General features: G+C 59.3%; 219 protein-coding genes, 2 tRNA genes, 4 rRNA genes and 1 riboswitch (2 of these 226 cut by a window edge). Of the genes, 144 read left to right on the top strand and 81 right to left on the bottom strand.

Annotated features, from left to right (window positions below):
• The 4 genes from feoB to greB form a co-directional block, all read right to left on the bottom strand.
• Positions 1 to 1909 carry the 5' portion of a Fe(2+) transporter permease subunit FeoB gene (gene feoB / locus EGY12_RS06030; RefSeq protein ID WP_123892868.1) on the bottom strand. It extends 407 nt beyond the left edge of the window, so only the first 1909 of its 2316 coding nucleotides appear in the window; the start codon lies at positions 1907 to 1909; its stop codon lies beyond the left edge, outside the window.
• Positions 1910 to 1981: 72 nt separating this feature from the next.
• Positions 1982 to 2206, bottom strand: a complete 225-nt coding sequence (feoA, locus tag EGY12_RS06025) for a ferrous iron transporter A (RefSeq protein WP_123892867.1) — start codon at positions 2204 to 2206, stop codon at positions 1982 to 1984.
• Positions 2207 to 2812: 606 nt separating this feature from the next.
• Entirely contained in the window at positions 2813 to 5146 is a 2334-nt protein-coding gene (locus EGY12_RS06020; protein ID WP_123892866.1) for a Tex family protein, read from the bottom strand.
• Positions 5147 to 5303: 157 nt separating this feature from the next.
• On the bottom strand, positions 5304 to 5777 hold the full coding sequence (greB, locus tag EGY12_RS06015) for a transcription elongation factor GreB (RefSeq protein ID WP_038878177.1): 474 nt from the start codon (positions 5775 to 5777) through the stop codon (positions 5304 to 5306).
• Between the two features lie 230 nt (positions 5778 to 6007).
• Between greB and cbpA the strand changes: the two genes are divergently transcribed.
• The 4 genes from cbpA to envZ all read left to right on the top strand — a co-directional run bounded on the left by cbpA (position 6008) and on the right by envZ (position 9629).
• Complete coding sequence (gene cbpA / locus EGY12_RS06010) at positions 6008 to 6973, top strand: curved DNA-binding protein (RefSeq protein ID WP_123892865.1); 966 nt, start codon at positions 6008 to 6010, stop codon at positions 6971 to 6973.
• A 5-nt stretch (positions 6974 to 6978) separates the two neighbouring features.
• Positions 6979 to 7284 (top strand): chaperone modulator CbpM, encoded by a 306-nt coding sequence (locus tag EGY12_RS06005; protein ID WP_049202813.1) that lies wholly within the window; start codon positions 6979 to 6981, stop codon positions 7282 to 7284.
• Positions 7285 to 7542: 258 nt separating this feature from the next.
• A complete protein-coding gene (gene ompR, locus EGY12_RS06000) occupies positions 7543 to 8262 on the top strand; it encodes a two-component system response regulator OmpR (protein ID WP_004709363.1) in 720 nt (239 codons plus the stop codon).
• Positions 8259 to 9629: a two-component system sensor histidine kinase EnvZ gene (gene envZ, locus EGY12_RS05995; protein ID WP_038881686.1), complete on the top strand. Its 1371-nt coding sequence runs from the start codon at positions 8259 to 8261 to the stop codon at positions 9627 to 9629. Before ompR ends, envZ begins: the two co-directional genes overlap by 4 nt.
• Positions 9630 to 9663: 34 nt before the next feature.
• Here envZ and EGY12_RS05990 read toward each other — a convergent pair whose 3' ends face one another.
• The 7 genes from EGY12_RS05990 to EGY12_RS05960 form a co-directional block, all read right to left on the bottom strand.
• A complete protein-coding gene (locus tag EGY12_RS05990; protein WP_123892864.1) occupies positions 9664 to 10143 on the bottom strand; it encodes a type II toxin-antitoxin system VapC family toxin in 480 nt (159 codons plus the stop codon).
• Positions 10140 to 10403: a plasmid stability protein gene (locus EGY12_RS05985; protein ID WP_004930730.1), complete on the bottom strand. Its 264-nt coding sequence runs from the start codon at positions 10401 to 10403 to the stop codon at positions 10140 to 10142. Before EGY12_RS05985 ends, EGY12_RS05990 begins: the two co-directional genes overlap by 4 nt.
• A 126-nt stretch (positions 10404 to 10529) precedes the next feature.
• Positions 10530 to 12149 carry a phosphoenolpyruvate carboxykinase (ATP) gene (gene pckA / locus EGY12_RS05980; RefSeq protein WP_123892863.1) on the bottom strand — a complete coding sequence of 540 codons (1620 nt, stop codon included), beginning with the start codon at positions 12147 to 12149 and terminating at the stop codon, positions 10530 to 10532.
• A 194-nt stretch (positions 12150 to 12343) separates the two neighbouring features.
• A complete protein-coding gene (hslO, locus tag EGY12_RS05975; protein WP_123892862.1) occupies positions 12344 to 13222 on the bottom strand; it encodes an Hsp33 family molecular chaperone HslO in 879 nt (292 codons plus the stop codon).
• Positions 13223 to 13248: 26 nt separating this feature from the next.
• Positions 13249 to 13656 carry a ribosome-associated heat shock protein Hsp15 gene (hslR, locus tag EGY12_RS05970; RefSeq protein ID WP_015379306.1) on the bottom strand — a complete coding sequence of 136 codons (408 nt, stop codon included), beginning with the start codon at positions 13654 to 13656 and terminating at the stop codon, positions 13249 to 13251.
• Positions 13653 to 14333 carry a GMP/IMP nucleotidase gene (yrfG, locus tag EGY12_RS05965; RefSeq protein ID WP_074026080.1) on the bottom strand — a complete coding sequence of 227 codons (681 nt, stop codon included), beginning with the start codon at positions 14331 to 14333 and terminating at the stop codon, positions 13653 to 13655. Before yrfG ends, hslR begins: the two co-directional genes overlap by 4 nt.
• Before the next feature lie 98 nt (positions 14334 to 14431).
• The gene (locus tag EGY12_RS05960) at positions 14432 to 16567 is read right to left on the bottom strand and encodes an intracellular growth attenuator family protein (protein WP_123892861.1); all 2136 of its coding nucleotides are present in this window, start codon (positions 16565 to 16567) and stop codon (positions 14432 to 14434) included.
• A gap of 445 nt (positions 16568 to 17012) precedes the next feature.
• Between EGY12_RS05960 and nudE the strand changes: the two genes are divergently transcribed.
• Positions 17013 to 17567: an ADP compounds hydrolase NudE gene (gene nudE / locus EGY12_RS05955; protein ID WP_038878156.1), complete on the top strand. Its 555-nt coding sequence runs from the start codon at positions 17013 to 17015 to the stop codon at positions 17565 to 17567.
• Between the two features lie 52 nt (positions 17568 to 17619).
• Here the strand turns inward: nudE and mrcA are convergent, their stop codons facing one another.
• The gene (mrcA, locus tag EGY12_RS05950) at positions 17620 to 20178 is read right to left on the bottom strand and encodes a peptidoglycan glycosyltransferase/peptidoglycan DD-transpeptidase MrcA (protein ID WP_123892860.1); all 2559 of its coding nucleotides are present in this window, start codon (positions 20176 to 20178) and stop codon (positions 17620 to 17622) included.
• Positions 20179 to 20299: 121 nt separating this feature from the next.
• Here mrcA and pilM point away from each other — a divergent pair, with 121 nt between their 5' ends.
• The 12 genes from pilM (at position 20300) to trpS (ending at position 30332) form a co-directional block, all read left to right on the top strand.
• A complete protein-coding gene (gene pilM, locus EGY12_RS05945; RefSeq protein WP_123892859.1) occupies positions 20300 to 21133 on the top strand; it encodes a type IV pilus biogenesis protein PilM in 834 nt (277 codons plus the stop codon).
• The gene (locus EGY12_RS05940) at positions 21133 to 21678 is read left to right on the top strand and encodes a PilN domain-containing protein (protein WP_123892858.1); all 546 of its coding nucleotides are present in this window, start codon (positions 21133 to 21135) and stop codon (positions 21676 to 21678) included. The genes pilM and EGY12_RS05940 overlap by 1 nt, the downstream gene beginning before the upstream one ends.
• A complete protein-coding gene (locus tag EGY12_RS05935; protein WP_123892857.1) occupies positions 21671 to 22165 on the top strand; it encodes a hypothetical protein in 495 nt (164 codons plus the stop codon). Before EGY12_RS05940 ends, EGY12_RS05935 begins: the two co-directional genes overlap by 8 nt.
• Positions 22158 to 22517: a HofP DNA utilization family protein gene (locus tag EGY12_RS05930; protein WP_123892856.1), complete on the top strand. Its 360-nt coding sequence runs from the start codon at positions 22158 to 22160 to the stop codon at positions 22515 to 22517. The genes EGY12_RS05935 and EGY12_RS05930 overlap by 8 nt, the downstream gene beginning before the upstream one ends.
• Complete coding sequence (gene hofQ, locus EGY12_RS05925) at positions 22514 to 23758, top strand: DNA uptake porin HofQ (protein ID WP_123892855.1); 1245 nt, start codon at positions 22514 to 22516, stop codon at positions 23756 to 23758. The genes EGY12_RS05930 and hofQ overlap by 4 nt, the downstream gene beginning before the upstream one ends.
• Before the next feature lie 349 nt (positions 23759 to 24107).
• A complete protein-coding gene (aroK, locus tag EGY12_RS05920) occupies positions 24108 to 24629 on the top strand; it encodes a shikimate kinase AroK (RefSeq protein ID WP_004391482.1) in 522 nt (173 codons plus the stop codon).
• Between the two features lie 106 nt (positions 24630 to 24735).
• Positions 24736 to 25836: a 3-dehydroquinate synthase gene (aroB, locus tag EGY12_RS05915; protein ID WP_123892854.1), complete on the top strand. Its 1101-nt coding sequence runs from the start codon at positions 24736 to 24738 to the stop codon at positions 25834 to 25836.
• Positions 25837 to 25992: 156 nt separating this feature from the next.
• Positions 25993 to 27006 carry an SPOR domain-containing protein gene (locus EGY12_RS05910; protein ID WP_123892853.1) on the top strand — a complete coding sequence of 338 codons (1014 nt, stop codon included), beginning with the start codon at positions 25993 to 25995 and terminating at the stop codon, positions 27004 to 27006.
• An 84-nt stretch (positions 27007 to 27090) separates the two neighbouring features.
• On the top strand, positions 27091 to 27903 hold the full coding sequence (dam, locus tag EGY12_RS05905; RefSeq protein ID WP_004930319.1) for an adenine-specific DNA-methyltransferase: 813 nt from the start codon (positions 27091 to 27093) through the stop codon (positions 27901 to 27903).
• Positions 27904 to 27953: 50 nt separating this feature from the next.
• Complete coding sequence (rpe, locus tag EGY12_RS05900; RefSeq protein ID WP_123892852.1) at positions 27954 to 28631, top strand: ribulose-phosphate 3-epimerase; 678 nt, start codon at positions 27954 to 27956, stop codon at positions 28629 to 28631.
• Positions 28624 to 29322, top strand: a complete 699-nt coding sequence (locus EGY12_RS05895) for a phosphoglycolate phosphatase (RefSeq protein ID WP_123892851.1) — start codon at positions 28624 to 28626, stop codon at positions 29320 to 29322. Before rpe ends, EGY12_RS05895 begins: the two co-directional genes overlap by 8 nt.
• A gap of 2 nt (positions 29323 to 29324) precedes the next feature.
• Positions 29325 to 30332 carry a tryptophan--tRNA ligase gene (trpS, locus tag EGY12_RS05890; RefSeq protein ID WP_025304534.1) on the top strand — a complete coding sequence of 336 codons (1008 nt, stop codon included), beginning with the start codon at positions 29325 to 29327 and terminating at the stop codon, positions 30330 to 30332.
• Positions 30333 to 30382: 50 nt separating this feature from the next.
• On the opposite strand, the gene cysG is transcribed toward trpS, so the two are convergent.
• Genes cysG through nirB form a run of 4 tightly spaced genes read right to left on the bottom strand, consistent with a single transcriptional unit; the run spans position 30383 to position 35526 of the window.
• Entirely contained in the window at positions 30383 to 31786 is a 1404-nt protein-coding gene (gene cysG / locus EGY12_RS05885; protein WP_123892850.1) for a siroheme synthase CysG, read from the bottom strand.
• A 50-nt stretch (positions 31787 to 31836) separates the two neighbouring features.
• Positions 31837 to 32637 (bottom strand): nitrite transporter NirC, encoded by an 801-nt coding sequence (gene nirC, locus EGY12_RS05880; RefSeq protein WP_123892849.1) that lies wholly within the window; start codon positions 32635 to 32637, stop codon positions 31837 to 31839.
• A gap of 16 nt (positions 32638 to 32653) precedes the next feature.
• Entirely contained in the window at positions 32654 to 32980 is a 327-nt protein-coding gene (gene nirD, locus EGY12_RS05875; protein WP_063991685.1) for a nitrite reductase small subunit NirD, read from the bottom strand.
• A complete protein-coding gene (gene nirB / locus EGY12_RS05870) occupies positions 32977 to 35526 on the bottom strand; it encodes a nitrite reductase large subunit NirB (RefSeq protein ID WP_123892848.1) in 2550 nt (849 codons plus the stop codon). Before nirB ends, nirD begins: the two co-directional genes overlap by 4 nt.
• A 303-nt stretch (positions 35527 to 35829) precedes the next feature.
• On the opposite strand from nirB, the gene EGY12_RS05860 reads away from it, so the two are divergent.
• A complete protein-coding gene (locus EGY12_RS05860) occupies positions 35830 to 37098 on the top strand; it encodes a cytosine deaminase (protein WP_305792271.1) in 1269 nt (422 codons plus the stop codon).
• Positions 37099 to 37152: 54 nt separating this feature from the next.
• On the opposite strand, the gene tsgA is transcribed toward EGY12_RS05860, so the two are convergent.
• The 4 genes from tsgA to EGY12_RS05840 all read right to left on the bottom strand — a co-directional run bounded on the left by tsgA (position 37153) and on the right by EGY12_RS05840 (position 41224).
• Positions 37153 to 38337, bottom strand: coding sequence for an MFS transporter TsgA (tsgA, locus tag EGY12_RS05855; protein WP_033636290.1), 1185 nt, complete (start codon positions 38335 to 38337; stop codon positions 37153 to 37155).
• Positions 38338 to 38528: 191 nt separating this feature from the next.
• Positions 38529 to 39509 (bottom strand): LacI family DNA-binding transcriptional regulator, encoded by a 981-nt coding sequence (locus EGY12_RS05850; RefSeq protein ID WP_123892845.1) that lies wholly within the window; start codon positions 39507 to 39509, stop codon positions 38529 to 38531.
• 72 nt (positions 39510 to 39581) lie between these two features.
• On the bottom strand, positions 39582 to 40889 hold the full coding sequence (locus EGY12_RS05845) for a 6-phospho-beta-glucosidase (protein ID WP_123892844.1): 1308 nt from the start codon (positions 40887 to 40889) through the stop codon (positions 39582 to 39584).
• Entirely contained in the window at positions 40886 to 41224 is a 339-nt protein-coding gene (locus EGY12_RS05840; protein WP_123895561.1) for a PTS lactose/cellobiose transporter subunit IIA, read from the bottom strand. The genes EGY12_RS05845 and EGY12_RS05840 overlap by 4 nt, the downstream gene beginning before the upstream one ends.
• 353 nt (positions 41225 to 41577) lie before the next feature.
• Between EGY12_RS05840 and ppiA the strand changes: the two genes are divergently transcribed.
• From ppiA to EGY12_RS05805, 6 genes are all read left to right on the top strand, one after another.
• Positions 41578 to 42147, top strand: coding sequence for a peptidylprolyl isomerase A (ppiA, locus tag EGY12_RS05830; protein WP_041036990.1), 570 nt, complete (start codon positions 41578 to 41580; stop codon positions 42145 to 42147).
• 156 nt (positions 42148 to 42303) lie between these two features.
• Positions 42304 to 43989, top strand: coding sequence for a sensor histidine kinase (locus EGY12_RS05825; protein WP_123892842.1), 1686 nt, complete (start codon positions 42304 to 42306; stop codon positions 43987 to 43989).
• Positions 43989 to 44714 carry a two-component system response regulator BtsR gene (btsR, locus tag EGY12_RS05820; RefSeq protein ID WP_123892841.1) on the top strand — a complete coding sequence of 242 codons (726 nt, stop codon included), beginning with the start codon at positions 43989 to 43991 and terminating at the stop codon, positions 44712 to 44714. The genes EGY12_RS05825 and btsR overlap by 1 nt, the downstream gene beginning before the upstream one ends.
• A gap of 151 nt (positions 44715 to 44865) precedes the next feature.
• On the top strand, positions 44866 to 46389 hold the full coding sequence (locus EGY12_RS05815; protein ID WP_123892840.1) for a helicase HerA-like domain-containing protein: 1524 nt from the start codon (positions 44866 to 44868) through the stop codon (positions 46387 to 46389).
• A gap of 72 nt (positions 46390 to 46461) precedes the next feature.
• Positions 46462 to 47037, top strand: a complete 576-nt coding sequence (locus EGY12_RS05810; RefSeq protein WP_049198366.1) for an aminodeoxychorismate synthase component II — start codon at positions 46462 to 46464, stop codon at positions 47035 to 47037.
• Between the two features lie 131 nt (positions 47038 to 47168).
• Entirely contained in the window at positions 47169 to 48386 is a 1218-nt protein-coding gene (locus EGY12_RS05805; protein ID WP_123892839.1) for an aspartate aminotransferase family protein, read from the top strand.
• Positions 48387 to 48426: 40 nt separating this feature from the next.
• Here the strand turns inward: EGY12_RS05805 and EGY12_RS05800 are convergent, their stop codons facing one another.
• Both EGY12_RS05800 and crp read right to left on the bottom strand, forming a co-directional pair.
• Entirely contained in the window at positions 48427 to 50505 is a 2079-nt protein-coding gene (locus EGY12_RS05800) for a YccS/YhfK family putative transporter (RefSeq protein ID WP_123892838.1), read from the bottom strand.
• 50 nt (positions 50506 to 50555) lie between these two features.
• Positions 50556 to 51188 (bottom strand): cAMP-activated global transcriptional regulator CRP, encoded by a 633-nt coding sequence (crp, locus tag EGY12_RS05795; protein WP_004090925.1) that lies wholly within the window; start codon positions 51186 to 51188, stop codon positions 50556 to 50558.
• A gap of 382 nt (positions 51189 to 51570) precedes the next feature.
• Here crp and EGY12_RS05790 point away from each other — a divergent pair, with 382 nt between their 5' ends.
• Complete coding sequence (locus EGY12_RS05790; RefSeq protein WP_004930372.1) at positions 51571 to 51978, top strand: OsmC family protein; 408 nt, start codon at positions 51571 to 51573, stop codon at positions 51976 to 51978.
• A gap of 38 nt (positions 51979 to 52016) precedes the next feature.
• Here EGY12_RS05790 and EGY12_RS05785 read toward each other — a convergent pair whose 3' ends face one another.
• The 3 genes from EGY12_RS05785 to EGY12_RS05775 form a co-directional block, all read right to left on the bottom strand.
• Positions 52017 to 52886 (bottom strand): phosphoribulokinase, encoded by an 870-nt coding sequence (locus tag EGY12_RS05785; RefSeq protein WP_038878085.1) that lies wholly within the window; start codon positions 52884 to 52886, stop codon positions 52017 to 52019.
• Between the two features lie 151 nt (positions 52887 to 53037).
• A complete protein-coding gene (locus EGY12_RS05780) occupies positions 53038 to 53271 on the bottom strand; it encodes a YheU family protein (RefSeq protein WP_004930376.1) in 234 nt (77 codons plus the stop codon).
• Entirely contained in the window at positions 53268 to 54248 is a 981-nt protein-coding gene (locus tag EGY12_RS05775; RefSeq protein WP_123892837.1) for a hydrolase, read from the bottom strand. Before EGY12_RS05775 ends, EGY12_RS05780 begins: the two co-directional genes overlap by 4 nt.
• A gap of 119 nt (positions 54249 to 54367) precedes the next feature.
• Between EGY12_RS05775 and EGY12_RS05770 the strand changes: the two genes are divergently transcribed.
• The 6 genes from EGY12_RS05770 (at position 54368) to tauD (ending at position 59328) form a co-directional block, all read left to right on the top strand.
• Positions 54368 to 54970, top strand: coding sequence for a LysE family translocator (locus EGY12_RS05770; protein WP_038878079.1), 603 nt, complete (start codon positions 54368 to 54370; stop codon positions 54968 to 54970).
• A gap of 10 nt (positions 54971 to 54980) precedes the next feature.
• Positions 54981 to 55763: a PhzF family phenazine biosynthesis protein gene (locus tag EGY12_RS05765; RefSeq protein WP_123892836.1), complete on the top strand. Its 783-nt coding sequence runs from the start codon at positions 54981 to 54983 to the stop codon at positions 55761 to 55763.
• 114 nt (positions 55764 to 55877) lie between these two features.
• A complete protein-coding gene (gene tauA / locus EGY12_RS05760; protein ID WP_123892835.1) occupies positions 55878 to 56873 on the top strand; it encodes a taurine ABC transporter substrate-binding protein in 996 nt (331 codons plus the stop codon).
• A gap of 9 nt (positions 56874 to 56882) precedes the next feature.
• Positions 56883 to 57650 carry a taurine ABC transporter ATP-binding subunit gene (gene tauB / locus EGY12_RS05755; protein WP_123892834.1) on the top strand — a complete coding sequence of 256 codons (768 nt, stop codon included), beginning with the start codon at positions 56883 to 56885 and terminating at the stop codon, positions 57648 to 57650.
• A complete protein-coding gene (gene tauC, locus EGY12_RS05750; RefSeq protein ID WP_123892833.1) occupies positions 57647 to 58483 on the top strand; it encodes a taurine ABC transporter permease TauC in 837 nt (278 codons plus the stop codon). The genes tauB and tauC overlap by 4 nt, the downstream gene beginning before the upstream one ends.
• Positions 58480 to 59328 carry a taurine dioxygenase gene (tauD, locus tag EGY12_RS05745; RefSeq protein ID WP_123892832.1) on the top strand — a complete coding sequence of 283 codons (849 nt, stop codon included), beginning with the start codon at positions 58480 to 58482 and terminating at the stop codon, positions 59326 to 59328. Before tauC ends, tauD begins: the two co-directional genes overlap by 4 nt.
• A 3-nt stretch (positions 59329 to 59331) precedes the next feature.
• On the opposite strand, the gene EGY12_RS05740 is transcribed toward tauD, so the two are convergent.
• Positions 59332 to 61245 carry an ABC transporter ATP-binding protein gene (locus EGY12_RS05740; protein ID WP_123892831.1) on the bottom strand — a complete coding sequence of 638 codons (1914 nt, stop codon included), beginning with the start codon at positions 61243 to 61245 and terminating at the stop codon, positions 59332 to 59334.
• A 129-nt stretch (positions 61246 to 61374) separates the two neighbouring features.
• On the opposite strand from EGY12_RS05740, the gene kefG reads away from it, so the two are divergent.
• The 7 genes from kefG to EGY12_RS05705 all read left to right on the top strand — a co-directional run bounded on the left by kefG (position 61375) and on the right by EGY12_RS05705 (position 68512).
• Positions 61375 to 61926, top strand: a complete 552-nt coding sequence (gene kefG / locus EGY12_RS05735; RefSeq protein WP_172962954.1) for a glutathione-regulated potassium-efflux system ancillary protein KefG — start codon at positions 61375 to 61377, stop codon at positions 61924 to 61926.
• A 2-nt stretch (positions 61927 to 61928) separates the two neighbouring features.
• A complete protein-coding gene (gene kefB / locus EGY12_RS05730) occupies positions 61929 to 63737 on the top strand; it encodes a glutathione-regulated potassium-efflux system protein KefB (protein WP_123892829.1) in 1809 nt (602 codons plus the stop codon).
• Positions 63738 to 63751: 14 nt separating this feature from the next.
• Entirely contained in the window at positions 63752 to 63955 is a 204-nt protein-coding gene (locus EGY12_RS05725) for a YheV family putative zinc ribbon protein (protein ID WP_015379274.1), read from the top strand.
• 112 nt (positions 63956 to 64067) lie between these two features.
• Positions 64068 to 64655 (top strand): peptidylprolyl isomerase, encoded by a 588-nt coding sequence (gene slyD, locus EGY12_RS05720; protein ID WP_004930407.1) that lies wholly within the window; start codon positions 64068 to 64070, stop codon positions 64653 to 64655.
• A 92-nt stretch (positions 64656 to 64747) separates the two neighbouring features.
• The gene (locus tag EGY12_RS05715) at positions 64748 to 65776 is read left to right on the top strand and encodes a LacI family DNA-binding transcriptional regulator (protein ID WP_123892828.1); all 1029 of its coding nucleotides are present in this window, start codon (positions 64748 to 64750) and stop codon (positions 65774 to 65776) included.
• A 122-nt stretch (positions 65777 to 65898) separates the two neighbouring features.
• Positions 65899 to 67338 carry a Na+/H+ antiporter NhaC gene (gene nhaC / locus EGY12_RS05710; protein WP_123892827.1) on the top strand — a complete coding sequence of 480 codons (1440 nt, stop codon included), beginning with the start codon at positions 65899 to 65901 and terminating at the stop codon, positions 67336 to 67338.
• Between the two features lies 1 nt (position 67339).
• Positions 67340 to 68512, top strand: coding sequence for a MalY/PatB family protein (locus tag EGY12_RS05705; RefSeq protein ID WP_123892826.1), 1173 nt, complete (start codon positions 67340 to 67342; stop codon positions 68510 to 68512).
• A 15-nt stretch (positions 68513 to 68527) separates the two neighbouring features.
• On the opposite strand, the gene EGY12_RS05700 is transcribed toward EGY12_RS05705, so the two are convergent.
• Positions 68528 to 68755 (bottom strand): SlyX family protein, encoded by a 228-nt coding sequence (locus EGY12_RS05700; RefSeq protein ID WP_004930414.1) that lies wholly within the window; start codon positions 68753 to 68755, stop codon positions 68528 to 68530.
• Positions 68756 to 69111: 356 nt separating this feature from the next.
• On the opposite strand from EGY12_RS05700, the gene fkpA reads away from it, so the two are divergent.
• The 42 genes from fkpA to EGY12_RS05490 all read left to right on the top strand — a co-directional run bounded on the left by fkpA (position 69112) and on the right by EGY12_RS05490 (position 92810).
• Positions 69112 to 69951, top strand: a complete 840-nt coding sequence (gene fkpA / locus EGY12_RS05695) for an FKBP-type peptidyl-prolyl cis-trans isomerase (RefSeq protein ID WP_123892825.1) — start codon at positions 69112 to 69114, stop codon at positions 69949 to 69951.
• 373 nt (positions 69952 to 70324) lie between these two features.
• Complete coding sequence (locus EGY12_RS05690) at positions 70325 to 71047, top strand: transcriptional regulator (protein ID WP_004930418.1); 723 nt, start codon at positions 70325 to 70327, stop codon at positions 71045 to 71047.
• Complete coding sequence (tusD, locus tag EGY12_RS05685) at positions 71047 to 71436, top strand: sulfurtransferase complex subunit TusD (RefSeq protein WP_033636259.1); 390 nt, start codon at positions 71047 to 71049, stop codon at positions 71434 to 71436. Before EGY12_RS05690 ends, tusD begins: the two co-directional genes overlap by 1 nt.
• A 7-nt stretch (positions 71437 to 71443) precedes the next feature.
• Positions 71444 to 71803 (top strand): sulfurtransferase complex subunit TusC, encoded by a 360-nt coding sequence (tusC, locus tag EGY12_RS05680; RefSeq protein WP_033636258.1) that lies wholly within the window; start codon positions 71444 to 71446, stop codon positions 71801 to 71803.
• Between the two features lie 9 nt (positions 71804 to 71812).
• Positions 71813 to 72100 (top strand): sulfurtransferase complex subunit TusB, encoded by a 288-nt coding sequence (tusB, locus tag EGY12_RS05675; protein ID WP_019456119.1) that lies wholly within the window; start codon positions 71813 to 71815, stop codon positions 72098 to 72100.
• 143 nt (positions 72101 to 72243) lie between these two features.
• Positions 72244 to 72618 carry a 30S ribosomal protein S12 gene (gene rpsL, locus EGY12_RS05670; protein WP_004930426.1) on the top strand — a complete coding sequence of 125 codons (375 nt, stop codon included), beginning with the start codon at positions 72244 to 72246 and terminating at the stop codon, positions 72616 to 72618.
• Between the two features lie 96 nt (positions 72619 to 72714).
• On the top strand, positions 72715 to 73185 hold the full coding sequence (gene rpsG / locus EGY12_RS05665) for a 30S ribosomal protein S7 (protein WP_004956203.1): 471 nt from the start codon (positions 72715 to 72717) through the stop codon (positions 73183 to 73185).
• Positions 73186 to 73278: 93 nt separating this feature from the next.
• Entirely contained in the window at positions 73279 to 75393 is a 2115-nt protein-coding gene (fusA, locus tag EGY12_RS05660) for an elongation factor G (RefSeq protein ID WP_049198376.1), read from the top strand.
• A gap of 70 nt (positions 75394 to 75463) precedes the next feature.
• The gene (gene tuf, locus EGY12_RS05655; protein ID WP_015379267.1) at positions 75464 to 76648 is read left to right on the top strand and encodes an elongation factor Tu; all 1185 of its coding nucleotides are present in this window, start codon (positions 75464 to 75466) and stop codon (positions 76646 to 76648) included.
• Between the two features lie 131 nt (positions 76649 to 76779).
• Positions 76780 to 76974, top strand: a complete 195-nt coding sequence (gene bfd / locus EGY12_RS05650; RefSeq protein ID WP_015379266.1) for a bacterioferritin-associated ferredoxin — start codon at positions 76780 to 76782, stop codon at positions 76972 to 76974.
• Positions 76975 to 77047: 73 nt separating this feature from the next.
• Positions 77048 to 77527: a bacterioferritin gene (gene bfr / locus EGY12_RS05645; protein ID WP_004929784.1), complete on the top strand. Its 480-nt coding sequence runs from the start codon at positions 77048 to 77050 to the stop codon at positions 77525 to 77527.
• A gap of 380 nt (positions 77528 to 77907) precedes the next feature.
• Positions 77908 to 78219 carry a 30S ribosomal protein S10 gene (rpsJ, locus tag EGY12_RS05640; RefSeq protein ID WP_001181005.1) on the top strand — a complete coding sequence of 104 codons (312 nt, stop codon included), beginning with the start codon at positions 77908 to 77910 and terminating at the stop codon, positions 78217 to 78219.
• Between the two features lie 32 nt (positions 78220 to 78251).
• Entirely contained in the window at positions 78252 to 78881 is a 630-nt protein-coding gene (gene rplC / locus EGY12_RS05635) for a 50S ribosomal protein L3 (RefSeq protein ID WP_015379265.1), read from the top strand.
• A gap of 10 nt (positions 78882 to 78891) precedes the next feature.
• On the top strand, positions 78892 to 79497 hold the full coding sequence (rplD, locus tag EGY12_RS05630; RefSeq protein ID WP_004929779.1) for a 50S ribosomal protein L4: 606 nt from the start codon (positions 78892 to 78894) through the stop codon (positions 79495 to 79497).
• Complete coding sequence (gene rplW, locus EGY12_RS05625; protein ID WP_004929776.1) at positions 79494 to 79796, top strand: 50S ribosomal protein L23; 303 nt, start codon at positions 79494 to 79496, stop codon at positions 79794 to 79796. The genes rplD and rplW overlap by 4 nt, the downstream gene beginning before the upstream one ends.
• A gap of 18 nt (positions 79797 to 79814) precedes the next feature.
• Positions 79815 to 80639 carry a 50S ribosomal protein L2 gene (gene rplB / locus EGY12_RS05620; RefSeq protein ID WP_004929775.1) on the top strand — a complete coding sequence of 275 codons (825 nt, stop codon included), beginning with the start codon at positions 79815 to 79817 and terminating at the stop codon, positions 80637 to 80639.
• A gap of 14 nt (positions 80640 to 80653) precedes the next feature.
• Complete coding sequence (gene rpsS, locus EGY12_RS05615) at positions 80654 to 80932, top strand: 30S ribosomal protein S19 (RefSeq protein ID WP_004929772.1); 279 nt, start codon at positions 80654 to 80656, stop codon at positions 80930 to 80932.
• 14 nt (positions 80933 to 80946) lie between these two features.
• Positions 80947 to 81279: a 50S ribosomal protein L22 gene (gene rplV, locus EGY12_RS05610; RefSeq protein WP_002223844.1), complete on the top strand. Its 333-nt coding sequence runs from the start codon at positions 80947 to 80949 to the stop codon at positions 81277 to 81279.
• A 17-nt stretch (positions 81280 to 81296) separates the two neighbouring features.
• Positions 81297 to 81995, top strand: a complete 699-nt coding sequence (rpsC, locus tag EGY12_RS05605) for a 30S ribosomal protein S3 (RefSeq protein WP_004929766.1) — start codon at positions 81297 to 81299, stop codon at positions 81993 to 81995.
• Positions 81996 to 82007: 12 nt separating this feature from the next.
• Positions 82008 to 82418 carry a 50S ribosomal protein L16 gene (rplP, locus tag EGY12_RS05600; RefSeq protein WP_004929764.1) on the top strand — a complete coding sequence of 137 codons (411 nt, stop codon included), beginning with the start codon at positions 82008 to 82010 and terminating at the stop codon, positions 82416 to 82418.
• A complete protein-coding gene (rpmC, locus tag EGY12_RS05595) occupies positions 82418 to 82609 on the top strand; it encodes a 50S ribosomal protein L29 (protein ID WP_004929762.1) in 192 nt (63 codons plus the stop codon). The genes rplP and rpmC overlap by 1 nt, the downstream gene beginning before the upstream one ends.
• Entirely contained in the window at positions 82610 to 82864 is a 255-nt protein-coding gene (rpsQ, locus tag EGY12_RS05590) for a 30S ribosomal protein S17 (protein ID WP_004929760.1), read from the top strand.
• A gap of 172 nt (positions 82865 to 83036) precedes the next feature.
• Positions 83037 to 83408: a 50S ribosomal protein L14 gene (gene rplN / locus EGY12_RS05585; RefSeq protein WP_000613954.1), complete on the top strand. Its 372-nt coding sequence runs from the start codon at positions 83037 to 83039 to the stop codon at positions 83406 to 83408.
• 9 nt (positions 83409 to 83417) lie between these two features.
• A complete protein-coding gene (rplX, locus tag EGY12_RS05580; protein ID WP_004929758.1) occupies positions 83418 to 83732 on the top strand; it encodes a 50S ribosomal protein L24 in 315 nt (104 codons plus the stop codon).
• Between the two features lie 14 nt (positions 83733 to 83746).
• Positions 83747 to 84286, top strand: a complete 540-nt coding sequence (gene rplE / locus EGY12_RS05575; protein WP_004929756.1) for a 50S ribosomal protein L5 — start codon at positions 83747 to 83749, stop codon at positions 84284 to 84286.
• A gap of 13 nt (positions 84287 to 84299) precedes the next feature.
• On the top strand, positions 84300 to 84605 hold the full coding sequence (rpsN, locus tag EGY12_RS05570) for a 30S ribosomal protein S14 (protein ID WP_048232029.1): 306 nt from the start codon (positions 84300 to 84302) through the stop codon (positions 84603 to 84605).
• Positions 84606 to 84635: 30 nt separating this feature from the next.
• The gene (gene rpsH / locus EGY12_RS05565; RefSeq protein ID WP_004929753.1) at positions 84636 to 85028 is read left to right on the top strand and encodes a 30S ribosomal protein S8; all 393 of its coding nucleotides are present in this window, start codon (positions 84636 to 84638) and stop codon (positions 85026 to 85028) included.
• Positions 85029 to 85042: 14 nt separating this feature from the next.
• On the top strand, positions 85043 to 85576 hold the full coding sequence (gene rplF / locus EGY12_RS05560; protein WP_004929751.1) for a 50S ribosomal protein L6: 534 nt from the start codon (positions 85043 to 85045) through the stop codon (positions 85574 to 85576).
• A 9-nt stretch (positions 85577 to 85585) separates the two neighbouring features.
• On the top strand, positions 85586 to 85939 hold the full coding sequence (gene rplR, locus EGY12_RS05555; protein ID WP_004929748.1) for a 50S ribosomal protein L18: 354 nt from the start codon (positions 85586 to 85588) through the stop codon (positions 85937 to 85939).
• 14 nt (positions 85940 to 85953) lie between these two features.
• On the top strand, positions 85954 to 86454 hold the full coding sequence (gene rpsE, locus EGY12_RS05550) for a 30S ribosomal protein S5 (RefSeq protein WP_004929747.1): 501 nt from the start codon (positions 85954 to 85956) through the stop codon (positions 86452 to 86454).
• Between the two features lie 6 nt (positions 86455 to 86460).
• The gene (rpmD, locus tag EGY12_RS05545) at positions 86461 to 86640 is read left to right on the top strand and encodes a 50S ribosomal protein L30 (protein ID WP_048232028.1); all 180 of its coding nucleotides are present in this window, start codon (positions 86461 to 86463) and stop codon (positions 86638 to 86640) included.
• A 3-nt stretch (positions 86641 to 86643) separates the two neighbouring features.
• Entirely contained in the window at positions 86644 to 87078 is a 435-nt protein-coding gene (rplO, locus tag EGY12_RS05540; protein ID WP_004929742.1) for a 50S ribosomal protein L15, read from the top strand.
• A gap of 7 nt (positions 87079 to 87085) precedes the next feature.
• Entirely contained in the window at positions 87086 to 88417 is a 1332-nt protein-coding gene (gene secY, locus EGY12_RS05535; protein WP_004929740.1) for a preprotein translocase subunit SecY, read from the top strand.
• Positions 88418 to 88450: 33 nt separating this feature from the next.
• Positions 88451 to 88567: a 50S ribosomal protein L36 gene (rpmJ, locus tag EGY12_RS05530; RefSeq protein ID WP_002227352.1), complete on the top strand. Its 117-nt coding sequence runs from the start codon at positions 88451 to 88453 to the stop codon at positions 88565 to 88567.
• Between the two features lie 148 nt (positions 88568 to 88715).
• Complete coding sequence (rpsM, locus tag EGY12_RS05525) at positions 88716 to 89072, top strand: 30S ribosomal protein S13 (RefSeq protein WP_004929734.1); 357 nt, start codon at positions 88716 to 88718, stop codon at positions 89070 to 89072.
• A 16-nt stretch (positions 89073 to 89088) separates the two neighbouring features.
• A complete protein-coding gene (gene rpsK / locus EGY12_RS05520) occupies positions 89089 to 89478 on the top strand; it encodes a 30S ribosomal protein S11 (protein WP_004929731.1) in 390 nt (129 codons plus the stop codon).
• Positions 89479 to 89508: 30 nt separating this feature from the next.
• Positions 89509 to 90129 (top strand): 30S ribosomal protein S4, encoded by a 621-nt coding sequence (gene rpsD / locus EGY12_RS05515; RefSeq protein WP_004929729.1) that lies wholly within the window; start codon positions 89509 to 89511, stop codon positions 90127 to 90129.
• A 25-nt stretch (positions 90130 to 90154) separates the two neighbouring features.
• Positions 90155 to 91144, top strand: coding sequence for a DNA-directed RNA polymerase subunit alpha (gene rpoA / locus EGY12_RS05510; protein WP_002919219.1), 990 nt, complete (start codon positions 90155 to 90157; stop codon positions 91142 to 91144).
• Positions 91145 to 91184: 40 nt separating this feature from the next.
• Complete coding sequence (rplQ, locus tag EGY12_RS05505) at positions 91185 to 91574, top strand: 50S ribosomal protein L17 (RefSeq protein ID WP_004929726.1); 390 nt, start codon at positions 91185 to 91187, stop codon at positions 91572 to 91574.
• Positions 91575 to 91722: 148 nt separating this feature from the next.
• Positions 91723 to 92097, top strand: a complete 375-nt coding sequence (locus EGY12_RS05500) for a DUF1992 domain-containing protein (RefSeq protein ID WP_123892824.1) — start codon at positions 91723 to 91725, stop codon at positions 92095 to 92097.
• Entirely contained in the window at positions 92097 to 92528 is a 432-nt protein-coding gene (zntR, locus tag EGY12_RS05495) for a Zn(2+)-responsive transcriptional regulator (RefSeq protein ID WP_033636251.1), read from the top strand. Before EGY12_RS05500 ends, zntR begins: the two co-directional genes overlap by 1 nt.
• 75 nt (positions 92529 to 92603) lie before the next feature.
• Positions 92604 to 92810, top strand: a complete 207-nt coding sequence (locus EGY12_RS05490; RefSeq protein ID WP_123892823.1) for an alternative ribosome-rescue factor A — start codon at positions 92604 to 92606, stop codon at positions 92808 to 92810.
• A 57-nt stretch (positions 92811 to 92867) separates the two neighbouring features.
• Here the strand turns inward: EGY12_RS05490 and mscL are convergent, their stop codons facing one another.
• The 5 genes from mscL to def all read right to left on the bottom strand — a co-directional run bounded on the left by mscL (position 92868) and on the right by def (position 97687).
• A complete protein-coding gene (gene mscL / locus EGY12_RS05485) occupies positions 92868 to 93284 on the bottom strand; it encodes a large-conductance mechanosensitive channel protein MscL (protein ID WP_015379263.1) in 417 nt (138 codons plus the stop codon).
• 137 nt (positions 93285 to 93421) lie between these two features.
• A complete protein-coding gene (trkA, locus tag EGY12_RS05480) occupies positions 93422 to 94798 on the bottom strand; it encodes a Trk system potassium transporter TrkA (RefSeq protein ID WP_004929716.1) in 1377 nt (458 codons plus the stop codon).
• A 55-nt stretch (positions 94799 to 94853) separates the two neighbouring features.
• Entirely contained in the window at positions 94854 to 96143 is a 1290-nt protein-coding gene (rsmB, locus tag EGY12_RS05475; RefSeq protein ID WP_123892822.1) for a 16S rRNA (cytosine(967)-C(5))-methyltransferase RsmB, read from the bottom strand.
• Between the two features lie 72 nt (positions 96144 to 96215).
• The gene (fmt, locus tag EGY12_RS05470) at positions 96216 to 97160 is read right to left on the bottom strand and encodes a methionyl-tRNA formyltransferase (RefSeq protein WP_123892821.1); all 945 of its coding nucleotides are present in this window, start codon (positions 97158 to 97160) and stop codon (positions 96216 to 96218) included.
• A 17-nt stretch (positions 97161 to 97177) separates the two neighbouring features.
• The gene (gene def, locus EGY12_RS05465; RefSeq protein WP_028127622.1) at positions 97178 to 97687 is read right to left on the bottom strand and encodes a peptide deformylase; all 510 of its coding nucleotides are present in this window, start codon (positions 97685 to 97687) and stop codon (positions 97178 to 97180) included.
• A gap of 133 nt (positions 97688 to 97820) precedes the next feature.
• Between def and dprA the strand changes: the two genes are divergently transcribed.
• The 5 genes from dprA to aroE are packed head-to-tail and all read left to right on the top strand — an operon-like array spanning position 97821 to position 101365.
• Positions 97821 to 98942 carry a DNA-protecting protein DprA gene (gene dprA, locus EGY12_RS05460; protein ID WP_123892820.1) on the top strand — a complete coding sequence of 374 codons (1122 nt, stop codon included), beginning with the start codon at positions 97821 to 97823 and terminating at the stop codon, positions 98940 to 98942.
• Positions 98914 to 99387 (top strand): DUF494 family protein Smg, encoded by a 474-nt coding sequence (gene smg / locus EGY12_RS05455; RefSeq protein WP_025160381.1) that lies wholly within the window; start codon positions 98914 to 98916, stop codon positions 99385 to 99387. The genes dprA and smg overlap by 29 nt, the downstream gene beginning before the upstream one ends.
• Before the next feature lie 25 nt (positions 99388 to 99412).
• Positions 99413 to 99958 carry a type I DNA topoisomerase gene (locus tag EGY12_RS05450; protein ID WP_123892819.1) on the top strand — a complete coding sequence of 182 codons (546 nt, stop codon included), beginning with the start codon at positions 99413 to 99415 and terminating at the stop codon, positions 99956 to 99958.
• 7 nt (positions 99959 to 99965) lie between these two features.
• Positions 99966 to 100535, top strand: coding sequence for an L-threonylcarbamoyladenylate synthase type 1 TsaC (tsaC, locus tag EGY12_RS05445; RefSeq protein ID WP_123892818.1), 570 nt, complete (start codon positions 99966 to 99968; stop codon positions 100533 to 100535).
• Positions 100536 to 100546: 11 nt separating this feature from the next.
• The gene (gene aroE / locus EGY12_RS05440; protein WP_123892817.1) at positions 100547 to 101365 is read left to right on the top strand and encodes a shikimate dehydrogenase; all 819 of its coding nucleotides are present in this window, start codon (positions 100547 to 100549) and stop codon (positions 101363 to 101365) included.
• A gap of 38 nt (positions 101366 to 101403) precedes the next feature.
• Here the strand turns inward: aroE and EGY12_RS05435 are convergent, their stop codons facing one another.
• Positions 101404 to 101946: a gamma carbonic anhydrase family protein gene (locus tag EGY12_RS05435; RefSeq protein ID WP_123892816.1), complete on the bottom strand. Its 543-nt coding sequence runs from the start codon at positions 101944 to 101946 to the stop codon at positions 101404 to 101406.
• Positions 101947 to 102452: 506 nt separating this feature from the next.
• Between EGY12_RS05435 and EGY12_RS05430 the strand changes: the two genes are divergently transcribed.
• From EGY12_RS05430 to aceK, 10 genes are all read left to right on the top strand, one after another.
• Positions 102453 to 103993, top strand: a 16S ribosomal RNA gene (locus tag EGY12_RS05430).
• Between the two features lie 88 nt (positions 103994 to 104081).
• Positions 104082 to 104157 (top strand) — tRNA-Glu (locus tag EGY12_RS05425).
• 239 nt (positions 104158 to 104396) lie between these two features.
• Positions 104397 to 107302: ribosomal RNA gene (locus EGY12_RS05420) — 23S ribosomal RNA — on the top strand.
• Positions 107303 to 107408: 106 nt separating this feature from the next.
• Positions 107409 to 107524: ribosomal RNA gene (gene rrf / locus EGY12_RS05415) — 5S ribosomal RNA — on the top strand.
• A 14-nt stretch (positions 107525 to 107538) separates the two neighbouring features.
• Positions 107539 to 107614: transfer RNA gene (locus tag EGY12_RS05410), tRNA-Thr, on the top strand.
• Between the two features lie 45 nt (positions 107615 to 107659).
• Positions 107660 to 107775: ribosomal RNA gene (gene rrf / locus EGY12_RS05405) — 5S ribosomal RNA — on the top strand.
• The 16S, 23S and 5S rRNA genes sit together here with 2 tRNA genes alongside, the layout of an rRNA operon.
• A gap of 200 nt (positions 107776 to 107975) precedes the next feature.
• Positions 107976 to 108905, top strand: coding sequence for a homoserine O-succinyltransferase (metA, locus tag EGY12_RS05400; protein ID WP_123892815.1), 930 nt, complete (start codon positions 107976 to 107978; stop codon positions 108903 to 108905).
• Between the two features lie 375 nt (positions 108906 to 109280).
• A complete protein-coding gene (gene aceB / locus EGY12_RS05395; RefSeq protein ID WP_123892814.1) occupies positions 109281 to 110879 on the top strand; it encodes a malate synthase A in 1599 nt (532 codons plus the stop codon).
• 41 nt (positions 110880 to 110920) lie between these two features.
• Complete coding sequence (aceA, locus tag EGY12_RS05390) at positions 110921 to 112228, top strand: isocitrate lyase (protein WP_004936630.1); 1308 nt, start codon at positions 110921 to 110923, stop codon at positions 112226 to 112228.
• A 70-nt stretch (positions 112229 to 112298) separates the two neighbouring features.
• Positions 112299 to 114053 (top strand): bifunctional isocitrate dehydrogenase kinase/phosphatase, encoded by a 1755-nt coding sequence (gene aceK, locus EGY12_RS05385; protein WP_123892813.1) that lies wholly within the window; start codon positions 112299 to 112301, stop codon positions 114051 to 114053.
• 1 nt (position 114054) lies between these two features.
• Here aceK and EGY12_RS05380 read toward each other — a convergent pair whose 3' ends face one another.
• From EGY12_RS05380 to iclR, 5 genes are all read right to left on the bottom strand, one after another.
• Positions 114055 to 114696, bottom strand: coding sequence for a bifunctional 4-hydroxy-2-oxoglutarate aldolase/2-dehydro-3-deoxy-phosphogluconate aldolase (locus EGY12_RS05380; protein WP_123892812.1), 642 nt, complete (start codon positions 114694 to 114696; stop codon positions 114055 to 114057).
• 55 nt (positions 114697 to 114751) lie between these two features.
• Positions 114752 to 116566: a phosphogluconate dehydratase gene (gene edd, locus EGY12_RS05375; protein WP_123892811.1), complete on the bottom strand. Its 1815-nt coding sequence runs from the start codon at positions 116564 to 116566 to the stop codon at positions 114752 to 114754.
• A 98-nt stretch (positions 116567 to 116664) separates the two neighbouring features.
• A complete protein-coding gene (gene gntU, locus EGY12_RS05370) occupies positions 116665 to 118002 on the bottom strand; it encodes a gluconate transporter (RefSeq protein ID WP_123892810.1) in 1338 nt (445 codons plus the stop codon).
• On the bottom strand, positions 117999 to 118538 hold the full coding sequence (gene gntK / locus EGY12_RS05365; protein ID WP_086580632.1) for a gluconokinase: 540 nt from the start codon (positions 118536 to 118538) through the stop codon (positions 117999 to 118001). The genes gntU and gntK overlap by 4 nt, the downstream gene beginning before the upstream one ends.
• 253 nt (positions 118539 to 118791) lie before the next feature.
• Positions 118792 to 119622 (bottom strand): glyoxylate bypass operon transcriptional repressor IclR, encoded by an 831-nt coding sequence (gene iclR / locus EGY12_RS05360; RefSeq protein WP_004936648.1) that lies wholly within the window; start codon positions 119620 to 119622, stop codon positions 118792 to 118794.
• A gap of 196 nt (positions 119623 to 119818) precedes the next feature.
• Here iclR and metH point away from each other — a divergent pair, with 196 nt between their 5' ends.
• Positions 119819 to 123514, top strand: a complete 3696-nt coding sequence (metH, locus tag EGY12_RS05355; RefSeq protein ID WP_123892809.1) for a methionine synthase — start codon at positions 119819 to 119821, stop codon at positions 123512 to 123514.
• Positions 123515 to 123551: 37 nt separating this feature from the next.
• Here metH and EGY12_RS05350 read toward each other — a convergent pair whose 3' ends face one another.
• The gene (locus EGY12_RS05350) at positions 123552 to 124262 is read right to left on the bottom strand and encodes a UTRA domain-containing protein (RefSeq protein WP_123892808.1); all 711 of its coding nucleotides are present in this window, start codon (positions 124260 to 124262) and stop codon (positions 123552 to 123554) included.
• 193 nt (positions 124263 to 124455) lie between these two features.
• On the opposite strand from EGY12_RS05350, the gene EGY12_RS05345 reads away from it, so the two are divergent.
• From EGY12_RS05345 to EGY12_RS05320, 6 genes are all read left to right on the top strand, one after another.
• Positions 124456 to 125517, top strand: a complete 1062-nt coding sequence (locus EGY12_RS05345; protein ID WP_123892807.1) for an ABC transporter substrate-binding protein — start codon at positions 124456 to 124458, stop codon at positions 125515 to 125517.
• 11 nt (positions 125518 to 125528) lie between these two features.
• Complete coding sequence (locus EGY12_RS05340) at positions 125529 to 126338, top strand: alkaline phosphatase family protein (RefSeq protein WP_123892806.1); 810 nt, start codon at positions 125529 to 125531, stop codon at positions 126336 to 126338.
• On the top strand, positions 126335 to 127180 hold the full coding sequence (locus EGY12_RS05335) for an ABC transporter permease subunit (protein WP_123892805.1): 846 nt from the start codon (positions 126335 to 126337) through the stop codon (positions 127178 to 127180). Before EGY12_RS05340 ends, EGY12_RS05335 begins: the two co-directional genes overlap by 4 nt.
• A gap of 17 nt (positions 127181 to 127197) precedes the next feature.
• Positions 127198 to 127983 carry an ABC transporter permease gene (locus EGY12_RS05330; RefSeq protein ID WP_123892804.1) on the top strand — a complete coding sequence of 262 codons (786 nt, stop codon included), beginning with the start codon at positions 127198 to 127200 and terminating at the stop codon, positions 127981 to 127983.
• Between the two features lie 4 nt (positions 127984 to 127987).
• Positions 127988 to 128980, top strand: coding sequence for an ABC transporter ATP-binding protein (locus EGY12_RS05325; protein ID WP_123892803.1), 993 nt, complete (start codon positions 127988 to 127990; stop codon positions 128978 to 128980).
• A gap of 207 nt (positions 128981 to 129187) precedes the next feature.
• Positions 129188 to 130837 (top strand): Na/Pi cotransporter family protein, encoded by a 1650-nt coding sequence (locus EGY12_RS05320; RefSeq protein ID WP_049201530.1) that lies wholly within the window; start codon positions 129188 to 129190, stop codon positions 130835 to 130837.
• A gap of 47 nt (positions 130838 to 130884) precedes the next feature.
• On the opposite strand, the gene EGY12_RS05315 is transcribed toward EGY12_RS05320, so the two are convergent.
• From EGY12_RS05315 to EGY12_RS05295, 5 genes are all read right to left on the bottom strand, one after another.
• On the bottom strand, positions 130885 to 135711 hold the full coding sequence (locus EGY12_RS05315; protein ID WP_123892802.1) for a hemagglutinin repeat-containing protein: 4827 nt from the start codon (positions 135709 to 135711) through the stop codon (positions 130885 to 130887).
• Positions 135712 to 135756: 45 nt separating this feature from the next.
• A complete protein-coding gene (locus tag EGY12_RS05310; RefSeq protein WP_123892801.1) occupies positions 135757 to 137436 on the bottom strand; it encodes a ShlB/FhaC/HecB family hemolysin secretion/activation protein in 1680 nt (559 codons plus the stop codon).
• A gap of 385 nt (positions 137437 to 137821) precedes the next feature.
• Positions 137822 to 138739 (bottom strand): ketopantoate/pantoate/pantothenate transporter PanS, encoded by a 918-nt coding sequence (gene panS, locus EGY12_RS05305; RefSeq protein ID WP_123892800.1) that lies wholly within the window; start codon positions 138737 to 138739, stop codon positions 137822 to 137824.
• 142 nt (positions 138740 to 138881) lie between these two features.
• Entirely contained in the window at positions 138882 to 140249 is a 1368-nt protein-coding gene (gene lysC, locus EGY12_RS05300) for a lysine-sensitive aspartokinase 3 (RefSeq protein ID WP_123892799.1), read from the bottom strand.
• 107 nt (positions 140250 to 140356) lie between these two features.
• Positions 140357 to 140551: riboswitch (Lysine riboswitch) on the bottom strand.
• Between the two features lie 52 nt (positions 140552 to 140603).
• On the bottom strand, positions 140604 to 142412 hold the full coding sequence (locus tag EGY12_RS05295; protein WP_123892798.1) for a sodium:proton antiporter: 1809 nt from the start codon (positions 142410 to 142412) through the stop codon (positions 140604 to 140606).
• A gap of 229 nt (positions 142413 to 142641) precedes the next feature.
• Between EGY12_RS05295 and pgi the strand changes: the two genes are divergently transcribed.
• A complete protein-coding gene (pgi, locus tag EGY12_RS05290) occupies positions 142642 to 144288 on the top strand; it encodes a glucose-6-phosphate isomerase (RefSeq protein ID WP_047729728.1) in 1647 nt (548 codons plus the stop codon).
• 61 nt (positions 144289 to 144349) lie between these two features.
• Here the strand turns inward: pgi and EGY12_RS05285 are convergent, their stop codons facing one another.
• Entirely contained in the window at positions 144350 to 145783 is a 1434-nt protein-coding gene (locus tag EGY12_RS05285) for a capsule assembly Wzi family protein (RefSeq protein WP_123892797.1), read from the bottom strand.
• Between the two features lie 225 nt (positions 145784 to 146008).
• Here EGY12_RS05285 and psiE point away from each other — a divergent pair, with 225 nt between their 5' ends.
• Positions 146009 to 146416, top strand: coding sequence for a phosphate-starvation-inducible protein PsiE (gene psiE / locus EGY12_RS05280; RefSeq protein WP_015379238.1), 408 nt, complete (start codon positions 146009 to 146011; stop codon positions 146414 to 146416).
• 155 nt (positions 146417 to 146571) lie between these two features.
• On the opposite strand, the gene malG is transcribed toward psiE, so the two are convergent.
• The 3 genes from malG to malE form a co-directional block, all read right to left on the bottom strand.
• Positions 146572 to 147462: a maltose ABC transporter permease MalG gene (gene malG / locus EGY12_RS05275; protein ID WP_004936696.1), complete on the bottom strand. Its 891-nt coding sequence runs from the start codon at positions 147460 to 147462 to the stop codon at positions 146572 to 146574.
• A gap of 11 nt (positions 147463 to 147473) precedes the next feature.
• The gene (gene malF / locus EGY12_RS05270; protein WP_123892796.1) at positions 147474 to 149051 is read right to left on the bottom strand and encodes a maltose ABC transporter permease MalF; all 1578 of its coding nucleotides are present in this window, start codon (positions 149049 to 149051) and stop codon (positions 147474 to 147476) included.
• Positions 149052 to 149232: 181 nt separating this feature from the next.
• Positions 149233 to 150426, bottom strand: a complete 1194-nt coding sequence (malE, locus tag EGY12_RS05265) for a maltose/maltodextrin ABC transporter substrate-binding protein MalE (protein ID WP_025304464.1) — start codon at positions 150424 to 150426, stop codon at positions 149233 to 149235.
• A gap of 358 nt (positions 150427 to 150784) precedes the next feature.
• Between malE and EGY12_RS23450 the strand changes: the two genes are divergently transcribed.
• From EGY12_RS23450 to malM, 4 genes are all read left to right on the top strand, one after another.
• Positions 150785 to 151756: a hypothetical protein gene (locus tag EGY12_RS23450; RefSeq protein ID WP_123892795.1), complete on the top strand. Its 972-nt coding sequence runs from the start codon at positions 150785 to 150787 to the stop codon at positions 151754 to 151756.
• The gene (gene malK / locus EGY12_RS05255) at positions 151749 to 152858 is read left to right on the top strand and encodes a maltose/maltodextrin ABC transporter ATP-binding protein MalK (RefSeq protein WP_123892794.1); all 1110 of its coding nucleotides are present in this window, start codon (positions 151749 to 151751) and stop codon (positions 152856 to 152858) included. The genes EGY12_RS23450 and malK overlap by 8 nt, the downstream gene beginning before the upstream one ends.
• Before the next feature lie 29 nt (positions 152859 to 152887).
• Complete coding sequence (locus EGY12_RS05250; RefSeq protein ID WP_049288181.1) at positions 152888 to 154180, top strand: maltoporin; 1293 nt, start codon at positions 152888 to 152890, stop codon at positions 154178 to 154180.
• A gap of 97 nt (positions 154181 to 154277) precedes the next feature.
• On the top strand, positions 154278 to 155177 hold the full coding sequence (gene malM, locus EGY12_RS05245) for a maltose operon protein MalM (RefSeq protein WP_123892793.1): 900 nt from the start codon (positions 154278 to 154280) through the stop codon (positions 155175 to 155177).
• A gap of 55 nt (positions 155178 to 155232) precedes the next feature.
• On the opposite strand, the gene EGY12_RS05240 is transcribed toward malM, so the two are convergent.
• The 3 genes from EGY12_RS05240 to EGY12_RS05230 are packed head-to-tail and all read right to left on the bottom strand — an operon-like array spanning position 155233 to position 158646.
• Complete coding sequence (locus EGY12_RS05240) at positions 155233 to 156216, bottom strand: nucleoside hydrolase (RefSeq protein ID WP_123892792.1); 984 nt, start codon at positions 156214 to 156216, stop codon at positions 155233 to 155235.
• 21 nt (positions 156217 to 156237) lie between these two features.
• On the bottom strand, positions 156238 to 157239 hold the full coding sequence (locus EGY12_RS05235; protein ID WP_123892791.1) for a LacI family DNA-binding transcriptional regulator: 1002 nt from the start codon (positions 157237 to 157239) through the stop codon (positions 156238 to 156240).
• A 24-nt stretch (positions 157240 to 157263) separates the two neighbouring features.
• Entirely contained in the window at positions 157264 to 158646 is a 1383-nt protein-coding gene (locus EGY12_RS05230) for an MFS transporter (protein WP_123892790.1), read from the bottom strand.
• Between the two features lie 391 nt (positions 158647 to 159037).
• On the opposite strand from EGY12_RS05230, the gene ubiC reads away from it, so the two are divergent.
• Positions 159038 to 159553, top strand: a complete 516-nt coding sequence (gene ubiC / locus EGY12_RS05225) for a chorismate lyase (RefSeq protein ID WP_123892789.1) — start codon at positions 159038 to 159040, stop codon at positions 159551 to 159553.
• Positions 159554 to 159570: 17 nt separating this feature from the next.
• Entirely contained in the window at positions 159571 to 160443 is an 873-nt protein-coding gene (gene ubiA / locus EGY12_RS05220; RefSeq protein WP_047573515.1) for a 4-hydroxybenzoate octaprenyltransferase, read from the top strand.
• A 66-nt stretch (positions 160444 to 160509) separates the two neighbouring features.
• On the opposite strand, the gene plsB is transcribed toward ubiA, so the two are convergent.
• The gene (plsB, locus tag EGY12_RS05215; protein ID WP_123892788.1) at positions 160510 to 162975 is read right to left on the bottom strand and encodes a glycerol-3-phosphate 1-O-acyltransferase PlsB; all 2466 of its coding nucleotides are present in this window, start codon (positions 162973 to 162975) and stop codon (positions 160510 to 160512) included.
• Between the two features lie 148 nt (positions 162976 to 163123).
• Here plsB and EGY12_RS05210 point away from each other — a divergent pair, with 148 nt between their 5' ends.
• The 4 genes from EGY12_RS05210 to EGY12_RS05195 all read left to right on the top strand — a co-directional run bounded on the left by EGY12_RS05210 (position 163124) and on the right by EGY12_RS05195 (position 166168).
• The gene (locus tag EGY12_RS05210; protein WP_123892787.1) at positions 163124 to 163492 is read left to right on the top strand and encodes a diacylglycerol kinase; all 369 of its coding nucleotides are present in this window, start codon (positions 163124 to 163126) and stop codon (positions 163490 to 163492) included.
• Positions 163493 to 163594: 102 nt separating this feature from the next.
• A complete protein-coding gene (gene lexA / locus EGY12_RS05205; protein WP_025160136.1) occupies positions 163595 to 164203 on the top strand; it encodes a transcriptional repressor LexA in 609 nt (202 codons plus the stop codon).
• Between the two features lie 102 nt (positions 164204 to 164305).
• The gene (gene dinF, locus EGY12_RS05200; protein WP_123892786.1) at positions 164306 to 165643 is read left to right on the top strand and encodes an MATE family efflux transporter DinF; all 1338 of its coding nucleotides are present in this window, start codon (positions 164306 to 164308) and stop codon (positions 165641 to 165643) included.
• A 315-nt stretch (positions 165644 to 165958) separates the two neighbouring features.
• Entirely contained in the window at positions 165959 to 166168 is a 210-nt protein-coding gene (locus EGY12_RS05195) for a CsbD family protein (protein WP_123892785.1), read from the top strand.
• A 102-nt stretch (positions 166169 to 166270) separates the two neighbouring features.
• Here the strand turns inward: EGY12_RS05195 and zur are convergent, their stop codons facing one another.
• Entirely contained in the window at positions 166271 to 166783 is a 513-nt protein-coding gene (zur, locus tag EGY12_RS05190) for a zinc uptake transcriptional repressor Zur (RefSeq protein ID WP_015379223.1), read from the bottom strand.
• A 245-nt stretch (positions 166784 to 167028) separates the two neighbouring features.
• Between zur and EGY12_RS05185 the strand changes: the two genes are divergently transcribed.
• Positions 167029 to 167601: a sugar O-acetyltransferase gene (locus tag EGY12_RS05185; RefSeq protein WP_123892784.1), complete on the top strand. Its 573-nt coding sequence runs from the start codon at positions 167029 to 167031 to the stop codon at positions 167599 to 167601.
• A gap of 28 nt (positions 167602 to 167629) precedes the next feature.
• On the opposite strand, the gene EGY12_RS05180 is transcribed toward EGY12_RS05185, so the two are convergent.
• Together EGY12_RS05180 and EGY12_RS05175 are read right to left on the bottom strand one after the other, a co-directional pair.
• On the bottom strand, positions 167630 to 168175 hold the full coding sequence (locus tag EGY12_RS05180) for an RNA polymerase sigma factor (protein WP_123892783.1): 546 nt from the start codon (positions 168173 to 168175) through the stop codon (positions 167630 to 167632).
• Positions 168176 to 168193: 18 nt separating this feature from the next.
• Positions 168194 to 168727 (bottom strand): tetratricopeptide repeat protein, encoded by a 534-nt coding sequence (locus EGY12_RS05175; RefSeq protein WP_123892782.1) that lies wholly within the window; start codon positions 168725 to 168727, stop codon positions 168194 to 168196.
• Positions 168728 to 168929: 202 nt separating this feature from the next.
• On the opposite strand from EGY12_RS05175, the gene dusA reads away from it, so the two are divergent.
• A complete protein-coding gene (gene dusA, locus EGY12_RS05170; protein WP_123892781.1) occupies positions 168930 to 169940 on the top strand; it encodes a tRNA dihydrouridine(20/20a) synthase DusA in 1011 nt (336 codons plus the stop codon).
• A 157-nt stretch (positions 169941 to 170097) separates the two neighbouring features.
• Positions 170098 to 170316 carry an envelope stress response protein PspG gene (gene pspG, locus EGY12_RS05165; RefSeq protein WP_004936761.1) on the top strand — a complete coding sequence of 73 codons (219 nt, stop codon included), beginning with the start codon at positions 170098 to 170100 and terminating at the stop codon, positions 170314 to 170316.
• 298 nt (positions 170317 to 170614) lie between these two features.
• Here pspG and EGY12_RS05160 read toward each other — a convergent pair whose 3' ends face one another.
• Positions 170615 to 171598 carry a quinone oxidoreductase gene (locus tag EGY12_RS05160; protein ID WP_123892780.1) on the bottom strand — a complete coding sequence of 328 codons (984 nt, stop codon included), beginning with the start codon at positions 171596 to 171598 and terminating at the stop codon, positions 170615 to 170617.
• A 167-nt stretch (positions 171599 to 171765) separates the two neighbouring features.
• On the opposite strand from EGY12_RS05160, the gene dnaB reads away from it, so the two are divergent.
• Positions 171766 to 173190: a replicative DNA helicase gene (gene dnaB / locus EGY12_RS05155; RefSeq protein WP_025160134.1), complete on the top strand. Its 1425-nt coding sequence runs from the start codon at positions 171766 to 171768 to the stop codon at positions 173188 to 173190.
• 17 nt (positions 173191 to 173207) lie between these two features.
• Positions 173208 to 174287: an alanine racemase gene (gene alr, locus EGY12_RS05150; protein ID WP_123892779.1), complete on the top strand. Its 1080-nt coding sequence runs from the start codon at positions 173208 to 173210 to the stop codon at positions 174285 to 174287.
• 44 nt (positions 174288 to 174331) lie between these two features.
• Here alr and EGY12_RS05145 read toward each other — a convergent pair whose 3' ends face one another.
• Positions 174332 to 175099: a transporter substrate-binding domain-containing protein gene (locus EGY12_RS05145; RefSeq protein WP_123892778.1), complete on the bottom strand. Its 768-nt coding sequence runs from the start codon at positions 175097 to 175099 to the stop codon at positions 174332 to 174334.
• 215 nt (positions 175100 to 175314) lie between these two features.
• On the opposite strand from EGY12_RS05145, the gene EGY12_RS05140 reads away from it, so the two are divergent.
• The 5 genes from EGY12_RS05140 to maa all read left to right on the top strand — a co-directional run bounded on the left by EGY12_RS05140 (position 175315) and on the right by maa (position 178669).
• Positions 175315 to 175788: an Lrp/AsnC family transcriptional regulator gene (locus tag EGY12_RS05140; RefSeq protein WP_025304444.1), complete on the top strand. Its 474-nt coding sequence runs from the start codon at positions 175315 to 175317 to the stop codon at positions 175786 to 175788.
• A gap of 77 nt (positions 175789 to 175865) precedes the next feature.
• Complete coding sequence (locus tag EGY12_RS05135) at positions 175866 to 177059, top strand: amino acid aminotransferase (RefSeq protein ID WP_123892777.1); 1194 nt, start codon at positions 175866 to 175868, stop codon at positions 177057 to 177059.
• A 126-nt stretch (positions 177060 to 177185) separates the two neighbouring features.
• Positions 177186 to 177602, top strand: a complete 417-nt coding sequence (locus EGY12_RS05130; RefSeq protein ID WP_123892776.1) for a secondary thiamine-phosphate synthase enzyme YjbQ — start codon at positions 177186 to 177188, stop codon at positions 177600 to 177602.
• 4 nt (positions 177603 to 177606) lie between these two features.
• Complete coding sequence (locus tag EGY12_RS05125) at positions 177607 to 177960, top strand: MmcQ/YjbR family DNA-binding protein (RefSeq protein WP_123892775.1); 354 nt, start codon at positions 177607 to 177609, stop codon at positions 177958 to 177960.
• Positions 177961 to 178111: 151 nt separating this feature from the next.
• Positions 178112 to 178669, top strand: a complete 558-nt coding sequence (gene maa / locus EGY12_RS05120; protein ID WP_123892774.1) for a maltose O-acetyltransferase — start codon at positions 178112 to 178114, stop codon at positions 178667 to 178669.
• A 15-nt stretch (positions 178670 to 178684) separates the two neighbouring features.
• On the opposite strand, the gene EGY12_RS05115 is transcribed toward maa, so the two are convergent.
• The 3 genes from EGY12_RS05115 to uvrA all read right to left on the bottom strand — a co-directional run bounded on the left by EGY12_RS05115 (position 178685) and on the right by uvrA (position 183691).
• Positions 178685 to 179482, bottom strand: a complete 798-nt coding sequence (locus tag EGY12_RS05115; RefSeq protein ID WP_172962902.1) for a M48 family metallopeptidase — start codon at positions 179480 to 179482, stop codon at positions 178685 to 178687.
• A 240-nt stretch (positions 179483 to 179722) separates the two neighbouring features.
• Complete coding sequence (locus EGY12_RS05110; RefSeq protein WP_123892772.1) at positions 179723 to 180529, bottom strand: MipA/OmpV family protein; 807 nt, start codon at positions 180527 to 180529, stop codon at positions 179723 to 179725.
• Positions 180530 to 180862: 333 nt separating this feature from the next.
• Positions 180863 to 183691, bottom strand: coding sequence for an excinuclease ABC subunit UvrA (gene uvrA / locus EGY12_RS05105; RefSeq protein WP_123892771.1), 2829 nt, complete (start codon positions 183689 to 183691; stop codon positions 180863 to 180865).
• 277 nt (positions 183692 to 183968) lie between these two features.
• Here uvrA and ssb1 point away from each other — a divergent pair, with 277 nt between their 5' ends.
• On the top strand, positions 183969 to 184499 hold the full coding sequence (ssb1, locus tag EGY12_RS05095) for a single-stranded DNA-binding protein SSB1 (protein WP_004936793.1): 531 nt from the start codon (positions 183969 to 183971) through the stop codon (positions 184497 to 184499).
• Between the two features lie 63 nt (positions 184500 to 184562).
• Here the strand turns inward: ssb1 and EGY12_RS05090 are convergent, their stop codons facing one another.
• Together EGY12_RS05090 and EGY12_RS05085 are read right to left on the bottom strand one after the other, a co-directional pair.
• Complete coding sequence (locus EGY12_RS05090) at positions 184563 to 185312, bottom strand: 3-oxoacyl-ACP reductase family protein (protein ID WP_123892770.1); 750 nt, start codon at positions 185310 to 185312, stop codon at positions 184563 to 184565.
• 149 nt (positions 185313 to 185461) lie between these two features.
• Entirely contained in the window at positions 185462 to 185722 is a 261-nt protein-coding gene (locus EGY12_RS05085) for a YdgH/BhsA/McbA-like domain containing protein (protein ID WP_025304435.1), read from the bottom strand.
• Positions 185723 to 185918: 196 nt separating this feature from the next.
• Here EGY12_RS05085 and EGY12_RS05080 point away from each other — a divergent pair, with 196 nt between their 5' ends.
• The 5 genes from EGY12_RS05080 to EGY12_RS05060 all read left to right on the top strand — a co-directional run bounded on the left by EGY12_RS05080 (position 185919) and on the right by EGY12_RS05060 (position 191024).
• On the top strand, positions 185919 to 186362 hold the full coding sequence (locus EGY12_RS05080; protein ID WP_123892769.1) for a lipocalin-like domain-containing protein: 444 nt from the start codon (positions 185919 to 185921) through the stop codon (positions 186360 to 186362).
• Entirely contained in the window at positions 186359 to 187027 is a 669-nt protein-coding gene (locus EGY12_RS05075; RefSeq protein WP_049201475.1) for a glutathione S-transferase family protein, read from the top strand. Before EGY12_RS05080 ends, EGY12_RS05075 begins: the two co-directional genes overlap by 4 nt.
• A gap of 47 nt (positions 187028 to 187074) precedes the next feature.
• On the top strand, positions 187075 to 187482 hold the full coding sequence (locus tag EGY12_RS05070; protein WP_123892768.1) for a VOC family protein: 408 nt from the start codon (positions 187075 to 187077) through the stop codon (positions 187480 to 187482).
• 332 nt (positions 187483 to 187814) lie between these two features.
• Positions 187815 to 189176 (top strand): NCS2 family permease, encoded by a 1362-nt coding sequence (locus tag EGY12_RS05065; protein WP_064290493.1) that lies wholly within the window; start codon positions 187815 to 187817, stop codon positions 189174 to 189176.
• Positions 189177 to 189374: 198 nt separating this feature from the next.
• The gene (locus tag EGY12_RS05060; RefSeq protein WP_019453188.1) at positions 189375 to 191024 is read left to right on the top strand and encodes a Na+/H+ antiporter; all 1650 of its coding nucleotides are present in this window, start codon (positions 189375 to 189377) and stop codon (positions 191022 to 191024) included.
• 77 nt (positions 191025 to 191101) lie between these two features.
• On the opposite strand, the gene EGY12_RS05055 is transcribed toward EGY12_RS05060, so the two are convergent.
• On the bottom strand, positions 191102 to 191989 hold the full coding sequence (locus EGY12_RS05055) for a LysR family transcriptional regulator (RefSeq protein ID WP_025304429.1): 888 nt from the start codon (positions 191987 to 191989) through the stop codon (positions 191102 to 191104).
• Between the two features lie 140 nt (positions 191990 to 192129).
• Here EGY12_RS05055 and EGY12_RS05050 point away from each other — a divergent pair, with 140 nt between their 5' ends.
• A complete protein-coding gene (locus EGY12_RS05050) occupies positions 192130 to 192552 on the top strand; it encodes a CidA/LrgA family protein (RefSeq protein WP_004936830.1) in 423 nt (140 codons plus the stop codon).
• On the top strand, positions 192545 to 193234 hold the full coding sequence (locus EGY12_RS05045) for an LrgB family protein (RefSeq protein ID WP_004936833.1): 690 nt from the start codon (positions 192545 to 192547) through the stop codon (positions 193232 to 193234). The genes EGY12_RS05050 and EGY12_RS05045 overlap by 8 nt, the downstream gene beginning before the upstream one ends.
• A 40-nt stretch (positions 193235 to 193274) precedes the next feature.
• Here EGY12_RS05045 and EGY12_RS05040 read toward each other — a convergent pair whose 3' ends face one another.
• The 4 genes from EGY12_RS05040 to lpxO form a co-directional block, all read right to left on the bottom strand.
• Entirely contained in the window at positions 193275 to 197213 is a 3939-nt protein-coding gene (locus EGY12_RS05040) for a non-ribosomal peptide synthetase (RefSeq protein WP_123892767.1), read from the bottom strand.
• A gap of 703 nt (positions 197214 to 197916) precedes the next feature.
• Positions 197917 to 198609 carry a CTP synthase gene (locus tag EGY12_RS05035; protein ID WP_123895560.1) on the bottom strand — a complete coding sequence of 231 codons (693 nt, stop codon included), beginning with the start codon at positions 198607 to 198609 and terminating at the stop codon, positions 197917 to 197919.
• Positions 198610 to 198725: 116 nt separating this feature from the next.
• Positions 198726 to 199646, bottom strand: coding sequence for a kdo(2)-lipid IV(A) palmitoleoyltransferase (lpxP, locus tag EGY12_RS05030; protein WP_123892766.1), 921 nt, complete (start codon positions 199644 to 199646; stop codon positions 198726 to 198728).
• A 300-nt stretch (positions 199647 to 199946) separates the two neighbouring features.
• Positions 199947 to 200852, bottom strand: a complete 906-nt coding sequence (gene lpxO / locus EGY12_RS05025) for a lipid A hydroxylase LpxO (protein WP_123892765.1) — start codon at positions 200850 to 200852, stop codon at positions 199947 to 199949.
• 257 nt (positions 200853 to 201109) lie between these two features.
• Here lpxO and EGY12_RS05020 point away from each other — a divergent pair, with 257 nt between their 5' ends.
• Both EGY12_RS05020 and EGY12_RS05015 read left to right on the top strand, forming a co-directional pair.
• Positions 201110 to 201451, top strand: a complete 342-nt coding sequence (locus EGY12_RS05020; RefSeq protein ID WP_016930249.1) for a hypothetical protein — start codon at positions 201110 to 201112, stop codon at positions 201449 to 201451.
• Positions 201452 to 201612: 161 nt separating this feature from the next.
• Positions 201613 to 201831 (top strand): hypothetical protein, encoded by a 219-nt coding sequence (locus EGY12_RS05015; protein WP_123892764.1) that lies wholly within the window; start codon positions 201613 to 201615, stop codon positions 201829 to 201831.
• 80 nt (positions 201832 to 201911) lie between these two features.
• Here the strand turns inward: EGY12_RS05015 and fis are convergent, their stop codons facing one another.
• The 11 genes from fis to EGY12_RS04960 form a co-directional block, all read right to left on the bottom strand.
• Positions 201912 to 202208, bottom strand: coding sequence for a DNA-binding transcriptional regulator Fis (gene fis / locus EGY12_RS05010; RefSeq protein WP_000462905.1), 297 nt, complete (start codon positions 202206 to 202208; stop codon positions 201912 to 201914).
• A complete protein-coding gene (gene dusB / locus EGY12_RS05005; protein ID WP_046897213.1) occupies positions 202190 to 203194 on the bottom strand; it encodes a tRNA dihydrouridine synthase DusB in 1005 nt (334 codons plus the stop codon). Before dusB ends, fis begins: the two co-directional genes overlap by 19 nt.
• 392 nt (positions 203195 to 203586) lie before the next feature.
• Positions 203587 to 204468 (bottom strand): 50S ribosomal protein L11 methyltransferase, encoded by an 882-nt coding sequence (prmA, locus tag EGY12_RS05000; protein WP_033636181.1) that lies wholly within the window; start codon positions 204466 to 204468, stop codon positions 203587 to 203589.
• Positions 204469 to 204479: 11 nt separating this feature from the next.
• A complete protein-coding gene (gene panF, locus EGY12_RS04995; protein WP_123892763.1) occupies positions 204480 to 205925 on the bottom strand; it encodes a sodium/pantothenate symporter in 1446 nt (481 codons plus the stop codon).
• Entirely contained in the window at positions 205915 to 206157 is a 243-nt protein-coding gene (locus EGY12_RS04990; RefSeq protein ID WP_004936865.1) for a YhdT family protein, read from the bottom strand. The genes panF and EGY12_RS04990 overlap by 11 nt, the downstream gene beginning before the upstream one ends.
• 151 nt (positions 206158 to 206308) lie before the next feature.
• Complete coding sequence (accC, locus tag EGY12_RS04985; RefSeq protein WP_004936886.1) at positions 206309 to 207658, bottom strand: acetyl-CoA carboxylase biotin carboxylase subunit; 1350 nt, start codon at positions 207656 to 207658, stop codon at positions 206309 to 206311.
• A 12-nt stretch (positions 207659 to 207670) separates the two neighbouring features.
• Positions 207671 to 208138 carry an acetyl-CoA carboxylase biotin carboxyl carrier protein gene (accB, locus tag EGY12_RS04980; protein WP_019453176.1) on the bottom strand — a complete coding sequence of 156 codons (468 nt, stop codon included), beginning with the start codon at positions 208136 to 208138 and terminating at the stop codon, positions 207671 to 207673.
• 32 nt (positions 208139 to 208170) lie between these two features.
• On the bottom strand, positions 208171 to 208623 hold the full coding sequence (aroQ, locus tag EGY12_RS04975; protein WP_123892762.1) for a type II 3-dehydroquinate dehydratase: 453 nt from the start codon (positions 208621 to 208623) through the stop codon (positions 208171 to 208173).
• A gap of 287 nt (positions 208624 to 208910) precedes the next feature.
• On the bottom strand, positions 208911 to 209510 hold the full coding sequence (gene msrQ / locus EGY12_RS04970; RefSeq protein WP_123892761.1) for a protein-methionine-sulfoxide reductase heme-binding subunit MsrQ: 600 nt from the start codon (positions 209508 to 209510) through the stop codon (positions 208911 to 208913).
• The gene (gene msrP / locus EGY12_RS04965; protein ID WP_123892760.1) at positions 209511 to 210512 is read right to left on the bottom strand and encodes a protein-methionine-sulfoxide reductase catalytic subunit MsrP; all 1002 of its coding nucleotides are present in this window, start codon (positions 210510 to 210512) and stop codon (positions 209511 to 209513) included. It abuts the gene before it with no gap.
• Between the two features lie 157 nt (positions 210513 to 210669).
• Positions 210670 to 211647 (bottom strand): MDR family oxidoreductase, encoded by a 978-nt coding sequence (locus EGY12_RS04960; protein WP_123892759.1) that lies wholly within the window; start codon positions 211645 to 211647, stop codon positions 210670 to 210672.
• 205 nt (positions 211648 to 211852) lie between these two features.
• Here EGY12_RS04960 and csrD point away from each other — a divergent pair, with 205 nt between their 5' ends.
• The 10 genes from csrD to EGY12_RS04910 all read left to right on the top strand — a co-directional run bounded on the left by csrD (position 211853) and on the right by EGY12_RS04910 (position 226152).
• Entirely contained in the window at positions 211853 to 213787 is a 1935-nt protein-coding gene (gene csrD / locus EGY12_RS04955; protein WP_123892758.1) for an RNase E specificity factor CsrD, read from the top strand.
• Positions 213788 to 214200: 413 nt separating this feature from the next.
• A complete protein-coding gene (gene mreB / locus EGY12_RS04950) occupies positions 214201 to 215244 on the top strand; it encodes a rod shape-determining protein MreB (RefSeq protein ID WP_003855260.1) in 1044 nt (347 codons plus the stop codon).
• A gap of 94 nt (positions 215245 to 215338) precedes the next feature.
• On the top strand, positions 215339 to 216364 hold the full coding sequence (gene mreC / locus EGY12_RS04945) for a rod shape-determining protein MreC (RefSeq protein WP_049201456.1): 1026 nt from the start codon (positions 215339 to 215341) through the stop codon (positions 216362 to 216364).
• Positions 216361 to 216849, top strand: a complete 489-nt coding sequence (gene mreD, locus EGY12_RS04940) for a rod shape-determining protein MreD (RefSeq protein WP_004936918.1) — start codon at positions 216361 to 216363, stop codon at positions 216847 to 216849. Before mreC ends, mreD begins: the two co-directional genes overlap by 4 nt.
• Positions 216850 to 216986: 137 nt before the next feature.
• Positions 216987 to 217571, top strand: a complete 585-nt coding sequence (locus EGY12_RS04935) for a nucleoside triphosphate pyrophosphatase (protein WP_049201455.1) — start codon at positions 216987 to 216989, stop codon at positions 217569 to 217571.
• 38 nt (positions 217572 to 217609) lie between these two features.
• Positions 217610 to 219079: a ribonuclease G gene (gene rng / locus EGY12_RS04930; protein WP_063988560.1), complete on the top strand. Its 1470-nt coding sequence runs from the start codon at positions 217610 to 217612 to the stop codon at positions 219077 to 219079.
• An 87-nt stretch (positions 219080 to 219166) separates the two neighbouring features.
• Positions 219167 to 222970 carry an AsmA2 domain-containing protein YhdP gene (yhdP, locus tag EGY12_RS04925; RefSeq protein WP_123892757.1) on the top strand — a complete coding sequence of 1268 codons (3804 nt, stop codon included), beginning with the start codon at positions 219167 to 219169 and terminating at the stop codon, positions 222968 to 222970.
• Entirely contained in the window at positions 222967 to 223827 is an 861-nt protein-coding gene (gene nit1, locus EGY12_RS04920; RefSeq protein ID WP_123892756.1) for a deaminated glutathione amidase, read from the top strand. Before yhdP ends, nit1 begins: the two co-directional genes overlap by 4 nt.
• 7 nt (positions 223828 to 223834) lie before the next feature.
• Positions 223835 to 225280: a metalloprotease TldD gene (tldD, locus tag EGY12_RS04915; RefSeq protein ID WP_123892755.1), complete on the top strand. Its 1446-nt coding sequence runs from the start codon at positions 223835 to 223837 to the stop codon at positions 225278 to 225280.
• Between the two features lie 107 nt (positions 225281 to 225387).
• A complete protein-coding gene (locus EGY12_RS04910) occupies positions 225388 to 226152 on the top strand; it encodes a CDP-diacylglycerol diphosphatase (RefSeq protein ID WP_123892754.1) in 765 nt (254 codons plus the stop codon).
• A gap of 61 nt (positions 226153 to 226213) precedes the next feature.
• Here the strand turns inward: EGY12_RS04910 and EGY12_RS04905 are convergent, their stop codons facing one another.
• The 3 genes from EGY12_RS04905 to EGY12_RS04895 all read right to left on the bottom strand — a co-directional run.
• On the bottom strand, positions 226214 to 227881 hold the full coding sequence (locus EGY12_RS04905; RefSeq protein WP_123892753.1) for a PglL family O-oligosaccharyltransferase: 1668 nt from the start codon (positions 227879 to 227881) through the stop codon (positions 226214 to 226216).
• A 217-nt stretch (positions 227882 to 228098) separates the two neighbouring features.
• Complete coding sequence (locus tag EGY12_RS04900; RefSeq protein WP_123892752.1) at positions 228099 to 228347, bottom strand: hypothetical protein; 249 nt, start codon at positions 228345 to 228347, stop codon at positions 228099 to 228101.
• Positions 228348 to 228683: 336 nt separating this feature from the next.
• Positions 228684 to 228915: the end of a LuxR C-terminal-related transcriptional regulator gene (locus tag EGY12_RS04895; protein WP_123892751.1), read on the bottom strand. It continues 239 nt past the right edge of the window; 232 of the gene's 471 nt are visible here — the last part of the coding sequence; the start codon falls outside the window, past its right edge — the gene reads right to left on this strand; it ends in the stop codon at positions 228684 to 228686.

Raw genomic sequence — 228915 nt, 5'->3', positions numbered from 1 at the left:
GATTGGAGAGTACGCTCAGGCTGAAGGTGTTTTTCAGGCCGTCCCAGGTTTCGTTCAGCGCGCCGCCCAGCTCATCGAGCAGGTTGAAGTTGGCGGCGTCGAACGCCTCTTTGTTGATGTGCTCGGCGGTGTACAGCGTATTGAGCGTGCCGACCACCACTTCTTTCGCCATCGCGCCAGTCACCAGACCGACGGTGGCCTGCCAGTTATCGCTGTGGACACCCATCGGCTGCAGCAGCGGCGTCAGCACCTTGGAGACCGAGGCCAGCGCGGAGTCGTTGATATTGTCGACCGTCTTGCCGCTGAACGAGAAGCTGTTAAGGCCGCCGATGAACATGCTGGCCACCACGATCACCTTACCGGCGCGCAGCACGAAGCCTTTCAGCCGCTGCCAGGTTTGCAGCAGCAGGCTTTTCAGGTGCGGCACGTGGTAGACCGGCAGCTCCATCACGAATGGCGAGGCTTCGCCACGCATGATGGTGTATTTGAGCACCAGACCGGTCAGGATCGCCACCGCAATGCCGAGCATGTACAGCGAGAACACCACCCCGGCGCCGTCCTGGCCGAAGAAGGCGGCGGCGAACACCGCAAAGATCGCCAGACGGGCTCCGCACGACATGAACGGCGCCATCATGATGGTGATCAGGCGCTCGCGCTGGGCGTCCAGCGTTCGGGCGCCCATGATGGACGGCACGTTGCAGCCAAAGCCGACGATCAGCGGCACGAAGGATTTGCCCGGCAGCCCGAGCGCCTGCATCAGGCGATCCATCACGAACGCCGCGCGCGCCATGTAGCCGGAATCTTCCAGGAAGGACAGGAACAGGTACATCATGCCGATCTGCGGCACCAGCGGCAGCACGGTGTTGATGCCGCCGCCGACGCCCTGCGCCAGGAAGACGGTCAGCCAGTCGGGGAAGTGGAGGGTGTAGCCGAGCCACTGAATGCCCTGAATGAAGATCGCCGCCGAGCCGATATCGAAGATCGGCTGCAGTGCGCCGCCGATGTTGATCGCCAGCAGGAACATCAGGTACATCACCAGCAGGAAGATCGGCACGCCCAGCCAGCGGTTGAGGATCACTTTATCCAGCATCTCGGTCAGGCGATTGGGCATCGCCTGCTGCGAGTTGCTGACCGCGTCGCACAGCGCGGCGATAGACTGGTAGCGCGCGTCGGCGATCACCAGCGCCGGGTCTTCTTGCTGCTGCTGTTGCAACGCTTGGGTCGCCGCAGGCAACAGCGCGACGGCGGGGCCGGCCAGCCGGTGGCTGTAAATGTCGCCTTCCAGCATCTGCAGCGCCAGCCAGCGGCGCTGCACCGCCGGCAGCGTTTGCGGCATGGCGTCGCTCAGCGTGGCGACCTCTTTCAGCAACAGCGGCGGGTAGTTCACCAGCGCCTGCTGTTCGTTGATGCGATGATTGTCGATCATCTGTTTCAGCACGCCGATGCCATCGGCGCGGGTGGAGACCATCGGCACCACCGGGCAGCCGAGGCGCGCCGAGAGCGCGGCGACGTCGATATCGATATGCTGACTTTTGGCGATGTCGAGCATGTTCAGGGCCACGATACAGGGAATGCCCAGCTCCAGCAGCTGCAGCGTCAGATAGAGGTTGCGCTCCAGGTTGGAGGCGTCGACCACGTTGATCAGCAGATCGGCGTCGCCGCTCAAAATATAGTGGCAGGCGATCTGCTCATCGAGCGAGGTTTGCTCTGAAATGGTGGTCAGGGAATAGGTGCCGGGCAAATCGACCAGCCGCACGTCGGACTGCGGGGTGGTGAAATGGCCTTCTTTGCGTTCGACCGTCACGCCCGCCCAGTTGCCGACCCGTTGGCGTGCGCCGGTCAGCTGGTTGAACAGCGTGGTTTTGCCGGAGTTCGGGTTACCGATTAAGCCGATGGTGAGTTTTTTCATAATTCAGCGTGTCGTCTTCAAGGAGAACAGCGCCGGCGCAAGGGCGCGACGGCAAACGGATGGCGTGCCGGCTCAGGAGTGGCCGTCGAGCTGCAGCAGCGCCAGATCCTTCCTGCGCAGCACCAGGCTGACGCGGCGGGTTTTAATTTCTATCGGATCGCCCAGCGGTGCGACGCGCACCACTTCGAACGAAGAGCCAGGCAACATGCCGAGTGATAACAGTTTCTGGCGATAGGCCGGCGCAATTTCGCTGGAAAAGCCGGCGATCTTATAAGTGTGTTTCGGTTGAAGATGCATGTGATTAACCTTTCGGGAACCGATGGTATTCGGACTGATGATTCTTGGACGTAGCCGGCGAAAACTCCGCACCGTCGGCGTTATTCATCCATAAGGTCATGCAATAATACGGAACGCAATAATAGTGAGAACCATTATCACATTCAATAGAAAAAGTAGGGGTATTGGTAACCAATTATTATCACCTTGTCGCTGTTACGCGACAGGGCTGCTATAGCCGTTGTTTTACCACCGGCACGGGCGTGCAGCAAATGAGAATGACGCGTTAAATCGGTTGCATTATTGCGGTGAATTTTTCCTGATTGCAAACGCGATAGCGTATTCTTTCGTTTGGGTTAGCGAGGCGAAGAATATTAATAACATTCTTTACGCTGAATGCGAGCGGTAACTATTTGTGTTTCACCCATAATGTGTGAAATGAAAATGCATTGTTAATCGCGGTGTTAATAATTCGGCGCAGCGTGAAGTGAATCAGGTGATTTATGAGAACCAGGTCACAAACGGGGCGGAAATAAAAAGATGAAGGTTTATTGAGACGGGTCAAACAATGCCGCAAGTTTTATTCATCAGCAAGGGCGGAGCAGGCTCCGCCCTATCGGTTCTGACTTAGCGTTTCTTACCGAACGCCGCCGCCAGCGCATCACCCATGGCGCTGTTGCCGGCCGGCGCTGCGCTGCGTGGTTTGGCCTTGTTGGCGCCCGCCGAACGGCTGGCGTTGTCGCGCGTCTGCGCAGGCGCGTTGCCGCCGCGGCGCGGTGAACCTTCGCCCGGCTGCTCATCCAGGCGCATGCTCAGCGCGATACGTTTACGCTGCAGATCGACTTCCATCACCTTCACTTTGACGATGTCACCGGCCTTCACCACGGTGTGCGGATCTTCAACGAACTTGTCCGCCAGCGAGGAGATGTGTACCAGGCCGTCCTGGTGCACGCCGATATCCACGAAGGCACCGAAGTTGGTGACGTTGGTCACCGATCCTTCCAGGATCATGCCCACCTGCAGGTCGTTGAGGGTTTCCACCCCTTCGGCAAAGGTCGCAGTTTTGAACTCCGGACGCGGATCGCGGCCTGGTTTCTCCAGCTCTTTCAGGATGTCGGTGACCGTCGGCACGCCGAACTTGTCGTCGGTGAAATCGACCGCTTTCAGGCTGCGCACCGCCGAGGCGTTGCCCATCAGATCCTGCAGCGCCTGTTCGGTAGCGGCCAGAATGCGCTGAACCACCGGGTAGGCTTCCGGGTGAACGGTGGAGGCGTCCAGCGGGTTGTCGCCGTGGTTGATGCGCAGGAAGCCGGCGCACTGTTCGAAGGCTTTCGGCCCCAGACGGCTGACCTTCAGCAGCTGTTCACGGTTGCTGAAGCGGCCGTTCTCGTCGCGCCAGTTGACGATATTTTGCGCCATCATTCGCGTCAGGCCGGCCACGCGGGTCAGCAACGGCACCGACGCGGTGTTCAGGTCGACGCCGACGGCGTTCACGCAGTCTTCCACCACCGAGTCCAGCTTCTTCGCCAGTTGGCTCTGGCTGACGTCGTGCTGATACTGGCCGACGCCGATGGATTTCGGGTCGATCTTCACCAGCTCCGCCAGCGGATCTTGCAGGCGACGAGCGATGGACACCGCGCCGCGCAGCGACACGTCGAGATCCGGAAACTCCTGCGCCGCCAGTTCGGAAGCGGAATACACCGACGCCCCCGCTTCGCTGACGATCACTTTCTGCGCCCGGACTTCGCCGAACTGCTTTTGCAGGTCGAGATAGAAACGCTCGGTTTCACGCGATGCGGTGCCGTTGCCGATAGCCACCAGCTCCACGTTGTGTTTGATGCACAGTGCCGCGACGATGGCCGCGGCTTTGGCCGCTTGCCCGGTATGCGGGTAGACGGTGTCGGTGGCCACCAGCTTGCCGGTCGCGTCGACCACGGCGACTTTCACCCCGGTGCGCAGGCCCGGATCGAGGCCCATGGTGGCGCGCATGCCGGCCGGCGCGGCCATCAGCAGATCATGCATGTTGCGGGCGAAAACGTTGATCGCTTCGTCTTCCGCGCGTTCGCGCACCGTGCCCATCAGCTCGGTTTCCAAGTGCAGCAGCACCTTGATGCGCCAGGTCCAGTTGACCACCGCCTTGCGCCAGGCGTCGGCCGGGGCGTTGTTCAGGCGCAGGTTAAGGTGATTGATGATGATCAGCTCCGCCTGGCTTTCGCGCGGCGCTTCCTCAAACTGCGGATCGGCGTTCAGCGCCAGCTGCAGCACGCCTTCGTTGCGGCCGCGGAACATCGCCAGCGCGCGGTGCGAAGGCACCTGGGAAATCGGTTCGTGGTGATCGAAATAGTCGCGGAACTTGGCGCCTTCTTCTTCCTTGCCCTCGACCACTTTGGACACCAGATGGGCGTTTTTCCACAGGTAGTCGCGCACCTTGGCCAGCAGCGTGGCGTCTTCGGCGAAGCGCTCCATCAGGATATAGCGCGCGCCGTCGAGGGCGGCTTTGACGTCCGCCACGCCCTTGTCGGCATCGACGTAGCGTTCAGCCAGCTGTTCCGGCTGCTGTTGCGGATCCTGCCACAGCGCGTCCGCCAGCGGTTCCAGACCGGCCTCGATGGCGATCTGGCCGCGGGTGCGGCGCTTCGGTTTGTACGGCAGGTAGAGGTCTTCGAGTTCGGTTTTGCTCAGCGTGGCGTTGATCGCCCCCGCCAGTTGTTCGGTCAGTTTGCCCTGTTCATCGATCGACTTCAGGATAGTCTGGCGACGATCTTCCAGTTCACGCAGATAACCCAGGCGGGTTTCCAGCTGGCGCAGTTGGGTGTCGTCCAGGCCCCCGGTGACTTCCTTACGATAGCGTGCAATAAAGGGCACGGTATTACCTTCATCCAGCAGACGGATGGCGGAGTCGACTTGCTCCGGCCGGGCCTGCAGTTCTGTTGCAATAATGCGGCTCAGTGGGTCATTCATAGGTCTGGTATCTGTATTGAGAACGGTGAATAAACAGGGGACAGTTATACGGATTGATCGCGGAAAATGCCAGCGGAGCGGGCCGCCGCCGCGCGGCCGCGGCGTGGAGAACAGCGCAGGCGGCGGCGTTGGCGGCGGTTCGGAAAAAGCTGAAAGCTTACTTCGGGTAGTCTATCTCGTTCACGTACCACTGCGCCTCGCCCAGCGGCGTATTGACGGTGGCGACGTCCCCGACCTCTTTTTTCAGCAGGGCGCGCGCCATCGGCGCGTCGATGGAGATGTAATCCTTGCGGCCGAAGATCTCGTCGTAACCGACGATGCGAAAGCGTTTGGTCTCGCCGTCTTCGTTCTCTACTTCCACCCAGGCGCCGAAGAACACTTTGCCTTCCTGCTGCGGTGAGTAATCGACGATTTTCAACTGCTCCAGGCATTTGGTCAGATAGCGGACGCGGCGGTCGATCTCGCGCAGTCGCTTCTTGTTGTACTGGTAGTCGGCGTTTTCGCTTCTGTCGCCCAGGCTGGCGGCCCAGGTCACTTTCTTGGTCACCTCGGGGCGTTCTTCGCGCCAGAGGTAATCCAGCTCTTGTTTGAGCTTGTCATACCCTTCACGGGTTATCAGTTGAGTTCTCATCGTGATTTATCTTTAAGGGGCCACCGCCACAGTGTACGTGAATGCGAGAGGCTTTAGAAATGGCGCGCGGGCCTGCGCGTTGTCGCACGGTTTTTATTCAGTTTGCGCAGCTTTTAACAATCGGGAGTATGCTTAGCGATAGCGGAAAAGGAATGTGACGAAAGGAGGATATCTGGCGAGAGAGACAAGGAATTTTGGCGCACAACCCAACACATTGAAGGTATTACCGCATGGAATTTAAAGATTACTACGCAACGATGGGCGTCGAGCCCAACGCCGATCTGAAAACCATCAAAACGGCCTACCGCCGGCTGGCGCGTAAATATCACCCTGACGTGAGCACCGAAGAAGATGCCGAGAGCAAATTCAAGGAGCTTGCCGAAGCCTATGAGGTGCTGAAGGACGAAGAGCGCCGCGCCGAGTACGATCAGATCCGGCTGCACCGTAACGATCCGAACTTTGGCCGCCAGGCGCGCGGCGATCGCGGCGGCTATCAGCAGAGCGCTTCATGGCACGGCGGCGGCGGCGCCGACGCGCAAGACTTCTCCGATTTCTTCGAAAGCATGTTCGGCGGGCGCGCGGCGGGCGGGCACCGTTCCGCTTCGCACTCGCACGGCGGGCATGGTTTCCGCGGCCAGGATCTGGAGATGGAGGTGCCGCTGTTCCTCGAGGAAACGCTGCATGGCCAAAGCCGCGAGATTTCCTACAAGCTGCCGGTGTACGACGAGCTGGGGCGGCAGGTGAGCGAAGCCAGCAAAACGCTGAACGTGAAAATCCCGGCTGGCGTGGGCGACGGCGAGCGCATTCGCCTCAAGGGGCAGGGCGTTGCCGGCGTGGGCGGTGGCCAGAACGGCGACCTGTATCTGGTCATCCGCCTCGCGCCGCATCCGCTGTTCGAGATTGACGGCCACAACCTGAGCATCGTGGCGCCGCTCGCCCCGTGGGAAGCGGCGCTGGGGGCCAGCATCGAGGTGCCGACGCTGACCGGCAAAATCGCGTTGACCGTGCCGGCCGGCAGCCAGAGCGGCAAACGGCTGCGGGTCAAGGGCAAGGGGCTGGCGGGCAAGAAAGAGCCCGGCGATCTGTATGTCATCCTCAAGGTGGTGATGCCGCCGAAGCCGAACGAGAAGGCCAGCGCCCTGTGGCGAGAGCTGGCTGAACAGGCGGCGTTCAACCCGCGCGCGGAATGGGAGTAAAGCACATGATGAAAAAAGAGATCACATTCACCGTGGTGGAACTGTGTCAGAGGGTGGAGATTTCAGAGGATGAACTGGTCGAGATCGTCGGCCTGGGTGTGATCGTGCCGCTGGAGCCGGCGCAGCCGAGCTGGGAGTTCGATTACCCGGCGCTGAGCCATCTTCAGCGCGCGCGCAGGCTGCGGGCCGAGCTGGATCTGGATTGGCCGGGGATCGCCATGGCGCTGACACTGCTCGATCGAGTTGATGCGCTGCAGCAAGAGAACCGCCAGCTGCGTCGGCAGCTGGCGCGTTTCTTGCAAACTTCCTGACTCGCCATCATAAACGCCACCGTGCGGTTCGGCGGTGGCGAAATTGCGCAAAATTGGGCCGCCGCCCCACATTGCGCCGATAAAGGGCGAAATTTTGACGAACCCCCGTCGACATTCGATGAAAATTGTTGATAAATGGGGAAAAGAATAAGCTTTGTAACAATTTCGTCTAGAATACATACCATTAAACGCTGTCTCAAATGGCAAGGTTTTCTAACAATATTCGAGTCAGGCAATAAAGCCTTTGGGAGTAATACCATGCAAGAGAATCATAAGATCCTGGTTGTCGATGATGACATGCGCCTGCGCGCGCTTTTAGAACGTTATTTAACCGAGCAGGGCTTCCAGGTTCGCAGCGTTGCCAACGCTGAGCAAATGGATCGCTTGCTGACCCGTGAATCCTTCCATCTGATGGTGCTCGATCTGATGTTGCCGGGCGAAGACGGCCTGTCCATTTGCCGCCGCCTGCGCAGCCAGAGCAACCCGATGCCGATCATTATGGTCACCGCCAAAGGCGAAGAGGTCGATCGCATCGTGGGGCTGGAAATCGGTGCCGACGACTACATTCCTAAACCGTTCAACCCGCGTGAGTTGTTGGCTCGCATCCGCGCGGTGCTGCGCCGCCAGGCTAACGAACTGCCGGGCGCGCCTTCGCAGGAAGAAGCGGTGATCGCGTTCGGCAAATTCAAACTGAACCTCGGCACCCGCGAGATGTTCCGCGAAGACGAACCGATGCCGTTGACCAGCGGCGAGTTCGCGGTTCTGAAGGCGCTGGTCAGCCACCCGCGTGAACCGTTGTCGCGCGATAAGCTGATGAACCTGGCGCGTGGCCGCGAATACAGCGCCATGGAGCGCTCGATCGACGTGCAGATCTCTCGCCTGCGCCGCATGGTAGAAGAAGACCCGGCGCACCCGCGTTATATCCAGACCGTTTGGGGTCTCGGCTACGTGTTCGTCCCGGACGGCAGCAAGGCATGAGGCGATTGCGCTTTTCACCGCGTAGCTCGTTTGCCCGAACCCTGTTGTTGATCGTCACCTTGCTGTTCGTCAGCCTGGTGACGACCTATCTGGTGGTGCTGAACTTCGCCATCCTGCCCAGCCTGCAGCAGTTCAACAAGGTATTGGCTTACGAAGTGCGTATGCTGATGACCGATCGGCTGCAGCTGGAGGACGGCACGCTGCTGGAAGTGCCACCGGCGTTCCGCCGTGAGATTTACCGCGAATTGGGCATCTCTCTCTACACCAACTCGGCGGCGGAGGAGAGCGGCCTGCGCTGGGCGCAGCACTACCAGTTCCTCAGCCAGCAGATGGCGCAACAGCTCGGCGGTCCGACCGATGTGCGGGTGGAGGTGAACAAGAACTCCCCGGTGGTGTGGCTGAAAACCTGGCTGCAGCCTGACATCTGGGTGCGCGTGCCGCTGACGGAAATCCACCAGGGTGACTTCTCTCCGCTGTTCCGTTATACGCTGGCGATCATGCTGCTGGCGATCGGTGGCGCCTGGCTGTTTATCCGCATTCAAAACCGCCCGCTGGTGGAGCTGGAACATGCGGCGCTGCAGGTGGGCAAGGGTATCATTCCGCCGCCGCTGCGCGAGTATGGCGCTTCCGAAGTACGGTCGGTGACTCGCGCTTTCAATCAGATGGCGTCGGGCGTCAAGCAGCTTGCGGACGATCGCACCTTGCTGATGGCCGGGGTCAGCCATGACCTGCGCACGCCGTTGACGCGTATCCGGCTGGCGACGGAGATGATGAGCGCCGAAGACGGCTATCTGGCCGAGTCGATCAATAAAGATATCGAAGAGTGCAACGCCATCATCGAACAGTTCATCGACTATCTGCGCACCGGGCAGGAGATGCCGACTGAAAGCAGCGATCTGAACGCCATTTTGGGCGAGGTGGTTGCGGCGGAAAGCGGTTATGAGCGGGTGATTGAAACCGCGCTGTCGCCGGGCGAGCTGATGATGAACGTGCACCCGCTGTCGATTAAGCGGGCGGCGGTGAACATGGTGGTGAACGCGGCGCGTTACGGCAACGGCTGGATCAAAGTCAGCAGCGGCCGCGAGCTGCAGCGCGGCTGGTTCCAGGTGGAGGATGACGGCCCGGGCATCAAGCCGGAAGAGTTGAAGCATCTGTTGCAGCCGTTCGTACGTGGTGACAGCGCGCGCAGCACCAGCGGCACCGGTCTGGGGCTGGCGATCGTGCAGCGTATTATCGACGCGCACGACGGCGAACTGGATATCGGCACCAGCGAACGCGGTGGGCTATTGATCCGCGCGTATATTCCGTTGCCGATGGAGAAAAAAGAGTCGGCCAACGGCCATCAAACCGCCAGGGAAAACGCCTGACGCTCTTGGCGCGGGCCGCGTCGTTGCGGCCCCGTCAGGACTTCCTGCTCATCACGTAGTATTCCGCCGCATCCTCATGCAACCGACGGCCGGTCGGCGCCTGCCACGGATCGATTAACTCGATGCCGCAGTGGAGGAAGTCTTTGGTATTGCGGGTGGCCAGGGCGGCACCGTAATGCAGGCAGGTGGCGGCGATTTGGGCATCCGGCACGCTCATCGCTTTACCCAGAAGCCGATTCCTTGCCGTCAATTCCGCGTATTGCATCGCGCACAGCCCATCAAACGGCAATATCTGCCCCTCGAACTTCAATTCAATCGCGTCCGCCAATTTGAGCTTGAGATCCCGCTGGCGCTTGCCGTCAGGCATGCAGGCGACGCCGCTGAACAGTTCGGCCAGGACAATGGCGCTCAGATAGAGCTCGTCATTGTCCTTTTCATTTAACCAGTTAATGACGTTGTAGTACGGACTGGGGCGCAGCGTTTCTGCAATGACGTTGGTGTCGAGAATAATCATGCGTTGTCATCTTCATCATCAAAGGTGACGATGCGTGGTGGCACGGCGTCACGCGGTGGGATCTCCAGCTCGACGCCGCCGAATTCGGCGAAGTGCTGATGCATCCAGGTACCCAATCCATAGCGCGGCGGCTTTTTCACCAGCGCCTGTTTCAGGATCATGCGCGCTTCCTCTTCCATGGAATGGCCGTTTTTCGCCGCTGAGATACGCAGCAGCTCTTTGATTTCGTCGTCCAGATTTCTGACGGTGATAGTAGCCATTGAAACCTCCTGTGCTATCAATGATTGCATTGACTTATTTTCCCGCCTTGCTGGTTAAAAAGCAATCACAGAAAATAAAAAAAGGCGCGGGATCCGCGCCTTAGCTGAAGAGGTAATGCTACCGAATTACAGCTTAGGGCCGGCGCTGACCAGCGCGGCGCCCGCAGGCGTGTCGGTGTACTTGTCGAAGTTGGTGATGAAGCGCTCGGCCAGATCCTGCGCTTTTTCCTGCCACTGCTCGAGGCTGGCGTAGGTATTGCGCGGATCGAGGATCTCCGGGTTCACGCCCGGCAGCGCGGTCGGCATTGCCAGATCGAAGATTGGCAGAGTAACGGTTTCCGCCTTGTCGATTTCACCGCTCAGGATGGCGTCGATGATGCCGCGCGTATCTTTGATCGAGATGCGTTTGCCGGTGCCGTTCCAGCCGGTGTTGACCAGATAAGCCTGGGCGCCGGCGGCCTGCATGCGTTTCACCAGCACTTCGGCGTATTGCGTCGGGTGCAGCGACAGGAAAGCAGCGCCGAAGCAGGCGGAGAAGGTTGGCGTCGGTTCGGTTACGCCGCGCTCGGTGCCGGCCAGCTTGGCGGTGAAGCCAGACAGGAAGTGGTACTGAGTCTGGTTGGCGGTCAAACGCGATACCGGCGGCAGTACGCCGAAGGCATCGGCGGTCAGGAAGATCACCTTGGTGGCGTGACCCGCCTTGGACACCGGCTTGACGATGTTCTGGATATGATAGATCGGGTAAGAAACGCGGGTGTTCTCGGTTTTCGAACCGTCGTTGAAGTCGATGCTGCCGTCGGCCAGCACGGTGACGTTTTCCAGCAGCGCGTCGCGTTTGATGGCGTGATAGATGTCCGGCTCGGCTTCTTCAGACAGCTTGATGGTCTTGGCGTAGCAGCCGCCTTCGAAGTTGAATACGCCGTCGTCATCCCAGCCGTGCTCGTCATCGCCGATCAGTTGACGTTTCGGGTCGGTGGAGAGAGTGGTCTTGCCGGTACCGGACAGGCCGAAGAATACCGCCACGTCGCCTTTCTCGCCCACGTTGGCCGAGCAGTGCATCGAGGCGATGCCTTTCAGCGGCAGCAGGTAGTTCATCATCGAGAACATGCCTTTCTTCATTTCGCCGCCGTACCAGGTGCCGCCGATCAGCTGCATGCGCTCGGTCAGGTTGAAGGCGACGAAGTTCTCCGAGTTCAGGCCTTGCTGCTGCCAGTTCGGGTTGGTGCATTTGGCGCCGTTCATCACCACGAAGTCCGGCTCGAAGTCGGCCAGCTCTTCGTCGCTCGGGCGGATGAACATGTTTTTCACGAAGTGCGCCTGCCAGGCCACCTCGGTGATGAAGCGCACTTTCAGGCGCGAGTCAGCGTTGGCGCCGCAGAAGGTATCCACCACGAACAGGCGCTTGCCGGACAATTGCTCGGTGACCAGGTGTTTCAGATCGGCCCACACTTCCGGGCTGAGGGGTTTGTTGTCGTTTTTGCCTTTGCCCTGATCGGCCCACCACACGGTATCGCGGGTGATGTCGTCGCGGACGATGTATTTGTCTTTCGGCGAGCGGCCGGTGAAGATGCCGGTATCGACGGCGACGGCACCCAGCTTGGTGACTACCCCACGCTCAAAACCTTCCAGAGATGGGTCTGTTTCTTCCTTAAACAGCAGTTCATAGCTCGGGTTGTGAACGATTTCGCTGACGTCGTGAATGCCGTAAGCGGCCAGATCCTGAGGGGTTATACCTTTAACGCGCATGTTACTACTCCTTGGTCACAGAATTTCTGGCGGCAATTGTAGGGATCTAACGGTGCGTAACCGCGATGGGTATCAAATATTTAACGTTTTAGGCGGTATTTCGTTACGATCTGAGAGATAGCACACGGAAAAAAGCAAACGTGCAAACGGCGGGCGTTGGCGAGCGCCGGGCGCGCCCGCCGAGGGGGTATGACTTAGTGCAACTGGTCGCTTTCGCCGGTGTTACCCGCATACAAAGCGGCAACATCAACCGGGTCAAAGACATAGTGGCTGCCACAGTAGTCGCAGTGCATGTCGATATTGCCGTCCTGCTCCAGCATGTCCGCCACTTCGTCGGTCGGCAGGGTCAGCAGCGCGTCGGCGCAACGCTGGCGCGAACAGGTGCAACGGAACTGCACATCCTGCGGTTCGTACAGGGTGACCTCTTCCTGGTGGTACAGGCGGTACAGCACTTCGTTGGCCGGTAGGCCGAACAGCTCTTCGCTTTTTACCGTGTTGGTCAGTTGCACCAGATGATCGAAATCATCAAGGTTGCCGTCTTGCGCCGGCAGCACCTGCAGCAGCATACCGGCCGCCGCGGACTTGCCTTCCGCTTCGCCGGTACGGATGAACAGGCGGGTTGGCAGCTGCTCAGACTGGCGGAAGTAGGCTTCCAGGCATTCGGCCAAGGTTTCACCTTCCAGGCCGACCACGCCCTGATAGCGCTCGCCTTCCGTCGGCGAAATGGTGATGACCATGACGCCGTTGCCGATCATCTGATGCAAGGTGCTGTCGTCGGCGATAGGCGCCTGGGTGCGCGCAACGCCGCGCATCTCCTGGCGGTTGTTGCCGTTGATCACCGCCAGCTTCAGTGGGCCGTCGCCTTGCAGCTGCACGGTGATGTCGCCGTCGAACTTCAGGGTCGCGGTCAGCAGACTGGTGGCGACCAGCAGCTCGCCCAGCAGCTTTTGCACCGGCGCCGGGTAGTCGTGGTTGTTCAGGATCTGCTGATAGGTTTCGCTGACGGTAACCAGCTCGCCGCGCACCGCGTAGTTTTCAAACAGGTAACGGTGCAATTGGTCATGGTTGGACATAATCTTCTCTCATTGCGGTGAGGGGGTTATTCCGGCTCACCAAATTTAAATTTCATCAGGTCGCGCCGCTCCTTTTTGTCCGGACGACGGTCCGGATGCGGCATGGTCAACGCGTTCATCTTGCGTGCCAGCGCCATTTTTTCGCGGTTGGCGATGCTGGCTTCGGTTTCCTGATACATTTGCTGCGCCTCGCCGGCGCCGCGGCGTTGGCTGGTCAGCGCCAGCACGATCACCGTGCGTTCTTCGTTGCCCTGCCGCAGCTTGAGCTCGGCGTTGAGTTCGACAATCTTGCTCGGCTTGCCGCGCTGGCCGTTGTAATGCACCTTGCCGCCGTCGATCATTTCGCGCGCCAGCGCGCGGGTCTTATAGAAGCGCGCGGCCCACAGCCACTTATCCAATCTGACCGCGTCGTCGCGCGTCGCTTTTTCCTTCATGCTTCCCCCTTGGCCAGCGCCGGTATCAGCAGGCGATAGTCGCGCATCGACGGATGGCGCTGGAAGCTTTTCTCCGCCGTGCTGGAGTCCGGATTTTGCACGCCCAGGCAGTAACGAATGCCGAAAGTGCGCGCCGCGTCGAGGATCGGCTCGCCGTCGTCGACGAACAGCGTGCGCTGCGGATTGAATCCGGTGTGCTGCTGCACCGCTTGCCACAGACGCTGATCTTCTTTCGGATAACCAAATGTGTGGGTAGAAAACAATAAATCAAGGTGCCGATCCAGACCGGTATGCTCGATTTTCACCGCCAGGCTGTGCGGATGGGCGTTGGTCAGCAAAATGGTTTGCAGACCGGCGTCGCGCAGCGCCCGTAAAAACGGCTCGGTGTCTTCGCGCAGCCGGGCGCGGCTGCCCACTTCGCTGGTCATACGGTAGATATCCAGATCCAACCGCTCGCTCCAGTAATCGAAGCAGTACCAGTTCATGGTGTGCTGCACCGCCTGATATTCCCGCTCAATGATATTACGGGCTTCGTCAAACGGAATGGCGCGCCTTTCGCTCAGGGCCTGCGGCACCAGGCTGAGCCAAAAATGGCTGTCGAACTCCAAATCCAGCAAGGTGCCGTCCATATCCAGCAACACGGTATCGATCTGCGGCCAGTCAAACTCGGGAACCATAAAAACTCCACGGGCGGACCGACGGGCGGTCCGCAGATGAGAATAATAGCGTTAGCGTAGCATAAGCAGATGACAGGGCGGAGGCCCTGATGTCAGGTTCAGGCCATCGGCCGCATCGACATCGGATTGAGCTGCGGATTGAAGCAGCTGTCATAGTAACGCTGGATATCGGCGACGCGGTGCTGATTGATGCGCCGACGCTGCACCAGCCGCCAGGCGTTATAGCCCAGGCTGACGACCACCGCCAGCAGCAGCAGGCTGGTGCCGAGGTAGCGCCACAGGGTGATCATATCCGGTTCGCTGTGCAGCGCCACGTGGCGAGTGCCGTTGGCATCGACGCTGAGGCTGGTGATCACGCCCTGCGCCTGGAACGGAGTATGCAGCAGCAGAGTGGAAAGACGTTGCAGCTCATTCCACTGATCGAGGGCATTATATTCGCTCTGCGGCGCCGGCGGTTGCGGGTGGCTGACCAATTGGCGGCCTTCGTCGCTGCGGATCAGGAACCCTCCCGGCGGCGGACTATTGAGCGCGGCGGCGGCCAGTCGCGTCTCATTGAAGATGAACGACGACGTGGCGACTTGGGTCAGGCTTTCCAGCGACTCGGCGCTCACCGGGCGCAGCAGGACGTTGACGCCTTGCAGCGCGCCGGACCTGGCGCGTTTCACCAGGCTGCTCCAGTTTTTGGCGTTACCCAGGTTGACCAAGGCGTTTTTCAACCGCACGCAGTCGTTTTCTGCCTGGCACAAATCCTGCGTTTTCAACACGATATCAGAGAAGTCGTCCAGCAGGATCATGCCGGATTTCTCGATGGCGCTGGCCAGCTGCGGGTTGACCTTCTGATCGGTGCCGCTCGGATGCAGCTGGCTGTTGACCGTGGTCAACAGGGCCGTCGCTTTGTCTATGACTTCAGATTCCGGCTGTGGCAGCGGGGCGGCGTTGTTCCAGTAAATGCCGGAGCAGTCGAACGGCGCGAAATTGGCGGCGCCGCCACCGTTAGCCGGCGGCGGGACATAGCACATGCCGCTGCCGCGCACTTTCAGCGTGTCGCCGATGCGTAGCGGCGTGGCTTCCAGCGCCTGCACGCTGGTCACTTCCACTTTTTGTGCACCCTGCAGCCAGGCCATGCTGAGAGTCAGCGGCAGGTTGAGCGGGATATAGATCAGCAGTAACAGCAGCACCAGCGCCGAGCTGGCGACCAGCACCGCGTTGCGGCCCCACTGCTGCAGCGGGAAGTTTTTCACTTCGTCATGCAGCGAGAGGAAGCGCCCCTGGCGCACCACCTGCCGATTGAGGTAGACGTCCACATCGGTGGTTTTGCCCAGGTCCTGCGTCAGGTACGGCTGCCAATGCGGCGGGTAGATAAGATCGATGATGCCGAGTGAAATGTTGCTGATCTGCCCCTGGCCGGATTCGCCGAACAGGCCCCAGCGCTTCGGCGTGCCGCGTAGGCAATGGATCTCTTTCAGCTCGCGTGACGCCGGACGGCGGAACAGGTTCCAGCATCCCCAGGCGATCATCAGTACCGCCACGAAAATCATCCACGGGATCACCAGCACCGGGCTTATCAGGCTGAAGAACAGCAGCAGCAACGCGGCGGAGATGATGACGGCTTCACGAATGCCGTTCGGCCGGTTCAGCGCATGCTCTTCCGGCGTTTCTTTACGAATATTGACCAGCTCGACATGCTCGCTCTCTTCCTTGCGGATAGAGGCGTTTTTAGTTGGCGCGGCGGTCACCACCGGCGCTTGCGGCCGATCGTGAATATGATCTTTCAGCGAGTGCCCGTTAAGCGAAATCACCAGTGGCAGTGTCTGAGTGCGGATCACTTCCACATGGTTGTCGGCGGTGATATAGGGTTCCCAAAACGGCGGCAGGTGAACCTCTTCGGCATCGAGGTAATAGCGCCATTTATTGGGATCGTCGCTGGCCAGCCCGTAGCGAGTGATGGCGTGCGTGACGGGATAAACGTTATCGCTTTGCGGGGTGAGCGCCAGTTTGGCTGGGGGCAGCGTAGCACCGCCGCCGGGCAACAGTTTGTTGCTTAGCTTGTTTTGTTGATTGAGATAGAACTCGACCGCGGCACGCTCTTCGTCGGTCAGCTTGCGGTGGGCAGGCTTGATAAACGGCAGTGCGTGCGCCAGCGCCGACGGGTTGCGGGCCTTGAACCACAGGTATAGACCGGCCGCAATCAGGCAGACAAGCACTAAGGCCAATATCAACACTATTGTGCTCATGCAATCCCCATCTCACACCCGTGAATTTCGCCAACCTGATGAAAAGCTGAATATTATACGGAGTAAACCGCCAGGAGGCACCCAGAACTAATGAGGGAACAAACAGATTCTCGCTCTGGATCTCATTCCTTCATGACGCAAGGCCATTTTATCACTGATTCTTGCCTGCGTGATACTAGCAACCGGCCTCTGCCGTCGATATCGGCATTATCCTATTTTCATGCACGCCGTTTGCTGAATCAGTACGGAAAATCGCCCGCCGCTGGCTACGCTTGTTAAAAGAAAGTAAATTACTGTTCATGCTCGTTGCGGCGGAGCTTGCCCTTAACGCACAATGTGATCAAGATCGAATTTGGTCAGCGTTTGAGCGCCAACGAGCCGTGCGTTACGCCAATCATTATTTCGGTTGCCCCGTCCGCGCCTGGGTAACCTCTTTGAGGCAATCATGGATAAACACCTGCAAAAACCTAAAATTCTGAAAGTGGAAACCGTCGCGCGTTCGCGTTTGTTCAACGTCGAGTCGGTCGATTTGGAATTCAGCAACGGTGTTCGGCGGGTATATGAGCGCATGAGGCCTTCGGATCGCGAGGCGGTGATGATCGTGCCGGTGATTGGCGATGACCTGCTGCTGATCCGCGAATATGCGGTGGGCACCGAATCCTATGAGTTGGGGTTCCCGAAAGGGCTGATCGATCCCGGTGAGGGGGTGCTGGAGGCAGCCAACCGCGAGCTGATGGAAGAGGTGGGTTACGGCGCGAAGCGCTTTGATTTTCTCAGCAAGCTGACGATGGCGCCTTCTTACTTTTCCAGCAAAATGAATATCGTGCTGGCGCACGATCTCTATCCGCAGAGCCTGGAAGGGGACGAGCCGGAGCCCCTGCCGCAGGTGCGTTGGCCGATCGCCGACATGATGGCGCTGCTGGCGGAACCGGATTTTCGTGAGGCGCGCAACGTCAGCGCGCTGTTCCTCTCCGAAGCGTTTTTGCGCGCTTCGCGCTGATAACGCTTCGCGCCGAACAAAAAAAGGGCCAGATTTCTCTGGCCCTTTTCGATCAGAACAGCTCGTGGCTTTCACCGCCCGGATCGGTCAACGTGGTACCGGTATCGCGCGATGGGTAGTCCGTCGGCTGCGTCCCTTCGATAAAGTACTCGGAACGACTGCCGCCGCCACCGCCAGAGAGCTTGCCGCTGCTCTTGTCGATGGTGACGCTGATGATGCCCGGCGGCGGCGTGACTTTCTGCTCCGGGATGCCTTCCAGCGCAATCTTCATGAAGTCGTCCCATGCCGGTTGGGCGCTCTTGGCACCGCCTTCACCGCCGGAAATCTGATCCGGGATGGCGCCGGATACCGTCGAACGGCCCAGGTCACGACGATGATCGTCGAAACCGATCCACACCGACGTCACGGTATCCGGGCCATAGCCGGAGAACCAGGCGTCTTTTGAACTGTTGGTGGTACCGGTTTTGCCGCCGATATCATGGCGTTTCAGATCGCGCCCGGCGCGCCAGGCTGTGCCCATCCAACCCGGTTCGCCGAAGATGTTGCTGTTCAGCGCGTCGTGGATCAGGAAGGCCAGCGGCGTGCTGATCACGTGCGGCGCATACTGTTGGTCGCCGTCCTGCTGCACCTGAGCCGGGGTAACCTGCTCCAGCTGCGGCATTGGCACCGTGCTGTTGCCGCCTTCCTGCGAGGTGGCGACGTTTTCGATGTTGTCGTCGGACAGCACCGCCGAACGGTGGGTATCGCCGTAGATCACCGGCAGGTTGCAGCTGCTGCACACCACTTTCGGCTTGGCTTCGAACACCGTATTGCCGTTGTCGTCTTCAATCTTGGTGATGAAGTACGGGTCAACCAGGTAACCGCCGTTCGCCAGCACCGCGTAGCCGCGCACCAGCTGCATCGGGGTGAAGGAGGCGGAACCCAGCGCCAGCGATTCGGTATGCACGATGTTTTGCGCCGGGAAGCCGAAGCGCTGCAGATATTCCGCCGCGTAGTCGACGCCCATCGCACGCATTGCGCGCACCATCACCACGTTCTTCGATTGCCCCAGCCCCTGCCGCAGGCGAATCGGGCCGTCGTAGGTCGGCGGCGAGTTCTTCGGCCGCCAGTCGGTGCCGGCGCCGGCATCCCAACGGGTAATCGGCAAGTCATTCAGAATAGTGGCCAGCGTCAGGCCTTTATCCATCGCGGCGGTGTACAAGAATGGTTTGATGTTCGACCCCACCTGACGAAGAGCCTGCGTGACGCGGTTGAACTTGCTCTGGTTGAAATCGAAGCCGCCGACCAGCGCCTTTACCGCACCGTCGTTCGGGTTGATCGAGACCAGCGCCGAGTTGACGTCCGGCACCTGCGACAGCCACCAGGCCTCGTTCACTTTGCGCACCCACACCTGCTGGCCGGCCTGCACCACGTCGGTGACGCGTTTCGGCGTTGGGCCTTGCTGAGTGTCCGAACGGTATGGGCGCGCCCAGCGCATGGTCGCCATCGGCAGAGCAATGTTGCTGCCGTCGGCCAGCATCGCCGTCGCTTCCTGCGGGTTGGCGGCGGTGATCACCGCCGGCGCCAGCGGGCCGTAGTTCGGCAGGTTTTTCAGCGAATCGACGATCTGTTTGCGATCCCAGGCCGCTTCGCCAACTTTCCACAACACGTTGGACGGGCCACGGTAGCCGTGGCGCATGTCATAGGCCAGCACGTTGTTGCGTACCGACTCCTGCGCCGCCAGCTGCAGCCGTTTGGTGACGGTGGTGTAAACCTTATAGCCGTCGGTATAGGCATTCTCACCGTAGCGCTTGATCATCTCCTGACGCACCATCTCGGAGAGATACGGCGCGGAGAAGCTGATTTCCGGCGCATGGTAGTTGGCGACCAGATCTTCAGAGCGCGCCTGATCGTACTGCGCCTGCGTGATGTAGTGTTCGTCCAGCATGCGCGACAGCACCACGTTGCGGCGGGCAACGGCGCGATCGTGCGAATAGAGCGGGTTGAAGGTGGACGGCGCTTTCGGCAGGCCGGCGATGGTCGCCATTTCGCTCAGAGTCAGCTGGCTGACGTCTTTACCGAAATAGACCTGCGCGGCGGCGCCCACGCCGTAGGCGCGGTAACCCAGATAGATCTTGTTCAGATACAGCTCAAGGATTTCATCCTTGGTGAGCATCTGCTCGATGCGCACCGCCAGGAAGGCTTCCTTGATTTTACGCATCAAGGTGCGTTCCGGGCTTAAGAAGAAGTTACGCGCCAGCTGTTGGGTAATGGTACTGGCCCCCTGCGAAGCGTGGCCGGAGACCAACGCGATGGAGGCGGCGCGGAAGATACCGACCGGATCGACGCCGTGGTGATCATAGAAGCGGCTGTCTTCGGTGGCGATGAATGCGTGCACCATCACCGGCGGAATTTGATCCAGTTTCAGCGGAATGCGGCGCTTCTCGCCGTACTGGGCGATCAGTTCGCCATCGGCGCTGTAAACCTGCATCGGTATTTGCAGCCGCACGTCTTTCAGCGTTGCGACGTCGGGCAGCTGCGGCTCGACATATTTGTACAAGCCGAAAATCGAGGCTGCTCCCAGCACGATGCAACATACTGCAAGGATTAGTAAATACTTTACGAACTTCACCTGAGATTTCCCATTTCTAAGTCATTTGGGCAGTTTATAAACAACCGCGCGGTAGTATAAAGGCAAGCCTGCGACATGGATATGTTCTTTTATCATCGGATGTTATGGAGGCTTGCGAAACATGTTCCCTCAAGCATGGCAGGTGGGGCTGGATATACAAATCGACTGCGTGCGGGCGGTGGCGGCCCAACGTCGCCGCAACGGCTGGCAGCTGCGGCACTGGTGGCAGCAGGCGCTGCCGCAGGCCGTTTTACGCGACGGCTGTTTGGAACCTTCCGAATTCTTGATCCGGGCGCTGCGGCAATGGCGCGTCCAATTGCCGCGACATATTTCCTTACGCATTGCGCTGCCGGCGCAGCGCGTGTTGCAGCAGCGCATTGCGCAGCCGGATGCGCGGCTGCGCGAGCCGGAACGCAGCGACTATATCAGTGGCCATGGCTTGAAACAGTTTCCGCTCGACGGCCAGACGCTGGCGCTTGACTATCGCGCCGCACCGGCGGATGAGGCGGCGCTGCTGTTGACCGCCGCGCGGCGGCAGGAGCTGCAGCAGTGGCTGCATTGTTTACGTCAGGCAGGCCTGTACCCACAAGCGGTCGATATCACCCCTTGCGCGCTGCGGGTGATGGCGACGGCGGCGGGCGTGCCGCTCGCCGCGGGGCTGATACATCGTCTCGACCGGGAATGGCTTTGGGTGGCGCCGGCCGACGGCGCGTTCGCCTTTGGTCTGGTTCCTGGCGATGATGGTGCGCAGGCGCGGCTGGCGCTGCAAGCCCTGACGCCAGCGGGTGACGATCGGCCGGTCTATGCCGGCAGCGTGCTGGCGGGAGACTTGCCCGCCGGTTGCCTTGCCTGGTCGCCGCTCAGCGCCTTCACGCAGTTGCGTCCGCCGTTGCCTGTGCATCCCTCGGCGTTCGCGTTGGCCGGAGGTCTGGCGCTGCGCGAGGAGGATCGCTGATGTATCAGGTCAACTTTCTGCCTTGGCGCCAGCGCCGCGATCGGCGGCGCGGCTATTTTTGGTTGGGCGTGCTGCTGTTGCAGGTAACGGTACTGTTGCTGGCGCTGTTACTGGTTGCCGGCCAGTTGCGTCATCAACAGACGCAGCGGCAGGCGCGGCTGGCGATGCTGGGTGAAGAGCTGACGGCATTGACGTCGCTCGCCCGCCGGCAGCAGCAAGAGCGGGCGCAGCAAGCGATGCACAGTGCCCGCGCCGAACGGCAGGCGCGCAATGTCCAACATAACCGGCGTTACTTACAGCTGCTGCAGCGATTGTCCAGCACTGTTCCGCCTCCGCTGTGGCTCACGGCGTTGGAAAGCGATATGGCGAACGGCCTGCGGCTGCGTGGGTTGAGCCGTACTCCTGCGGCCATCACGCAGTTCGAACGGAGGCTGGCGGAGATGTCTACATTGCCACGGCTGCGTTTGGCGGAGGTGGTGCAACGCGACGATGGCCTGTACACCTTTCATCTGGTGGCGCAACTGCAATGGGGGCGCGATGGATAGCCGTTTGTCATCCGGGCTGCGCTTCTGGCTGGACTTGCCGGGTTGGCGATTACTGGCGGCGCAATGGTTGGGCATCGGTATGTTGGCACTGTTGGGCGGCGGCTGGCTGCTGCAAGACGAATGGCGGCAGCGGGAAAGCGCGACGGAGCGGCAACAGCGCCTGCTGCAACAGATCGCCATGGTGCAGCGCCAACTGGACGAAGTGCCGGAAACCCTTATACCGCCGACGCCGATCGGCACGACCGCCACCGGCGATCTGGCGAGCGTGCTGCAACGTGCGGGAGGCGCCTTGTTACGCTGGCAACGGCAGGAAAAACCGCCGCGACAAACGCTGAGCTTGCGCATTGATTATGCCGGTTTGCTGGCGTTGCTGGGGGCGTTGCCTGCCGATTTACGCCTCGAACAGCTGAGCGTGGAGACGCCGCCGCAGGGCATGGCGGCGCGCTTGGTGTTGCAGGATGCCTCCGAGGAGCAAGCCGATGAGTAAAAGATCCGGCCGCTGGTGGTGGCTGCTATGGCCGTGGGCGTTATACGCGGAACCGCGCGACCCGTTTTCGCCACCTCCGCAGTCTGCTTGTGCCCAGCTGGAGGTATCGCCGTCAGGCTGGCGCCTGAAAGGTGTCATCGGGCAAGCGCCGTTACGTTATGGCTGGGTGATGACGCCAGCGGGGCAATGGCTACGCCTGCGACCTCAGCAGCGGGTGCTGGCCGAGCGCTGGCTGGTGACGCAGGTGCAGGCGCGCAGCCTGACGTTAACGGCGCTGACGACCGAGCCAGATTGCCCGGCGAGCCAGGGCGACGTATTGCTGATGATGGACGATAAGGATGGCAAACCATGAAAGGACGCACCGGACTGGGCGTGGCGCTGTGGTGTCTGGCGCTCGGCGCCGCGCTGGCGCAGGATAAACAGGTTATTTCGCTGGAGTTTCAAGATGCGCCGGTCACGGTCATCCTGCAGGCGCTGGCGGATTATCGGCAGATGAACCTGATCGCCGCGCCCGGCGTGAGCGGAAACCTGACGCTGCGGCTGGAGAATGTGCCCTGGCCTCAGGCGCTGGCGCTGACCCTGCGCATGGGTAACCTGGCGATGACACGGGAGGGTAACGTGATGCTGATCTCGCCGGAGCCGAACGCGCAGGAAAAAAGGCAGCAGCGGGAGGCGCTGGCGCAGCGGCAACCGCTGCACAGCCTGACCCTGACGTTACAGAACGGCGATGCGGCGGAGATTGCCGAAAGCCTCAATGCCCAACGCGGTGCTTTGCTCAGCGAGCGGGGCAGCGTGCTGGCGGATAAGCGCACCAATGCGCTGCTGCTGCGTGATACCGCGCCGATCCTGGCGCAGTTGAAAAAGCGGGTAACGGAAATGGACGCGCCGCTGGCGCAGGTGCAGCTGGCGGCGCATATCGTGACCATCAACAGCGAAAGCCTGCGCGAACTTGGCGTGCGTTGGGGATTGGCGCCCGACGACAGGCCGGCACAGCCGCTGCGGCCAGGCAATCTCGGCGTTAACCTGCCGCTGGAGCGCAGCGCGGTGAATGCCGGTTTCCACCTGGCGCGCATCAGCGGGCGCTTGCTGAGCCTCGAGCTGACGGCGCTGGAGCAGGAGAATCAGGTGGAGATCATCGCCAGCCCGCGCCTGCTGACGGCGCACCTGCAAACCGCCAGCATCAAGCAAGGAACGGAGATCCCCTACGAAGTGTCAAGCGGCGCCAGCGGTGCGACCGCCATCGAGTTTAAAGAGGCGGTGCTTGGCATGGAGGTGACGCCGAAGGTGCTGCCGGATGGGCGCATCACGCTGACGCTGCACATCAGCCAAAATATGCCGGGACGCGCCATCAGCCGGGGCGCGGGAGAAGCCCTGACCATCGATAAACAGGAAATTAAAACGCAGATCACGGTGAAAAACGGCGAAACCCTGGTGCTCGGCGGTATTTTTCAACGGCACAGCGGCAAGACGGCGGACAAGGTGCCGGGATTGGGAGATGCGCCGTTATTGGGGGGCTTGTTCCGACAAAGCGGCACACAACAAAAAAAACGCGAGCTGGTGATCTTCATTACGCCGACCCTGATTAAGGGTTAAGCGGCTGCCTGTCAGCCAGGCGGCAAATCTCCTAAAGTTGATGAGCAGATACACTTTTTTATCTCCTTGGGGGGATCTGCGTTTGACGCTGCGGCCGATTTAGCTTACAAGGGTTACCGAATTGAGCACCGAGGTTTTTTGTTAGCGCCAAGACGCCGTTAAAAACATATGGTTTCCCTCCCGCGGCGTGGATTGCGATTTATTCGGTTGCCAAACTACCAAGAGTGTTGAGATAATTTTTCGTCTGATCTCGCACTATCGCTCATGAGGTTTCAGTTTAGGTCCCGCCGCTGATTTGATTGGCGGGGCGGGTTAACATTAACGAATTGTCTTAGTAATACCGAAAAACATGGCAGAGAAACGCAATATCTTTCTGGTTGGGCCTATGGGTGCCGGCAAAAGCACTATTGGCCGTCAGTTAGCTCAGCAACTCAATATGGAGTTCTTCGACTCCGATCAAGAAATTGAGCGACGTACCGGAGCTGACGTGGGCTGGGTATTCGACGTGGAAGGGGAAGAAGGTTTCCGCGATCGTGAAGAAAAAGTCATTAATGAACTGACGGAAAAACAAGGGATTGTGTTGGCGACCGGCGGTGGTTCGGTGAAGTCGCGCGAAACGCGCAACCGTCTGTCCGCACGCGGCGTGGTGGTCTATCTGGAAACCACGATCGAGAAGCAGCTGGCTCGCACCCAGCGTGATAAAAAACGCCCGCTGCTGCAGGTCGACTCTCCGCCGCGTGAAGTGCTGGAAGCCTTGGCGAAAGAGCGCAATCCGTTGTATGAAGAGATTGCCGATGTCACCATCCGCACCGACGATCAGAGCGCTAAAGTGGTTGCCAACCAGATCATCAACATGCTGGAAAGCAACTGATTGCCGCTTTTCGCGTTTGCCGTCGGCTAATGCGAAAAACTGATTTGTGTTCCCCGCCGCTGCGGGGATCAACCACCGCCGCACCATACAGAGAACTGAGCGCGACATGGAGAGAATTACTGTAACGCTTGGGGAGCGCAGCTACCCGATTACCATCGCCGCCGGATTGTTTAACGATCCGGCTTCTTTTATGCCGTTGAAGGCAGGTGAGCAAGCGATGTTGGTCACCAACCAGACTCTGGCGCCGCTCTATCTGGAGCGTGTCCGACAGGTGTTGGAGCAGGGCGGCGTTGTGGTGGATCAGGTGATCCTTCCCGATGGGGAACAGTACAAATCTCTGGCGGTGTTGGAGCAGGTGTTTTCGGCGCTGCTCGAAAAACCGCACGGGCGCGACACGACGCTGATCGCGCTCGGTGGCGGCGTTGTCGGCGATCTGACCGGCTTCGCCGCCGCATGCTATCAACGCGGCGTGCGCTTCATTCAAGTTCCCACCACGCTGTTGTCGCAGGTGGATTCTTCCGTGGGCGGCAAGACTGCCGTCAACCACCCGCTCGGCAAAAACATGATCGGCGCTTTCTATCAACCCGCTTCGGTGGTGGTTGATCTGGATTGCCTGAAAACGTTGCCGACGCGTGAACTCTCTTCCGGCCTGGCTGAAGTCATCAAATACGGGATCATTCTCGATCGCGAGTTCTTCGTCTGGTTGGAAAACAACATCGATGCGCTGATGGCGCTGGATATGCAGGCGTTGGCCTACTGCATCCGCCGCTGCTGTGAGCTGAAGGCCGAGGTTGTGGCCGCCGACGAACGCGAAAGCGGTCTGCGCGCCTTGCTGAATCTGGGCCATACTTACGGCCATGCCATCGAAGCCGAAATGGGCTATGGCGTATGGTTGCACGGCGAAGCGGTGGCTGCGGGCATGGTGATGGCGGCGGAAACCGCACACTGTCTTGGCCAGTTCTCCGTTGAAGATATCGAACGCATCAAAACGCTGCTGCTGCGCGCCGGGTTGCCGGTTTGCGGGCCGCAGGAAATGGCGCCGGAGTCCTATCTGCCGCACATGCTGCGCGACAAGAAAGTGCTGGCGGGTGAACTGCGTCTGGTGCTGCCGACCGCGATCGGTGCGGCGGAAGTGCGCGGCGGCGTAGGGCATGAGCTGGTGTTGGCGTCGATCGCCGCCTGCCTGCCTGAGCAGAAGCGTAATTAAATCGGACTAAGTAACAGTGGCTTAGCCGCCATTTGCATCTATATTAATACAGTGAGCAGAGCACGACGGGTGTCGCTTTGCCATCATCGGGTTAATCTGCCCGTGCCACGGTAGGTCTACGGTGGTGGGCTTTTGCCTCTAGTTGGAGGGTTTCAGATGGACGAGTTTAAACCGGAAGACGATCTCAGACCTGATAGCAGCGATCGTCGTCCTACGCGTTCGCGCAAGCCGGCCGCCGCGCCGCGCTTCGCCGTTTCGCGCCAGCATTTGATGATTGGCATCGGCATTTTGGTGCTGTTGCTGCTGATTATCGGTATCGGTTCCGCCTTGAAGGCGCCGACCAAGCATGAGGCGGCTCAGGATAGCGGCGCGCAAAACGGCGCGGCTCGCGACATCAACCTGTCCGGCTCTTCGTCGCTGACCACCGCCAACAACGGCGTGCCGGGCGGCACGACGGATACCCACGATAACAACGGCGTGAGCGCGACTCAGCCGCAGCAACCGCAGAACGTCAGCGTTCCGCCGATCTCCGGCACGCCGACCGAAGCGCAAACTCAGCCCCAGCAGGGCGGTGCGCAGCAGCGCGTCGATCTGCCTGGCAACATGGCGGATGCGCTGTCGCAGCAGCAGGGGCAAGTGGATGCCGCGACCCAGGGCATGACCGGCGCAGCCTCGACGCTGCCGACCGCACCGGCGACGGTGATGAGTGGCGCAGCGGCGCGTGAGGCGACGCGCCCTGTGCAAGGCACTGCGCAGCAACAGCATAAAACGCCGGCGAAAACTGCCGCCACCAAACCGACCGCAACGCAGCATAAATCACCGACCACGGTGTATACGCCGCCGGCCAAGTCGTCCTCCACCGCGAAAGCGGGGGCGGTCAGCAGCAGCGGCAGTTCGCTGCAGTCTGCGCCGGGCAGCCATTACACGCTGCAACTGAGCAGCGCTTCGCGTTCCGATACGCTGAACGCCTACGCCAAACAGCAGAAGCTGCAGAACTACCTGGTGTACGCCACCAAGCGTGACGGCAAGCCGTGGTATGTGCTGGTAAGCGGCAACTACGCATCTTCTGCTGAAGCGAAGCGTGCCATCGCTACGTTGCCGGCGGATGTGCAGGCGAAAAAACCATGGGTCCGACCTGTACATCAGGTACAGCAAGATCTTAAAAAATAAATCATTTAAATTTGTGCGCTGATGTGCTGTCTGAAACAGAGTACAATCCGCCGCTCTGAATTGTATAAGTAGCTAATTGACGGCATGAAGAAAAACCGCGCTTTTTTAAAATGGGCTGGTGGAAAATACCCGCTGGTAGACGAGATTCGTCGCCATCTGCCGGCGGGAGACTGCTTAATCGAGCCCTTCGTGGGTGCGGGATCCGTCTTCCTGAATACGGATTACGACGCCTACATTCTCGCCGACATCAATAGCGATCTTATCAACCTGTATAACATCGTTAAGCTGCGCACGGATGACTTCGTGCGTGATGCCCGCACGCTTTTCGCCGATGAATTCAATAACTCGGATCAGTTTTACCTGCTGCGTGAAGAGTTCAATACTAGCACCGAGCCTTATCGTCGGGCGCTGCTGTTCCTGTACCTGAACCGCCACTGCTATAACGGCCTGTGCCGCTATAACCTGCGCGGCGAGTTCAACGTGCCGTTTGGCCGGTACAAGAAACCGTACTTCCCGGAAGAAGAGCTCTACTGGTTTGCCGAAAAATCGCGCAATGCCACTTTTGTCTGCGAGCATTACCGCGATACCATGGCGAAGGCCGTGGCCGGTGCCGTGGTGTATTGCGATCCGCCTTACGCGCCGCTGTCGGCGACGGCGAATTTCACGGCTTATCACACCAACAGCTTCAGCATCGCCGATCAGCAGAGCCTGGCGCATCTGGCGCACCAGCTCTCGGTAGAGAGCCAGGTACCGGTATTGATCTCCAATCACGATACTGAGCTGACGCGCGACTGGTACCAACATGCTGCGCTGTATGTGGTGAAAGCACGTCGCACGATCAGCCGCAATATTCTCGGCCGCAGCAAAGTGAACGAGCTTTTGGCGCTGTATCGCTAAGCCGGGGGACCCCGGCGCATAACAACTCGACCCTACGTTTGGAGAAGCGGATGAAAAAGTTTTTGATTGCCCCGTCCATTCTGTCGGCAGATTTTGCCCGGTTAGGTGAAGATACCGCCAACGTGCTGGCCGCAGGCGGCGACGTGGTGCACTTCGACGTGATGGACAACCACTATGTACCCAATCTGACCATCGGTCCGATGGTGTGCGAAGCGCTGCGCAACTACGGCATTACCGCGCCGATTGACGTGCATCTGATGGTCAAGCCGGTGGATCGCATCGTGCCTGATTTCGCCAAGGCCGGCGCGTCTTATATCTCTTTCCACCCCGAAGCTTCCGAACATGTCGATCGCACCATTCAGCTGATCAAAGAGCACGGCTGCAAAGCCGGTCTGGTGTTCAACCCGGCCACGCCGCTGAGCTACCTCGATTACGTGATGGATAAAATCGACGTGATCCTGCTGATGTCGGTTAACCCGGGCTTCGGCGGCCAGTCGTTCATCCACGGCACCCTGGACAAGCTGCGCCAGGTGCGCAGGCTGATCGACGACAGCGGTCGTGATATCCGGCTGGAAGTCGACGGCGGGGTGAAAGTGGACAACATTGCCGAAATCGCCGCCGCGGGCGCCGATATGTTCGTCGCCGGTTCCGCCATCTTTGGCCAGCCGGACTACCGCAAGGTTATCGACGAGATGCGCAGCGAGTTGGCGAAGGTTTCCCATGGCTGATTTCGGCGCTATCCGCGCACTGGCCTTCGATCTGGACGGCACGCTGGTCGACAGCGCGCCGGGCCTGGCGGCCGCCATCGATATGGCGCTGGAAGAGAGGGGCCTGCCGCAAGCGGGTGAGAAGCGAGTCGGCACCTGGATCGGCAACGGTGCCGACGTGCTGGTGCAACGCGCGCTGCGCTGGGCGGAAGCGGAAGGCACGCCGGAGCAGTGCGGCCGGCTGCGTGAACGCTTCGACCATTTTTATGCTCAGACTGTCGACAGCGGCAGCCGCCTGTTCCCGCAGGTGCAAGAGACGTTGGCCCGACTGGCTGCGCACGGTTACCCGATGGCGCTGGTGACCAACAAGCCGACGCCGTTCGTGGCCCCGCTGCTGGCGGCGCTGGGCATTGGCGACTATTTCTCGCTGGTGATCGGCGGCGACGATGTGACGGAAAAGAAACCGCATCCGGCGCCGTTGTACCTGGTGCTCGGCAAGCTTGGGCTGCGCGCGCATGAACTGCTGTTCGTCGGCGATTCGCGCAACGATATTCAAGCCGCGCAGGGCGCCGGTTGTCCGAGCGTCGGCTTTACCTACGGTTATAACTACGGTGAATCGATCGCCCTGAGCCACCCCGATCGGGTGTTGGAGCGCTTCGCCGATTTGTTGCCCGCTCTTGGGCTGTCATCTTTAGAGAATCAGGAAATTTAAACATGAGTAAGCCCATCGTATTTAGCGGCGCGCAGCCGTCCGGCGAACTGACCATCGGCAACTACATGGGTGCGCTGCGTCAGTGGGTGCAGATGCAGGACGACTACGACTGCATCTACTGCATCGTCGATCTGCATGCCATCACCGTGCGCCAGGACGCCGAGAAACTGCGCAAGGCCACGCTGGATACGCTGGCGCTGTACCTGGCCTGCGGCATCGATCCGGAAAAAAGCACCATCTTCGTGCAGTCGCACGTGCCTGAGCACACGCAGCTGAGCTGGGTGCTGAACTGCTACACCTATTTCGGCGAGCTGAGCCGCATGACGCAGTTCAAAGACAAATCTGCGCGCTACGCGGAGAACATCAACGCCGGGCTGTTCAGCTATCCGGTGCTGATGGCGGCAGATATCCTGCTGTATCAAACCAACCAGGTGCCGGTAGGCGAAGACCAGAAGCAGCACCTGGAACTGAGCCGCGACGTGGGCCAGCGTTTCAACGCGCTGTACGGCGACGTGTTCAAAGTGCCGGAACCGTTTATTCCTAAATCCGGCGCACGCGTGATGTCGCTGCAGGAACCGACCAAGAAGATGTCCAAGTCGGACGATAACCGTAACAACGTGATCGGCCTGCTGGAAGATCCGAAAGCGGTGACCAAAAAGATCAAACGCGCCATGACCGACTCGGAAGAGCCGCCTGTCGTGCGTTACGACGTGGTCAACAAGGCGGGCGTCTCCAACCTGCTGGATATTCTCGCCGGCGTGACCGGCAAGAGCATCGCGCAGCTGGAAGCCGAGTTCGAAGGCCAAATGTACGGCCACCTGAAAGGCGCGGTGGCGGAAGCCGTCTCCGGCATGCTGGGTGAGCTGCAGGAGCGCTACCACCGCTTCCGCAACGACGAAGCCTATTTGCAGCAGGTGATGCGTGATGGCGCCGCCAAGGCGCGCGCGCGCGCGCAGGAAACCCTGGCGAAGGTCTATCAGGCCGTCGGTTTCGTACCGCCGCAGGCGTAACGCTGGCGCAAATAAAAAAGCGGCCCAGGGCCGCTTTTTTTACGTCGGTATCACGCCATTTGCGCCAGGCCGGCGGGCGGCGCCTCGCTGGCGAACCAGTTGAGCTTGCGGCGCAGGTTGACCACGCTGCCGACGATGATCAGGCTGGGGCTGGCGGCCTGCAGTGACAAGGCGCCCAGTTGGCCGAGCTCGCCTTCAATCACCCGCTGGCGGCGGGAGGTGCCGTTTTCTACCAGCGCCACCGGCGTGGTGGCCGCCAATCCATGCGCGATCAGCTGGCGCTGGATCTCCGCCGCCTGCGACAGCCCCATATAGAACACCAGCGTCTGTTGCCCGGCGGCCAGCGTCGCCCAGTCCAATCCGCCGTCGGCCTTGGCGTGGCCGGTCACCAGGCGCACGCTCTGCGCATGGTCACGGTGGGTGAGCGGGATGCCGCTGTAGGCGGAACACCCCGAGGCGGCGGTAATGCCCGGTACCACCGAGAATGGCACGTTGGCGTCTGCCAGCGTCTCCAGCTCTTCGCCGCCGCGGCCGAAGATAAAGGGATCGCCGCCTTTCAGGCGCACCACGCGTTTGCCTTGCTGCGCCTGCTGCTGCAGGATTTGGTTGATTCGTTCCTGCGGCACGCAGTGGTGGCCGGCGCGTTTGCCGACGAAGATGCGTTCGGCGTCGCGGCGCACCAGCGTCATGATCTCTTCGGAGACCAGCCGGTCGTAAACCACTACGTCGGCCTGCTGGATCTGCTGCAGCCCTTTCAGCGTCAGCAAGCCGGCATCGCCCGGCCCGGCCCCCACCAGCACCACTTCACCGCGATCTTCTGGCTGTTCGCTGAACAGCTGCTCGAGCTGGCGTTCGGCCAGCGCGGCATCGTCATTGGCCAGCGACTGCGCCAGCCGATCGTGGGCGAATAACCGTTCCCAGAAGCGACGGCGCGCGCCGAGGCTGCTGAAGCGTTGTTTTACCCGCTGCCGCAGCGAGCCGCCCAGCTGCGCCAGCTTGCCGAGGTGCTGCGGCAGCATCGCCTCCAGCTTCTCGCGCAGCAGCCGCGCCAGCACCGGCGCTTTGCCGCCGGAGGACACCGCGACCATGATCGGCGAACGATCGATGATAGACGGCATGATAAAGCTGGCGCGTTTCGGATCGTCCACCACGTTGCAGAATACCCGTTGCTGGTTGGCGCACTGATACACCAGCGCGTTGACCTCCAGCCGGTCGGTGGCGGCGATCACCAGCCATTTTTCCGCCAGTAGGGCCGGGCTGAATTCGCCTTCGGCCAGCGTCAACCGGCCTTCTTCCGCCCACAGGCGGAACTGCGGGGTGAAGTCCAGGGCGTTGACGGTCAGCGCCGCGCCGGCGTCAAGCAGCAGGCGCGCCTTGCGTTCGGCTATCTCGCCGCCGCCGACCAGCAGGCAGGCTTTGTGTTGCAGTTGGCAGAAAATAGGCAGGTAATCCATCGGCACTCCTCGGGATAATCAGTGTGGGGGCGAAATGCGCCCCCGAAAACTCAGGCGGTCTGACGTGGGGCGGCTTTAGCCGCCTGCGGGCGTTCGGCGCGCGGCGTAGCGTACCAATAACCCAGCCCCATCAGCACCGAGCCGGACAGGATATTGCCCAACGTTACCCACAGCAGGTTGTGGCCGATGCCGGTGAGGGTGTAGGCCTCGCTGTGGTTGCCGAACCAGGAAAGGGCGAACAGCGTCATGTTAGCGACGGAGTGTTCGTAACCCGATGCGATGAAGGCCAACAGGCACCACCAGATGGCGATGAACTTGGCGGCGCCTTCAACGCGGATCGCCATCCAAATCGCCAGGCAAACCAGCCAGTTGCACAGCACTCCCTTGAAGAACAGCACTTCGGCCGGCGCGGTGGTTTTCGCCAGCGCGGCGCTGTGCACCAGGCTGGTATCCACCGGCAGCAGGCTGCCGCCGCCGTAGTAATACATCAGCGCCACCAGCACCGAGCCGAGCAGGTTGCCGAGCCAGGTTTGCGGCAGCACCGCCCACATCTGGCCCTGGCGGATGGTGCCGGCCTTGACGCCAAGCGTCAGGAACATCGTATGGCCGGTGAACAGCTCGGAACCGGCGATGATCACCAGCGTCAGCGCGATGCCGAAGGTGGCGCCCATCACCAGCGGCCGCACGCTTGGGTCGACCAGGTTGCCGAGGGTGAAGATCAGGATGATGCCGAGGCCGACGTAGGCGCCGGCCATCGCCGAGCTGATCCAGAAGCCGAGCGGGGTCTCCTTCGCCAGGCGGACGATGCGCGCCGCGTTGGCGGCGCATTTATTGATCGTGTCGGTAAACATGTTACCTCCTGAAAGGTTATGCCGCGACTTGCACGATACCGTCGACCACCCGGCTGGCGAAGCGGGCGACGGAACGGCTGTCGTCTTCCAGACAGTGGCCGTCGTACAGGCGGAAATGCTGTTTCTTCAGCGGGCTGGCGACCCACAGCTCGCCCTGATGTTCGGCGATGAGGCCGCGCGACAGCACGCTGGCCTGAGCGAACGGGTCGATATTGCTGATGGCGAACACCTGCTCGTCGGCATAGGGACGGAACACCGCCACCTGCCGATCGCCGATCAGGGCGCACACGCCGGTGCCGGGCAGGATGTCGGCGACGGGACAAACGGTAATCCACTGGCTCATGCGTGGCTCTCCTCGGTATCGATCAGGGTGACGGGAATGCGTTCGTCAGGGCGCGCCGGGCGGTGCTGGTCGCGTTCGGCCACCACCTGCACATTCGGATCGCGCAGCGGGCTGTTGATGAAGTGGGCGAAGCGCAGCTGCGTTTCCGGGTGTTCGACGGTTTCTTTCCATTCACAGATCACCGCATCGCGCAGGCGGGCGATTTCCGCTTCCAACTGGTCGTTGATACCGAGCTTGTCGTCGATGATCACTTTGCGCAGATAATCAATGCCGCCTTCCAGGCTCTCCAGCCACACCGAAGTGCGCTGCAGCTTATCGGCGGTGCGGATATAGAACATCATGAAACGGTCGAGGTAGCGCACCAGCGTCTCGCGATCGAGGTCGGCGGCCAGCAGGTCGGCGTGGCGCGGTTTCATGCCGCCGTTGCCGCAGACATACAGGTTCCAGCCGTTCTCTGTGGCGATGATGCCGACGTCCTTGCCCTGCGCCTCGGCGCATTCACGGGTACAGCCCGAGACGCCGAACTTCATTTTGTGCGGGGTGCGAATGCCTTTGTAGCGATGTTCCAGCGTGACGCCGAAGCCGACGCTGTCGCCGACGCCATAGCGGCACCAGGTGCTGCCGACGCAGGTTTTCGCCATGCGCAGCGCCTTGGCGTAAGCGTGGCCGGTTTCAAAACCGGCGGCGAGCAGTTTGCGCCAGATGGCCGGCAGATCGTCTTTTTGCGCGCCGAACATGCCGATACGCTGCGAGCCGGTCATTTTGGTGTAGAGGTTGTACTCCTTGGCGATCTGGCCGATGGCCAGCAGGCCGTCCGGGGTAATTTCACCGCCGGCGGAGCGCGGTATCACCGAGTAGGTGCCGTCTTTCTGGATATTGCCGAGGAAGTTGTCGTTGGTATCCTGCAGCGGCGTATGCTGCGGCTTGAGGATGTATTCGTTCCAGCACGAGGCCAGCAACGAACCGACGGTGGGTTTACACACTTCGCAGCCGTAACCTTTGCCGTATTTGGCCAACAGCGCCTCGAACGACTTGATGCCTTCGACGCGGATCAGGTGGAACAGCTCCTGGCGCGAATAGGCGAAGTGTTCACACAGGTGATGGTTGACCTCGATGCCTTGCTTGCTCAGCTCGGCATTCAACACCTGGGTGAGCAGCGGGATGCAGCCGCCGCAGCCGGTGCCGGCCTTGGTTTCGGCCTTCAGCGCCGCCACGGTGTGGCAGCCTTTGTTGACCGCCTGAATGATGTCGCCTTTGCTGACGTCGAAACAGGAGCAGATCTGCGCGCTTTCCGGCAGCGAATCCACGCCGATGGCCGGTTTGCTGCCCGCATGGGCCGGCAGGATCAGGCCGTCCGGGTTTTCCGGCAGTTCGATGCCGTTCAACGCCAGCTGCAGCAGGTTGCCATAATCGCTGGTGTCGCCCACCAACACCGCGCCGAGCAAAGTTTTATTGTCGGCGCTGACCACAATGCGTTTGTAGACTTCTTTGCTTTCATCCAGATAGACGTAACTGCGGGCGCCCTCGGTGCGGCCGTGGGCATCGCCGATGCCGCCGACGTCTACACCCAACAGCTTCAGCTTGGCGCTCATGTCGGCACCCTGGAAGCCGTTCTCGCGGCCCAGCAGGTGATCCGCGGCCACCTGCGCCATTTTGTAACCCGGTGCCACCAGGCCGAAGGTGCGATCGCGCCAGGCGGCGCACTCACCGATGGCGTACACGTCCGGATCCGACGTCTGGCAGCTGTCGTTGATGGCGATGCCGCCGCGACGGCCAATCTCCAGCCCGCACTGACGCGCCAGCTTGTCCTGGGCGCGGATGCCGGTGGAGAACACGATGAAATCCACTTCCAGCAGGCTACCGTCGGCGAAATGCATGGTTTTGCGCGCCGTGCCGCCGCCGTTGACGATCTCCTGGGTATTTTTGCCGGTGTGTACCTTGACGCCCATGCGTTCGATCTTGCGGCGCAGCTGGTCACCGCCCATCGGGTCGAGCTGTTCGGCCATCAGCACCGGAGCGAACTCGATCACGTGCGTTTCCACCCCCAGGCTTTTCAGGGCGCCGGCGGCTTCCAGCCCCAACAGCCCGCCGCCGACTACCGCACCGCGTTTGCTGCGGCGCGCGCAGGCTTCGATGGCGTTCAGGTCTTCGATGGTGCGGTAAACGAAGCAGTCCTGGCTATCCGAGCCTTTAATCGGCGGGATCCACGGATAGGAGCCGGTGGCCATGATCAGCTTGTCGTAATAGACGGTGCGGCCGGTGTTGGAGTGGATGACCTTCTCATCGCGATTGATGGTGATAGCGCGTTCGCCGACCAGCACCTTCACGCCGTGTTTTTCGTAAAAGCCTTCGCGCACCAGCGACAGCTCTTCGGCGGTGTGGTGCGAGAAATAAGAGGAAAGGTGCACGCGATCGTAAGCGATGCGTGGCTCTTCGCAAAATACGGTGATGTCGAATTGGTCTTTGTCTGCTTTATCCAACAGATCTTCGATGAACCGGTGGCCGACCATGCCATTGCCGACGACGGCAAGTTTGACTCTGCTCATTATTGCCTCAAAATTCTGGTTTCCTAGGCTTACCTTATCTCTCCCGGTGGGCAATTTATTGATGCAAATCAATCACACCCTTATATACCTCTAACGTGGTATATAGATGATTTTTCACGTTTTTTGATAAGTTGCGGATTTTATTCACCTTTAGCTGAAGCGAGTCAGTTTGCATGGAAATTACCCCGCAGGGAGTAAATGCAGGGGGTAGGTACGAAACGGTGACTTTGTCAGCGCGATCCGCTGCCAGTATGATGAAGAAAACCAGCGCAACGGCAGAGGTGAAGGGTGGCGAAACGTCCATTGAAGTTTATCGACAACCTGCGTTTAAGCGGGCATGAAGGATTGTGGCAACTGGCGATCGAACAGGGGCGCATCGCGCATCTGGTGCCGCAGCCGGAAGGGCAGGAGTGGCGCAGCGACGTGTTGGATGCGCAGGGTGGGCTGGCGTTGCCGGCGTTCGTCGAACCGCATATCCACCTGGATACCACGCAAACCGCCGGCCAGCCGGCCTGGAACCAGTCCGGCACGCTGTTCGAGGGCATTGAGCGCTGGGCCGAACGCAAAGCGTTGCTGACTCATGAAGATGTCAAACAGCGTGCCTGGCAAACGCTCAAGTGGCAGATAGCCAACGGCGTGCAGTATGTGCGCACCCACGTCGACGTTTCCGATCCTACACTGACCGCGCTGCGTGCCATGCTGGAGGTGAAGCAGGAGGTGGCGCCTTGGGTGACGTTGCAGATCGTCGCCTTCCCGCAGGAGGGGATCCTTTCCTATCCTAACGGTGAAGCGCTGCTTGAAGAGGCGCTGCGGCTGGGGGCCGACGTGGTGGGCGCCATTCCGCACTTCGAATTCACCCGCGAATACGGCGTGGAGTCGCTGCATAAGGCGTTCGCGCTGGCGCAAAAATACGATCGGCTGGTGGACGTACACTGCGATGAAATCGACGACGAGCAATCGCGCTTCGTCGAAACCGTGGCGGCGCTGGCGCTGAAGCTGGAGATGGGGGCGAAAGTCACCGCCAGCCACACCACGGCGATGCACTCTTACAACGGCGCTTACGCCTCGCGGCTGTTCCGCCTGCTGAAAATGTCCGGCATCAACTTCGTCGCCAATCCGCTGGTAAACATTCACCTGCAAGGGCGTTTCGACAGCTACCCGAAACGGCGTGGTGTCACGCGGGTGAAGGAGATGTTGGAGGCAGAGATCAACGTCTGCTTCGGCCATGACGACGTGTTCGATCCCTGGTACCCGCTCGGCACCGCCAATATGCTGCAGGTGCTGCACATGGGATTGCACGTGTGCCAGCTGATGGGCTACGGCCAGATCGATAATGGGCTGAAGCTGATCACCAGCCACAGCGCGCGCACCCTTAACCTGAGCGACTACGGCCTGGTGGCCGGCAACAGCGCCAACCTGGTGATCCTGCCGGCGGAAAGCGGCTTCGACGCGGTGCGCCGCCAGACGCCGGTGCGCTATTCGATTCGCCAGGGGGCAGTGATCGCCGAAACGCGGCCGGCGGAAACCACGCTGTATCTGCAGCAGGATGAGAAGGTGGATTTTCGGCGCTAAGGCGCAAAAAAAGGGCGCCTTGCGGGCGCCCTTGGTGCATTTAATAAAAAGAAATCAGTGCGTCACGTGACCGTGGCTGCGGTGCTTGGTCACGAAGCCTAGCAGCAGACACATCACGAACACCGCCAGGTACAGGCCGTTGGCGGTGGTCAGCGCCGCGTGCGCGCCGCCTTTTGCTACGATAGGGCCGGTGACCACGAAGGTCAGCATGGTGCCGATGGTGCCGCAGGTCAGGATAAAGTTGACCAGCTTCGGCGAGGAGACCTTGGTCTGCAGCGAGCCGAGGGTGATCAGCGTGGTGTAGATGGCGCTGGAAACGAAGCCCAGGGCCATGATGTAGTAGCCCAGGTGCTCCGGGTTGTCGGTGCTGACGAACAGGTACATCGCACCGGTAGCCAGTGCGGCCAGCACGGTAACGATGCGCTGCAGATCGAAGAAGCGCAGGATGAAGCTGAACACCCACATGCCGACCATGTAAGAGGTCCAGAAGTCACTCACCAGCTTACCGGCTTGGCCGATGTCCATGTTGAACGACTTGGTGGCGTACTCAGGCACCCACTGAATGAAGCCCAGCTGACCGAGGATGTAGCACAACGCGGCGATCGACAGGAACAGCACGCCGATGCCCCACTTTTCTTTCTCGACCGGCTGACCGGCGTCGGCGCCTTTCTTGCCCAGCACCGGGAATTCGGAGCACAGGGTCAGCACGAAGATCCCCACGTACAGCAGGCCGATGCAGGCATAAACCCAGTACCAGCCGATATGGCGGGCCAGCAGCATTGCAGCGACGATCGGGAAGATCATCCCGGCCATGCTGAAGAAGGAGTCGGTGAACAACAGGCGCGAACCGCGCTGGCGGCCGGCATACATGTGTGTGATCAGGAAGGTGCCTATCGACATGGTGATACCGCTAACCACGCCGAGAATGAACATGCACAGCGAGAACATGGTCAGGCTCTTGCCGAGCATCAGCCCTGCGACCGCCAGCACCATCAGGACAAAGCCGAAGATCAGCTGACGCTTCAGCGGGATGATTTCCATCAGCCAGGCATTGAGGAAGATCGAAATCAAAATACCGGCGTTGAGGAAAGTAAAGGTGTTACTCATGCTGGAAACCGGCAGATTAAAGTACTCTGCAATGTTTCCCATCACCATCCCTGTGACGATCACTAAAGCACCGGTCAGCGCGTACGAAAAGAAGCTGATCCAGGTAAGCCGTATGCGGTTACTGTCATTCATTGTATAGGCCTGAATATGTCTGTTAGAGGTTTTAAAGCTGGCATAAGGCCGCTGGCTTTTCCTGGCAAACGCAGAAAAAAGTCCCGATCAGGCCACCAGGGGGCGGATCCTAGCACAGACAACGGGATTTTTTGTGATGGCTGTCGATTTTTTGATGCAACCCATGAAGGGATGATACGCATTATTGTGATCTATTTGCGTACCGTCACAATAGAATCGCGGTTGACGATCGTCGGCTCAAACCGGTGCTCCGGGGTGGCGGGGTCGATCAGCCTGCGCGCCGCGTATTGGGCCATCTCGCTGATGGGAAAATGCACGCTGCTCAACGCCGGGCGCACGAAAGGCGCGCGTTCGCCGCTGTCGTAGCAGATCAAGGAGATATCCTGCGGCACCCGCAGGCGGTGCTCGTTGATCGCCAGCAGGGCGCCGATCGCCATTTCTTCGTTGCAGCAGTAGATGGCGCTGGGCCGCGCGGCTTGCTGCATCAGTTGATCGGCGCAGCGGTAACCGCTTTCCAGATCGTAGACGCCCTCCAGACAGGCTACCGGTGCGATATTCGCCGCCTGCATCGCCTCTTCAAACCCCTGCAGCCGCAGGCGGCTCGATGGGCGTTCACGCGGGCCGCTGATGCAGGCGATGCGCCGGTGCCCGGCATCGAGCAGCTGCTGCGTCGCCATGCGGCTGGCGAGCGGGTGATCGAAGGTGACGCAGCGGGCTTCCAGCCCCGGAACCAGACGATCGAGCAACACGAAATCACGTTGTTCCGCCGCCAGCTGGCGCAGTCGATCGTCGCTGAGAAAACGCACGTGCAGGATCACGCCGTCGCATCGCAGGCTAAATAGCCGCTGCACCGCCTGCCATTCGTTTTCGGCGCTGTTGCGGCCCTGGGTCACCAGCAGCTGTTTGCCGTGGGATTCGGCCTCGGTCTGCACGAAATCCATCAGCGCGCCGAAGAAGCCGCCGCGGTACGACGTGGTGACCAGCCCGAGGGTATTGCTGTGGCTGGAGGCGAGGGCGCGGGCCGCCGGGTTGGGGGTATAACCGAGCTGAGCGACGGCGCGTTCAACCTTCTCGCGGGTCGGTGCCTTGACGTTGCTGTCGCCGTTCACCACCCGCGATACGGTGGCGCGCGAAACGCCCGCCAGCGCTGCGACATCTTCCAGTGTCACCATCGTCCCACTCCTGAATTACGGCTAAAAAAATGGGTTCGGCGCGCCGAACCCCTGTCTGGCTGCGTTGGCCGCTTACCTGAACTGCGGCAAATACGGCGCGTTTATCGTCAACACCTCTTCCAGCAGCGGCTGCGCCAGATTGGCGTTGCCCACTAACGGGTTGGCGATCAATGCCAGCAACCCGCTGCGGCGATCGCCGTGCACTGCGGCTTCGATGGTCAGACGTTCGTAGGCTTTCACCTGTTGCGTCAGGGCCTGCATCGGCTCGGGCAGCGGGCCGAAGGTCAGCGGGTGCGCGCCCTGGGCATCGACGATACAGTTGATTTCTATCACAGCATCGTCCGGCAGGCCATGGATTGCGCCGCGGTTTGCGGTGTTGACCACTAATTGCGTACCGAGATTATTATGGATAGCACGAATCAGCTCCAGCGCAACTTCGGAATAGAAAGAACCGCCGCGGAAGCTGAGCTGTTCCGGTTTCGTGTCCAGCTGCGGATCGGCATACAGCTCGAACAGCTCTTTTTCTACCTGCATCACCTGCTCGGCGCGGGTGCCGCGCTCGCCGGCGGCGGCCATCTCTTCCGCCAGCATCTCACGGGTCTGGTAAAAATAGCGGTGGTACGGGCAGGGGATCGCGCCGAGTGCGCGCAGGAAGTCCGGCTGCCAGGGCTCTTCCTTGATGTTGTTCATGGTCAGCGCCGCGCCGTCGCACAGCATGTCGATCACCTTGGCGGTGACATCGCGCCCCAGGTGTGTGACCTGATGCACCCAGACCATGTGGTTCAGGCCGGCGAACTGCAGCTGCGCCTCGGCGTAAGGCGCCTGCAGCATGTTGGCGATCATGTGATGCATGCTGATCGGCACGTTGCACAGGCCGATAATCTTCGCTTTGGTAAAGCGAGACACCGCCTCGGTGACGATACCGGCCGGGTTGGTGAAGTTGATGATCCAGGCGTCCGGCGCCAGCTTTTCTACCCGGCGGGCGATATCCAGCATCACCGGGATGGTGCGCAGCGCCTTGGCGAAGCCGCCGACGCCGGTGGTTTCCTGGCCGAGCAGCTGGTATTTCAGGCCCAGCCGTTCATCGGCGGCGCGCGCCGGCAGTTGCCCGACGCGGAATTGGGTCAGCACGAAAGCGGCGCCGCGAATGGCGTCGTCCAGCGCGAAGTGCACGCTGACCTTCACCTGTTCCAGCCCGTGGCGCGCCAGCATGCGGCGGGTCAGGGCGGCGATGGTTTCCACTTTTTGCCGGCCCGGTTCAACGTCCACCAGCGCCAGTTCGGTGACCGGCAGCTCCTCGATGCGTTGGATCAGCCCATCGACCAACTCGGGGGTATAGCTGCTGCCGCCGCCGATCACGGCGATTTTGAGCGTGCTCATGGGCGGCCCTCCGTCTGCGACTGACGGCGGTAGAGCTCGATCATGTCGTCGGCCAGATCCTGGATCACCATGGCGTTCATCAGATGATCTTGCGCATGCACGGTGATCAGGTTGATCGCCAGCTTGCCGCAACCTTCGTCCAGGCCGATCAGCTCGGTCTGGATCAGGTGCGCTTTCTTCACCCACTCTTTGGACTCGGCCATGTGTTTGGCCGCGGCGGCGAAGTCGCCGGCGCGCGCTTGCCGCAACGCCATCAACGCACTGCTGCGCGCGCTGCCGGAGAACACCAGCAGTTCCATGATGGTGCTTTCAAACTCGGGGCTGACTTCAGTCATCAATTCACTCACGTCATTTCTCCAGGGGTTGCGCGGCGACGCCGCCGTGGGATGCTTCAGTATCCGCTCTTTTTAAAATGAGAGCGCTCTCATTCGTATAGAGTAACGACAATGCGTGTGCAAACTGGGAGGTAGATCGCAAAAACCGACCCAGGGCGGCATGGGGCAAAAAATGCGTGATGCGGTTGGCAAAAAAGCCTTCTGCGCCCATACTTTCCGCAGCAAAATTCAGGGCCGCCTAGGATATGTCCCGTAATTGGGTAAATATAGGTAAATGGCTGGCACTTGCCGATACAGCTCTTTAGAATCAAAGCGCTTTTCCGTTGTTTGTCTCTCAGAGAAAGGACCCGTTAATGTTCAAACGTACTTTAGTGACCTTCGTCGCGCTGTGTTCCCTGACCGCAGTAGCGCCAGCCGCGCTCGCCGCCGGTGAGACCCACGTCATGCTGACGACCTCGGCGGGGAATATCGAGTTGGCGCTCGACAGCCAGAAGGCACCGGTTTCCACCCAGAACTTCGTCGATTACGTGAACAGCGGGTACTACAACAACACCATCTTCCACCGCGTGATCCCGGGTTTTATGATCCAGGGCGGCGGTTTCACCGCTGATATGCAGCAAAAATCCACCAAGGCGCCGATCAAGAACGAAGCCGACAACGGCTTGCGCAATCTGCGCGGCACCATCTCAATGGCGCGCACCGCCGATAAAGACAGCGCCACCAGCCAGTTCTTCCTGAACGTGGCGGATAACGCCTTCCTGGATCACGGACAGCGCGACTTCGGCTACGCGGTGTTCGGCAAAGTGGTGAAAGGCATGGACGTGGTGGACAAGATTGCCCAGGTACCAACCGGCAACGTCGGCCCTTACCAGAATGTGCCGACCAAACCGGTGGTGATTCTGTCGGCCAAGGTGCTGCCGTAAGTTTTTTGGCCGATCCCGCCGGGGTCGGCCGCTCCTTCCTTCCGAAGCCTTGCCTTCATCACTGTTTTCTCCCGCGCCCCATGCTCTAATCGGCAGACAATAATCAGACCGGAAATCCGGCGTTCGCCCTTTGTTGTCTCTGGATGAGTTGCTGCCATGTATGAATTTAACCAGGTGCTGTTGCTGTTGCAGCAGATGTGCGTCTATCTCGTTATCGCCTATCTGCTGAGCAAAACCCCGCTGTTCATCCCGCTGATGCAGGTGACCATCCGCCTGCCGCACAAGCTGCTGTGCTATGTGATCTTCTCGGTGTTCTGCATCATGGGCACCTATTTCGGGCTGCACATTCAGGATTCGATCGCCAATACCCGCGCGATAGGCGCGGTTCTGGGCGGGTTGCTGGGCGGGCCATCGGTAGGCTTTCTGGTCGGGCTGACCGGCGGCCTGCACCGGTATACGCTCGGCGGCATGACCGACGTGGCCTGCGCGATCTCCACGGTGTCGGAAGGCCTGGTCGGCGGCATCGTACACAGCATCGCCATGCGCCGGGGGCGCATCGAGCTGCTGTTCAATCCGCTGTTCGTCGGCGGTGTGGCGCTGGTGGCGGAAGTGCTGCAGATGGCGATCATCCTGGCGGTGGCGCGCCCCTACGACGAAGCGTTGCAGCTGGTGGAGCACATCGCGCTGCCGATGATGATCGCCAATACCGTCGGCGCGGCGATGTTCATGCAGATCTTGCTGGATCGGCGCGCGATGTTCGAAAAATACACCAGCGCCTTCTCTTCCAAGGCGCTGAAGATTGCCGAGCGCACCGAGGGCATCCTGCGGCAGGGGTTCGATCAGGAAAACAGCATGAAAGTCGCCCGGGTGATCTATCAGGAGCTGGGCATCGGCGCGGTGGCGATCACCGATCGCGACAAGCTGCTGGCCTTTATCGGCATCGGCGACGATCACCACCTGCCCGGCACGCCGATCGCCTCGGTGCATTCGCATCGCGCCATCGACAACAACGAGGTGGTGTACGCCGACGGCAATCAGCTTTCTTACTGCTGCTCGATCAATCCGGCCTGCAAGCTGGGATCGACGCTGGTGATCCCGCTGCGCGGCGAAAACCAGCGAGTGATCGGCACCATCAAGCTGTATGAACCGAAAAGCCAGCTGTTCAGCACCATCAACCGTACGCTGGGTGAAGGCATCGCCAGCCTGCTGTCGGCGCAGATCATGGCCGGACAATACGAGCGCCACAAGCAGCTGCTGGCGCAGTCGGAGATCAAGCTGCTGCATGCGCAGGTCAATCCGCATTTCCTGTTCAATGCCCTGAATACCTTGGTGGCGGTGATCCGCCGCGATGGCGAGCGTGCCTGCGAACTGGTGCAGTCCCTCTCGACCTTCTTTCGTAAAAACCTCAAACGCTCGGATGACGAAGTCAGCCTGGCGGACGAGATTGAACATGTGAACGCCTACCTGCAGATCGAGAAAGCGCGCTTTGCCGATCGGCTTGAGATCGCGGTATCGCTGCCCGAGGCGCTGTTGGCGGTGCGGCTGCCGGCGTTCTCGCTGCAGCCGATCGTCGAAAACGCCATCAAGCATGGCACCTCGCATCTGTTGGGCGTGGGCCGCATCGAAATCGGCGCCTGCTGCGAAGGCGAGCATCTGCTGTTGCAGGTGACGGACAACGCCGGGCTGTTCCAGCAGAAACCGAACTGCAGCGGGTTGGGTATGAATCTGGTGGATAAACGCATTCGCGTGCGCTACGGCGAAGGCTATGGCGTGCAGGTGGATTGTCGGCCAGACGCCTATACCCGCATTACGCTCAATGTTCCCATGGAGAGGGCCGCCTGATGTTAAACGCACTGATTGTTGACGATGAACCTTCCGCGCGCGACAACCTGCGCCATCTGCTGGAGGCCGAGGCGGAGATCACCATCATCGGCGAATGCGCCAACGCCATCGAAGCCATCAGCCAGATCCACCGGCTGCAACCGGACGTAGTGTTTCTCGATATCCAGATGCCGCGCATCAGCGGGCTGGAAATGGTTGGCATGCTGGATCCCAACCGCATGCCGCACATCGTGTTTCTGACCGCCTACGACGAATACGCAGTGCAGGCGTTCGAGGAACATGCCTTCGACTATCTGCTGAAGCCGGCGGAGCCGAAGCGGCTGAGCAAGACGCTGCAACGCCTGCGGCAGCGCAGTGCGCCGCAGGACGTAGCGGCGCTGGATGAGAGCGCCGGTTACCTGAAATACATTCCCTGCACCGGCCACAGCCGCATCTATCTGCTGCGGTTCGACGAGGTGTTGGCGATCCGTTCCAAACTGAGCGGGGTCTTCGTGGTGCGCAGCGACGGCATGGAGTGTTTCACCGAGCTGACGCTGCGCACGCTGGAAAGCCGTACGCCGCTGGTGCGCTGCCATCGGCAGTATCTGGTCAACCTGGAGCAGGTACGCGAGATCCGTTTCGAAGAGGGCGGCGCGGCGGAAATGATCATGTCGGCCGGCGATCCGGTTCCGGTCAGCCGGCGCTATTTGAAGGCGCTGAAAGAGCAACTGGGGCTGCGGGGGTGAGGCAGACCTTAGGGGGATTCTGAAAAGACAGGTATCATGGGCGCCCCGACGGCGCCCATTTTGTTTGTCCTTGACGGGGGTACGCGGCGCTTATAGCTTTATTGCATCAACAGGCGCGTTTCGCGCCGCGTCAGCGTCAAAGGAACAGAAAATGAGTGAACCACGGATTATCGCCAAAGCGATGAAAGACGGAAAACCGGAGCAGGACCTGGTGATTTTGCCGGCGTTGGCCAACCGTCACGGGTTGATCACCGGGGCAACCGGCACCGGCAAGACGGTGACGCTGCAGAAAATGGCCGAACAGTTCTCGCGCATCGGCGTGCCGGTGTTTCTGTCGGACGTGAAGGGCGATCTGTCCGGCATTGGCGCTGAGGGCGTGCCTTCCGAGAAACTGCAGGCGCGCCTGGCGGCTATCGGCGTCACCGACTGGCAGCCGCAGGCCTGCACCATTATCCCTTGGGATATTTACGGCGAAAAGGGCCACCCGATCCGCGCCACGATTTCCGATCTCGGGCCGCTGCTGTTGGGGCGCCTGTTGGATCTGAACGAGGTGCAAAGCGGCGTGCTGCAGCTGGTGTTCAAGATCGCCGATGACAACGCGCTGTTGTTGCTGGACATGAAAGATCTGCGCGCTATGGTGCAGTTCGTCGGCGACAACGCCAAACAATTCCAGACCCAGTACGGCAATATCTCTGCCGCCTCTATCGGCGCCATTCAGCGCGGGTTGCTGACGCTGGAAGAGCAGGGCGCCAACCAGTTCTTCGGCGAGCCGATGCTGGACATCAACGATCTGATGAAAACCGACGCCAACGGTCACGGTGTGATCAACCTGCTGGCGGCGGACAAGCTGATCAATCAGCCGAAGCTGTATGCGGTGTTCCTGCTGTGGCTGCTGGCCGAGCTGTTTGAGCACCTGCCGGAAGTGGGCGACCCCGAACAGCCGAAGCTGGTGTTCTTCTTCGATGAGGCCCACCTGCTGTTCAACGATGCGCCGGCGGCGCTGCTGACCAAGATCGAACAGGTGGTGCGTCTGATTCGCTCCAAAGGCGTCGGCATTTACTTCGTCACCCAGAACCCGCTGGATATCCCGGACAGCGTGCTGGGCCAGCTGGGCAACCGCGTACAGCATGCGCTGCGCGCCTTTACTCCGCGCGATCAGAAGGCAGTGAAGACGGCGGCGCAAACCCTGCGCGCCAATCCGGCCTTCGATGCCGAAACGGCGATCACTGAGCTGGGCGTGGGCGAAGCGCTGGTGTCATTCCTCGACGAAAAGGGCCGGCCGAACGTGGTGGAGCGGGCGATGGTGATCGCGCCGGAATCCAAAATGGGCATGCTCGGTGCGGAAGGGCTGAACAGCGCGATCAACAAATCACCGCTGTATGGCCGCTATGAGGATATGATCGACCGCGAATCCGCCTACGAGAAACTGTCGTCGGGTGGCTTTGCCACCGTCGGCAGCCCGCAACAGGGGCAGCAACCACAAGCGCAACAGCAACAGCAGGCGGGCGGTGGCCTGATGGACGGCTTGAACGAGCTGCTGTTCGGCTCCACCGGCCCGCGCGGCGGCAAGCGTGACGGCATCGTCCAGACCGCCGCCAAGAGCATGGCGCGCGATCTCGGCCGCCAGATCCTGCGCGGCGTGCTGGGTTCGATCACCGGCGGCCGTAAAAAGTAAGCGGAAATTATCGTCGGCAGCGGCGGGTTAAATCAGTACACTGTGGCGGCATTTTTCTCTGCCGGACCTAACATGCTGCTGCTGATCGATAACTACGACTCTTTTACTTATAACCTTTACCAGTACTTCTGCGAATTGGGCGCCGAGGTGCTGGTGAAGCGCAACGATGAGCTGCAGCTGGCCGATATCGAGCGGCTGGCGCCGCAGCATCTGGTAATTTCCCCTGGCCCCTGTACCCCGAACGAAGCGGGTATCTCGCTGGCCGCTATTCGTCATTTCGCCGGCAAGCTGCCGATCCTCGGCGTATGTCTCGGGCATCAGGCGCTGGGGCAGGCGTTCGGCGCCGAGGTGGTGCGCGCCCGCGCGGTGATGCATGGCAAAACCTCGGCGATTCGTCACCTGGGCGTCGGCGTGTTTCGCGGCCTGAGCGATCCGCTGACCGTGACCCGCTATCACTCGCTGGTACTGAAAGCCGATACGCTGCCGGACTGTTTTGAAGTGACTGCCTGGAGCGAACGCGACGGCGTGCGCGACGAGATCATGGGCATCCGCCACCGCACTTTGGCGTTGGAAGGCGTGCAGTTCCATCCGGAAAGCGTGCTCAGCGAACAGGGCCATCAGCTGCTGGATAATTTCCTCAAGCGTTAATCCCGGTGCGTTTTTTTCACCCGTCAGGCGTTTTGCGTTTGCGCTTGATTGGTTTTTTATGCATATTTCGTGATTATGTTTTCAATATGACATTACGATAGCGCTGAAAAACCTTCAGGGTGGAGCCGAAAATGACTGAAAAATCCGCAGTGAACCGCAGCACCTTTGACCAGGTGATCCTGCCTGTTTATGCACCTGCCCAGTTTGTGCCGGTGCGTGGCCAAGGCAGCCGGGTCTGGGATCAGCAGGGAAAAGAGTACATCGATTTTTCCGGCGGCATCGCGGTGACGGCGCTGGGGCACTGCCATCCGGCGCTGGTTGAGGCGCTCAAACGCCAGGGCGAGACTCTGTGGCATACCAGCAACGTCTTCACCAATGAACCGGCGCTGCGCCTGGCAAGCAAACTGATCGACGCCACCTTCGCCGACCGGGTGTTCTTCGCCAACTCCGGCGCAGAGGCCAACGAGGCGGCGTTCAAACTGGCGCGCCATTACGCCATCACCCGCCACAGCCCGTACAAAACCAAAATCATCGCTTTCTATAACGCGTTTCATGGCCGCACGCTGTTTACCGTGTCGGTGGGCGGGCAGGCCAAATACTCCGACGGGTTCGGGCCGAAGCCGGCTGACATCGTGCATGTGCCGTTCAACGATTTGGCGGCGGTGAAGGCGGTGATGGACGACCACACCTGCGCGGTGGTGATGGAGCCGATTCAGGGCGAGGGCGGCATTACGCCGGTCGACGCCGGTTTCCTCAAAGGCGTGCGCGAGCTGTGCGACCAACATCAGGCGCTGCTGGTGTTCGACGAAGTGCAGAGCGGCATGGGGCGCAGCGGCAAGCTGTTCGCCTATATGCATTATGGCGTGACGCCGGACATCCTCACTACCGCCAAGGCGCTGGGCGGCGGTTTCCCGGTCAGCGCCATGCTGACCACCGAAGAGATTGCGTCGGTGATGCAGGTGGGCACCCACGGCACCACCTACGGCGGCAACCCGCTGGCCTGCGCGGTGGCGGAGGCGGCGCTGGACGTGATCAATACGCCGGAGGTGCTGAGCGGCATCGAGCAGCGTCATGCGCTGTATGTGCAGGCTTTGCAGCATATCGGCGATAAATACGGTATTTTCACTGCGATTCGCGGCATGGGATTACTGATTGGCGCCGAGCTGACGCCGCATTATCACGGCAGAGCGCGCGACTTTCTCACCGCCGCCGCTGCGCGCGGGTTGATGATCCTCAACGCCGGGCCGAACGTGATCCGTTTCGCGCCGTCGCTGGTGGTCGAGCTGCAGGATATCGAGGCCGGCATGGCGCTGTTCGAGCTGGCGGTGCAGGATGTGATCAACGTCTGAAGCCCATGCGGCATCTAACGGGGCACGGCAAGCCGCGCCCTTATTGATCGCGCAGTTTGCGCTTCAGCCAGATGCCGTGGTGCGGGCGCTGGCGCCAGGCCAGCGAGGAAATGGTGTGCATCACGCTTAGGTGCGACAAAATGCGCCGCAGATGGCGCTCCATCTCGGTGACGGGCATTTCCGGATGCAGATCCGGCGGCTGCATGATGCCGCTGTTGCCGCTGCTCGGGCCGTCGTATTCCAGCCGCTGTTGGCAGCTTTGCAGCGCGATTTCACAGGTTTGCAGATACTCTTCCGCCAGCTTCGGCGTCAGCATGTAGTGCTCGCGCGCCAGAATGGTCATGGCGTTCAGGTGTTCGACGATGAACTGGCTATGCGTGACCCACAGCCGCATGTCCGCCAGATAGTTTGAGGCGAACCCCGGTTCCTGCATCGCCTGATTGAGCGAGGTGAACAGTGCGTTGTGCGCCTGGTTGACCTGCATGCGGGTATAGGCCAACGCGGTCGCGTCCGGTTCCGGTTGCTTCAGCATCAGCCGCAGCGCGGCTTGATCGTTCTCCAGCGCCTGATGGGCATTCTTGCGCAGCAGCCCGCTTTGCCACTGCGGCCACAGCCAAATGGTGCCGCCGAACGCCAGCACGCAGCCGATCAGCGTATCGATCAGGCGCGGTACCAGAAAATGCGAGCCGTTCAGCGCCAGCAGCTGCAGGGTGTAAACCGCCGTGACCGTAAAGCCAATCACCGACAGCCCGTAGTTCTTGCGCGAAACCAGGTAGGCCAACAGCGTGATCACCAGCATGATGCTCAACGTTTCTCCTTCCGGCAACTGCAGCTGCAGCAGCCCGGCCGCCAGCAATAGCCCGGCAATCGTGCCCAGCGCACGGTGCTGAATACGCACCCGGGTGGCGTTATACCCGTTTTGGCTCACCAGCATGATGGTGAGCAGGATCCAGTAAGGTTTCGGCAGGTTGAATACCGCCCCCAGGCTGCTGCCGACCGCCAGCGTGACGCCCAGCCGCGCGGCGTTGCGCAGGGCGGTGGATTTGAACGACAGGTAGCTGACCAGCGCCGGCCAAAACGGCAGGCGGTGCTGGCCGGGCATCAGGTCGCGGCGGTACAGCGGATGCTGGGTGCGCAGCAGGCGGGCGATGCGGCTGAAGTGGTAATAACAAAACTGGCCGACCGGGTTATCGGGATGCTGCGCCGCCATTTTTTCCAGCGCCGCCAGCTCGTGGGCCATGGAGAAGCGCTTCGAATGTTGATGATAGAGAATATCGTGCGCCACCACGCGCAGCCGGCCGGCGATCACCTGAGCATTGCGGCGAATGATCGCTTCGGCCTGGCTCTGTTCCACCAGTTTTTGTACCTCTTCCGGCAGATGGAGGCTGACGGTGATGTGCTCCTGCAGGTCCATCGCCACCTGAAAGGCGCGCTGCAGGCGCTTTTGCTCGAGGTTGTTGGCGTGCGGCAGGAAATTAAGCTGTTGGTACAACAGGCTGATCAGATCCATCACCTTTTGCTGGCGCACCAGCAGCGGCGGCAGCGCGGTTTGCGGATCGGTGTGCTGGGTCAGCAGTGAGTATTTGGCTTCGAAGTAGTCCGCCAATTCCAGATAGAGCTGGCTTAGCGTCTCGCGCATCGGTTGCTCTTTCCACAGCTTGAACCAGAACCAGGTGAATAAGCCGTACCAGGCGGTGCCGATCGCGTACAGCAGCGGCGCCTGCCAGATAGGCACCGTGCCGGCCGTGCTGAGGGCGAATATGGCGGCTACCAGCGCCGCCGGCAACAGCCGGGCGTGCAGCGGGCTGATTTCGCCGGTGACGCCGAGCAGCAGCGCCAGGCCCAGCATCAGCGCCGGCAGCGGCACGTGCCACAGCAGAGCCTGTTGCAGCAGAACGCTGCTGAAGGCGAACAGCGAACCGCCGACGATCAGCCGTTTAAAGAAGCGTTTATGCGGCGTGTCCAGACCGGCGATATTGCAGCAGGCGGGCACGAGGGAGAACATCAGGCCGAGCTGCAGCTGGCCTATCAGCAGGCCGAACAGCACCGGCAGGCACAACACCAGCGTTTGTCGCAGTGCGTAGTTGATTTCCGGGTGGTAGATCAGGCGGCGCCACATGGCAGAGAGCAGGCAAAAAAACGGCGCAGATTGCGCCGTTTCTTCAGGGATTAACGGGTGCCGTAGACGACAATGGTTTTGCCGTGGGCGGAAATCAGGTTTTGATCTTCCAGCATTTTCAGAATACGGCCAACGGTTTCACGCGAGCAGCCGACGATCTGGCCGATCTCCTGACGGGTGATCTTGATCTGCATGCCGTCCGGGTGAGTCATGGCGTCGGGTTGCTTCGCCAGATTCAGCAGGGTTTGCGCGATGCGGCCGGTAACGTCCAGGAAGGCGAGGTTGCCCACTTTTTCGGATGTGACCTGCAGGCGGCTTGCCATCTGTGCGGACAGACGCATCAGGATGTCCGGGTTCACCTGGATAAGCTGGCGGAATTTCTTGTAGGAAATTTCGGCCACTTCACAGGCGGTTTTCGCGCGAACCCAGGCGCTGCGCTCCTGGCCTTCTTCGAACAATCCGAGCTCGCCGATGAAATCCCCCTGGTTAAGGTAGGACAGGATCATCTCTTTACCTTCTTCATCCTTGATCAGCACCGCAACGGAGCCTTTCACGATGTAGTAAAGCGTTTCGGCCTTTTCACCTTGGTGAATCAGCGTACTCTTCGATGGATATTTGTGGATATGGCAATGAGACAGGAACCATTCGAGAGTAGGGTCTGTTTGCGGTTTGCCGAGAACCATTCGCTGTTATCCTCTGTTGTTATCGCTGCCTTGTGTCACAGGGGTCAGAGTTCCCTGTAAAACCCGCCTGTAGCCGCAGTCATGAGCGAGGGCTACCGGCAAGTTTTGAGGCGTGTCATAAAAATACGCTGTCGCTCTAGCATATTAACTTGCCGTAAGCGCTGCAAGCTACATTCTGTTAACATACCGGTAAAGGAGCCTTTCTCTGGGCGTTTCCCTGAAATTCAGTGTCCCGGAAAGATTTATTGCGGCTCTGTTTGTAGCACAGAGTAAGGCGGGTGTCTCGTGTTGTCTCGCTTCAGCATGATTAGCATCAGGTTACGTTGCCTGTTTCTATGCGAAAGCGTACTCTGATTTTAAGAAATCAACCGGAGTGACCAGAATGCAGGCAAGAGTTAAATGGGTGGAAGGGTTAACGTTTTTGGGTGAATCGGCCTCCGGCCATCAGGTGTTGATGGACGGCAACGCCGGCGATAAAGCGCCCAGCCCGATGGAGATGGTGCTGATGTCGGTGGGCGGCTGCAGCGCGATCGACGTGGTGTCCATCCTGCAAAAAGGGCGCAACGACGTGCGCGACTGCGAGGTGAAGCTGACCTCCGAGCGCCGTGAAGAAGCTCCACGGTTGTTCACCCATATCAACCTGCACTTCATCGTTACCGGCCAGGATCTGACCGACAAGATCGTCGAGCGCGCGGTGAACCTGTCAGCGGAGAAATATTGCTCGGTGGCGCTGATGCTCAACAAGGCCGCTACAGTGACCCACAGCTTCGAGATCCGTCAACCGGCGTAATCGAGACGGAGCGCGGCCTGGCGCCGCGCTCAACGCATTTATTCGATCTTCTTGCCTTCCAGCAACCGCTGCACCAGCGGCGCCATGATCAGCTCCATCGCCAGCCCCATCTTGCCACCCGGCACCACTAACGTATTGATGTGCGAGATAAACGAGCCCTGCAGCATCGCCAGCAAATAGGGGAAGTCTATCTGATCCAGCCCGCGGAAGTGGATCACCACGAAGCTTTCGTCCAGTGAGGGAATCGCCTTGGCGGCGAACGGGTTGGAGGTGTCCACCGTCGGCACGCGCTGGAAGTTGATGTGGGTGCGCGAGAACTGCGGCGTGATGTAGTTGATGTAATCTTCCATCGAACGCACCACCGAATCCATCACCGCTTCGCGAGAGTGGCCGCGCTCGCCGGTATCGCGGATCAATTTCTGGATCCACTCCAGGTTGACGATCGGCACCACGCCGACCAGCAGATCGACATGTTTGGCCACGTCATGGTGATCGGTGACAACGCCGCCGTGCAGCCCCTCGTAGAACAGCACGTCGGTCGGCGCCGGCAGCGGCTCCCACGGGGTGAAGGTACCCGGTACCTGATTGTAGGGCACTGCTTCGTCGTAAGTGTGCAGATACTTGCGCGAGCGCCCGGTGCCGTTCTTGCCATAGTCGATAAAGCTCTGCTGCAGCAGGCCGAAGTCGTTGGCCTCGGGGCCGAAATAACTGATGTGTCTGCCCAGATCGCGTGCCTTGCGGATCGCCGCGTCCATTTCCGGCCGGGTGTAGCGATGGAAACTGTCGCCCTCCAGCTCGGCGGCGCGGATGTTGAGCTGTTGGAAGATCTTACGGAACGCCACGCTGGTGGTGGTGGTGCCGGCGCCGCTGGAACCGGTCACCGCGATAACGGGATGTTTGGCAGACATGATGGTTGTCACTCCGTGTTGAATGCGCCGGCGTCGGGGATTATTGTGGCTCTTGTTGACGCTCTCTATCTCTGGGTAAAAATGGCGCGCGCTGGTTTGCAATGCCCCATTGTTACCTGATTTTTTTCGTCAGTCATAGAACCGAACGCCACTAAATTTCTTCCTGCCCGGCGCGGAACTGGCCGCGCGGCATGATGTTGACGCTCTCGTGCAGTTCTGACCACACCAGCACCACTTCGCCGTTTTTCAGCTGGCGGCGCACGTCCTCCACCTTTTGTTCCAGCGAGCGTTCGTGTTCGCCATAGTCGGTGCCTTCGCGCAGTACAAAGGATTCGATCAGGCTGTTCAGGGTGTCGGTTGCCAGTTCTTGCCAGGGAATGATCACGTCGGAATGTCCAGATAAGGGGAAAGCCAGGCCGGAATGCGATGCTCCAGCCACATGTGCGGTTTTTTCAGCGTGCCGCCGACGAAGCCGACGTGGCCGCCGAACTCGGTCAGCTGATATTCGATATTGCGCGGCAGGCCGGCGATGTCGGGGATCACCTCATGGGTCATGAAGGGATCGTCCTTCGCATGGATGATCAGCAGCGGCGTCTGGATAGCCGGCAACAGCGGCAGGGCGCTGCAGCGGCGATAATAGTCGATAGCGTCGCTGAAGCCGTGAATGCGCGAGGTGATGGCGTCGTCGAATTCGCGGATACGGCGCAACCCGTTCAACTGTGACAGCTTGAGCGGCAGAGTGTCCGGGTAGTGTAACAGTTTGCGGGTGGCGTTTTGTTTCAGCTGCCCCAACAGGTAGCGCTGATAAACGCGGGAGAAACCTTTCTCCATGCGGTAGGCGCAGGGCTCCAGCATCAGAGGCGCCGAGACCACCACCGCCGCCTGCAGCAGGCTGTCGGCGCCTTGCTGCGCCAGATAGCAGGCCAGCATATTGCCGCCAAGCGAAACGCCTACCGCTGCGGTCGGCACCTCGCCGTAGCTGTCGCGCAGCCAGCGCAGGAAGAAGCGCGCATCTTCGGTTTCACCGGAGTGGTAGATGCGCTGCTTGCGGTTGGGTACGCCGCTGCAGCCGCGAAAGTGCATCACCACGCCGAGCCAGCCGCGCTCGCGCCAGGCGTTGAGCAAGCCATGCGCGTAGGGGCTGTAGAAGCTGCCTTCCAGGCCGTGGAACAGCACCGCGCGCGGTTTGTCGCGCGCCTGCGCCGGATCTTCGCTCCAGGCGAGATCGACGAAATCGCCGTCGGGCAATTCCAGCCGTTGCCAATGCGGCTTCAATAATACGCGGCGGCGCACCAGCCGCGGCAACAGCGTTTGCAGGTGCGGGTTACTGGCCCCGGTCAGAGGGCGAAAGGTGTTAGGCATAGGCTGAATAAAAATGTTGTGGGCGGCTATTGTGAGATCCCTAGCGCACTGTTAGCTTCAATACCAAGAATTAACAATGATACTGCAAAAAAGCGCCTTGGGTGAGGAGCACCCGTGCCATGGAACCGAGTTTATTCCTTTCGATGTTAGGCTTCCTGTGGGTCGCCGCCATTACCCCCGGCCCCAATAACCTGCTGTTGACCACCTCTGGCGCTAACTTCGGCTTTATGCGATCGCTGTGGTTGATGGTCGGCATCATGCTTGGCATGCAAAGCATTTTGCTGCTGGTGGCCTTTGGCGTCGGCAGCCTGATCCTGGTCTACCCGTCGCTGCACCTGATCCTGAAAATCCTCGGCAGTCTGTACCTGCTGTGGCTGGCATGGAAAGTCGCCACCGCTGCCTATGAGAAACTGGAAACCGACGTGGCGCCGCCGCAGCCGGTGCGGTTATATCAGGGGTGGCTGCTGCAGTTCCTCAACCCGAAAGCCTGGCTGATGGCGCTGGGGGCGGTGGCGAGTTTCAGCCTGGCGGGCGATAAGTACAACGGTTCCATTGCGGCGATCGCGCTGGGCATTTTGGTGGTCAACATCGTCGCCGGCATTATCTGGCTGGCGTTCGGCACCGTGATCGGCCGCCTGCTGCGCAGCAAAAAGGCCTGGGTTATCTTCAACGTTTCCATGGGGTTGTTGACCGCAGCCTGCGTGTTACTGATCTGGCATTAAGGAGCGAACGATGGCGGAAAATTATTATCACGTGGTTGCCTTTACCGGCGAAGGGCTGCGCGGCAACCCGGCCGGGGTTTGCCTGCTGACGCAGCCGCTGCCGGCGGAGCGGCTGCAGGCGATCGCCAACGAGATCGGCCTGCCGGAAACCAGCTTTGTCTGGGATGACGGCGATATGACCGCCATCCGCTGGTTTACCCCGGAACGCGAGGTCGATCTTTGCGGCCACGGCACCCTGGCGGCGGCACATGTGATGTTCAGTGCGGTCAATCCGGCACTGCAGGATATCCGTTTCCGTTCGGCCGGTGGCGAGCTGTTTGTTAAGCGCGATGCGCAGGATGGGGAACGACTGGTGCTCGACTTCCCCGCCCGGCCGCCGCAGAAGGTGGCTGAACCGGCGGGCCTTGCGGCGCTGTTGGGCGTGCAGCCGCAGGAGGTGTGGCAGGCGAAAGCGCTGCTGGTGGTGCTGGAAAACGAGGCGCAGGTGCGCGCGCTGCGGCCGGACATCCCGGCGCTGATCGCGTTGGCCGGGCGTGCGGTGATCGTTACCGCGCCGGGTGACACCGTGGACTTCGTTTCGCGCTATTTCACGCTCGACGGCGGTGAAGATCCGGTCACCGGCTCCGCGCACTGCACGCTGATGCCTTACTGGTCGGCGCGTCTCGGCCGTCATCGGCTGCATGCGCAACAGATCTCGGCGCGCGGCGGTGAATTGTTCTGCGAACTGCAAGGGGATCGCACCCTGCTCGGCGGCTATGCTCATGTGTTCCTGCGCGGAAGTATCGCGCTGTAACCCGCGTTTATATTACTCACTGTAATAAAGAAGACTTTTTTATTCTTTTATCGCTCGCCATCGCTCAGATAAAACTGTCAGCAACTGAACAGATTTTTATCAACGGAGCGGAACATGGCGGGCAAACTCTTTTCCTTACGCAACGCGGCGCTGTTGGCGCTGTCGCTCAGCGCAGCCAGCGCCTACGCGGTGGACGTGACCGTGGCGTACCAGACTTCAGCGGAACCGGCCAAGGTGGCGCAGGCGGAAAACAGCTTCGCCAAACAGTCCGGCGCGACCGTTGACTGGCGTAAGTTCGACAGCGGTTCCAGCGTGCTGCGTGCGCTGGCCTCCGGCGACGTGCAGATCGGCAATATCGGCTCCAGCCCGCTGGCGGTGGCCGCCAGCCAGAAACTCCCCATCGAAGTGTTCCTCATCGCCTCGCAGCTTGGCAGCTCCGAAGCGCTGGTGGTGAAAAATGACATCAAAAGTCCGCAGGATCTGATCGGCAAGCGCATTGCGGTGCCGTTTATCTCCACCACTCACTACAGCCTCCTGGCCTCGCTCAAGCATTGGGGCATCAAGCCTGAGCAGGTGAAAATCCTCAATCTGCAGCCGCCGGCCATCGCCGCCGCCTGGCAGCGCGGCGACATCGACGGCGCTTACGTTTGGGCGCCGGTGGTCAACGAACTGGCCAAACAAGGCAAGGTGTTGACCGACTCTGCGCAGGTGGGCGAGTGGGGCTCGCCAACGCTGGACGTGTGGGTGGTGCGTAAAGACTTTGCCGAAAAACATCCCGACGTGGTGACCGCCTTTGCCGCCAGCGCCCTGCAGGCGCAAAAGGCCTACTTGGCGGCGCCGGAACAGTGGCTGAAAGAGCCTGGCAACCTCAGCACGCTGGCGCGTCTAAGCGGCGTGCCGGAAGCGCAGGTGCCGGAGCTGGTGAAGGGAAACCGTTATCTGCCGGTGGCGGATCAGGTTACCCAGCTCGGGCAGCCGGTGGATAAAGCGATCCGCGATACCGCCGAATTCCTCAAGCAGCAGGGCAAGATCCCGCAGGTCGACAGCGACTACAGCGCTTACGTGACCGACCGTTTTGTGAAACAGGTGCAGGCTGCGCCGCAGTCGTAAGGAAGCAGGATGCTAAACGTCAATCATCTTTCAGCAGAGTATCAGGGGCGGCCCGCGCTGCGTGACGTGTCGTTCCAGATCGCCGCCGGGCAACTGGTGGTGGTGCTCGGCCCGTCGGGCTGCGGCAAGACCACGCTGCTGAATTTGATCGCCGGGTTTATCGAGCCTTCAGCTGGCAGCATCACGCTGGATGGAACGCCCGTTCACGGTCCGAGCGCCGAACGGGGCGTGGTGTTCCAGCATGAGGGCTTACTGCCGTGGCGCAACGTGGTGGACAACGTCGAATTCGGCCTGCAGCTGGCCGGCGTCGGCAAGACGCAGCGTCGCCAGGTGGCGGAGCAGATGCTGCAGCGCGTGGGGCTGGCGGGCTATGAACAGCACTTTATCTGGCAGCTTTCCGGCGGCATGCGTCAACGCGTCGGCATCGCCCGCGCTCTGGCCGCCGATCCACGGCTGTTGTTGTTGGACGAGCCGTTCGGCGCCCTGGACGCGTTCACTCGCGAGCAGATGCAGGAGCTGTTGCTGACCATTTGGCGCGATACCGGCAAGCAGGTGCTGCTGATCACCCACGATATCGAAGAGGCGGTGTTCCTCGCCAGCGAGCTGCTGCTGCTGTCGCCGGGGCCAGGGCAGGTGGTGGAGCGGCTGTCGCTGAACTTCGGCCAACGTTATGCCGACGGCGAAGCCTGCCGCGCCATCAAATCCGATCCCGAATTTATCGCGCAGCGCGAATACGTGCTGGGCAAAGTTTTCCAACAGCGCGAGGCCTTGCTATGAGCCTGCATTCCACTCTGAAGGCCGCGGCGCAGCCGCAGGGCAAAGCGGCGCGCCGTTTCAGCGTGCCGCGCAACGTTTGGTTGAGCGGCGCCACGCTGTTGACGGTGTTGATCGTCTGGTGGGGCGTGACGGCGCTGCAGCTGATCAGCCCGCTGTTTCTGCCGGCGCCGCAGCAGGTGCTGCACCAACTGATCACCATCGCCAGTCCGCAAGGCTTTATGGACGCCACGCTGTGGCAGCATCTGGCGGCCAGCCTGGGGCGCATTCTGGTGGCGTTGTTGGCGGCGGTGATCGTCGGCATTCCGGTGGGCATCGCCATGGGGCTGAACGACACGGTACGCGGCATCCTCGATCCGCTGATTGAGATCTATCGCCCGGTGCCGCCGCTGGCCTATCTGCCGCTGATGGTGATTTGGTTCGGCATCGGCGAAACCTCGAAGATCTTGCTGATTTATCTGGCGATTTTCGCGCCGGTGACGCTCTCTGCCGTGGCCGGCGTACGCAGCGTGGCGCAGGTGCGGGTGCGCGCTGCCCGCGCGTTGGGGGCCACGCGTTGGCAGGTGCTGCGTTTCGTGGTGTTGCCGAGTGCGCTGCCGGAGATCCTGACCGGCATTCGCATCGGGCTGGGCGTCGGCTGGTCGACGCTGGTGGCCGCCGAACTGATCGCCGCCACGCGCGGCCTGGGATTTATGGTGCAATCCGCCGGTGAGTTTCTGGCGACCGACGTGGTGGTGGCCGGCATCGGCGTGATTGCGGTGATTGCATTTGGGCTGGAGCTGGGGCTGCGCGCCCTGCAGCGCCGATTGACCCCGTGGCATGGAGTACAGCAATGAACGAACGTCTGAATATTACCCCGCTGGGGCCTTACATCGGGGCGCTGGTGGAAAACGTCGCGTTGGCCCGTCCGCTGGGCGACGGCCAGTTTGAACAGCTTTATCATGCCTTGCTGAAGCATCAGGTGCTGTTTTTCCGCAATCAGCCGATCACGCCGCTGCAGCAGCGCGATCTGGCCGGCCGCTTCGGCGATCTGCATATCCATCCGGTCTATCCGCACGCCACCGACGTGGAAGAGATCATCGTGCTCGATACCCACGATGACAACCCGCCGGACAACGATAACTGGCACACCGACGTGACCTTTATCGAGAACCCGCCGCTGGGGGCGATCCTGGCGGCCAAGACGCTGCCTGCCAGCGGCGGCGATACGCTGTGGGCCAGCGGCATCGCCGCCTACGAGGCGCTGTCGGCGCCGTTCAGAACGCTGTTGGCGGGGCTGCGCGCGGAGCATGACTTCACCAAGTCGTTCCCGGAGCACAAGCATCGCGGCAGTGAGGAAGAACACCAGCGCTGGCAACAGGCGGTGCAGAAGAACCCGCCGCTGCTGCACCCGGTGGTGCGCACTCACCCGGTCAGCGGCCGGCAGGCGCTGTTCGTCAATGAAGGGTTCACCACGCGGATTGTCGACCTGGCGCCGAAGGAGAGCGACGCTTTGCTGAACTTCCTGTTTGCTCACATCACCAAACCGGAGTTTCAGGTGCGCTGGCGCTGGCAGGAAAATGATATCGCGATTTGGGATAACCGCGTGACGCAGCACTACGCCAACGCGGATTATCTGCCGCAGCGGCGCATCATGCACCGTGCGACAATACTGGGGGATAAGCCTTTTTACAGAGCCTGAGGCTTAGGCTTCGAACGCCTGCGTTAACTGCTCCAGCTGTTCCTGAGCATCCAGCCAGGTCATTTCCGTCTCTTCCAGCGCGGATTTGGCCTGGCTTTGCTTTTGCAGGCAGTCGGTCAGCTCGGCCTTGCGGCTGATGTCGTACAGCGCGGAATCCGCCAGCTGTTCCTCCACCGCCGCCAGTTCGGCACCCAGTTTTTCCATCTGCTGTTCCAGCTTGGCGATCTGCTTGCGCAGCGGTTGAGTCTGCGTACGGAACTCCGCCTCGCGGCGTTTTTGATCCTTGCGCGCCTGCGCGCTGTTGCCGCCGCTCTCTTTTTCCGGTGCGTCCTGTTGGCTTTCCTGGCGCTGCAGGTCGACAAGCCACTGCTGGTAATCGTCGAGATCGCCCTCGAAAGGCTCGACCTGGCCGTCGTGTACCAGATACAGATCGTCGGTGGTAGAGCGCAGCAGGTGACGGTCGTGCGATACCACCACCAATGCGCCTTCGAAATCGATCAGCGCTTCGGTCAGCGCCTGACGCATGTCGAGATCCAGATGGTTGGTCGGTTCATCGAGCAGCAGCAGGTTAGGGCGCTGCCAGACGATCAGCGCCAGCACCAGCCGCGCCTTTTCGCCGCCGGAGAAACGTTCGGTCATTTCACTGACCTTGTCGCCCTGGAAGCCGAAACCGCCCAGATAGTCGCGCAGCTGCTGCTCCAGCACACGCGGAGCGATGCGGCTCAGGTGCTGCAGCGGCGATTCGTCGGCGCGCAGGAATTCCAGTTGGTGCTGGGCGAAGTAACCCAGCTTGATACCTTTCGCCAGGCCGATCTCGCCACTCAGCGGTTCCAGGGTGCCGGCCAGCAGTTTGATCAGCGTGGATTTACCGGCGCCATTGCGGCCGAGCAGGCCAATACGTGAGCCGGGCACCAGGTTCAGCTTGATTGACTTCAGGATCACTTTATCGCCATACCCGGCGCTGACTTTGTCCATGCGCAGCAGCGGATTCGGCAAGCTTTCCGGCGGACGGAAGCTGAAGGTGAACGGGTTGTCGACGTGTGCCGGGGCGATCAGTTCCATGCGCTCCAGCATCTTGATGCGGCTCTGTGCCTGTTTGGCCTTGGTGGCCTGCGCGCGGAAACGGTCGATATAGCTTTGCAGGTGCGCCACTTTCTCTTGCTGGTGCTGATACAGCGATTGCTGCTGCGCCAGCTTGGTAGCGCGCTGGCGTTCGAACGACGAATAGTTACCGGTGTACTCATTCATCGTCTGCTGTTCGATATGCAGGATCTTGTCGACGATCGGATCGAGGAAGTCGCGGTCGTGTGAGATCAGCACCAGCGTGCCGGGATAGCTTTTCAGCCAGCGCTCCAGCCAGATCACCGCATCGAGATCCAGGTGGTTGGTCGGTTCGTCGAGCAGCAGCAGGTCGGAGCGGCACACCAGCGCCTGCGCCAGGTTGAGACGCATGCGCCAACCGCCGGAGAAGTCGCGCACCGGGCTTTGCAGCTGTTCGTTGGAGAAGCCGAGGCCGTGCAGCAGGCTGGCGGCGCGGGAACGGATGGTCCAGGCGTCGATGGCGTCCAGCTTGCCGTGCAGGGTGGCGATGGCGTGACCGTCGTTACTATCATTGGCCGCCTGCAATTCGGCTTCAAGCTGGCGAAACTCGCGGTCGCCGTCGATAACATACTCGATCGCCGCCACGTCCAGCGCCGGCGTTTCCTGGTTGACCCAGGCCAGCGCCCAGTTGCCGGGGAAGGTGAAGCTGCCGCCGTCCGCCGCGATCTCGCCCTTCAGCAGCGACAGCAGCGTGGATTTGCCGCAGCCGTTTTTGCCCACCAGGCCGACCTTCTGACCTGGATTAACCGTCGCCGTGGCGTTGTCCAGCAGGACGCGGATGCCGCGTCGGATTTGTAGCGAGGAGAATACAATCATAAAGCGCCGTATGTTCAGAGTATGTTAAATTATCATTAAGGTAACAGGACGCGCACCGCGCGCTGTTTTTGTCTTTGCGATGCATGGTAACGGAAAACCGCTACCCTGACGACGCTTTGGAGGGGAATGATGTCGCAGCCGCCCAAGGTCTTGCTGCTGTATGCCCATCCGGAATCCCATGACTCGGTGGCTAACCGGGTTTTGCTTCGACCGGCGCAGCAGTTGAAACATGTCACCGTGCACGATCTCTACGCGCACTACCCTGATTTTTTTATCGATATCCATCACGAACAACAGCTGCTGCGTGAGCATCAGGTCATCGTGTTTCAGCACCCTCTGTACACTTACAGCTGCCCGGCGCTGCTGAAGGAGTGGCTGGATCGCGTGCTGTCGCGCGGCTTTGCCAGCGGGGTGGGCGGCAATGCGCTGGCGGGCAAATACTGGCGCTCGGTGATCACCACCGGCGAGCCGGAAGGCGCCTACCGCACCGGCGGTTATAACCGCTATCCGATGGAAGACATCCTGCGGCCGTTCGAGTTGACCGCCGGGATGTGCCATATGCACTGGTTGACGCCGTTCGTGGTGTATTGGGCGCGGCGGCAAAAGCCGGAGGTGCTGCGCAACCATGCTGACGCCTACGGCGAGTGGCTGAGCCACCCGCTGCCGCGCGGAGGGCGGTGATCATGGAAGGATCGACCTTACTGACCGCCATTTTGCTGTTCCTGTTCGCCGCGGTGGTCACGGTGCCGATCGCCCGTCGCCTGGGGATCGGCGCGGTGCTGGGGTATCTGATCGCCGGCATCGCCATCGGCCCCTGGGGATTGGGCTTCATTCGTGATGTCGACGAGATCCTGCATTTCTCCGAACTGGGCGTGGTGTTCCTGATGTTCATCATCGGCCTGGAGCTGAACCCCAGCAAGCTGTGGGAACTGCGGCGCTCGATCTTCGGCGCCGGCGCCGGCCAGGTGTTGATCACCGCGGCGGTGCTGGGCGCGTTGCTGTACCTGACGCACTTCGCCTGGCAGGCGGCGGTGATCGGTGGCGTCGGCCTGGCGATGTCTTCCACCGCCATGGCGCTGCAGTTGATGCGCGAGAAGGGCATGAATCGCAACGAAGGGGGGCAGCTGGGTTTCTCGGTGCTGCTGTTCCAGGATATGGCGGTGATCCCGGCGCTGGCGCTGATCCCTATTCTGGCTGGCGCGGGCGGCACCAGCGACGACTGGGCGAAGATCGCGCTCAAGGTGGTGGCGTTCGGCGGCATGCTGATCGGCGGCCGCTTCCTGCTGCGGCCGCTGTTCCGTTATATCGCCGCTTCCGGCGTGCGCGAGATCTTCACCGCCGCGGCGCTGTTGCTGGTGCTCGGCTCGGCGCTGTTTATGGAGACGCTCGGCCTGTCGATGGCACTCGGTACCTTCATCGCCGGCGTGCTGCTGGCGGAGAGCGAATACCGCCACGAGCTGGAAATTTCCATCGAACCGTTTAAAGGCCTGCTGCTGGGGCTGTTCTTTATCTCGGTGGGCATGGTGTTGAATATCGGCGTGCTCTACACCCATCTGGCCGAGGTGTTGATCGGCGTGCTGGTGCTGGTGACGGTCAAATCCGGCGTGCTCTACGGCGTGTCGCACCTGTTCGGCCTGCGCAGTTCGGTGCGCCTGCAGTTCGCCGGGGTGCTCAGCCAGGGCGGTGAGTTCGCCTTCGTGCTGTTTTCGGCGGCGGGCGCCCAAAAGGTGCTGCAGTCCGATCAGCTCTCTTTACTGCTGGTGGTGGTGACGTTGTCGATGATGACCACGCCGCTGCTGATGCAGGCCATCGACCGCATTTTGGCTCGCCGCTATAACGCCAAAGACGAAGACGAGGAGACGCCGTACGTGGAAGATGACGATCCGCAGGTGATCATCGTCGGCTTCGGGCGTTTCGGCCAGGTGATCGGCCGCCTCTTGATGGCCAACAAAATGCGCATTACCGTACTGGAGCGCGACGTCAGCGCCGTCGGCGTACTGCGGCGCTACGGCTACAAGGTTTATTACGGCGACGCCACCGAGCTGGAGCTGCTACGCGCGGCGGGCGCCGAGAAGGCTAAATCGATCGTGATCACCTGCAATGAGCCGGAAGACACCATGGAGATCGTGCGGCTGTGCCAGCAGCACTTCCCGAACCTGAGCATTCTGGCGCGCGCGCGCGGCCGCGTGGAGGCGCATGAGTTGCTGCAGGCGGGCGTGAAACAGTTCAGCCGCGAAACCTTCTCCAGCGCGCTGGAACTGGGGCGCAAGGCGTTGATGGAATTGGGCATGCACCCGCATCAGGCCTTCCGCGCACAGCAGCATTTCCGCCGCCTGGATATGCGTATGCTGCGTGAACTGATGCCGCCGCATCAGGGGGATGTGGCGCAAATTTCCCGCGTGAAAGAAGCGCGGCGCGAGCTGGAAGAGCTGTTCCATCGCGAGATGCAAAAAGAAAGTCGCCAGTTCGACGGCTGGGACGAATACGAATAAGCGGGAGCATAACGATGTCTGCAACACGTAAGAGATTTATCGCCGGGGCGGTGTGCCCGAGCTGTAGCGCCATGGATACGTTGGCGGTATGGCGGGAGGATCAGGTGGAGGTGGTGGAGTGCGTCAAGTGTGGCCACCATCAGCGCCAGACCGAACAACAGGTGGAAAAACACGTTCGTCCGCAAGAGCAGGTGATCGGCATTTTCCAGCCGAAGTAGCGTTTTTTTATCCCGGAGGGTACAGCGAGGCAGATTTCCGTTACAATCTGTCCGGAAAAGGCGCGCATCCCGATAACGGTGTGCGTCCTAGTAGCCAACGGTAGGAGATATCATGAAAGTAGCAAAAGACTTGGTGGTCAGCCTGGCTTACCAAGTACGTACAGAAGACGGTGTTTTGGTTGATGAGTCTCCGGTGAGCGCACCGCTGGACTATCTGCACGGGCATGGTTCTCTGATCGCAGGTCTGGAAAAAGCACTCGAAGGCCACGACGTTGGCGATCGTTTTGACGTTCACGTCGGCGCGAACGACGCGTACGGTAACTACGACGAAAACCTGGTGCAGCGCGTACCGAAAGACGTCTTCATGGGCGTTGACGAACTGCAGGTCGGCATGCGTTTCCTGGCTGACACCGATCAGGGCCCGGTACCGGTTGAAATCACCGAAGTTGACGGCGACCACGTGGTGGTTGACGGCAACCACATGCTGGCCGGCCAAAACCTGAACTTCAACGTGGAAGTTGTCGCGATCCGCGAAGCGACCGCAGAAGAACTGGCGCACGGCCACGTACACGGCGAGCACGACCATCACCACGAACACGGTGAAGGCTGCTGCGGCGGTCATGGCCACAGCCACGATCACGACCATGGTCACGACCACGGTAAAGGCGGTTGCGGTAACGGCGGCTGCGGCTGCCACTAAGCAGAGCGCAGTGACGAGACAAGAGGGCGGCCATCGGCTGCCCTTTTTTATGCGCACCGCACCGGGCGCCGAACGGCACAACAGGACATGCCATGGCCACCATGAAAGACGTTGCGCGCCGCGCCGGCGTTTCCACGGCCACCGTCAGCCGGGTGATCAATAATACCGCCTATGTTGAACCGGTGACCCGCGAACGCGTCGAGAAAGCGATGCGCGAGTTTAACTACCACCGTAACGCCGCCGCGCTGGCGCTGGCGAAAAGAAGCGGCAATATGCTGGGGTTGCTGACCGGCAACCTCGACGATCCGTTTTTTTCACGCCTGGCGCGGGGCGTGGAAGACATCACGCGGCAGGCTGGCGTGCGTTTGATGTTGTGCAGCGGCGGGCATCAGGCCGAGCTGGAAAAAAGCGGCCTCGACTTTCTCATCAACCAGGGATGCGAAGCCATCGTGGCGCACGTCACGCGCATGGGGGAGGAGGAGCTGCTGCGCTACGCCGCCCACACGCCTGCGCTGGTGCTGATCAATCGTTATCTGCCCGCCATCGCCAACCGTTGCATTTGGCTCGACAACGCCAATGCGGCGCAGACGGCGACCGAGCTGCTCATTCGCCAGGGGCATCGGCGAATTGCCTGTGTGACGGCGGATCTGCCGATCGACGACCGCACGCAGCGGTTAGCGGGTTACCGCAAGGCCATGGTCGCCGCCGGCATTGAGGTGCCCGGCAGCTGGATCATCAGCGTGCCCTTCAACGAGAGAGGGGGCGAACTGGCGGCTGAGCGCGTTTTGGCCAGCGACCAACGCTTCACCGCCGCAGTGACGTTCAACGACGTGATGGCCGCAGGCATGATGCGCACCTGCCACCAACGGCAAATTCAGCTGCCCGAGGCGCTGTCGATCGTCGGTTTTGACGACATTGCCCTGGCGAAATATCTCCACCCCGCGTTGACCACCGTGCATTACCCCATCGAGAAAATGGCACGACGCGCCGCGCGCCTGGCGCTACAGATCCATAGCGGCAGCGACGTCGCGCCGCGGAGCAACCGCTTTTCGGCCGAACTTATTCTGCGAGACTCCGTAGCCGACGGCAAACCGCATGAGCAAAGCAAGCGCGGCGAATGAGAGACGGCTCACACAACGCTATCTCATGAAACCGATTACATGGACGGTTGCCTGCGCTCACATCCTCCGATTATCGAAGCCATTACGCTGTTGCAGTACCCCATCTTCAACAGGAGCCGTATATGGATAATAAGAAAACGCTCAACCTTGGGCTGGCGACACTGCCGATTGTGGCTATGCTGTTGCTGCTCATCATTGGCTATGGCCAGTTTGGCCTGCGCATTGAACCGCTGCTGCTGGTTTCCGCCGCTATCGCCGCCGCGTTGGCCTGGTGGCAAGGCTACCGCTGGGACGACATCATCGAGGCCATCGTGGCCAAGCTGGCTAAGGCGATGCCGGTGATCATGATCCTGATCTGCGTTGGCGGCCTGATTGGCACCTGGATGATCAGTGGCACAATCCCTTACATGGTGTACTGGGGGCTGAAGCTGATCAGCCCCCAGTACATTCTGATCGCCGCGTTCTTCATCACCAGCGTGATTTCGGTGTGCACCGGTACCTCGTGGGGGGCGGCCGGCACCGTGGGCGTGGCGCTGATGGGCGTTGCCGCCGGTCTGGACGTACCGCTGGCCGCCGCGGCCGGGGCAGTGGTGTCCGGCGCTTACTTCGGCGACAAAATTTCGCCGTTGTCCGATTCGACGAACTTCGCGGCCATCGTCGCGGATACCGATCTCTACAGCCATATCCAGCATCTGATGTACACGACGCTGCCGAGCTTCATCCTGGCTGCCGTGGTGTACCTGATCGCCGGCCACACCGGCGCGGTGGGCAGCGTGGCAACGCCGGAAAAAGTGACAGAAATCGTCAGTGCGCTCGAGGGGCTGTACCATTTCAATCTGCTGCTGATCCTGCCGCCGGTGCTGGTGCTGTGGGGTGCGGTAACCAAACGGCCGGTTATCCCGATCATGCTGGCCGCCTGCGCGCTGGCGATCGCCATCGGCGTCGCGCTGCAGGGCTTTAGCCTGCAGCAGGGGCTGAATGCGTTGATGGACGGCTTCAATCTGTCGATGTTCGCCACCCAGGGCCATAACGTCGAGGGGATCGTCGCCGATGTGCCGCGCCTGCTGAACCGCGGCGGCATGTTCTCGATGATGAGCACGATCCTGTTGGTGTTCTGCGCCTTTTCCTTCGCCGGCGCCCTGACGCTGACCGGCGCGCTGACGGTTATCATCAGCCGGCTGCTGAAAGTGGTGCACACCACCGGCCAACTGATCGCCGCCACCGTTGCCACCACTATCCTGGTGACCGGCGCGACCAGTGACGGCAAGCTGGCGTTACTGATCCCGGCAGAGCTGTTCAAAGGGGCCTATCGGCGCATGGGGCTGGACAACAAGAACCTGTCGCGCACCGTCGAAGACGCGGGCACCGTTATCGAACCGTTGATCCCGTGGACGGCCGCCGGTATTTACATGGCGACCACCTTGGGGGTCAGCACCCTCGATCTGCTGCCGTGGGCGATCCAATGCTATGCCGCGGTGGTGTTCGCCCTGATTTATGGGTTTACCGGCTTCGGTATCGCCAAACTCCAACCTCGGAACGACTTGCAGCGTAAGGAAGCCTGACATGACGAGTCATTTCAACGCCATCATCGATCGCCACAACACCGGCTCCGTGAAGTGGGACTTTATCGACCGCTATCTGCAACTGGACGGCAGCGAACTTTTGCCGATGTGGGTGTCCGATTTCGACTTTCCGTGCCCGCCAGAAGTGCAACAGGTGCTGCATCAGCGGGTGGATCACGGCGTCTTTGGCTACAGCGAACGTGACGACGCCTACTATCAGGCGGCGATCGACTGGTTTGCCAAGCGGCACGGCTTGCCGCTGAGGCGCGAGTGGTTCACGTCGATTGAAGGGGTGGTGCCGGGGTTGGCGATGCTGATCCAACTGCTCAGCAAGCCGGGGGACGGCGTGGTGGTGCAGGGGCCGTATTATGGCTCGTTCGCCAAGATAGTCACCATGAACGGCAGAGAGGTGATTGAAAACCCGCTGCTGGAAACCCCGCAGGGATACCGGATCGATTTCGACCAGCTGGCCGCCTGCCTGGCGCAGCGTAAACCGCCGCTGTTGTTGTTGTGCAATCCGCACAACCCGACCGGGCGTTGCTGGCACCGCGATGAGCTGGAGCGGCTCATGGCGCTCTGCCATGCCCACGACGTCACGGTGATCTCCGATGAAATTTGGGCCGATCTGCTGCTGCCAGGCGAGACGTTTACCTCGGTATTGCATCTGAACGAGGAATATCGCGAACGGGTGATTGCGGCGACGTCCGCCAGCAAAACGTTCGGCCTCTCCTCGCTGCGCATTTCGAATTTCCTGATACCCAATGCCCGGCTTCGGCAGGCGTTTGTCGATCGGCTGAACGCCCACGGGCTGGATGTGTTCAACGCGCTGTCGATGACGGCGGCGACCGCGGCCTATCAACGGGGCGCTGCCTGGCTTGATGAGCTGCTCGACTATCTGGCGGAGAATCGGCGTTGGTTTGAGCAGGCGCTGGCGGCTGCGGCGCCCTGGTGCGCGATGACCCAGGCTGAGGGGACCTATCTCGCCTGGCTGGATTGCCGCTCACTGGGTTTGAACGATGCTGACTTGCAGCAGGCGCTGGTGGCGGTGGCGAAGCTGGCGCCGTCGATGGGCAGCGGTTTCGGCCCGCAGGGGAGCGGTTTTATCCGCATCAACCTGGGATGCCCGCGCCGGTATCTCGAGCGTGCCGTCGAAGGGCTGGCACGCCTGAAATAACCGCATTGCGGGCCCTCAATAGTGCGGTGGAGGGGTTTCTTCCGATTGCGAGGCGATCATTGAGGTTTGGGTCGAGCGCAGCTTGTCGGTCAACATGCGCAGGTGTTCGCGCATCTTCAGCATTTCCATTTGGTGCTGGATGACGGTTTGGTTGAGCTCTTCGATGGTGAGCTCTTGGAAAGCCTGGCGGCTTTCCAGTTCTTCAAGCCGCTGTAGCAGGCGTTGAATGTCGGCGTTGTGCATGAGGCTACCTCTGACGCGATAAAATCCTGATTCGGCGCTATGGTAACAGCTGGCGCCGGGTTTGCTCGCGCTATTTCTCCAGACGACGCGCAACGTTGCGATCGGCAGTGTAAAGTGCTGAAAAGTTGCGCGCCCGATATGCCGTTTTTTGCTAACCTCGCCCAATATTCTGCAAGAAAAATCTGATTTATCATGCGAGTAGCACGCGGCGGGAAACTTCTTGGCAAAGCGGGAGTCACACTTTGACTCGATTGGTTACCTGTGCGACTGTTTTGTTTTGTTTCAGGCAGCTATAGTAGCCCGGTTATCTTACCTAATGATTGTTTGGGGCATTGCTTCAGACACTGGAGAAATGGATGAAATCTTTGTTTAAAGTCACGCTTCTGGCAACCACCATGGCTTTTGCTCTGAATGCGACCCAGGTCATGGCAGCCGATGCCGCCAAACCGGCAGAAGCCGCTAAACCAGCGGACGCGGCGGCAGCACCGAGCACCGGCAAGTTCAAAAACGACGACGAGCAAGCGGCTTACGCATTGGGCGCCTCTCTCGGCCGTTACATGGATAACTCTCTGAAAGAGCAAGAGAAGCTGGGTATCAAGCTGGACAAAGATCAGCTGATCGCCGGCGTTCAGGATGCTTTCGCCAATAAGAGCAAGCTGAATGATGCCGACATCGAGAAGACTCTGCAGAGCTTCGAAGCGCGCGTGAAGGCTTCCGCTCAGGCGAAAATGGAACAGGATGCCAAGGACAACGAAACCAAAGGCGCCAAGTACCGCGACAGCTTCGCTAAAGAAAAAGGCGTGAAGAAAACCGAATCCGGCCTGCTGTACCAGGTAGAGAAACCGGGCGCAGGTGAAGCGCCGAAAGACAGTGACACCGTGGTAGTGAACTACAAAGGCACCCTGACCGACGGTACCGAGTTCGATAACTCCTACACCCGCGGCGAGCCGCTGTCGTTCCGTCTGGACGGCGTGATCCCAGGCTGGACCGAAGGCCTGAAGCACATCAAGAAAGGCGGCAAAATCAAGCTGGTGATCCCACCGGCGCTGGCCTACGGCAAAACCGGCGTTCCGGGTATCCCGGCTAACTCCACGCTGGTCTTCGACGTTGAGCTGCTGGACGTGAAGGCGGCGCCGAAAGCCGACGCTAAAGCCGAAAAACCGGCTGATGCTAAAGCCGACACCAAAGCGAAATAATATCGTCGCTCTGTTTGCCACCGCCGCGGATAACCTCCGCGGCGGTTTTCATTTCGGCAGCCGCCGCCTCTCTCTCCATTGAACGCTTGACGCCTGCCGGGCATCGGGCTTAACGTCAATACCACGCGCAAACGCAAGGACTTTGCTCCGGTCGCTTTGCTAGACTAATAATTCTGACTTATCAGTCATGCGTCTGCCCCTTAGGGCGTGTACCTAAAATTGTTCCCGGCCGCCTCGCCTGCGGATGTCGTCGTGCCGTTTGATGCCGATCTCGGCCGGCCGCGCTGCGGCGTGCCGACGACGGTAGCGATCCGGTCCGAGCGGTTTTAGCTGCGCCCCCTGGCACAGGCGATCTATGAGGGTGGTATCTTCGATGTCGAATTCGCTTTTATCCAGCGAAGCCAGCGAACTTGATTTGCTGAATGAACGTCCGTTTACTCAAACGGATCATGAAATCCTGAAATCCTATGAAGCGGTGGTCGACGGGCTGGCGATGTTGATCGGCGGCCACTGCGAGATCGTATTGCACGCGCTGGAAGACCTGAACAGCTCAGCGGTACGCATCGCCAACGGCGAGCATACCGGGCGCAAAATCGGCTCGCCGATCACCGACCTGGCCCTGCGCATGCTGCATGACATGGCCGGCGACGACAGCAGCGTGTCGAAAGCCTACTTCACCCGCGCCAAGAGTGGCGTGTTGATGAAGTCGGTAACCATCGCCATTCGCAATCGCGAGCAGCGGGTGATTGGCTTGCTGTGCATCAACATGAACCTTGATGTGCCGTTCTCGCAGATCATGCAGACCTTTATGCCGCCGGCCACGCAAGACGTGCCGTCGTCGGTGAATTTCGCTTCTTCCGTCGACGATTTGGTAGCGCAGACGCTGGAGTTCACTATCGAAGAGGTGAACGCCGACCGTTCGGTGTCCAACAACGCCAAAAATCGCCAGGTGGTGCTCAATCTCTATGAGAAAGGCATCTTCGACATCAAGGATGCGATCAACCAGGTGGCGGATCGCCTGAATATTTCCAAACACACCGTCTATCTGTACATCCGCCAGTTCAAGAGCGGCGATCTGTTGGGAAGCGACCGTTGATGCTCGATTACTGTCTGTTGGTTACCGGCCCGGCTTACGGCACGCAGCAGGCCAGCAGTGCCTATCAGTTCGCTCAGGCTTTGCTGGCGAAAGGGCACCGGCTTTCCAGCGTTTTTTTCTACCGTGAAGGGGTGTTGAACGCCAACCAGCTGACTGCGCCCGCCAGCGACGAGTTCGACCTGGTGCGCGGCTGGACGCAGCTGGCGCAGCAACACGGCGTTGCGCTCAACGTCTGCGTAGCCGCCGCGCTGCGCCGTGGCGTCACCGACGAGCAGGAGGCGGCGCAACAGGGGCTGGCCAGCGCCAACTTGCAACCCGGCTTTACCCTGAGCGGGCTGGGTTCCCTGGCCGAAGCGTCGCTGAGCTGCGACCGTCTGGTGCAGTTCTGAGGATATGATGAAACGAGTCGCTTTTGTTTTCACCCACGGGCCGCACGGCGGCGCCGGCGGCAGGGAAGGGCTGGATGCGCTGCTCGCCACGTCGGCGCTCAGTGAAGACTTGGGGGTGTTTTTTGTCGGCGATGGCGTATTGCAGCTGTTGCCGGGCCAGCAACCGGAAAAGATTTTGGCGCGCAATTATATTGCTACCTTCGGCGTGCTGCCGCTGTATGACGTGGAGCGGTGCTATCTGTGCCAGGCTTCGCTGCAGGAGCGTGGGCTGAGCCAGGTGACCGATTGGGTGCTGGATGCGGAAGTGCTGGCACCGGACGAACTGCGCCGTGAATTGGCCGGCTACGACGCCGTAATGACGTTTTAGGATCCTCTGATGCTGTATACCCTGAGCCATTCGCCAAACCAATGTGACTTACCTGCGCTGCTACGTCTGACGGCGGAGGGCGACGCGCTGTTGCTGCTGCAGGACGGTGTGCTTGCAGGCCTTGCCGGCAGCGCCCATCTTGAATTGCTGCTCGCCGCCCCCATATCCCTTTACGCGCTGCAGGACGACCTGGAAGCCAGAGGGTTGGTAGGTCATTTTTCGCACAAAATCACTGTCGTCGGCTATAATCACTTCGTTGAATTAACCGAACAACACCGCAGCCAAATGGCCTGGTAATGAGAGTGATGTTGTATATTTCTTGACACCCATACTGGTCAGCCATAAAATTCTGCGTCCTCGTACTTTGCCAGTAGTGCATACGAGGGGATTTATCACATGTTTACGAAGCTAGTACGAAGCAAAAACCAGGAGCTTTTTTAATGGCAACAATTAACCAGCTGGTTCGCAAACCACGCTCTGTGAAGGCTGCTAAAAGCAACGTTCCAGCGCTGGAAGCCTGCCCGCAGAAACGTGGCGTATGCACCCGCGTATACACCACTACCCCGAAAAAACCAAACTCCGCACTGCGTAAAGTTTGCCGTGTGCGTTTGACCAACGGTTTCGAAGTAACTTCCTACATCGGTGGCGAAGGCCACAACCTGCAGGAACACTCCGTAATCCTGATCCGTGGCGGTCGTGTAAAAGACCTGCCAGGTGTGCGTTACCACACCGTCCGTGGTGCACTTGACTGCTCCGGTGTTAAAGACCGTAAGCAAGCTCGTTCCAAGTACGGCGTGAAGAAGCCAAAGGCTTAATGGTTCTCCGTTAAGTAAGGCCAAACGTTTTAACTTTAATGTCAAAATAAACTCGTAGAGTTTTGGACAATCCTGAATTAACAACGGAGTATTTCCATGCCACGTCGTCGCGTAATCGGCCAACGTAAAATCCTGCCAGATCCTAAGTTCGGATCTGAGCTGCTGGCCAAATTTGTAAATATCCTGATGGTAGACGGTAAAAAATCTACTGCAGAAGCAATCGTCTATACCGCGCTGGAGACCCTGGCTCAGCGTTCTGGTAAAGATCACCTGGAAGCTTTCGAAGTCGCTCTCGACAACGTTCGCCCGACTGTAGAAGTTAAGTCGCGTCGCGTTGGCGGTTCTACTTATCAGGTACCAGTTGAAGTCCGCCCGGTTCGTCGTAATGCTCTGGCAATGCGTTGGATCGTTGATGCTGCACGTAAACGCGGTGATAAATCCATGGCTCTGCGCCTGGCGAACGAGCTGTCTGACGCAGCAGAGAACAAAGGTTCTGCTGTTAAGAAGCGTGAAGACGTTCACCGTATGGCCGAAGCCAACAAGGCGTTCGCCCACTACCGCTGGTAATCACCCGGCTGTAGTCATGCTAACCAAGCGGGCGCGTCAAATCGGCCCGCTTGGGTTAACTGAACTTGAACGCCCTAGGAATAGAGGAATCAAATGGCTCGTACAACACCCATTGCACGCTACCGTAACATCGGTATCAGTGCTCACATCGACGCCGGTAAAACCACCACTACCGAACGTATTCTGTTCTACACCGGTGTAAACCACAAAATCGGTGAAGTTCATGACGGCGCTGCCACCATGGACTGGATGGAACAGGAGCAGGAGCGTGGTATTACCATCACTTCTGCAGCGACTACTGCCTTCTGGTCTGGTATGGCCAAGCAGTTCGAACCGCATCGCGTAAACATCATCGACACCCCAGGGCACGTTGACTTCACCATCGAAGTAGAACGTTCCATGCGTGTGCTGGATGGCGCGGTAATGGTTTACTGTGCTGTTGGTGGTGTTCAGCCACAGTCTGAAACCGTATGGCGTCAGGCTAACAAATACAAAGTGCCACGTATCGCGTTCGTTAACAAAATGGACCGTATGGGCGCTAACTTCCTGAAAGTTGTTGGCCAGATCAAATCTCGTCTGGGCGCTAACCCTGTTCCTCTGCAGCTGGCTATCGGCGCGGAAGACAAATTCACCGGCGTTATCGACCTGGTGAAAATGAAGGCGATCAACTGGAACGAAGAAGACGCAGGCGTAACCTTCGAATACGAAGACGTCCCGGCAGACATGATGGAACTGGCTGAAGAATGGCGCCAGAACCTGATCGAGTCCGCTGCGGAAGCTTCCGAAGAGCTGATGGAAAAATACCTGGGCGGCGAAGAGCTGACCGAGGAAGAAATCAAAGCGGCTCTGCGTCAGCGCGTACTGAACAACGAAATCATCCTGGTTACCTGTGGTTCTGCGTTCAAGAACAAGGGCGTGCAGGCGATGCTGGATGCGGTAATCGAATACCTGCCGGCACCAACTGACGTTCCTGCGATCAACGGTATCCTGGACGACGGTAAAGACACCCCGGCTGAACGTCACGCAAGTGATGACGAGCCGTTCTCTGCGCTGGCGTTCAAAATCGCAACCGATCCGTTCGTAGGTAACCTGACCTTCTTCCGCGTGTACTCCGGCGTTGTTAACTCCGGCGACACCGTGCTGAACTCCGTTAAGGCTGCGCGTGAGCGTTTCGGCCGTATCGTTCAGATGCACGCCAACAAGCGTGAAGAGATCAAAGAAGTTCGCGCAGGCGACATCGCCGCAGCGATCGGTCTGAAAGACGTGACCACCGGGGACACCCTGTGTGATCCAGACTCTCCAATCATCCTGGAGCGTATGGAATTCCCTGAGCCGGTAATCTCTATCGCCGTTGAACCGAAAACCAAAGCTGACCAAGAGAAAATGGGTCTGGCTCTGGGCCGTCTGGCTAAAGAAGACCCGTCATTCCGCGTATGGACTGACGAAGAGTCTAACCAGACCATCATCGCCGGTATGGGTGAACTGCACCTCGACATCATCGTTGACCGCATGAAGCGTGAATTCAACGTTGAAGCTAACGTGGGCAAACCTCAGGTAGCTTACCGCGAAGCGATTCGCGCTAAGATTACCGATGTTGAAGGTAAGCACGCCAAGCAGTCTGGTGGTCGCGGTCAGTACGGTCACGTTGTGATCGACATGTACCCACTGGAGCCGGGCTCTAACCCGAAAGGTTACGAGTTCATCAACGACATCAAAGGCGGCGTAATTCCTGGCGAATACATCCCTGCCGTTGATAAAGGCATCCAGGAGCAGCTGAAGTCTGGTCCGTTGGCTGGTTACCCGGTAGTAGACATGGGTATTCGTCTGCACTTCGGTTCTTACCACGACGTTGACTCCTCTGAACTGGCGTTTAAACTGGCCGCGTCTATTGCCTTTAAAGAAGGCTTTAAGAAAGCGAAACCAGTTCTGCTTGAGCCTATCATGAAGGTTGAAGTTGAGACTCCAGAAGAGAACACCGGTGACGTTATCGGTGACTTGAGCCGTCGTCGCGGCATGCTGCGCGGTCAGGAATCTGAAGTGACTGGCGTTAAGATCCACGCTGAAGTACCGTTGTCCGAAATGTTCGGCTACGCAACTCAGCTGCGTTCTCTGACTAAAGGTCGCGCATCATACACCATGGAATTCCTGAAGTATGATGATGCGCCGAACAACGTCGCTCAGGCCGTAATCGAAGCCCGTGGCAAATAAGCCGCAGGGTTAAAACCAAAGTCCCGTGCTCTCTCCAGAAGGGGAGAGCGCTATAGTAAGGAATATAGCCGTGTCTAAAGAAAAATTTGAACGTACAAAACCGCACGTTAACGTTGGTACTATCGGCCACGTTGACCACGGTAAAACTACCCTGACTGCAGCGATCACTACCGTACTGGCTAAAACCTACGGCGGTTCTGCACGTGCTTTCGACCAGATCGATAACGCGCCAGAAGAAAAAGCTCGTGGTATCACCATCAACACCTCTCACGTTGAGTATGACACCCCGACTCGTCACTACGCGCACGTTGACTGCCCAGGGCACGCCGACTACGTGAAAAACATGATCACCGGTGCTGCTCAGATGGACGGCGCGATCCTGGTAGTAGCTGCGACTGACGGCCCAATGCCTCAGACTCGTGAGCACATCCTGCTGGGTCGTCAGGTTGGCGTTCCTTTCATCATCGTATTCATGAACAAATGCGACATGGTTGATGATGAAGAGCTGCTGGAACTGGTAGAAATGGAAGTTCGCGAACTGCTGTCCGCTTACGACTTCCCAGGCGACGACCTGCCGGTAATCCGCGGTTCCGCGCTGAAAGCGCTGGAAGGCGAAGCTGAGTGGGAAGCGAAAATCATCGAACTGGCCGAAGCCCTGGACAGCTACATCCCAGAGCCAGAGCGTGCGATCGACAAGCCGTTCCTGCTGCCAATCGAAGACGTATTCTCCATCTCCGGTCGTGGTACCGTTGTTACCGGTCGTGTTGAGCGCGGTATCATCAAAGTTGGCGAAGAAGTTGAAATCGTTGGTATCAAAGACACCGTTAAGTCTACCTGTACTGGCGTTGAAATGTTCCGCAAACTGCTGGACGAAGGCCGTGCTGGTGAGAACGTAGGTGTTCTGCTGCGTGGTATCAAGCGTGAAGAAATCGAACGTGGTCAGGTACTGGCTAAGCCAGGCTCCATCAAGCCACACACCCAGTTCGAATCTGAAGTGTACATCCTGAGCAAAGATGAAGGTGGTCGTCACACTCCATTCTTCAAAGGCTACCGTCCACAGTTCTACTTCCGTACAACTGACGTGACCGGTACCATCGAACTGCCAGAAGGCGTAGAGATGGTAATGCCAGGCGACAACGTGAACATGAAAGTCACCCTGATCCACCCAATCGCGATGGACGACGGTCTGCGTTTCGCAATCCGTGAAGGCGGCCGTACCGTTGGCGCAGGTGTTGTTGCTAAAGTTATCGCTTAATCGCGAATAATTTTTCGACACAAAAAAGGGCACTTCGGTGCCCTTTTTTTATGCAATTTGTTCAAATCTTAATTGAAATAAAAACCATTCCTATTTAGACTCAATGCATTGGTTAAGAAGTGAGTCTCTCTATGTATGTATGTCTGTGTAATGCGGTGACTGACAAAGCGATCCGTAATGCGGTGCGTCAGCACAATCCCCATACTATGAAGCAGCTGCGTGAACTTGTACCGATTGGTACCGATTGTGGAAAGTGCATTCGTCAGGCAAGACAAATTATGGTGGAGGAGCGCGGAACTATCATCCCAATGCATGAAGTTGCCTAACAAAGGGTAAGGTTATTTTTGACTCTTGGCTTACAGGTTCTACACTTTTAGAACTGGCCAGGAGGAGTTACCTATGAAAGGCGATAAAAAGATCATTGCTCACCTCAACAAGCTGCTCGGCAACGAGCTGGTTGCCATCAATCAATATTTCCTGCACGCTCGCATGTTCAAGAATTGGGGCTTGATGCGCCTCAACGACAAGGAATATCACGAGTCGATCGATGAAATGAAGCATGCCGATCGCTATATCGAGCGTATCCTGTTCCTGGAAGGGATCCCGAACCTGCAAGACCTTGGCAAGCTGAACATTGGCGAAGACATTGAAGAGATGCTGCGTTCCGATTTGGCGCTGGAGCTGGCGGGCGCCAAAAACCTGCGTGAAGGCATCGCCTATGCCGACTCGATACACGATTATGTCAGCCGCGATTTGATGATCGACATTCTGGCCGATGAAGAAGAGCATATCGACTGGCTTGAAACCGAGCTGGATCTGATCGCTCGCCTCGGTATTCAAAACTATGCCCAGGCTCAGATTCTAGAGCGCAAAGAGTAAGCCTGTCTTCCGTTCGTCATCGACTCTCCTCTGCCGGCGACCGCTTTAACGGTGGGGCAGGGGAGCTCCCCGCCAAGCATAATTCATACCTCGTTTGCCATTTTCATCTCCTGACTGCGGCTGAAGGTGCAAAAATGACGATTTCCTGAGCATATTTCCAACTGCGGCTTGCTTCCTGGGCCATTTTGCGTATAATGCGCGGGCTTACCTAATCTTGGTAAGCCTGATTTTAGCGAATCAGTCGATAGGCAGGCCTTTTTTGCCCTTCGAACAATACTCCCGATATGGGGGTTATATGTTGACGATTACACTCCCCCATCAATCGAAATGGGTGTGAGGAGTAATTATTTACGTTTATAAATAATTGGAGCTCTGGTCTCATGCAGAACCAAAGAATCCGTATCCGCCTGAAAGCGTTTGATCATCGTCTGATCGATCAATCAACCGCGGAAATCGTCGAGACTGCAAAGCGCACTGGTGCGCAAGTCCGTGGTCCGATCCCGCTGCCAACTCGCAAAGAGCGCTTTACCGTTCTGATCTCTCCGCACGTCAACAAAGACGCGCGCGATCAGTACGAGATTCGCACTCACAAGCGTCTGGTTGACATCGTTGAGCCAACCGAGAAAACCGTTGATGCTCTGATGCGTCTGGATCTGGCTGCCGGTGTAGACGTGCAGATCAGCCTGGGTTAATCAGGTCATTGAGCGATTGAGAGGTTGAAACAATGATTGGTTTAGTCGGTAAAAAAGTGGGTATGACCCGTATCTTCACTGAAGATGGCGTTTCTATCCCAGTAACCGTAATTGAAATTGAAGCGAACCGCGTGACTCAGGTTAAAAGCCTGGACACCGACGGTTACCGTGCCGTTCAGGTTACCACTGGTAGCAAAAAAGCTAACCGTGTAACCAAGCCGGAAGCGGGCCATTTCGCTAAAGCTGGCGTTGAAGCTGGCCGTGGTCTGTGGGAATTCCGCCTGGAAGAAGGCCAAGAATTCGCTGCAGGTCAGGAAATTAGCGTAGAAATCTTCGCTGACGTTAAAAAAGTCGATGTTACCGGTACTTCTAAAGGTAAAGGTTTTGCTGGCACTGTTAAGCGCTGGAACTTCCGTACCCAAGACGCTACCCACGGTAACTCCTTGTCTCACCGCGTTCCGGGTTCTATCGGTCAGAACCAGACTCCGGGCAAAGTGTTCAAAGGCAAGAAAATGGCTGGCCACCTGGGTGATGAGCGCGTAACCGTTCAAAGCCTGGACGTAGTACGTGTTGACGCTGAGCGCAACCTGCTGCTGGTTAAGGGTGCTGTACCGGGCGCAACCGGTGGCAACCTGATCGTTAAACCAGCTGTGAAGGCGTAAGGGGATAGCAATGGAATTAGTATTGAAAGACGCGCAAAGCGCGCTGACTGTTTCCGAAACTACCTTCGGTCGTGATTTCAACGAAGCGCTGGTACACCAGGTTGTTGTTGCTTATGCAGCAGGTGCCCGTCAAGGTACCCGTGCTCAGAAGACCCGTGCTGAAGTAACTGGTTCCGGCAAAAAGCCATGGCGTCAGAAAGGCACCGGCCGTGCGCGTTCAGGTTCTGTAAAGAGCCCGATCTGGCGTTCAGGCGGCGTGACCTTTGCTGCTAAGCCACAGGACCACAGTCAGAAAGTAAACAAAAAGATGTACCGCGGCGCGCTGAAAAGCATCCTGTCCGAACTGGTACGTCAAGATCGTCTGATCGTTGTCGAGAAGTTCTCTGTAGAAGCGCCTAAAACTAAGCTGCTGGCACAGAAACTGAAAGATATGGCTCTGGAAGACGTGCTGATCGTGACCGGTGAACTGGATGAGAATCTGTTCCTGGCAGCTCGCAACCTGTACAAGGTTGACGTGCGCGATGTAGCAGGTATCGATCCGGTTAGCCTGATCGCCTTCGACAAAGTGGTTATGACTGCTGATGCTGTGAAGCAAGTTGAGGAGATGCTGGCATGATCCGTGAAGAACGTTTGCTGAAAGTGCTGCGTGCACCGCACGTATCTGAAAAAGCATCCGCTGCGATGGAAAAAAGCAACACCATCGTTCTCAAAGTTGCCAAAGACGCGACCAAAGCAGAAATCAAAGCTGCAGTGCAGAAACTGTTTGAAGTCGAAGTCAAAGACGTGAACACCCTGGTAGTTAAAGGGAAAGTGAAACGTCACGGTCAGCGTGTTGGTCGTCGTAGCGACTGGAAAAAAGCTTACGTCACCCTGAAAGAAGGCCAGAATCTGGACTTCATCGGCGGCGCAGAGTAAGTCGGAGGAGTAAGAACAATGGCAATTGTTAAATGTAAACCTACATCTCCGGGTCGTCGCCACGTTGTTAAAGTGGTTAACCCTGAGCTGCACAAGGGTAAACCTTATGCCCCGCTGCTGGAAAAACTGAGCAAAAGCGGTGGTCGTAACAACAATGGCCGTATCACCACCCGTCATATCGGTGGTGGCCACAAGCAACATTATCGTCTGGTTGACTTCAAGCGCAACAAAGACGGTATCCCTGCTGTGGTTGAGCGTCTGGAGTACGATCCGAACCGTTCCGCGAACATCGCGCTGGTTCTGTACAAAGACGGCGAACGCCGTTACATCCTGGCGCCGAAAGGCCTGAAAGCTGGTGACCAGATTCAATCTGGCGTTGATGCTGCAATCAAAGCGGGTAACACCCTGCCGATGCGCAACATTCCAGTTGGTTCAACGGTTCACAACGTAGAAATGAAACCAGGTAAAGGCGGCCAGATGGCTCGCTCCGCTGGTGCCTACGTTCAGATCGTTGCTCGTGATGGTTCCTACGTAACTCTGCGTCTGCGCTCCGGCGAAATGCGTAAAGTTCCAGCTGATTGCCGCGCCACCCTGGGTGAAGTCGGTAACGCTGAACACATGCTTCGCGTTCTGGGTAAAGCAGGTGCTGCACGTTGGCGTGGTGTTCGTCCTACCGTTCGCGGTACGGCGATGAACCCGGTAGATCACCCGCACGGTGGTGGTGAAGGTCGTAACTTTGGTAAGCACCCGGTAACTCCGTGGGGCGTTCAGACCAAAGGTAAGAAGACCCGTAGCAACAAGCGTACTGATAAGTTCATCGTACGTCGCCGTAGCAAAAAATAATTAGAGGATAAGCCATGCCACGTTCTCTCAAGAAAGGTCCTTTTATTGACCTGCACTTGCTGAAGAAGGTAGAGAAAGCGGTGGAAAGCGGTGACAAGAAGCCTTTGCGCACTTGGTCCCGTCGTTCAACGATCTTTCCTAACATGATCGGTTTGACCATCGCTGTCCATAATGGTCGTCAGCACGTACCAGTGTTCGTTTCCGATGAAATGGTCGGTCACAAACTGGGTGAATTCGCGCCGACTCGTACTTATCGCGGCCATGCGGCTGATAAAAAAGCTAAAAAGCGCTAAGGTAGGAGGAAGAGATGGAAACTATCGCTAAACATCGCCACGCTCGTTCTTCTGCTCAGAAGGTTCGCCTTGTTGCTGACCTGATTCGCGGTAAGAAAGTGTCGCAAGCTCTGGAAACTCTGACCTACACCAACAAGAAAGCTGCTGGTCTGGTTAAGAAAGTGCTGGAGTCTGCCATTGCTAACGCAGAACACAACGATGGCGCTGACATCGATGATCTGAAAGTTACGAAAATCTTCGTAGACGAAGGCCCAAGCATGAAGCGCATTATGCCGCGTGCAAAAGGTCGTGCAGATCGCATCCTGAAGCGCACCAGCCACATTACTGTGGTTGTGTCCGATCGCTGAGACTCTGGAGACTAGCAATGGGTCAGAAAGTACATCCTAATGGTATTCGCCTGGGTATTGTCAAACCTTGGAACTCTACTTGGTATGCGAATACCAAAGAATTCGCTGACAACCTGGACAGCGACTTTAAAGTTCGTCAATTCCTGACTAAGGAACTGTCGAAAGCTTCCGTTTCTCGCATCGTTATCGAGCGTCCTGCGAAGAGCATCCGTGTGACCATTCACACTGCTCGCCCAGGCATCGTTATCGGCAAGAAAGGTGAAGACGTCGAAAAACTGCGCAAGGTCGTAGCGGACATCGCTGGCGTTCCTGCACAGATCAACATCGCCGAAGTCCGTAAACCGGAACTCGACGCTAAATTGGTTGCTGACAGCATCACTTCTCAGCTGGAACGTCGCGTTATGTTCCGTCGTGCTATGAAGCGTGCAGTACAGAACGCAATGCGTCTTGGCGCTAAAGGTATCAAAGTTGAAGTAAGCGGCCGTCTTGGCGGCGCTGAAATCGCACGTACCGAATGGTACCGCGAAGGTCGTGTTCCATTGCACACTCTGCGTGCGGACATCGACTACAACACATCTGAAGCGCACACCACTTATGGTGTAATCGGCGTTAAGGTATGGATCTTCAAAGGTGAGATCCTGGGTGGTATGGCTGCAGTTGAACAACCGGAACCGGCTGCTCAACCTAAAAAGCAGCAGCGTAAAGGCCGCAAGTAAGGAGAGTCGCTGATGTTACAACCAAAGCGTACAAAATTCCGTAAGGTGCACAAGGGCCGCAACCGTGGTCTGGCGCAAGGTACGGATGTTAGCTTCGGCACTTTCGGTCTGAAAGCTGTTGGCCGTGGCCGTCTGACTGCTCGTCAAATCGAAGCAGCTCGTCGTGCAATGACTCGTGCAGTTAAGCGTCAAGGCAAGATCTGGATCCGTGTATTCCCGGACAAACCGATCACCGAGAAGCCGCTGGAAGTGCGTATGGGTAAAGGTAAGGGTAACGTGGAGTATTGGGTTGCCCTGATCCAGCCTGGTAAGGTCCTGTACGAAATGGACGGCGTGCCAGAAGAGGTTGCCCGCGAGGCATTCAAACTGGCAGCAGCGAAACTGCCGATCAAAACCACCTTTGTAACTAAGACGGTGATGTAATGAAAGCACAAGAGCTGCGTGAAAAAAGCGTTGAAGAGCTGAATGCCGAGCTGCTCAACCTGCTGCGTGAGCAATTCAACTTGCGCATGCAGGCGGCCAGTGGCCAGCTGCAACAAACTCACCTGTTGAAACAAGTGCGTCGTGACGTCGCACGCGTTAAGACTTTACTGACTCAAAAGGCGGGTGTGTAAATGACTGAAGTTATCCGTACCCTGCAGGGTCGTGTTGTTAGCGATAAAATGGAGAAATCCATCGTTGTTGCTATCGAGCGTACTGTGAAGCACCCAATCTACGGGAAATTCATCAAACGTACGACCAAGCTGCACGTACATGACGAGAACAACGAATGTGGTACCGGCGACGTGGTAGAAATCCGCGAATGCCGCCCACTGTCCAAGACTAAGTCCTGGACGTTGGTTCGCGTTGTAGAGAAAGCGATTCTGTAATAGAGTAGCTGGCTCTCACTTAATAAACGGCTCAGAAAATGAGCCGTTTATTTTTTCTACCCATACCAAGTAAGCGGTGTTATAATGCTGCGCCCTCGGTTATGGGGCTTTTCAACGGCCTAATTTTTACTTGGGTCTTTAAAGTAGTAGTTGACATTAGCGGAGCACTAAAATGATCCAAGAACAGACTATGCTGAACGTCGCCGACAACTCCGGTGCACGTCGCGTAATGTGTATCAAGGTTCTAGGTGGCTCGCACCGTCGCTACGCAGGCGTCGGCGACATCATCAAAATTACCATCAAGGAAGCAATTCCTCGCGGTAAGGTGAAGAAAGGCGATGTTCTGAAGGCGGTAGTGGTGCGCACCAAGAAGGGTGTACGTCGCCCGGACGGTTCTGTCATTCGCTTCGATGGCAATGCATGCGTTATTTTGAACAATAACAGCGAGCAGCCAATCGGTACGCGTATTTTTGGGCCGGTAACTCGTGAACTGCGTAATGAGAAGTTCATGAAAATTATCTCTCTGGCACCAGAAGTACTCTAAGGAGCGAACATGGCAGCGAAGATCCGTCGTGATGACGAAGTTATCGTGATTACCGGGAAAGACAAAGGTAAGCGCGGTAAAGTAAAAAATGTCCTGTCTGCTGGCAAGGTCATTGTTGAAGGCATCAACCTGGTTAAGAAACACCAGAAGCCGGTTCCGGCTCTGAACCAACCAGGCGGCATTGTTGAGAAAGAAGCTGCAATTCAGGTTTCTAACATTGCTATCTTCAACGCGGCTACCGGCAAGGCTGACCGTGTAGGCTTTAGATTCGAAGACGGCAAAAAAGTCCGTTTCTTCAAATCTAACAGCGAAACTATCAAGTAATTTGGAGTAATACGATGGCGAAACTGCATGATTACTACAAAGACGAGGTAGTCAAACAACTGATGTCTCAGTTTGATTACAACTCTGTCATGCAAGTCCCTCGGGTCGAGAAGATCACCCTGAACATGGGTGTTGGTGAAGCGATTGCTGACAAGAAACTGCTGGATAACGCCGCAGCGGACCTGGCAGCTATCTCCGGTCAAAAACCGTTGATCACCAAAGCCCGCAAATCTGTTGCAGGCTTCAAAATCCGTCAGGGCTATCCGATCGGCTGTAAAGTAACTCTGCGTGGCGAACGCATGTGGGAGTTCTTTGAGCGTCTGATCTCCATTGCTGTTCCACGTATCCGTGACTTCCGTGGCCTGTCCGCCAAGTCATTCGATGGCCGTGGCAACTACAGCATGGGCGTGCGTGAGCAAATCATCTTCCCAGAAATCGACTACGACAAAGTCGATCGCGTTCGTGGTTTGGATATTACCATTACCACTACTGCGAAATCTGATGATGAAGGCCGCGCGCTGCTGGCTGCTTTTAACTTCCCGTTCCGCAAGTAAGGCAGGGTTACTGATGGCTAAGCAATCAATGAAAGCACGCGAAGTCAAGCGCGTGAAATTAGCTGACAAGTTCTTTGCAAAACGCGTTGAACTGAAAGCTATTATCTCTGATGTGAACGCATCCGATGAAGATCGTTGGAATGCCGTTCTCAAGCTGCAAACTCTGCCGCGTGATTCCAGCCCGTCTCGTCAGCGTAAACGCTGCCGCCAAACTGGCCGTCCACATGGTTATGTGGGCAAATTCGGGTTGAGCCGTATTAAGCTTCGTGAAGCCGCTATGCGCGGTGAAGTACCAGGCTTGAAAAAGGCTAGCTGGTAATTACCAATTGAATCACGGGAGTAAAGACAGATGAGCATGCAAGATCCGATCGCGGATATGCTGACCCGTATCCGTAACGGTCAAGCCGCGAACAAAGTTGCGGTCACCATGCCTTCCTCCAAGCTGAAAGTGGCAATTGCCAACGTGCTGAAGGAAGAAGGTTTTATTGAAGATTTCAAAATCGAAGGCGACGCCAAGCCTGTTCTGGAACTGGTACTGAAGTACTTCCAGGGCAAAGCTGTGGTAGAAAGCATTCAACGTATCAGCCGTCCAGGTCTGCGCATCTACAAGAAAAAAGATGAGCTGCCAAAAGTTATGGCCGGTTTGGGTATCGCTGTTGTTTCTACCTCTAAAGGTGTTATGACCGATCGTGCAGCTCGCCAGGCTGGTCTGGGTGGCGAGATTATCTGCTACGTAGCTTAATTCGGGAGGAAAGAATGTCTCGTGTTGCAAAAGCACCCGTCGTCATTCCTGCCGGCGTAGAGGTAAAACTCAACGGTCAGGTTATTTCGATTAAGGGTAAAAACGGCGAGTTGACTCGTACTATCCACGACGCCGTTGAAGTGAAGCAAGAAGCTAACGCACTGACTTTCGCCCCGCGCGAAGGTTTTGCTAACGCATGGGCTCAAGCGGGTACCACGCGCGCTCTGCTGAACGCAATGGTTGTTGGTGTTACCGAAGGCTTCACCAAAAAGCTTCAACTGGTAGGTGTTGGTTATCGTGCTGCCGTTAAAGGCAACGTGGTGAATTTGGCCCTGGGCTTCTCTCACCCTATCGATCACCAGCTGCCGGCAGGTATCACTGCTGAATGCCCAAGCCAAACTGAAATCGTGCTGAAAGGCGCTGATAAGCAGGTGATTGGCCAGGTAGCAGCAGATCTGCGCGCTTACCGTCGTCCTGAGCCTTACAAAGGTAAAGGTGTTCGTTACGCCGACGAAGTCGTGCGTACCAAAGAGGCTAAGAAGAAGTAAGGTAACACTATGGATAAGAAATCTGCTCGTATCCGTCGTGCGACCCGCGCACGCCGCAAGCTCCAAGAGCTGGGTGCAACCCGCCTGGTGGTACATCGTACCCCGCGTCACATTTACGCACAGGTGATTGCTCCAAACGGTTCTGAAGTACTGGTAGCCGCTTCTACTTTAGAAAAAGCTATCGCGGAGCAACTGAAGTATTCCGGTAACAAAGACGCAGCAGCAGCCGTAGGTAAAGCTCTGGCTGAGCGCGCGTTGGAAAAAGGGATTGCGAAAGTATCCTTTGACCGTTCCGGTTTCCAATATCATGGTCGAGTCCAGGCACTGGCAGATGCTGCCCGTGAAGCTGGCCTTCAGTTCTAAGGAAGAGGTTTAAGATGGCTCACATCGAAAAACAAGCTGGCGAACTGCAGGAAAAGCTGATCGCGGTAAACCGCGTATCTAAAACCGTAAAAGGTGGCCGTATTTTCAGCTTTACCGCACTGACTGTAGTTGGTGATGGTAACGGTCGCGTTGGTTTTGGCTACGGCAAAGCACGCGAAGTTCCAGCAGCGATCCAGAAAGCGATGGAAAAAGCCCGTCGCAACATGATGAACGTCGCGCTGAACAGCGGCACCCTGCAGCACCCTGTTAAGGGCGCTCATACGGGTTCTCGCGTGTTCATGCAGCCTGCTCATGAAGGTACCGGTATCATCGCGGGTGGTGCAATGCGCGCCGTTCTCGAAGTTGCTGGGGTGCACAACGTATTGGCTAAAGCTTATGGTTCCACCAACCCGATCAACGTGGTTCGTGCAACTATCGACGCTCTGGCGAATATGAAGTCTCCTGAAATGGTCGCTGCTAAGCGTGGTAAATCCGTTGCCGACATTCTGGGGTAATTGACCATGGCTAAGACTATTAAAGTTACACAAACTCGCAGCTCAATTGGCCGTCTGCCGAAGCATAAAGCTACTCTGCTCGGTCTGGGTCTGCGTCGTATTGGTCACACCGTAGAGCGCGAGGATACTCCTGCTGTTCGCGGTATGGTCAACCTGGTTTCCTACATGGTTAAAGTTGAGGAGTAACAGATGCGTTTAAATACTCTGTCTCCGGCTGAAGGTGCCAAGCATGCGCCTAAGCGTGTAGGTCGTGGTATTGGTTCTGGCCTGGGTAAAACCGGCGGCCGTGGTCACAAAGGTCAGAAGTCTCGTTCTGGCGGTGGCGTACGTCGTGGTTTCGAAGGTGGTCAGATGCCTCTGTACCGTCGTCTGCCGAAATTCGGCTTCACTTCACGCAAAGCGATGATCACGGCAGAAGTTCGTCTGTCTGAACTGGCTCTGGTTGAAGGCGATGTTATCGACCTGAACGCGCTGAAAGCCGCTAACGTAGTTGGTGTCCAGATCGAATTCGCGAAAGTTGTACTTTCTGGCGAAGTCGCTCGTCCGGTAACCCTGCGTGGTCTGCGTGTCACCAAAGGCGCTCGTGCTGCTATCGAGGCTGCTGGCGGTAAAATTGAGGAATAAGTAGCAGATGGCTAAGCAACCAGGATTAGATTTTCAAAGTGCTAAAGGCGGGCTCGGCGAGCTGAAGCGCAGACTTTTGTTTGTAATCGGCGCGCTGATTGTCTTCCGTATCGGCTCTTTCATTCCGATTCCTGGTATCGATGCCACTGTGCTTGCCAAATTGCTTGAGCAGCAGAGAGGCACTATCATTGAAATGTTTAACATGTTCTCTGGTGGTGCCCTCAGCCGTGCTTCTATCTTTGCTCTGGGGATCATGCCGTATATCTCGGCGTCGATCATTATCCAGCTGCTGACGGTGGTTCATCCGGCGTTGGCGGAAATCAAGAAAGAAGGGGAGGCTGGCCGTCGCAAGATTAGCCAGTACACCCGCTACGGTACGCTGGTATTGGCCATATTCCAGTCGATCGGTATTGCTACCGGTCTGCCGAATATGCCTGGTATGCAGGGCCTGGTGTTAAACCCAGGCTTTGCATTCTACTTTACTGCGGTTGTGAGCCTGGTAACCGGGACAATGTTCCTGATGTGGCTGGGTGAGCAGATTACTGAACGCGGTATCGGCAACGGTATCTCGATCATTATCTTCGCGGGTATTGTAGCGGGGCTCCCGCCGGCAGTGGCCCATACTATTGAGCAAGCGCGGCAAGGCGACCTGCACTTCCTCCTGCTGCTGTTGGTTGCAGTATTGGTGTTTGCAGTAACCTTCTTCGTTGTTTTCATCGAGCGTGGTCAACGTCGTATCGTCGTTAACTATGCGAAGCGTCAACAAGGTCGTCGTGTTTATGCAGCACAGAGTACACACTTACCGTTGAAAGTGAACATGGCGGGTGTTATCCCGGCGATTTTCGCTTCCAGCATTATTCTGTTCCCGGCCACGATTGCATCATGGTTTGGGGGCGGTACCGGTTGGAACTGGCTGACTACGATTTCGCTGTATTTGCAGCCAGGGCAACCGCTTTATGTGTTACTCTATGCGTCTGCAATCATCTTCTTCTGTTTCTTCTACACGGCGTTGGTCTTCAACCCGCGTGAGACAGCAGATAACCTGAAGAAGTCCGGTGCCTTCGTACCAGGAATTCGTCCGGGAGAGCAAACGGCGAAGTATATCGATAAAGTAATGACGCGTTTAACCCTGGTGGGCGCGATGTACATTACTTTCATCTGCCTGATCCCGGAGTTCATGCGTGATGCAATGAAAGTACCATTCTACTTTGGTGGTACCTCGCTACTGATCGTGGTTGTCGTCATCATGGACTTTATGGCTCAAGTGCAAACTCTGATGATGTCAAGTCAGTACGAGTCTGCATTGAAGAAAGCAAATCTGAAAGGCTATAACCGCTAGTCAGATTCGTTTGAGAAGTTACGGAGAGTAAAAATGAAAGTTCGTGCTTCCGTCAAGAAATTATGTCGTAACTGCAAAATCGTTAAGCGTAACGGTGTCGTTCGTGTGATTTGCAGCGCCGAGCCGAAGCATAAACAGCGTCAAGGCTGATTATCTCGCATATTTTTCTTGCAAAGTTGGGTTGAGCTGGCTAGATTAGCCAGCCAATCTTTTGTATGTCGCACTGCAACATTATTTGAGTATCCTGAAAACGGGCTTTTCAGAATGGTGTTGCTGTATAAAATAGTAGGAGTGCATAGTGGCCCGTATAGCAGGCATTAACATTCCTGATCATAAACATACCGTTATCGCCTTAACGTCGATCTTCGGTATCGGTAAAACCCGTTCACAGGCTATCTGTGCATCCACGGGTATTGCTGAAAATGTTAAGATCAGTGAGCTGTCTGAAGAGCAAATCGAAAAGCTTCGTGATGCAGTTGCCAAATACACCGTTGAGGGTGATTTGCGTCGTGAAATTACCCTGAGCATCAAGCGTCTTATGGACCTTGGTTGCTATCGTGGTTTGCGTCATCGTCGTGGTCTGCCGGTACGCGGTCAGCGCACCAAGACCAACGCTCGTACCCGTAAGGGTCCGCGCAAGCCGATCAAGAAATAATCGGGGTTATTGAATAATGGCAAAGGCACCTGTTCGTACACGTAAGCGTGTAAGAAAGCAAGTCTCTGACGGCGTGGCTCATATCCATGCTTCTTTCAACAACACCATCGTTACCATCACTGATCGTCAGGGTAATGCTTTGGGTTGGGCAACAGCCGGTGGTTCCGGTTTCCGTGGTTCTCGTAAGTCCACTCCGTTCGCAGCACAGGTTGCAGCAGAACGTTGTGCTGACGCAGTAAAAGAATACGGTATCAAGAACCTGGAAGTTATGGTTAAAGGACCTGGTCCTGGTCGTGAGTCTACTATCCGCGCTCTGAACGCGGCTGGTTTCCGCATCACTAATATTACTGATGTGACTCCGATCCCTCATAACGGTTGTCGTCCGCCGAAAAAGCGCCGCGTGTAACGCAGCTTTTAGGATTGTTGGAGAAAGAAAATGGCAAGATATTTGGGTCCTAAGCTCAAGCTGAGCCGTCGTGAGGGCACAGACCTGTTCCTTAAGTCTGGCGTTCGCGCGATCGATTCCAAGTGTAAAATTGAACAAGCACCTGGTCAGCACGGTGCGCGTAAACCGCGTCTGTCTGATTACGGTGTTCAGTTGCGTGAGAAGCAGAAAGTTCGCCGTATGTACGGCATTCTGGAGCGTCAATTCCGCAACTATTACAAAGAAGCAACCCGCCTGAAGGGCAACACCGGTGAAAACCTGTTGCAGCTGCTGGAAGGTCGTCTGGACAACGTTGTTTACCGTATGGGCTTCGGCGCTACTCGTGCAGAGTCACGTCAGCTGGTTAGCCATAAAGCAGTTATGGTAAACGGTCGCGTTGTTAACATCGCTTCTTATCAGGTATCTCCGAATGACGTAGTCAGCATCCGCGAGAAAGCTAAAAAGCAGTCTCGTGTTAAAGCTTCTCTGGAGCTGGCTGAGCAGCGTGAAAAGCCGACTTGGCTGGAAGTTGATGCTGCTAAGATGGAAGGCGTGTTCAAGCGTATGCCTGAACGTACCGATCTGTCTGCGGACATTAACGAACACCTGATCGTCGAGCTTTACTCCAAGTAAAGCTTAGTACCAAAGAGAGGACACAATGCAGGGTTCTGTGACAGAGTTTCTAAAACCGCGCCTGGTAGATATCGAGCAAGTCAGTTCGACGCACGCCAAGGTGACCCTTGAGCCTTTAGAGCGTGGCTTTGGCCATACTCTTGGCAACGCACTGCGCCGTATTCTGCTTTCATCTATGCCGGGTTGCGCGGTGACCGAGGTTGAGATTGATGGTGTACTGCATGAGTACAGCACCAAAGAAGGCGTACAGGAAGATATCCTGGAGATCCTGCTCAACCTGAAAGGGCTGGCGGTGAGAGTTCAAGGCAAAGACGAAGTTATTCTTACCCTGAATAAATCTGGCATTGGCCCTGTGACCGCTGCCGACATCACCCATGATGGTGATGTCGAAATCGTCAAGCCTCAGCACGTGATCTGCCACCTGACTGATGAGAACGCGGCTATCAGCATGCGTATCAAAGTTCAGCGCGGTCGCGGTTATGTGCCGGCTTCTGCCCGAATTCATTCGGAAGAAGATGAGCGCCCAATCGGTCGTCTGTTGGTTGACGCCTGCTACAGCCCTGTAGAGCGTATCGCCTACAATGTTGAAGCTGCGCGTGTAGAACAGCGTACTGACTTGGATAAGCTGGTCATCGAGATGGAGACCAATGGCACGATCGATCCTGAAGAGGCGATCCGCCGTGCGGCCACCATTCTGGCTGAACAACTTGAAGCTTTCGTTGACCTGCGTGATGTACGTCAGCCGGAAGTTAAAGAAGAGAAACCGGAATTCGATCCGATCTTGCTGCGCCCTGTTGACGATCTGGAATTGACTGTCCGCTCTGCTAACTGCCTCAAGGCAGAAGCTATCCACTACATCGGTGATCTGGTACAGCGTACCGAGGTTGAGTTGCTGAAAACGCCAAACCTGGGTAAAAAATCTCTTACCGAGATTAAAGACGTGCTGGCCTCACGTGGTCTGTCTCTGGGCATGCGCCTGGAAAACTGGCCGCCGGCAAGCATTGCTGACGAGTAACCGGATCACAGGTTAAGGTTTTACTGAGAAGGATAAGGTCATGCGCCATCGTAAGAGTGGTCGTCAACTGAACCGTAACAGCAGCCATCGCCAGGCTATGTTCCGTAACATGGCCGGCTCTTTGGTTCGTCATGAGATCATCAAGACGACCCTGCCAAAAGCAAAAGAGCTGCGTCGCGTTGTTGAGCCGCTGATTACTCTTGCCAAGACCGACAGCGTAGCTAATCGTCGTCTGGCATTCGCCCGTACTCGTGATAACGAGATCGTGGCAAAACTGTTTAACGAGCTGGGCCCGCGTTTCGCGAGCCGTGCCGGTGGTTACACTCGCATTCTGAAGTGTGGCTTCCGCGCAGGCGACAACGCGCCGATGGCATACATCGAGCTGGTTGATCGTGCTGAGTCTCAAGCAGAAGTAGCAACTGCAGAGTAATCTGTAGACGCGTAAAAAAACCGGGCTTGCCCGGTTTTTTTACGTCCAAACCCAGCCAAATGTGCGTAATTCCCCCGCTGTGCTTAAGATCCCTGCTCCCATCCGTTATGCTAAGGCTTATTCATTACGTTAAGCGAGGCTGTCTGTTATGTGGCTGCTCGATCAATGGGCGGAACGTCATATCCTTGATGCTCAGGATAAAGGCGAGTTCGACAATCTGCCCGGCCAGGGCCAACCGTTGGCGCTGGAAGATGACAGCGCGGTACCGGCCGAGCTACGCGCCGGTTACCGTCTGCTGAAAAATGCCGGTTACCTGCCACCGGCACTGGAAGATCGCAAAGAGGCATTGACCGTTGCTCGCCTGCTGCAAGGGATTAACAATGAGCACCCGGATTATGTCGAGCTCAGCAAACGCATGGCGCTGTTGGAACATCGGTTGCGTCAAGCCGGAATGAGCACGGATTTCTTACATGGTGAATATCAGCGCGCGCTGGACGGCAAATTCACCCGAGAGGAGAAGTAATGTTCAAGATAGGTCAGTTGGCCAAGCTTGCCGAAGTGACGCCGGATACCGTACGTTACTATGAAAAGCAGGGCATGATGGATCACAATGTTCGCACCGAAGGCGGCTATCGGCTGTATACCGAACAGGATCTGCAGCGGCTTCGCTTCATTCGCTATGCCAAGCAGCTGGGGTTTACTCTGGAAACGATCGCCGAGTTGCTGTCGATCCGCGTCGATCCTGAGCATCATACCTGCCAGGAATCGAAGTCGATCGTCGATGCGCGCCTGAGCGAAGTGGAAAGCAAGTTGGCGGAGCTGACTCGTATGCGCGAATCGCTGAAGCGGCTGAGTGATGCCTGCTGCGGCACTGCCCATACCAGCAATTATTGCTCTATTTTGGAGGCCCTGGAACAGGGCGCAAGCGATGAAAAAGGCAAAAAAGGTTGCTGACGGCACTTTAATTTTTATACTGCCGGCAGTATTATCGCCCCGTTTTATTACCCCACCTTTTACAGGAGCATTATCATGACGAAATATCGTCACACTAAAGGTCAGATTCAAGATAACGCCATTGAGGCGCTGCTGCATGATCCGCTATTCCGTCAACGAGTAGAAAAGAATGTGAAAGGCAAAGGCAGCTATCGGCGTAAAGAAAAACACACTAAGGGCGGTAACTGGGAGGCCAGTGGTAAACAATCAAGCGATAATTTACCACTGGCCTTCTGGTTTTAAGCATTAAAAAAGCCACCTTCATCAGGTGGCTTTTTATTGGCATAACCAAACGCTGTTTTACAGTTTTGGCTGCTGTTGCTGGCTCAGCAAGTCACGAATTTCCGTCAGCAGTTTCTCTTCTGCAGTAGGTTCTGGCGGCGCTGCCGGCGCTTCTTCCTGCTTGCGGCGCATTTTGTTCATCAATTTAATCGCCAGGAAGATGGCGAAGGCGACAATCACGAAGTCGAACACGGTTTGGATGAATGAACCGTAATTCATTACTACCGCCGGCACGGCGCCCTGAGCTTCACGTAATACCAGATGGAACTGTTTAAAGTCGACACCACCGATCAGTAAGCCCAGCGGTGGCATGATGATATCGGCCACGAAGGACGAAACAATCTTGCCGAACGCGGCACCGATAATCACACCGACGGCCAGATCGACCACGTTGCCACGCATGGCAAATTCGCGAAACTCTTTCAACATACTCATAGAACGCACCCCTTGCAGAATTAATAACTCAAGTTTAACAAAGCAATTTCCCTTTGCCACAAAAGGAGAGAAGTTTTATCTCTTCCCAAGGCAGAGAACAACCACGCGATTATAGACCATCGCCAAATAAATTCGTTCTACAAGAAGAACGGGCTTGGTTGGAACAAGCGTTCAACGTCCGGTACGAATTTCTTGTCGGTAATAAACATGATGACGTGATCGCCCTGTTCGATCTTGCTGTTACCGTTGGCGATGATCACGTCGTCGCCGCGCACGATAGCGCCGATAGTGGTGCCCGGTGGCAGCTTAATGTCTTCGACGATGCGCCCGACCACTTTGGAGGTGCTTTCATCGCCGTGAGCAATCGCTTCGATCGCTTCCGCTACACCGCGGCGCAACGACGAGACGCTGACGATATCCGCTTTGCGCACGTGTCCCAACAGGGCGGATATGGTCGCCTGCTGGGGTGAAATGGCAATATCGATCACGCTGCCTTGCACCAGATCGACATAGGCGCGGCGCTGGATCAATACCATTACCTTCTTGGCGCCCATGCGTTTGGCCAGCATCGCCGACATGATGTTGGCTTCATCGTCGTTGGTGATGGCGATGAAGACATCCACCTGCTCAACGTGCTCTTCGGCCAGCAGCTCCTGATCGGAGGCATCGCCGTAGAACACGATGGTATCGTGCAGCTGTTCGGCCAGTTCGGCGGCGCGTTGCTGATTGCGCTCGATCAGTTTGACGTTGTAGTCTTTTTCCAGTTTGGCGGCCAGGCCTGCGCCGACGTTGCCGCCGCCGACGATCATGATGCGTTTATAAGGTTTTTCCAGCCGTTGCAGTTCGCTCATCACCGCACGGATGTGTTGTGAGGCGGCGACGAAGAAGACTTCATCACCGGCTTCGATAATGGTCGAGCCTTGCGGACGGATCGGTCGGTCCTGGCGGAAAATAGCGGCGACGCGGGTGTCGATATGTGGCATGTGCTCGCGCATCGAAGAGAGCGCATTGCCGACCAGCGGGCCGCCGTAATAGGCTTTAACCGCAGCGATGCTGACCTTGCCTTCGGCGAAGTTGACCACCTGCAGCGCGCCAGGGTATTCAATCAGCTTGTAGATATAATCGATGACCAGCTGCTCCGGCGAAATCAGATGGTCGATCGGCACCGCTTCCGGCAGGAACAGTTTCTCCGACTCGCGAATATATTCCGGCGCGCGGATGCGGGCGATACGGTTGGGGGTATTAAACAGAGAATAGGCGATCTGGCAGGCGATCATGTTGGTTTCGTCGGAGTTGGTGACGGCGACCAGCATGTCGGCGTCTTCCGCGCCGGCTTCACGCAGCACCCGAGGGTGGGAGCCGTGTCCCTGAACCACGCGCAGATCGAATTTATCCTGCAGCTGACGCAACCGGCCGGAATCGGTATCGACGACGGTGATATCGTTGTTTTCACCCACCAGGTTTTCCGCCAGCGTCCCGCCAACCTGACCGGCACCAAGAATAATTATTTTCATCGTGTTCTCTGCTTCACACTGAAAGACTTAGGGCGCGCACGCACGCCCTGAAGCATTACATTTTAATCAGCTTAGCGTAAAAGAAGCCATCGCCATCCTCGGGATGCGGGATATTCTGCCGCCCTGGCCGCTGCGCATCGCCGGTTTCAACCAGCTTGGCATCGGTGTGGCGCTGCAAGAACGCAGCGATCTGGCTGCTGTTTTCATCCGGTAGGATAGAGCAGGTGGCGTACACCATCACGCCGCCCGACTTCAGATGTGGCCAGACGGCTTCCAGGATTTCGGCCTGTAGCGCGGCGAGTTCGGCTATGTCGCGATCGCGGCGCAGCCATTTGATGTCGGGGTGACGGCGGATCACGCCGGTGGCGGAACAAGGTGCGTCCAGCAGGATCCGGTCGAACTGTTTGTCACCGCACCACTGCTGCGGCGTACGGCCATCGCCCAGTTTAACTTCGGCGTGCAAACGCAGGCGCTGCAGGTTTTCTTTCACCCGCGCCAGACGCTGTTCGTCGATATCGACGGCCATGACGTGCGATTTCGGCGCCGCTTCCAGAATATGCGTGGTTTTACCGCCAGGCGCGGCGCACAAGTCGAGGATCTGTTCGCCGTCTTGCGGATCCAACAGATCGACACATCCCTGGGCTGAGGCATCTTGCACGGTGACCCAGCCGTCGGCGAACCCTGGCAGATCGGTCACGGCGCAAGGCGCCAGCAAGCGCACCGCGTCCGCATAGTTTGCATGAGACTCCGCGGCGATGCCGGCGTCGGTTAGCAGCTGCAGATAGGCATCACGGGTGTGATGCAGGCGATTGACACGCAGCCACATCGGCGGTTTCTGGTTATTCGCGTCGACGATCTTTTCCCAGTTGGCGGGATAAGCCTGTTGAATGCGTTTGAGCAGCCAGCTGGGGTGCAGATAGCGACTGTCATTATTGGCGGCGCGCTGCAGCAGCTCTTCCTGCTGGCGCTGGAATTGCCGCAATACGCCGTTAATCAGGCCTTTCAACTGTGGACGTTTCAGCGCAACCGCGCCTTCTACGGTTTCCGCCAGTACGGCGTGCGCCGGGATGCGGGTATACAGCAGCTGGTACAGGCCGACCATCAGCAAATAGTGCAGCGTACGCTGCTTGCCGGTCAGCGGTTTGGCCATCAATTGCTGAATGCACCATTCGAGTTGCGGCAGTACGCGTAACGTGCCGAAGCACAGTTCCTGCAACAACCCGCGGTCTTTGTCGCTGATGGAAGTTTGCAGCGCCGGCAGGACAGTGCTGAGCGACTGCCCCTGATCCAGCACCTGGCCGATGGCTTTGGCAGCGATGCTGCGGAGATTGTAATTATTTTTCATAGGCTAAAGCTGATAACGATCGGCATTGAGAAAATAACGGCCCGGCGATGAGCGGCCGGGCAGTGGGGTGACTTACAGCCGGTTGCCCGGGGTAAACCATTCACGGCGTGAATTTAACAGGTCTTGCGCCGACATCGGTTTCTTGCCGGCGGGCTGTAGTTGGATCAGATTGAGAATACCGTCGGCGGTCGCTACCTGAATGCCGTGCTTGTCGGCATGGACAACGGTGCCTGGCTCCGCGTTGGTGCTTTGCGCCAGTACGCTGGCTTGCCACACTTTCACTGGTTGATCGTCGATGGTGAAGTAGCTGATCGGCCAAGGGTTGAAGGCGCGGATGCAGCGCTCCAGCTGGGCGGCAGACAGGCTCCAGTCCAGACGCGCTTCTTCTTTGCTCAGTTTTTCAGCGTAGGTGACTTGCGCTTCGTCCTGCACCTCACGGATGGCGCTGCCGTCGGCCATTTGGCGCAGCGTAGTCAGCATGCCCTGTGGGCCTAGCTGGGCCAGCTTGTCGTAGAGACTGGCGCTGGTATCGCTGCTCTCAATCGGGCAGGCAATTTTGTGCATCATGTCGCCGGTATCGAGACCGACATCCATCTGCATGATGGTCACGCCGGTTTCGCTGTCGCCGGCCCAGAGCGAACGCTGGATAGGCGCTGCGCCACGCCAGCGTGGCAGAAGCGAGCCGTGTACGTTGATGCAGCCGAGGCGTGGCATATCCAACACGGCTTGCGGCAGGATCAGCCCGTAGGCGACCACCACCATTACGTCGGCGTTGAGATCGGCCACTAGGTGCTGATTCTCTTCGGGGCGCAGCGATTTGGGCTGAAATACCGGCAGTTGGTGTTGTTCGGCCAGCACTTTGACCGGGCTGGGCGTCAGCTTGTTGCCGCGGCCCGCCGGGCGGTCGGGCTGGGTGAATACGCCGACAATCTGGTGCTCAGATGACAACAGCGCGTCAAGGTGACGCGCTGCGAAGTCTGGGGTTCCGGCAAAAATAATCCGTAAAGAGTCAGACACGTTGATTTCCTGATCGGTTAGGCGCGGGCTTGAAGCTTGGCCATTTTTTCCAGTTTCTGACGAATGCGCTGGCGCTTGAGCGGCGACAGGTAATCGACGAACAGCTTGCCCATCAGGTGATCCATCTCGTGTTGGATGCAGATCGCCAGCAGATCGTCCGCTTCCAGCTCGAAAGGTTTGCCGTCGCGATCCAGCGCGCGGATCTTCACCTGTGCAGCACGTGGTACCAACGCACGCTGCTCGGGAATGGAAAGACAGCCTTCCTCGATACCGGTTTCGCCGCTTTTTTCCAGCAGCTCCGGGTTGATCAGGACCAGGCGCTGATCGCGATTCTCGGAGACGTCGATCACGATAATGCGCTGATGGATATCCACCTGAGTCGCAGCCAGGCCAATACCTTCCTCTGCGTACATGGTTTCAAACATATCATCCACGATGCGCTGGATATCCGCATTGACTTCTTTTACCGGCGCTGCGACTTTGCGCAGACGCTCGTCTGGGAAATGTAATACCTGCAAGACTGACATATATCTTTAGATCTGTATCCGAGTAATGAACGAGGTTTAACCTCTATTCTAGACATTTCCCGGCCTGATTGACAGCATTGCGCACCAATTGCTCAGATTGGTAATACCACCGTTTTTGCTGAGGGAACAGACGATGCGGCTGGAAGAGATCGCTTTACGAATGCGAGGAGTAACGGGGTTACAGACCGTCGTGGCCAGCCGGATCGTGCAGCAGCTATCGCAAATGGGTTGCGAGCCTCGCAGCGCGTTGCGTGAACTGGGATTAAACGAACGGCAGCAGGCACAGTTCAACCAGGTGGATACCGGCTATCTGGCGGCGACCCTGCGTTGGCTGGAGGACCCGGCACACCATATGGTGAACTACGGGGCGGCCGGCTATCCCGAGCGCCTGGCCCAGATCGACGATGCGCCGCTGTTTCTGCTGATCGAGGGCGATCCTCAGGCGTTATTGTACCCGCAGCTCGCCATGGTTGGCAGCCGGCAGTTCAGCCACTACGGCGAGCGTTGGGCTAACCATTTTGCCGAGGAATTGGCGCGTTGCGGTTTCACCATCACCAGCGGTTTGGCGATTGGCATCGACGGCATTTGCCATCGTGCAGCGCTGGCGGCCGGTGGTTGCACGGTAGCGGTATTGGGCAGCGGGCTAGCCAATGTCTATCCACGCCGGCATCGCAGGCTCGCGGAGCAGATTACCGGGCAGGGCGGCGCGGTGATTTCAGATCATTTAGTTACCGATTTACCTCTGGCCGATCATTTTCCGCGCCGCAACCGCATTATCAGCGGGCTGAGCCAGGGGGTTCTGGTTATTGAAGCCTCGTTGCGTAGCGGTACCCTGGTGACCGCTCGCTATGCGTTGGGTCAGGGCCGTGAGGTGTTTGCCTTGCCTGGGCCATTAGGAAACCCGATGAGCGAGGGGACGCACTGGCTGATCCAACAGGGCGCGCATCTGGTCACCGGGCCGAAAGATATCGCAGAATTGCTGGGAAGCGGCCTTCAATGGCTGTCACTGAACGAAAATACAACTATTTGTGCGTCACAGGCTGAAGTTGAATTGCCATTTGCCGATGTGTTGGCTAACGTAGGAGATGAGGTGACACCTGTTGACGTCGTCGCTGAACGTGCCGGCCAACCTGTGCCAGTGGTGGTAATCAAGTTACTCGAACTGGAGTTAGCAGGGTGGATCGCAGCTGTACCCGGCGGCTATGTCCGAATAAGGAGGGCAAGCCATGTTCGACGTACTCATGTACTTGTTTGAAACTTATATCCACAATGAACCAGAGATGCGCGTCGATCAGGATCAACTGACCGATGATCTCGCTCAGGCGGGGTTTCATCGGGATGATATCTATAACGCGTTGAATTGGCTTGAGAAGTTGGCTGACCTGCAAGAAGGTCAAAATGCGCCTTACTTTATGGATGCCGATCCGCTGGCAATGCGGATCTACACCGAAGAGGAAGGTGCGCGTTTGGATGCCGGCTGCCGTGGTTTTCTCCTGTTCCTGGAACAGATTCAGGTATTGAACCTCGAAACCCGTGAAATGGTTATCGACCGCGTTATGGCCTTGGATAATGCGGAATTCGATCTCGAAGATCTGAAATGGGTCGTGTTGATGGTGCTGTTTAATATCCCCGGATATGAAAGCGCCTATCAGCAAATGGAAGAACTGTTGTTTGAAGTGAACGAAGGTTATCTGCATTGAGCCGATAACGCGCATAGAAGACGTTATGACAAAAAACGCGATTTTTGCCGCCAGGCAAAATGAACCCTGTCCGGAATGCGGGGCCGAGCTGGTGATCCGTAGCGGTCGCCACGGCCCCTTCCTCGGCTGTTCCCAGTATCCTCAATGCCAATATATTCGCCCGCTGAAAGCGCAGGCCGATGGGCATATCGTGAAGGTGCTGGATGGGCAGCAGTGCCCGAAGTGCCAGGCGACGTTGGTGCTGCGTCAGGGGCGCTATGGCATGTTTATCGGCTGCAGCGATTATCCGCAGTGCGATCACACTGAAGTGATCGATAAACCTGACGAAACCGCCATTACCTGTCCGCAGTGCGGTCAGGGCAAGCTGCTGCAGCGTAAGTCGCGCTACGGCAAGGTTTTTCATTCCTGCGATCGTTATCCGGAATGCCAATTCGCCCTCAATGTTAAACCCGTCGCCGGTGAATGCGCCTATTGCCATTATCCGTTGCTGATGGAAAAGCGCACGGCAAAAGGCCCCGTCCTGTGCTGTGCCAGCAAGCTGTGCGGAAAACCCGTCGCGACTACAGAATAATCACATCATGAACTCAGAATTAAGTCCGAACCTTTTATCTATCATCGATGCTTTGCATCAACAGCAGGTGATTGCCTATCCCACCGAAGCGGTATTCGGGCTGGGATGCGATCCCGACAGCGAACAGGCGGTCAATGCGCTGCTGGCGTTGAAACAGCGGCCGTGGGAAAAGGGGCTGATTCTGATCGCCGCCGACTATGCGCAGCTGAAGCCTTACATCGATGACAGCACGCTTAGCGAACAGCAGCGCGCGACGATGTTCGCCAGCTGGCCTGGGCCGGTAACCTGGGTGTTGCCTGCTCGGCCGGAGACGCCACGTTTACTGACCGGGTGTTTCAGCTCGCTGGCGGTGCGTGTCAGCGATCATCCGTTGGTGCAGCAGCTGTGTCGGCAGTACGGCAAGCCGCTAGTGTCGACCAGTGCCAATCTCAGTGGGCTGGAACCGTGCCGTAGTGCGGATGAGGTCACACGGCAATTTGGCGAAGCTTTCCCGGTATTGGCCGGCGAGGTGGGTGGCCGTCTTAATCCTTCCGAAATCAGAGATGCTCTGACCGGCGAGCAAATCCGTCAGGGCTAGGGGTAATGGGCATGGAGAAGTTTGCGGTATTTGGCAACCCTATTGGCCACAGCAAGTCGCCGCGAATTCATGCGTTGTTTGCTGCCCAGACCGGCATTGAGCATCCTTATGGAGCGGTGTTGGCGCCGCTGGACGGTTTTGAAACCAGCCTGCAGGCGTTTATCCACGCCGGAGGACTGGGGGCGAACGTCACGGTACCTTTCAAAGAGCGTGCTTATGAGCTCGCCTCCGAGCTGAGCGAACGCGCGGCGATGGCCGGAGCGGTCAATACCTTAAAGGTATTGCCTAATGGCGATCTATTGGGGGATAACACCGACGGCATCGGTTTGCTGACCGATCTGCAGCGTCAGCAATTGATCCGGGTGCAGGATCGCATTCTGCTGGTGGGCGCCGGCGGCGCGGCGCGCGGTGTGATCCTGCCGCTGCTGTCTTTCGGCTGCCGGCTCACGATCACCAACCGTACCTTCAGCCGGGCCCAAGAGTTGGCCCACGCTTTCCGGCATCTGGGGGAGATCTCGGCGGCGCCGATGGATCAGCTGGATCAACAAGCGTTCGATCTGGTGATCAATGCGACGGCGTCCGGCATCAGCGGGGAGATCCCGGCGTTGCCTGCGGGCGTAGTCAATGCGCAAACCCGTTGCTATGACATGTTCTATCAGCAGGGTGTCACGCCGTTCCTGGCCTGGGCGCAGCAGCAGAGCGCAACGGAATATGCCGATGGGCTGGGCATGTTGGTGGGGCAGGCGGCGCATGCTTTCCTGCTTTGGCACGGAGTGATGCCAGAGATCGAGCCGGTATTGCGCCAGCTGCGCAGCGAACTGGCGGCATGAATCCTACCCCGTTCTCTTTATAGGGAACGGGGCGTCCGTCAGATGTCTTCTGACAGGTATTCATCTTTCCAGCGTACATAGTTGTTAGAGGAATAAAGCAACCCTTCCAACTCGGCGGCGGTCAACGGCCGCACCTGGCGTGCCGGGCTGCCCATATAGAGATAGCCGCTGGCCAGACGTTTACCCGGCGCCACCAAACTGCCGGCGCCAATCATCACGTCGTCTTCTACTACTACACCGTCCAGCAGGATCGATCCCATACCGACCAGCACCCGGTTGCCGATGGCGCAGCCGTGCAGCATCGCTTTATGGCCTACGGTCACGTCTTCTCCAATCAACAGGGGATAACCGTCGGGGTTATGTTCGGAGCGGTGAGTCACATGCAGTACGCTGCCGTCCTGTATGTTGCTGCGCGCGCCGATATTTACCGCATTGACGTCGCCGCGGATGGCGACCAGCGGCCAGATGCTGACGTCATCCGCCAGATCGACGTCACCAATCACGACGCTGGAAGGATCGATCAAGACGCGTTGACCGAGTTTAGGGGTGTATTGAAGATAAGAACGTACTGCATCGGACATAGTGCTGCCTCACGTCGGGATCATATTTACCGGCAATACTAGACTCTGGCGATGGAATTACAACCAATCGCAGCGCCGGATCCTGCGGAAAATGGCCCTGATCGCACAAGATCCACCCGGAAGGGCTGAAAAGTGTGCAAACAGAAAGAAAAGATCAAAAAAGGGGTTGTGCAAAAAACTCGGATCCCTATAATGCGCCTCCATCGACACGGCGCAAGTGATTCACTTCACACAGCGGCCGGGAAGAAAGAGAAAAAATCCTGAAAATTAGGGTTGACTCTGAAAGAGGAAAGCGTAATATACGCCACCTCGAGTTAGCAAGCGAAAGCGCCTAACTCACTGCTCTTTAACAATTTATCAGACAATCTGTGTGGGCACTCCACAAGACGATATCCAGCATCTTTGGATGCAAAAAAATATCAAGTCTTGAAGAGTGACTAACTGAAGTAAAATTCATGCAGTAAATCTTTGAGCATCGCTTCTCGAGTGGAAGCAAATCAAGCTTTTAATTGAAGAGTTTGATCATGGCTCAGATTGAACGCTGGCGGCAGGCTTAACACATGCAAGTCGAGCGGTAGCACAGGGGAGCTTGCTCCCTGGGTGACGAGCGGCGGACGGGTGAGTAATGTCTGGGAAACTGCCTGATGGAGGGGGATAACTACTGGAAACGGTAGCTAATACCGCATAACGTCGCAAGACCAAAGAGGGGGACCTTCGGGCCTCTTGCCATCAGATGTGCCCAGATGGGATTAGCTAGTAGGTGGGGTAATGGCTCACCTAGGCGACGATCCCTAGCTGGTCTGAGAGGATGACCAGCCACACTGGAACTGAGACACGGTCCAGACTCCTACGGGAGGCAGCAGTGGGGAATATTGCACAATGGGCGCAAGCCTGATGCAGCCATGCCGCGTGTGTGAAGAAGGCCTTCGGGTTGTAAAGCACTTTCAGCGAGGAGGAAGGTGGTGAACTTAATACGTTCATCAATTGACGTTACTCGCAGAAGAAGCACCGGCTAACTCCGTGCCAGCAGCCGCGGTAATACGGAGGGTGCAAGCGTTAATCGGAATTACTGGGCGTAAAGCGCACGCAGGCGGTTTGTTAAGTCAGATGTGAAATCCCCGGGCTCAACCTGGGAACTGCATTTGAAACTGGCAAGCTAGAGTCTCGTAGAGGGGGTAGAATTCCAGGTGTAGCGGTGAAATGCGTAGAGATCTGGAGGAATACCGGTGGCGAAGGCGGCCCCCTGGACGAAGACTGACGCTCAGGTGCGAAAGCGTGGGGAGCAAACAGGATTAGATACCCTGGTAGTCCACGCTGTAAACGATGTCGATTTGGAGGTTGTGCCCTTGAGGCGTGGCTTCCGGAGCTAACGCGTTAAATCGACCGCCTGGGGAGTACGGCCGCAAGGTTAAAACTCAAATGAATTGACGGGGGCCCGCACAAGCGGTGGAGCATGTGGTTTAATTCGATGCAACGCGAAGAACCTTACCTACTCTTGACATCCAGAGAACTTTCCAGAGATGGATTGGTGCCTTCGGGAACTCTGAGACAGGTGCTGCATGGCTGTCGTCAGCTCGTGTTGTGAAATGTTGGGTTAAGTCCCGCAACGAGCGCAACCCTTATCCTTTGTTGCCAGCGGTTCGGCCGGGAACTCAAAGGAGACTGCCAGTGATAAACTGGAGGAAGGTGGGGATGACGTCAAGTCATCATGGCCCTTACGAGTAGGGCTACACACGTGCTACAATGGCATATACAAAGAGAAGCGACCTCGCGAGAGCAAGCGGACCTCATAAAGTATGTCGTAGTCCGGATTGGAGTCTGCAACTCGACTCCATGAAGTCGGAATCGCTAGTAATCGTAGATCAGAATGCTACGGTGAATACGTTCCCGGGCCTTGTACACACCGCCCGTCACACCATGGGAGTGGGTTGCAAAAGAAGTAGGTAGCTTAACCTTCGGGAGGGCGCTTACCACTTTGTGATTCATGACTGGGGTGAAGTCGTAACAAGGTAACCGTAGGGGAACCTGCGGTTGGATCACCTCCTTACCTAAAGATATTAGTTCGAGTGGCGTGCTCACACAGATTGTCTGATGAAAAAGTAACGAGCAAAAGCGTCATAAAAGTACGGTGTCGTGTCCCCTTCGTCTAGAGGCCTAGGACACCGCCCTTTCACGGCGGTAACAGGGGTTCGAATCCCCTAGGGGACGCCAAGCTTCCGACCCACCCGGTGAAAGCGGCGGTCCTCAGTATCTGACGATACACCATATCTTAAAGATGACTTTCGAGTCATGTTTAAGATATTGCTCTTTAACAATCTGGAACAAGCTGAAAATTGAAACATGACGGCTGAAATTTATCCCTCCGTAGATGTATTGGGATAAAGAGTAACCTGTCATAGAGTCTCTCAAATGTTTGCAGCACGAACGATGGAAACATCTTCGGGTTGTGAGGTTAAGTGACTAAGCGTACACGGTGGATGCCTAGGCAGTCAGAGGCGATGAAGGGCGTGCTAATCTGCGAAAAGCGTCGGTAAGGTGATATGAACCGTTATAACCGGCGATACCCGAATGGGGAAACCCAGTGTGTTTCGACACACTATCATGTCATGAATACATAGTGGCATGAGGCGAACCGGGGGAACTGAAACATCTAAGTACCCCGAGGAAAAGAAATCAACCGAGATTCCCCCAGTAGCGGCGAGCGAACGGGGAGGAGCCCAGAACCTGAATCGGCTTGTGTGTTAGTGGAAGCGTCTGGAAAGTCGCGCAGTAAAGGGTGATAGCCCCGTACACTAAAATGCACAGGTTGTGAGTTCGATGAGTAGGGCGGGACACGTGACATCCTGTCTGAATATGGGGGGACCATCCTCCAAGGCTAAATACTCCTGACTGACCGATAGTGAACCAGTACCGTGAGGGAAAGGCGAAAAGAACCCCGGCGAGGGGAGTGAAATAGAACCTGAAACCGTGTACGTACAAGCAGTGGGAGCACCTTCGTGGTGTGACTGCGTACCTTTTGTATAATGGGTCAGCGACTTATATTTTGTAGCAAGGTTAACCGTATAGGGGAGCCGTAGGGAAACCGAGTCTTAACTGGGCGATTAGTTGCAAGGTATAGACCCGAAACCCGGTGATCTAGCCATGGGCAGGTTGAAGGTTGGGTAACACTAACTGGAGGACCGAACCGACTAATGTTGAAAAATTAGCGGATGACTTGTGGCTGGGGGTGAAAGGCCAATCAAACCGGGAGATAGCTGGTTCTCCCCGAAAGCTATTTAGGTAGCGCCTCGTGAACTCATCTTCGGGGGTAGAGCACTGTTTCGGCTAGGGGGCCATCCCGGCTTACCAAACCGATGCAAACTCCGAATACCGAAGAATGTTATCACGGGAGACACACGGCGGGTGCTAACGTCCGTCGTGAAGAGGGAAACAACCCAGACCGCCAGCTAAGGTCCCAAAGTCATGGTTAAGTGGGAAACGATGTGGGAAGGCATAGACAGCCAGGATGTTGGCTTAGAAGCAGCCATCATTTAAAGAAAGCGTAATAGCTCACTGGTCGAGTCGGCCTGCGCGGAAGATGTAACGGGGCTAAACCATGCACCGAAGCTGCGGCAGCGACGCTTAGGCGTTGTTGGGTAGGGGAGCGTTCTGTAAGCCGTTGAAGGTGGCCTGTGAGGGTTGCTGGAGGTATCAGAAGTGCGAATGCTGACATAAGTAACGATAAAGCGGGTGAAAAGCCCGCTCGCCGGAAGACCAAGGGTTCCTGTCCAACGTTAATCGGGGCAGGGTGAGTCGACCCCTAAGGCGAGGCTGAAAAGCGTAGTCGATGGGAAACAGGTTAATATTCCTGTACTTGGTGTTACTGCGAAGGGGGGACGGAGAAGGCTAGGCTAGCCGGGCGACGGTTGTCCCGGTTTAAGCGTGTAGGGGGTGTGACCTGGTAAATCCGGTTGCATACCAACCCTGAGGCGTGATGACGATGCACTACGGTGCAGAAGTAGTTGATGCCCTGCTTCCAGGAAAATCCTCTAAGCTCCAGGTAACATTGAATCGTACCCCAAACCGACACAGGTGGTCAGGTAGAGAATACCAAGGCGCTTGAGAGAACTCGGGTGAAGGAACTAGGCAAAATGGTGCCGTAACTTCGGGAGAAGGCACGCTGGCATGTAGGTGAAGTCCCTTGCGGATGGAGCTGAAGCCAGTCGAAGATACCAGCTGGCTGCAACTGTTTAATAAAACACAGCACTGTGCAAACACGAAAGTGGACGTATACGGTGTGACGCCTGCCCGGTGCTGGAAGGTTAATTGATGGGGTCAGCCGCAAGGCGAAGCTCTTGATCGAAGCCCCAGTAAACGGCGGCCGTAACTATAACGGTCCTAAGGTAGCGAAATTCCTTGTCGGGTAAGTTCCGACCTGCACGAATGGCGTAATGATGGCCAGGCTGTCTCCACCCGAGACTCAGTGAAATTGAACTCGCTGTGAAGATGCAGTGTACCCGCGGCAAGACGGAAAGACCCCGTGAACCTTTACTATAGCTTGACACTGAACATTGAGCCTTGATGTGTAGGATAGGTGGGAGGCTTTGAAGCGTGGACGCCAGTCTGCGTGGAGCCATCCTTGAAATACCACCCTTTAATGTTTGATGTTCTAACTCGGCCCCGTGATCCGGGGTGAGGACAGTGTCTGGTGGGTAGTTTGACTGGGGCGGTCTCCTCCCAAAGAGTAACGGAGGAGCACGAAGGTTAGCTAATCACGGTCGGACATCGTGAGGTTAGTGCAAAGGCATAAGCTAGCTTGACTGCGAGAGTGACGGCTCGAGCAGGTACGAAAGTAGGTCTTAGTGATCCGGTGGTTCTGAATGGAAGGGCCATCGCTCAACGGATAAAAGGTACTCCGGGATAACAGGCTGATACCGCCCAAGAGTTCATATCGACGGCGGTGTTTGGCACCTCGATGTCGGCTCATCACATCCTGGGGCTGAAGTAGGTCCCAAGGGTATGGCTGTTCGCCATTTAAAGTGGTACGCGAGCTGGGTTTAGAACGTCGTGAGACAGTTCGGTCCCTATCTGCCGTGGGCGTTGGAAGATTGAGAGGGGTTGCTCCTAGTACGAGAGGACCGGAGTGAACGCACCACTGGTGTTCGGGTTGTCATGCCAATGGCATTGCCCGGTAGCTAAGTGCGGAAAAGATAAGCGCTGAAAGCATCTAAGCGCGAAACTTGCCTCAAGATGAGTCTTCCCTGGGCCTTTAAGGCCCCTGAAGGAACGTTTAAGACTAAGACGTTGATAGGCTGGGTGTGTAAGTGCAGCGATGCATTGAGCTAACCAGTACTAATGATCCGTGAGGCTTAACCTTACAACACCGAAGGTGTTTTGGTGAGACCAGGACAATATTCAGCTTGTTTACAGATTGGTTCTGATGGCTTCATGAGAGTGAAGCGGTTGGAATGAAACAGAATTTGCCTGGCGGCAATAGCGCGGTGGTCCCACCTGACCCCATGCCGAACTCAGAAGTGAAACGCCGTAGCGCCGATGGTAGTGTGGGGTCTCCCCATGCGAGAGTAGGACACTGCCAGGCATCAAATTAAGCGTGCTGATATGGCTCAGTTGGTAGAGCGCACCCTTGGTAAGGGTGAGGTCCCCAGTTCGACTCTGGGTATCAGCACCACTTTATTTAAAGTGGGTTTAGAAGTTCGGCAGAAAAAAGAATTTGCTTGGCGGCAATAGCGCGGTGGTCCCACCTGACCCCATGCCGAACTCAGAAGTGAAACGCCGTAGCGCCGATGGTAGTGTGGGGTCTCCCCATGCGAGAGTAGGACACTGCCAAGCATCAAATAAGCCAAGAGGCCATCCGAAAGGATGGCCTTTTTGCTTTTCAGTCCCTTTACTCCCCCTACTCATACCTTGGCGCAGAGCGCGCAATGAAACATTTTCACCTTTCCGCCGAATGCTCGACATCGACGGAAAAAAACGCTATCTTCGGGCATCTAGAAGTCTAAACGTATAAATGGATGTGTGAGGGTTAAGCAATGCCGATTCGTGTTCCTGATGAGTTACCTGCGGTCAATTTCTTGCGCCATGAGAATGTCTTCGTGATGACATCCTCACGGGCAAAAACACAGGAAATCAGGCCACTGAAAGTGCTGATCCTCAACCTGATGCCAAAGAAGATCGAAACGGAAAACCAGTTTTTGCGCCTGCTGTCCAACTCGCCGCTGCAGATTGATATCCAGCTGCTGCGTATCGATAGCCGCGAATCGAAGAATACGCCGGCCGAGCATCTGAACAACTTCTACTGCGACTTCGAGGATATCCAGAACGAGAATTTCGATGGCCTGATCGTCACCGGCGCGCCGCTGGGGCTGGTCGATTTTTGCGATGTTGCCTACTGGCCACAGATCGAGCGCGTGATCGACTGGGCCAAGAACCACGTTACCTCCACGCTGTTCGTATGCTGGGCGGTACAGGCGGCGTTGAATATTCTGTATGGTATTCCCAAAATGACGCGCGAGGTGAAACTCTCCGGCGTTTATCCGCACCAAACGCTGCAGCAGCATGCGTTGCTGACGCGCGGCTTCGACGAAAGCTTCCTGGCGCCGCATTCTCGCTATGCTGATTTCCCGACCGAGGTGATTCGCCAATATACCGACTTGGATATTCTGGCCGAATCCGAACAGGCTGGCGCCTACCTGTTCGCCAGCAGGGACAAGCGCCTGGCGTTTGTCACCGGCCATCCGGAGTATGATGCGTTGACCCTGGCAGGAGAGTATTGTCGCGACAACGAAGCCGGCCTCGATCCTGTCATTCCTCTCAACTACTTCCCCGATGACAACCCTGCACTGACACCGAAAGCCACCTGGCGCAGCCATGGGCATCTGCTGTTTTCCAACTGGCTCAACTATTACGTCTACCAGATCACGCCGTATGATCTGCGCCATATGAATCCGACGCTCGACTGATCTTTTTTACCTGCCGGCGGCTGAATCGAGGCCGCCGCACCGCTGATCCTCTGTACGATCCACTTTTTCCCCCATCATATCTCCCTAAAATCCATTGTTAAACAAAGTATTAGCGCCTCTGTGTTGCATTGGTGGAAGCGATTTCCTTACCTGTCTTTATTGTTATTCTATATAACCAATTGATAATAAAGTGTTAAATAAATTTTTTATAATAAAATGGAAATGGTTTTTGATTTTTATTTTTTGTTGAGTATTCTTAGAGCTATCGGGATGAGATCTGACCAGTTTGGGATCGTTTCATCCGCCCTGATCCACAGTGATTTCTGATGAAAAGGCGCCGGTCATTCGGGCGCAACGATGGGAAGGAGCAAGGTCATGACGCAACAGATAGCAGGCACGGAGTTAAGGTTTACGCAGGGTTTCGCCGCAGCGGAGCGCCAGGTGTTAACGGATGAAGCGATTGAATTCCTGGCGGAACTGGTGGGGAAGTTCACGCCGCGGCGCAACGACCTGCTGGCGGCGCGTGTTCGCTGGCAGCAACATATTGATCGCGGCGAACTGCCGGGTTTTATTTCGGAAACCGCTTCCATTCGTGAAGGTGACTGGCAGATCCGCGGTATTCCGCAAGATTTGCGTGACCGCCGGGTCGAGATCACCGGGCCGGTCGAGCGCAAGATGGTGATCAATGCGCTTAACGCCAACGTAAAAGTGTTCATGGCGGACTTCGAAGACTCGCTGGCGCCAAGCTGGGACAAAGTCATCGACGGCCAAATCAACCTGCACGATGCGGTTAACGGCACCATTTCCTACACCAATGAAGCAGGCAAAATCTACCAGTTGAAACCGAACCCGGCGGTATTGATCGCTCGCGTGCGCGGCCTGCATTTGCCGGAAAAACACGTGCTGTGGCGTGATGAAGCCATTCCCGGCGGCCTGTTCGATTTCGCGTTGTACTTCTACCACAACTATCGCCAACTGTTGGCCAAGGGCAGCGGCCCGTATTTCTATCTGCCGAAAACTCAGTCCTGGGAAGAAGCGGCCTGGTGGAGCGATGTTTTCAGCTTTACCGAAGATCGTTTCGATCTGCCGCGCGGCACCATCAAAGCGACCGTGCTGATCGAAACCCTGCCGGCGGTGTTCCAGATGGACGAAATTCTTTACCACCTGCGCGACCACATCGTCGGCCTGAACTGCGGCCGCTGGGATTACATCTTCAGCTACATCAAAACGCTGAAGAATCATGGCGATCGCGTGCTGCCGGATCGTCAGTCGGTGACCATGGATAAACCTTTCCTCAGCGCCTATTCGCGTCTGTTGATCAAAACCTGTCATAAGCGCGGCGCGTTCGCCATGGGCGGCATGGCGGCGTTTATCCCGAGCAAAGACGCCGAGAAAAACGCCTGGGTGTTGAACAAGGTGCGGGCGGACAAAGAGCTGGAGGCCCGCAATGGCCATGACGGTACCTGGGTGGCGCACCCGGGGCTGGCGGACACGGTGATGGAGGTGTTCGGCAAAGCATTGGGCGATCGCCAAAACCAGCTGGAGGTGCTGCGTGAGCAAGACGCGCCGATCAGCGCTGCACAGCTGCTGGCACCGTGCGACGGTGAGCGTACCGAAGCAGGGATGCGCGCCAATATCCGCGTGGCGGTGCAGTACATCGAAGCCTGGATCTCCGGCAACGGCTGCGTGCCGATCTACGGTTTGATGGAAGATGCGGCGACGGCGGAGATCTCCCGTACGTCGATCTGGCAGTGGATCCACCACGAGAAGAGCCTGAGCGACGGGCGTCCGGTCACCAAGGCGCTGTTCCGCCAGATGTTGCAAGAAGAGATGTTGGTGGTGCGTGAAGAAGTGGGGGAAGCGAGCTTTAACGCCGGCCGGTTCGAAGAGGCGGCGCGCCTGATGGAGCGTATCACCACGCAAGATGAATTAATCGATTTCCTGACGCTGCCCGGCTATGAGCTGCTGGCCTGAATTTACCCAATCAACCCTACACGACTGAAAGGATAAAAATTATGTCTACCTCTCGCTCTCAACAGATCCAGCAGCTGGAACAGGAATGGAAATCGGCCCGTTGGGAAGGCATTACCCGCCCTTACAGCGCCGAAGACGTGATCAACCTGCGCGGTTCGGTCAACCCGGAATGCACTCTGGCGCAAAACGGCGCCGCCAAACTGTGGGCATTGTTGAACGGCAAGGCGCGCAAAGGCTACGTGAACTGCCTGGGCGCGCTCACCGGCGGCCAGGCGCTGCAGCAGGCCAAAGCCGGCGTCGAGGCTATCTACCTGTCCGGTTGGCAGGTGGCGGCGGACGCCAACAGCGCGGCGGCCATGTACCCTGACCAGTCGCTGTATCCGGTGGACTCGGTGCCGAAGGTTGTCGAGCGCATCAACAATACCTTCCGCCGCGCCGATCAGATCCAATGGGCTAACCAGATTGAGCCGGGCAGCAAAGGCTACACCGATTATTTCCTGCCGATCGTCGCCGATGCGGAAGCCGGCTTCGGCGGCGTGCTGAACGCCTTCGAGCTGATGAAAGCGATGATCACCGCCGGCGCCGCCGGGGTGCACTTTGAAGACCAGCTGGCGGCGGTGAAGAAGTGCGGCCATATGGGCGGCAAAGTGCTGGTGCCGACGCAAGAAGCGATCCAGAAACTGGTCGCCGCGCGCCTGGCGGCCGACGTGCTTGGCGTGCCGACGCTGGTGATCGCCCGCACCGACGCCGATGCGGCCGACCTGCTGACCTCCGATTGCGATCCGTATGACAGCGCTTTCGTCACCGGTGAGCGCACGGCGGAAGGCTTCTTCCGCACCCATGCCGGCGTCGAGCAGGCGATCAGCCGCGGCCTGGCTTACGCCCCTTACGCGGATATGGTGTGGTGCGAAACCTCAACGCCGGATCTGGATGCCGCTCAGCGCTTTGCCGACGCCATCCACGCCAAATACCCGGGCAAGCTGCTGGCCTACAACTGCTCGCCGTCGTTCAACTGGAAGAAGAACCTTGACGACCAGACCATCGCTCGCTTCCAGCAGGCGCTGTCAGACATGGGCTACAAGTATCAGTTCATCACGCTGGCGGGCATCCACAGCATGTGGTTCAACATGTTCGACCTGGCGCATGCCTATGCGCAGGGCGAGGGCATGAAACACTACGTCGAGAAGGTGCAGCAGGCCGAGTTCGCCGCGGTGGATCGCGGCTACACCTTCGCGTCGCACCAGCAAGAGGTGGGCACCGGTTACTTCGACAAAGTCACCACCATCATTCAGGGCGGCGCCTCTTCGGTCACCGCGCTGACCGGTTCGACGGAAGAACAGCAGTTCTGATGCGGCAAGCTTGAAGACGTTTCACCCGGAGCCTGCATGCGCAGGCTTCTTTTTCTGGCGGGGGGTAAGGATGGCGGCAAAACTGGAATTGTTGATCGCACAGACAATCCTGCAGGGCTTCGATGCGCAGTACGGCCGTTTTCTGGAAGTGACCGCCGGCGCGCAGCAGCGCTTCGAGCAGGCTGACTGGCCGGCGGTGCAGCAGGCGATGAAAAAGCGCATCCATCTGTATGACCATCACGTCGGCCTGGTGGTGGAGCAGCTCAAATGCATCACCGGGCAGAAATACTTCGACGCCGACTTCCCCAGCCGGGTCAAAGCGGTCTATATCGACCTGTTGCCGGACTATCCGCGTTTCGAGATCGCCGAAAGCTTCTTTAACTCAGTCTACTGCCGGCTGTTCAAGCATCGCGATCTGACGCCGGACAAGCTGTTCGTCTTCAGTTCGCAGCCGGAGCGGCGCTTTCGCGACATTCCGCGTCCACTGGCGCGCGATTTCACTCCCAATGGCGATCTGCCGGCGATGCTGCGCAGCGTGCTGAGCGATCTGCCGCTGCGGCTGCCGTGGGAGGATTTGACGCGCGACATTCATTACATCACTCAGGCGCTACAACGCGCCTTCAGCCCGCAGCAGCTGGCGGGGGCGACTTTTCAGATCGCCAACGAACTGTTCTACCGCAACAAGGCCGCCTGGCTGGTCGGCAAGCTGCGCCTGGCCGACGGCGTGTATCCGTTCTTGCTGCCGATCCACCACAGCGAGTCGGGCGCGCTGTTTATCGACGCCTGCCTGACCGGTAAGGCCGAGGCCAGCATCGTCTTCGGCTTCGCTCGTTCTTATTTCATGGTCTACGCGCCGCTGCCGGCGGCGATGGTGGAGTGGCTGCGCGAGATCCTGCCGGGCAAAACCACCGCCGAGCTGTACATGGCGATTGGCTGCCAGAAGCACGGCAAAACCGAATGCTATCGCGAATACCTGACCTTTATGGCGCAGTCGCAGGAGCAATTTATCATCGCGCCGGGGGTGAAGGGCATGGTGATGCTGGTGTTCACCTTGCCGTCCTTCGATCGGGTATTCAAAGTGATCAAGGACGAGTTCGCCCCGCAAAAAGAGGTGACGCAGGCGCAGGTGATGGCCTGCTATCAGCTGGTGAAAGAGCACGATCGCGTCGGGCGAATGGCGGATACCCAGGAGTACGAGAATTTCGTCGTCGACAAGGCGCGCCTCAGCCCGGCGCTGTTGGCGGAACTGCAGCGCGAAGTGCCGGGCAAACTGGAAGATCTCGGCGACCGCATCGTGATTAAGCACCTGTATATGGAACGGCGCATGACGCCGCTGAACCTGTATCTGGAGCAGGCCAACGACCAGCAGATGCGCGATGCGATCGAAGAGTACGGCAATGCCATCAAGCAGCTGGCCGCCGCCAATATCTTCCCCGGCGACATGCTGTTCAAGAACTTTGGCGTGACGCGCCACGGGCGGGTGGTGTTCTACGACTACGACGAAATTTGCTACATGACCGAGGTTAACTTCCGCGACATTCCGCCGCCGCGTTATCCGGAGGACGAGCTGGCCAGTGAGCCGTGGTACAGCATCGCGCCCAACGACGTGTTCCCGGAGGAGTTCCGCCACTTCCTGTGCGGCGATCGGCGCATTCGGCAGGTGTTTGAAGAGCTGCACAGCGATCTGTTTACGGCTGAGTATTGGCGCGGGTTGCAGCAGCGCATCCGCGAGGGGCACGTGGAAGACGTGTTCGCTTACCGCAAGAAGCAGCGGTTCAGCCAGCGCAGCGGGGCGGCGCTGCCGGCCGCCACCGCTGCGATGTAAATCAGGCCTGAGCGCCCGCGACGGCGGTGCGCGCCAGTTCGGTGATGCGGGCGTAGTCGCCGCTTTCCAGCGCGTCCGCCGGCACCAGCCAGGAGCCGCCGATGCACAGCACGCTTTTCAGCGCCAGATAGCTGCGGTAATTGTCCGGCGAGATGCCGCCGGTCGGGCAGAAGCGCACCTGCGGGAACGGGCCGCCGATCGCCTGCAGCGCTTTTACGCCGCCGTTGGCCTCCGCCGGGAAGAATTTAAACTCGCGCAGGCCGTAATCCATGCCCAGCATCAGCTCGGAAACGGTGCTGATGCCCGGAATAAGCGGAATGGACCCGGCGGTGGCCGCCTTGAGTAGCTCGTCGGTCAGCCCCGGGCTGATGGCGAACTGCGCACCGGCCTCGGTCACTTCACGCAGCTGCTGGGGATTGATCACGGTACCGGCGCCGATGATCGCTTCCGGCACTTCTTGGGCGATGGCGCGAATGGCGTCCATGGCGCAGGCGGTGCGCAGCGTCACCTCAAGCACCCGCACGCCGCCGGCGACCAGCGCTTTCGCCAACGGCACCGCATGTTCCAGTTTGTTGATCACGATGACCGGTACCACCGGTCCCGCCGTCAGGATCTGCTCGGCGCTTGTTTTCCACTTGTTCATGATTGATGTTCTCCCGTGTGGCCGCCGCCAGGCGGCGATGCGGCCAGGCTATCGATTAAAATTTGATGCAGCAGGCGCCCTGTTCGGCGCCGGACAGCTGGCTGCGCAACGCACCGAACAGCTCGCGGCCGCAGCCGATGTGTTCCGCGCTCAGGTCGGGTTGGCAAGGCGTGCGCCGCGCCAGTTCGTCGGCGTCGACCAACACCTGCAGCTCGCCGCTGCGGCCGTTAACGCGGATCGGATCGCCGTCGCGCACTTTCGCCAGCAGGCCGCCGGTATAGGCTTCCGGGGTGACGTGAATGGCGGAAGGCACCTTGCCGGAGGCGCCGGACAGGCGGCCGTCGGTCACCAGTGCCACTTTGAAGCCGCGATCCATCAGCACGCCCAGCGGCGGCATCAGCTTGTGCAGTTCGGGCATGCCGTTGGCTTGCGGCCCCTGGAAGCGCACCACCACCACGCAATCGCGATCCAGCTTGCCGGCTTCGAACGCCGGCACGATGTCGTGTTGGCTGTCGAACACCACCGCCGGCGCTTCGATGATCTGATTGTCGGCGGGCACCGCCGAGGTTTTCATCACCGCACGGCCCAGATTGCCGGCCATCACTTTGGTGCCGCCGTGATGCTCAAACGGCTGAGCGACGCTGGCGATCACGCTGGCATCGAGCGAGTCGGTCACCCCTTCGCGCCACACCAGCTGGCCGTTGTCCAGCCAAGGTTCCTGGGTGTAGCGGTGCAGGCCGAAACCGGCCACGGTGTGCACGTCTTCGTGCAGCAGCCCGTGTTGCAACAGCTCACGCACCACCAGTGGCACGCCGCCGGCGGCCTGGAACTGGTTGATGTCGGCCGGGCCGTTCGGATAGATGCGGCACAGCAGCGGCACCGCCTCCGACAGCTCCGAGAAATCGTCCCAGGTAATGATGATGCCCGCTGCGCGCGCCATCGCCACCAGATGCATGGTCAGGTTGGTGGAACCGCCGGTGGCCAGCAGCGAGACGATGCCGTTCACCACCACTTTCTCGTCCACCAGGCGGCCGATCGGCAGGTAGTTGCCGGCGGTGTCGGTCAGTCGGGTCACCTGGCGCGCGGCGGCGTCGTTCAGCGCATCGCGCAGCGGCGTATCCGGATGCACGAAGGAGGCGCCCGGCAGGTGCAGGCCCATCACTTCCATCACCATCTGGTTGGTGTTGGCGGTGCCGTAGAAGGTGCAGGTGCCGATGCCGTGATAGGAAGCGGCCTCGGCTTCCAGCAGCGCCAGACGGTCGGCCTTGCCTTCGGCGTACAGCTGGCGCACGCGCACCTTTTCCTTGTTGGGCAAACCGCTGCTCATCGGGCCGGCCGGCACGAACAGCGCGGGCAGGTGGCCGAAGGAGAGGGCGGCCATCACCAGTCCGGGCACGATCTTGTCGCAGATGCCGAGGAACAGCGCGCCGTCGAACATGTTGTGCGACAGGCCGACGGCGGCCGACATGGCGATCACGTCACGGCTCATCAGCGACAGCTCCATGCCGTCCTGCCCCTGCGTCACGCCGTCGCACATTGCCGGCACGCCGCCGGCCACTTGGCCCACGGCGCCCACGGCCTGCAGCGCCTGTTTCAGCCGCTGCGGGTAGTGTTCGTACGGCTGGTGGGCCGACAGCATGTCGTTGTAGGCGGTGATGATGGCGATATCGCTGCGCACCATGTTTTTCAGCGCCGTCTTGTCATCGGGCTGACAGGCGGCGAAGCCGTGGGCAAGGTTGCCGCAGGCCAGCTGTGCGCGGTGGACGGTTTGGGAACGGGCCGCTTCGATGCGCGCCAGATAGGCGGCACGGCTGGCTTGGGAACGGTGGATGATGCGCTGTGTGACACGGGACAAGGTTGGGTTAATCATGCCTTCCTCACATTGCTGTTGTTATAGTCGCCGCCTGTGGCGGTGCCCCCGGTGGTGATTTGCAGCCCTGGTGTGCAAGGCCGGGGGCGATTTAGGATTTAAAACATCGTGAATGCAATCATGCCGATAGCGCCGCCGACGCTGCCCAGAATCGTTTCCATCACCGTCCAGGTTTTCAGCGTTTGCAGTTCGTTGGCGCCGGTGAATTTGCCGAACAGCCAGAAGCCGGCGTCGTTGACGTGGCTCAGCACGATGGAGCCGCCGGCGATGCAGATGGCCAGCGCGGCCAGTTGCCCGCCGTTCAATCCGAGCTGGCTGGTGACCGGCAGCACCAGGCCGACGGTGGTCAGGCAAGCGACGGTGGCCGAGCCCTGAATCACCCGCACCATAGCGGACAGCGCAAAGGCGGCCACGGCGATCGGCAGGCCGGCGCCGATCATGGCGTCACCCAGCGCCGGCCCTACGCCGGAATCCACCAGGATCTGTTTGAATACCCCGCCGGCGCCGGTCATCAGCAGGATGATCCCGGCCGGTTGTACGGCTGCGGAGCAGATGGCCAGCGTCTGTTCGTTGCTCATGCCGCGCGGTTTCGCCAGGCCGTAAATCACGATCAGACAGGCCAGCAGGATGGCGGTGAACGGGTGGCCGATAAACTCCAGCCACTGCTGCAGCTGCGAACCCGGAGTGACCAGCCGCGCGCCGATGGTTTTCATGCCAACCAGCACCAGCGGGCACAGAACCAGCGCCAGGCTGAAGCCGAACGAAGGCAGATTGCCCTTGGTCAGCGTCGGCTCGTTCTCTTCCGGCGGCATTGGCCAGTTGACGAAGCGGCTGATAAAGCTGCCGTACAGCGGGCCGGCGATCAGCATGCCGATCACTGCCGCCACCAGGCCGATGACGATCATCCAGCCAAAGTCGGCTTTCATCTGCGAAGCCAGCAGCATAGGCACCGGCCCCGGCAGCAGGAAGGAGGCGGCGGCGGCCACGCCGGCGAACAGCGGGATCGCCAGTTTGACGATATTACCGTCGGTGCGGCGTGCCACGGCGAACACGATGCCGATCAGTAGCACCACCGCCACGTCGAAGAACAGCGGTAGCGCGCAGATCAGCCCGGCGATGCCGAGCGCGTAGTGCGCCTTGCTTTGTCCGAATCGTTTCAGCAATTGCGCCGCAATTTGATCGAGCGCGCCGACCTCATGCAGGATTTTGCCGAACATCGCCCCCAGCGCCACCACGATCGCCAGGAAGCCCAGCGTGTCGCCCATGCCTTTTTGCATGGTGTCGGCGATGTGTTCCAGCGGCATGCCGGAGAAAATGCCGGCGGCGATGGACACCAGCATCAGCGCGACGAAGGCGTGCATGCGCGCCTTCATCACCAGGAATAACAGCAGTAAAACCGAGCCGACTGCGGTACCGACCAGCGTAACGGTACTCACGCGCACACGTCCTGCGGCAGGAAGCTCTGGATATGACGCACGGTATCGGCGATCACCGCGTCCAGCGGCTGATTGATGTCGATCGCCATCACGTCGCTTTCGTCGGCGCCCGGCTGCTCCAACGCGGCGAACTGGGTCACCAGCATCTGCGGCTTGAAGAAGTGGCCGTTACGCGCCGCCAGGCGGGATTCGATCACCGGGAACTCGCCGTGCAGATAGATGAACGACAGGTTGCCGTTGCCGGCGCGCAGGCGGTCGCGATACTGCTTTTTCAGCGCCGAGCAGACGATGATCGACACGCTGTTGGTGCGCTGCATGGCGAAGGCGGCGTCGTTGAGCGCGGCCAGCCACGGGGCGCGATCGTCATCGTTCAACGCTTCCCCGGCGGCCATTTTCAGGATATTGCTGCGCGGGTGCAGGAAGTCGCCGTCGAGGAAGCCGGCGGAGAGTTGGCGGGCCGCGGCGGCGGCGACGGCGGACTTGCCGCTGCCGGAAACGCCCATAACGACGTAAATGCGATTTTGATTGTTGGTCATGGCTTGGCTCCAAAACACCGGGTGACGTTACCTTCGTTCAGCTTGATTGTTACCGGTAACATGTTATCGGTAACATTGTCGAAGGAAGTTTGAGCGGTTGCAATGGGCTTTCGCCGTGAGGATCGTTAACTGTGATCGGCTTCAAGCTTTTTTCCCGTGTGCTAAACAGGATGCCGATAGCCTGTTACATGCTGACAACAGAGCAAGGGATAAGGTGAGAGGGCGCGCAGGGGCGCCCCTCGGATGGGCTGGATCAGCGCACGCCGCCGTAGGCCAGGCTGATCTCTTTCGCCGCGTGGATCACCAGCGCACCCAGCTCGATTACGCGATCGTCGGTGATGCGCGACACCGGGCCGGAGATGGAGATGGCGGCGAAGGCTTCGCGGTGTTCGTCGAAGATGCAGGCCGCCACGCAACGCAGGCCGAGCGCGTGCTCTTCGTCGTCAAAGGAGAAGCCCTGTTTGCGGATCTGCGCCAGCCCCTCTTTCAGGTTGTGCGGCGTCAGGGTATGTGGGGTGTAGGTGTGCATGCCTTTCTTGTGCAACAGTTTGGTCACCTGATCGTCCGGCAGGGTGGCGAGGAACGCTTTGCCGGCGCCGGAGGCGTGCATCGGCAGTTTGCCGCCGATCGGCGCCGACATGCGCATCAGCGCCGTACATTGCACCTGATCGATGATGATCGCCTGGTACTCGCTGGTATCCAGCACCGCCAGGTTGACGGTTTCGCCGGACTCTTCCATCAGGCGCCGCAGCGTCGGATGCACCATCGCCAGCAGGTTGCGGCTTTGCAGGAAGCTGCTGCCGACCACAAAGGCGTGCGAGCCGATGGTCCACAGGCCGAGATCGCCGACCTGGCGCACGAATCCCTGCTGCTGCATGGTGGTGAGCAGGCGGTGAGTGGTGGAGTTCGGCAGGCCGGCCTGCTGGGCCAGATCGGTCAGCGCCACGTTGCCCTGGGCTTCCGAAATGTACTCCAACAGCTTCAGGCCACGAGTCAACGATTGTACCTGGCCGGTCGCCGCACTGGCGGCCGGGGCTGCTGCGCGGGGCTTCTTGCCGCGTTTGGCGGGAGCAGGGGTGGCCATGGGTGAGATTCCTTTTTCCGTATGATGGAATTCATTTTCGTTTTTTGTCGATGAATTGCAAGTCGCCGCCAGCTCATCGGAGGTGTTGGCGCACAACCTGAAAAACTCTCAATTGTCGTCTCCCCCTTTGTCCCTACAAGCTGTGCTAGGATGATTCGTTGTTTTTTGCGGCAGTTGAGTGATGGGCTGGATGGCAATGGAAGGGGTTACAGTGACAAATCGAGTAGAACAACTGCGCCGCCAGTTAGCGCAGCGCATTTTGGTGTTAGACGGTGGCATGGGCACCATGATCCAGAGCTACCGTCTGGACGAGCGCGATTTCCGCGGCGAACGTTTCGCCGACTGGGGCAGCGATCTGAAAGGCAATAACGATCTGCTGGTGCTGACCAAGCCGGAGGTGATCACCGCCATTCATTATGCCTACCTCGAGGCGGGCGCCGATATCCTTGAGACCAATACCTTCAACTCCACCACCATCGCCATGGCCGACTACCACATGGAGTCGCTGTCCGCCGAGATTAACTATCAGGCCGCCTGCCTGGCGCGCGCCTGCGCCGATGAATGGACGGCGCGCACGCCGGAAAAACCGCGCTACGTCGCCGGGGTGCTGGGGCCGACCAACCGCACTGCGTCAATCTCGCCGAACGTCAACGATCCGGCGTTCCGCAATATTTCCTTTGACGAACTGGTGACGGCTTACCGCGAATCGACCCGCGCACTGGTGGAGGGGGGCGTTGATCTGATCATGATCGAAACCATCTTCGACACCCTTAACGCCAAAGCCGCCGCGTTTGCGGTAGAAACCGAATTCGAAGCGCTGGGAGTGGAACTGCCGATCATGATTTCCGGCACCATCACCGACGCTTCCGGCCGCACCCTGTCCGGCCAGACCACCGAAGCGTTTTACAATTCGCTGCGCCACGTCAAGCCGCTGACCTTCGGCCTGAACTGCGCCCTGGGGCCGGATGAGCTGCGCCAGTACGTCGCCGAGCTGGCGCGCATCTCGGAGACCTACGTCACAGCGCACCCTAACGCCGGGTTGCCAAACGCTTTCGGCGAGTACGACCTGGATGCGGCTGAGATGGCGCGACAGGTCGGGGAGTGGGCGCAGGCCGGCTTCCTCAATATCATCGGCGGCTGCTGCGGCACTACGCCGGAACACATCGCCGCGATGGCCAACGCGGTTGAGGGCGTGCCGCCGCGCCGGCTGCCGGAGATCCCGGTCGCTTGCCGCCTGGCCGGTCTGGAGCCGCTGACCATCGACGCCAACACCCTGTTCGTCAACGTCGGCGAGCGTACCAACGTCACCGGCTCGGCGCGATTCAAGCGCCTGATCAAAGAAGAGAAATACAACGAAGCGCTCGACGTGGCGCGTCAGCAGGTAGAGAGCGGTGCGCAGATCATCGACATCAACATGGACGAGGGGATGCTCGACGCCGAAGCGGCGATGGTGCGCTTCCTGAACCTGATCGCCGGCGAGCCGGATATCGCCCGGGTGCCGATCATGATCGATTCCTCCAAGTGGTCGGTAATCGAGAAAGGCCTGAAGTGCATCCAGGGCAAGGGCATCGTCAACTCGATCTCGATGAAGGAGGGAGAAGAGGCCTTTATCCACCACGCCAGGCTGGTGCGCCGCTACGGCGCCGCGGTGGTGGTGATGGCGTTCGACGAAGTGGGCCAGGCAGACACCCGCGAGCGCAAGTTCGAGATATGTCGCCGCGCCTATAAAATTTTAACCGAACGCGTCGGTTTCCCGCCGGAAGACATCATTTTCGACCCGAACATCTTCGCCGTCGCCACCGGTATCGAAGAGCACAACAACTACGCCGTCGACTTTATCGAAGCCTGTGCCGACATCAAAACCCACCTGCCGCACGCGATGATTTCCGGCGGCGTGTCCAACGTGTCGTTCTCGTTCCGCGGCAACGATCCGGTGCGAGAAGCGATCCACGCGGTGTTCCTGTATCACGCCATTCGCAACGGCATGGACATGGGCATCGTGAATGCCGGGCAACTGGCGATTTATGACGATCTACCTACCGAGCTGCGCGAGGCGGTAGAGGACGTGATCCTCAACCGTCGCGAAGACGGCACCGAACGTCTGTTGGAGCTGGCGGAAAAGTACCGTGGCAGCAAAGACGGCGAAGCGGCGATACAGCAGGCGGAGTGGCGTGGCTGGCCGGTGGAGAAACGGCTGGAATATTCGCTGGTGAAGGGCATCACCGAGTTTATCGAGCTGGACACCGAAGAAGCGCGGCAGCAGGCCGAACGCCCGATCGAAGTGATCGAGGGGCCGCTGATGGCAGGGATGAACGTGGTCGGCGATCTGTTCGGCGAGGGCAAGATGTTCCTGCCGCAGGTGGTGAAATCCGCCCGCGTGATGAAGCAGGCGGTGGCCTACCTGGAACCGTACATCGAGGCCAGCAAGCAGCAGGGCACCTCCGCGGGGAAAATCCTGTTGGCGACGGTGAAGGGCGACGTGCACGACATCGGCAAGAACATCGTCGGCGTGGTGCTGCAGTGCAACAACTATGAAATCGTCGATCTGGGCGTGATGGTGCCGACGGAGAAAATCCTGCGCACCGCGCGTGAGGAGAACGTGGACATCATCGGCCTGTCGGGGCTGATCACGCCGTCGTTGGACGAGATGGTCAACGTGGCCAAAGAGATGGAGCGCCAGGGCTTTACGCTGCCGCTGCTGATCGGCGGCGCCACCACCTCCAAGGCGCACACCGCGGTGAAAATCGAGCAGAACTACAGCGGCCCGACTACCTACGTGCAGAACGCCTCGCGCACCGTGGGCGTGGTGTCGGCGCTGCTGTCCGCCACCCAGCGCGACGAGTTTGTGGCGCGCACCCGCAAAGAATATGAAACGGTGCGCATTCAGCACGCGCGCAAAAAGCCGCGCACGCCGCCGGTCGACTTGCAGAAGGCGCGCGCCAACGCCATGGCGCTGGACTGGGCCGGCTATCAGCCGCCGGTGCCGCAGCAGCTCGGCGTGTTCCCGGTGGCGGCCGGCATCGAGACGCTGCGCCACTACATCGATTGGACACCGTTCTTCATGACCTGGTCGCTGGCGGGCAAGTATCCGCGAATCCTGGAAGATGAGGTGGTGGGGGAAGAGGCCAAGCGCCTGTTCCACGACGCCAATCAGATGCTGGATCGACTGGCCGCCGAGCGCAGCCTTAACCCGCGCGGCGTTTACGGTCTGTTCCCGGCCAACCGCGTCGGCGACGACGTGGAGGTGTACCGCGACGAACGGCGTGACGAGGTGCTGGCGGTGAGCCGCCATCTGCGTCAGCAGACGGAAAAAACCGACTTCCCGAACTACTGCCTGGCGGACTTCGTGGCGCCGAAAAGCAGCGGTAAGGCCGACTACTTCGGCGCCTTCGCGGTGACCGGCGGGCTGGAGGAGGACGCGCTGGCGGCGGCGTACGACGCGCAGCATGACGATTACAACAAAATCATGGTCAAGGCGCTGGCGGATCGCTTGGCGGAGGCCTTCGCCGAATACCTGCATGAGCAGGTGCGCAAGCTGCACTGGGGCTATGCCGCCGACGAGAGCCTGAGCAACGAGGAACTGATCCGCGAAAACTATCAGGGCATCCGGCCGGCGCCGGGTTACCCGGCCTGCCCGGAGCACACCGAGAAAGCGACCATCTGGCAGCTGCTGGACGTCAACCGTCACACCGGCATGGAGCTGACGGAGTCCTTCGCCATGTGGCCGGGAGCGGCGGTGTCCGGCTGGTACTTCAGCCATCCTGAAAGCAAGTACTTCGCGGTGGCGCAGATCCAGCGCGATCAGGTGGAAGACTACGCGGTGCGTAAAGGGATGAGCGTGAGCGAGGTCGAACGTTGGCTGGCGCCTAACCTCGGCTACGACGCCGACTGATTTTCTCTTTAAGGGCGCAGCGATGCGCCCTTGTCATTTACAGCGCTTCCACGTCGATGTGCAGCGCATCGTAACGCCAATACTCCAGATCGCAATCGATCACCCGATCGTGCTGATCGCGGTTCACCCGCGTAATGAACAGCGCCGGGCTGCCGTAGGTCACCTTCAGCATGGCGGCGGCCTGCTGCGGCAGCAGGGTGGGCAGCATGTCGAAACGCACCCGGCCGTAGTGGATGCCGTAGCGCGCGGCGTACAGCGCGGTCAGAGACTGGGTCAGATCTTCGTCCAGAATGCCGGGGAAATAGCTCGGGTTGAGGTAGTGTTCGCAGTACAGCACCGCGCGCCCGTCGATGTAGCGCAGCCGGCGAATGCGATAGGCCTCGGCGCCGGTGGGCAGCGCCAGGCGGGCGGCCAGCGGCGCGTCGAGCGTGACGACCGCGCTGTCGATCGCCTCGGTATGGGCGGCGCGCCCCTGCTGCTGCGCCATGGCGTGAAAATGGCTGCGCTGCAGCGGGTTGTAGATAAGACGCGGGGGCGAGATGAACCAGCCGCGCCGCACCTGGCGGTAGATGACGCCCTGCGCCTCCAACTGACCGAGCGCCTCCTGCAAGGTAATGCGGGTGGTGGCGAACTGTTCGCTCAGGGCGCGTTCGGAGGGCAGCTTGCCGTCTACGGCGAACTCACCTGCGGTGATGCGGGCGTTCAGCGTTTGGCAGATGGTCGCTACGGTCGTCGGTGCTTCACTCATACAGCGGGTGTCCCGTTTCAGTGCGTTTGGCCTCCCTTAAGGTAGACCAGCGTCGCGTTTTCGCCGTTGCAATCGATGATAAAACTGTCGCTTTTTTAAGCTGACATATAATTATCACATTCGTCCGTTAGATTGGTTTGGTCCTTGCTGGACTAGTCCAGCCCTCCCCACACTACCACCTGGAGCATCAGTTATGAAACGTTTGTGCGCTTCTGTGTTAACCAGTGCCATCGTGTTATCCAGCCAGATGAGCTGGGCCGCGGATACCGATCTGGCGGCGCTGGAGCAGGCCGCTAAAAAAGAAGGCGAAGTCAACAGCGTCGGCATGCCGGACAGCTGGGCCAACTGGAAAGGCACCTGGCAAGATCTGTTGAGCAAATACGGCCTGAAGCATGTTGATACCGACATGAGCTCCGCGCAGGAGATCGCCAAATTCGATGCGGAAAAGAACAACGCCACGGCGGATATCGGTGACGTCGGCGCGGCCTTCGGCCCGGTGGCGGTGCAGAAGGGCGTGACGCAGCCGTACAAACCCTCTACCTGGGATCAGGTGCCGGACTGGGCGAAAGACAAAGACGGCCATTGGGCGCTGGCTTACACCGGCACCATCGCCTTCATCATCAACAAGCAGCAGGTGAAAGACATTCCGCACAGCTGGGCCGATCTGCTGAAGGGCAGCTATCAGGTCACCATCGGCGACGTCGGCACCGCTTCACAGGCGGCCAGCGGCGTGCTGGCGGCCACCTACGCCATGGGCGGCAACGAAAAAAACCTCAAGCCGGGCCTGGAGTTCTTCGGCAAGCTGGCCAAGGCCGGCCGCCTGAGCCTGAGTAACCCGGTGATCGCTTCTCTGGAGAAAGGGGAAGTGCAGGTCGGTGTGGTGTGGGACTTCAACGGCCTCAACTACCGCGACCAGATCGACAAAACCCGCTTTGAAGTGCTGATCCCGTCGGACGGTTCGATCACTTCCGGCTACACCACCATCATCAACAAATACGCCAAGCACCCGAACGCCGCCAAGCTGGCGCGCGAATACATCTTCTCCGACGCCGGCCAGATCAACCTGGCGCGCGGCTATGCCCGCCCGATCCGCGCCGAACATTTGACGCTGCCGGACGACGTCAAGGCCAAGCTGCTGCCGGCCGAACAGTACAAGAACGCGCACCCGATCGCCGATCCGGCGGCCTGGGAACAGAGCGCCAAAACGCTGCCGCGCCTGTGGCAGGAAAACGTCATTATGTTTATGCAGCAGTGAGTTAACGCACCATGAAAACGATCCTCGTGCTGCTGGACGGCCTCAACTACCGGGTGGCGCACGACGCCATGGGTTATCTGCAGGCCGAATGCGCGGCGGGACGCGGACGGTTGTACCTGCTGGAGAGCGAGCTGCCCTCGCTCTCCCGGCCGCTGTATGAGTGCATCCTCACCGGCGTCACGCCGGTGGAGAGCGGCGTGGTGCACAACCACGTTTCGCGCCTTTCTCATCAACAAAGCGTGTTTCATTACGCGCGCGCCGCCGGGTTGACCACAGCCGCCGCCGCTTACCACTGGTTCAGCGAATTGTATAACCGCACGCCGTTCGACGCCGCGCGCGACCGCCATACCGACGCCCCCGAGCTGCCGATCCAGCACGGGCATTTCTATTACGATGACGGCTATCCCGACAGCCATCTGTTCGACGACGCCGAAAGCCTGCGCCTGCGTCATCAGCCGGATTTCCTGCTGATCCACCCGATGAACATCGACGACGCCGGGCACCGCTTCGGCCTCTCTTCGCCGCAGTACCGCAACGCGGCGCGCCGCGCCGACGGTTCGCTGTCGCGCTATCTGCCCGAATGGCTGGCCGCCGGTTATCAGGTGCTGGTCACCGCCGACCACGGCATGAACGACGATCGCAGCCACGGCGGCGTGTTGCCGGAAGAGCGCCAGGTGCCGCTGTTCGTGTTCGGTGCGGGCTTCAGCCTGGACGACGCCGATCCGCAGCAAACCGAGCTGTGCGGCACGATCTGCGATCTGCTGCAGGCGCCGCACGACAAGTCGCGCTGCCGGGCGTTGTTGGCGCAGGATGCGCGATGAACAGCAAAACCAAATGGATCGCCGCACTGTGCCTGCTGCCGTTTATCGTGCTGTTCGGCGCGTTTCAGATCGCCCCGCTGGTGTGGATCGCCGTTCACAGTTTTTTCAGCGAGACCAGCGGCTGGGGATGGGGCAACTATGTCGATATCCTCACGTCGCAGTTCTACCTGCAGGCGTTTCAGTTCTCGCTGGAGATCTCGCTGTGGTCGAGCGTCTACGGCTTGTTGATTGCGTTAGTTGGCAGTTACTCACTGCGCCAGCTCGGCCAGACCCGATTTCATGACTTCGTGATGTCGTTCACCAACATGACCAGCAACTTCGCCGGGGTGCCGCTGGCGTTCGCCTTCGTCATTCTGCTGGGGCTGAACGGCTGCCTGACGCTTTTGCTGCGCAAATACGGTTTGATGGAGAGTTTCAACCTCTATTCGAAGAGCGGCCTGATCGTGCTGTATACCTACTTCCAGATCCCGTTGGGGGTGCTGTTGTTGTATCCGGCGTTCGACGCGCTGCGCGCCGACTGGCGTGAATCGGCGGCGCTGCTCGGCGCCGGCCCCTGGCGCTATTGGCGGCATATCGGCCTGCCGGTGCTGGCGCCGGCGCTGATGGGCACCTTCGTCATCCTGCTGGCCAACGCGCTGGGTGCCTACGCCACGGTGTACGCGCTGACCACCGGCAACTTCAACGTGATCCCGATCCGCATCTCGGCGCTGGTGGCGGGGGACATCTCCCTCGATCCGAACCTGGCCAGCGCGCTGGCGATGCTGCTGGTGGTGATGATGGCGTTTATCACAGTGATCCACCAATGGATGTTGCGCAGGAGCTACCTCAATGCGCGCTCATAATCGGATGGAGAATGCTCATGTCGCGTGCTGAACGCCTCTATCACCGTACGGTGACCGGCCTGCTGCTGCTGATCCTGCTGCTGCCGTTGGCGGCGACGCTGATTTATGCGCTGGCCACCCAGTGGGGCGCCACCATTTTGCCGGACGGTTTTACCCTGAAGTGGCTGACGGCGCTGTGGAGCGATCCGCGCTTCTTGCAGGCGCTGTGGCACTCGTTGCTGATCTGCTTCGGCACGCTGCTGTTGTCGGTCGTGGTGATCCTGCCGGCGATGTTTGTGATCGCTTACTACTTCCCCAAGCTGGATGCGGTGATGAACGTGCTGATTCTGCTGCCGTTCGCCGTGCCGCCGGTAGTGTCGGCGGTGGGGCTGATGCAACTGTTCGCCGCTGACCCGCTGCCGCTGCTCGGCACCCCCTGGATTTTGGTGGGTTGCTATTTCACCATCGCGCTGCCGTTTATCTATCGCGCCATCAGCAACAATATGCAGGCGATCAACCTGCGCGATCTGATGGACGCCGCACACCTGCTCGGCGCCAGTACCTGGCAAGCGGCGCTGCTGGTGGTGTTGCCGAACCTGCGCAAGGGCGGAACGATCGCTGTGCTGCTTTCTTTCTCGTTCCTGATCGGCGAGTTCGTGTTCGCCAACCTGCTGGTGGGCAGCCAGTATGAAACGCTGCAGGTCTACCTGTTCAACATGCGCAACGGCAGCGGGCACTTCACCAGCGCGTTGGTCATCTCCTATTTCGCCGTGGTGCTGCTCGTCACCTGGCTGGCGAATCTGCTGAATAAAAACAAGGCTTAACCCGATGGCTTATCTCAACGTCACCCGCCTGAACAAACACTATGGCCAGACCCAGGTGTTTCAGGATATCGATTTCACCGCCGAAGAGGGGGAGTTCGTCACCCTGCTGGGGCCGAGCGGCTGCGGCAAATCAACGCTGCTGCGCTGCCTGGCCGGCCTGACCCCGGTCGACAGCGGGCACATTTTGCTGCAGGGCCAGGATCTGGTGCCGCTGGCGCCGCAAAAGCGCGGCATCGGCATGGTGTTCCAAAGCTATGCGCTGTTTCCCAATATGACGGTGGAGGGCAATGTGGCCTTCGGCCTGAAAATGCAGAAGCTGGCGGCCGGGCAGATCGGTCAGCGGGTGCAGGAGGTGCTGGCGCTGGTGGAGCTGAGCGATCTGGCGAAGCGCTATCCGCATCAGCTGTCGGGCGGCCAGTGTCAGCGCGTGGCGCTGGCGCGGTCGCTGGTCACCCGCCCGCGGCTGCTGCTGCTCGACGAACCGCTGTCGGCGCTGGACGCGCGTATCCGCAAACACCTGCGCGAGCAGATCCGGCGCATTCAGCGCGAGCTGAACCTGACGGCGATCTTCGTCACCCACGATCAGGAAGAGGCATTGACCCTGTCGGATCGCATCGTGCTGATGAACAAGGGGCAGATCGTGCAGAGCGGCGATGCGGAAACCCTGTATACCCAGCCGGCGGATGCCTTCGCCGCCGGGTTTATCGGCAACTATAACCTGCTGAGCGCCGAACAGGCCGGCCGGCTGACCGGGCGCAGCTATGCCGGCAAGGTGGCGATCCGCCCCGAATCGATCGGCCTGTTGCCGGCCGGGCAGGGGATCGGCGGGGTGATCCTTGGTCACAGTTTGCTCGGGAATGTGGTACGCTATCGGATTCAGGTTTGCGATGTAGAATTGCTGGTTGACGTGCTCAATCGTTCGGTGGCCGACCTGCGGCCCGACGGCGCGGAAATTGGGCTACACTTGGAACCTGTTGTATTGCGGGAAGTTGCATGACTTCGCAGCGCGGCGCCGGGGCCTTCCCGCCGCCGCATTAACCCTTCTCTTCTGCGGTCTGCCGCCCGCCCGCTGTCCTGCCAGATCCACGCCCGGCAGGCGGGACCGCGCGCTGTATCCGTCATCCTTTGGCTCGCCTCTCTGCGTCGCGTGACAAACATCGGGTATCAGCCTCCTTTGGCCGGGCGTTAATGGAGCGTATCTTCCGTGCTGACCCTTCTTCACCTGCTTTCGTCCGTGGCGCTGTTGGTGTGGGGCACCCACATCGTGCGCACCGGGATCATGCGGGTTTACGGCGCCAATCTGCGGCGCGTGTTGAGCGACAGCGTTGAGAAAAAACCGCTGGCGTTCGTTTCCGGCATCGGCGTGACCGCGCTGGTGCAAAGCAGCAACGCCACCGCGCTGCTGGTGACCTCTTTCGTCGCGCAGGGGCTGGTGGGGCTGGCGCCTGCGCTGGTGATCATGCTGGGCGCCGACGTCGGCACCGCGTTGATGGCGCGCGTGCTGACCTTCGATCTTTCCTGGCTGTCGCCGCTGCTGATCCTGGTCGGCGTCTTCCTGTTCCTCAGCCGCAAACAGATGCGGATCGGCCAGATCGGGCGCGTCTTGATCGGTCTTGGGCTGATCGTACTGGCGCTGGAGCTGATCGTGGCCGCCGCCACGCCGATCACCCAGGCGGCTGGGGTGAAAGTGCTGTTCTCGTCGCTGACCGGCGATGTGATGCTGGATGCCCTGACCGGCGCGCTGTTCGCCATCGTCAGTTACTCCAGCCTGGCGGCGGTGCTGCTGACCGCTACCTTGACCGCGTCCGGCGTGATTTCACTGAAGGTGGCGCTCTGCCTGGTGATCGGCGCCAACCTCGGCAGCGGCCTGTTGGCGATGATCAACGCCAGCGGCCAGAACGCTGCCGGGCGGCGCGTGGCGCTCGGCAGCCTGCTGTTCAAGCTGGTGGGTTGCGTGCTGGTGCTGCCGTTCGTCGCCTATCTGGCGGATGTGATGGCTCAGTTGCCTGGCGGCAGCGAAGAACTGGTGATCTATTTCCACGTGTTCTACAACTTGATCCGTTGTCTGGTGATGATCCCGCTGGCCGGGCCGATGGCGACGCTGTGCGAGCGGTTGATCGTCGACGTGGCGGCCGACGATCCGCGTATGCGGCCGCGTCATTTGGACGCCAGCGCGCTGGATACGCCGACGCTGGCGCTGGCCAACGCGGCGCGCGAAACGCTGCGGATGGGCGACGTGGTGGAACACATGATGATCCTGCAGCGCGAAGTGCTGCACGGCAAGCAAGGGGTGGATAAAGAAGTGCGGCGCCTGGACGATGACGTCGATGTGCTGTACACCGCCATCAAGCTGTATCTGGCGCAGATCCAAAAGGAAGATCTGGGCGAGGAAGACTCGCGCCGTTGGGCGGAGATCATCGAAATGGCGCTCAACCTGGAGCAGGCGGGCGACATCATCGAACGCATGGCCGGCGACGTGGGCGCCAAGTCGCACGCCGCGCGCCGCGCCTTCTCGACGGAAGGGCTGGCGGAGCTGGACGGGTTGCACGAGCGGCTGATCGGCAACCTGCGCCTGGGGCTGTCGGTGTTCCTGTCCGGCGACGTCACCAGCGCCAAGCGTCTGCGCCGTTCCAAGCACCGATTCCGCATTCTGGATCGCCGCTACGCGCACGCGCACGTCGATCGCCTGCACCAGCAAAACGTGCAGAGCATCGAGACCAGCTCGCTGCATCTGGGGTTGTTGGGGGACATGAAGCGTCTTAACTCGCTGTTCTGCGCCGTGGCTTACAACGTGTTGGATCAGGATGCGAAGGATGACGATCGCGACTGGGAAGACACCCCGAGCACGCTGTAAAAAAATGCCCCCGATTTTCATCGGGGGCATTGTGCAGGAGAAGCGCGTTATTTGCCGCTGAACACGCCGGCTTTGGCATCCGCCTGCTTCGTTGAGGCATGGCCGCTGACGAACGGCACGTTGCCGTCGACGCTTTGCTTCGCCGCGCCGCCTAGCAACCCGCCGACCGTGGCCGCCGCATCGACGCGGCCGCCGCCCTGATAGCGCTGGCCGCTGACGTCCTGTTGGCTGACTTTGCTGCCGCCCAGCTCCACCTTGCCCTGCTGGCTGCGGATCTCGCCGCCGGTCAGTTGGGGTTGGCCCCCTACCTGCAGCGCCACGCCGTTCTTACCGGTAATCGCCGATTGCTCGCTGACCGCGTTGTTGTTCACCACGTCGGCATTGACCTTGAGTTGCCCCTGGCGGCCCGCCGGCCCGGTGATGCTGTCTTTCACCGCGCCGCCGACGGTGCGTGCGCCGCGATCCCACAGCGGGCCCTTCGGTTTCTCACCGGCCGGCGTTTCCGGCAGCGTCACTTTGCCGTCGACTTTGCTGAAGCTGACCGTACCGGTGGTGTCCTGTTGCGGATCGAGGCGACGCGCTACGCTGTTGTACTTGTCGGTGGTGGCGTCGGCCACTTTGTTTACCCCGGCCTCCAGTTTCTCTTTCACTTTACCGGCGTAGCGCGGCGTGCCTACCTTCGACAGCTTGGAGGTGATGCTGCTGCCCGGATCGTTGCTGTGGCTCAGTCCGGCATCCACATCCACTTTCACGCCTTTCTCGACGTCCTTACGGCTTTCGACGCGCAGATCGCCGCCCACCTTGCCCTGTACGCTGTCGGCATCGACGCGCGCCCCGGCGAGGCGGGTGTCTTTGCCGCTGTTGAGCGCCACGTCGCCCGCAGTGATGCCGGTGTTGGTGTGCGTGGCTTTATCCTGCTGCTCCACGCCAACCTTCAGACCGGCGCCCAGCGTATGGGTGTCTTTGCCGGTGTTCGGATCGACCTTGCCGCCGGCGTCTTTGTTGAACGTTTGGCCGCCTCTGGCGTTGGCTTTGATACCCAGGCTCCAGTTGTCCTTATGCTGCTCGTTCTTGGCGGATTCCAGCAGGATGCCGCCGTTTTTCGCCTCGAGCGCGGCGCTGCCGCCGCTGACCTTGGCGCCTTGCAGATGCAGCGCATCGTCGCCTTTGCCGCCGGCGGACAGGGTGACCTTGCCGTCTGAGGCAAGCGTGGCGCCCTGGCGTTCGGTCGCGGACTCATTCACCTTGGCGATGTCGAAGGCGCCGCCGGCGGAGAGGCTGCCGCCGGTTTTTTCCTTGCTGTCGCTGCTGCCGGCGCCCAGATCGAGATTGCCGGACAGCTTGCTCTCCTTACGCATTTGGGTCGATTCCGCCGCCTGCAGCGCGACCTTGTTGCCCGCGCTCAGGGTGACGTCACCCTGGCTCTTGACGTCGGTGCCCTGCAACGTCAGATCGCGGCCTGCGTTCAGCTCCACGCCCTGTTGGCCGCTGACGTTGCCGACCTGTGCGGTGCTGCTGCTGCTTTCACCGTTGTGGGTGCCACCGCCGAAACCGGCGCCGAAGTTTTTGCTGTCGGCGGTGAAGCCGCCCTTCGCCGAAGCCTTGACGTTGAAGCCGCTGTGGTTTTCGCTCTGCTTATCGTTGGCCTGCTCTAAGCGGATATCGCCGCCGGCGTTGACGGTGGTTTTACCGCTGCCGCCGTTCAGCGCGGTGCCCTGATAGACCGCGTCTTGTTTCACGTTGACGCTGATGCCGTTGGCCGCATCGATCGAGCCGGTCACCGCTTGGCTGGCGCTGCTGTTGCTGCGCTGGGTGCCGCCTTCGCCCTTGGCGTCCACGGTCAGGTCGCTGCCGGTGGTGGTGTAGACGCGCACGCCGGCGCTGCCGCGGGTGTCGCGGTTCTGCTCTTCCTGGCGGTTCGTCGCGGCTTCGCTGCGGTGGCTGTCCGCCGTCAGTGTGACCGCGCCTTTGCTCGCCTGATATTGCGTGCCCTGATCGCGCACTTCGCCTGTGGCATTGATGTCGATGCTGCCGGCTTTCACCGAGCTGGCCACCGCCTGCGAGCTGCTGCTGCGTTTTTCGCTGCTGCCGCCCTGTGCGCCGATATCCAGGCCGACGTTAGGCGCGCCGATGCCGCCGATGTCGTTGATGACGCCGGTGGCGTCCAGCTTGGCCGCCTTGCCGACCGCGCGCTCGACCGGGCGGGTCACGGCGCTGTAATCGACGTTGGCGCCGATGTTCACGCCGGCGTCGGTTTTGGTGGTGGTGCTGTTGGCGGTGTCGGCGGCGGCCAAATGATCGACGCCGGCGGCGTTCTCTTTGTAGGCGCCGCCGACGCTGTGCTGCGCGCCTTGCTGGGTCAGCTTGTCGCGGGCGTTGACAGTCAGGTTGCCTTTGACGTCGCTGCCGGAGGTGACCGCCTTGCTGCTCTGCGCCTGCGTTTTGCTGTTTTCGTAGCCGGCTTCCACGCCGCTGCCGAGCTTGTCGATGCCGCCGGTGTAGTAGAAACCGCCGCCGATCTTGGTCTTCTCGGTGTTCGACGTGGTTTTGTCATCGGCCGCCAGGAACGAGACTTTGTTACCGCTGACGCTGGCGTCGCCTTTGTCGGCGACCAGTTTAGAGCCGCTGAAGGTCACGTCCTTCTCCGCCTCGAGCCTCACGCTGCCGCCGCTGAGGGTTGAGGCGCGGTTTTCGGTGCGGGTGGTTTTTTCGCTGTCGCGGGTATGTTCGATGCGCAAACCGGCGCGGTATTGCTTGTCGCCGGCTTCTTTGGCGTAGCCGTTGACGGTAAGCGCAGTCTTCTGCTCATCGATTTTTTGCTGCTGCTCGGCGGTCTTGACGTTGATGTTGCCGGTCTGCGACGTGACGCTCAGTTCGCCGCCGCTGGTGACCTGGCTGCCGATCACGTCGGTATTCTGACGGCTGACCAGCTTCAGGTTGGTATCAGACTTCAGCTCGCTGGCGGTGCTGCTCTGGTAGCTGTTGTCGGCCTTATGCGAACTGCTGGTGATGTTGAAGGCGGTGCCGGTACGCGCGTCGATTTTGTCCACGGTGGTGCTCAGTGCGTTATCGATGCGCAGGCCGCCCTGCGTGGCGGTGACCAGACCGCCTTCCTTGCCGCGCGCCTTGCTGCCGGTGATGGTGACGCCCTGCTGACCGTTCAGACGCAGAGTGCCGTCGCTGGTCAGTTCGGAAGCGTGGCTGACCTCGCGGCGGTTACTGTTGTTCTTGTTGTCGCCGCCGCCGATGCCGCCCCAGGAGGTTTTGTCATCGCGCACCGCTTTGGCGTTGGCGGTTTTCTGCACCCCGACCTGGATCTGGTTGCCGGCATTGACCGTCAAATCGCGGCTGGCGTGCAGTTTGGCTCCCTGGGTAGCGACGTTGTTGCCGGCCTCCAGCGTCAGCACCCCCTGGCTGCGCAGTTCGCTGGCCTTCAGGCTTTCGCTTTCGTCGCTGCTGCTCCAACTGCCGGTGCGCAGGCTGGAAGTGTGGTTGCGCTGATAGCCGCGCTCGGTGGACTTCTCCTTCTCCACCAGCCCGGCGAGATGCGCGTCGCGCGCCGCTTTGACGCTCAGCGCCCGGTCGGCGCTGAGGTTGGCGCCCAACAGATTCACGTCTTCCCGGGTGCTGACGAGTTTGGCGCTGCCGCTGGCGGCGACGGTGCTGCCCGCCTGCTGATGCTGCTCGCGTTCACGGGTGACGTCGTATTGCCAGGAGTAGAACCAGCGGTCGTCGGTGTAGCCCTGCGTCTGTTTCAACTGCTGGCCGTCGAGCGTCAGTTTGCCGCCCTGCAGCGTAATGTCTTCGCCGCGAATGTCGGTGGCGGTGAGGTGTGCGTGGTTATCCGCCACCAGGCTGATGTTCTTGCCTTTCAGCTCGGTGCGGGTCAGCTTCTGGCTGCTGCTGCGGTCGTTGACGTAGATGCCACCGCGATAGTTCTGGTAATTCTCGCTGCCGTTGCGGTTGCTGCTGGCGTCATCAACGCGGCTTTCGCTGCGAATATCGTAGGCTTTCACCTTGAGCTCGTCGCCGGCGGCCAGCGTGCCGGCCAGCTTCACGCCGCTGCCCTGTGCGGTGTTGATGATGTTGATGCGCCCCGCCTGCATGCTGCCGAGGTAGTAGCTGTCCAGCGCAGTGGTCGGCTGTACGCTGGCCAGCACCTTGCCATCGCGCGCCACGCGGTTATGGCCGCTGATGGCGTTGATCGCCGCCGACGTCACGCTGCCGTTGCGCTGGGTGAAGTCTTGCACGATCACGTCGCCGCGGCTGTCTATCTTCGGTGCGATCAGATCCAGCACGCCGCCGGCGTTCAGGGTGCCGTTGAGGCTCAGAGTATTGCGGTTATCCAGGGTGCTGTAGCCCTGCAGCAGGCCGTTCTCCACCAGCGGGTTGCCGACCACCAGCGAGGAGCGGCTGGTGTTGATGAACCCGCAGCCCTGGCAACTGATGCCGTTCGGGTTGGCCAGCACGTAGTCGGCCGCCATGCCGAAGATCTCTTGCTGGCCATGCAGCAGAGAAGGGTTACGGCCGATCACTTCGTTGAGGATGACGCTGGCTTCGCGCCCACCCAGATTGGGGTTGGCGCCCAGTTGACCGGCCAACTGCGACAGCCCCGCCTCGCGGGAGTTGTTCAGCACCGCGCCGGGCTGATTGACATTGAAGTCCTGATATTGGTTGTGCGACAACCCGTTGCCGTTCGGCGCGACGATGTCGACTACCTGCGCGCCGGTTGCGGCGGTGGAAACGCCGGGGCCGTTGGCGCCGTTGGCCGCCACGATCTCCGCGGCATAGGCGCCGGCGGAAGCGGCGAGAATAATCGCCAGTGCGGCGGCCAGTTTGCCTGCTGCTGAAAGCCTGAAGTTATTATTTTTCATCCATGTCTCTCCGTATATTGCCGTGGGGTCCCGCAAAACTGCTGATTAAAAGGTGTAAGAAAAGCGCGCCAGTACCTGAACGGGATCTTCCGGCGTGGCGTGATTCGACAAGATCCAGCCGCGGCTGACTTCGAGATCGACCAGCGCCTGCCGATAGCGCAACGTGGCGCCGCTGCTCAGGCCGGCGCTGCTGCGCCACCCCGAGCTGTCCTGGCGCGGCAAAATGCGGCCGACGTCGGCGCCGAGGCGCGGCGTCAGCGTGGTGGCGCCCAGATTGAAGCTGCGCGACAGCGTGTTCTGCAGATACCAGCCGTTGTCGCCGGACTGAGTGCTGCGGCTAAAGCCGCGCACGGCGCTGCGATCGGTAAGGCTCAGCCATTCCACGCCGGGCAGCGGGTCGCGGCTGTACTGGCCGTAGAACAGGTTGTTGAGCTGATAGGTCGCCTCGCCCAGGTGAAGGCGCTGGCTGAGGTTGGCGAACAGCTTGCCCTTGGTGAACTGGCTGTCGAGGTGAACCGAACTCGGATGGCGATCGGCCCCCAGCCATGGCAGGCCCTGCTCGACGCTGAGGTTGGCGCTGAACACCCCGTTGGGCAGAATATGCAGGTGGCTGGCGCTCAACTCGGCCAGGGTCAGCGTGGGGCTGCTGACTTCGAGGCGCACGCTTTCGAAGTAGTTGTCGATGCGCTTGTAGGTCAACTGGCCGCTCAGGCTGTCTATCTGATCGTGATCGCGATAAAACACGTAGTCGCTGCGCAGCCCGTACTGTTGGGTCTGGCCGTGCAGTTTGACCAGGTTGTGCGGCAGCTGCTGGTGGTTCTCATAGGACGAGAAGCTGGCGAATCCGCTGAAGGTGAACGCGCCGTACGGCAGTGAATAGAGCAGGGTATAGGCGCGGTTATAGCGGTGGGCCGGGTTTTCCAGCGTGCTGTTGACGTTCAGGCTGACGAAGTCTGACAGGCCGAACGGACTGTCCAGCGTGGCGGTGGCGCGCGCCAGCCACTGGCCAGTGCTTTTTTGGCCGTAATTATCCGTGCCGGCGGTAATCAGCCAGGGCTTGGTATGCTGATTGCGCAAACGAATGACCGAACCGCCAACCTGGCGGCCGGGTAATATATCCAGCTTGGTGGTATTCGATTGCAAACGGTTGGCCTGATCCAATCCCTGATCGAGCTCGGTTAATTTCAACGGCTTGCCTTCCAGGCCTGGAAATAATAAGCGGCTGTTGACCCAGCGATCGCCGCCTTCTATTTTCTCGATAAATCCTTCCGTCACGCTTAACCCCAATTCTCCCTGTGAATTAGGGCGAACAATTTGCACGCGCGCGGTGATATAGCCTTTTTGCACATAAAGGCGCGTTAATTCGCGGGTCAGGCGATTGATATCGTTGCTGCTGATGCAGTTTTCCGGCAGCGCGCTCAGGGCGGATAAATCGGCCGGCGAGAGCAGGGTGACGCCCTGCAGATAAACGCCGGCGATCGGCAAGCACTGCGCGGACTGCGGCAGGGCGGGCGCGGCCGGTTCCGGCTCCGCCAGCAAGCGTTGCTGCTTCAGCTGCTGGTAGCGGCGTTGCTCAATCAACTGGTTGACTTCACGCGTACTGTCTTGCAGCGCGCGGCGCGATTCCCCCATCGACATATCCCGCATCATGTGGGCGTCCGGCAGAGTTTCGGCGGAAAGGGCCGTGCTGACCAACAGCGTCAAGGCGGTCATTTTTTTTATCATTGTAATCCATTATGAGAGGCTACCGAGGCAGCCTGCCCAATCCATGAGGTTAACCACGGGTGACCGACGGCCGGCCCGAAATAATGAGCGACATGCACATTGCGAGGTATCTTGATTTGCCGCGGCAAATAAGACGGTGGGTATAGATCTAAATAATAATTAGGCTGCTTCTTTTATGGTGGGCAACCCTGGTGACTTAATTAATTAAAAAAAGTAGAACGTCTCTTCCTCTTGCCAACATTATCGGCACGGATAGGAAGAATCTGAATTTTAATTTTTCACGGATGATAGGGGATGAGGGGAATTATGACAATCCGACCAGTGGGAAATACGAAATTTCGCAGAGAATAACGGGGACGCAATTGTTTGCGTCCCCGCAGGCCGTTTATTTTTTCTTGATGGGGCGGCCGGACCAATAACCCGCCAGCAGCGAACCGGAGAGGTTGTGCCAGACCGAGAACAGTGCGCCTGGCAGCGCGGCCAGCGGCGAGAAGTAGATTTTGCCCAGCGTGGCCGCCAGCCCGGAGTTCTGCATGCCGACTTCGATCGCCAGCGTGCGGCAGGTGGATTCGTCGAAGCCGAACAGCTTGCCGCCCCAGTAGCCGCTCAGCAAACCGATGCCGTTGTGCAGGATCACCGCGACGATCACCACCAAACCGACCGAGGCGATGTGGCTTTGGCTGCCGGCCACCACCGCGCTGATGATCGCGAGGATACACACCATCGACAGCGCCGGCAGCAGCGGTTCGATGCGTTTCACCGCCTTGGTCAGGGTGTGGTGGACGATCAGGCCCAGGCCGATCGGGATCACCACGATCTGCAGAATGCTCAGCAGCATGCCCATGATATCGACGCTGATCTTGGCGTCGACGTACAGGCGAGTCAGCAGCGGCGTGGCGAACACCCCGACCAGCGTTGAGACCGCCGAGATGGTCACCGACAGTGCCACGTCTCCCTTGGCCAGGTAGATCATTACGTTGGACGCGGTACCGCTGGCCACGCTGCCCACCAACACCATGCCGGCGGACAGATCCGGCGGCATGCGGAACAGCATCGCCAGGATCCAGGCCGCCAGCGGCATGATCAGATAGTGCAGGAAGATGCCGGCCGCCACCGGGCCGGGGCGAGCCAGCACGCGTTTGAAGTCGTCCAGCCGCAGCGTGACGCCCATGGCGAACATGATCAGCATCAGCAGCGGGCTGACGTAGGGGCCGACACCGGTAAAGGAAGTCGGCGTGTAATAGGCGGTGACGGACAGCAGTATCGCCCACAGGGGGAATAAGCGCGTGAATAGTGCCAACATGCAGGTTTTCCTTAGCCAGATTGAGAACGGTGGGTGTGGTTGTGTTTTTTGCGGGTTCAACATGCTGAACCCCTGCAGGTTTTGAACGAATTTTTTAGACGCAGGGGCGCAGCGTGCTGCGCCCGCAATCAGGGATAATGACTTATTCGAACAGATTGTGGTGCAGGGTGCGCACTACCTGCTCGGCTTCTTCGCCCGGTACCAGGAAGCACAGGTTATAGCTGCTGGCGCCGTAGCAGATCAGGCGAATATTGAACGGATCGAGCACGCCGAACACCTCTTTGCCCACGCCGCAAGCGCGCGACAGCTGGTTGCCGATGATCGCCACCAGCGCCAGGTTCTCTTCCACTTCCACCCGACACAGCGACGACAGCTCGGTCAGCAGCGAGGTGGTCAGCAGGCTGCCGCCGACGGAGGTGGCGCCGGTGGTGTCCATGGTCAGCGCAATGCTGACCTCCGAGGTGGTGATCAGATCGACGGAGATGTTGTGGCGCGCCAGAATGCTGAACACCTCGGCCAGGAAACCACGCGCGTGCAGCATATTCAGGCTGTGCAGCGTCAGCAGCGTTTGCTTGCGGCGCAGCGCCAGCGCGCGGAACAGCGGCGGGTTTTCGGTGGTGTTGCACACCAGCGTGCCGCCGGCCGCCGGATCCTTGCTGGAGCCGACGAACACCGGAATGTCGCTGCGCACCGCCGGCAGCAGGGTGGCCGGATGCAGCACTTTGGCACCGAAGGTGGCCATCTCTGCCGCTTCTTCGAAACCGATTTTGTCGATGCGTTTGGCCGCCGGCACCACGCGTGGATCGGTGGTGTAGATGCCCGGTACGTCAGTCCAGATATCCACCCGGCCAACGCCGAGCGCCTCGCCGAGCAGCGCGGCGGTATAGTCGCTGCCGCCGCGGCCGAGCGTGGTGGTGCGGCCTTTCGGCTCGCTGCCGATAAAGCCCTGGGTGACTACCAGCGCTTCCTGCAGGCGAGGTTGCAACTGCGCCCGGGCCAGTTCGCTGAGCGCGGCGCTGTCCGGCACGGCGCGGCCGAAGTGATCGTCGGTGCGCATCACTTTACGCACGTCGAACCATTCGGCCTGCACGTTGCGGGCGCGCAGGATTTCAACGAACAGCAGGGTGGACATCAGCTCCCCATGGCTGACCAGCTCGTCGGTCAACGCCGTAGAGGTGGCCAGCGACGCGGCCTCCGACAGCATGGCGATGTTTTCCAGCAGCCGGTCGATCTCTTCGCGGATCACCGCCGGCGCCGTGAGGCGATCGAGGATGGCGTACTGGATGCGACGAATTTCATCAAGCTGGTAATTGCGCTTGTCGGCCTCGCAACCCTCGGCCAGGGCGACCAACAGGTTGGTGACGCCCGCCGAAGCGGACAATACCACCAGGCGAACCTGCGGGTTGGCCAGCACGACGTCGGCGCTGCGGTTCATGGCTTCAAAGTCGGCGACGCTGGTGCCGCCGAACTTGGCTACCACGGTGGAATTCTGGGGTGCTGCTTGGTTCATGTAGAAACCTCGTGTCAGGGATGCCCGTTTGGGGCACTGTAATTCCATAGCCTTGGCACAAGGGGAGAGCGGTAAACAGGGGGCAGGCGTAGAGGTCAGGCTACGATACACCCAGAAGCGCCCCACCTTGTCGATCGCCCTGCGGGCGATCCCCTGGTGACAACCCAGGGGATTCAGCCCCTGTAGTCGATATGATAATGGCCGGCCATTACCCTACCTCGGCGTCGCTCCCCCTCGGGTGCCGTCAACGGAGAAACGGCTCCTCTGACACTCTACCTGGGCGACGCGCCTCTTCTGGCTTGCGCACCGGGTGCGCAAGTAGGCTGTTAGGAATAGCCGGTTATCGCCATTCTGTCAACGTACAGACGGTGAGGGATTTTCATCTTGTACCAGCGCGATAAGCGTACAGGGCATCGCGGGCGTGGAACCGGCACCAATCGGTTGCAGAGAACCGTCTTCCTTTTGGCTGAATAACGGGATAACACCCTGATGTTTCTCCAAATACTCCAGCCAACCGAAATTTTCGTTCAATTTGGTCGCTTTGATGGTGGCGCCCCTCGCGAGCAGGCTGCTCAGGCGGCCGTAGGTGGCTTCCTGATTAAATAAAATTTCATGCCGGCGGAAACGCGAACTTTCCGCGCTGGCGCCGCGCCCTTTCAACGGCGCCCCGGAGCGAATGGCAAACACGTGATCCTCGCCGAAGAGATGGCCGAAGTGGTAGACCGCCAACGCGTTCTGGTGGCGATTGGGCGACAGCGCCAACACCTGGGCGATATTGCTCAGATCGAGATAGTTTTCTGCGTGTTCGGAGTAGGCGTGGCCATAGTAAGCCGGGATGCCTTCCATGCGCGCCTGGCGGTAGTATTCCCAACTGCTGTCGGTGACGATCACCGGCACGTTCAGTTTGATCAGCGCCTGCGCCAGCATGCGTGCCACGCTGTTGGCGCCGACGATCAGTACGCCGCGCGGCTTTTGCTGCTGCACCCGCAGCCAGCGCGCCATCATGCCGCTGGTCAGGCTTTGCAGCACCACGGTGCCGATGATGATGGCGAACACCACGGTGACCAGCCGGTCGGCGCCTTGATAGCCGCTGCGCTGCAGCGTCAGCGCGAACAGCGAGCTGACCGCCGCGGCGACGATGCCGCGCGGGGCGATCCAGCACAGCAGCAGCCGATCGCGCCAGTGCAGGGAAGAGCGCCAGGTCGATACCGCAATGCACAGCGGCCGGGCAATGAACTGCACCGCCAGCAGCAGCAGGAGCAGCGGCCAGCCCATGTTCCACAGCGCCTGGATGTCGAGCCGCGCCGCCAGAATGATGAACAGCGCCGAGATCAGGATCGCCGACAGCTCCTCTTTGAATGCCAGAATATCGCTGGTGTCCACGTCGCGCATGTTGGCCAGCCAGATGCCCATCACCGTGACGGTCAGCAGGCCGGATTCGTCGGCGATGGCGTTGGAAACGCCGAAGGCGGTCAGCATGATCGCCAGCACCGCCAGGTTCTGCAGATAGCGCGGCAGCCAGACGCGGCGCAGCGCCAGGCCGAGCAGATAGCCGAACAGCGCGCCGGCGATCAGGCCGACGGCGGCGGTCACGCCCAGCGTCCAAAACAGGTGGGTATAGGACTCCGCATTCTGTTTCAGCACGATGAATTCGAACACCAGCAGGGTGAAGATGGCGCCGACCGGATCGATAACGATCCCTTCCCAGCGCAGCACCTGGTTAATGTTGGCGTTCGGCCGCACCACGCGCATCAGCGGGGCGATCACCGTCGGCCCGGTCACCACCGTCACCGCGCCGATCAGCGCCGCCAGCTCCGGCGGGAAATCCAGCAGCCACCAGCTGGCGAGGCTGATGACCAGAAAGGTGACCAGCATGCCAACGGTGACCAGATTGCGCACCACGCCACCGAGGCCGCGTATCTCCTCGAAACGCAGCGTCAGCGCCCCCTCGAACAGGATGATCGCCACCGACAGCGACACCAGCGGAAACAGCAGATCGCCGAACAGCAGATCCGGCTGCACCAGATGCACCGTCGGGCCGAGCACGATGCCGAACAGCAACAGCGGCAAAATGGCCGGCAGGCGCAGCAGCCAGGCCAGCCACTGCGCCAGCAGCGACGCCAGGCCGATAAGCACCAACATGAGCGGAGCGGATAATTCCATAAGCGAGATCCCTTTCAAATGACGAAATGAGCAACGATGACACAGCCTGATGACAATTCGGCAACCCCGATAACAGGCCGTTAGCCCAAAGTATAGAGTGAAAGCTGAAACGAGGCGGCAATGCGTTGACAGTTAGCGCCTATCGCAAGAAAAGAGATCATAATCACAGTCGAACAGGCTACAATCGGACAAACGCGTCATTTTTATTCTCAAGCCTAAGAGTGTTGCTATGAAAAATATCAATCCTAGTCAAACCGCTGCTTGGCAAGCCCTGCAGCAACATTATGCACAGATGAAAGACGTACGGATCGCCGACCTGTTCGCCCAGGACAGCGATCGTTTCTCCAGGTTCTCCGCGACCTTCAACGACCAAATGTTGGTGGACTATTCCAAGAACCGTATCACGCAGGAAACCCTGGAGAAGCTGCAGGCGCTGGCGAAAGAAACCGATCTGCAAGGCGCCATCAAATCGATGTTCGCCGGTGAGAAAATCAACCGCACCGAAGATCGCGCGGTGCTGCACATTGCCCTGCGCAACCGCAGCAACAGCCCGATCCTGGTCGACGGCAAAGACGTGATGCCGGAAGTGAACGCGGTACTGGCCAAGATCAAACAGTTCTGCGCGCGCGTCATCGGCGGCGAGTGGAAAGGCTACACCGGCAAGCCGATCACCGACGTGGTGAACATCGGCATCGGCGGTTCGGACCTCGGCCCTTACATGGTGACCGAAGCGCTGCGCCCTTATAAAAACCACCTGAACATGCACTTCGTCTCCAACGTCGACGGCACCCATATCGCCGAAACGCTGAAGCCGCTGAACCCGGAAACCACGCTGTTCCTGGTGGCATCCAAAACCTTCACTACCCAGGAAACCATGACCAACGCCCACAGCGCGCGCGACTGGTTCCTGAGCAGTGCCGCCGATCAACAGCACGTAGCCAAGCACTTCGCCGCGCTGTCCACCAACGGCAAAGCGGTGGCCGAGTTCGGCATCGATACCGACAACATGTTCGAGTTCTGGGACTGGGTAGGGGGCCGTTACTCCCTGTGGTCGGCGATCGGCCTGTCGATCGCGCTGTCCATCGGTTATGACAACTTCGAGCAGCTGCTGAGCGGCGCGCACGCCATGGATAAGCACTTCGCCGAAACGCCGGCGGAGAAAAACCTGCCGGTGCTGCTGGCGCTGATCGGCATCTGGTACAACAACTTCTTCGGCGCCGAAACCGAAGCCATTCTGCCGTACGATCAGTACATGCATCGTTTTGCCGCTTACTTCCAGCAGGGCAACATGGAATCCAACGGCAAGTATGTCGATCGCAACGGCAACCCGGTGGATTACCAGACTGGTCCTATCATCTGGGGCGAGCCGGGCACCAACGGCCAGCATGCGTTCTACCAGTTGATCCACCAGGGCACCAAGCTGGTGCCGTGCGATTTCATCGCACCGGCCATCAGCCATAACCCGCTGGGCGATCACCACGCCAAACTGCTGTCCAACTTCTTTGCTCAGACCGAAGCGCTGGCGTTCGGCAAGTCGCTGGAAGTGGTGGAGGCCGAGTTCGCGGCGCAGGGTAAAACCCCTGAGCAGGTCAAGCACGTGGCGCCGTTCAAAGTGTTTGAAGGCAACCGGCCGACCAACTCGATCCTGCTGCGCGAAATCACCCCGTTCAGCCTGGGCAGCCTGATCGCGTTGTATGAGCACAAGATCTTCACCCAGGGCGCGATCCTGAACATCTTCACCTTCGATCAGTGGGGCGTGGAGCTGGGCAAACAGCTGGCTAACCGTATCCTGCCTGAACTGGCGGGCAGCGAGAAAATCAGCAGCCACGACAGCTCGACCAATGCGCTGATCAACCGCTTCAAGGAATGGCGCTAATCGTCTGAGCTGAGGCCAATAAAAAACCCGCCGCGGCGGGTTTTTTTATGCCTGCAAAAAATTACAGGTTGATCGGCACTTCGAAGCTGACGCCCGCACCCACGTCATCGGCGGTGCTGTGATCGTTGTCGGTGTACCACAGGCTGGTGTCGAACTTAACCTGAGACGGGAAGGTGTAACCCCAACCGACCTGGATGCCCTTCAGCGTATCGGATTTCGGGAATGCCTTGTTGTAATTCTGATTGCTTGGGTTCACTTTGGCGTATACCAAGCGGGTGCTCCAGCGTTGGCTGTCGTCCAGCACCAGCTCTACGCGGCCGGACAGCATCTGGCCGTCACCACCCATCGGGTGGCCTAGCGGGTAACCTTGCTGGTAGTAACCGCCGCGATAAACATAGTGTTGATAGATCACATCCTTGGTACTGAATTCAGAACGAGTGTCAGCACCTTCGATATACCAGTTAATGGTCGTTGGGCCCCACTCGGGGTGCCCTTCCAGACCCAACAGGTAGGCGTTATGTGACGGCAGCATGCCTGCTTCGTCTTCACCGGTAATCTGACCATAAAGGCTGACGGGCATGCCGATAAGCGGCTGCAGCTTGAGTTTGAAATCAAAGCCGCCCAGCTGGTTGCCCGGATCGTTTTTCGGATCGCCGGTGTTATCGTTACCGGTTACGCCATCCCAGAAGGAATGCCACGACTGCGGACGGCCTTCACCACCCCACATCATGACGCGTGATGCCCCCAACTCCAGGAAGTCGGTCGGCATCATGGTGAAGCGACCGCCAAACAATTTGGTATGCGGGACGGCACTGTACTGCGACAGCTGGCCGGCGGTCAGCTGGTATTGCCAGCGGCCGATCCACGACAGCCAAGGGGTTTCAAACGGTGATTGGTCGGCGCGCTGCAGCATAAAGCCCGCCACCGGGCGTGCGGCGTCGGAGCGGATCAGGCTGCCGTCGTAGCCAGGGCCCCACCACTGGGAAACTTCGCCGAAGGAAAGCCACTGGTTCCAGATTTTCACCGCGCCGTAGGAGCCGTTCATGTTGAATTTGGAGCCGTCGCTGACGCGCTGATCGCCTTCCACCGAGCCCTGCAGACGCACATCCCAGAACTCGCCGTTGGCGCCGGCGCCGATGGTCAGGCGATCGTCGGCGTACTCATTTTGACCAAAGCCCTGCGGGGTGCCGGGTTTATCCGTCGACGCGTAACCGCTGACGCGGATGTTGGCTTTCAAGGCATCGACACGGCGCTGCACGCGGTCGATGACGTTTTTCTCGGTATTGGTGACCGGTTTGGCCTGCGCGATAACGGAACTGATCTCTTCCTGGCTCAGCGGCCAGGTGGACAAACTGACGTTGATGACGCCGCGGTCAGACAACCAGGCGAGATCGTTACGCAGATCGTTGTCAGGGGTTACCAGGCCGGCGGCGTGGCCGGACAATGCACAGGTAAACAGGCCTGCAGCGACCAGTCCGTTAAGTTTAGCGCGCATAAAGAATTCCCTTGTTAATTCGAGGTTATTGGTTTTATGTAAAGATCTCTGTGACCCATGATAGTTGACATTTCGATTTGCTACAAATCTATAAGTCAGAAACATCTTATTATAACTTTATGAATTAAATGGGGTTTAAAGTGCTTTCGCGCGGGGGGTAATTTTTAAGACAATGCCTATATTGGCACGGTTGAATCATATTAGCGGCATTCAGAGAGAGGTTTTATGGCAAAAACGTCGCGTTCGATAATGATAGCGAAAGGGCTTCAGCGGGTACTGAACGTAGGCTTGCTGCTGCTGGCGGCAATTCTGGTGGTGTTTCTGGTTAAGGAGACCATCCACCTGGCGAAGGTGTTATTTATCAACAGCGAAGAATCCTCTTCTTACCTGTTGATTGAAGGTATCGTGATTTATTTCTTGTACTTTGAATTTATCGCCTTGATCGTCAAGTATTTTGAGTCGGGTTATCATTTCCCGCTGCGCTATTTTATTTACATTGGCATTACCGCGATTATTCGTTTGATTATCGTGGACCACAAGAATCCCATCGATACCTTGATCTACGCCGCGGCGATATTGGTGCTGGTGGTGACGCTCTATCTGGCCAACACCGATCGGCTGAAACGGGAATAGCGGAGATAAAAATGGCGGCCAAAGGCCGCCAAAGACACAGGATATAATTACCCTTCGTCTTGCAAGCTACAGCGTTGTTGACTGCACTCGCTGTAACTTGAAATCCATAGGGTAAAAGATAAGGAAAGACATCAAACGCACTGCAGTGGCACAAATTACCCCTTCACGCCGCCGGCCGTCAGGCCGCCCACCAGCCAGCGCTGCGCCAGCAGGAACACGGCGGTAATCGGTATCGCCGACAGCACCGCGGCGGCGGCGAAGTCGCCCCACAGGTAGTTCTGCGGGTTGAGATATTGCTGCATTCCCACCGCCAACGTATAGCTGTTCACATCGCGCAGCAGCAGCGACGCGACCGGCACTTCGGTGATGGCGGCGATAAATGACAGAATGAACACCACCGCCAGAATCGGCACCGACAGCGGCAACAGCACCAGACGGAACGCCTGCCACGGCGTGGCGCCGTCCAGCGCCGCCGCCTCTTCCAGCGAGTTGTCGATGGTTTCGAAATAGCCCTTGATGGTCCAGACGTGCAGCGCGATGCCGCCCATATAGGCGAAGATCACGCCGCCGTGGGTGTTCAGGCCGATAAACGGAATGTACTGGCCCAGGCGATCGAACAGCGCGTACAGCGCCACCAGCGACAGCACCGCCGGGAACATCTGGAAGATCAGCATGCTTTTCAGCAGCGTGCTCTTGCCGCGAAAACGCATGCGGGCGAAGGCGTAGGCGCAGGTAGTGGACAGCGTCACGATGCCGATGGCGGTGATCGCCGCGATCTTGATGGAGTTCCACAGCCACAGCAGTACCGGGAACGGCGGCGGCGTCACGCTGCCGTCGGCGTGGGTGACGCTGAAGCCGAGCGCCAGCCGCCAGTGATCCCAGGAGAGAGTTTCCGGTATCAGGCTGCCGGTGGCGAAGTTGCCGGAGCGCAGCGAGATGGCCACCACCATCAGCAGCGGGAACATGATCAGGGCGATAAAGCACAGCATCAAAATATGGGTGATCCACAGGCGCAGGCGCTGGGACTTGGGTTGAACCATGGCCATCGTTATTCTCCCTAATCGAAGTTCATCTTGCTGGCTTTCAAATTCAGGATCGCCAGCGCGCCCACCAACAGGAAGATCAGCGTGGCGATGGCGGCCGCCAGCCCAAAGTCTTGCCCGCCGCCGCCTTCGAAGGCGATGCGGTAGGTGTAACTGACCAGCAGGTCGGTATAGCCGGCCGGCGTGGTGGTGCCGATCATGTCCGGGCCGCCGTTGGTCAGCAGTTGGATCAGCACGAAGTTGTTAAAGTTGAAGGCGAAGCTGGCGATCATCAGCGGCGTCAGCGGCTTGATCAGCAGCGGTAAGGTGATGCGGAAGAAGTTTTGCCACGGGTTGGCGCCGTCCATCGCCGAGGCCTCGTACAGATCGTCCGGGATCGCTTTCAGCAGCCCCATGCACAGGATCATCATGTACGGGTAGCCGAGCCAGGTGTTGACGATCAGGATCATGCTCTTGGCGGTGAGCGGATCGCTGAACCAGGCCGGTTTGATGCCGAACAGATGGCTGAGCATCATGTTGATCTCGCCGAAGCTCTGGTTGAACAAACCTTTGAAGATCAGGATCGAGATGAATGACGGCACCGCATAGGGCAGGATCAGCAGCACGCGGTATATCGCTTTGCCTTTCAGCGCCTCCCACTGCACCACGCAGGCCAACACCATGCCGACCGCCACGGTCAGGATCACCGTCATCACCGAGAACACGATGGTCCAGATGAAGATCGACACGAACGGTTTCTTGATGCCCTCGTCCTGCAGCACCCGCAGGAAGTTTTTCCAGCCGGTGGTGACGGTATAGCCCGGGCTCAGGGTTTCCTGCGCCCAGCCGCCGTCGGCGTTGATCGCCTGATAGAAGCCGATATCGCCGTTCGGTCGATAGCGGACCTGAGTCTGGTTATTGGTCAGCGTGCTGCCGTCTTTGTCCAGCGCATACAGCGGGCGGGTACCGGAGAACTGGCGCAGGGAACTCATGCGCAATTCACCGCCGTCGGGCAACTGCGCCACCAGCTGGCTCAGCGCCTGCCGATTCTGGGTGATCGCTCGCAGCGTGGCGCGTTCGCCCTGCGGCGCGACGCTCTGCACCGTCAGTTTCAGGGTTTGCGGCGGGGCGGCGTCGAGGCGGAAAGGCTCGGAGATCAGCGGCTGTTCGCTGTCCGGCGGCGTCAGCTGCAGGCGCCACTGCTGGTTTTCCGCCGGGTAGAGGCCGAAGGTAAAGGTTTTGCCGCTCTGGAATTGGCGCTGCATCAGCACCGATTGTGCGCGTTCAAAAGTCAGCTGGTTGGTGCTGCTGTAGTTGGTAAAGGCGATGGCGATGGTGCAGATCAGCGGGAACAGGACGAACAGCCCCATGCCGGCGATGCCGGGATACACATAGCGCCAGGCGTAGGCGCGGCGGTTGGCGAAGACGTAAAGCCCGGCGCTGACCAGGATCAGCGTCAGGATGGCGAACAGGTATTCACCCTGTGCATACATCAACACAATCAGGTAGCAGGTCACCAGGCTGAACAGGCCGACCACCAGCCATTTCAGCACGTCGCTTTGCCACCACTTCGATTTTTTACGCACAGGCGTCCCGGCGTGAGCGAATTGCATAGGGCGTTCCTTTCTGTGAAGCAACGGCGGGGCACAGGTCCCTTCATACTTGGAGCTACACCTTTGTTGGCTGCGTCCACTCACCCCGGTCACATAGCTATCTATGCTCCCGGGGATGTGCGTACTTGCCGTCGCGGTGTAACTCCAATTATTTAGGGGATGTTAATCCCGCACAACATCATTACTTGGTGATACGGGTCTGCACGTCGTCCAGCGCGGCTTTCACCGTCTGACGGCCGCTGACGGCGTTGATCACCGCGCTGCGTTCGGCGTACCAGAAGGCGCTCATCTGCGGGATGTTCGGCATGATTTCCCCGTTTTGCGAATTCTGCATGGTGGCGGCGATCTTCGGATCTTTGGCCAGCGCTTCCTGATAGGACTTCAGCGCCACCGCGCCCAGCGGTTTGTCTTTGTTGACGTCCGCCAGCCCTTCGTTGGTCAGCAGGTAGTTCTCGAGGAACTCGGTCGCCAGCTCTTTATTCGGGCTGGCGGCGTTGATGCCGGCGGTCAGCACGCCGACGAACGGTTTGGACGGTTTGCCTTTGAAGGTCGGCAGCAGCGTCACGCCGTAGTTGATTTTGCTCTGCTCGATGTTGTTCCAGGCCCACGGTCCGTTGATGGTCATCGCGGTCTGGCCTTTGTTGAACGCGGCTTCGGCGATCGAGTAATCGGTATCGGCGTTGATGTGCTTGTTTTTCACCAGGTCGACGATGAACTGCAGACCGGCCTGCGAACCGGCATTGGCGACGCCGACATCCTTGATGTTGTATTTGCCGTTCTCATACTTGAAAGCATAACCGCCGTCGGCGGCGATGATTGGCCAGGTGAAGTAGGGCTCCTGCAGGTTCCACATGATGGCGCTCTTGCCGTTGGCGCGCAGCTGTTTGTCCAGCGCCGGGATCTCTTCCCAGGTCTTCGGCGGCTGTTTGACCAGGTCTTTGTTGTAAATCAGCGACAGCGCCTCGACGGCGATCGGGTAGCCGATCAGCTTGCCGTCATAGCGCACGGCGTCCCAGGTGAACGGGAACAGCTTGTCCTGGAAGGCTTTGGACGGGTGGATTTCGGCCAGCAGGCCGGACTGCGCATAGCCGCCGAAGCGGTCGTGGGCCCAGAAGATGATGTCGGGGCCGTCACCGGTGGCGGCCACCTGTGGGTATTTTTCTTCCAGCTTGTCCGGGTGCTCGACGGTGACCTTGATGCCGGTGTCTTTTTCGAATTTCTTGCCGACTTCGGCCAGACCGTTATAGCCCTTGTCGCCGTTGATCCAGATAACCAGTTTGCCTTCCTCGATCTTGGCGAAGGCGGAAGAAGAGAGCACCAGGGTGGCCAGTGCCGAGAGCGCCAGCGTACGGGCGAGGGTAATGCTGCGAGTCATAATCCAATCCTTCTTTTTGTGGGCACATAAATCAAGGAGAGACGTTTCGCGGTAATAGTGGGTCACAACGCGACATATTCTCATCCTCCCCCCCTCTACGCCCCTGAGATGAGGAGTGTGATCCAGTTAACGTTGCGCTCTATTCTGTGGCGTCAGGCACAAAATAGGGGGGCGATTTTTGCCAGCCGGATCACAGATTTGCCTTAAGCGCGGAACTTCTCATCGCTGCGGTCGTTCTCTCATCCTCCCGCCTCCTCCCCCATGAAAAATCCTGTTACGGATGATTACCCTTTCCGGCGACTCCCGCACTATCGGCCCATTGATTTTCAACGCCACGCGCAGCAGGGGTACCGGATTTATGTCGTCAATGCCTATCGTCACCCAGCCCACCCTGTACCGGATCCATCCGGCCAGTTTCCGTGACGGAAACGGGGACGGCGTGGGTGACGCGCATGGCATGCTGGCGGCGCTGCCATATCTGAAAGCGCTGTCGATTGACGGCGTGTTGCTGCCGCAGGCGCTGGCGCCGGAGGCTGAAGCGGCGGTGACGGGCGAAGGACTGACGCTGTGGTACGCCGATGAAGCCAACCGCGTGCGCAATGCGGCCGCGCCGCAGCGGTTCGCCCACGGCGCATTGGCGCTGGACGTGATGCCGTTCAGCGCAGAGAGGCTGGTGGCGGTGCTGCATGCCCGCCGAGGCTCGTTGGCGGACAGCCTGTGGAGCACCGGCGACGCCGAACAGCCCCGAGTGGTCAGCCGTTGGGGGCAGGGTGACCTGCGTTCCGCCGCCGCTTTTCTGACGCTGCTGGCGATGTTGCCGGCGCCGATCTGCCTGTATCAGGGCGAAGAGCTGGGGCTGCCGCATGCCGCCGGCTTGCAGGATCCGCGCGGCGCGCAAACGCCGATGCCGTGGCATGAGGCTCCCGAACAGGTCACCGCCGGCGAAATCAGCTGGTATCAGCAGGTGGCGATCGAACACCGCGCATTGGCCATCAGCCGCCAACAGCACGACAGCCACTCCACCTTACGTTATTGCCAGGCGCTGCTGGCCCTGCGCCGTTCGCCGCTCATCCAGCGCGGTGAGCTGAGCGCGATCAGCCAGCGGGACGGCGTGGTGCGCCTACTTATTACCCATCAGGATCAATGCCTTGAAGCGCTGATAAACCTGCAGCCTTATACTCAGGCGGCCGCGCCGTCTGAGGCGACCTTGCCGTTGGCATGGCAGTACGGCGCGCAGCAAGAGGGTCATCAATGGGTTTTGGCGGGCTTTGCCTCCGCCATTTTCACACGACATGTTAACTGCGAAAGCAGGGGAGTAACGCATGGCTAGCGTGACACTGCGCAGCGTTTATAAGGCCTTCGGTGAGGCCGTGATTTCAAAAGACGTCAATCTGACCATCGAAGACGGCGAGTTTGTGGTGTTTGTCGGGCCGTCGGGCTGCGGTAAATCGACGTTGTTGCGCATGATCGCCGGGCTGGAGGACATCACCTCCGGCGAGCTGCTGATCGGCGAGAAACGTATGAATGAGGTGCCGCCTTCCGAGCGCGGTATCGGCATGGTGTTCCAGTCTTATGCGCTGTATCCGCACCTGTCGGTGGCGGACAACATGTCGTTCGGCCTGAAGCTGGCCGGCGCCAGGAAAGCGGAAATCAATCAACGGGTGAATCAGGTCTCCGAGGTGCTGCAGTTGGCGCACTTGCTCGATCGGCGGCCGAAAGCGCTGTCCGGCGGGCAGCGTCAGCGCGTGGCGATCGGCCGCACGCTGGTGGCCGAGCCGGACGTGTTCCTGCTCGACGAACCGCTGTCCAACCTCGACGCCGCGCTGCGAGTGCAGATGCGTATCGAGATCTCCCGTCTGCACAAGCGCCTGCAGCGCACCATGATTTACGTCACCCACGATCAGGTCGAAGCGATGACGCTGGCCGACAAGATCGTGGTGCTCGACGCCGGTCGCGTGGCGCAGGTCGGCAAGCCGCTGGAACTGTACCACTACCCGGCTAACCGCTTCGTCGCCGGGTTCATCGGCTCGCCGAAGATGAACTTCCTGCCGGTCAAGGTGACCGCCGTGCAGCCGCAACAGGTGCAGGTCGAACTGCCCAACCGTCAGTTGGTCTGGCTGCCGGTCGAAGGCGCGGGCGTTCAACCCGGTGCCAACCTGTCACTGGGCATTCGCCCTGAACATCTGCTGCCCGGTGAGGCCTCTGAAGTGCGGCTTACCGGCGACGTACAGGTGGTGGAGCAGCTCGGCAACGAGACGCAAATCCACATCCAAATCCCGGCCATCCGTCAAAACCTGGTGTACCGCCAGAATGACGTGGTGCTGGTAGAAGAAGGTGCCACATTCGCCATCGGCCTGCCGCCTCACCGCTGCCACCTGTTCCGTGAAGACGGTACGGCATGTAAACGGCTGCACCAGGAGCCGGGCGTTTAAAGCATCAAAGTCGGTATAACAGGAGAATAATGATGACTACTCTGCGCAAACTTCCTCTGGCACTGGCTGTCGCCGCCGGTGTTCTCTCTACCCAGGCGCTGGCCGTGGATTTCCACGGTTACGCCCGTTCCGGCATCGGCTGGACCGGCAGCGGCGGTGAGCAACAGTGCTTCAAGGCCACTGGCGCCGCGAGCAAATACCGTCTCGGCAACGAATGCGAAACCTACGCCGAGCTGAAACTGGGGCAGGAAGTGTGGAAAGAAGGCGACAAGAGCTTCTATTTCGACACCAACCTGGCCTATTCGGTCTCGCAACGTTCAGACTGGGAAGATGTGACCCCGGGCTTCCGCGAAGTCAACGTGCAGGGTAAAAACCTGATCGACTGGCTGCCGGGCTCCACGCTGTGGGCCGGTAAGCGCTTCTATCAGCGTCATGACGTTCACATGATCGACTTCTACTACTGGGATATCTCCGGCCCCGGCGCCGGTCTGGAAAACATCGATCTGGGCTTCGGCAAGCTGTCCGCTGCCGTGACCCGCAACTCGGAGTCCGGCGGCTCTTACGGCTACCTGGATAACGAATGGAAACAGCGCCCGACCGTCAACGACACCTTCGATGTGCGCTTGGCTGGGCTGGAGCTGAACCCGGGCGGCACCCTGGAGCTGGGCGTGGACTACGGCCGTGCCAATGCGCAGGACCACTACCACCTGGCCGACGGCGCCAGCAAAGACGGCTGGATGTTCACCGCGGAACACACCCAAAGCATCCTGAACGGTTACAACAAATTCGTGGTGCAGTACGCCACCGACTCGATGACCTCGCAGAACAACGGCCGCAACGAAGGCGCTACCATCGATAACAACGGCAAGATGATCCGCGTGCTGGATCACGGCGCCATCGACTTCAACGATCAATGGGCGCTGATGTACGTCGCCATGTTCCAGGATATCGACCGCGACAACAACAACGGCACCACCTGGTATACCGTGGGCGTACGCCCGATGTACAAATGGACGCCGATCATGAGCACCCTGTTGGAAGCCGGCTACGACAACGTCAAATCCCAGCGCACCGGCGATCGCAACGGCCAGTACAAAGTGACCCTGGCGCAGCAGTGGCAGGCGGGCAACAGCATCTGGTCGCGTCCGGCCATCCGTCTGTTCGCCACCTACGCCAAGTGGGATGAGAAGTGGGGCTACGCTACCGGTGACGACACCGGGTATAACGCCGGCACCGCTTACAACGACACCAGCATGCATACCTTCAGTCGCGGCAAGGATGACGAAGTCACCTTCGGCGCCCAGATGGAAATTTGGTGGTAACGACAGGACGGGGAGAGCCGAAGGCTCTCCCCCAACCGCATTCGCCGCGGCCGGATCTCTTGCCTGAACCGTCGCGGCGCTGAAAGAGGATATAACGATGAAAAAGAATCTGCTGTCACTCTGCCTGTCGCTGGCGCTGACCGTCGGCGCGCCTCTGGCGGCCAATGCCGATACGCCGGCCAACGTTTCCGTCGCGCCGGCCATCAGCGCCGCCACGCTGCAAAGCCTGCCGTGGCAGCCGCTGCAGCCGCCGGTGTCGCAAGAGGTGAAGCTCGACGCCGTCAGCCCGCAACTCAATCAGGGCGAGATCCAGGGGGCGATCGCCGCCTATACGCTGCCGGCCGATCGCGGTTCGCTGGAAGTGACGCTGAGCAGCCTCGCCAAAAACAATTCGCTTTACGCGCCGAGCGTGCTGGTGCTGGATGAGCACCTGCGCCCGGCGGCATATTACCCGAGCAGCTACTTCCCGTATCAGCCGCCGGGGGCGATGTCCTCCGATCGCCTCGAAGGCACGCTGAAGCTGACGCCGGCGCTCGGTCAAAAACAGATTTACCTGCTGGTGTACACCACCCGTCAGGATTTGGCGAAAACCACGCAGCTGACCAACCCGGCCAAGGCCTACGCGCAGGGGGTGGGCAACGCGGTGCCGGATATCCCGGATCCGATCGCCGGCCACGCGACGACCGGCACGCTGAAGCTTAAGGTCACCGCTGAACAGGGAACCGGCAACGTGATGATCGGCATGTTGCAGCCTGCGCCGACCGCGGCGCCGGTGGTGGTGGGTTCGACTGCTCCGGCTGCCGTGGCGGCACCGGTGCCGGAGAAACCGGCGGAGCCGATGCTCAACGATACCGAAAGCTACTTCAATAACGGCATCAAACAGGCGGTGAAGGCGGGCGATATCGACAAGGCGCTGAAGCTGATGAATGAGGCCGAGAAACTGGGCTCGACCACCGCGCGTAAAACATTTATCAGCAGCGTTAAAGGCAAGGGGTAACACCCGGCGCTGCCGATGCTGGCTCGATGATTGGTGCGCTTTGGCGCACCTTTTTTCATCCGCGGGCCAGCGTTGCGCCGATCAACGCCAGCAGACGAGCGTTGTCCACCTGCTGCATGACGCGCACCGGCTTGCCCTGCGGCGCCGGCATGCCGACCGTCAGGCGCAGGCTGTCCGGCCTCCAGCGGCGTGAACTGCCGCGCGTCAACGCCCCTTCCAGCGCCACGTCCACATGGAACATCTCGGTCGTGACCAGCTGCGGAGCCAGCAGCCAGGCGATCACCAGCGCATCATGGATCCAGCAACCCGGCAGGTGCCGCGTATGGCGCGAATAGTCGATCCACGGTTGCGTGGTGGCGCGTAAATAGCGGCACAGCGGGGTATCCGGCTGGGTTAACTCGGCCAAATCCGCCTGGGTCAGCATGGTCTGGGTAGTGACGTCCAACGGCGCCAGCGTGATGGCAGCGCCGCTGTTCAACACCAGCCGCGCCGCTTCCGGATCCAAACCGAAATTGGTGTCCTTGATGTACCCGTCGACGTTGAACACGCCGCCCATGATCACGATCTCTTTCACCGCCTGCGCCATCCGTGGGTAAAGCTGCATGGCGTGCGCAACGTTGGTCAGCGGGCCGATCGCCGCCAGCGTGATCTCGCCGGGATGCCGGCAGATCAGTTCGCCGATGGCGATGGCGGCGTCCGGTACGGGCGCGTTGGCCGGCGAGGGCGTGGGCAAGTCACGCCACAGCGCCGCCAGTTTCGGATCGGCGATCGGGCGGTCCAGATGTGCGCGCCACGGCTCCGGCGGCTCGCTCAGGGCGCGCGCCGCGCCGAGTGCCACAGGGATCTGATAACCGCTCTGCGCCAGCAGCTCGGTGGCGACGGCGAAGCCCACTTCGCGCGGGGTGTTGCCGGCCACGATGCTGATCAGCTCCAGCTGCAGCTGCGGTTTGGCCGCCAGCGCCAGGGCCAGCGCCAGGCCGTCGTCGACGTTGGCGCCGGGAACGCCGTTGCCGGGATCGCAATCAATGATTAAACGCATATAAGGTGTCCTGAAAAACCGCTAACAGCCGCACGAATGGCGGATGCGCAGTTGAAAAGCGAATTCATGCAGCTCGGCGGGCGCGGCACCGGCGGCCAGCATGGCGATGGCCCGCTTGGCCATGGCGTCGATCGGCTGCTCGACTGCGCTGAGCGGCGGCACGCTGAACTCGGATTGCTGCGTGCCGTTAAAACAGATCAGCGCCAGATCGTCCGGCGCGCGTAACCCATGCTCCGCCAGCGCCGACAGGCAGCCGAGCGCCTGCTGCTCGTTGGAGGTGAAAACGGCGCGCGGACGCGGGCCTTGCACCAGATGTTGGGTGGCCTGGTAACCGCCCTGGCGGGTGTAAGGCGCCTCGAAAATCCACTCGTCGCGTGGCGCAATGCCCGCCTCCAGCAGCGCATCGCGCCAGCCGTTCAGGCGATCCTGCGCGTTGAGCATGGTCAGCGGGCCGATAAAAATGCCGACGTCGCGATAGCCGTGCTGCAGCAGATGGCGAGTCGCCTGGCAGGCGGCGTCGCGCTCGTCGACGCGAATGGCGCAGACGCCGGATTGGCTGTCGATGGTGTCTATCATCACGCAGGGCGTACCGGAAGCGCGGATCAGATCGAACCACGGGTGGCGATCGACGCTGGTGTACAGCAGGCCGTCGACCTGGCGTCGCAGCAGGTTGTTGATCAACTCATATTCGCGCTGACGATCGTCGCCGGCGTCCCCTAGCAGCAGCACGCGGCCGCGGTTGAAGGCCTCTTGTTGCAGCGCCCGCGCCAGAGTGGCGAAGAACGGGTTGGAAATATCCGGCACCACCAGCCCGTAGGTTTGCGTGCTGCCGGAGGCCAGCGCCCGCGCGATGTCGTTCGGCCGGTAACCGGTCTGCTCGATCGCCGCCAGCACGCGCAGCCGGGTGGCTTCCGCCACCGGGCGCGGGCCGTTGTTGATCACGTAGCTGACCACGGCGACGGAGGTGCCCGCTACGCGGGCCACGTCGGCGCGGGTAACGCGTCGCGCGGAGTGATTATCCAAATTGAGATCCTGTTCGCCTTTTCGCTACGCGGCATCCTGCGGCAGGTTGAGATCGCGGCCGCGAGTTTCGGGAGCAAAGAAGGTGGTGATTAAGCCGATGCCCGCCATTACAACAAAATAGGCCGCGATAGGCCACCAGTGACCGAAACCGGACAGCAGCGCGGTGGCGATCAGCGGCGCGGTACCGCCGGAGAGGATCGAACCGAGCTCTTTGGCGAACGCCATCTTGGAGTAGCGGTTCTTCACGCCGAACAGTTCGACGCCGTAGGCCGCTTGCACGCCGAAGATCCCCAGCGACGCGATGCACATGCCGACCACGATCACCGAGATGACGATCGCCGGTTCACGACTGTCGAGCAGCCAGAACGCCGGGAAGGCGTACAGCACCAGCAGCAGGCAGAACCCGCGGTAGGTGACGCGGCGGCCGAAGCGATCGGACAGCCAGCCGGCCAGCGGGATCACCAGAAAGCCGCACAGCGAGGCGATCAGCACCGCCAGCGCCGGCACCGATTTATCGACCATCAGCACCTTGGCGACGTAGCCGACGATAAAGCCCTGGCAGAGGTAGGAGGGGCCGTTTTCGCCGATGCGCAGGCCGAGCATCACCCAGAACGCCTTGGTGCGCTGCAGGTAGCTGCGTGAGTCCGGTGCGGCCTGGGCAGCGTCCAGCATGCGCTGGTGGTTTTGCTGCAGTTCGCGTTCGAAGACCGGCGTTTCCCGCACGTGGCGGCGCAGGTACAGCGCCACCCCGGCGATCAGAATGCTGGCGAGGAACGGAATGCGCCAGCCCCAGCTCATCAGGTCTTCCTTGTCGAGCTGCAGCACCAGCAGCCAGACCAGCGACGCCAGCAGGGTGCCGCTGTTGGAGCCGATGGCGATGATCGACGCCACCAGCCCGCGCCGTTTGGCCGGCGCGTATTCCGCCAGCATCACGGCGCCGCCGGACAGCTCCGCGCCGGCGCCGAACCCCTGCGCGAAGCGCAGGATCACCAGGCAGATGGGCGCCCAAACGCCGATTTGTGCATAGGATGGGATCAGGCCGATCAGCGTAGTGGAAACGCCCATCAGCGCCACGGTGGTAATCAGCACCACACGGCGGCCTTTGCGATCGCCTATCCAGCCGAACACCAGCGCACCGATCGGCCGCGCGACGAAGCCGACGGAGTAGGTGGCGAAGCTGGCCAGCAGGGCGACCAGCGGCGTGGCTTCGGGGAAGAACACGTCGCCGAACACCATACCGGCCGCCAGGCCGTACAGTGCGAAATCGACGTATTCCATGGCGGTGCCGAGCCAGCAGGAGAAGGTGGCGCGCCAAAATTGGCTGCGCCCCTCTTTGGTTGCCAGGCGTTCATCGGCCGCCAGCGCGGCGTCGGCGGTCTGTGGAGTGGCAAGCGTTGTTTCGCTCATGGCAGTACTATCCTCTTTTGTTCTGCGCCATGAGGGGCGCGGTTAAAGATGGTTTCCCTGGTGCCGGCAATAAGGTGTGCCGACCAATGATGTCAGACGCATGGCGATTCAACGCTGCGATGTCAGAGTATCTACGCGCGTAGATAAAACAACGCGACAAAGATGAAACTTTGCAGGCGATCACAGAACCGTCATCGTGCCGGGGAACGAAGATAGAGAACGCGGATGGCAAAAAGATGACAGAAGCCCGGTTTTTCCGGCGGATGCCACCGGCGCTTTCGCCACGAATCAGCCTGCCGCTTTCGTATTTCTGCGCTACAATGGGGGCCTGTTAACAGTTTGTATCGTCTGGCGCGCCGTACCGGCTGCGGTTCAGGCGAGGAGTAAAGCAATGTCTGGCATCAGGGATTCCATCCTGCCGCCGCTGGAGTGGCTGTCCGAACAGGATCCTCCGGCGCCCGCCACCGTCAGCGACTGGCTGATGGAGTTAGGCTCCATGACCCGCCGATTTGAACGCCATTGCGCCCAGGTGCGCGTCGAACCGCAGCGCGAATGCTTCGTCACGCGCGAGGCGCTGGGCGACGAGGCGAGCCACCTGCCCGACAGCCCGCGCTACTGGCTGCGCGAAGTGGTGCTGCTGGGCGACGACCAGCCCTGGCTGCTGGGGCGCACGGTGATCCCGGAAAATACGCTGACCGGCCCCGACCAGGCGCTGGTGGATCTGGGCACGCTACCCCTGGGGCGCTACCTGTTCAGCAGCGGCGATCTGACCCGCGACTATATCCATATCGGCCGGCAAGACGCGCTGTGGGCGCGTCGCTCACGGCTACGGTTGGCGGGTAAACCGCTGCTGCTGACTGAACTGTTTTTACCGGCTTCGCCGCTGTATTCAGCGGTTCCTGCATAAGAGAGGAGAGCAAGACCTTGGAGGGAAGCGTGACTCAAAGTAAATGGCGGGCTTACAGCCATTTGATGCGCATTGATAAACCGATCGGCACGCTGTTGCTGCTGTGGCCGACGCTGTGGGCGCTGTGGCTGGCCGGGAAAGGCGTGCCGCCGCTGTCGATTTTGCTGGTGTTCGTGCTCGGCGTGTTCCTGATGCGCGCTGCCGGCTGCGTGGTGAATGATTACGCCGATCGCGCGGTGGACGGCTACGTGAAACGCACTGCCGGGCGGCCAATGCCGAGCGGCCGGGTGAGCGCGAAAGAGGCCAAGGTGCTGTTCGTGGTGCTGGTGCTGATCTCGTTCTGCCTGGTGTTGACGCTGAATGCGATGACCATCTGGCTGTCGCTGGCGGCGCTGGCGTTGGCCTGGGTATATCCGTTCATGAAGCGGGTAACCAACCTGCCGCAGTTCGTGCTGGGCGCCGCGTTCGGCTGGGGCATTCCGATGGGCTACGCGGCGGTCAGCGAATCGCTGCCGCTCAGCTGCTGGTTGCTGCTGCTGGCCAACATCTGCTGGACGGTGGCCTATGACACGCTGTATGCGATGGTCGATCGCGACGATGACCTGAAGATCGGCATCAAATCCACCGCTATCCTGTTCGGCCGTTATGACAAGCTGATCGTCGGGCTGCTGCAGTTCGCGACGCTGCTGCTGCTGGTGTGGGTCGGTTATCTGGCGCAGCTCGGCGGGGCGTTTTACTGGTCGCTGCTGCTGGCGGGCGCACTATTCATTCATCAGCAAAAACAGATCGCCGGGCGCGAGCGTGAAGCCTGCTTCAAAGCTTTTCTGCAGAACAACTACGTCGGGCTGGTGGTGTTTATCGGCATCGCGCTGAGCTATCTGCCGGCGTAACGGTTCCCCTGAGCAAGAAAAAAGGCACCCCACAGGGTGCCTTTTGTTTTTGCGCGGCGGGTGACATCACTCGTCTTGTTCTTCTTCCGCGTCGGCTTGCGGCAGGGCGTTGGTCTCTGCCGGCATGTTGACGCTTTCGATGGTCAGCTTGATTTCCGGCGTGATCAGATCGCTCAGCATGTTGTACACCTCGAGGGTGTGCTCGCGGATCGCATCGCCGCTGTCGTTGATATAGCCTTCTTCGCGCAGCGTCGCCACCAGGGTGGAGAACACCGCCTTGTCGAAGAACTCCGGCGCGTTGATGCCGTGCAGCACCGACAGACGCTGCGCCATGATGCGGCTCTCTTTCTCTAGCGCGCCGCGGTTGATGCTCGGGTTGGCGCTGAGGATCGACATGGTGATGGCGTAGCGCTGCAGGGTTTCGCGCACCCCGGCGGCCAGCAGCTGCAGCGGGCGAATGCGCGCCGGATTCAGCACCAGCTCGTCGCCTTTATCGCAGATCAACTGCTGACGGATCAGCTCGTCGATCACCGGCTGCAGAACTTCCGGCAACTGTTCCTTGTCGTTATGCAGGAACAGCTCGGCTTTCAGCATCGGGTAAATCATGCCGATCTGGCGCAGCAGTTCGGCGCGCGACACCCGGCGATGATGCATCACGATGCTGGCTATCAGCGACGGCAGCACCAGCAGGTGGTGGATGTTGTTGCGGTAATAGGTCATCAGCACCGCCTGCTCGCGCGGCAGGATGATGATGTCGCCGATGCTGTCTTTCTCCACCTCGAACTTGTTCATGTTCAACGCGTGATCCAGCAGCTCGTCCGGCGTTTGCGTCGGCACGGTGACGTCACGCGCGTAAGGCGCGTTGCGCATCAGCTGCAGGTAGCACTCGAGTTGTTCGACCAGCTGTTCGCGGGTCAGCGAACGCTGACGCGAAGCCAGCAGCGCGGTGGAACACAGGTTCATGGCGTTGGCCGCGGCGGCATTGTTGATGCGCACCATGATCTGGCCGGCCAGATCGTTGACCGTCGGCGTCAGCCAGCTTGGGCGCTGGGCTTCGATCGGATCGATAGACTCGCGCCACTGCGGCACGTGCTGGTTGAGGTAAGCGGTCAACGGCAGCGGCTCGCCGAAGTTGACGTAACCCTGGCCCAGGTTGCGCAGCTTACGCAGGCCGCGCAGCATCTGCGGCAGGCTCTCTTTTTCCTTGGTGGCGCCGCGCAGCTCTTTGGCGTAGGTGCCCACTTCCATCACGTGTTCGTAACCGATGTAAATCGGCACCAGCGTGATCGGGCGGGTGCCGCCGCGCAGCATCGCCTGGATGGTCATCGACAGGGTGCCGGTCTTCGGCTCCAGCAGACGCCCGGTGCGGGAACGGCCGCCTTCCACGAAGTATTCCACCGAGTAGCCGCGGGTGAACAGCTCGCCGAGGTATTCGCGGAACACCGTCGAGTACAGCTTGTTGCCCTTGAAGGTGCGGCGGATGAAGAATGCGCCAAGACGGCGGAAGATCGGGCCGGCCGGCCAGAAGTTGAGGTTGATGCCCGCGGCGATGTGCGGCGGCACCAGGCCCTGGTGATACAGCACGTAGGACAGCAGCAGGTAGTCCATGTGGCTGCGGTGGCAGGGCACGTAGACGATCTCGTGGCCGTCCTGCGCCAGCTGGCGCACGCGCTCGGCGTTGGTGACGTTGATGCCCTGATACAGCCGGTTCCAGGTCCAGCTCAGCACGCGATCGGACAGGCGCACGGTTTCGTAGGAGAAGTCGGCGGCGATCTCTTCCATCAGCGCGATGGCGTTCTGCTGGGCTTTCTCGTGCGAGATCTTCTTGCTGCGGGCTTCGTCTTCGACCGCTTTTTCGATCGCTTTGGACGCCAACAGCTTGTTGAACAGATCCTGACGGGCCGGCAGGCTCGGGCCTACCGCAGCCAGGCGCTGACGCGAGAAGTGCATGCGCGCCACGCGCGCCAGTTTCTGCGCGATGGTTTTATCCGTGCCGTGCTCGGTGGCCATGCGGCGCAGCGAAACGGTATTGGAGAAACGCACGAAGCTGTCGCGGCCGAGCCACAGCACGGCAAAGAATTTCTGCACGCCGTTCAACAGACGCAGGTGCGGCGTGCCGTGGCCTTCGCGGCCCGGCGAGCGGCCGAACATCACCGAAACCGGCAGCATCTGAATGTCGAGATCCGGGTTGCTGCGGTGCAGATCCAGATAGTCGTGGAACAGCTTTACCGACTCTTCTTTCGGGGTGTAATAGCGGAACACGCGCGGGCCGTCGTGAATGAACACGTAGCTCGGTAGCACGGTGCCGTCGATCTCCAGCGAGTTGAGCGGATCGGGCAGATCCTGCGCCAGGCACTGGGTGCGCAGCGTCAGCAAATCCGCCTTGGAATTGTAAGGCAAAACATACAAAATCGGCCGTGAGGGATCCAACCCTAGCTCGGTAACCGGATCTGAAGGGATGACCTTACTTCTTACCAACAATTTAAGTGGTAAATTCAATATTTTATAATAAATTTTACGCCAACCTGACATAACAACGTGAAGCCTCTTGTTAGCAATGCGCCGCAAGCATACCAGAAACCGGGTAGCAGATCTGTGGTGTTCGAAAACCGAGAGCCGTCAGCGCGGACTGTTCTAGACTCTTTTTATTATGACCGACCTCTGAGAAAGGCACGAAAACATGGCAAACCAAGCAACCGGACTGACCCGCATCATCAAGGCCGCCGGCTATTCCTATAAAGGGCTTTCCGCCGCCTGGCAGCACGAAGCGGCTTTCCGCCAGGAACTGGTGGTCACCGTTCTGGCTATCATACTGGCTGTCTGGCTGGATGTGGGTGCGATAGCGCGCATTTTATTGATCGGATCGGTAGCGCTGGTGATGATCGTCGAGATCCTGAACAGCGCGATCGAGGCGGTGGTGGATCGCATCGGCAGCGAACATCACGAGCTGTCCGGCCGGGCCAAAGACATGGGGTCGGCGGCGGTGTCGCTGGCGATCGTGCTGGCGCTGTTCGTTTGGGGCACGGTCTTGTGGCAGCGTTTCGGCTGACGCAAAGCGCCTACTGACTGATTTTTATTTATTCTTTGGTTCCCAATCTGCGCTTACCTGTATATACTCACAGCAAGACTGTATAAACAAACAGGGGGCGGAATGAAAGCACTAACTACCAGACAGCAAGAGGTCTACGATCTGATTCGCGATCATATTTCGCAAACGGGCATGCCGCCAACGCGTGCCGAGATCGCGATGCGTCTGGGGTTCCGCTCACCTAACGCCGCCGAAGAACACCTGAAGGCGCTGGCACGCAAAGGCGTGATCGAAATCGTCTCCGGTGCCTCGCGCGGTATCCGCCTGCTGATGGAAGAAGAAGAAGGGCTGCCGCTGATCGGCCGCGTCGCCGCCGGCGAGCCGCTGCTGGCGCAGCAGCACATTGAAGGGCACTACCAGGTGGATCCTTCCCTGTTTAAACCGAGCGCCGATTTCCTGCTGCGGGTGAACGGCATGTCGATGCGTGACATCGGCATTCTGGACGGCGATCTGCTGGCGGTGCACAAGACGCAAGACGTGCGCAACGGCCAGGTCGTGGTGGCGCGCATCGAAGATGAAGTCACGGTCAAACGTCTGAAGAAGCACGGCAACGTGGTTGAACTGCTACCGGAGAACAACGAATTCCAACCGATCGTGGTCGATCTGCGTCAGCAGAATTTCACTATCGAAGGGCTGGCGGTGGGGGTGATTCGCAACGGCGACTGGATTTAATCGCCGCGCCCTCAGTGCCTCCCTGTATCAATCGCCCCTGTTCTGGGGCGTTTTTGTTTCTGACTTTGCCCTTTTCGTCACTGCTACGGGAAACATCTCATCATGCGCTTGATTTCCGCCTTTACCAGCGATACCGATAAAGCCCTGTGGCGCCTGGCCCTGCCGATGATTTTCTCCAATATCACCGTGCCGCTGCTCGGGCTGGTGGATACCGCGGTGATCGGCCACCTAGACAGCCCGATCTACCTGGGGGGCGTTGCGATTGGCGCGGTGGCGACCAGCTTCCTGTTCATGCTGCTGTTGTTCCTGCGCATGAGCACCACCGGCCTGGCGGCGCAGGCGCTGGGGGCACAGAACCCGCAGGCGCTGGCGCGCGCCTTTATGCAACCGCTGCTGCTGGCGCTGCTGGCCGGGGTGGCGATCGTCCTGTTGCGCTATCCGCTGATCGAACTGGCGCTGCGGATCGTCGGTGGCAATGGCGAGGTGCTGGAACAGGCGCGGCGTTTTCTTGAGATCCGTTGGCTGAGCGCGCCGGCGGCGCTGGCTAATCTGGTGCTGCTGGGCTGGCTGCTCGGCGTGCAGTACGTGCGTGCGCCGGTGATCCTGCTGATCGTCGGCAACCTGCTGAACATCGTGCTGGATATCTGGCTGGTGATGGGCCTGGGCTGGAACGTGCGGGGGGCGGCGGCGGCCACCGCCATCGCCGAATACGCCACGCTGCTGCTCGGCCTGTGGCTGGCATGGCGGGTGATGCGCCTGCGCGGTATTACCCTGCCGATGCTGCGCCAGGCCTGGCGTGGCGATCTGCGTCGGCTGCTGGCGCTTAACCGCGACATCATGCTGCGTTCACTGTTGTTGCAACTGTGCTTTGCGTCGCTGACCATTTTCGGTGCTCGTCTGGGAAGCGACGTAGTGGCGGTCAATGCGGTATTGATGAATTTGCTGACGTTCACCGCCTATGCGCTCGATGGTTTCGCTTATGCGGTGGAGGCCCATTCGGGCCATGCCTATGGTGCTCGAGACGATAGCCAACTGCGTAAAGTATGGCACGCAGCCTGCAGGCAGGCAGGGCTGGTCGCGTTGGCCTTCGGCCTGGTGTATGCCGTTACCGGCCAGCAGATCGTGGCAGCGTTGACCTCCTTGCCGGAGCTGCGTGCATTAGCCGCCCACTATTTACCGTGGCAGGTCATTTTGCCGCTGGTCGGGGTGTGGTGCTATTTGCTGGATGGCATGTTTATCGGTGCTACGCGCGGCGCCGAGATGCGTAACAGCATGGCGGTGGCTGCGGCGGGGTATGGCTTGGCACTGTTTAGCGTGCCGGTGCTGGGTAACCATGGACTCTGGCTGGCACTGGCGGTGTTTTTGGCGTTACGCGGCCTGGCGTTGGGCTGGATTTGGCACCGTCATCAGGTACGCGGCAGCTGGTTTGCTGCACGCTAGAATGGACGCTTTGCCGGTTTATTTATTAATTTATTTTATGTTTTTGTTCATGTTTGCTTACATGTTTACAGCGCCGGCTTGCTCTCCTTAGTTCGTTGTTTGTTGGCGTTTTTTGTTTTTATTTTGTTTGTTAATGGTTTTTTATTCTGTGTATTGGCTTTTTTATTTCCGTTTTTAACTAGAATGAATCATGTGGCTGGTAAATGAAAGGGGGCGATGCTTCTTAAGGTGAAGGGGGCATCGGCCAGAAAAATTTCTGGTTAATCCCGGCCGGCGACAGGGATCACTGATTCACCACAGGTTAACGGAGAGACTATGAATAAAGATCAAGCCGACGGTAACTGGAAGCAGATTAAAGGCAAAGTGAAGGAAAAATGGGGCAAGCTGACCGATGACGATCTGACGGTCATCGAAGGGAAACGCGAACAGCTGGTCGGCAAAATTCAGGAGCGCTACGGTTACCAGAAAGAGGCGGCCGAGAAAGAGGTGAAAGCCTGGGAAGATCACACCAAACACCGCTGGTAATCTGCAGGGCCGCCATTGAAGGCGGCTTGCACAGCGCAGGCCGGCGTCGCCCCCATTCTCTGGCGCTCCGGCTACAGGTACAGGGAGGTACCTGACTTCGTATTACTTCTTCTTGATGGCGATGCTGTGATCGTGTTCTGCGCAGTCATGCTTGCTGTCGCACGCCTCAACCTCCACGCAGCCTGCGCACAGGCCATGCGCTTCCACCACGCTGTGTCGCAGCGCAAACCCCGCTTCCTGCGCCAGCTTCTGCAGTGTTTCTTCTACGCCTTCGGTGGTGCGCTCGGTCACCTGGCCGCAGCGGTCGCAGATAAACAGTGCGGACGTGTGCATCGGCTGTTCGAAGTGGTGGCACAGCACGTAGCTGTTGGCGGACTCGACTCTATGGATAAACCCTTGCTCCAGCAGAAAATCCAGCGCGCGATAGACCGTCGGCGGCTTGGCCTGCGGTTCGGCGACGCGCAGCAGATCGAGCAGGTCATAAGCGCTGATGGCACCGGGTTGCTGAGTCATCAGACGCAGCACTTCCAGCCGTTGCGGCGTCAATCGCACATTGCGTTGCTGGCAGAGGCGTTCTGCCTGCGCCAACAGCTTTTCCTGGGTGGTTGAGTTCATCGCAAATATCCCGGTACGTAAAAAAGCCGATTTTACCATGATTACGGCGAATCGCCGAGAGTTGCCCCCTTTTCCCCTGAGGATAGCGCAGGGAAAGGCGTGTTGTGCGCACTAAAAGAGAGATACATCACAACTTTTCCCCTCCGCCGGGCGGCAAATCAACGTTGTTGGTTTTAGCGCTGGAGAGCAGCGGGCGAGAGCGGTATAACGCGCTTCATCCGCGTGATGAGCAGGAGCCTTGTGCGATGACGGAAAGAGAGAAGCTGTTAAGCGGCCTGGAGTACAACAGCCGCGATGAAGAACTGATAGCTATGTACCATCGGGCGAGGGCGGTGACCAAACGGCTGGGCGATCTGGATTCGCATCAGGCGGACGAGAAAAACCGTCTGCTCGGGGAGTTGTTTGGCGCCTGGGGCGAGGCAAGCTGGATTGAAACGCCGTTCTGGTGCGACTACGGGCAGCATGTCCGCATCGGCAAAAACTGTTTTATCAACGTCAATGCGGTGTTCCTCGACTGCAATACCATCACCATCGGCGACAACACGCTGATCGGCCCCAACGTGCAAATCTACACGCCGAGTCATCCGCTGAAGGCCGGCGAACGCTTTACCGGCGACCCGGCCTTTCCTTTCCGCACCTCGGCACAGCCGGTGTCCATCGGCAGCAACGTGTGGATCGGCGGTAACGTGGTGATCTTGCCGGGAGTGACCATCGGTGACGGCACAACTATCGGCGCGGGAAGCATAGTGACCGATGACATTCCGGCCAATGTGCTGGCGCTGGGGCAGCCGTGCCGGGTTATCCGCGCGTTGGAATAGGGCGCTCTACACGGTCGGCGGCCTGCGTTTATCGGCGAGTGCGGCGCACGGGGGGAGGATGGTTTTCTTTACGGTGCGAATCGTCGGTTTGCCGCTGCCGGTCATCGGCCAATGCCAGACGTGCGGCCGCCAGGCGGCTCATGACGGTGCCGATCGGCACCGCCAGCACGTTCGCCGCTTCCCGGTAGGACAGCCCTTCGATATACACCAGAAACAGCGCGTTGCGCTGAGCCGGTGGAAGCCGTCTTACGCGCTGCATCACTTCATTGAGCCAGACCGGCTGTTCATCGTTGTCCGCATTGCCCAGCTCTTCCGCCGCCATACAGCCTTGCCCTTGGCGAAGATGCTGGGCGCGAACTTCATTGATCCAGATGGAGTGCAAGATGGAAAACAACCAGCGATCCAGGTGTGAACCGGGGGTGAATTGCGCAGTGCGCTCCAGTGCACGCACGCAGGTCGCCTGCACCAGATCGTCGGCGATATCCCGCCGGTGCGAGAGCACCAGCGCATAGCGCCACAGGCGGGAGAGATAGTGGCTGAGTTCATCGCGTATCGCATTGCCGCTGATAGTCACCTCCGCAGGCGCGTCGGATCAAGATTCCGGTTGGTGAGCGATGGCCGCCGCCAGATCGCGGTACTCTTCGCATCCGGTGCCGCACAGCGACTGAATCACCTGCAGCTGCTGGCGTGCCAGATCGGGCCGGCCTTTTAGCATATAGGCTTCCCCCAGGTACTCGCGCACTTTAGGGTATTTCGGATCGAGGGCGACTGATTTTAAATAATAGCCGATCCCCTCATCGGTGTGGCCAAGTTTGCGCGTGGCGTAGCCGCGATAATTCAGTGCAACGGCGGTGTTGGGATCTTTCAATGTGTTGAGCACATCGAGCGCTTCCTGATAGCGGCCGCTTTTCGCCAACGCATAGGCATAATTGGTGCGGTCGGCGTCGCCGATTCTGCCGCCTTTATCCACCATGCAGGTCTGGGTTTTGCTGTCGTAGACCTGGCCTTTCGGACAGGTGGGCGGGGTTTGATTGCTGCCGTCGCCACCCATCGCCAGCGCCGCACCGGAAAACAGCAGACAGCCGGCTATCACCGACGACAGCAGGCGTTTAACGAAGCTTTTCATGGTCGTGTCCTCAAGGCTGAGGCGCCGTGCGCGCCCGTAACGAGATAACACTTGAACGAGTGAATCTATTCGCCTTACTCCCGCTTATTTACGCCGCCGGCAAGGCGGTTTTCCCAACGGCGCCGATTGTCGTTATAATAGCCGTTTGCGGCCGCGCGCCGTTCGTTGAACCCAGACAGACTCAGGTAGCCAGTAACTCAGCATGACGAAAGACAACCACGCCCCAACCTATGCCGCCAATCGTTTCTCCATCGCGCCAATGCTCGACTGGACCGATCGTCATTGCCGTTACTTCCACCGCCTGCTGACCAAGGAAACGCTGCTGTACACCGAAATGGTGACCACCGGCGCGATCATCCACGGCAAGGGCGACTACCTGGCCTACAGCGAAGAAGAGCATCCGGTGGCTCTGCAGCTGGGCGGTAGCGATCCGGCGGCATTGGCGCACTGTGCCAAACTGGCTGAGCAGCGCGGTTACGACGAGATTAACCTCAACGTCGGCTGCCCGTCCGATCGCGTGCAAAACGGCATGTTCGGCGCCTGTCTGATGGGGCAGGCGACGCTGGTCGCCGACTGCATCAAGGCGATGCGCGATGTGGTGTCGATCCCCGTGACGGTGAAGACCCGCATCGGCATCGACGATCAGGACAGCTACGCCTTCCTGTGCGACTTTATCCACACCGTCGCCGGGCGCGGCGAGTGCGACATGTTCACCATCCACGCGCGCAAGGCCTGGCTCTCCGGCCTTAGCCCGAAAGAGAACCGCGAAGTGCCGCCGCTGGACTATCCGCGCGTTTATCAGCTGAAGCGGGATTTCCCGGCGTTGACCATCGCCATCAACGGCGGGGTGAAAACGCTGGAAGAGGCGCAGCAGCACTTGCAGCATCTGGACGGCGTGATGATGGGGCGCGAGGCGTATCAGAACCCGGGGATCCTGGCGCGGGTCGACAGCGAACTGTTCGGGGTGCAGACCGCAGTGCCGGACAGCGTGGCGATCGTCGAAGCGCTGTATCCGTATATCGAGCGCGAGCTGTCCAACGGCACCTATCTCGGCCATATCACCCGCCACATCCTCGGTTTGTTCCAGGGCGTGCCGGGCGCGCGCCAATGGCGCCGCCATCTGAGCGAGAACGCCCACAAGCCGGGCGCCGACGCGCGGGTCGTGGAGCAGGCGCTGGCGCTGGTACGTCAGCCGCGTGTCGAAATGGCGTAACTCACAAAAAACTTGACCAATAGTTAGTCTTTTTCGCCAGGTGTTCGGCATGTTGTCGAATGCCTGGCCAGTATTTTCAATGCGTTAGCGCTTCCGCCGTTCTGGCACGCTTCTTGTAATTCACTCTGCAGATATGTTGTATTGCAAAGGAGCAATCATGTTGGAAATCTTCTTTCTCATTGGCTTTGTCGTGATGCTGATGGTGACCGGCATCTCGCTGTTGGGGATCTTCGCCGCGCTGTTGGCGGCGGCGGCCTTCATGCTGCTGGGCGGGCTATTTGCGGTGGTCATTAAGCTGCTGCCGTGGCTGATTTTGGCGGTGGTCGGGGTGTGGATTTACCGCTCAATGCAGAAACCACAGGTGAGGCGCTACTGATTTTTGTTGAATAATCAGACAGTCGCGCTGAAATTTGCACAACTGGCCGCCCTGCTAATGCGGCAGCGATCACAGCTTGGCAGTTTTCCCCTGCGGTGTGGCACATAAAGCGTGTTTTTTGCCGGACGGGGCTGTTAGGATGTTGGTTGATGCAGTGATGCGACCGATTTCATCACCGTGAGAGACATCCAAAATTCGTGTTGCTGAAGCAACCCCTGTCTCTGGCGGACTCTGCTCTACCCCTACAAAACGCAGTAACAGAAAGGGCTCCGCAAGGAGCCCTTTTCTTTAGCCGCTATCAGGGGATCAGCAGGCTGGAGCCGCTGGTGCCGCGGCTTTCCAGCACCTGGTGCGCCCGCTGGGCGTCGGCCAGCGCAAATTTCTGCTCGTCTCTTACCTCCACCCGAATGGCGCCGCTGCCGATCAGTGAGAACAGCTCGTTGCTGGCGTACTGCAGCTCGGCGCGATTGGTGACGTAGCCGTTGAGGGAAGGGCGGGTGACGTACAGCGATCCTTTCTGGTTGAGCAACGCCAGATCGACGCCGGTCACCGGGCCGGACGCGTTGCCGAAGCTGACCATCAGGCCGCGTCGCTTCAGGCTGTTGAGCGAGGCCTGCCAGGTACTTTGCCCCACCGAATCGTATACCACGCCGACCTTCTCGCCGTGCGTCAGCTCGGCCACCCGCTGGGCGATATCCTCTTTGTGGTAGTTGATGGTGGCCCAGGCGCCGGCCTGTTTCGCCAGGGCGGCCTTCTCGTCGGAGCCGACGCTGCCGATCAGGCGCGCGCCCAGCGCTTTAGCCCATTGGCAGGCGATAAGCCCAACCCCGCCGGCGGCGGCATGGAACAGGAATACTTCACCCGGCTGCACTTCGTGGGTCTGGCGCAGCAGATAGTGCACCGTCAGCCCTTTCAGGAAAGAAGCGGCACCTTGCTCAAAGCTCAGATTGTGCGGCAGCAGCGCCACTTTTTCTTCCGGCACGTTGTGGACTTCGCTGTAGGCGCCGAGCGAAGATTGCGCATATACCACCCGGTCGCCCGGTTTGATCGCGCTGACTCCGGCGCCAACCTTGAGAACCACGCCGGCCGCCTCGGTGCCGAGGCCGCTCGGCAGGCTGGCCGGCGCGTACAGCCCGCTGCGCACATAGGTGTCGATGTAGTTGATGCCGATCGCCTTGTTCTCGATCTGCACTTCGCCGGCGGCGGGGTCGAGCGGTGTAAAATCAACGTATTGCAAGACTTCCGGCCCGCCGGTGGCGGAAAACTGAATGCGCTTGGCCATATCGTTACCTCGTTTGAGTGTCTGATTTCACCCTATTCTTTTTAGTATCGGAGATCCAGTTCACCCGTGTGGGGTTCAATACCTTTTTTGCATCGGTTATGACGCAAAAATCACGTATACTCTCGCGTCAAGATCCTTCATTCGCAACCGGATAAAGACTACGTTTCATGGCAGGAAAAAAACCAACCAACAAAACAAACGCGGACGAAACCAGAGAGCGTTCCAGAGATCGTCAGATGGAAGGGCTGAAGATGCCGCCGCACTCGCTGGAGGCCGAGCAGTCGGTGTTGGGCGGTTTGATGCTGGATAACGAGCGCTGGGACAACGTGGCGGAGCGCGTGGTCGCCAACGACTTCTTCAGCCGCCCGCACCGCCTGATCTTTACCGAGATGCAGCGTTTGCTGGAGATGAGCAAGCCTATCGATCTCATCACCCTGTCCGAATCGCTTGAGCAGAAAGGTGAGCTGGACTCGGTCGGCGGCTTCGCCTACCTGGCCGAGCTGTCGAAAAACACCCCGAGCGCCGCCAACATCGGCGCCTATGCCGATATCGTGCGCGAGCGCGCGGTGGTGCGCGAAATGATCTCGGTGGCTAACGAGATCGCCGACGCGGGCTACGATCCGCAGGGGCGCAGCAGCGAAGATCTGCTCGATCTGGCGGAATCTCGCGTGTTCCAAATCGCCGAGAACCGCGCCAGCAAAGACGAAGGCCCGAAGGGCATCGAACGCATTCTGGAAGACACCGTGTCGCGTATCGAGCAGCTGTATCAGCAGCCGCACGATGGCGTGACCGGGGTCGATACCGGCTATCAGGACCTCAACAAGAAAACCGCGGGCATGCAAAAGTCCGATCTGATCATCGTCGCCGCCCGTCCATCGATGGGGAAAACCACCTTCGCCATGAACCTGTGCGAAAACGCCGCGATGACCCAGGAAAAACCGGTGCTGATCTTCAGCCTGGAGATGCCCGGCGAGCAGATCATGATGCGTATGCTGGCGTCGCTGTCGCGCGTGGATCAGACGCGTATTCGTACCGGCCAGCTCGACGACGAGGACTGGGCGCGCATCTCCAGCACCATGGGCATTCTGCTGGAGAAACGCAACATGTACATCGACGACTCCTCCGGCCTGACGCCGACCGAAGTGCGCTCGCGCGCGCGGCGTATTTTCCGCGAGCACGACGGGCTCAGCCTGATCATGATCGACTACCTGCAGCTGATGCGCGTGCCGGCGCTGTCCGACAACCGTACGCTGGAGATCGCCGAGATTTCGCGCTCGCTGAAGGCGCTGGCGAAAGAGCTGCAGGTGCCGGTGGTGGCGCTGTCGCAGCTGAACCGAAGCCTGGAGCAGCGCGCAGACAAACGCCCGGTCAACTCCGACCTGCGTGAATCCGGCTCTATCGAGCAGGATGCCGACCTGATTATGTTCATCTATCGTGATGAGGTGTATCACGAGAACAGCGATCTGAAAGGGATCGCGGAAATTATTATCGGTAAGCAGCGTAACGGCCCGATCGGCACCGTGCGCCTTACCTTTAACGGCCAGTGGTCGCGTTTCGATAACTACGCGGGACCACAATACGATGACGAATAATCAGCTAAGGAACTGAAATGAAAGCGGCAACCGCTGTAATCGACCGCCGCGCTCTGCGACATAATCTGCAACAGGTGCGCCGCCAGGCGCCGCAAAGCCGCCTGATTGCCGTTGTGAAAGCAAACGCTTATGGACATGGCCTGCTGGAAACAGCACACACCCTGCAAGACGCAGACTGCTACGGCGTGGCGCGCATCGGCGAGGCGCTGATGCTGCGCTCCGGCGGCATCGTCAAACCGATCCTGTTGCTGGAAGGCTTCTTCAGTGCCGAAGATCTGCCGGTGCTGGTGGCGAACAACATCGAAACTGCGGTGCACAGCATCGAACAGCTCGAAGCGCTGGAGCGGGCCGAACTGGCGCGCCCGGTGCCGGTGTGGATGAAGCTCGATACCGGCATGCATCGGCTGGGGGTGCGCCCCGAACAGGCGGAGGCGTTTTATCAGCGCCTGTGCGCCTGCCGCAACGTGGCGCAGCCGGTCAATATCATGAGTCACTTCAGCCGTGCCGATGAGCCGGAGTCCGACGCTACTCTGAAACAGATCGCCTGCTTCGAGCAGTTCGCGCGCGGCAAACCGGGCCAGCGCTCGGTCGCCGCCTCCGGCGGCACGCTGCTGTGGCCGGATGCCCATAACGAGTGGGTGCGTCCCGGCATCATCCTGTACGGCGTGTCGCCGCTGGATAACGGCAGCGGCGCCGAGCATGGCCTGCAGCCGGCCATGACGCTGAAGTCCAGTCTGATCGCGGTACGCGAGCACAAGGCCGGCGAAGCGGTCGGTTACGGTGGCACCTGGATCAGCCCGCGCGATACCCGGCTCGGGGTGGTGGCGATGGGGTATGGCGACGGCTATCCGCGCAGCGCGCCGACCGGTACGCCGATCCTGATCAACGGCCGCGAGGTGCCGATCGTCGGCCGGGTGTCGATGGACATGATTTCGGTCGATCTCGGGCCGGACGCCGCTGATAAGGTGGGGGATGAAGCGGTACTGTGGGGAGAGGCGTTGCCGGTCGAGCGCATCGCCGCCTGCAGCGGCATCAGCGCCTACGAACTGATCACCAAGCTCACGCAGCGCGTGGCGATGGAATATATCGGCGACTGATACGGCGCAGGGGCCGGCGCGCGTCGGCCCCGTTTCTCAGCGTGTTACTTCTTTACCGCCAACCACTTATCGATAATCTTCTGATACTCGCCGGTCGCCTTGGCCAGGTGCAGCCACTGATCCACATACAGTTTCCAGCTCAGATCGTCGCGCGGCAGCATATAAGCCTTTTCGCCGTACTGCATCGGTTTGGTCGGATTCACCGCACATAGCTTCGGATAGCGCTTCTGCTGATACAGCGCCTCGGAGGCGTCGGTGATCATCACGTCCGCCTTGCGGTCCACCAACTGCTGGAAAATGCTCATGTTGTCGTGCGTGAGCGTCAGCTTGGCTTTCGGCAGATAGGCGTGCACGAAGGCTTCATTGGTACCGCCCGCCGGCTCCAGCAGACGCACCGACGGTTTGTTGATCTGCTCGAGAGTGCGGTATTTCTTCACGTCGGTGCAGCGTACCAGCGGGATCTTGCCGTCGGTATCCAGCTTGTCGGCGAAGAATACCTGTTTTTGCCGCTCCAGCGTGACGGAGATACCGCCCATCGCGATGTCGCACTTGCCGCCGACGAAGTCCGGCGTCAGGGTTTTCCAACTGGTCTTCACCCACTTCACTTTCGCGCCCAGACTCTTGGCCAGCGATTCCGCCATGTCGATGTCGATGCCTTCATAGCTGCCGTCTTCCCTGAGGAAGGTATAGGGCTTGTAGTCACCGGTGGTGCAGACTTCCAGGGTCTTTTGCTGCAGTACCTTATCCAGGTGGGATTGCGCGCCGGCGCTGCCGGCGGCGAGCAGCAGTGCGAGAGGGAGTAACTTTTTCATCTGGCGTCCTTTTTATACATTCGTGGTTTTATGCGTTACTTCGCCGTTAATTGTCGTTTGCTTGCATGAGTTAGCCGTTTTTTATGCCGCTTACCGGCGAAAACGCCGGGCGTTGCTGCTGTACGCGATCTAAGCGCCAGGGTGTGACGTCGGCAACGGTAAAAAAACTGGTAGGCTGTAACGTCAACATTTATTAACACAGTTTACAGGTGGCTATGTACAACATTGACGATTTTGATATGAAAATCCTGACGCTGTTACAGGCCAACGGCCGTCTGACCAATCAGGAGCTGAGCGAGCTGGTGGGGCTCTCCGCCTCCCAATGTTCGCGACGGCGCATCAGCCTGGAACAGGCACAGCTGATCCGCGGCTACCATGCGCGGCTGGCACCGGAGGCGGTCGGACTCGGGCTGGTGGGGTTGATCGAAGTTAGCCTGATCACGCACGCGCAGGAGCAGATCGACAGCTTTCATCAGATGCTGGAGGACGTGGACGCGATCCTTGACGCTTACAAGACCACCGGCGACGCCGATTACCTGCTGAAAGTGGCGGTGGCGGATCTGCCGGCGCTGAGCGAGTTCATCAGCCAGACGCTGTCGCCGCACAAAAGCGTGGCGCATATCAAAACGGCAGTGGTGCTCAATCGCATCAAGGAAAACGGTTTATTGCCGGTGACGCGAGAAAGCTAAAACCGAATGCGGTTTTCCGTCTATATTAGGAACGTAACGCTGTGCCCAAAACCACAATAAACCAGGAGAAAAACCCCGTGTTCCAGAACGTTGACGCCTATGCCGGCGATCCCATTCTGTCGCTGATGGAAAAATTCAAACAAGACCCGCGCGCGCACAAGGTGAACCTGAGTATCGGCCTGTACTACGATGCGCAGGGCATCATTCCGCAGATGCGGGCGGTCGCCGCGGCGGAAGCGCAGTTGAACAGCGTCGAGCACGGCGCCTCGGTATACCTGCCGATGGAAGGGCTGCAACCCTACCGTTCCGCCATCCAGCAGCTGCTGTTCGGCGCGCAGCACCCGATGCTGCAGCAGGGGCGCATTGCCACCATTCAGACCGTCGGCGGTTCCGGCGCGTTGAAAGTGGGCGCTGACTTCCTGAAAAGCTACTTCCCGGATTCGCAGGTGTGGGTCAGCGATCCGACTTGGGAAAACCACGTCGCCATCTTCAGCGGCGCCGGTTTCAAGGTGAATACCTATCCGTATTTCGACAGCGAAAGCCTGGGCGTGAAGTTCGATGCCATGCTGGCTGCGCTGAAACAGCTGCCGAAGCACAGCATCGCGCTGCTGCACCCGTGCTGCCACAACCCGACCGGTTCCGACCTGACCCCTGCCCAGTGGGATGAGGTGGTCAAGGTGATCGCCGAGCGTGAAATCATTCCGTTCCTCGACATCGCCTATCAAGGCTTCGGCGGCGGTATGGAGCAGGACGCCTACGCCATTCGCGCCATCGCGGCGGCCGGCCTGCCGTGCCTGGTGAGCAACTCGTTCTCGAAGATCTTCTCGCTCTATGGCGAGCGCGTCGGCGGCCTGTCGGTGGTGTGCGAAAGCGAAGAGGCGGCCGGGCGCGTGCTGGGCCAGCTGAAGGCCACCGTGCGCCGCAACTACTCGAGCCCGCCGAACTTCGGCGCGCAGCTGGTGGCCAAAGTGCTGAACGACGCCCAACTGAAAAACCAGTGGCTGGACGAAGTGGAGAGCATGCGCACCCGCATTCTCGAGATGCGTCATGCGCTGGTGGACACCCTGAAGAGCGCGTTGCCGCAGCGTAACTTCGATTACCTGCTGGCGCAGCGCGGCATGTTCAGCTACACCGGCTTCAGCGCCGCGCAGGTCGATCGCCTGCGTGAAGAGTTCGGCGTCTACCTGATCCACAGCGGCCGCATGTGCGTGGCCGGCCTGAACCACAACAACGTGCGTCAGGTGGCCGAGGCGTTTGCTGCGGTGCAGTAACGCCTGTTAGTCTGAACAGACGTTCATCGGGGAGCGATAGCGATATCGCTCCTTTTTTATTGCCGGCGCGCCGCCGAAGTTGCCGCAAACCGGAGAGAGAATATACTGATTGAGGGGCGCTCACTCATGTGGCATCAGCAAACGCTAATCCTCAGCGCAAAAGCGCGTGGCTTTCATCTGGTTACCGACGAGATCATCAACCAGTTAACCCACTTACACCGCCTGCAAACTGGCCTGTTGCATCTGTTGCTGCAGCATACCTCGGCCTCGCTGACGCTCAACGAGAACTGCGATCCCACGGTGCGAGCCGATATGGAGCAGCATTTTCTGCGTCAGGTGCCGGAAAACGCACCCTATCAGCATGACTACGAAGGGCCGGACGACATGCCGGCGCACATCAAATCCTCGCTGCTGGGCGCTTCCTTGATGCTGCCCGTCAGGCACGGGCGGCTGGTGTTGGGCACATGGCAGGGCATCTGGCTGGGGGAGCACCGCATCCACGGCGGAGCACGCCGTATTGTGGCCACATTACAGGGGGAATAACCCAATGAATAACAGCGCATTGCTGGAGTACTGCATGGCGAAGCCGGGCGCGGAGCAAAGCGACCAGAACCAGTGGCAGGCCAGCCAGATCAAGGTGGGCGACGTAATGTTCGCCATGGTGTGCGAGGTGGAAGGGCGGCCGGCGCTGGCGGTCAAGTCCAGCCCGGAGCTGGCGGAAAGCCTGCGCGAACACCATCCGGAGATCGTCGCCTGCGCCGGCCTGAACAAGGCGCACTGGAATACGGTGTTTCTCGACGGCAACCTGCCGAACTCGCAATTTTATACGCTGATTGACAGCTCCTATCAGCTGGTGGTGGACGGCCTGCCCGAACACGTGCGTCAGGAACTGCGCGCCTGATTGCCGGGCGGCGGCGCCGCCCGTTTTTCTCCTGTTTTTTCATGCTAAAGCGTGATCGTGATTTTAGATTGGGAACGTTCCCTTTTTGTTGTCAGGCAAAAGCGGCTACGCTTGGGCATTCAAGAAACGCGGATAACATAAGGAGGCCGACATGGCCATCAGCGAAGAAAAGCGCAAGATGATCGCCGGGGAGCTATACGATGCCGGCGATGACCTGTTGCGCAGCGAGCGTCGGCGCGCGCGCCAGCTGACGCATCGCTATAACCACTCCTCGCCGGAAGAGAGCGAACTGCGCAAACAGTGGCTGGGCGAGTTGCTGGGCCGTTATCAGGGCGGTACCATCGAGCCGACGTTCCGTTGCGACTACGGCTATAACATCTATCTCGGCAAGAATTTCTACGCCAACTTCGACTGCGTGATCCTCGACGTGTGCGAGGTGCATATCGGCGACAACTGCCTACTGGCGCCAGGGGTGCATATCTACACCGCGACCCATCCGCTGGATGCTGAGACCCGTCTCGGTGGGGCGGAGTTCGGTAAACCGGTCAGGATAGGCGACAACGTGTGGATCGGCGGACGCGCGGTGATCAATCCGGGCGTGACCATCGGTGACAATGCGGTCGTGGCTTCCGGCGCCGTGGTGACCAAAGACGTGCCGGCCAACTGCGTGGTGGGCGGCAACCCGGCGCGCGTGCTGAAAACGCTGTAGGCCCGGCGGGGCGGATTAAAACATGCTGCCGTGGCGCTCGAAGCCGTGCATCTCAATGTCTTTGAGCGCCTTGAAGCGTTTGACCATTACCGCATGATCCGACAGCAGGTTGCTGATGCGGACAAACAGCTCCTTATTCTCTTCTTCGCACTGTTCCAGCCAGGCCTGCGGGTTCACGCCGTGCTGCATCCAGGGGCCGACGGCCAGCAGCCGCACCGTGTCGGCGTAATTTGGGCAGACGGCGAGCGCCACGCGGTCTGCGGAATACTCCTGCGCGCGGGTGGTCGCCAGGCCGGGCAGCACCAGCGATTGCGGCACGACGCCGATCGCCAGACGCCACAGCGACACGTGGCGCAGCTTGTGGTGGGCCAGCTCGTGCGCCAGCACAAACTCCACGATCTCCGGCGCGGTGGGCATTAGCATGGCGATTTCAGCGTGGATCACCACATAGCGCTGACGGCGGTTGCATTCCAGCGCGAAGGCGTTGACCACGCCGTTGCCGTTGGTCAGGTAGAGCTTGGGCAGCGTCTTGAGTTCCAGACGGCGGCCAATATCCTGATACAGCGCGAACAGCTCAGGAAATTGCGTCGGCCCGACGCGCAAGGCGTTGGATTTCGCCTGGGCGGCGAGATAGAAACGATAAATATAGAAAGCGATGGGGATCAGCGGTAATAAGGCGAACAGGCTGAGCTTATCCAATGTTTCTTTAGCTTCCGCGCCTAACCCCAAAATTTTCTCGTCCGAGGACATGACAATAGCGGCGATGCCAAATAAAAAACCGAGAAGCGTTATTATCGCCGATAGCCAGATCATGGGCATTTCCCAGCGATGGCGAAATGCCGTGAAGTTACGACACTTCGTCGAATGATGTTGGCACATAAAATATCCTTAATAAGGGAGAGCAACGCCTGATATTGTCAGCTAAATATGGCATGGTTTAATTATCCGCCTGTTTGCCTCACAATTCGTTAAACTATAGTTTGTTTTTTCGCCTTCGCGTTATTGTGCTATCTCGCTTGCAGGCGCACTCTCTCGGCCTTATTGGGTAACACGTCAGAAGCTGTAGCTGGCGCTGGTGAAGGCCATGCCCGACGTGGTTTTTTCGACGATAGGGCTGTCAGCCGCGTCGCCCAGCAGACGGGTCACGCCGACTCCGGCCTGGAAGGCCACGTTTGGTCGCCATTGATAATTAAGGGCGGCGGTGAGCGTCGCGTCCTTGAAGCCGCTGCCCGGTCGATAAGCGCTGAAAGCGCTGTGCTGCGTTTGCTGCTGCGTTACGCCGAAATAGCCGCGCTGATAGCCGCTGTTGGCCCAGGTGGTGGAGAGGTTGCCGATCAACGTCAGCTGTTCGCTGAGCGGATATTGCCCGGTGAGCCCGGTTTCCACATAGGCCGTGTGGCCCAGGTCTTCCCCGCCGTAGCTGCGTTTGCGTGTCGCTTGCATCCCTTTTACGTAGGCGCGGAAGGGATCGAATTGGTAGCTCAGTTCGGCACCGGCCTCCAGCGCGCCGCCCAGCTTGCCCATGCCTTTGAGCCGGGTATTGCGCCCGCGCAAGGTTCTGATTTCCTCATCACGGCCGGCATCATAGTTGAGCAATAACGCGATACCGACGGGGCCGGTTAGCGGGAATTGCCAACGCGCACCCTCGCTGCCCGCACTGAATTCTCCCCAGTTGGCGTTTTGATAGCCGGCATTTATCTGATACAAGGGGTCAATGCTGTAAAAAGAAGAGCCTTCATAGGCGGGGGCGACGGCGAGGCCGCCGGCAAGCGTTAAAGAGGCTTCGCCATCCTGCGCCTGAGCGGCGAGAGGAAACAGAAAGAACAGCGCGGCGGCAGAGGTTCCCAGTTTATTATCCACGTTAAATACCTTTTATATCATCCCATTGAATATACGGCCCGCAGGCCAGCGTATTAATCGCAGCTTATTTATAAACGCCACGTTTATATTGGTTAATTGGCAGACGACGGCGCGTCATTGGCGTTATTTCACCGCAATAGTGAAACGCATGGGGAATAAACAACAGCCAAACGAGCAGCATAATTGGTGAAGTTTATTATTGGCAGGACTCAAAGCGCCTGTTTTTAAAGGAATGATGCAGAGAAGATTATTTAATGTTTATCAGAAAGGGATATGTTGATTGCTCAACGAGGCGGAACAGGTCGCCTCGTTGAGAGGGATGATAACCCGCCGTTATTTTTCCAGCAGCGGTTTCAGGAAGCGCGCGGTGTGCGATTTCTCGCAACCGGCGACCGTTTCCGGCGTGCCGGCGACCAGGATTTCGCCGCCGCCGCTGCCGCCTTCCGGCCCCAGATCGACGATCCAGTCGGCGGTTTTGATCACGTCCAGGTTATGCTCGATGACCACGATGGTATTGCCCTGATCGCGCAGCTGATGCAGCACCGCCAACAGCTGCTGAATATCGGCGAAGTGCAGACCGGTGGTCGGTTCGTCGAGGATATACAGCGTCTGGCCGGTGCCGCGTTTTGACAGCTCGCGCGCCAGCTTAACGCGCTGCGCCTCACCGCCGGAGAGCGTGGTGGCCGACTGGCCGAGGCGGATATAGGACAGGCCGACATCCATCAGGGTTTGCAGCTTGCGCGCCAGCGCCGGCACCGCGTCGAAGAACTCACGCGCTTCTTCGATGGTCATCTCCAGCACTTCGTGGATGCTTTTGCCCTTGTACTTCACTTCCAGCGTTTCGCGGTTATAGCGCTTGCCCTTGCACTGGTCGCACGGCACGTAGATGTCCGGCAGGAAGTGCATCTCGACCTTGATCACCCCGTCGCCCTGGCAGGCTTCACAGCGCCCGCCCTTGACGTTGAAGCTGAAACGGCCCGGCGTATAACCGCGGCTACGCGATTCGGGCACGCCGGCGAACAGCTCGCGCACCGGGGTAAAAATGCCGGTGTAGGTGGCCGGGTTGGAGCGCGGCGTGCGGCCGATCGGGCTTTGATCGATGTCGATCACCTTGTCGAAATGTTCCAGGCCGGTCACTTCGCGGAACGGCGCCGGTTCGGCGATGGTGGCGCCGTTGAGCTGGCGCTGGGCGATCGGGAACAGCGTATCGTTGATCAGCGTCGATTTGCCGGAGCCGGAAACGCCGGTGATGCAGGTAAACAGACCGACCGGCAGTGCCAGCGTCACGTCCTTCAGGTTGTTGCCGCGCGCGCCGCTCAGTTTCAGCACCTTGGTCGGATCGGCCTGCACGCGCTGCGCCGGAATGGCGATCTCGCGCTTGCCGCTGAGGAACTGGCCGGTCAGCGAGTCCGGCTGCGCCATGATGTCGTCGACGGTGCCTTCCGCCACCACCTGCCCGCCGTGCACGCCGGCGCCGGGGCCGATGTCGATCACGTGGTCAGCGGCGCGGATGGCGTCTTCGTCATGCTCCACCACGATCACCGTGTTGCCGAGGTTGCGCAGGTGGATCAGCGTTTCCAGCAGGCGCTCGTTGTCGCGCTGGTGCAGGCCGATCGACGGCTCATCCAGCACGTACATCACGCCCACCAGACCGGCGCCGATCTGGCTGGCCAAGCGGATACGCTGCGCTTCGCCGCCGGAGAGCGTCTCTGCCGAACGGGACAGCGACAGGTAGTTCAGGCCGACGTTCACCAGGAATTTCAGGCGATCGCCGATCTCTTTCAGCACTTTTTCGGCGATTTTGGCGCGCTGGCCGCTGAGCTTCATGTTCTGGAAGAAGGTCATCGCATGGCCGATGCTCAGATCGGAGATCTCCGGCAGCGTGGTGTCTTCGACGAACACGTTGCGCGCTTCTTCGCGCAGGCGGGTGCCGTGGCACGAGGCGCAAGGGCGGTTGCTGATGAACTTCGCCAGCTCTTCGCGCACCGCGCTGGATTCGGTTTCTTTGTAGCGGCGCTCCATGTTGTGCAGCACGCCTTCGAACGGATGGCGGCGCACGGTGGTGTCACCGCGATCGTTGATGTATTTGAATTCGATCGACTCTTTGCCGGAGCCGCTCAGCACCGCCTTCTGCACGTTGGCGCTCAGAGTGTTGAACGGCGCCTCTACGTCGAACTCATAATGCTCCGCCAGCGAGCGCAGCATCTGGAAGTAATAGAAGTTGCGGCGATCCCAGCCGCGGATCGCGCCGCCGGCCAGCGACAACTCGGGGTTTTGCACCACGCGATCCGGATCGAAGAACTGCTGCACGCCCAGGCCGTCGCAGGTCGGGCAGGCGCCGGCCGGGTTGTTGAAGGAAAACAGGCGCGGTTCCAGCTCGCGCATGCTGTAGCCGCAGATCGGGCAGGCGAAGTTGGCGGAAAACAGCAGCTCGTCCGCTTTCTCGTCGTCCATATCCGCCACCACCGCGGTGCCACCGGACAGCTCCAGCGCGGTTTCGAACGATTCGGCCAGGCGCTGCGCCATGTCGTCGCGCACCTTGAAGCGATCGACCACCACTTCGATGGTGTGTTTCTTCTGCAGTTCCAGCTTCGGCGGATCGGACAGATCGCACACTTCGCCGTCGATGCGCGCGCGGATATAGCCCTGGGCGGCCAGGTTTTCCAGCGTTTTGGTGTGCTCGCCCTTACGGTCTTTCACCACCGGCGCCAGCAGCATCAGGCGTTTGCCTTCCGGCTGGCTCAGCACGTTATCGACCATCTGGCTGACGGTTTGCGCCGCCAGCGGCACATGGTGATCCGGGCAGCGCGGCTCGCCGACGCGGGCGAACAGCAGGCGCAGGTAGTCGTGGATCTCGGTGATGGTGCCGACCGTGGATCGCGGGTTGTGCGAGGTGGATTTCTGCTCGATGGAGATCGCCGGCGACAGGCCTTCGATATGATCGACGTCCGGTTTTTCCATCAGCGAGAGGAACTGGCGCGCATAAGCGGAGAGCGATTCGACGTAGCGGCGTTGCCCTTCGGCATACAGCGTATCGAAAGCCAGCGATGACTTGCCGGAACCGGACAGGCCGGTGACGACGATCAGTTTGTCACGCGGGATGATCAGGTTGATGTTTTTCAGATTATGGGTTCGAGCACCACGAACTTCGATATTGTCCATTTACACTTCCCGTCTTGATGATACACCGCGCCTGTCGCGATTTTTGCGGGGGATTTTGTGATGGATCTCGCAAAAAACCGGCACAGCCTGGTCGAAACGCATAATTATGACACAAAAAAACCTGAATGAATATCCAGTATGCGAATGCAACAAGGTCGATCGAAAAGACAATTCTGGAATGCAATTCGCACTTATCAACACGGGTGTGGTTTCGCACTCAGCGTGGTAAACTGACGCGTTTATACTGTGTAGAAATCAATCATCGGGAGAAGTGCTCATGGCCAGCAGAGGCGTAAACAAAGTAATTCTGGTCGGGAATCTGGGTCAGGATCCAGAAGTCCGTTACATGCCGAACGGCGGCGCAGTGGCCAACATTACCCTGGCGACCTCCGAAAGCTGGCGTGACAAGGCGACCGGCGAGCAGAAAGAGAAGACCGAGTGGCACCGCGTCGTGCTGTTCGGCAAACTGGCTGAAGTGGCGGGCGAATACCTGCGCAAAGGCTCTCAGGTTTACATTGAAGGCTCCCTGCAGACCCGTAAATGGCAGGATCAGAGCGGCCAGGATCGTTACACCACCGAGATTGTGGTTAACGTCGGCGGCACCATGCAGATGCTGGGCGGCCGTCAGGGCGGCGGCGCGCCGGCCGGTCAATCTGCCGGCGGTCAGGGCGGTTGGGGCCAGCCTCAGCAGCCACAGGGCGGCAACCAGTTCAGCGGCGGCCAGCAGCAGTCTCGCCCGGCGCAGAACAGCGCTCCGGCGACCAGCAACGAACCGCCAATGGATTTCGACGACGATATTCCGTTCTGATATCCGGCCGTTTGCAGCCAACAAAAAAGCCCCTTTACGGGGCTTTTTGCATTTCAGGGGACGTTACGCCGAGAAGCCGCCGTCGATGCTCAGGCTTGCGCCGGTGATGTAACCCGCTTGCGGGCCGGCGAGGTAGGCGACGAAGCCGGCGATCTCTTCATCTTTGCCATAGCGGCCGATCGCCATCAGCTGCTTGAGCCGATCGGCGAACTCGCCGGCGTCCGGGTTCATCTCGGTGTCCACCGGGCCGGGCTGCACGTTATTGACGGTGATGCCGCGCGGGCCGAGATCGCGCGCCATGCCTTTGGTCAGGCCGATCAGCGCCGATTTGCTCATCGCATACACCGCCGCGCCGCCGAACGGCACGCGCTCGGCGTTAGTGCTGCCGATGTGGATGATGCGGCCGCCGTCGTTCATGTGGCGCGCCGCCTCCTGGCTGGCGACGAACACGCTGCGCACGTTGACCGCCAGCATGCGATCCAGGTCTTCCAACGCCAGTTCCTCGGTGCTGCCCAGCGTAAACACCCCGGCGTTGTTCACCAGAATATCCAGATTGCCGAAGTGGCTGACCGCCTGGCGCACTGCCTGCTGCAGCGCTGCCGCATCGGCGCTGTCGGCCTTGATGGCGAGGGCTTTTCCGCCGGCGGCGGTAACGGCGCTTGCCACCGCTTCGGCGCGATCGGCCGAGGCGGCATAGGTAAAGGCGACCGCGGCGCCTTCGCTCGCCAGCCGTTTAACGATGGCGGCACCGATACCGCGTGAACCGCCTTGAACGAACGCGACTTTGCCTTGCAGAGGTTGTGCTGTGGTCATGTTATTTCTCCAAAGTGGGTGAGGGTAAGGCGTTATTCCCAGTATCGGTGAAATGTCTGGCGGTCACGGTGCACAAAGAGCTTTGCCTGCCAACAACGAGAAAAGCCCCTTGCGGGGCTTCTTTCTTCCGTCGATTGGCTGTTCGACGATCAGTTGAAGATTTCTGCGGTGCCGTACAGTTTGTTCTGACCACCGGCGGCGACGATGCGGTATGAGCTGGCGCCCGACGCGGCGGCTTTGCTGGCCAGTTCGCTTTCCAGCGCGCTCAGGTTGGTTGCGCCGCTAACGGAGACTACGCCGATTTTCTGGGCGTCTGCAGCAGGTTGGCTGGAAGGCAGGTCAGCGGCGAAGGTCGCGAAAGAAGCGGTAGCCAGCAGCGCAGCGGTAGCAAAAATTTTGACGTTTTTCATGATGTATTCCTCAGCGTATTGATTAGGTGAGAGCCCGTTGTCTCTCGATGTGTTAAATAGTAGTGCTATAGGCTGGAATAAAAAATCGGAGAGTTTTGAGTATCTCATTCAAATAAATTGACCATTTTTTAACCCGCTGGCGCGCGGGAAAAATCACCACTACCCTTTACAGACGATCCTTAACCGGAGAAGCGTAATGACGGTAAATGCGTTTATCGGCAGCTGGGCGCTGGTGTCGTCGGCGTTTAAAAATCAGAGCGGCGAGTTGAATTATCCGCTGGGCGAGCAGGTGTTGGGGCGCATCCACTATGAGGCCAACGGCACGATGGCGGCGCAGCTATATAGCGCCGTGCGGCCGCGTTTCGCCGCAGACGATTTGGCGCAGGGGTCCGAACAGGAGATCCGTACCGCCTTCATCAATATGATTTGCTACTTCGGCCGCTATCAGGTGGAGGAAAGCGAGCAACGGGTGGTGCATCAGGTCGAAGGCTGTTCGTTCCCCAACTGGGTAGGCAGCCGTCAGGTGCGTTTTTACGCTTTCAGCGGTGATCGGCTGACGTTGCGCACGGTGCCCTTGCAGCTCGGCAACGGCGTGCAGGTTGGCGAACTGGTGTGGCAGCGGACAGGAGCTTCGTCATGATCATTGTTCATCATCTCAATCATTCGCGGTCGCAGCGCATTCTGTGGTTTCTGGAAGAGCTGGGCGTCCCCTATCAGGTGCAACGCTACGAACGCGATCCGCAGACCATGCTGGCGCCGGCGGCGCTGAAAAAGATCCACCCGCTGGGCAAATCACCGGTGATCGTCGACGGCGATCTGACGCTGGCGGAGTCCGGCGCCATCATCGAATACCTGCAGGAAGCCTATGACGCGCAAGGGATGTTCATGCCGACCGACTTTCACGCACGCCAGCAATACCGCTACTGGCTGCACTATGCCGAAGGATCGCTGATGCCGCTGTTGGTGATGAAACTGGTGTTCAGCCGTCTCGGGCAGCCGCCGATCCCCTGGCTGCTGCGACCGGTGGCCGGCGCGATCGGCAAGGGCGTGCAGCGCGAATACCTCGACAAGCAGATCGCGCCGCACTGCGAATTCCTCGAACAACACCTGAACAAGGGCAGCTGGTTCGTCGGCAACGACTTCAGCGCGGCGGACATTCAGATGAGCTTCCCGCTGGAGGCGATGGCGGCGCGCGGCGCGTTGGATGATTGCCCGAAACTGCGTGGCTTTCTGCAGCGCATTCACGCCCGGCCCGCCTACCAGCGGGCATTGGAGCAGGGCGGCCCTTACGACCTGCTGAGTTAACCGGATGGGCTATACTCGATGGGGTCATTCTTCATCGGAGGTAGCCCATGGCTACGCAAATCTTCGTTAACCTGCCCGTTCGCGATCTGCCCGCCTCGATGGCGTTTTTCACCCACCTGGGTTTCACTTTCAACCCGCAATTTACCGACGACACCGCCGCATGCATGGTGGTCAGCGACACGATTTACGTGATGCTGCTGACCCACGATAAATTCAGGATGTTTACCCCGAATCCGATTGGCGACGCCAAACAGGCCACCGAGGTGCTGGTGTGCCTGTCGCAGCCCAGCCGGGCGGCGGTGGACGAACTGGTGCGCAAAGCGGTCGCCGGCGGCGGCAACACCTACCATCAGCCGCGGGACTACGGCACGATGTACGGCCACGGTTTTCAGGATCTGGATGGTCATATCTGGGAGTTGATGTACATGGATCCGGCGGCACTGCAGGTGCAATAGCCTCGCCGTGGCGGCGTTTGCCGGGGCGGCCGTCGCCCCGGTTTTATCGTGCAGGCGCCATTCCTGCCGCTTTCTGCATAAATTGCCGCGATCTTTAGTTGATTAGACGCTATGGAAGGCAGGATAATCGTTTGCCTTGAATAAACCACCATAAATCACCCGTACCGCGCGCTGCGAGTTAAACGTTTGCCTTGGTGCGCATCGCCGTTGGCGGTGCGACGGAAGGGCAAGGATGCGGGACGTAACGTAAACGATTACGTGACGATCGGGCGCGGGCGAGATTACAGGCCTGCTGCGACGGGCCGATTCATGAAACACAGGGGAAGTAACCTATGTCGAACTCTCAAGCGAACCACGCCGCAAAACCAACCGGCGGGCTTGATGGCTATTTTAAAATTTCCGCGCGCGGCAGCAGCGTGCGCCAGGAAGTGGTGGCGGGGCTGACCACCTTCCTGGCGATGGTGTACTCAGTGATCGTGGTGCCGAGCATGCTGGGCAAAGCGGGCTTCCCGCCGGCGGCGGTGTTCGTCTCCACCTGCCTGGTGGCCGGTCTGGGCTCGCTGCTGATGGGGCTGTGGGCTAACCTGCCGATGGCCATCGGCTGTGCAATTTCGTTGACCGCCTTCACCGCCTTCAGTCTGGTGCTGGGCCAGCACATCAGCATTCCTGTGGCGCTGGGCGCGGTGTTCCTGATGGGCGTGCTGTTTACCGTCATCTCGGTCACCGGCATCCGCGCCTGGATCCTGCGCAACCTGCCGATGGGCGTGGCGCACGGCACCGGCATCGGCATTGGTTTGTTCTTGCTGCTGATCGCCGCCAACGGCGTCGGCCTGGTGGTGAAGAACCCGCTGGACGGCTTGCCGGTGGCGCTCGGCGCGTTCACCTCCTTCCCGGTGGTGATGACGTTGCTCGGCCTGGCGGTGATCTTCGGCCTGGAAAAACTGCGTGTACCCGGCGGCATTCTGCTGGTGATCATCGCCATTTCCATCATCGGCCTGATCTTCGACCCGGCGGTGAAATACCAGGGGCTGTTCGCCATGCCGAGCCTGGCGGACGCTGACGGCAAATCGTTGATCTTCAGCCTGGATATCATGGGCGCATTGCAGCCGGTGGTGTTGCCGAGCGTGCTGGCGCTGGTGATGACCGCGGTGTTCGACGCTACCGGCACCATCCGCGCGGTGGCCGGGCAGGCTAACCTGCTGGATAAAGACGGGCAGATTATCAACGGCGGCAAGGCGCTGACCTCGGATTCCCTGAGCAGCATCTTCTCCGGCCTGGTGGGCGCCGCGCCCGCCGCGGTCTACATCGAGTCCGCCGCCGGCACCGCCGCGGGCGGCAAGACCGGCCTGACCGCTACCGTGGTCGGCATTCTGTTCCTGCTGATCCTGTTCCTGTCGCCGCTGGCTTATCTGGTGCCGGTCTACGCCACCGCACCGGCGCTGATGTACGTCGGCCTGCTGATGCTGAGTAACGTCACCAAGCTGGACTTCAACGACTTCGTCGATGCGATGGCCGGCCTGCTGTGCGCGGTGTTCATCGTACTGACCTGCAATATCGTTACCGGCATCATGCTGGGCTTCAGCTCGCTGGTCATCGGCCGCATCTTCTCCGGCGAATGGCGCAAGCTGAACATCGGCACCGTGCTGATCGCCGTGGCGCTGGTGGCGTTCTACGCCGGCGGCTGGGCGATTTAAGGCCCTCAGGTTTCCCTCGCCCGGCGGGCGGGGGAAACGTGCTGCGGCATTTCCCTTCTTAAGATAAGTCTTCTTCTGCTCTGCACCGCGTTTTGAAAGGCACAACAAGCTTTAACGGCTGTAAAAAAAGTGATCTACTATCGGAACCAACGCAGGCCCTGAGCCGATGTCGTCTGAATCGTAGAGTCTAAGGAAAGCATGGAAATCTTTTTTACAATCCTCATTTTGATCCTGGTGGTCTCCCTGTCCGGGGTGGTGACGCGCATGTTGCCGTTCCAGGTGCCGCTGCCGCTGATGCAAATCGCCATTGGGGCCCTGTTGGCCTGGCCGCATTTCGGGCTGCACGTCGACTTTGATCCCGAACTGTTCCTGGTGCTGTTCATCCCGCCGCTGTTGTTCGCCGACGGCTGGAAAACGCCGACGCGCGAATTCCTGCACCACGGGCGTGAAATTCTCGGCCTGGCGCTGGTGCTGGTGCTGATCACCGTGGTCGGCGTCGGCTACCTGATCTACGCCATGGTGCCGGGCATTCCGCTGGTGGCGGCCTTCGCACTGGCAGCGGTGCTGTCGCCGACCGATGCCGTGGCGCTGTCCGGTATCGTTGGTAAAGGGCGTATTCCCAAGCCGATCATGGGCGTGCTCGAAGGCGAGGCGCTGATGAACGACGCGTCCGGCCTGGTGTCGCTCAAGTTCGCCATCGCGGTGGCGATGGGCACCATGGTGTTCACCGTGGGCGGCGCGACCCTCGAGTTCCTCAAAGTGGCGATCGGCGGCCTGCTGGCCGGCGTGGCGGTCACCTGGACCTACAGTAAATCGCTGCGGGTGATGAGCCGCTGGAGCGGCGACGATCCGGCAACCCAGATCGTATTCCTGCTGCTGCTGCCGTTCGCTTCTTACCTGATCGCCGAACACATCGGCGTCTCCGGCATCCTGGCGGCGGTAGCGGCGGGGATGACCATCAGCCAGTCCGGCGTGATCCGCAACGCGCCGCTGGCGATGCGCCTGCGCGCTAACAGCGTATGGGCGATGCTGGAGTTCGTGTTCAACGGCATGGTGTTCATCATGTTGGGCCTGCAGCTGCCGGGCATTCTTGAAACCTCTATCCTGCAGGCGGAATTGGATCCGACCATCCAGACCTGGTATCTGTTCGCCGACGTGGCCACTATCTACGCCGCGCTGCTGGTGCTGCGTTTCACCTGGCTGTGGGTGATGAAGAAGACCAGCAACCGCTTTATGAAAAAGCGTCCGCTGCAGTTTGGCGATTACAGCACGCGCGAGCTGTGGGTGGCGTCGTTCGCCGGGGTACGCGGGGCGATTACCCTGGCCGGTGTGCTGTCGATCCCGCTGTTGCTGAGCGACGGCACCGCCTTCCCGGCACGCTATCAGCTGGTGTTTATCGCCGCCGGGGTGATCCTGCTGTCGTTGATCGTCGGCGTGCTGGCGTTGCCGCTGCTGCTGCGCGGCGTGCAGGTCACCGACAAGAGCGCCAGCAAGCAGGAAGAGCGCATGGCGATCGCCATGGCGGCCGAAGTGGCGATCGAGAGCGTGAATAAAATGGAAGAGCGCCTGGTTGCCGATACCGAAGAGAACCTCGATCCGCAGGTGTTGAAAGAGGTCAGTTCGCGGGTAACGGGCATGCTGCGGCGGCGTATCGCGTCGAAAGACGACATCGAAAATGCGCTGGCGATGGAAAACCTCGAGCGGCGTTTCCGCCTGACGGCGCTGCGTGCCGAGCGCGGCGAGCTGTACCACCTGCGCGCCACGCAGAAAATCAGTAACGAGACGCTGCAAAAACTGCTGCACGATCTCGACCTGCTCGAAGCGCTGTTGATCGAGCGCGAAGGGTAAACCGCCAAGGAGGAATAAACGTTTTTCCTCTTTATTCCTGTCCTGAAGGGCCGCCTGCGCGGCCCTTGTTTTTTGGGTTACTTGAGCGGCGGCCAGTAGTCGCGGCAGCAGGCAATCCAGGCCTGCGCGCTGTGCGACAGGTAGCTGCCCTGGCGCCAGATCAGCCCGATTTTCCACTCCATGCGCGGCTCCAGCGGCAGCCAGACCAGGTTTTCCTTGTCCAGCCAGCGGCAGACCGGCTCCGGCAGCATGGCGATGCCCACGCCGGCCTGCACCATCGAGGCGAGGAAGTCCCATTGGCCGCTGCGCACCGCGATTTGCGGTTCGAAACCGGCCTGGCGAAACGCCTTCATCAGCATCTTGTACAGCGCAAAGTCTTCGTTATAAATCAGGATCGGGCTGTCGGCCAATTCGGCGATATTGATGCGGGTGCGGTTGAGCCACTGCGGCGTACGCGGCGCCACCACGCACATCGGATGGCCCAGCAGCGGCAGAAAGGTCAGCGGCTGCTCCGAATCGAAGGGCAGCACCGTCATCGCCAGATCCAGTTCGCCGGACATCACCGCCTGTTCGACCGACAGCCCGCCCAGCTCGGAAATTTTCAATTCGATGCCGGGGTAGGTCTGGCGAAAGCGGCGGATCAGATCGGCGATCTGCCTGCCGACCATCGGCGGAATGCCCAGCCGCAGCACGCCCTTTTTCACCGAGCTGATGTCTTCCAGCTCCGCCTCCAGCTGACGGAATTCGTCGAGGATCGTCAGGCCGCGCTGATACACCGCCTGGCCGCTGTCGGTCAGGCGCAGCTTGCGGCCTTCGCGGATCAGCAGCGTGCATTCCAGCTCCTCTTCCAGATGCCGCAGCATCTTGCTGATGGTGGGCTGGGTGACGAACAGTTTTTCCGCCGCGCGGGTGAAGCTTTGCTGGCGCACCACTTCAACGAAGTAGCGCAGGGTGCGGACATCCACGTTAGGGTTCTCCTTGGGGACGCTACCGGCGGGAAACTATTCCCGGACGGCATGATGTCGATAATTTTAATTCATTTCAGGCGTGGTTTCCCGGCTGCGTATACTGTAGGCCGTCAATTTATTGTTTGAGGTCATCTTTCATGTCTCTGGCGTTACGCCGCGTTGCCCCCTCCCTGCTGACCCGTTTGCAGGTGCCGATTCAGGTGGCGTTGTATGCGGCGCTGTTCCTGATCGCCGATCGTCTGGTGCAACAATTCCACCTGCCGCTCCCCGCCAATATCGTCGGCATGCTGATGCTGCTGGCGCTGATCCTGCTGCGCATTCTGCCGCTGAGCTGGGTCAAGGCCGGTTCCCGCTGGCTGCTGGCGGAAATGCTGCTGTTCTTCGTGCCGGCGGTGGTGGCGGTGGTCAACTATGCCCAGTTGCTGATGGTCGAGGGCTGGAAGATCTTTCTGGTGATCGCGGTCAGCACCATGCTGACGCTGGGCGCTACCGGGCTGGTGGTGGACAGGGTGTATCGGCTGGAGATTTGGCTGCAGCGACGGAAGCAGCGCCATGAATGATTTTATCCTCAGCCTGGCCTGTTTTCTGGCGACGTTGGCGCTCTATTTCGCCAACAAGAAGCTCTATCGCCGTCGCCGTACGCTGCTGCTGATGCCGCTGGTGCTGACGCCGATGATCCTGGTGCTGCTGCTGGTGGTCACCCACATCTCCTATCAGGATTACATCGGCGAAACCCACTGGCTGCTGTGGTTGCTGGGGCCGGCGACCATCGCCTTCGCGGTGCCGGTGTACGAGAACCTGCATATCATCCGCCGCCACTGGCTGTCGCTGACCGCCGGGGTAACGACGGCGGTGCTGGTGGCGGTGTACAGTTCGGTGTGGCTGGCGCGCCTGCTGACGCTGCCGGAAGAGGTGCAGCGCAGTCTGGCGGTGCGTTCAATCACTACGCCGTTCGCGCTGGAGGCCGCCAAACAGATGGGTGGCCAGCCGGATCTGGTGGCGCTGTTTGTGGTGATCACCGGGGTGTTCGGCATGGCGGTGGGCGACATTCTGTTTCTACGCCTGGCGGTGCGCAGCCGCCTGGCGAAGGGGGCCGGATTTGGCGCCTCGTCGCACGGCGCCGGCACCGCCCGCGCCTATGAGCTGGGGCCGCAGGAGGGCGTGGTGTCGAGCCTGGTGATGATGCTGGCCGGCATTATCACGGTGGTGGCCGCGCCGCTGATCGGTCGGCTGATGTGGTAGGGGGCGGTCTGCAGCGAACAACGCCGCAGACCGTATAGCGTCAGGGAAGATTGCCGAGCATCGCCGGCGTGCGCGACGACTGTCGCAAGGCGCGCCCTATTTCCTCGTGGCTGAAGATAATAGAGTGATGGTTGCAGGCCAGCGGATGCACCTGCAGATGTTGGCTGATTGCCGACAGGCCATTGTCGGCAATCGCCAGCAGTTCCCGTTCATCGCCCAGGCCGGCGATATTCAGGTTTGCATCTTCGGTCGCTTTGAACAGCGTGATGCGGGCATGTTGCAACGGTGCGCTGAGCGTTTGCTTCGCCAATGCCAGCTCCGTCGGCTCTGCCTTTAACGCCCGCTCGGCGGCCTCGCCGTCAATGCCCAGCATGGCCAGCATCGCCGCCAGCATGCCCGGCTCGCTGCGGATTTGGAATGGGGTTCGGTAGAAAGTGTCAAGCAGGAATAGCTGGATGTCGCGATAGCCCTGGCTTTCCAGTTGAGCAGCCATCTCCAGTGCGATCAGCCCTCCTAGCGACCAACCCAACAGACGCACGGGGCGTGCCGGCGACAGCCGCATATGGCCGAGGTAATATGACGCCAGCTCGCGCAGTGAAGTGATGTGCGGCTGCTGGAACAGGTTGTAATTGTTGATGCCTAAGACTTTGAAATCCTTCTCCAAATAGTTCGCCAAATCGCGGTAAACATCGCAACCGGTGACGGCAGGGTGGATCATCCAGACGCTGTCGGGGCCGATAGCATGGTTCAAGCGCTCTACCTGTTTAAAGGTGAAACTGGCCTGATTCAGACGCGCCAACAGCTGCTGCAGGGGCTCGGAGGTGACAGGAGCCATTGCGGGTACGCCGTCGGTGATAACACGGGCTTGGCCGCGCAGCGTCGGGTGAGCAAACAGCGTTTTAATGCCCAACGAATGCCCATATCGCTTGAGTTTGACCAGCAGCTGAATGGCATGCAGCGAATGGCCGCCCAGCGCGAAGAAGTCATCGTCACGGCCAATGCGTGTTGTGCCGAGCAGTTCGCTCCACAGTTCGGCAAGCTGCTGTTCCAGCTCGCCTTGCGGGGCCTCATAAGCGGCGGTTTCCTGCATGTTGGCAGGTGCCGGTAAAGCCTTGCGATCCAGCTTGCCGTTGGGGGACAGTGGGAAAGTATCCAGTCGGATAAAACAGGACGGCACCATAAAGTCCGGCAGGTGCTGCTGTAACTGCCGACGCCATTCGGTGGCGCCGGCGCCCTGCTCAGGGGCGACGACATAGGCTACCAGGCGCTTGCCGCCGCTCTCATCTTCCCGCGCCAGAATAGCCGCATCTTCAACGCCCGGACACTGTCTGAGCTGCTGTTCGATCTCGCCTAATTCAATACGCAGGCCGTGGATTTTGACCTGGAAATCGTTTCTGCCCAGATACTCAATGTTACCATCCGGCAGCCAGCGGGCCAGATCGCCGGTTTTATACAGGCGAGCCTGCGGGTCAGGGCTGAAGGGATCGGCGATAAATCGCTCGGCGCTCAGCTCTACGCGGTTCAGATAGCCGCGAGCAACCTGAATACCGCCGATATGCAATTCGCCGGCGATGCCAGGCGGTAATGGCTGCAGTTGATCATCCAGAATGTGGAGCTGGGTATTGGCAATCGGTTTACCGATCGGTACCAAGGGGCGTGGATCATCGGGCAGGCATTGCCAGCTGGAAACGTCAACGGCTGCTTCTGTCGGGCCGTAGAGATTGTGCAGTTCTGCCTGCGGCAACTGCTGCAGGCAGCGTTGTACAGTGGCGAGCGGCAATGCTTCGCCGCTGCACATAATGCGTTTCAGGGAGGCACATTGCGCCATATCGCCGTGGCGTAAAAACAGCTGCAGCATTGAGGGGACGAAATGCAGCGTGGTGACGCCATGTTGGGCGATGCAGGCGCTGAGATAATCCGGTTCCTGGTGACCGCCCGGTTTGGCGATGGCCAGCCGGGCGCCGACCATCATCGGCCAGAAAAACTCCCAGACCGAGACGTCGAAGCTGAACGGCGTTTTCTGCAGCACGACATCCTCCGGCGTCAATGGGTAAGCCTGCTGCATCCACAGTAAACGGTTGATCACCCCGCGGTGTTCGTTCATCACCCCTTTGGGTTTTCCCGTTGAACCGGAAGTGTAGATCACGTAAGCCAGGCAGCGCTGCAGCTCGGTGGTCAGCGGCGGTGGGTTATCATCCGACGCTTGTCGCCATAGGTAGCTTTCACGCTGCAGATGCAACCGTGGCACGGCGATATCCCGCAACGGGTGCAGTGCCTGTTCGCCACCATCGTCGATTAAAACGAATTGGGCGCCGCAATCTTCCAGCATGTGGCGCAGGCGGTCCTGCGGATAATCGGGATCGAGCGGAACATAGGCGGCGCCCGCCTTCAGGATGGCGTACAGGGCAATCACCATCTCCGGGCTGCGGCTGACGCATACTGCGACGCGGTCGTCAGGCTGTAAGCCCTGCAGCCGGAGAAAGGCGGCCAATCGATTGGCCCGCTGATTCAGCTGTTGATAACTGATTTCGTGATTTTCGTAGCACAGTGCCGGCGCCTGCGGCGTCAGCGCAGCCTGCCGTTCCAGGAATTGATGAATGCCTTGCGGCATGTCTGCCCATGTTTGTCGGGTGTCATTCCATTGATGGAAGATTTGCTCTCTTTCCTGCGGCAACAGCAGCGGTAACTGCCCCAGCGGCAGCGCCGGATCGCCGTCCAGCAGCGTGTCCAGCAGGTGCAGTATGCGTGCGGCGATGCGCTCACCGTCCTCTTGACTGAACCAGGCCTGATTGAGGTTGAACTCCAGCAGCGGATCGTCACCCGGATGATAATGGCGCAGGTAGATGCCTAGGGGCAGCTGTTCCTGACCGTGGTGCAGGTTTTCAACCTTGAACTGGCAGCCTTCCAGTTCGATGTCGGTCGGAAAAACCTCCAGCGAAAAGCTGATGTCGAACAGCTGGCGTCGCCCCTGCTGATGCAGATTCAGATGGCGGTTGAGTTCGGCAATGGGGAAACGTTGGTGGCGATAACACTGACGCAGCTCGCTGCCGATTTGCCGCAGTAAGTGACCGAAGGGTTGCTGCGAATCGACCGTGATGCGCAGGGGGAGCATCGAGGAAAACATGCCCAGCGTTTGCTTATGTTCGGCGGTACTGCGGTTATGTACCGGCACGCCCAGCGTGAATTGCTCGGTTTGCCAAATCCGGGAGAACCAGGTGGCGAGCAGAGCGCTCAAAAAATGCATTGCAGAACCGCCCTGTGCGGCGGCGTATTGCTCCAACTGAAGGAAACGCTCGCGTGGCAACCGCTTGATTATCTGGCTGCTGGGGTAGGTTTGCTGCTCACAGTGATTTTGGCGGCGCTCCAGCATGGAGGGGGGCGCGTTGGTGAAACGTTCCAACCAAAAATCACGATCGCGCTCGTAGCGTGGCGATTGCTGATAGGTTCGATCGCTGGTGACGAAGTCCTGGTAACGTGAGCGGGTGAATTCGTTTTTTTCCCCTGTTTTTAATTGTTTATAACGCTCCATGATCATTTTGCTCAGCAGAGAAATTGAGGTGCCGTCCGCAATCAGGTGATGGGAAGCAAGCAGCCATAGCGTGCTGGATTCGCCGACTTTGGCCAGATGGCAGCGCCAGAGCAGGCTGTCATACAGTGAATAAGGCTGCAGGAATTGAGAACGAAGGTGTGCTTCCGCCTGGCCGACGGCATCTTGTCTGCGCGAAAAATCGTGGTAGTGCAAGTCGATATAGGCCCGGTCGCGGGTTTCCTGAGTAATGCCTTGCGGCGTTTCTTTCAGCGTGGTTTGCAGCGCATCATGTTGTTGCTGTATTTGCCGTATGGCCTCTTGAAACAGCGGCAACGAAATCTCGCGCTCTACGCGCCACAAACACCCAATGTTATATAAGGGGATATCGGGGTTTAAAGATTGGTCTAGCCACACGGCTTGTTGCACGGTCGTCAGGGAATAAGCGGACACGGAACCACCTCCAAAAAATAAGGAATTAATCGAATTAAATAAAGTGAGTCGTAGCCAGGCACTCGAACATTATAAAAGGTGGTTGTTAAATTAGCCTGGTTTTACATTAAATATTTTTAATGGTTTGATTAAATTATTTTTGTTTGAGTTATTTTTTAATTAATTATTTCGATATCATTTGTTTTTAATCTTGTTTTCTTGCTGTTTTTTATAGGCTGCTCATCGAGGATTGCTGCTTTTACGGGGTGGCGCAGTGAACTTGAGCTTCTTTATCTATTTGTTTATTGGTCTATTTTTTGTTTTTGCGTGTAAGGTGGGCATGGCGATAACAGGTTGCAGAGGATGGGGCCGTTATTGGGGCGAATATGAGCTTTCACTTCTCAGTAAGGGGTAACAGGCTGAATCATAAAAAATTATAAAGAATTTCTTATCTTATATTATTATAAGAGGAATAATGAAAATCACGTTTATTGCCACTTTATGTATTTCTTTAATCGTTAATGTTGCTGTTAGCGGCCATGTAAGTATGACGATTAAATTAAACTGAGATGAATGATCCGTTATTGGATAATTAATTGATTAACTTTAATGAGATAATAATGAAAGGCGTTGTCGCTGATTGATATTCGACATGAAAAGGCGCAACGTGAACTGTGTCTCGCTGCGCCGTAGCACTCCCGGTATGTGGGGAGGAAAGAGCGAGTTAACTGGCGGCGGTTTTCACCAGCTCCACCACCAGCGGCGAAAGCTCGCCGCGCAGCGCGGCGCGTTCCGACTGGAACAGCGTAGCGGCGTAAAAACGGTGAGCCGGTAGCTCGATGGCGCGCACGTTGCCTTCGGTGTCGTGGCCGCTGATGATCAGCGGATAACGCTGCAGATCGGCGACGAACTCCGGATTGACGCCGAAGTTGCAGTGGTAGCCTTCATGGGTGTTCAGGCTGCCGTAGGCCCGCGCGACGCGGGTGTCAGGCTGGAAAACGATGTCGCCGGTTTTTTCCACCAATGAGCAGCTCAGCGGAGCGATCACCAGCCGGCCACCGCTGTCGGTTTCCGCATGACCAGCGTCGTGCCAGCCCATCACGTTGCGGGCGTACTCGACGATGGCGTATTGAAAACCGCCGCAGGAGCCGAGAAACGGCACGTCGTTTTCCCGCGCATGGCGGATCGCCATAAAGGCGCCGTCGTCGTAACGATACGGGCTGCCCGGCACCACCCAGATAGCGTCGAAATCTTGCAGCACTTCGGGGGCGGTCAGGGTTTCGGTGGGGAGCCACTGGGGCTGCACGTCGATATCGAGGTGGGCGGCGGTGAGCTGGAGCGCCACGGGGATGGCCTGATGGGCCACGACCTGCGGGTTGTAATCACCGACCAGAGCAATGCGGACTTGAGCTTTCATCATTTCCTTTCCTGTGCGGGTAAAGAAGGAGATTACAGGAAAGCGGGATCTTGAGCCGCAGATTTTTAAACGCTGCGCACAAAAAAGCCCGGCGTCGGCCGGGCTGGAAAAAAGGGTCAGTATAGCGACGGCGCGCCGACCGGCCGGGTTTTGAAGCGGCGGTGCAGCCACAGATATTGCTCCGGTGCCCGCATGATCTCTTTTTCGATCACTTTGTTCATGTAAGCCGCCGCCGCCTGTTCGTCGCTGAGCGGATAGTCTTCCAGGGCCGGCTGTATCAACAGGTCGTAGCCGCGGCCACCTTCACGGCGAATCAGAACCACCGGCACCAGCGCCGGGTTGGCCATGCGGGCCAGCATAAAGGTGCCGCTGGTGGTCGCGGCCTGATCGACAGCGAACAGCGGGGCGAATACGCTGCCACGCGGGCCGTAGTCCTGATCCGGCGCGAACCACACCGCCTCGCCGCGCTTGAGCGCATGCACCATGCCGCGCAGATCCTTGCGATCGATCATCGCCTTGTTGGAGCGCATGCGGCCCTTGGTCTGAGCCCACTCCATCGCCTTGTTGTTGTGCGGACGGTACATCGCCATCATCGGCTGGCACAGGCCCATAGCCCGGCCGCCCAGCTCCAGCGACATAAAGTGCACGCCGATCACCAGCACGCCGCGATCGTCGCGCTGCGCCATTTTGAGGTGGTTGATGCCGGAGACGTTGAACCAGCGCTTGACGCGTTTATCTGACCAGAACCAGGCCATGCCGGTTTCCAGCAGACCCATGCCGAGGGATTCGAAGTTGCCTACCACTTTGCGCTCGCGCTGCGCTTCGTCCATCTCGGGGAAACACAGTTCGAGGTTGCGGCGGGTGATGGCGACACGACGCTTAAGAAAACGCATCGAAGTACGCCCCATCCACACCCCCAGACGGTAAAGCAACGGGTAGGGGAGCTGGACCAGCAGGAACAGCAGGGCGAGGCCGAACCAGGTTAGCCAGTAGCGCGGGTGCAGCAAGGCCAGTTGAAATGCTTTGGCTGATTTCATAGGAGCTCGTTTTATACGTTAAAAAGGGGCAGCAAGCTGTAACGCATAAAGGTTCCACTCGATAGCGATACGACCACTCAGACACCCGGGTACGACCAGGGTTTAGTCGGGATTCCATAATTGACTAAACATTTACATTCGAAGGGCGGTTTGCGCTGCTATCAGGCTTCGGAGGGATAGCTGTTGGCCAGCGGAGGCGGCTCTAGGAATGCTTATGCTAGCACAGGGTACGGGGTGTGGCGGAAGAGGGGCATGCGAATAATCTCATTCGCGTTGCCCCTCAGTTGAAGATTGGCCGTTTTATAGGCTGGGGAGGATGATGGCGGCGAAGATTGCAGCGATCACCAGCCATTTCAGCAGGTAGTAACCCCGGCGGTTGCGCGCTTTCAGGCGCTGGCCGGCATCGCGCACCGCGTTGACGTATTTGAAAATGCGGTTGATGCCGCCGGTACGGTCCTGGTCGTCGTTCGGCGAGCTGGCCGCAGACATCAGCGTAGCGCCGACCCAGTGGTTGACCGCCTGCGCCCAGCGCCACTTCATCGGCCGCTCGACGTCGCAAAACAGAATGATACGCGTCTGGTCGGTGGCGTTCTGTGCCCAGTGCACGTAGGTTTCGTCGAAGATCACCGCCTCGCCGTCGCGCCAGCTGTGCTGTTCGCCGTCCACTTCGATGAAGCAGCGATCGTCGTTGGGCGTCATCAGCCCCAGGTGATAGCGCACCGAGCCGGCGTAAGGGTCGCGGTGTTTACCCAAATGGCTACCGGGCGGCAGTTCGGCGAACATCGCCGCCTTGACCGACGGAATGCGGTTGAGCAGCGCCACGGTTTGCGGGCACAGCGCCTGCGCCGAAGGGTGGCTGTCGCTGTACCACTTCAGGTAGAAACGTTTCCAGCCGCGTTTGAAAAAGGTGTTGAACCCGGCGTCGTTGTGCGACTGGGCCTTTTTGATGTGATCCTGCAGGCGCACCGCTTCTTCACGGATCACCTGCCAGTTGTCGGTCAACGTTTGCAGCTCCGGGAAGCCCTTTTCGTCGAAATAAGGCTGTTTGGCGGGCAAGCGGGAGAAACCGGTCATAAACATGTTGATCGGCCCCATAAACGTGGAGTGATCGAACAGCTGGCGGGTAACCTTTTGTTTTTCCTTGCCCCGCGAGTGGGCATAAAGGAAGCTGATGATAAAAATGCCTATGATGATGACGGCAACCATAGAATCCATCCCTGTCATTACTGGTTATTACGAGGTAAAAAACGTAAAAATTATAGTTTTGTGACAGAAAAAATTTAACTTTTTCGTGCCATTTCGCCGTTTTTTGGCGCTGATAGCATAAAAAGTTAACAAATATTTTCTGGTTGAAGTTTTGTGTTGGTGTTTTTGAGTTTCGTACTATTCTTAGGTTTCTTGCACGGTGTTATGTGCCATCTTATTTCATGACGAATGGCACGTATCTGAGAAAAGAGGGACTTATGAAGAAATCAATCATTGCATTGTCTGCACTGCTGCTCGCTTCCCCGGTGTTTGCCGCTGAAACCGCGACCGATACCGCCGCTCACGCCAGCAACGAGGTCGTTGCCGAAGCGCACAAAGGGGCGGATACCGCCAAAGAAAAGCTGCACCAGTCTCAGGACAAAGGTGAAGAGCTGAAGCTGAAAGCCAAGCACGCCGCCGAAGGCAAAAGCGACAGCGTCGGCAGCAAAGTGAGCGAAGGCTCGCAAAAGGCCTGGCACTCCACCAAACAGGGTACGGAGAAGGCTTGGGATAAGACCAAGCAAGGGGCGGAAAGCCTCAAGAACAAAGCGACCGAGTAATTTGCTGTCGTCACAACAAGAGGGCCGGGTTTCCGGCCTTTTTTTATGGTTATAATCCGCCACGCTGATGTCGTGCTTTGTCGCCCTGATTAAAACGTGAGAGTATCCTTCATCGATTGGTGACTCCGTCGTAAGTAAGAAGGAAGCCCTATGAGGCCCTATTGGGTAAGGCGTTTATTTACACCTCCGCCAACCTGGACAGGCAGAGCATCGGTTATCTTGGTCTGCTGGTGTTTGTGGTGTTGAGCGGGCTGGATAGCCTGGGTGTGGAGTTGGACGGGTGGAAGCGCTACGTGATGATCGCGGGCGTGGCGGGTATTTGCTATTTCATTGCCGGATATATTGATAAGCGCATTCCGCGTAAAGCCCCGCCAATGTAGGCACAGGCCAGAAAAAGAAAAAGAAAAAGGCGCTTATCAAATGAGATAAAGCGCCTTTTCAACACGTTAACTGACTAGTATCAGTTCATGCCGTATTTTTTCAGCTTCTTACGCAGCGTGCCGCGGTTGATGCCCATCATCAGGGCTGCGCGGGTCTGGTTGCCACGGGTGTATTGCATCACCATGTCCAACAGTGGCTGTTCAACTTCAGCCAGTACCAGCTCATACAGGTCATTTACGTCTTGACCGTTCAGTTGAGCAAAATAGTTCTTCAGTGCTTGTTTAACCGAGTCACGCAGAGGCTTTTGAGTCACCTGATCTTGTGAGTTAACGGTAGAAACGGTCAGTACGTCAGAATTTACGCGTTGTTCGAACATAGTTCTGTCAGCTCTTTTTTTACGCTAAGATTTTCGAAATATGCCTCCAACGCCTCCAGCTGTTCGCTGGCATCCTCTATGGCGTTGAATGTGCGCCGAAACTGGTCATTCGGAGCGTGTTCCTGGAGATACCAGGACACGTGCTTACGAGCAATCCGGAATCCCTTGCCTTGGCCATAGAAGCCGTGCAATTCCCGAATGTGCCCAATCAACAAGCGCTTCACCTCGCCAAGCGGCATCGGCGGCAGCAGCTCCCCAGTGTCCAGATAATGCTGGATTTCCCGGAAGATCCAGGGTCTCCCCTGAGCAGCGCGGCCTATCATCAGGGCGTCGGCCCCGGTGTAGTCGAGCACTGCTCTGGCTTTATGCGGGTCAGTAATATCCCCATTCGCGATAATCGGAATGGAAACACTCTGCTTAACTGCCCGAATGCTGTCGTATTCCGCGTCGCCGTTAAACAGACAGGCGCGGGTTCGGCCGTGAATCGTCAGGGCCTGAATACCACAGTCTTCGGCCAGTTGGGCAATCTCTACACAGTTACGATGCTCTGGCGCCCAGCCGGTGCGAATCTTCAGCGTTACCGGCACATCCACCGCGTCAACCACCGCGTGGAGGATCCGTTTAACCAGATCCGGGTACTGCAACAAGGCGGACCCGGCAAGCTTCCGGTTCACTTTTTTGGCAGGGCATCCCATATTGATGTCGATGATCTGCGCGCCGCTGGCCACGTTGATACGCGCGGCGGCGGCCATATCATCAGGATCGCATCCGGCAATCTGCACGGAGCGAATCCCAGGTTCATCGCTATGCACCATACGCAGACGCGACTTATCCGTCCGCCACACCTCCGGGTTGGAGGAGAGCATTTCGGATACAGCCATCCCAGCACCCATTGCATGACAGAGGGTTCTGAACGGGCGATCTGTAATACCGGCCATCGGGGCCGCAATCAGGCAATTAGTAAGCTGGTGGTGTCCAATGCGCATAGACAAAGAGTGACCATACTGTGTCCGCAAGGGCGCGTATATTACGCATTTTTGCGTCGAGATGAAAGGCCAAACTTTAACCAATCAGCCCGATTTTAGGACGAAAAATACGCTATGCGATGATTTATAAAAATATTATATATATTTTACAATGAGTTGACGAAAAGTGCTTATTTTGTGTGCGGAAAAATATTCGCCTTTGCGCAGGATATTATCTGCATTCACACGCTTTTTTTACCGAGATAGCCTGCCTGGAAGGCGCATTGTCAGGGCGATCCGTCGTTGAGCGGCGAAAAAGTGCATAAAATTTTGTCTCGCCCGCGGGCCGATCGCCAGGCAAAAAAAATCCACCGGCGCAGGGCCGGTGGCTGAGGGGCAATATACCGTGACGCTTACTTGCGGCGACCGGTGATGCGGCACCACTCTTCACGCTCGGCGACCGGGTCGAGCGTGAACTTTTCTTCATAGGCTTGCGCAACGCTGCTGGCCTGGCTGGCCAGCACGCCGGACAACCCCAGATGGCCGCCGGCCTTCGGCAGGCAACCGATCAGCGGCGCCAGCTCGCGCAGCGGGCCGGCCAGGATATTGGCGACCACCACGTCCGCCAGAAGGTCCGCCGGCTGGTCTTTCGGCAGATACAGCTCCAGACGCTCTGAGACGCCGTTACGCTGCGCGTTGTCGCGGCTGGCCTGAATGGCCTGGGGATCGATGTCGATGCCGATAGCGCGCGCTGCACCCAGCTTCAGCGCGGCGATTGCCAGGATGCCGGAACCGCAGCCAAAGTCGATAACGGTTTTGCCGGCCAGATCGAGGCCGTCCAGCCACTGCAGGCACAGCGCGGTGGTCGGGTGAGTGCCGGTGCCGAACGCCAGGCCCGGATCGAGCATCACGTTGACCGCGTCGGGATCCGGCACATCACGCCAGCTCGGACAGATCCACAAACGCTCGCCGAAGCGCATCGGGTGGAAGTTATCCATCCACTCACGCTCCCAGTCCTTGTCTTCCAGCTGTTCTATCTTGTGGCGGAATCCGGCGCCCAGCAGCGGGTGCTGTTCCAGCATCGCCACCACTTCGGCCATATCGGTTTCCGCGTCGTACAGGCCGATCACGTCGGTATCGCCCCACAGCAGGGTTTCCCCCGGCAGCGGCTCGAACACCGGGTTGTCGTGGGTGTCCTGGAAGGTCACCGACACGGCGCCGCTTTCCACCAGCGCATCGCTCAGGTCTTCCGCCTGGCTGCCGGTGGTGTTCAGTTTGAGTTGGATCCAAGGCATAACAATTCTCTTCAAGAGGGTAATGATGACGCCGCCCGGCGCTTTTCGCCGACGACGTTACCGAGATAAAACGCCAACAGGCTGAGCAACAGCGAAGGCACGATAGGATGCAGCCCCGCCGGCTGCAGGTTGAAGCTGGCCAATAGCGTATAGCATACCGCACCCGACACCATTGAGCTAAGCGCTCCCTGAGCATTGGCGCGTTCCCAGTACAGGCCCAGCACCAGCGGCCACAGGAACACCGCCTCCAGCCCGCCGAAAGCCAGCAGGTTGAGCCAGATGATCATCTCCGGCGGCCGCCAGGCGGCCAGCAGCACCAGCAGGCCGAGGATCAGCGTGGTCAGGCTGGAGAAGCGCTTGATCAACCGTTCGTTGTGGATCTGCTGTGGCCGCACGCCAAGGTAGAGATCTTTGATGATGGTGGCGGAAGATTGCAGCAGTTGGGCGTTGATAGTCGACATGATCGCCGCCATCGGCGCCGCCAAAAAGATCCCGGCGGCGTACGGCGGCAGCACGGTGATCATCAGCGTCGGGATCACCTGATCAGGGATCTTGAGATCCGGCAACACCGCGCGGCCGAGCGCGCCGGCCAGGTGCATGCCGAACATCAGCACCGCCACCACCACGGTGCCGAGCAGAATGCCGCGATGCACCGCCTTGCTGTCCTTGTAGGAGATGCAGCGCACGGCGGTGTGCGGCAGGCCGATCACCCCGAAGCACACCAGGATCCAGAACGACGCCATAAACGGCAGGCTGAGGATCTGATCGCCGCCCTGCGGCGACACCAGCGCCGGATCGATCTGCTGCAGCTTGCTCACCGCGCTGTCCAGTCCGCCGGCAGCGTGGATCACCGCCACCAGCAGCAGCACGGTGCCGAGCAGCATCACCAGCCCCTGCATCGCGTCGTTCAGCACGCTGGCGCGGAAGCCGCCGAAGGCGGTATACAGCGCGATGCTGATGCCGAAGATCAGCAGGCCGGTGTCGTAAGGAATGCCGGCGGCGGTTTCCAGCAAGCGGGCGCCGCCGATAAACTGCACCGTCATGGCGCCGAGAAACGCCACCAGCAGGCTGAGGCTGGCCAGCCACACCAGCATGCGGCTTTGGTAGCGGCCGTACAGCATGTCATTGAGGGTGATGGCGTTGTAGCGCCGCGCCAGGATGGCGAACTTCTTGCCCAGCACGCCGAGCGACAGCCACACCGCCGGCAGCTGGATCATCGCCAGCAGCACCCAGCCCAGGCCGTATTTGTAGGCGGCGCCGGGGCCGCCGATAAACGAACTGGCGCTGATGTAGGTGGCGGTCAGGGTCATCGCCAGCACAAAGCCACCCATCGAACGGTTGCCGAGGAAGTATTCGCTGAGGAAATTCCCGTTCTGGCGGCGGCGATAGGCGTATACCGACAGGCCGAACACCAGCAGCAGGTAGGCGACCAGCGGCAGGATCACTTCAGTTTGCATCGCGATCCTCCAGGGAAATGTCGCGGAATACCGTGCGCACCATCAGCCAGCATAGGCCGATGAACAGCAGCGGCACCAGCAGGCAGGCCATTTCGAACCAATGCGGCAGGCCGGTGACGCCGATAGCGCTGTCCGGCAGGTAGGCCGCCAGCCCCCAGGCCAGCAGGTAGAGCAGCGTCAGCCCCAGCGCCCAGCGCGCTTCGCGGTGCGCCTGGATAAAACGTTTGTCCATCAGTGTCTCCCATAGGTTTACGGTGATGGATTCATCAAAAGTAGGGAATTTTACGGCATGACGGCGTTTTGCCAAGCCGTTACTGGCGGCAACGCCAAAGAAAAAGGCCGGTGATTAACCGGCCTTTCGTCAGACGATGCTGCCTGCCTGCTTAGGTTTCCTGCAGACCCAGCTTCTTCTCCAGGTAGTGGATGTTGGTGCCACCGTGCTGGAAGTTTTCGTCGTTCATGATCTTCTGCTGCAGCTCAACGTTGGTTTTAATGCCGTCGATGATCAGTTCAGCCAGGGCGTTCTTCATGCGGGCAATCGCCACGTCACGGTTTTCGCCGAAGGTGATCAGTTTGCCGATCATGGAGTCATAGTACGGCGGTACGGTATAACCGGCGTAGATATGAGATTCCCAACGCACGCCGAAACCGCCTGGCGCGTGGAAGCGGGTGATCTTGCCCGGGCTCGGCAGGAAGGTGTTCGGATCTTCGGCGTTGATACGGCATTCCACCGCGTGGCCGTGGATCTTCACTTCTTCCTGTTTGATCGACAGCGGCTGACCGGCAGCGATGCGCAGCTGCTCTTTGATCAGATCCACGCCAGTGATCATTTCGGTAACCGGGTGCTCTACCTGAATACGGGTGTTCATTTCGATGAAATAGAACTCGCCGTTTTCATACAGGAACTCGAAGGTGCCCGCACCGCGGTAGCCGATTTCCACGCAGGCTTTCGAGCAGCGCTCGCCGATGTAACGGCGCATTTCGCTGGTGATGCCCGGTGCCGGCGCTTCCTCGACCACTTTCTGGTGGCGGCGCTGCATGGAGCAGTCGCGTTCGGCCAGATAGATGGCGTTGCCTTGGCCGTCGGCCAATACCTGAATCTCGATGTGGCGCGGATTCTCCAGGTATTTTTCCATGTACACCATGTCGTTGTTGAAAGCCGCTTTGGCTTCCGCTTTCGTCATGTTGATGGACTGCTCAAGGTCTTTGTCGCTGCGCACAACGCGCATGCCGCGGCCGCCGCCGCCGCCGGACGCCTTGATGATCACCGGATAACCGATACGCTTGGCGAAGGCACGGTTCTTATCCATGTCGTCGGTCAGCGGGCCGTCGGAGCCCGGCACGCATGGCACGCCGGCTTTCTTCATGGCGTTGATCGCGGAAACCTTGTCGCCCATCAGGCGGATGGTTTCGGCTTTCGGGCCGATGAAGATGAAGCCGGAGCGTTCAACCTGCTCGGCGAAGTCGGCGTTCTCGGACAGGAAGCCGTAGCCTGGGTGGATCGCCACCGCGCCGGTGATTTCCGCCGCAGAGATGATGGCCGGGATGTTCAGGTAGCTTTTTACCGATGGCGCAGGACCGATGCAGACGGTCTCGTCGGCCAGCAGAACGTGTTTCAGATCGCGGTCGGCCGCGGAGTGAACCGCAACGGTCTTGATGCCCAGTTCTTTACAGGCACGCAGGATGCGAAGCGCGATCTCGCCACGGTTGGCGATAACAATTTTATCAAGCATGGGGGCGCCTCGTTATTCGATGACGACCAGCGGCTCGTCATATTCGACCGGTTGGCCGTTTTCCACCAGGATGGCTTTCACGACGCCGGACTTGTCCGCTTCGATCTGGTTCATCATTTTCATGGCTTCAACGATGCACAGGGTATCGCCGGCGTTCACTTTCTGGCCCACTTCCACGAAGGCTTTCGCGTCTGGGCTTGGGGTACGGTAGAAGGTGCCTACCATTGGAGAACGAACGACGTGGCCACTCATGGCCGCCGGTGCCGCAGGAGTTTCTGCCGCAGGTGCGGTGGCAACGGCGGTAGCCAGAGCTGGCTGCTGCTGTGCCGGCATCGCGTATGCCTGCTGCATGACTGGATAAGCCTGCGCCGGTGCGGCGCGGCTGATGCGAACCGATTCTTCGCCTTCAGAGATTTCCAGTTCAGAAATACCTGATTCTTCAACCAGTTCGATCAGTTTCTTGATTTTACGAATATCCATGAGTGTGATTCCGTACTCTTTTTGTGGAGCAATTAGTGGGTTTTCGACAGACGGTTAACCGCTGCCTGTAAAGCGAAAGCGTAGCCATCCGCGCCGAGGCCGCAAATCACGCCTACCGCTACGTCTGAGAGATAAGAGTGATGGCGGAAAGGTTCGCGGGCGTGCACGTTGGACAGGTGGATCTCGATGAACGGGATCTGCACCGCCAGCAACGCATCGCGCAGCGCCACGCTGGTGTGCGTGAACGCCGCCGGGTTTATCAGAATGAAATCGGTATTGCCGCGCGCCTGATGGATGCGATCGATCAGCTGATACTCGGCGTTGGACTGCAGATGGCTCAGGGTAATATCCAATGCGGATGCCTGGTTTTCCAATCCGTTAACAATCTCTGTCAGCGTCGTGCTGCCGTACTTCTCCGGCTCACGCGTCCCCAGCAGATTGAGATTGGGGCCGTTCAGAAGCAAAATGTGAAACTTATCCGCCATTGTGCTGGTATCTCCGGCAATAAAACCATCATCGTAGAAAATAACCCGATGTTACCGATTTGTCACCTGTTAAGGGGCAAATTCACCCTGAGAACAGAAACAAGGTCGGGCATTATAACGATATCGTAGCAATTCGCAGCTAAATACTGGTCTTATCAGCGAAGATATTCAACCCCAAATCGACGAACATGGGGTTCCGTGACAGGAATATGAGCGCTGGAACACAGAAAAAGTTCCCGCCGGCGGCGCGCGTTTTTCCGCAGCGATGGCGCGCGCCGCCGTGCGATTCAGCGCCACCAGGCGCGGAATTTCTTGTAACGCAGGCCCAACAGCGCCACCGCCACCAGCGCGTAAATGAACGGCTGGGGGGAAAACGTTTTGACCGACCACAGGTAGTGGATGGGGGCGAGGATCGCCGCCAGATAGACGAAGTTATGCAACGTTTGCCATTTGGCGCCCAGTTTGCGCATCGCCCACAGCGTCGAGGTGGCCGCCAGCGCCAGCAGAATCAGCCAGGTGAGGATGCCGAGCGTCAGATAAGGCCGGTTCACCAGCTCACTGCCCAACAGGCTGAGGTTGCTCAGCCCAAGCTCCAGCGTGGAGTAGCTTATCAGGTGCAGCGTGCCCCAGGCAAAACACCACAGTCCCACCAGACGGCGGCAGCGGATCAGCAGCGGCTGACGGGCATAGCGCGCCAGCGGGGCGATCATCAGCGTGGCCAGCAGCAGTTTCAGCGTCATCCTGCCGGTAAAATGCTGGATGTCCTTGGACGGATCGGCGCTGAACCAGCCTTGATCCACCGCCAGCACCAGCCAGAGAAAGGGCAAGAATGCCACCAAATGCAGGGCGGCTTTCAGCCATTTGATATGAACAGGCGTCAGGCGCACTTAGAAATTCTCCCGCAGATCCATGCCGCGATACAACGACGCCACTTGGTCGGCATAGCCGTTGAACAGCAGCGTCGGTTGGCGTTTGACGTCGAGAATGCCGCCGGAGCCGATGAAACGCTCGGTGGCCTGCGACCAGCGCGGATGATCGACGTGCGGGTTCACGTTGGCGTAAAAACCGTACTCGTTCGGCGCGGATTGGTTCCAGGTGGTCGGCGGCTGATCGCGTACCAAACGGATATGCACGATCGATTTGATGCCTTTAAAGCCGTATTTCCACGGAGTGATCAGCCGCAGCGGCGCGCCGTTTTGCGGTGGCAGGGTTTTGCCGTACACGCCGACGGTCAGCAGCGCCAGCGGATGCATCGCCTCGTCCAGCCGCAGCCCTTCGACGTAGGGATATTTCAGGCCGCCGCCGATAAAGCGATCTTTCTGGCCGGGCATCTGCTCCGGATCGTACAGCGTCTGAAAGGCCACGTAGCGCGCGTTGCTGTTCGGCTCGGCCAGCTTGAGAAGCTTGCCCAGTTCGAAACCGATCCACGGCACTACCATCGACCAGGCCTCGACGCAGCGCATGCGGTAAATGCGCTGTTCCAGCGGGAAACGCTTCATCAGATCGTCGATATCCAGCGTTATCGGCTTTGCCACTTCGCCGTCGATGCGCACTTTCCAGCCTTCGGTTTTCAACCCGCCGGCGTTGGCGGCCGGATCGGCCTTGTCGAGGCCGAATTCATAGAAGTTGTTGTAGCCGGTGACCTTGTCTTCCGGCGTCATCGCCAGCTGCGCCTGCCAGGCGGCCGGTTTGCTGAATTCCAGCGCTTTGCCCGGCGGCGCCTTGGGGCGATCGTTACCCTTGAACCACGACAGCAGGTCTGCCTGGGCGCCGGTAGGCAGCGCCAGCGATGCGGCAGTGATGCCGAGCGCCTGCAGCACTTTGCGCCGCTGGTGGAACACGCTCTCCGGCGTGACGTCGGCCTCGGTCAATTTGGGGTGTTTGTTCATGCTTATGCTCTCCGCGACTGATTCCCGCCGCCAGCGAGCGGCTAACGGGTCTCCATGAAATAAGCATGGCGCTAAAGCCGGCCGGAAGCGAGGGGGCGCGGGAAAATATGAAATTTCGCAGAAGCGGGCGATCCCCCCGTTGCCGGGGGGAGTAAGGTCAGCGGATTTTCACCAGGGTACGACCGGTGATTTGGTTGTTCAGCAGTGCGGCGGCGGTGGCCGGCGCCTGCTCGAGGGTGATTTCATGCGTGGCTTGCTGATAGAAGCTGTCCGGCAGAATACCGGCCAGTCGTTCCCAGGCGGTTTGGCGGCGATGCAGCGGCGTATGCACCGAATCCACGCCCTGCAGACGCACGTTGCGCAGAATGAACGGCATCACAGTGGTCGGCAGTTGATAACCGCCCGCCAGGCCGCAGGCGGCGACGGTGCCGTTATAGTTCATCTGCGCCAGCACCCGCGCCAGCAGTTTGTCGCCGACGGTGTCCACTGCGCCGGCCCACAGCTGTTTCTCCAACGGGCGCGGCGTGTCGATATAGCCATCGCGCGACATCACCTCTTTGGCGCCGAGCGTTTTCAGATAGTCGGTATTGCTGTCGCGGCCGCTGATGGCGGTCACCCGGTAACCCAGCGCCGCCAGCAGGGCGATGGCGGTGCTGCCCACGCCGCCGCTGGCGCCGGTAACCAGGATATCGCCGTCGTCCGGGTGCACGCCGCCTTCCTCCAACGCCATGACGCACAGCATGGCGGTAAAGCCGGCGGTGCCGATGATCATCGCCTTGCGCTCATCCAGGCCATTCGGCAGCGGCACCAGCCACTCGCCGGAGACGCGCGCCTGCTCGGCCAGGCCGCCCCAGTGATGTTCCCCCACGCCCCAGCCGGTGAGCACCACGCTTTGTCCCTCTTTGAAGCGATCGTCGCGGCTGTGGCGCACGGTGCCGGCGAAGTCGATGCCCGGCACCATCGGGAAGTTGCGCACGATCTTGCCTTTGCCGGTGATCGCCAGCGCATCCTTATAGTTCAGGCTGGACCAGTTGATGTCGACAGTGACATCGCCTTCCGGCAACCGATCGCTGCCGATATCTTTGATTTGAGCCAGAGTTTGGTCGTTTTGTTGTTCCAATAACAGTGCACGCATGTCACTCTTCCTCTCGTTTACACTTTTCTATCAATGGCTGAATCGCATTTATTTGACTATATGCATAATAAGCGGCCCAAGTCCTGATAAAGGACAAAAATGACGCTTGCAGGTTTTATTCCTCGGCAAGGCTTGTTAGGGTTGGACGGCCCTTTTTTAGCTAAAGGGTGAACACTCACTTAACCATAGCGGACAAGGCACAGGGATGCGATTTACCACCAAACTCTCTGCATTGATCACTCTGTTGGTCGCGCTGGCGATGTTTTTGATGCTGATGGGATGCTCATACAGCTTCTTTTACGTTACCCAGGATCGCCAGGAGCGTCGCTTTGATTCGCTGGTCACCTCCCTCGATCAGGCCATGTTGCGCGAGTCGCCGCGCGATCAGGAGAAATGGTTGCCGATCGTCATGCGCCCGCTCGGCATTGTGTCGATCCGCGTAGAGGCCGGCACCAGTCAACTCCTCAATTATAAATTGCCGACGCTGAAAAAAGAGCCCTGGGATGCGCTGAACGGCTATCGTCAGGTCTCGCGGCCATTGCTGCAACATCCGGGCAGTACGCTGTACATTACCTACCTCGATCCCTTCGCCAGCGACGTGCGCACGCTGCAATCCACCGCCGCCGTCACGCTGTCGATCGTCGTCATGGTGGTGATTTTACTGTTCAGCCTGCGCTGGCTGCGTGAGCAGGCCGACGGCGAAGATCGTCTGGAACGCCGCGCGCGGCGCATTCTGAACGGAGAGCGCGAAAACGTTATGCAGGGCGACGTGCGTGAGTGGCCGGCCAACGTCAGCGGCGCGCTCGACCGCCTGCTGGCCGATCTGGCGGAAGCGCGGGAAGAGCGCAGCCGGGTCGATACGCTGATCCGCGCCTTCGCCGCGCAGGACGCCAAAACCGGGCTGAATAATCGCCTGTTCTTCGATAATCAATTGACCACTCAGCTGGAAGACGAAGGTTCGCACGGCATTGTGATGATGGTGCGGCTGCCCGATTTTGAGACCTTGCGCGACACGCACGGCAGCGTGGCGGTGCAGGAGCTGATGTATTCGCTGGTCAATCTGCTGTCTACCTTCGTGATGCGTTACCCGTCGGCGCTGCTGGCGCGCTATTTCCACAGCGATTTTACCGTGCTGTTGCCGCATCGAACCCTGAAGGAGGCTGACGGCATCGCGTCACAGCTGGTCAACGCCATCGATGCCTTGCCTTCCACGGCGCTGATCGATCGTGAGGCCTTCCTGCACATCGGCATCGTGGCGTACCGCAGCGGCCAAACCACGGAGCAGGTGATCGATTACGCGGAGCAGGCGACGCGCCACGCCACGCTGCAGGGCGAAAACGGCTGGTATGTGTATGACAGTCAGGTGCCGGAAAGGGGGCGCGGCAGCGTCAAGTGGCGCACGCTGCTGGAACAGGTGCTGGCGCGCGGCGGCCCGCGGCTGTATCAGAAACCGGCGGTGACCGTAGCAGGCGAGGTACACCACCGCGAGATTATGAGCCGGATTTATGATGGCACTCAGGAATTGCTGCCGTCGGAGTATATGCCGCTGGTGCAGCAGCTGGGGTTGGCGGAAAGTTACGACCGCCAACAGGTGAGCCGCATCATCCCCTTGCTGGCGCAATGGCCTGAGGAAACGCTGGCGTTCCCGCTCTGTGTGGACTCGATTTTGCAGCGTTCTTTCCAGCGTTGGCTGCGCGATACGCTGTTGCAGTGCGAAAAAAGTCAGCGTAGGCGAATTCTGATTGAACTTGCGGAGGCAGATGTGTGTCAACATATCGACCGTTTGCGTCCGGTGCTGAGGTTGTTGTCAGGGCTGGGCTGCCGCCTTGCGGTGTCCAAAGCGGGTTTAACCGTGGTCAGTACATCCTATATCAAGTCGTTGCAGGTGGAGATCGTCAAGCTCCACCCGGGGTTGGTGCGGAGTATCGACAAGCGGGACGAGAATCAGCTGTTCGTGCAGAGCCTCACCGGCGCCTGCGCGGGCACGCACGCGCAGGTGTTCGCTGCCAGCGTACGCACGCGTAATGAGTGGCAGACGCTGAAAGAGCGTGGCATTCACGGTGGGCAGGGCGACTTTTTCGCGGCGCCGGAACCGATCGACGTGGGGCGTAAAAAATATTCACGTCGTTATCGCGTTTAAGCTGATTGCCGGACAATAATTGACGTAGAATGAGCGCCGGATCCATCTGGGCCATGTCACCCGTCATTTTGGAGTTTTCTCCAATCTGCCTGCGACAACGACGCCTATTTGAGATAGGCTCTTGTCAGCTTTTATCTGGTTGACGTTGGTAGGTGCTTACCATCGGCGGCAATCAGGGAATATGTTAGATTTTATGAGCTGTGTTACGCCGTTTCGTGCGTTGACAGGGTGGTAAACTGAGCCTTTGTTCAGGGAATTCAGGCCTCATCCAATTTCCGTGCATTCGAGCAGAAACAATACAGACTATTTTTCACCGAAGTAGAACGTTTTTGCGCCTTGTCGCTGCTTCGTGTGGTTGGTAAAGTAGGCGGATTTTATTTTCCGCCCCCAGCTTGCAGGATTATCCTTTCGTTATGTTTAAGAAATTTCGTGGCATGTTTTCCAACGACTTGTCCATCGACTTGGGTACCGCCAATACCCTGATTTATGTTAAAGGGCAAGGCATCGTACTGAATGAACCTTCGGTGGTTGCCATTCGCCAGGATCGTGCCGGCTCCCCAAAGAGCGTAGCGGCCGTCGGTCATGACGCCAAACAGATGCTGGGCCGCACCCCCGGCAACATCGCGGCTATTCGCCCGATGAAAGACGGCGTGATCGCCGACTTCTTCGTGACCGAAAAAATGCTGCAGCACTTTATCAAGCAGGTTCACAGCAACAGCTTTATGCGCCCAAGCCCGCGCGTGCTGGTCTGTGTGCCGGTCGGCGCGACCCAGGTTGAACGCCGCGCTATCCGCGAGTCCGCCCAAGGTGCCGGCGCGCGTGAAGTGTTCCTGATTGAAGAGCCGATGGCGGCAGCGATCGGCGCAGGTCTGCCGGTCTCCGAAGCGACCGGTTCCATGGTGGTGGATATCGGTGGCGGTACCACTGAAGTGGCGGTGATCTCGCTGAATGGCGTGGTGTACTCCTCTTCCGTGCGCATCGGTGGTGATCGTTTCGATGAAGCCATCATCAATTATGTGCGCCGCAACTACGGCTCGCTGATCGGCGAAGCGACCGCCGAGCGCATCAAGCACGAAATCGGTTCTGCCTATCCGGGCGACGAAGTGCGTGAAATTGAAGTCCGTGGCCGTAACCTGGCCGAGGGTGTACCGCGCGGCTTTACTCTGAACTCCAATGAAATCCTCGAAGCCCTGCAAGAGCCGCTGACCGGCATCGTCAGCGCGGTGATGGTTGCGCTGGAGCAGTGCCCGCCAGAATTGGCCTCCGACATTTCCGAACGCGGCATGGTATTGACCGGCGGTGGCGCACTGCTGCGCAACCTCGATCGCCTGCTGATGGAAGAAACCGGCATTCCGGTCGTAGTGGCGGAAGATCCGTTGACCTGCGTGGCGCGCGGTGGCGGCAAGGCGTTGGAAATGATCGACATGCACGGCGGCGATTTGTTCAGCGAAGAATAGTCAGCCCCTGGAAGGAGGAATCGTATCGGATGAATGCGCACAGCGAAAATCGGGTACGGTTCCTCTTTCTGTTGTCGAGGAACTCGCATAATTTATGAAGCCGATTTTTAGCAGGGGGCCTTCCCTGCAACTGCGACTTTTTTTGGCGGTGATTGCGGCCATTGGCCTGATCGTTGCCGACAGCCGGCTCGGTACGTTCGTGAAGATACGCAACTACATGGACACCGCAGTCAGCCCTTTCTATTTTCTGGCCAACGGGCCGCGTAAAGTTTTGGACAGCGTGTCAGAAACGCTGGCCACCCGCCAACAGCTGGAGCTGGAAAACCGAGCTCTGCGGCAGGAACTGCTGCTGAAAAACAGCGATATTCTTCTTCTTGGCCAATTCAAGCAGGAAAACGCCCGCTTGCGCGAGCTGCTGGGTTCTCCGCTGCGCCAGGACGAACACAAGATGGTCACCCAGGTGATCTCCACCGGTTCCGATCCTTACAGCGATCAGGTGGTGATCGACAAAGGGTCGGATAACGGCGTCTATGAGGGCCAGCCGGTGATCAGCGACAAAGGCGTGGTCGGTCAGGTGGTCGCGGTGGCGAAGGTGACCAGCCGCGTGCTGCTGATCTGCGATGCCTCGCACGCGCTGCCGATCCAGGTGCTGCGCAATGATATACGGGTGATTGCCGCGGGCAGCGGCTGCGCCGACGACCTGCAGCTGGAGCACCTGCCGAACAACACCGATATCCGCGTTGGCGACGTGCTGGTGACCTCCGGCCTCGGCGGCCGCTTCCCGGAAGGCTATCCGGTGGCGGTGGTCTCCTCGGTCAAAGTCGACAACCAGCGCGCTTACACCGTGATTCAGGCGCGGCCGACCGCCGGTCTGCAGCGCTTGCGCTACCTGCTGCTGCTGTGGGGCGCCGATCGCAACGGCGATATGCCGTTGCCGCCGGACGAAGTGCACCGCGTGGCCAATGAGCGCCTGATGCAGATGATGCCGCAGGTGCTGCCGCCTGCCGGCTCGGTCGGGCCGCAGCTGCCGGCTCCGGCTACCGGTGTGGCGCCGCAAACCGCCGCTCCGGCGTCTGCCCAGCCTCCAGCTCAGCCTGCCGCAGCGGGAGTGGTGCAATGAACAGCTACCGCAGCCACGGGCGCTGGATAATCTGGCTGTCGTTCCTGGTGGCGTTGGTGCTGCAAATCATGCCGTGGCCGGAGCAAATCTACATGTTCCGGCCTTCCTGGCTGGTGTTGATCCTGATCTACTGGGTGATGGCCTTGCCGCACCGGGTCAACGTCGGCACCGGCTTCGTGCTGGGGCTGATCATGGATCTGATCCTCGGTTCCACGCTGGGCGTGCGCGCGCTGGCGCTGGGCATCATCGCCTACCTGGTGGCGTTCAAATTCCAACTGTTCCGCAATATGGCGCTGTGGCAACAGGCGCTGATCGTCGTGCTGCTGTCGCTGTCGATGGACGTGGTGGTGTTCTGGGCTGAGTTTTTAGTGATCAACGTCTCTTTCCGCCCAGAGGTGTTCTGGAGTAGTGTGGTAAACGGCATTTTGTGGCCGTGGTTATTCCTGTTGATGCGCAAAATCCGCCGTCAGTTCGCCGTACAGTAAGGGTATTTATACCCAAAAGATTTCGAGTTGCAGCAAGGCGGCAACCGAGTGAATACCCAGGAGCTTGAGTTACCAAGTGACTGGGTTGATTGAGGGCAGCCAACGCCGCTGCAGCTTGAAATATGAAGGGTATATCAATGACTTCGCTTTATCTGGCCTCCGGCTCCCCGCGTCGACGTGAACTGCTGACCCTGTTGGGCGTATCGTTCGACATTCTGCTGACGAATACCGAAGAGCAGCGCCGGGAAGGCGAAGCCGCCGAAGCCTATGTGCGCCGGCTGGCGCAGGACAAGGCCAAAGCGGGCGTAGCGCTGGCGCAGGAAGATCGGCCGGTGCTGGGCGCCGATACCATCGTGGTGCTCAACGGCCGGGTGCTGGAGAAACCGCGCGACGAAGCCCATGCGGCGGAAATGCTGGCGGCCCTGTCCGGCAAACAGCATCAGGTGATGACGGCGGTGGCGATCGCCGATCGCCACGACGTGCGCTGCCAGCTGGTGGTGACCGACGTGACGTTCCGCAGCCTGTCACAACAGGATATCCGCGACTATATTGCTACGGGCGAACCGATGGACAAAGCGGGCGCCTATGGAATTCAAGGAAAGGGTGGTTGTTTCGTCAGAACGATAACCGGGAGTTATCACGCGGTGGTCGGTCTGCCGCTGGTCGAAACACATGAGCTGCTCAGTAATTTTGTCGCATTACGTGATGTAAGAACCGGTTGATGGGCGCTGCCATTATCGACCGGCTCTGAGGAGAAGGCATGACAGCTGAGCTACTGGTTAATATCACACCGTCTGAAACGCGGGTCGCCTATATCGATGGCGGCATTCTGCAAGAGATCCATATCGAACGCGAATCCAAACGCGGCATCGTCGGCAATATCTATAAAGGGCGCGTCAGCCGCGTCCTGCCGGGCATGCAGGCGGCGTTCGTCGACATCGGCCTGGACAAGGCCGCCTTCCTGCACGCCTCCGACATCATGCCGCATACCGAATGCGTCGCCGGTGACGAGCGGAAAAACTTCCACGTGCGCGACATCGCCGAGCTGGTGCGCCAGGGGCAAGACCTGATGGTGCAGGTGGTGAAAGATCCGCTCGGCACCAAGGGCGCGCGTCTGACCACCGATATCACGCTGCCTTCGCGCTATCTGGTCTTCATGCCGGGCGCGGCGCACGTCGGCGTTTCGCAGCGTATTGAAAGCGAAGCCGAGCGCGAGCGCCTGAAATCCATCGTTGCGCCGCACTGCGACGAGCTGGGCGGTTTTATCATCCGCACTGCGGCGGAAGGCATTGGCGAGGAAGAGCTGGCGCAGGACGCCGCGTTCCTCAAACGCCTGTGGACCAAGGTGATGGAGCGCAAGAAGCGCAACCAGACCAAATACAAGCTGTACGGCGAGCTGGCGTTGGCGCAGCGCATCTTGCGCGATTTCGCCGGCGCGGCGCTGGATCGCATCCGCGTCGATTCGCGTCTGACGCACGATCTGCTGGTGGAATTTACCGGCGAGTACATCCCGGACATTACCAACAAGCTCGAACTCTATACCGGCAGCCAGCCGATTTTCGATCTGTACGATGTGGAAAACGAGATCCAGCGCGCGCTGGAACGCAAGGTTGAGCTGAAGTCCGGCGGCTATCTGATCATCGATCAAACCGAAGCGATGACCACGGTCGACATCAACACCGGCGCCTTTGTCGGCCATCGCAACCTCGACGAAACCATCTTCAATACCAACATCGAGGCGACGCAGGCCATCGCGCGTCAGCTGCGGCTGCGCAACCTGGGCGGCATCATCATCATCGACTTTATCGATATGAACAACGAAGAGCATCGCCGCCGGGTGCTGCACTCGCTGGAGCAGGCGTTGAGTAAAGATCGGGTAAAAACCACGATCAACGGCTTCTCTCAGCTAGGCTTAGTTGAAATGACGCGTAAACGAACGCGTGAAAGCATTGAACATGTGCTCTGTCACGATTGTCCTACTTGCAATGGGCGCGGCACCGTGAAAACGGTGGAAACCGTGTGCTACGAGATCCTGCGCGAGATTGTGCGTGTGCACCATGCTTACGATTCCGATCGCTTCCTGGTGTACGCTTCGGCGGCGGTCGGCGAAGCGCTGAAGAGCGAAGAATCGCATGCGCTGGCCGAAGTGGAGATCTTCGTCGGCAAACAGGTAAAGGTGCAGATCGAACCGTTGTACAGCCAGGAGCAGTTCGACGTCGTCATGATGTAGCCCGCCCGACATCGTAAGGGCCCGGCATGCCGGGCCCGTCAGTGCATAGATATTCCCGTTGCCAGGCAGCGGAGCAAGGAGAACTGCGTGAGGCGACTGCCTGGGATTCTGTTAGCAACAGGCGCCACCCTAATCGTGATTGTGGCGCTGCTGATCAGCGGGCTGCGCCTGATGCTGCCGAAGCTGAACGACTACCGTCCCCAACTGCTGGCGCAGGTGGAGAAGCTGTCCGGTGTGCCCGTGCGAATGGATTTTGTGCAGGGCAGTTGGGAAACGTTCGGCCCACAGCTTGAAATGCGCAACCTGAGCGTTACGCTGCCCAAAAGCGATGTGCATATCGAACGCGTGACGCTGGCGCTGGACGTGTGGCAATCGCTGCTGCACTGGCGCTGGCAGTTCCGCGACCTGACCTTCTATCAATTCCGCCTCGACCTGAACGCCACGCTGGGTGGCGACCAGCAGGGCGACGGCCTTGAGCCGGGTAAAATCAGCGATCTGATGCTGCGCCAGCTTGACCACTTCGATCTGCGCGACAGCCGTATCTCATTCCTGACGCCCGCCGGCGCGCGCGCCGAATTCGATATTCCTCAGCTTACCTGGCTCAACGGCCGCGATCGCCACCGCGCCGAGGGGCAGATCAGCCTGTCGACGCTGAACGGCCAACACGGTGTGGTGCAGCTGCGCATGGATCTGCGCGACAATCAGGGGCTGCTGGACACCGGCACGGTCTATCTGCAGGCCGATAACATCGACATGAAACCCTGGTTTACCCGCTGGCTGCGCGCTAACACCGGGCTGGAAAGCGCCGACTTCAGCCTGGCGGCCTGGCTGCAGGTGCAGAACGGCGAGATTGCCGGCGGCCATGCGCTGCTCAAACAGGGGGCGGCCAACTGGGATACCGGCGCCGCACAGCACCGGTTGGACGTAGACAATCTGGCGTTGTCGCTGCGCCGCCAGGGCACCGGTTGGCAGCTCGACGTGCCACAGCTGCGGTTGAGCACCGATGGCCAGGTCTGGCCGCAGGGTACGCTTTCCGCGCTGTGGCTGCCGGAAAACACCAAGTTCATGGGGCCGCCGCAGAATGAAGAGCTGCGGGTACGCGCGACCAACATTCAGCTGGAACGCCTGTCGGCGCTGCTGCCAACCTTCTCTTTCCTCAGCCCGGACGTGCTCGATCGCTGGAATGATTTGCAGCCGCAGGGGAAGATGGAAGCCTTGGCGCTGGATATCCCGCTGAAGCAGCCGGAAAAGAGCCGTTTTCAGGCGCTGTGGCACGACGTCAGCTGGCAACGTTGGGAGCTGTTGCCGGGCGTCAACCATTTCTCCGGGGCGCTGAGCGGCGGGGTGGAGAACGGCCGCCTGACGCTGGGGCTTACCGACAGCACTCTGCCTTACGGCGACATGTTCCGCGCGCCGCTTGAGGTCAGCAGCGCGCGTGGCGCGCTGACCTGGCGCTATAACGATCGGGGTTGGGAGCTGGCGAGCCAGGGGCTGGACGTCAAGGCGAAGTCGCTGTGGGTCAACGGCGATTTCCGCTATCAGCAGCCGGCCAAGGGCGATCCGTGGCTGAACATTCTGGCGGGCATCCGCCTGTATGACGGCGCCGACGCCTGGCGCTATTTCCCGGAACCGCTGATGGGCAAACATCTGGTGGACTACCTGAGCGGCGCCATTCAGGGCGGCCAGGTGGATAACGCCACGCTGATTTATTCCGGCGATCCCCAGCACTTCCCGTACCGCAAAAACGAAGGACAGTTCGAAGTCTTTGTGCCGTTGCGCCACGCCACCTTCCAGTTCCAACCGGGCTGGCCGGCGCTGACCGATTTGGCGATCGACCTTGACTTCGCCAACGAGGGGCTGTGGATGCATGCGCCGCAAACCCGGTTGGGCAAGGTGGCGGGCAAAAACATCAGCGCGGTGATCCCGGATTACCTGAAAGAGCGGCTGTTGATCGACGCCGAGGTGGCGGGCGCAGGCAGCGACGTGCATGACTACTTCATGCAGACGCCGCTGCACGATTCGCTGGGTGCGGCGCTGGATCAGCTGCAGATTGGCGGTAATGTCAGTGGGCGCTTACATCTCGATATTCCCCTGGACGGCGAGCAGGTCAGAGCGACCGGTGAAGTGGCGCTGAACAACAATTCGTTGCTGATTAAACCGCTGGATAGCGAACTGCAAAAGCTCAGCGGCAAATTCCGCTTCGACAACGGCAACCTGCAGAGTGACCCCCTGTCTGCCACCTGGTTCGGGCAGCCGGTGGCGGTCAACTTTTCCACGCAGGAAGGCGCTCGCGACTACAAGATTGACGTCGGCCTGAAGGGCGATTGGCAGCCGGGCAAGTTCCCCGGCCTGCCGAAAGAGGCCGCCGATGCACTCAGCGGCAGCGCGCCCTGGCAGAGCCAGGTGGCCATCACGCTGCCGCATCAGGGCTCGGCCAGCTACGATATCGGCCTCGACGCGGATCTGAAGAGAGTAAGCAGTCACTTACCTTCGCCGCTGGATAAGGCGCCGGGCGAGGCGTTGCCGGTGAACGTCAAGGTCAAAGGTGGTTTGAACGGCTTCATGCTGACCGGCAGCGCGGGTAAGCAAAACCGCTTCAACAGCGAATGGAGCTTCGACAAAAAACAGGTGAATCTGACGCGCGCCGCCTGGCAAACCAACGGTGGCGGCACGCCGCCGCTGCCGGCCGGTAAGTCGATGACGCTGAACCTGCCGGCGCTGGATGGTGAGCAGTGGCTGGCGCTGCTGGCTCCGGCACTGAAACAGGGGGGAGGCAACGGTCAGGTGGGCGGTTTCAGCTTCCCTACCACCGTAGCGTTGACTACACCGCAACTGCTGTTGGGCGGCCAGGCTTGGCATAAGCTGACGCTGTCGGCCGAAAAACAGCTTGGTGCCACCGTGGTGAGCGCCAAGAGCGATGAAGTGGACGGCAGCCTGCGGGTGGCCGATCGCGGGCCGTGGCGCGCCGATATCAACTACCTGTATTACAACCCGCAGTTCGCCGAGACAAAAAACGCGGCGGGTACGCCGCCGCCGTCGAGCGAGAAAATTTCCTTCCGCGACTGGCCTTCGCTGATGCTGCGCTGCAAGTCGTGCTGGGTGCTGGGGCAAAACCTCGGCAAGGTTGAGGCGGATCTGACCAATCGGGGGGATACCCTGACGCTGGATCACGGCCTGGTCGACACCGGCAAAGGCCGCATGAGCGCCACCGGCCTGTGGAAACAAAATGCGCAGGAAGAGCGCAGCTCGCTGAAAGGCAAGCTGCTTGGCGGCAAGATCGATGAAACCGCCGCCTTCTTCGGCATCACTATCCCGCTGAAAGATGCGCCTTACGACGTGGACTTCGATCTGTACTGGCACGGTACACCGTGGCAGCCGCAGGTCAATACGCTGAGCGGTGCGCTGCAGGTCAAGATGGGCAAAGGCGAGATCGACAGCATGGGCGGCGGCCGCGCCGGTCAGTTGCTGCGATTGGTCAGCTTCGACGCCTTGCTGCGTAAACTGCAGTTCGATTTCAGCGATACCTTCGGCAAAGGCTTCTACTTTGATTCCATCCGCAGTACCGCCTGGTTGAAAGATGGCATAATGCATACTGACAACCTGTTGGTTGACGGACTGGCGGCGGATATCGCCATGAGCGGCCAGATCGATCTGGCGCGCCGCCGTATCGATATGGAAGCGGTGGTGGCGCCGGCGATTTCGGCGACCGTCGGCGTGGCCACGGCGTTTGTCGTCAACCCGATCGTCGGTGCGGCGGTATTTGCCGCTTCGCAGGTGCTGGGACCGCTGTGGAGCAAGATTTCGCTGATTCGCTACCACATCGGCGGCGATCTCGACCAGCCGAAGATCAACGAGGTACTGCGTAAGCCAAAGGAGGATAAGGCGTCATGAGGAATGCTAACGTTGCGTTGTTGCAGTTGTGCAGTGGCGATCAGGTGCGTGACAACCTGGCCCAGATTGAACAGCAGATTAAACAGCTCAATGCCGGGGTAAAACTGGTCATGACGCCGGAGAACGCGCTGCTGTTCGCCAACTCTGCGGCCTACCGCCAACAGGCGGAAAAACAGGGCGATGGTCCGTTGCAAAATGCGGTGCGCGAGCTGGCGCGCCGTTATGGCGTGTGGTTGCTGGTGGGCTCGATGCCCTTAATCAGCCGCGAAAACCCGGAACTCATCACCACCAGCAGCCTGTTGTTCGACGATCAGGGCGAGATCCGTGCCCGTTACGACAAGTTGCACATGTTTGATGTGGACATCAATGATGCGCACGGTCACTACCGCGAGTCGGATACCTACCAGCACGGGCAGCACCTGACGGTGGTGGATACGCCGGTAGGGCGCTTGGGTATGACCATATGCTACGATCTGCGCTTCCCCGCGCTGTTCCAGGCGCTGCGGGCGCAGGGTGCCGAGCTGATTTCGGTGCCGGCGGCCTTTACCCGGGTCACCGGCGAAGCGCATTGGGAGATCCTGCTGCGCGCTCGGGCGATCGAGAACCAGTGCATGATCCTGGCGCCGGCGCAGGTGGGGCGCCACGGGCCGACCCGCCGCACCTGGGGCCACTCGCTGGCTGTCGACGGCTGGGGCAAGGTGCTGGCCGAAAATGCGGACGCCGTGGCGGCATTGAAGGTGCGCGTGGACACTGCAAGCCTGCAAACGCTGCGGCAACAGATGCCGGTATTGCAGCACAACCGATTCCAGACGTCGCTGACGGTGCCGTCTGACAAGTTATCCTCCAATCAAGAGTGAAACCATTATGAGCCTGACGTTTGTCAGTGAGCAGTTACTCGCTACCAACAAGCTGAGTCATCAAGACCTGTACTCGGTACTGGGTCAACTGGCAGAACGCCGTATCGACTACGCCGACCTCTATTTCCAGTCGAGCTATCACGAAGCCTGGGTCATTGAGGACGGCATCATCAAGGATGGCTCTTACAATATCGACCAGGGCGTCGGCGTGCGCGCCGTCAGCGGCGAGAAGACCGGTTTCGCCTATGCCGATCAGATCACCCTGAATGCGCTGCAGCAGAGCGCCCTGGCGGCGCGCAGCATCGTGCGCGAACAAGGCGACGGGCGGGCGCACACTCTGGGCGAGATTGGTTACCGGGCGCTGTACCCGCTGCTCGATCCGCTGCAAAGCCTGCCGCGCGAAGAGAAAATCGCCCTGTTGCACCGCGTCGACAAGGTGGCGCGCGCCGCCGATGCGCGAGTGCAGGAAGTGAACGCCAGCATCACCGGCGTTTACGAACAGGTGTTGGTGGCGGCTACCGACGGCACGCTGGCGGCAGACGTTCGCCCGTTGGTGCGCCTTTCCGTCAGCGTGCTGGTGGAGCAGGACGGCAAGCGTGAGCGCGGCTCCAGCGGCGGCGGCGGCCGTTTCGGCTATGACTACTTCCTGGAAACCGTCGACGGTGAGGTGCGCGCCGATGCCTACGCCAAAGAAGCGGTGCGCATGGCGCTGGTCAATCTTGGCGCGGTGGCGGCGCCGGCCGGCAATATGCCGGTGGTGCTGGGGGCCGGCTGGCCGGGCGTGCTGCTGCACGAGGCGGTGGGCCACGGCCTGGAAGGCGACTTCAACCGGCGCGGCACCTCGGTGTTCAGCGGCCATATGGGTGAGCTGGTGGCTTCCGAGCTGTGCACCGTGGTGGATGATGGCACCCTGCAAGGGCGCCGCGGTTCGCTGGCGATCGACGATGAAGGCGTGCCGGGCCAGTACAACGTGCTGATCGAAAACGGCGTGCTGAAAGGCTACATGCAGGACAAGCTCAACGCGCGGTTGATGGGCGTCGCACCGACCGGCAACGGCCGCCGCGAGTCTTACGCGCATCTGCCGATGCCGCGCATGACCAATACCTACATGCTGGCGGGCCAATCGACACCGGAAGAGATCATCGCCAGCGTGGAGTATGGCCTGTACGCGCCGAACTTTGGCGGCGGCCAGGTGGACATCACCTCTGGCAAGTTCGTGTTCTCCACCACTGAAGCCTACCTGATCGAAAAAGGCCGCATCACCAAGCCGGTGAAAGGGGCGACGCTGATCGGCTCTGGCATCGAGGCGATGCAGCAGATCTCGATGGTCGGCAACGATCTGGCGCTCGATAAAGGCGTGGGCGTGTGCGGCAAGGAAGGCCAGAGCGTGCCGGTGGGCGTCGGCCAACCGACGCTGAAACTGGATACGCTGACGGTCGGCGGCACGGCGTAATCTTTCCTCAAGGGGCCATGTGATGGCCCCTTGTTCACTCCCCATTATTGAGTTTTTTTCGCCCGCGCAAAGCGTGCTGTGCGGCGATGATTCCGGGTAAGATGACGATGGCGTGCTTTGGTGTGTCTACCCAGCGTTGGCTGCTGTTGTTGGGCGTCCTGTCCCTGACGGGATGCGCCCGTTCCGATGCGCTGTGGGGCGTGGTCGATAAGCTCTGCATGGCCAACTATCAGCAAAAGCGCGATCCGGCCCCGTGTGAGCAGATTTATATGCCGCAGGGGAAAGCACAGGGCTTTAGCGTGCTGCAAAACCCGCGTTATCCCTACCACTTTATTCTGGTGCCGACGGCACCGCTCTCCGGTATTGAAAGCCCGCAGTTACTGGCCAAGGAACGGACGGACTATTTTGGCTATGCGTGGCTGATGCGTTACCGGCTGGCCGCCGAGTATGGAGAGCCGGTGCCGGACGACAGGCTGGGCATGGCGATCAACTCAGCTTACGGCCGCAGCCAGAACCAATTGCACATTCACCTTACCTGTCTGCGCGAAGATGTACGGCGCCAATTGCAGGCGGAACGCCCCTACATACAGGAGCAATGGCGGCCTTTGCCAGATAAGCTGTTGCGCCACACCTACTATGCCCGCCGCGTGATGCAGCCGACCGCGATGGGCATCTACCCGATTAAGGATCTTGCGGATTATTTTCAACTGTCGCCGCCGCAGCTGGCGGAATATGGCGTGGCCGTCGTCCCGACCACGTTTGCCGGCCAACGGGGTTTTATCTTGCTGGCTTCGAAGCGCGGGTGGGACGTTGGCAACCGCGCCTCGGTAGAATCGCTGCTGGATAAAGAATGCGCGATTTTGCCGCGTTAATCTCCAGGCGGTAAGCCCTGCAGGTGAGAGCGGCGAGGCATCGCCCCCACCTGCATGCGCCCTATCTGAACCGCGCATCCCGCGCAAACAGGAAAGTGGCCTCCCGCAGGCGAGCGTCGGCTTCCGCCTGAGCGCCCTGGTAACGCAAAATCATGATCAGCGTAGCGTAGACGTTGGCGTCGATGCGGCGCTGCAGATAGGCATTGGCCCACTGCCGATAGCCGGTCAACAGGGCATCATCACGCGTTTGGTTATAGACCAGCAGCGCGTGAGATTGCTCGTCGAAGGTTTTGCGCTCCCGGTAGATCCAGGCGGCCGGCGGCGGCATCTGTTCGATGCTGTCGATGGTAGCCAGCATGGTGCGCTCCGATTGGGTGAGTGCCATGCGTCCTTGCCAGGCGAAGACCGCCATCACCAGCACGCCGGCCGCCGCAATCGCCACCGGCAGGCTCAGGGCTTTGGCGAACGGCAACGGACGGGGCTCGCCGGTTTGGCCGTCCAGCAGCGCCAGCAGCAGCAGAAACGCCAGCCAATGCGGCGCAGACAGATAGAAAGGGTATTCCAGCTGGGTGTGTACCAGCATTGGCAGCAGCACCAGGAACAGGCCGACGCGGGCGCCGGCCGGCTGCTTGCGATCCTGCTGCCAGGCGCGTTTCAGCAGCAGCGCGCCGGCGACGAGGACGATAGCGATACCCACCAGCGCCGGCAGGCCGCCCTCAACCCACCACAGCAGGATTTCATTGTGTGGATGGCCGGCGACTTCCAGTACTTCTCGCCAGGGCATTGCCTGCAGACGGAAGTGCGCGAAACTGTATTCAAAGCCGCCGTAGCCCCAGCCCAGCAGCGGTTTGGCCAGGATCATACTTAGGGTATCTTGCAGCATAGTCAGACGTGAATAATTAGAACCTTCGCGTGCGATAAGCCCCTGCTGGCCAGTGAACAGCCCCATCAGGCCAAGCCCGATGCCCAGCAGCAGCGCGCCGCAGGCCCAGCGGCTTGCCGCCGGGTGCTGGCGAGCAAGGCGCCACAGCAGCAGCACTGCCGCCAAGGCCCCACCCAGCCAGGCGGCGCGCGACTGGATCAGCACCAGCAGGGCGGAGAAAGCGACCAGCAACGCGAGCAGCGGGAGCTGCCGCCGCCACGTTGGCGCAGAGAGAGGGGCAAGCAGCAGCCAGAGGGTTAAAGCCAGACCGGTGGCGATAAAGCTGCCCAGCACGTTCGGTTGCTGGAAGACGCCGTAAACGCGGCTGCCATTGGGAGCCACCCAGGCCAAAGTTGGAGCGAACAGCTGCAGAGCTGCCAATAGCGCCTGAACGCCGACGGCGAACAGCAGGCCGCACAGTAACAGCTCGCGCTGCCGGGGGGTTGGGCGCAGCTGCAGGCAGGCGACATAGAACAGCCAGCCGCCGAACAAACCGGCACAGCGCCACAGGGCATCTTCACGCCATTCGGGGCGGGTATACAGCAGCGGCAGCGCCAGCACGGCGATGCCGAGCAATAACAGGCGTGCGGTAGGAGTAAGCGAAAGACGGGCGCGGCCGAGGCAAACGGTGAAGGTCACTATCAGCGTGGTGAGCGCCATGGCGCCCCAGGCCAGAATATTTTGCGGCAGCGCCAGGCCGCCGCCACCCATGTTGGGGTGATAAAACGGCAGGATCGCCGCCATCCAGATTAGCAGCAGGGGCAGCACGGCGATAGCCGGCGCCGGAAAGGCAGATTTCTCGATCATGCGAAAACCCACCGTTTGAACCGGGTGTTAATTGCGAACATATATTGATTTTTCCCTATCGATATTCCGTGTTGTCAAAATTTGCCGTTCGGGATTTTCGCAAATCGCTCAGGCGCTGTCCATGAAGCAGGAAAAAGCAACGTTTCGACTATGCTCTGTTCCCCATAAAAAAATACGCCTGGTGGGGCGTATTGTATTAAAAATAAAATAATAGCGATTAACGGCACTGAGGCAGTACTTTTTGGAAAAACGGATTGGCGCACAACGTTGAATTTGCGCCGCCGCCAACGATAACGCCGGTGGCGTTGCCCTGGCCGTCGGTTGTGCCGGTCTGCGTAATTTTACCTGAATTGTCAACGGTGTGGCTGCCGGGGGTGACGGATTCGCCGTTAACGGTCAGGCCTGCTTGTGCAAAGGCTGAAAATAAAAACAACGAGCCGACGATCGTCAGATGAGATTTTTTCATTTTAAATCCTTTTGTAAAGGGGTTGTGTGCGCAAGAGCGCAAATGGAACCTTATCGTGCTGGTTTTATTAACGCAATGCTCTCCTCTTTATGTTTAGTTTAATTAATATTTTTCAGATGAATGGGTCTGGTTTTGTTAAATATTTCCTTAGTTTCCTTAAGCGACTACTCCAGCCGTGTTTCTTTCGTCTGTATGGAGGGGGTGGCTTTTTTTTATTTACTTTCTTGAGATGCAAGGCAAAGCACTTCAGACTAAAAATAAAAAGCAGTGGAATAAAAAGGATATACAGATTTTTTTCCATGGTCATAGGGAAAAGTCTTTTATCCTCTTTAAAGGCTAATCAGAGGAAATATCATAATGCTTTCCGTTCTTGAGCAGCCAATAAATAAAGTCCTGCCTTTTTTTTAGATCCAGCTTACGCATCATTGATTGCTTATGCGCATTCACCGTTTTTACACTGAGGTGCATTTTATTGGCCGCTTCGGTTTGGCTCTTGCTTTGACACAGATAAGAAAGCACCTCCTTTTCCCTCCGCGTCAAGCGACTTCCCTCACAGGTTTTGCACTGG

Origin of the sequence: Serratia sp. FDAARGOS_506, assembly GCF_003812745.1 — a bacterium.
Lineage (GTDB): Bacteria > Pseudomonadota > Gammaproteobacteria > Enterobacterales > Enterobacteriaceae > Serratia.
This window is presented reverse-complemented; position numbering and strand designations above follow the sequence as displayed.

Coding starts and splice junctions, on each gene's coding strand:
- EGY12_RS05340 (WP_123892806.1), top strand. CDS start 125,529: ATGAAAACGATCCTCGTGCTGCTGGACGGCCTCAACTACCGGGTGGCG.
- lpxP (WP_123892766.1), bottom strand. CDS start 199,646: ATGAAATCAGCCAAAGCATTTCAACTGGCCTTGCTGCACCCGCGCTAC.
- EGY12_RS05230 (WP_123892790.1), bottom strand. CDS start 158,646: ATGAGCGAAACAACGCTTGCCACTCCACAGACCGCCGACGCCGCGCTG.
- EGY12_RS05345 (WP_123892807.1), top strand. CDS start 124,456: ATGAAACGTTTGTGCGCTTCTGTGTTAACCAGTGCCATCGTGTTATCC.
- EGY12_RS05185 (WP_123892784.1), top strand. CDS start 167,029: ATGACGGAAAGAGAGAAGCTGTTAAGCGGCCTGGAGTACAACAGCCGC.
- EGY12_RS05090 (WP_123892770.1), bottom strand. CDS start 185,312: ATGACCACAGCACAACCTCTGCAAGGCAAAGTCGCGTTCGTTCAAGGC.
- tldD (WP_123892755.1), top strand. CDS start 223,835: ATGAGCCTGACGTTTGTCAGTGAGCAGTTACTCGCTACCAACAAGCTG.
- EGY12_RS05690 (WP_004930418.1), top strand. CDS start 70,325: ATGTCGAATTCGCTTTTATCCAGCGAAGCCAGCGAACTTGATTTGCTG.
- EGY12_RS05325 (WP_123892803.1), top strand. CDS start 127,988: ATGGCTTATCTCAACGTCACCCGCCTGAACAAACACTATGGCCAGACC.
- ompR (WP_004709363.1), top strand. CDS start 7,543: ATGCAAGAGAATCATAAGATCCTGGTTGTCGATGATGACATGCGCCTG.
- metA (WP_123892815.1), top strand. CDS start 107,976: ATGCCGATTCGTGTTCCTGATGAGTTACCTGCGGTCAATTTCTTGCGC.
- aroQ (WP_123892762.1), bottom strand. CDS start 208,623: ATGGCGGATAAGTTTCACATTTTGCTTCTGAACGGCCCCAATCTCAAT.
- tsaC (WP_123892818.1), top strand. CDS start 99,966: ATGAACTCAGAATTAAGTCCGAACCTTTTATCTATCATCGATGCTTTG.
- rplD (WP_004929779.1), top strand. CDS start 78,892: ATGGAATTAGTATTGAAAGACGCGCAAAGCGCGCTGACTGTTTCCGAA.
- EGY12_RS05910 (WP_123892853.1), top strand. CDS start 25,993: ATGGACGAGTTTAAACCGGAAGACGATCTCAGACCTGATAGCAGCGAT.
- EGY12_RS05160 (WP_123892780.1), bottom strand. CDS start 171,598: ATGGCCAAGCGCATTCAGTTTTCCGCCACCGGCGGGCCGGAAGTCTTG.
- malM (WP_123892793.1), top strand. CDS start 154,278: ATGAAAAAGAATCTGCTGTCACTCTGCCTGTCGCTGGCGCTGACCGTC.
- aceK (WP_123892813.1), top strand. CDS start 112,299: ATGGCGGCAAAACTGGAATTGTTGATCGCACAGACAATCCTGCAGGGC.
- panF (WP_123892763.1), bottom strand. CDS start 205,925: ATGCAAACTGAAGTGATCCTGCCGCTGGTCGCCTACCTGCTGCTGGTG.
- tauB (WP_123892834.1), top strand. CDS start 56,883: ATGCTAAACGTCAATCATCTTTCAGCAGAGTATCAGGGGCGGCCCGCG.
- tauC (WP_123892833.1), top strand. CDS start 57,647: ATGAGCCTGCATTCCACTCTGAAGGCCGCGGCGCAGCCGCAGGGCAAA.
- EGY12_RS05115 (WP_172962902.1), bottom strand. CDS start 179,482: ATGATCTGGCTATCGGCGATAATAACGCTTCTCGGTTTTTTATTTGGC.
- crp (WP_004090925.1), bottom strand. CDS start 51,188: ATGGTTCTCGGCAAACCGCAAACAGACCCTACTCTCGAATGGTTCCTG.
- rpmC (WP_004929762.1), top strand. CDS start 82,418: ATGAAAGCACAAGAGCTGCGTGAAAAAAGCGTTGAAGAGCTGAATGCC.
- kefG (WP_172962954.1), top strand. CDS start 61,375: ATGTCGCAGCCGCCCAAGGTCTTGCTGCTGTATGCCCATCCGGAATCC.
- EGY12_RS05845 (WP_123892844.1), bottom strand. CDS start 40,889: ATGAGCACGCTCAAAATCGCCGTGATCGGCGGCGGCAGCAGCTATACC.
- panS (WP_123892800.1), bottom strand. CDS start 138,739: ATGTTGGCACTATTCACGCGCTTATTCCCCCTGTGGGCGATACTGCTG.
- lysC (WP_123892799.1), bottom strand. CDS start 140,249: ATGAACCAAGCAGCACCCCAGAATTCCACCGTGGTAGCCAAGTTCGGC.
- EGY12_RS05800 (WP_123892838.1), bottom strand. CDS start 50,505: ATGTGGCGCCGCCTGATCTACCACCCGGAAATCAACTACGCACTGCGA.
- mscL (WP_015379263.1), bottom strand. CDS start 93,284: ATGAGTATGTTGAAAGAGTTTCGCGAATTTGCCATGCGTGGCAACGTG.
- mreC (WP_049201456.1), top strand. CDS start 215,339: ATGAAGCCGATTTTTAGCAGGGGGCCTTCCCTGCAACTGCGACTTTTT.
- tauD (WP_123892832.1), top strand. CDS start 58,480: ATGAACGAACGTCTGAATATTACCCCGCTGGGGCCTTACATCGGGGCG.
- EGY12_RS04905 (WP_123892753.1), bottom strand. CDS start 227,881: ATGATCGAGAAATCTGCCTTTCCGGCGCCGGCTATCGCCGTGCTGCCC.
- rplX (WP_004929758.1), top strand. CDS start 83,418: ATGGCAGCGAAGATCCGTCGTGATGACGAAGTTATCGTGATTACCGGG.
- rpoA (WP_002919219.1), top strand. CDS start 90,155: ATGCAGGGTTCTGTGACAGAGTTTCTAAAACCGCGCCTGGTAGATATC.
- tusC (WP_033636258.1), top strand. CDS start 71,444: ATGAAACGAGTCGCTTTTGTTTTCACCCACGGGCCGCACGGCGGCGCC.
- EGY12_RS05050 (WP_004936830.1), top strand. CDS start 192,130: ATGTCTCTGGCGTTACGCCGCGTTGCCCCCTCCCTGCTGACCCGTTTG.
- hslR (WP_015379306.1), bottom strand. CDS start 13,656: ATGAAGGAAAAAGCGACGCGCGACGACGCGGTCAGATTGGATAAGTGG.
- nhaC (WP_123892827.1), top strand. CDS start 65,899: ATGGATAATAAGAAAACGCTCAACCTTGGGCTGGCGACACTGCCGATT.
- feoA (WP_123892867.1), bottom strand. CDS start 2,206: ATGCATCTTCAACCGAAACACACTTATAAGATCGCCGGCTTTTCCAGC.
- EGY12_RS05125 (WP_123892775.1), top strand. CDS start 177,607: ATGAATAACAGCGCATTGCTGGAGTACTGCATGGCGAAGCCGGGCGCG.
- dusB (WP_046897213.1), bottom strand. CDS start 203,194: ATGCGCATTGGACACCACCAGCTTACTAATTGCCTGATTGCGGCCCCG.
- malE (WP_025304464.1), bottom strand. CDS start 150,426: ATGACTCGCAGCATTACCCTCGCCCGTACGCTGGCGCTCTCGGCACTG.
- rplN (WP_000613954.1), top strand. CDS start 83,037: ATGATCCAAGAACAGACTATGCTGAACGTCGCCGACAACTCCGGTGCA.
- zur (WP_015379223.1), bottom strand. CDS start 166,783: ATGAACTCAACCACCCAGGAAAAGCTGTTGGCGCAGGCAGAACGCCTC.
- ssb1 (WP_004936793.1), top strand. CDS start 183,969: ATGGCCAGCAGAGGCGTAAACAAAGTAATTCTGGTCGGGAATCTGGGT.
- ppiA (WP_041036990.1), top strand. CDS start 41,578: ATGTTCAAACGTACTTTAGTGACCTTCGTCGCGCTGTGTTCCCTGACC.
- EGY12_RS05140 (WP_025304444.1), top strand. CDS start 175,315: ATGTACAACATTGACGATTTTGATATGAAAATCCTGACGCTGTTACAG.
- rplE (WP_004929756.1), top strand. CDS start 83,747: ATGGCGAAACTGCATGATTACTACAAAGACGAGGTAGTCAAACAACTG.
- fkpA (WP_123892825.1), top strand. CDS start 69,112: ATGAAATCTTTGTTTAAAGTCACGCTTCTGGCAACCACCATGGCTTTT.
- csrD (WP_123892758.1), top strand. CDS start 211,853: ATGCGATTTACCACCAAACTCTCTGCATTGATCACTCTGTTGGTCGCG.
- EGY12_RS05940 (WP_123892858.1), top strand. CDS start 21,133: ATGTATCAGGTCAACTTTCTGCCTTGGCGCCAGCGCCGCGATCGGCGG.
- tauA (WP_123892835.1), top strand. CDS start 55,878: ATGGCGGGCAAACTCTTTTCCTTACGCAACGCGGCGCTGTTGGCGCTG.
- EGY12_RS05985 (WP_004930730.1), bottom strand. CDS start 10,403: ATGGCTACTATCACCGTCAGAAATCTGGACGACGAAATCAAAGAGCTG.
- aroE (WP_123892817.1), top strand. CDS start 100,547: ATGGAGAAGTTTGCGGTATTTGGCAACCCTATTGGCCACAGCAAGTCG.
- trpS (WP_025304534.1), top strand. CDS start 29,325: ATGAGTAAGCCCATCGTATTTAGCGGCGCGCAGCCGTCCGGCGAACTG.
- EGY12_RS05700 (WP_004930414.1), bottom strand. CDS start 68,755: ATGCACAACGCCGACATTCAACGCCTGCTACAGCGGCTTGAAGAACTG.
- dam (WP_004930319.1), top strand. CDS start 27,091: ATGAAGAAAAACCGCGCTTTTTTAAAATGGGCTGGTGGAAAATACCCG.
- EGY12_RS05380 (WP_123892812.1), bottom strand. CDS start 114,696: ATGAACAAGTGGAAAACAAGCGCCGAGCAGATCCTGACGGCGGGACCG.
- aceA (WP_004936630.1), top strand. CDS start 110,921: ATGTCTACCTCTCGCTCTCAACAGATCCAGCAGCTGGAACAGGAATGG.
- EGY12_RS04990 (WP_004936865.1), bottom strand. CDS start 206,157: ATGGACAAACGTTTTATCCAGGCGCACCGCGAAGCGCGCTGGGCGCTG.
- uvrA (WP_123892771.1), bottom strand. CDS start 183,691: ATGGACAATATCGAAGTTCGTGGTGCTCGAACCCATAATCTGAAAAAC.
- dusA (WP_123892781.1), top strand. CDS start 168,930: ATGACGAAAGACAACCACGCCCCAACCTATGCCGCCAATCGTTTCTCC.
- EGY12_RS05240 (WP_123892792.1), bottom strand. CDS start 156,216: ATGCGTTTAATCATTGATTGCGATCCCGGCAACGGCGTTCCCGGCGCC.
- msrP (WP_123892760.1), bottom strand. CDS start 210,512: ATGAACAAACACCCCAAATTGACCGAGGCCGACGTCACGCCGGAGAGC.
- trkA (WP_004929716.1), bottom strand. CDS start 94,798: ATGAAAATAATTATTCTTGGTGCCGGTCAGGTTGGCGGGACGCTGGCG.
- rpsS (WP_004929772.1), top strand. CDS start 80,654: ATGCCACGTTCTCTCAAGAAAGGTCCTTTTATTGACCTGCACTTGCTG.
- malG (WP_004936696.1), bottom strand. CDS start 147,462: ATGGCCATGGTTCAACCCAAGTCCCAGCGCCTGCGCCTGTGGATCACC.
- EGY12_RS05310 (WP_123892801.1), bottom strand. CDS start 137,436: ATGATAAAAAAAATGACCGCCTTGACGCTGTTGGTCAGCACGGCCCTT.
- dprA (WP_123892820.1), top strand. CDS start 97,821: ATGCGGCTGGAAGAGATCGCTTTACGAATGCGAGGAGTAACGGGGTTA.
- EGY12_RS05850 (WP_123892845.1), bottom strand. CDS start 39,509: ATGGTGACACTGGAAGATGTCGCAGCGCTGGCGGGCGTTTCGCGCGCC.
- EGY12_RS05175 (WP_123892782.1), bottom strand. CDS start 168,727: ATGAAAAGCTTCGTTAAACGCCTGCTGTCGTCGGTGATAGCCGGCTGT.
- EGY12_RS05725 (WP_015379274.1), top strand. CDS start 63,752: ATGTCTGCAACACGTAAGAGATTTATCGCCGGGGCGGTGTGCCCGAGC.
- maa (WP_123892774.1), top strand. CDS start 178,112: ATGGCCATCAGCGAAGAAAAGCGCAAGATGATCGCCGGGGAGCTATAC.
- nit1 (WP_123892756.1), top strand. CDS start 222,967: ATGAGGAATGCTAACGTTGCGTTGTTGCAGTTGTGCAGTGGCGATCAG.
- dinF (WP_123892786.1), top strand. CDS start 164,306: ATGCGCTTGATTTCCGCCTTTACCAGCGATACCGATAAAGCCCTGTGG.
- ubiC (WP_123892789.1), top strand. CDS start 159,038: ATGTCTGGCATCAGGGATTCCATCCTGCCGCCGCTGGAGTGGCTGTCC.
- EGY12_RS05990 (WP_123892864.1), bottom strand. CDS start 10,143: ATGATTATTCTCGACACCAACGTCATTGCAGAAACGCTGCGCCCCAGT.
- nudE (WP_038878156.1), top strand. CDS start 17,013: ATGGATAAACACCTGCAAAAACCTAAAATTCTGAAAGTGGAAACCGTC.
- bfr (WP_004929784.1), top strand. CDS start 77,048: ATGAAAGGCGATAAAAAGATCATTGCTCACCTCAACAAGCTGCTCGGC.
- EGY12_RS05250 (WP_049288181.1), top strand. CDS start 152,888: ATGATGACTACTCTGCGCAAACTTCCTCTGGCACTGGCTGTCGCCGCC.
- cysG (WP_123892850.1), bottom strand. CDS start 31,786: ATGGATTACCTGCCTATTTTCTGCCAACTGCAACACAAAGCCTGCCTG.
- plsB (WP_123892788.1), bottom strand. CDS start 162,975: ATGTCAGGTTGGCGTAAAATTTATTATAAAATATTGAATTTACCACTT.
- mreD (WP_004936918.1), top strand. CDS start 216,361: ATGAACAGCTACCGCAGCCACGGGCGCTGGATAATCTGGCTGTCGTTC.
- rpsC (WP_004929766.1), top strand. CDS start 81,297: ATGGGTCAGAAAGTACATCCTAATGGTATTCGCCTGGGTATTGTCAAA.
- malK (WP_123892794.1), top strand. CDS start 151,749: ATGGCTAGCGTGACACTGCGCAGCGTTTATAAGGCCTTCGGTGAGGCC.
- EGY12_RS05130 (WP_123892776.1), top strand. CDS start 177,186: ATGTGGCATCAGCAAACGCTAATCCTCAGCGCAAAAGCGCGTGGCTTT.
- secY (WP_004929740.1), top strand. CDS start 87,086: ATGGCTAAGCAACCAGGATTAGATTTTCAAAGTGCTAAAGGCGGGCTC.
- rpsJ (WP_001181005.1), top strand. CDS start 77,908: ATGCAGAACCAAAGAATCCGTATCCGCCTGAAAGCGTTTGATCATCGT.
- rpsD (WP_004929729.1), top strand. CDS start 89,509: ATGGCAAGATATTTGGGTCCTAAGCTCAAGCTGAGCCGTCGTGAGGGC.
- EGY12_RS05790 (WP_004930372.1), top strand. CDS start 51,571: ATGCAGGCAAGAGTTAAATGGGTGGAAGGGTTAACGTTTTTGGGTGAA.
- tusD (WP_033636259.1), top strand. CDS start 71,047: ATGCTCGATTACTGTCTGTTGGTTACCGGCCCGGCTTACGGCACGCAG.
- lpxO (WP_123892765.1), bottom strand. CDS start 200,852: ATGGTTGCCGTCATCATCATAGGCATTTTTATCATCAGCTTCCTTTAT.
- gntK (WP_086580632.1), bottom strand. CDS start 118,538: ATGACCAACAATCAAAATCGCATTTACGTCGTTATGGGCGTTTCCGGC.
- EGY12_RS05765 (WP_123892836.1), top strand. CDS start 54,981: ATGGCGGAAAATTATTATCACGTGGTTGCCTTTACCGGCGAAGGGCTG.
- rplF (WP_004929751.1), top strand. CDS start 85,043: ATGTCTCGTGTTGCAAAAGCACCCGTCGTCATTCCTGCCGGCGTAGAG.
- rpsE (WP_004929747.1), top strand. CDS start 85,954: ATGGCTCACATCGAAAAACAAGCTGGCGAACTGCAGGAAAAGCTGATC.
- EGY12_RS23450 (WP_123892795.1), top strand. CDS start 150,785: ATGTCGTCAATGCCTATCGTCACCCAGCCCACCCTGTACCGGATCCAT.
- EGY12_RS04910 (WP_123892754.1), top strand. CDS start 225,388: ATGGCGTGCTTTGGTGTGTCTACCCAGCGTTGGCTGCTGTTGTTGGGC.
- rpmJ (WP_002227352.1), top strand. CDS start 88,451: ATGAAAGTTCGTGCTTCCGTCAAGAAATTATGTCGTAACTGCAAAATC.
- EGY12_RS05065 (WP_064290493.1), top strand. CDS start 187,815: ATGTCGAACTCTCAAGCGAACCACGCCGCAAAACCAACCGGCGGGCTT.
- rsmB (WP_123892822.1), bottom strand. CDS start 96,143: ATGAAAAATAATTACAATCTCCGCAGCATCGCTGCCAAAGCCATCGGC.
- EGY12_RS05935 (WP_123892857.1), top strand. CDS start 21,671: ATGGATAGCCGTTTGTCATCCGGGCTGCGCTTCTGGCTGGACTTGCCG.
- pckA (WP_123892863.1), bottom strand. CDS start 12,149: ATGCGCGTTAAAGGTATAACCCCTCAGGATCTGGCCGCTTACGGCATT.
- rplQ (WP_004929726.1), top strand. CDS start 91,185: ATGCGCCATCGTAAGAGTGGTCGTCAACTGAACCGTAACAGCAGCCAT.
- EGY12_RS05330 (WP_123892804.1), top strand. CDS start 127,198: ATGTCGCGTGCTGAACGCCTCTATCACCGTACGGTGACCGGCCTGCTG.
- rplB (WP_004929775.1), top strand. CDS start 79,815: ATGGCAATTGTTAAATGTAAACCTACATCTCCGGGTCGTCGCCACGTT.
- dnaB (WP_025160134.1), top strand. CDS start 171,766: ATGGCAGGAAAAAAACCAACCAACAAAACAAACGCGGACGAAACCAGA.
- EGY12_RS05785 (WP_038878085.1), bottom strand. CDS start 52,886: ATGTCTGCCAAACATCCCGTTATCGCGGTGACCGGTTCCAGCGGCGCC.
- rpsL (WP_004930426.1), top strand. CDS start 72,244: ATGGCAACAATTAACCAGCTGGTTCGCAAACCACGCTCTGTGAAGGCT.
- EGY12_RS05450 (WP_123892819.1), top strand. CDS start 99,413: ATGACAAAAAACGCGATTTTTGCCGCCAGGCAAAATGAACCCTGTCCG.
- mreB (WP_003855260.1), top strand. CDS start 214,201: ATGTTTAAGAAATTTCGTGGCATGTTTTCCAACGACTTGTCCATCGAC.
- rplC (WP_015379265.1), top strand. CDS start 78,252: ATGATTGGTTTAGTCGGTAAAAAAGTGGGTATGACCCGTATCTTCACT.
- rplW (WP_004929776.1), top strand. CDS start 79,494: ATGATCCGTGAAGAACGTTTGCTGAAAGTGCTGCGTGCACCGCACGTA.
- accC (WP_004936886.1), bottom strand. CDS start 207,658: ATGCTTGATAAAATTGTTATCGCCAACCGTGGCGAGATCGCGCTTCGC.
- EGY12_RS05080 (WP_123892769.1), top strand. CDS start 185,919: ATGACGGTAAATGCGTTTATCGGCAGCTGGGCGCTGGTGTCGTCGGCG.
- rpmD (WP_048232028.1), top strand. CDS start 86,461: ATGGCTAAGACTATTAAAGTTACACAAACTCGCAGCTCAATTGGCCGT.
- EGY12_RS06020 (WP_123892866.1), bottom strand. CDS start 5,146: ATGAATGACCCACTGAGCCGCATTATTGCAACAGAACTGCAGGCCCGG.
- rplR (WP_004929748.1), top strand. CDS start 85,586: ATGGATAAGAAATCTGCTCGTATCCGTCGTGCGACCCGCGCACGCCGC.
- rpsG (WP_004956203.1), top strand. CDS start 72,715: ATGCCACGTCGTCGCGTAATCGGCCAACGTAAAATCCTGCCAGATCCT.
- aceB (WP_123892814.1), top strand. CDS start 109,281: ATGACGCAACAGATAGCAGGCACGGAGTTAAGGTTTACGCAGGGTTTC.
- rpsK (WP_004929731.1), top strand. CDS start 89,089: ATGGCAAAGGCACCTGTTCGTACACGTAAGCGTGTAAGAAAGCAAGTC.
- aroK (WP_004391482.1), top strand. CDS start 24,108: ATGGCAGAGAAACGCAATATCTTTCTGGTTGGGCCTATGGGTGCCGGC.
- rpe (WP_123892852.1), top strand. CDS start 27,954: ATGAAAAAGTTTTTGATTGCCCCGTCCATTCTGTCGGCAGATTTTGCC.
- EGY12_RS05715 (WP_123892828.1), top strand. CDS start 64,748: ATGGCCACCATGAAAGACGTTGCGCGCCGCGCCGGCGTTTCCACGGCC.
- fusA (WP_049198376.1), top strand. CDS start 73,279: ATGGCTCGTACAACACCCATTGCACGCTACCGTAACATCGGTATCAGT.
- EGY12_RS05740 (WP_123892831.1), bottom strand. CDS start 61,245: ATGATTGTATTCTCCTCGCTACAAATCCGACGCGGCATCCGCGTCCTG.
- EGY12_RS05020 (WP_016930249.1), top strand. CDS start 201,110: ATGAAGAAATCAATCATTGCATTGTCTGCACTGCTGCTCGCTTCCCCG.
- EGY12_RS05815 (WP_123892840.1), top strand. CDS start 44,866: ATGAGTGAACCACGGATTATCGCCAAAGCGATGAAAGACGGAAAACCG.
- EGY12_RS05075 (WP_049201475.1), top strand. CDS start 186,359: ATGATCATTGTTCATCATCTCAATCATTCGCGGTCGCAGCGCATTCTG.
- metH (WP_123892809.1), top strand. CDS start 119,819: ATGGAAGGGGTTACAGTGACAAATCGAGTAGAACAACTGCGCCGCCAG.
- EGY12_RS04935 (WP_049201455.1), top strand. CDS start 216,987: ATGACTTCGCTTTATCTGGCCTCCGGCTCCCCGCGTCGACGTGAACTG.
- pilM (WP_123892859.1), top strand. CDS start 20,300: ATGTTCCCTCAAGCATGGCAGGTGGGGCTGGATATACAAATCGACTGC.
- EGY12_RS05895 (WP_123892851.1), top strand. CDS start 28,624: ATGGCTGATTTCGGCGCTATCCGCGCACTGGCCTTCGATCTGGACGGC.
- aroB (WP_123892854.1), top strand. CDS start 24,736: ATGGAGAGAATTACTGTAACGCTTGGGGAGCGCAGCTACCCGATTACC.
- envZ (WP_038881686.1), top strand. CDS start 8,259: ATGAGGCGATTGCGCTTTTCACCGCGTAGCTCGTTTGCCCGAACCCTG.
- slyD (WP_004930407.1), top strand. CDS start 64,068: ATGAAAGTAGCAAAAGACTTGGTGGTCAGCCTGGCTTACCAAGTACGT.
- rplO (WP_004929742.1), top strand. CDS start 86,644: ATGCGTTTAAATACTCTGTCTCCGGCTGAAGGTGCCAAGCATGCGCCT.
- EGY12_RS05775 (WP_123892837.1), bottom strand. CDS start 54,248: ATGCCTAACACCTTTCGCCCTCTGACCGGGGCCAGTAACCCGCACCTG.
- edd (WP_123892811.1), bottom strand. CDS start 116,566: ATGATTAACCCAACCTTGTCCCGTGTCACACAGCGCATCATCCACCGT.
- psiE (WP_015379238.1), top strand. CDS start 146,009: ATGGCAAAAACGTCGCGTTCGATAATGATAGCGAAAGGGCTTCAGCGG.
- tusB (WP_019456119.1), top strand. CDS start 71,813: ATGCTGTATACCCTGAGCCATTCGCCAAACCAATGTGACTTACCTGCG.
- EGY12_RS05285 (WP_123892797.1), bottom strand. CDS start 145,783: ATGCGCGCTAAACTTAACGGACTGGTCGCTGCAGGCCTGTTTACCTGT.
- EGY12_RS04960 (WP_123892759.1), bottom strand. CDS start 211,647: ATGCGTGCACTGTTATTGGAACAACAAAACGACCAAACTCTGGCTCAA.
- lexA (WP_025160136.1), top strand. CDS start 163,595: ATGAAAGCACTAACTACCAGACAGCAAGAGGTCTACGATCTGATTCGC.
- EGY12_RS05500 (WP_123892824.1), top strand. CDS start 91,723: ATGTGGCTGCTCGATCAATGGGCGGAACGTCATATCCTTGATGCTCAG.
- EGY12_RS05825 (WP_123892842.1), top strand. CDS start 42,304: ATGTATGAATTTAACCAGGTGCTGTTGCTGTTGCAGCAGATGTGCGTC.
- EGY12_RS05930 (WP_123892856.1), top strand. CDS start 22,158: ATGAGTAAAAGATCCGGCCGCTGGTGGTGGCTGCTATGGCCGTGGGCG.
- EGY12_RS06005 (WP_049202813.1), top strand. CDS start 6,979: ATGATGAAAAAAGAGATCACATTCACCGTGGTGGAACTGTGTCAGAGG.
- EGY12_RS05195 (WP_123892785.1), top strand. CDS start 165,959: ATGAATAAAGATCAAGCCGACGGTAACTGGAAGCAGATTAAAGGCAAA.
- rpsQ (WP_004929760.1), top strand. CDS start 82,610: ATGACTGAAGTTATCCGTACCCTGCAGGGTCGTGTTGTTAGCGATAAA.
- nirC (WP_123892849.1), bottom strand. CDS start 32,637: ATGTTTACCGACACGATCAATAAATGCGCCGCCAACGCGGCGCGCATC.
- EGY12_RS05145 (WP_123892778.1), bottom strand. CDS start 175,099: ATGAAAAAGTTACTCCCTCTCGCACTGCTGCTCGCCGCCGGCAGCGCC.
- hslO (WP_123892862.1), bottom strand. CDS start 13,222: ATGTCCAACCATGACCAATTGCACCGTTACCTGTTTGAAAACTACGCG.
- EGY12_RS05295 (WP_123892798.1), bottom strand. CDS start 142,412: ATGGAATTATCCGCTCCGCTCATGTTGGTGCTTATCGGCCTGGCGTCG.
- rplP (WP_004929764.1), top strand. CDS start 82,008: ATGTTACAACCAAAGCGTACAAAATTCCGTAAGGTGCACAAGGGCCGC.
- EGY12_RS05045 (WP_004936833.1), top strand. CDS start 192,545: ATGAATGATTTTATCCTCAGCCTGGCCTGTTTTCTGGCGACGTTGGCG.
- prmA (WP_033636181.1), bottom strand. CDS start 204,468: ATGCCTTGGATCCAACTCAAACTGAACACCACCGGCAGCCAGGCGGAA.
- EGY12_RS05490 (WP_123892823.1), top strand. CDS start 92,604: ATGACGAAATATCGTCACACTAAAGGTCAGATTCAAGATAACGCCATT.
- EGY12_RS05210 (WP_123892787.1), top strand. CDS start 163,124: ATGGCAAACCAAGCAACCGGACTGACCCGCATCATCAAGGCCGCCGGC.
- EGY12_RS05035 (WP_123895560.1), bottom strand. CDS start 198,609: ATGAAAGCTCAAGTCCGCATTGCTCTGGTCGGTGATTACAACCCGCAG.
- smg (WP_025160381.1), top strand. CDS start 98,914: ATGTTCGACGTACTCATGTACTTGTTTGAAACTTATATCCACAATGAA.
- tsgA (WP_033636290.1), bottom strand. CDS start 38,337: ATGAATGACAGTAACCGCATACGGCTTACCTGGATCAGCTTCTTTTCG.
- hofQ (WP_123892855.1), top strand. CDS start 22,514: ATGAAAGGACGCACCGGACTGGGCGTGGCGCTGTGGTGTCTGGCGCTC.
- def (WP_028127622.1), bottom strand. CDS start 97,687: ATGTCAGTCTTGCAGGTATTACATTTCCCAGACGAGCGTCTGCGCAAA.
- cbpA (WP_123892865.1), top strand. CDS start 6,008: ATGGAATTTAAAGATTACTACGCAACGATGGGCGTCGAGCCCAACGCC.
- EGY12_RS05335 (WP_123892805.1), top strand. CDS start 126,335: ATGAACAGCAAAACCAAATGGATCGCCGCACTGTGCCTGCTGCCGTTT.
- malF (WP_123892796.1), bottom strand. CDS start 149,051: ATGCAATTCGCTCACGCCGGGACGCCTGTGCGTAAAAAATCGAAGTGG.
- EGY12_RS05350 (WP_123892808.1), bottom strand. CDS start 124,262: ATGAGTGAAGCACCGACGACCGTAGCGACCATCTGCCAAACGCTGAAC.
- EGY12_RS05770 (WP_038878079.1), top strand. CDS start 54,368: ATGGAACCGAGTTTATTCCTTTCGATGTTAGGCTTCCTGTGGGTCGCC.
- rpsH (WP_004929753.1), top strand. CDS start 84,636: ATGAGCATGCAAGATCCGATCGCGGATATGCTGACCCGTATCCGTAAC.
- rng (WP_063988560.1), top strand. CDS start 217,610: ATGACAGCTGAGCTACTGGTTAATATCACACCGTCTGAAACGCGGGTC.
- EGY12_RS05840 (WP_123895561.1), bottom strand. CDS start 41,224: ATGACTGAAGTCAGCCCCGAGTTTGAAAGCACCATCATGGAACTGCTG.
- rplV (WP_002223844.1), top strand. CDS start 80,947: ATGGAAACTATCGCTAAACATCGCCACGCTCGTTCTTCTGCTCAGAAG.
- EGY12_RS04900 (WP_123892752.1), bottom strand. CDS start 228,347: ATGAAAAAATCTCATCTGACGATCGTCGGCTCGTTGTTTTTATTTTCA.
- nirB (WP_123892848.1), bottom strand. CDS start 35,526: ATGAGCAGAGTCAAACTTGCCGTCGTCGGCAATGGCATGGTCGGCCAC.
- EGY12_RS05060 (WP_019453188.1), top strand. CDS start 189,375: ATGGAAATCTTTTTTACAATCCTCATTTTGATCCTGGTGGTCTCCCTG.
- zntR (WP_033636251.1), top strand. CDS start 92,097: ATGTTCAAGATAGGTCAGTTGGCCAAGCTTGCCGAAGTGACGCCGGAT.
- EGY12_RS05070 (WP_123892768.1), top strand. CDS start 187,075: ATGGCTACGCAAATCTTCGTTAACCTGCCCGTTCGCGATCTGCCCGCC.
- EGY12_RS05435 (WP_123892816.1), bottom strand. CDS start 101,946: ATGTCCGATGCAGTACGTTCTTATCTTCAATACACCCCTAAACTCGGT.
- rpsN (WP_048232029.1), top strand. CDS start 84,300: ATGGCTAAGCAATCAATGAAAGCACGCGAAGTCAAGCGCGTGAAATTA.
- alr (WP_123892779.1), top strand. CDS start 173,208: ATGAAAGCGGCAACCGCTGTAATCGACCGCCGCGCTCTGCGACATAAT.
- EGY12_RS05705 (WP_123892826.1), top strand. CDS start 67,340: ATGACGAGTCATTTCAACGCCATCATCGATCGCCACAACACCGGCTCC.
- EGY12_RS05805 (WP_123892839.1), top strand. CDS start 47,169: ATGACTGAAAAATCCGCAGTGAACCGCAGCACCTTTGACCAGGTGATC.
- EGY12_RS05315 (WP_123892802.1), bottom strand. CDS start 135,711: ATGAAAAATAATAACTTCAGGCTTTCAGCAGCAGGCAAACTGGCCGCC.
- accB (WP_019453176.1), bottom strand. CDS start 208,138: ATGGATATTCGTAAAATCAAGAAACTGATCGAACTGGTTGAAGAATCA.
- EGY12_RS05085 (WP_025304435.1), bottom strand. CDS start 185,722: ATGAAAAACGTCAAAATTTTTGCTACCGCTGCGCTGCTGGCTACCGCT.
- pspG (WP_004936761.1), top strand. CDS start 170,098: ATGTTGGAAATCTTCTTTCTCATTGGCTTTGTCGTGATGCTGATGGTG.
- EGY12_RS05960 (WP_123892861.1), bottom strand. CDS start 16,567: ATGAGCACAATAGTGTTGATATTGGCCTTAGTGCTTGTCTGCCTGATT.
- kefB (WP_123892829.1), top strand. CDS start 61,929: ATGGAAGGATCGACCTTACTGACCGCCATTTTGCTGTTCCTGTTCGCC.
- greB (WP_038878177.1), bottom strand. CDS start 5,777: ATGAGAACTCAACTGATAACCCGTGAAGGGTATGACAAGCTCAAACAA.
- pgi (WP_047729728.1), top strand. CDS start 142,642: ATGAAAAATATCAATCCTAGTCAAACCGCTGCTTGGCAAGCCCTGCAG.
- nirD (WP_063991685.1), bottom strand. CDS start 32,980: ATGAGCCAGTGGATTACCGTTTGTCCCGTCGCCGACATCCTGCCCGGC.
- EGY12_RS05810 (WP_049198366.1), top strand. CDS start 46,462: ATGCTGCTGCTGATCGATAACTACGACTCTTTTACTTATAACCTTTAC.
- yrfG (WP_074026080.1), bottom strand. CDS start 14,333: ATGGTTCCCGAGTTTGACTGGCCGCAGATCGATACCGTGTTGCTGGAT.
- btsR (WP_123892841.1), top strand. CDS start 43,989: ATGTTAAACGCACTGATTGTTGACGATGAACCTTCCGCGCGCGACAAC.
- iclR (WP_004936648.1), bottom strand. CDS start 119,622: ATGGCCACCCCTGCTCCCGCCAAACGCGGCAAGAAGCCCCGCGCAGCA.
- fis (WP_000462905.1), bottom strand. CDS start 202,208: ATGTTCGAACAACGCGTAAATTCTGACGTACTGACCGTTTCTACCGTT.
- bfd (WP_015379266.1), top strand. CDS start 76,780: ATGTATGTATGTCTGTGTAATGCGGTGACTGACAAAGCGATCCGTAAT.